Source organism: Planctomyces sp. SH-PL62, assembly GCF_001610895.1.
Lineage (GTDB): Bacteria > Planctomycetota > Planctomycetia > Isosphaerales > Isosphaeraceae > Paludisphaera.
The window spans coordinates 3,918,442-4,149,127 of record NZ_CP011273.1 but is presented as its reverse complement, the minus strand read 5'-3'; the positions used below and the strand labels follow the sequence as shown (position 1 = coordinate 4,149,127).

At 68.8% G+C, this 230,686-nt stretch carries 169 protein-coding genes, 1 tRNA gene and 4 pseudogenes (2 of these 174 running past the window's edge); 80 read left to right on the top strand and 94 right to left on the bottom strand.

Features of this window, described 5'->3' with window-relative positions:
• From greA to VT85_RS16080, 5 genes are all read right to left on the bottom strand, one after another.
• Positions 1-83, bottom strand: partial view of a transcription elongation factor GreA gene (gene greA, locus VT85_RS16100; RefSeq protein ID WP_068417334.1) — the 5' portion only. The gene continues 397 nt to the left of window position 1, outside the view; 83 of the gene's 480 nt are visible here — the first part of the coding sequence; the start codon lies at positions 81-83; the stop codon falls past the left edge of the window.
• Positions 84-462: 379 nt separating this feature from the next.
• Positions 463-1,740, bottom strand: a complete 1,278-nt coding sequence (locus tag VT85_RS16095) for an ABC transporter permease (protein ID WP_068417330.1) — start codon at positions 1,738-1,740, stop codon at positions 463-465.
• Positions 1,741-1,816: 76 nt separating this feature from the next.
• The gene (locus tag VT85_RS16090; protein ID WP_068422161.1) at positions 1,817-2,569 is read right to left on the bottom strand and encodes an ABC transporter ATP-binding protein; all 753 of its coding nucleotides are present in this window, start codon (positions 2,567-2,569) and stop codon (positions 1,817-1,819) included.
• A gap of 80 nt (positions 2,570-2,649) precedes the next feature.
• Positions 2,650-4,485 carry an efflux RND transporter periplasmic adaptor subunit gene (locus VT85_RS16085; protein ID WP_197490793.1) on the bottom strand — a complete coding sequence of 612 codons (1,836 nt, stop codon included), beginning with the start codon at positions 4,483-4,485 and terminating at the stop codon, positions 2,650-2,652.
• 16 nt (positions 4,486-4,501) lie between these two features.
• Entirely contained in the window at positions 4,502-7,237 is a 2,736-nt protein-coding gene (locus VT85_RS16080) for a TolC family protein (RefSeq protein WP_068417326.1), read from the bottom strand.
• 439 nt (positions 7,238-7,676) lie between these two features.
• Between VT85_RS16080 and VT85_RS16075 the strand changes: the two genes are divergently transcribed.
• Complete coding sequence (locus VT85_RS16075; protein ID WP_156512894.1) at positions 7,677-10,319, top strand: beta strand repeat-containing protein; 2,643 nt, start codon at positions 7,677-7,679, stop codon at positions 10,317-10,319.
• 106 nt (positions 10,320-10,425) lie between these two features.
• Here the strand turns inward: VT85_RS16075 and VT85_RS16070 are convergent, their stop codons facing one another.
• The 8 genes from VT85_RS16070 to VT85_RS16035 all read right to left on the bottom strand — a co-directional run bounded on the left by VT85_RS16070 (position 10,426) and on the right by VT85_RS16035 (position 18,445).
• Positions 10,426-12,102: an alpha-keto acid decarboxylase family protein gene (locus tag VT85_RS16070; RefSeq protein WP_068417319.1), complete on the bottom strand. Its 1,677-nt coding sequence runs from the start codon at positions 12,100-12,102 to the stop codon at positions 10,426-10,428.
• Between the two features lie 157 nt (positions 12,103-12,259).
• Positions 12,260-13,297, bottom strand: coding sequence for a DNA polymerase III subunit delta' (gene holB / locus VT85_RS16065; RefSeq protein WP_068417313.1), 1,038 nt, complete (start codon positions 13,295-13,297; stop codon positions 12,260-12,262).
• Complete coding sequence (gene tmk, locus VT85_RS16060) at positions 13,269-13,961, bottom strand: dTMP kinase (RefSeq protein WP_068417309.1); 693 nt, start codon at positions 13,959-13,961, stop codon at positions 13,269-13,271. The genes holB and tmk overlap by 29 nt, the downstream gene beginning before the upstream one ends.
• A gap of 89 nt (positions 13,962-14,050) precedes the next feature.
• A complete protein-coding gene (locus tag VT85_RS16055; RefSeq protein ID WP_068417307.1) occupies positions 14,051-14,560 on the bottom strand; it encodes an NUDIX domain-containing protein in 510 nt (169 codons plus the stop codon).
• Positions 14,561-14,577: 17 nt separating this feature from the next.
• Complete coding sequence (locus tag VT85_RS16050) at positions 14,578-15,033, bottom strand: biotin/lipoyl-containing protein (RefSeq protein ID WP_197490791.1); 456 nt, start codon at positions 15,031-15,033, stop codon at positions 14,578-14,580.
• 3 nt (positions 15,034-15,036) lie between these two features.
• Positions 15,037-15,672 carry a hypothetical protein gene (locus VT85_RS16045; protein WP_068417305.1) on the bottom strand — a complete coding sequence of 212 codons (636 nt, stop codon included), beginning with the start codon at positions 15,670-15,672 and terminating at the stop codon, positions 15,037-15,039.
• 137 nt (positions 15,673-15,809) lie between these two features.
• Positions 15,810-16,721 (bottom strand): ArnT family glycosyltransferase, encoded by a 912-nt coding sequence (locus VT85_RS16040; RefSeq protein WP_068417303.1) that lies wholly within the window; start codon positions 16,719-16,721, stop codon positions 15,810-15,812.
• Positions 16,718-18,445: a hypothetical protein gene (locus VT85_RS16035; RefSeq protein WP_068417298.1), complete on the bottom strand. Its 1,728-nt coding sequence runs from the start codon at positions 18,443-18,445 to the stop codon at positions 16,718-16,720. The genes VT85_RS16040 and VT85_RS16035 overlap by 4 nt, the downstream gene beginning before the upstream one ends.
• Before the next feature lie 170 nt (positions 18,446-18,615).
• Here VT85_RS16035 and VT85_RS30045 point away from each other — a divergent pair.
• From VT85_RS30045 to VT85_RS16015, 3 genes and pseudogenes are all read left to right on the top strand, one after another.
• A pseudogene (locus VT85_RS30045) lies at positions 18,616-19,044 on the top strand (redoxin domain-containing protein); the annotation flags it as partial.
• A 752-nt stretch (positions 19,045-19,796) separates the two neighbouring features.
• Positions 19,797-20,579 (top strand): hypothetical protein, encoded by a 783-nt coding sequence (locus VT85_RS28585; protein WP_068417291.1) that lies wholly within the window; start codon positions 19,797-19,799, stop codon positions 20,577-20,579.
• A gap of 21 nt (positions 20,580-20,600) precedes the next feature.
• Positions 20,601-21,431, top strand: coding sequence for a hypothetical protein (locus tag VT85_RS16015; RefSeq protein WP_068417288.1), 831 nt, complete (start codon positions 20,601-20,603; stop codon positions 21,429-21,431).
• A gap of 19 nt (positions 21,432-21,450) precedes the next feature.
• Here VT85_RS16015 and VT85_RS16010 read toward each other — a convergent pair whose 3' ends face one another.
• The 3 genes from VT85_RS16010 to VT85_RS16000 form a co-directional block, all read right to left on the bottom strand.
• A complete protein-coding gene (locus VT85_RS16010; RefSeq protein ID WP_068417285.1) occupies positions 21,451-22,026 on the bottom strand; it encodes a hypothetical protein in 576 nt (191 codons plus the stop codon).
• A 161-nt stretch (positions 22,027-22,187) separates the two neighbouring features.
• On the bottom strand, positions 22,188-22,610 hold the full coding sequence (locus tag VT85_RS16005; RefSeq protein ID WP_197490788.1) for a hypothetical protein: 423 nt from the start codon (positions 22,608-22,610) through the stop codon (positions 22,188-22,190).
• Positions 22,611-22,697: 87 nt separating this feature from the next.
• Complete coding sequence (locus VT85_RS16000; RefSeq protein WP_068417279.1) at positions 22,698-23,939, bottom strand: nucleotidyltransferase; 1,242 nt, start codon at positions 23,937-23,939, stop codon at positions 22,698-22,700.
• A gap of 199 nt (positions 23,940-24,138) precedes the next feature.
• On the opposite strand from VT85_RS16000, the gene VT85_RS15995 reads away from it, so the two are divergent.
• The 3 genes from VT85_RS15995 (at position 24,139) to VT85_RS15985 (ending at position 27,762) form a co-directional block, all read left to right on the top strand.
• A complete protein-coding gene (locus VT85_RS15995; RefSeq protein WP_082858644.1) occupies positions 24,139-25,509 on the top strand; it encodes an alpha-L-fucosidase in 1,371 nt (456 codons plus the stop codon).
• Between the two features lie 34 nt (positions 25,510-25,543).
• A complete protein-coding gene (locus VT85_RS15990; protein WP_068417276.1) occupies positions 25,544-26,260 on the top strand; it encodes a TlpA family protein disulfide reductase in 717 nt (238 codons plus the stop codon).
• 176 nt (positions 26,261-26,436) lie between these two features.
• On the top strand, positions 26,437-27,762 hold the full coding sequence (locus VT85_RS15985; protein ID WP_068417273.1) for a 6-phosphofructokinase: 1,326 nt from the start codon (positions 26,437-26,439) through the stop codon (positions 27,760-27,762).
• Between the two features lie 92 nt (positions 27,763-27,854).
• Here the strand turns inward: VT85_RS15985 and VT85_RS15980 are convergent, their stop codons facing one another.
• On the bottom strand, positions 27,855-29,156 hold the full coding sequence (locus tag VT85_RS15980) for an ABC transporter permease (protein ID WP_068417270.1): 1,302 nt from the start codon (positions 29,154-29,156) through the stop codon (positions 27,855-27,857).
• Positions 29,146-30,075 carry an ABC transporter ATP-binding protein gene (locus tag VT85_RS15975; RefSeq protein WP_068417266.1) on the bottom strand — a complete coding sequence of 310 codons (930 nt, stop codon included), beginning with the start codon at positions 30,073-30,075 and terminating at the stop codon, positions 29,146-29,148. Before VT85_RS15975 ends, VT85_RS15980 begins: the two co-directional genes overlap by 11 nt.
• A 226-nt stretch (positions 30,076-30,301) precedes the next feature.
• Between VT85_RS15975 and tkt the strand changes: the two genes are divergently transcribed.
• Positions 30,302-32,398 (top strand): transketolase, encoded by a 2,097-nt coding sequence (gene tkt, locus VT85_RS15970; RefSeq protein WP_156512893.1) that lies wholly within the window; start codon positions 30,302-30,304, stop codon positions 32,396-32,398.
• 29 nt (positions 32,399-32,427) lie between these two features.
• Entirely contained in the window at positions 32,428-33,378 is a 951-nt protein-coding gene (locus VT85_RS15965) for a histone deacetylase (protein ID WP_068417263.1), read from the top strand.
• Here the strand turns inward: VT85_RS15965 and VT85_RS15960 are convergent.
• Together VT85_RS15960 and VT85_RS15955 are read right to left on the bottom strand one after the other, a co-directional pair.
• Complete coding sequence (locus VT85_RS15960) at positions 33,365-34,612, bottom strand: serpin family protein (protein WP_156512892.1); 1,248 nt, start codon at positions 34,610-34,612, stop codon at positions 33,365-33,367. The genes VT85_RS15965 and VT85_RS15960 overlap by 14 nt on opposite strands.
• A gap of 170 nt (positions 34,613-34,782) precedes the next feature.
• Positions 34,783-35,673, bottom strand: a complete 891-nt coding sequence (locus VT85_RS15955; protein WP_068417257.1) for an NYN domain-containing protein — start codon at positions 35,671-35,673, stop codon at positions 34,783-34,785.
• Between the two features lie 474 nt (positions 35,674-36,147).
• Between VT85_RS15955 and VT85_RS27705 the strand changes: the two genes are divergently transcribed.
• Positions 36,148-38,136, top strand: a complete 1,989-nt coding sequence (locus VT85_RS27705) for a hypothetical protein (RefSeq protein WP_068417254.1) — start codon at positions 36,148-36,150, stop codon at positions 38,134-38,136.
• Positions 38,137-38,226: 90 nt separating this feature from the next.
• Here VT85_RS27705 and VT85_RS15945 read toward each other — a convergent pair whose 3' ends face one another.
• The 3 genes from VT85_RS15945 to VT85_RS26815 form a co-directional block, all read right to left on the bottom strand.
• A complete protein-coding gene (locus tag VT85_RS15945) occupies positions 38,227-39,087 on the bottom strand; it encodes a hypothetical protein (RefSeq protein ID WP_068417250.1) in 861 nt (286 codons plus the stop codon).
• 12 nt (positions 39,088-39,099) lie between these two features.
• Positions 39,100-39,327, bottom strand: coding sequence for a hypothetical protein (locus VT85_RS15940; protein WP_068417247.1), 228 nt, complete (start codon positions 39,325-39,327; stop codon positions 39,100-39,102).
• A 171-nt stretch (positions 39,328-39,498) separates the two neighbouring features.
• Positions 39,499-39,648: a 30S ribosomal protein THX gene (locus VT85_RS26815; RefSeq protein ID WP_082858642.1), complete on the bottom strand. Its 150-nt coding sequence runs from the start codon at positions 39,646-39,648 to the stop codon at positions 39,499-39,501.
• Positions 39,649-39,799: 151 nt separating this feature from the next.
• On the opposite strand from VT85_RS26815, the gene VT85_RS15935 reads away from it, so the two are divergent.
• Both VT85_RS15935 and VT85_RS15930 read left to right on the top strand, forming a co-directional pair.
• Positions 39,800-42,313, top strand: a complete 2,514-nt coding sequence (locus VT85_RS15935) for a DUF1549 and DUF1553 domain-containing protein (RefSeq protein WP_082858641.1) — start codon at positions 39,800-39,802, stop codon at positions 42,311-42,313.
• Positions 42,314-42,343: 30 nt separating this feature from the next.
• The gene (locus tag VT85_RS15930; protein ID WP_068417240.1) at positions 42,344-43,669 is read left to right on the top strand and encodes a DUF1501 domain-containing protein; all 1,326 of its coding nucleotides are present in this window, start codon (positions 42,344-42,346) and stop codon (positions 43,667-43,669) included.
• A 39-nt stretch (positions 43,670-43,708) separates the two neighbouring features.
• On the opposite strand, the gene VT85_RS15925 is transcribed toward VT85_RS15930, so the two are convergent.
• Positions 43,709-44,173, bottom strand: a complete 465-nt coding sequence (locus tag VT85_RS15925; RefSeq protein ID WP_068417237.1) for a hypothetical protein — start codon at positions 44,171-44,173, stop codon at positions 43,709-43,711.
• A gap of 202 nt (positions 44,174-44,375) precedes the next feature.
• Between VT85_RS15925 and VT85_RS15920 the strand changes: the two genes are divergently transcribed.
• From VT85_RS15920 to VT85_RS15900, 5 genes are all read left to right on the top strand, one after another.
• The gene (locus tag VT85_RS15920) at positions 44,376-46,367 is read left to right on the top strand and encodes a YjhG/YagF family D-xylonate dehydratase (protein ID WP_068417234.1); all 1,992 of its coding nucleotides are present in this window, start codon (positions 44,376-44,378) and stop codon (positions 46,365-46,367) included.
• 321 nt (positions 46,368-46,688) lie between these two features.
• Positions 46,689-47,345, top strand: coding sequence for a hypothetical protein (locus tag VT85_RS15915; RefSeq protein ID WP_197490786.1), 657 nt, complete (start codon positions 46,689-46,691; stop codon positions 47,343-47,345).
• 481 nt (positions 47,346-47,826) lie between these two features.
• Positions 47,827-49,335 (top strand): serine/threonine-protein kinase, encoded by a 1,509-nt coding sequence (locus VT85_RS15910; protein ID WP_068417231.1) that lies wholly within the window; start codon positions 47,827-47,829, stop codon positions 49,333-49,335.
• 89 nt (positions 49,336-49,424) lie between these two features.
• Positions 49,425-50,327 carry a hydrogen peroxide-dependent heme synthase gene (hemQ, locus tag VT85_RS15905; protein ID WP_068417226.1) on the top strand — a complete coding sequence of 301 codons (903 nt, stop codon included), beginning with the start codon at positions 49,425-49,427 and terminating at the stop codon, positions 50,325-50,327.
• Between the two features lie 37 nt (positions 50,328-50,364).
• Entirely contained in the window at positions 50,365-50,958 is a 594-nt protein-coding gene (locus VT85_RS15900) for a Maf family protein (protein WP_068417224.1), read from the top strand.
• Between the two features lie 19 nt (positions 50,959-50,977).
• Here the strand turns inward: VT85_RS15900 and VT85_RS15895 are convergent, their stop codons facing one another.
• On the bottom strand, positions 50,978-51,388 hold the full coding sequence (locus VT85_RS15895; protein ID WP_068417221.1) for a PleD family two-component system response regulator: 411 nt from the start codon (positions 51,386-51,388) through the stop codon (positions 50,978-50,980).
• Positions 51,389-51,712: 324 nt separating this feature from the next.
• Between VT85_RS15895 and VT85_RS15890 the strand changes: the two genes are divergently transcribed.
• The 3 genes from VT85_RS15890 to VT85_RS15880 all read left to right on the top strand — a co-directional run bounded on the left by VT85_RS15890 (position 51,713) and on the right by VT85_RS15880 (position 54,457).
• Complete coding sequence (locus VT85_RS15890) at positions 51,713-52,702, top strand: hypothetical protein (RefSeq protein WP_068417216.1); 990 nt, start codon at positions 51,713-51,715, stop codon at positions 52,700-52,702.
• A 303-nt stretch (positions 52,703-53,005) separates the two neighbouring features.
• A complete protein-coding gene (locus tag VT85_RS15885; RefSeq protein ID WP_068417210.1) occupies positions 53,006-53,323 on the top strand; it encodes a hypothetical protein in 318 nt (105 codons plus the stop codon).
• A 411-nt stretch (positions 53,324-53,734) separates the two neighbouring features.
• Positions 53,735-54,457, top strand: a complete 723-nt coding sequence (locus VT85_RS15880; RefSeq protein ID WP_197490785.1) for a BON domain-containing protein — start codon at positions 53,735-53,737, stop codon at positions 54,455-54,457.
• Positions 54,458-54,536: 79 nt separating this feature from the next.
• Here VT85_RS15880 and VT85_RS15875 read toward each other — a convergent pair whose 3' ends face one another.
• From VT85_RS15875 to VT85_RS15855, 5 genes are all read right to left on the bottom strand, one after another.
• Positions 54,537-58,367 (bottom strand): DPP IV N-terminal domain-containing protein, encoded by a 3,831-nt coding sequence (locus VT85_RS15875; RefSeq protein WP_068417207.1) that lies wholly within the window; start codon positions 58,365-58,367, stop codon positions 54,537-54,539.
• 248 nt (positions 58,368-58,615) lie between these two features.
• Entirely contained in the window at positions 58,616-59,158 is a 543-nt protein-coding gene (locus VT85_RS15870; RefSeq protein ID WP_068417204.1) for a hypothetical protein, read from the bottom strand.
• Positions 59,159-59,275: 117 nt separating this feature from the next.
• Positions 59,276-59,764 (bottom strand): response regulator transcription factor, encoded by a 489-nt coding sequence (locus VT85_RS15865; protein WP_082858639.1) that lies wholly within the window; start codon positions 59,762-59,764, stop codon positions 59,276-59,278.
• Between the two features lie 648 nt (positions 59,765-60,412).
• Positions 60,413-61,744, bottom strand: a complete 1,332-nt coding sequence (locus VT85_RS15860) for a UvrB/UvrC motif-containing protein (RefSeq protein WP_068417199.1) — start codon at positions 61,742-61,744, stop codon at positions 60,413-60,415.
• A 60-nt stretch (positions 61,745-61,804) separates the two neighbouring features.
• Positions 61,805-63,631 carry a phospho-sugar mutase gene (locus VT85_RS15855; RefSeq protein WP_068417196.1) on the bottom strand — a complete coding sequence of 609 codons (1,827 nt, stop codon included), beginning with the start codon at positions 63,629-63,631 and terminating at the stop codon, positions 61,805-61,807.
• Between the two features lie 558 nt (positions 63,632-64,189).
• Between VT85_RS15855 and VT85_RS15850 the strand changes: the two genes are divergently transcribed.
• Entirely contained in the window at positions 64,190-65,374 is a 1,185-nt protein-coding gene (locus tag VT85_RS15850) for a CAP domain-containing protein (RefSeq protein ID WP_068417194.1), read from the top strand.
• Positions 65,375-65,523: 149 nt separating this feature from the next.
• Here VT85_RS15850 and VT85_RS29280 read toward each other — a convergent pair whose 3' ends face one another.
• Entirely contained in the window at positions 65,524-65,943 is a 420-nt protein-coding gene (locus tag VT85_RS29280) for a secondary thiamine-phosphate synthase enzyme YjbQ (RefSeq protein WP_068417191.1), read from the bottom strand.
• Between the two features lie 292 nt (positions 65,944-66,235).
• Between VT85_RS29280 and VT85_RS15840 the strand changes: the two genes are divergently transcribed.
• Positions 66,236-68,341: a hypothetical protein gene (locus VT85_RS15840; protein WP_156512891.1), complete on the top strand. Its 2,106-nt coding sequence runs from the start codon at positions 66,236-66,238 to the stop codon at positions 68,339-68,341.
• Here VT85_RS15840 and VT85_RS15835 read toward each other — a convergent pair.
• Positions 68,320-70,293, bottom strand: coding sequence for a hypothetical protein (locus tag VT85_RS15835; protein ID WP_068417186.1), 1,974 nt, complete (start codon positions 70,291-70,293; stop codon positions 68,320-68,322). The genes VT85_RS15840 and VT85_RS15835 overlap by 22 nt on opposite strands.
• A 192-nt stretch (positions 70,294-70,485) precedes the next feature.
• On the opposite strand from VT85_RS15835, the gene VT85_RS15830 reads away from it, so the two are divergent.
• The 4 genes from VT85_RS15830 (at position 70,486) to VT85_RS15815 (ending at position 77,362) form a co-directional block, all read left to right on the top strand.
• Positions 70,486-71,820, top strand: coding sequence for an esterase/lipase family protein (locus tag VT85_RS15830; RefSeq protein ID WP_068417181.1), 1,335 nt, complete (start codon positions 70,486-70,488; stop codon positions 71,818-71,820).
• A gap of 118 nt (positions 71,821-71,938) precedes the next feature.
• A complete protein-coding gene (locus VT85_RS15825) occupies positions 71,939-73,492 on the top strand; it encodes a peptide MFS transporter (protein ID WP_068417178.1) in 1,554 nt (517 codons plus the stop codon).
• Positions 73,493-73,533: 41 nt separating this feature from the next.
• Positions 73,534-75,561, top strand: a complete 2,028-nt coding sequence (locus VT85_RS15820; RefSeq protein ID WP_197490782.1) for a S9 family peptidase — start codon at positions 73,534-73,536, stop codon at positions 75,559-75,561.
• A gap of 148 nt (positions 75,562-75,709) precedes the next feature.
• Complete coding sequence (locus VT85_RS15815; protein ID WP_068417171.1) at positions 75,710-77,362, top strand: formate--tetrahydrofolate ligase; 1,653 nt, start codon at positions 75,710-75,712, stop codon at positions 77,360-77,362.
• A gap of 9 nt (positions 77,363-77,371) precedes the next feature.
• Here the strand turns inward: VT85_RS15815 and VT85_RS15810 are convergent, their stop codons facing one another.
• The 4 genes from VT85_RS15810 to VT85_RS15795 all read right to left on the bottom strand — a co-directional run bounded on the left by VT85_RS15810 (position 77,372) and on the right by VT85_RS15795 (position 84,609).
• Positions 77,372-79,204, bottom strand: a complete 1,833-nt coding sequence (locus VT85_RS15810) for a carboxypeptidase regulatory-like domain-containing protein (RefSeq protein WP_197490780.1) — start codon at positions 79,202-79,204, stop codon at positions 77,372-77,374.
• 255 nt (positions 79,205-79,459) lie between these two features.
• The gene (locus tag VT85_RS15805; RefSeq protein WP_197490778.1) at positions 79,460-80,290 is read right to left on the bottom strand and encodes a SirB1 family protein; all 831 of its coding nucleotides are present in this window, start codon (positions 80,288-80,290) and stop codon (positions 79,460-79,462) included.
• 20 nt (positions 80,291-80,310) lie between these two features.
• Positions 80,311-81,300 carry a DMT family transporter gene (locus tag VT85_RS15800; protein WP_082858637.1) on the bottom strand — a complete coding sequence of 330 codons (990 nt, stop codon included), beginning with the start codon at positions 81,298-81,300 and terminating at the stop codon, positions 80,311-80,313.
• Between the two features lie 147 nt (positions 81,301-81,447).
• Positions 81,448-84,609 (bottom strand): HEAT repeat domain-containing protein, encoded by a 3,162-nt coding sequence (locus VT85_RS15795; protein WP_068417165.1) that lies wholly within the window; start codon positions 84,607-84,609, stop codon positions 81,448-81,450.
• Positions 84,610-84,816: 207 nt separating this feature from the next.
• On the opposite strand from VT85_RS15795, the gene VT85_RS15790 reads away from it, so the two are divergent.
• Complete coding sequence (locus VT85_RS15790; protein ID WP_068417162.1) at positions 84,817-85,170, top strand: hypothetical protein; 354 nt, start codon at positions 84,817-84,819, stop codon at positions 85,168-85,170.
• A gap of 55 nt (positions 85,171-85,225) precedes the next feature.
• On the opposite strand, the gene VT85_RS15785 is transcribed toward VT85_RS15790, so the two are convergent.
• Positions 85,226-89,647, bottom strand: coding sequence for an NPCBM/NEW2 domain-containing protein (locus tag VT85_RS15785; RefSeq protein WP_068417157.1), 4,422 nt, complete (start codon positions 89,645-89,647; stop codon positions 85,226-85,228).
• Between the two features lie 680 nt (positions 89,648-90,327).
• Between VT85_RS15785 and VT85_RS15780 the strand changes: the two genes are divergently transcribed.
• The 13 genes from VT85_RS15780 to pckA all read left to right on the top strand — a co-directional run bounded on the left by VT85_RS15780 (position 90,328) and on the right by pckA (position 103,549).
• On the top strand, positions 90,328-90,954 hold the full coding sequence (locus VT85_RS15780) for an RNA polymerase sigma factor (RefSeq protein ID WP_068422136.1): 627 nt from the start codon (positions 90,328-90,330) through the stop codon (positions 90,952-90,954).
• A gap of 64 nt (positions 90,955-91,018) precedes the next feature.
• Positions 91,019-92,110, top strand: coding sequence for an anti-sigma factor family protein (locus VT85_RS15775; RefSeq protein ID WP_068417153.1), 1,092 nt, complete (start codon positions 91,019-91,021; stop codon positions 92,108-92,110).
• Between the two features lie 230 nt (positions 92,111-92,340).
• Positions 92,341-93,093, top strand: coding sequence for a polyprenol monophosphomannose synthase (locus VT85_RS15770; RefSeq protein ID WP_068417151.1), 753 nt, complete (start codon positions 92,341-92,343; stop codon positions 93,091-93,093).
• A 46-nt stretch (positions 93,094-93,139) separates the two neighbouring features.
• On the top strand, positions 93,140-93,601 hold the full coding sequence (locus VT85_RS29275) for an ATP-binding cassette domain-containing protein (RefSeq protein ID WP_231871394.1): 462 nt from the start codon (positions 93,140-93,142) through the stop codon (positions 93,599-93,601).
• 23 nt (positions 93,602-93,624) lie between these two features.
• Entirely contained in the window at positions 93,625-94,089 is a 465-nt protein-coding gene (locus VT85_RS29270) for a hypothetical protein (RefSeq protein WP_231871393.1), read from the top strand.
• 4 nt (positions 94,090-94,093) lie between these two features.
• Positions 94,094-94,861 (top strand): ABC transporter permease, encoded by a 768-nt coding sequence (locus VT85_RS15760; RefSeq protein ID WP_068417141.1) that lies wholly within the window; start codon positions 94,094-94,096, stop codon positions 94,859-94,861.
• Between the two features lie 34 nt (positions 94,862-94,895).
• Complete coding sequence (locus tag VT85_RS15755; RefSeq protein ID WP_068417138.1) at positions 94,896-96,620, top strand: Gldg family protein; 1,725 nt, start codon at positions 94,896-94,898, stop codon at positions 96,618-96,620.
• Between the two features lie 164 nt (positions 96,621-96,784).
• Complete coding sequence (locus VT85_RS28575) at positions 96,785-97,162, top strand: hypothetical protein (protein WP_197490776.1); 378 nt, start codon at positions 96,785-96,787, stop codon at positions 97,160-97,162.
• Positions 97,159-99,108 carry a DUF4340 domain-containing protein gene (locus tag VT85_RS15745; RefSeq protein WP_068417134.1) on the top strand — a complete coding sequence of 650 codons (1,950 nt, stop codon included), beginning with the start codon at positions 97,159-97,161 and terminating at the stop codon, positions 99,106-99,108. Before VT85_RS28575 ends, VT85_RS15745 begins: the two co-directional genes overlap by 4 nt.
• 86 nt (positions 99,109-99,194) lie before the next feature.
• Positions 99,195-99,812, top strand: coding sequence for a peptide deformylase (gene def / locus VT85_RS15740; RefSeq protein ID WP_068417132.1), 618 nt, complete (start codon positions 99,195-99,197; stop codon positions 99,810-99,812).
• A gap of 41 nt (positions 99,813-99,853) precedes the next feature.
• Positions 99,854-100,816, top strand: coding sequence for a methionyl-tRNA formyltransferase (gene fmt, locus VT85_RS15735; RefSeq protein WP_068417130.1), 963 nt, complete (start codon positions 99,854-99,856; stop codon positions 100,814-100,816).
• A 24-nt stretch (positions 100,817-100,840) separates the two neighbouring features.
• The gene (locus VT85_RS15730) at positions 100,841-101,509 is read left to right on the top strand and encodes a metallophosphoesterase family protein (RefSeq protein WP_068417127.1); all 669 of its coding nucleotides are present in this window, start codon (positions 100,841-100,843) and stop codon (positions 101,507-101,509) included.
• 462 nt (positions 101,510-101,971) lie between these two features.
• The gene (gene pckA, locus VT85_RS15725; RefSeq protein WP_068417124.1) at positions 101,972-103,549 is read left to right on the top strand and encodes a phosphoenolpyruvate carboxykinase (ATP); all 1,578 of its coding nucleotides are present in this window, start codon (positions 101,972-101,974) and stop codon (positions 103,547-103,549) included.
• Between the two features lie 30 nt (positions 103,550-103,579).
• On the opposite strand, the gene hpnR is transcribed toward pckA, so the two are convergent.
• Positions 103,580-105,133: a hopanoid C-3 methylase HpnR gene (hpnR, locus tag VT85_RS15720; protein WP_068417122.1), complete on the bottom strand. Its 1,554-nt coding sequence runs from the start codon at positions 105,131-105,133 to the stop codon at positions 103,580-103,582.
• Positions 105,134-105,432: 299 nt separating this feature from the next.
• Between hpnR and miaB the strand changes: the two genes are divergently transcribed.
• The 4 genes from miaB to VT85_RS15700 are packed head-to-tail and all read left to right on the top strand — an operon-like array spanning position 105,433 to position 111,612.
• On the top strand, positions 105,433-106,863 hold the full coding sequence (gene miaB / locus VT85_RS15715; protein WP_068417120.1) for a tRNA (N6-isopentenyl adenosine(37)-C2)-methylthiotransferase MiaB: 1,431 nt from the start codon (positions 105,433-105,435) through the stop codon (positions 106,861-106,863).
• An 11-nt stretch (positions 106,864-106,874) separates the two neighbouring features.
• Positions 106,875-107,600 (top strand): SMI1/KNR4 family protein, encoded by a 726-nt coding sequence (locus VT85_RS15710; protein ID WP_068417116.1) that lies wholly within the window; start codon positions 106,875-106,877, stop codon positions 107,598-107,600.
• Between the two features lie 24 nt (positions 107,601-107,624).
• Positions 107,625-110,768, top strand: coding sequence for a bifunctional [glutamate--ammonia ligase]-adenylyl-L-tyrosine phosphorylase/[glutamate--ammonia-ligase] adenylyltransferase (glnE, locus tag VT85_RS15705; protein ID WP_068417114.1), 3,144 nt, complete (start codon positions 107,625-107,627; stop codon positions 110,766-110,768).
• Between the two features lie 22 nt (positions 110,769-110,790).
• On the top strand, positions 110,791-111,612 hold the full coding sequence (locus VT85_RS15700) for a hypothetical protein (protein WP_156512889.1): 822 nt from the start codon (positions 110,791-110,793) through the stop codon (positions 111,610-111,612).
• 12 nt (positions 111,613-111,624) lie between these two features.
• Here the strand turns inward: VT85_RS15700 and VT85_RS15695 are convergent, their stop codons facing one another.
• Positions 111,625-112,281 carry a DUF1080 domain-containing protein gene (locus tag VT85_RS15695; RefSeq protein ID WP_068417108.1) on the bottom strand — a complete coding sequence of 219 codons (657 nt, stop codon included), beginning with the start codon at positions 112,279-112,281 and terminating at the stop codon, positions 111,625-111,627.
• A gap of 136 nt (positions 112,282-112,417) precedes the next feature.
• Positions 112,418-113,992 carry an NAD(P)/FAD-dependent oxidoreductase gene (locus tag VT85_RS15690; protein ID WP_197490774.1) on the bottom strand — a complete coding sequence of 525 codons (1,575 nt, stop codon included), beginning with the start codon at positions 113,990-113,992 and terminating at the stop codon, positions 112,418-112,420.
• A gap of 331 nt (positions 113,993-114,323) precedes the next feature.
• Between VT85_RS15690 and VT85_RS15685 the strand changes: the two genes are divergently transcribed.
• Entirely contained in the window at positions 114,324-114,617 is a 294-nt protein-coding gene (locus tag VT85_RS15685; RefSeq protein WP_068417106.1) for a hypothetical protein, read from the top strand.
• Between the two features lie 104 nt (positions 114,618-114,721).
• On the opposite strand, the gene VT85_RS15680 is transcribed toward VT85_RS15685, so the two are convergent.
• From VT85_RS15680 to VT85_RS15660, 5 genes are all read right to left on the bottom strand, one after another.
• Positions 114,722-117,157 carry a DUF3536 domain-containing protein gene (locus tag VT85_RS15680; protein WP_068417103.1) on the bottom strand — a complete coding sequence of 812 codons (2,436 nt, stop codon included), beginning with the start codon at positions 117,155-117,157 and terminating at the stop codon, positions 114,722-114,724.
• A 110-nt stretch (positions 117,158-117,267) separates the two neighbouring features.
• Positions 117,268-118,269 (bottom strand): YgfZ/GcvT domain-containing protein, encoded by a 1,002-nt coding sequence (locus tag VT85_RS15675; protein ID WP_068417100.1) that lies wholly within the window; start codon positions 118,267-118,269, stop codon positions 117,268-117,270.
• Between the two features lie 110 nt (positions 118,270-118,379).
• On the bottom strand, positions 118,380-119,594 hold the full coding sequence (locus tag VT85_RS15670) for a lactate racemase domain-containing protein (protein ID WP_082858633.1): 1,215 nt from the start codon (positions 119,592-119,594) through the stop codon (positions 118,380-118,382).
• Positions 119,595-119,732: 138 nt separating this feature from the next.
• Positions 119,733-120,605, bottom strand: a complete 873-nt coding sequence (locus VT85_RS15665; protein ID WP_068417093.1) for an SDR family oxidoreductase — start codon at positions 120,603-120,605, stop codon at positions 119,733-119,735.
• Positions 120,606-120,617: 12 nt separating this feature from the next.
• The gene (locus tag VT85_RS15660; RefSeq protein WP_068417089.1) at positions 120,618-120,983 is read right to left on the bottom strand and encodes a cupin domain-containing protein; all 366 of its coding nucleotides are present in this window, start codon (positions 120,981-120,983) and stop codon (positions 120,618-120,620) included.
• Between the two features lie 193 nt (positions 120,984-121,176).
• Between VT85_RS15660 and VT85_RS15655 the strand changes: the two genes are divergently transcribed.
• Together VT85_RS15655 and VT85_RS15650 are read left to right on the top strand one after the other, a co-directional pair.
• Positions 121,177-121,671 (top strand): TspO/MBR family protein, encoded by a 495-nt coding sequence (locus VT85_RS15655; RefSeq protein ID WP_231871392.1) that lies wholly within the window; start codon positions 121,177-121,179, stop codon positions 121,669-121,671.
• 109 nt (positions 121,672-121,780) lie between these two features.
• Positions 121,781-122,944, top strand: a complete 1,164-nt coding sequence (locus VT85_RS15650) for a Gfo/Idh/MocA family protein (protein ID WP_068417085.1) — start codon at positions 121,781-121,783, stop codon at positions 122,942-122,944.
• Positions 122,945-122,964: 20 nt separating this feature from the next.
• Here VT85_RS15650 and VT85_RS15645 read toward each other — a convergent pair whose 3' ends face one another.
• From VT85_RS15645 to VT85_RS15615, 7 genes are all read right to left on the bottom strand, one after another.
• Positions 122,965-123,369: a HEPN domain-containing protein gene (locus VT85_RS15645; protein WP_068417083.1), complete on the bottom strand. Its 405-nt coding sequence runs from the start codon at positions 123,367-123,369 to the stop codon at positions 122,965-122,967.
• Between the two features lie 12 nt (positions 123,370-123,381).
• Positions 123,382-125,073, bottom strand: a complete 1,692-nt coding sequence (locus VT85_RS15640) for an NADH-quinone oxidoreductase subunit N (RefSeq protein WP_068417080.1) — start codon at positions 125,071-125,073, stop codon at positions 123,382-123,384.
• A 36-nt stretch (positions 125,074-125,109) separates the two neighbouring features.
• The gene (gene nuoK, locus VT85_RS15635; protein WP_068417076.1) at positions 125,110-125,439 is read right to left on the bottom strand and encodes an NADH-quinone oxidoreductase subunit NuoK; all 330 of its coding nucleotides are present in this window, start codon (positions 125,437-125,439) and stop codon (positions 125,110-125,112) included.
• Positions 125,440-125,503: 64 nt separating this feature from the next.
• Positions 125,504-126,145 carry an NADH-quinone oxidoreductase subunit J gene (locus tag VT85_RS15630; protein WP_068417072.1) on the bottom strand — a complete coding sequence of 214 codons (642 nt, stop codon included), beginning with the start codon at positions 126,143-126,145 and terminating at the stop codon, positions 125,504-125,506.
• A 46-nt stretch (positions 126,146-126,191) separates the two neighbouring features.
• Complete coding sequence (nuoH, locus tag VT85_RS15625) at positions 126,192-127,373, bottom strand: NADH-quinone oxidoreductase subunit NuoH (RefSeq protein ID WP_409999950.1); 1,182 nt, start codon at positions 127,371-127,373, stop codon at positions 126,192-126,194.
• Positions 127,374-127,506: 133 nt separating this feature from the next.
• Complete coding sequence (locus VT85_RS15620; protein ID WP_068417066.1) at positions 127,507-127,866, bottom strand: NADH-quinone oxidoreductase subunit A; 360 nt, start codon at positions 127,864-127,866, stop codon at positions 127,507-127,509.
• Positions 127,867-127,903: 37 nt separating this feature from the next.
• On the bottom strand, positions 127,904-128,173 hold the full coding sequence (locus VT85_RS15615; protein WP_068417064.1) for a hypothetical protein: 270 nt from the start codon (positions 128,171-128,173) through the stop codon (positions 127,904-127,906).
• Positions 128,174-128,430: 257 nt separating this feature from the next.
• Here VT85_RS15615 and VT85_RS15610 point away from each other — a divergent pair, with 257 nt between their 5' ends.
• Positions 128,431-128,703, top strand: a complete 273-nt coding sequence (locus tag VT85_RS15610; RefSeq protein WP_156512888.1) for a hypothetical protein — start codon at positions 128,431-128,433, stop codon at positions 128,701-128,703.
• 34 nt (positions 128,704-128,737) lie between these two features.
• On the opposite strand, the gene VT85_RS15605 is transcribed toward VT85_RS15610, so the two are convergent.
• The 3 genes and pseudogenes from VT85_RS15605 to nuoB form a co-directional block, all read right to left on the bottom strand.
• On the bottom strand, positions 128,738-129,418 hold the full coding sequence (locus tag VT85_RS15605) for a 4Fe-4S binding protein (RefSeq protein WP_068417059.1): 681 nt from the start codon (positions 129,416-129,418) through the stop codon (positions 128,738-128,740).
• 12 nt (positions 129,419-129,430) lie between these two features.
• Complete coding sequence (locus VT85_RS30040; RefSeq protein WP_409999949.1) at positions 129,431-130,513, bottom strand: NADH-quinone oxidoreductase subunit D; 1,083 nt, start codon at positions 130,511-130,513, stop codon at positions 129,431-129,433.
• 243 nt (positions 130,514-130,756) lie between these two features.
• Positions 130,757-131,998: pseudogene (gene nuoB / locus VT85_RS30035) on the bottom strand (NADH-quinone oxidoreductase subunit NuoB); the annotation flags it as partial.
• Positions 131,999-132,367: 369 nt separating this feature from the next.
• On the opposite strand from nuoB, the gene VT85_RS15595 reads away from it, so the two are divergent.
• From VT85_RS15595 to VT85_RS15585, 3 genes are all read left to right on the top strand, one after another.
• A complete protein-coding gene (locus VT85_RS15595) occupies positions 132,368-134,281 on the top strand; it encodes an ABC-F family ATP-binding cassette domain-containing protein (RefSeq protein WP_068417054.1) in 1,914 nt (637 codons plus the stop codon).
• Positions 134,282-134,316: 35 nt separating this feature from the next.
• The gene (locus VT85_RS15590; protein ID WP_068417051.1) at positions 134,317-135,180 is read left to right on the top strand and encodes a metallophosphoesterase; all 864 of its coding nucleotides are present in this window, start codon (positions 134,317-134,319) and stop codon (positions 135,178-135,180) included.
• Positions 135,181-135,294: 114 nt separating this feature from the next.
• A complete protein-coding gene (locus tag VT85_RS15585; RefSeq protein WP_068417048.1) occupies positions 135,295-137,748 on the top strand; it encodes an acetylxylan esterase in 2,454 nt (817 codons plus the stop codon).
• A 7-nt stretch (positions 137,749-137,755) separates the two neighbouring features.
• Here the strand turns inward: VT85_RS15585 and VT85_RS15580 are convergent, their stop codons facing one another.
• The 4 genes from VT85_RS15580 to VT85_RS15565 all read right to left on the bottom strand — a co-directional run bounded on the left by VT85_RS15580 (position 137,756) and on the right by VT85_RS15565 (position 140,290).
• Entirely contained in the window at positions 137,756-138,418 is a 663-nt protein-coding gene (locus VT85_RS15580) for an SdpI family protein (protein ID WP_068417045.1), read from the bottom strand.
• Positions 138,415-138,696, bottom strand: coding sequence for an autorepressor SdpR family transcription factor (locus VT85_RS15575; protein ID WP_068417042.1), 282 nt, complete (start codon positions 138,694-138,696; stop codon positions 138,415-138,417). Before VT85_RS15575 ends, VT85_RS15580 begins: the two co-directional genes overlap by 4 nt.
• A gap of 102 nt (positions 138,697-138,798) precedes the next feature.
• Positions 138,799-139,392, bottom strand: a complete 594-nt coding sequence (locus VT85_RS15570; RefSeq protein WP_068417040.1) for a TIGR00730 family Rossman fold protein — start codon at positions 139,390-139,392, stop codon at positions 138,799-138,801.
• A 34-nt stretch (positions 139,393-139,426) separates the two neighbouring features.
• Positions 139,427-140,290 (bottom strand): hypothetical protein, encoded by an 864-nt coding sequence (locus VT85_RS15565; RefSeq protein ID WP_068417037.1) that lies wholly within the window; start codon positions 140,288-140,290, stop codon positions 139,427-139,429.
• A gap of 201 nt (positions 140,291-140,491) precedes the next feature.
• On the opposite strand from VT85_RS15565, the gene VT85_RS15560 reads away from it, so the two are divergent.
• From VT85_RS15560 to VT85_RS15555, 3 genes are all read left to right on the top strand, one after another.
• On the top strand, positions 140,492-141,337 hold the full coding sequence (locus tag VT85_RS15560) for an NADPH:quinone reductase (protein WP_231871391.1): 846 nt from the start codon (positions 140,492-140,494) through the stop codon (positions 141,335-141,337).
• The gene (locus VT85_RS29265; protein ID WP_231871390.1) at positions 141,334-141,486 is read left to right on the top strand and encodes a zinc-binding dehydrogenase; all 153 of its coding nucleotides are present in this window, start codon (positions 141,334-141,336) and stop codon (positions 141,484-141,486) included. Before VT85_RS15560 ends, VT85_RS29265 begins: the two co-directional genes overlap by 4 nt.
• A 75-nt stretch (positions 141,487-141,561) precedes the next feature.
• Positions 141,562-142,512, top strand: a complete 951-nt coding sequence (locus tag VT85_RS15555) for a 6-phosphogluconolactonase (RefSeq protein ID WP_068417033.1) — start codon at positions 141,562-141,564, stop codon at positions 142,510-142,512.
• Positions 142,513-142,572: 60 nt separating this feature from the next.
• Here the strand turns inward: VT85_RS15555 and VT85_RS15550 are convergent, their stop codons facing one another.
• The 6 genes from VT85_RS15550 to VT85_RS15525 all read right to left on the bottom strand — a co-directional run bounded on the left by VT85_RS15550 (position 142,573) and on the right by VT85_RS15525 (position 151,502).
• A complete protein-coding gene (locus VT85_RS15550; protein ID WP_068417030.1) occupies positions 142,573-144,438 on the bottom strand; it encodes a redoxin domain-containing protein in 1,866 nt (621 codons plus the stop codon).
• A 102-nt stretch (positions 144,439-144,540) separates the two neighbouring features.
• Positions 144,541-146,190: an OprO/OprP family phosphate-selective porin gene (locus VT85_RS15545; protein WP_197490772.1), complete on the bottom strand. Its 1,650-nt coding sequence runs from the start codon at positions 146,188-146,190 to the stop codon at positions 144,541-144,543.
• A gap of 660 nt (positions 146,191-146,850) precedes the next feature.
• Positions 146,851-147,723: a ZIP family metal transporter gene (locus VT85_RS15540; RefSeq protein WP_068417024.1), complete on the bottom strand. Its 873-nt coding sequence runs from the start codon at positions 147,721-147,723 to the stop codon at positions 146,851-146,853.
• 117 nt (positions 147,724-147,840) lie between these two features.
• On the bottom strand, positions 147,841-148,038 hold the full coding sequence (locus tag VT85_RS15535; protein ID WP_068417021.1) for a small basic protein: 198 nt from the start codon (positions 148,036-148,038) through the stop codon (positions 147,841-147,843).
• 123 nt (positions 148,039-148,161) lie between these two features.
• Positions 148,162-150,075, bottom strand: coding sequence for a chloride channel protein (locus tag VT85_RS15530; protein WP_082858631.1), 1,914 nt, complete (start codon positions 150,073-150,075; stop codon positions 148,162-148,164).
• Positions 150,076-150,098: 23 nt separating this feature from the next.
• Positions 150,099-151,502 (bottom strand): APC family permease, encoded by a 1,404-nt coding sequence (locus VT85_RS15525; RefSeq protein ID WP_068417018.1) that lies wholly within the window; start codon positions 151,500-151,502, stop codon positions 150,099-150,101.
• A 140-nt stretch (positions 151,503-151,642) separates the two neighbouring features.
• On the opposite strand from VT85_RS15525, the gene VT85_RS15520 reads away from it, so the two are divergent.
• Together VT85_RS15520 and VT85_RS15515 are read left to right on the top strand one after the other, a co-directional pair.
• Entirely contained in the window at positions 151,643-152,272 is a 630-nt protein-coding gene (locus VT85_RS15520) for a cysteine hydrolase family protein (RefSeq protein WP_068417016.1), read from the top strand.
• A 61-nt stretch (positions 152,273-152,333) separates the two neighbouring features.
• Complete coding sequence (locus VT85_RS15515; RefSeq protein WP_068417012.1) at positions 152,334-153,080, top strand: tetratricopeptide repeat protein; 747 nt, start codon at positions 152,334-152,336, stop codon at positions 153,078-153,080.
• Here the strand turns inward: VT85_RS15515 and VT85_RS15510 are convergent.
• Both VT85_RS15510 and VT85_RS15505 read right to left on the bottom strand, forming a co-directional pair.
• Complete coding sequence (locus tag VT85_RS15510) at positions 153,061-154,497, bottom strand: DUF1501 domain-containing protein (RefSeq protein ID WP_068417008.1); 1,437 nt, start codon at positions 154,495-154,497, stop codon at positions 153,061-153,063. The genes VT85_RS15515 and VT85_RS15510 overlap by 20 nt on opposite strands.
• A 14-nt stretch (positions 154,498-154,511) precedes the next feature.
• Entirely contained in the window at positions 154,512-157,664 is a 3,153-nt protein-coding gene (locus VT85_RS15505; protein ID WP_231871389.1) for a PSD1 and planctomycete cytochrome C domain-containing protein, read from the bottom strand.
• Positions 157,665-158,085: 421 nt separating this feature from the next.
• Here VT85_RS15505 and VT85_RS15500 point away from each other — a divergent pair, with 421 nt between their 5' ends.
• The 6 genes and pseudogenes from VT85_RS15500 to VT85_RS29260 all read left to right on the top strand — a co-directional run.
• Positions 158,086-159,702 (top strand): AMP-binding protein, encoded by a 1,617-nt coding sequence (locus VT85_RS15500; protein WP_068422114.1) that lies wholly within the window; start codon positions 158,086-158,088, stop codon positions 159,700-159,702.
• A 121-nt stretch (positions 159,703-159,823) separates the two neighbouring features.
• A complete protein-coding gene (locus VT85_RS15495) occupies positions 159,824-161,161 on the top strand; it encodes an FHA domain-containing serine/threonine-protein kinase (RefSeq protein ID WP_068417004.1) in 1,338 nt (445 codons plus the stop codon).
• A gap of 223 nt (positions 161,162-161,384) precedes the next feature.
• Positions 161,385-162,290, top strand: coding sequence for an FHA domain-containing protein (locus VT85_RS15490; protein WP_068417001.1), 906 nt, complete (start codon positions 161,385-161,387; stop codon positions 162,288-162,290).
• A gap of 34 nt (positions 162,291-162,324) precedes the next feature.
• Positions 162,325-164,634 carry a serine/threonine protein kinase gene (locus VT85_RS15485; RefSeq protein ID WP_068416997.1) on the top strand — a complete coding sequence of 770 codons (2,310 nt, stop codon included), beginning with the start codon at positions 162,325-162,327 and terminating at the stop codon, positions 164,632-164,634.
• A gap of 105 nt (positions 164,635-164,739) precedes the next feature.
• Entirely contained in the window at positions 164,740-165,732 is a 993-nt protein-coding gene (locus VT85_RS15480; RefSeq protein WP_068416994.1) for a hypothetical protein, read from the top strand.
• A gap of 409 nt (positions 165,733-166,141) precedes the next feature.
• Positions 166,142-166,417, top strand: a pseudogene (locus VT85_RS29260) (M48 family metalloprotease); the annotation flags it as partial.
• A gap of 332 nt (positions 166,418-166,749) precedes the next feature.
• Here the strand turns inward: VT85_RS29260 and VT85_RS15475 are convergent.
• On the bottom strand, positions 166,750-168,081 hold the full coding sequence (locus VT85_RS15475) for an FHA domain-containing protein (protein ID WP_068416991.1): 1,332 nt from the start codon (positions 168,079-168,081) through the stop codon (positions 166,750-166,752).
• 340 nt (positions 168,082-168,421) lie between these two features.
• Between VT85_RS15475 and VT85_RS15465 the strand changes: the two genes are divergently transcribed.
• The 4 genes and pseudogenes from VT85_RS15465 (at position 168,422) to purQ (ending at position 173,955) form a co-directional block, all read left to right on the top strand.
• On the top strand, positions 168,422-169,261 hold the full coding sequence (locus tag VT85_RS15465) for a prephenate dehydrogenase (protein ID WP_197490768.1): 840 nt from the start codon (positions 168,422-168,424) through the stop codon (positions 169,259-169,261).
• Positions 169,262-169,326: 65 nt separating this feature from the next.
• Positions 169,327-172,193, top strand: a pseudogene (gene purL, locus VT85_RS15460) (phosphoribosylformylglycinamidine synthase subunit PurL).
• Positions 172,194-172,277: 84 nt separating this feature from the next.
• Positions 172,278-173,117: an NYN domain-containing protein gene (locus VT85_RS15455; protein WP_068416985.1), complete on the top strand. Its 840-nt coding sequence runs from the start codon at positions 172,278-172,280 to the stop codon at positions 173,115-173,117.
• 61 nt (positions 173,118-173,178) lie between these two features.
• The gene (purQ, locus tag VT85_RS15450; RefSeq protein ID WP_068416982.1) at positions 173,179-173,955 is read left to right on the top strand and encodes a phosphoribosylformylglycinamidine synthase I; all 777 of its coding nucleotides are present in this window, start codon (positions 173,179-173,181) and stop codon (positions 173,953-173,955) included.
• A 19-nt stretch (positions 173,956-173,974) separates the two neighbouring features.
• Here the strand turns inward: purQ and VT85_RS15445 are convergent, their stop codons facing one another.
• The 3 genes from VT85_RS15445 to ispE all read right to left on the bottom strand — a co-directional run bounded on the left by VT85_RS15445 (position 173,975) and on the right by ispE (position 176,665).
• A complete protein-coding gene (locus tag VT85_RS15445; RefSeq protein WP_068416978.1) occupies positions 173,975-174,922 on the bottom strand; it encodes an alpha/beta hydrolase in 948 nt (315 codons plus the stop codon).
• A 194-nt stretch (positions 174,923-175,116) separates the two neighbouring features.
• Positions 175,117-175,755: a SpoVG family protein gene (locus tag VT85_RS15440; RefSeq protein WP_068416975.1), complete on the bottom strand. Its 639-nt coding sequence runs from the start codon at positions 175,753-175,755 to the stop codon at positions 175,117-175,119.
• A gap of 31 nt (positions 175,756-175,786) precedes the next feature.
• Positions 175,787-176,665 carry a 4-(cytidine 5'-diphospho)-2-C-methyl-D-erythritol kinase gene (ispE, locus tag VT85_RS15435; protein ID WP_068416972.1) on the bottom strand — a complete coding sequence of 293 codons (879 nt, stop codon included), beginning with the start codon at positions 176,663-176,665 and terminating at the stop codon, positions 175,787-175,789.
• A 468-nt stretch (positions 176,666-177,133) separates the two neighbouring features.
• Between ispE and VT85_RS15430 the strand changes: the two genes are divergently transcribed.
• Complete coding sequence (locus VT85_RS15430; protein WP_068416969.1) at positions 177,134-178,519, top strand: sn-glycerol-1-phosphate dehydrogenase; 1,386 nt, start codon at positions 177,134-177,136, stop codon at positions 178,517-178,519.
• Here VT85_RS15430 and VT85_RS15425 read toward each other — a convergent pair.
• The 4 genes from VT85_RS15425 to VT85_RS15410 form a co-directional block, all read right to left on the bottom strand.
• A complete protein-coding gene (locus tag VT85_RS15425; RefSeq protein ID WP_068416966.1) occupies positions 178,501-179,181 on the bottom strand; it encodes a hypothetical protein in 681 nt (226 codons plus the stop codon). The genes VT85_RS15430 and VT85_RS15425 overlap by 19 nt on opposite strands.
• Before the next feature lie 17 nt (positions 179,182-179,198).
• Positions 179,199-182,285 carry an efflux RND transporter permease subunit gene (locus VT85_RS15420; protein ID WP_068416963.1) on the bottom strand — a complete coding sequence of 1,029 codons (3,087 nt, stop codon included), beginning with the start codon at positions 182,283-182,285 and terminating at the stop codon, positions 179,199-179,201.
• 71 nt (positions 182,286-182,356) lie between these two features.
• Positions 182,357-183,928, bottom strand: a complete 1,572-nt coding sequence (locus tag VT85_RS15415) for an efflux RND transporter periplasmic adaptor subunit (protein WP_197490766.1) — start codon at positions 183,926-183,928, stop codon at positions 182,357-182,359.
• 244 nt (positions 183,929-184,172) lie between these two features.
• On the bottom strand, positions 184,173-184,697 hold the full coding sequence (locus tag VT85_RS15410) for a hypothetical protein (protein ID WP_156512886.1): 525 nt from the start codon (positions 184,695-184,697) through the stop codon (positions 184,173-184,175).
• Positions 184,698-184,846: 149 nt separating this feature from the next.
• On the opposite strand from VT85_RS15410, the gene VT85_RS15405 reads away from it, so the two are divergent.
• The 4 genes from VT85_RS15405 (at position 184,847) to VT85_RS15390 (ending at position 188,922) form a co-directional block, all read left to right on the top strand.
• Positions 184,847-185,545 (top strand): HAD-IB family phosphatase, encoded by a 699-nt coding sequence (locus VT85_RS15405; protein WP_068416957.1) that lies wholly within the window; start codon positions 184,847-184,849, stop codon positions 185,543-185,545.
• Positions 185,542-186,630 carry an iron-containing alcohol dehydrogenase family protein gene (locus tag VT85_RS15400; RefSeq protein ID WP_068416954.1) on the top strand — a complete coding sequence of 363 codons (1,089 nt, stop codon included), beginning with the start codon at positions 185,542-185,544 and terminating at the stop codon, positions 186,628-186,630. The genes VT85_RS15405 and VT85_RS15400 overlap by 4 nt, the downstream gene beginning before the upstream one ends.
• A gap of 94 nt (positions 186,631-186,724) precedes the next feature.
• Positions 186,725-187,855, top strand: a complete 1,131-nt coding sequence (locus tag VT85_RS15395) for a dienelactone hydrolase family protein (protein ID WP_197490765.1) — start codon at positions 186,725-186,727, stop codon at positions 187,853-187,855.
• Positions 187,856-188,037: 182 nt separating this feature from the next.
• On the top strand, positions 188,038-188,922 hold the full coding sequence (locus tag VT85_RS15390) for a sensor histidine kinase (RefSeq protein WP_197490761.1): 885 nt from the start codon (positions 188,038-188,040) through the stop codon (positions 188,920-188,922).
• A gap of 37 nt (positions 188,923-188,959) precedes the next feature.
• Here VT85_RS15390 and VT85_RS15385 read toward each other — a convergent pair whose 3' ends face one another.
• On the bottom strand, positions 188,960-190,942 hold the full coding sequence (locus VT85_RS15385) for an ATP-dependent DNA helicase (RefSeq protein ID WP_068416948.1): 1,983 nt from the start codon (positions 190,940-190,942) through the stop codon (positions 188,960-188,962).
• Positions 190,943-191,002: 60 nt separating this feature from the next.
• Positions 191,003-192,037 (bottom strand): sulfur carrier protein ThiS, encoded by a 1,035-nt coding sequence (gene thiS / locus VT85_RS15380; RefSeq protein WP_409999948.1) that lies wholly within the window; start codon positions 192,035-192,037, stop codon positions 191,003-191,005.
• An 863-nt stretch (positions 192,038-192,900) separates the two neighbouring features.
• Here thiS and VT85_RS15375 point away from each other — a divergent pair.
• The 6 genes from VT85_RS15375 (at position 192,901) to VT85_RS15350 (ending at position 198,218) form a co-directional block, all read left to right on the top strand.
• Positions 192,901-193,290: a response regulator transcription factor gene (locus tag VT85_RS15375; protein WP_197490759.1), complete on the top strand. Its 390-nt coding sequence runs from the start codon at positions 192,901-192,903 to the stop codon at positions 193,288-193,290.
• Between the two features lie 83 nt (positions 193,291-193,373).
• A complete protein-coding gene (locus tag VT85_RS15370) occupies positions 193,374-194,768 on the top strand; it encodes a bifunctional folylpolyglutamate synthase/dihydrofolate synthase (RefSeq protein ID WP_068416945.1) in 1,395 nt (464 codons plus the stop codon).
• A gap of 57 nt (positions 194,769-194,825) precedes the next feature.
• A complete protein-coding gene (locus VT85_RS15365; protein WP_082858627.1) occupies positions 194,826-195,278 on the top strand; it encodes a DUF423 domain-containing protein in 453 nt (150 codons plus the stop codon).
• Positions 195,279-195,298: 20 nt separating this feature from the next.
• Positions 195,299-195,898, top strand: coding sequence for a glycine cleavage system protein R (locus tag VT85_RS15360; RefSeq protein WP_197490751.1), 600 nt, complete (start codon positions 195,299-195,301; stop codon positions 195,896-195,898).
• Positions 195,885-197,261, top strand: a complete 1,377-nt coding sequence (locus VT85_RS15355) for a PFL family protein (RefSeq protein WP_068416938.1) — start codon at positions 195,885-195,887, stop codon at positions 197,259-197,261. The genes VT85_RS15360 and VT85_RS15355 overlap by 14 nt, the downstream gene beginning before the upstream one ends.
• Before the next feature lie 585 nt (positions 197,262-197,846).
• On the top strand, positions 197,847-198,218 hold the full coding sequence (locus VT85_RS15350) for a hypothetical protein (RefSeq protein ID WP_068416935.1): 372 nt from the start codon (positions 197,847-197,849) through the stop codon (positions 198,216-198,218).
• A 19-nt stretch (positions 198,219-198,237) separates the two neighbouring features.
• Here VT85_RS15350 and VT85_RS15345 read toward each other — a convergent pair whose 3' ends face one another.
• The 3 genes from VT85_RS15345 to VT85_RS15335 form a co-directional block, all read right to left on the bottom strand.
• Positions 198,238-198,984 (bottom strand): amino acid ABC transporter ATP-binding protein, encoded by a 747-nt coding sequence (locus VT85_RS15345; RefSeq protein ID WP_068416932.1) that lies wholly within the window; start codon positions 198,982-198,984, stop codon positions 198,238-198,240.
• Entirely contained in the window at positions 198,981-200,477 is a 1,497-nt protein-coding gene (locus VT85_RS15340; protein WP_197490749.1) for an ABC transporter substrate-binding protein/permease, read from the bottom strand. Before VT85_RS15340 ends, VT85_RS15345 begins: the two co-directional genes overlap by 4 nt.
• Before the next feature lie 240 nt (positions 200,478-200,717).
• Complete coding sequence (locus VT85_RS15335) at positions 200,718-202,025, bottom strand: glycosyltransferase (protein ID WP_197490747.1); 1,308 nt, start codon at positions 202,023-202,025, stop codon at positions 200,718-200,720.
• Between the two features lie 270 nt (positions 202,026-202,295).
• Between VT85_RS15335 and VT85_RS15330 the strand changes: the two genes are divergently transcribed.
• Genes VT85_RS15330 through VT85_RS15320 form a run of 3 tightly spaced genes read left to right on the top strand, consistent with a single transcriptional unit; the run spans position 202,296 to position 206,983 of the window.
• Complete coding sequence (locus VT85_RS15330; protein ID WP_082858626.1) at positions 202,296-203,105, top strand: protein-L-isoaspartate(D-aspartate) O-methyltransferase; 810 nt, start codon at positions 202,296-202,298, stop codon at positions 203,103-203,105.
• A 39-nt stretch (positions 203,106-203,144) separates the two neighbouring features.
• The gene (locus VT85_RS15325; RefSeq protein ID WP_068416926.1) at positions 203,145-206,027 is read left to right on the top strand and encodes a hypothetical protein; all 2,883 of its coding nucleotides are present in this window, start codon (positions 203,145-203,147) and stop codon (positions 206,025-206,027) included.
• On the top strand, positions 206,024-206,983 hold the full coding sequence (locus VT85_RS15320; RefSeq protein ID WP_068416923.1) for an SDR family NAD(P)-dependent oxidoreductase: 960 nt from the start codon (positions 206,024-206,026) through the stop codon (positions 206,981-206,983). Before VT85_RS15325 ends, VT85_RS15320 begins: the two co-directional genes overlap by 4 nt.
• A 132-nt stretch (positions 206,984-207,115) precedes the next feature.
• Here the strand turns inward: VT85_RS15320 and VT85_RS15315 are convergent, their stop codons facing one another.
• From VT85_RS15315 to VT85_RS15250, 14 genes are all read right to left on the bottom strand, one after another.
• Entirely contained in the window at positions 207,116-207,505 is a 390-nt protein-coding gene (locus VT85_RS15315; protein ID WP_068416920.1) for an HU family DNA-binding protein, read from the bottom strand.
• A 242-nt stretch (positions 207,506-207,747) separates the two neighbouring features.
• The gene (locus VT85_RS15310) at positions 207,748-207,954 is read right to left on the bottom strand and encodes a hypothetical protein (RefSeq protein WP_068416917.1); all 207 of its coding nucleotides are present in this window, start codon (positions 207,952-207,954) and stop codon (positions 207,748-207,750) included.
• 306 nt (positions 207,955-208,260) lie between these two features.
• Complete coding sequence (locus tag VT85_RS15305; RefSeq protein WP_231871384.1) at positions 208,261-209,889, bottom strand: SMP-30/gluconolactonase/LRE family protein; 1,629 nt, start codon at positions 209,887-209,889, stop codon at positions 208,261-208,263.
• Positions 209,890-210,073: 184 nt separating this feature from the next.
• Positions 210,074-210,147: transfer RNA gene (locus VT85_RS15300), tRNA-Ile, on the bottom strand.
• 189 nt (positions 210,148-210,336) lie between these two features.
• Positions 210,337-211,593: a DUF1559 domain-containing protein gene (locus VT85_RS15295; protein ID WP_068416914.1), complete on the bottom strand. Its 1,257-nt coding sequence runs from the start codon at positions 211,591-211,593 to the stop codon at positions 210,337-210,339.
• Positions 211,594-211,715: 122 nt separating this feature from the next.
• The gene (locus VT85_RS15290; RefSeq protein ID WP_068416910.1) at positions 211,716-217,745 is read right to left on the bottom strand and encodes a hypothetical protein; all 6,030 of its coding nucleotides are present in this window, start codon (positions 217,743-217,745) and stop codon (positions 211,716-211,718) included.
• Positions 217,746-217,856: 111 nt separating this feature from the next.
• On the bottom strand, positions 217,857-220,154 hold the full coding sequence (locus VT85_RS15285; RefSeq protein WP_197490745.1) for a type II secretion system protein J: 2,298 nt from the start codon (positions 220,152-220,154) through the stop codon (positions 217,857-217,859).
• Positions 220,155-220,290: 136 nt separating this feature from the next.
• On the bottom strand, positions 220,291-221,739 hold the full coding sequence (locus VT85_RS15280; RefSeq protein ID WP_068416903.1) for a hypothetical protein: 1,449 nt from the start codon (positions 221,737-221,739) through the stop codon (positions 220,291-220,293).
• Entirely contained in the window at positions 221,736-223,217 is a 1,482-nt protein-coding gene (locus VT85_RS15275; protein ID WP_068416900.1) for a prepilin-type N-terminal cleavage/methylation domain-containing protein, read from the bottom strand. The genes VT85_RS15280 and VT85_RS15275 overlap by 4 nt, the downstream gene beginning before the upstream one ends.
• 4 nt (positions 223,218-223,221) lie before the next feature.
• Complete coding sequence (locus VT85_RS15270) at positions 223,222-224,889, bottom strand: type II secretion system protein (protein WP_197490743.1); 1,668 nt, start codon at positions 224,887-224,889, stop codon at positions 223,222-223,224.
• 82 nt (positions 224,890-224,971) lie between these two features.
• On the bottom strand, positions 224,972-226,144 hold the full coding sequence (locus VT85_RS15265; protein WP_068416896.1) for a type II secretion system protein: 1,173 nt from the start codon (positions 226,142-226,144) through the stop codon (positions 224,972-224,974).
• A 176-nt stretch (positions 226,145-226,320) separates the two neighbouring features.
• Positions 226,321-227,565: a type II secretion system F family protein gene (locus tag VT85_RS15260; RefSeq protein WP_068416892.1), complete on the bottom strand. Its 1,245-nt coding sequence runs from the start codon at positions 227,563-227,565 to the stop codon at positions 226,321-226,323.
• 67 nt (positions 227,566-227,632) lie between these two features.
• Positions 227,633-229,348, bottom strand: a complete 1,716-nt coding sequence (locus VT85_RS15255) for a GspE/PulE family protein (RefSeq protein WP_068416889.1) — start codon at positions 229,346-229,348, stop codon at positions 227,633-227,635.
• Between the two features lie 356 nt (positions 229,349-229,704).
• Positions 229,705-230,686: the 3' portion of a type IV pilus twitching motility protein PilT gene (locus VT85_RS15250; RefSeq protein WP_068416886.1), read on the bottom strand. Its footprint extends 131 nt past the window's final position; only the last 982 of its 1,113 coding nucleotides appear in the window; the start codon falls outside the window, past its right edge — the gene reads right to left on this strand; the stop codon is at positions 229,705-229,707.

Here is a 230,686-nt window from a genome sequence, read left to right as displayed (position 1 = left end):
ATGTCCTCATTTTTCATCTGGTCGAGCTGGGCCTTGAGCTTCTCGTAGCCTTCCTTCGACATCGGAATACGGTCAGTGGACATGCCGAACTGCTCCCATTCTCAACACTGGTGCGGATTGCACGATTCGCGCCGCCGGTGGCGCCTTGGCCTCCGAGGTCCGCGGCGCGTGCCGGGGCCTTGGTCGCCATCGCTCGATTCGGGTTGCGCGTCGTCCAGGCCCTCTCGTGGGCGAATTCGGGAACGACGAGAACGAAGTTCAGATCCTGGGATTTCGCCGGGAGTTTGGTCCCGGGCAAAAAAAATGAGACGTCCGGATGCGTAAGCCGCATCCGATGGCGTCCATCAGCATTCAAGCCTAGTAATCCCGGAGTGGCGATGCAAGCCCAACCCTCGGGAACGCAGGGGCCCCGGGGCGGTTCATGCGGCCTCCCTTGCGAGAGGCCGCTGCATGCCGTTTGAATCATTCGTGACGGAGCGCCTCGATGGGGTCCATCATGGCCGCGCGTCGAGCCGGGTAAAGCCCGAAGAGAATACCGACCGCGACCGAGATTCCGAACGCCAGGAGGACCGACATTCCCGTGACGAAGGCCTTCTGGTCGGGGATGAAGTAGACGATGAGTCGCGGGATGGCGATTCCCATCGAGACGCCGAGCAGGCCGCCGACCCCGGAGAGGACGACGGTCTCGATCAGGAACTGCTGGGTGATGTCCTTCCGCTTGGCCCCCAGCGCCCGCCGGATGCCGATCTCGCGGGTGCGTTCGGTGACGGTCGCCAGCATGATGTTCATGATGCCGATGCCGCCGACGAGCAGCGAGATCGCCGCGATCGTCCCCAGGATGATGCTGAACTGGCGAGCGGCCCGCTGGGCCTCCAGCAGCAGGTCGTAGGGGACGGTCATCTCGACGTCCTTCTTGGGGTGGAAGCGTTCGTAGGCCGCCTTGATGACGGGGACGGTGGGCTGGACCTGGTCGATCGCGGAGACCTGGAGCGTGACCTGCGAGAGCTGGGTCTCCTCCGCCTCCATCGATCCCGAACGGTTGTTGATGATCTTCTCGCCGAATCGGACCCGGCAGGTGTTCAAGGGGATGTAGACGTCCTTGTTGAAGTCCTGCGCCGCCAGGCTGCCGCCGACGCCCGCCGAACTTTCGCGCTCCCTGGTGACGCCGACGACCGTGTAGTAGTCGGAGCCCAGCTTGACCGACTGGCCGACCGGATCCTCATAGGGGAAGAGGGTCTTGGCGGTGGTCGAGGCGAGCACGGCGTAGTTCTGGTACTTCTCGTTGTCGGCGGCGGTCAGGAACCGTCCCCGCTCGATCTGGAGCATATTGAACTCGGCGTAGTCCTGGGTCGTCCCCACGACGCGGCCGTCGAGGTAGTACTGCAGTCGCCGGATCTGCTTGCGGATCTCTCGGATGGGCAAGGCCTTGCGGATCGTCGGCACGGTGGCCATGATCCGGTCGAAGTCGTCATATTTGATGCCGTAGTTGAGGATTCGCGCGGGGCGTCCTCCGGTGGCCTGGGCCTCTTCGCTGGGCTTGACCGAGCGGACGATGATGTTGGTCGCCCCCAGGGCCCGGATGCGCTCCTGGGCGTCGCGGCTGGAGCCCTCGGCGATGGCGAGCATCGAAATCACCGCGGCCACGCCGAAGACGATGCCGAGGACGGTGAGGCCCGACCGCAACTTGTGCAGCAACAGGCTCTTCATGCCGAGTTTCAGGCCGCGCCAGATGCGTCGCATGGGCTCGATTCCTTGACCGACGGAGGTGGGGGCGAATGGAGAGGGTGTTCGTCAAAGAGGGGGACGCACGGGCGGATCAGGCCTCGACGCCGGCGGCGACCGAGTCCTCGGCGGCCTTGGCCGCGGCGAGCATCCGGGGGCTGGGACCGTCTTCGATGATCTGACCGTCCCGCATCCGGATGATTCGCTTGGCGTGCTCCGCGATGTCGTCTTCGTGGGTCACCATGATGATGGTCTTGCCCGCGTCGTTGAGGCGCTGGAGCATTTCCATGATCTCGTGGCTGGTCTTGGTGTCCAGGTTGCCGGTCGCCTCGTCGGCGAGGATGATGTAGGGGTCGTTGATCAGCGAGCGGGCGATCGCCACGCGCTGCTGCTGGCCGCCGGAGAGCTGCGTCGGGCGGTGGTCCAGACGCTCGGCCAGGCCGACCATGCTGGCCAGCTCGACCGAGCGTTCCACGGCCTCGGCGCTGAGTTCGCCTCCTCCCTGATACGTCAGGGGGAGCTGGATGTTCTCCAGCACCGTGTACTGCTGGATGAGGTTGTACGACTGGAAGATGAAGCCGAGATAGCGGCTGCGCACCTCGGAAAGCTCGTCGTCGTCCAGCCGGGAGACGTCTCGGTCGCCGAGCATGTACTGGCCGCTGGTGGGCCGATCCAGACAACCGAGCAGGTTGAGCATGGTGCTCTTGCCCGAGCCTGACGCGCCCATGATGGCCACGTATTCGCCGGGGTAGAAATCGACCGACACGCCCTGGAGGGCGTGTACGGTCACCGTGTTGCTGGGCCCCCGGCGGCGGAAGATTCCGCCGCCGGAGGGGGCGTGCCCCATGACGTAAGTCTTGCGCACGTCCACGATCGAGACGAGCGGCTTGTCGGCCTTCGGGGCGGTTTCAGATCGGAAATCCACGATCAGTTGCCTCCCCCGGGACCGCCCGGACCACGACCGCCGCCGCCGGGACCGCCAGGGCCGCCGCCGCCGGGACCGCCAGGGCCGCCGCCGCCGGGACCGCCGGGGCCGCCGCCGCCGGGGCCGCCGGGGCCGCCGCCGCCGCCAGCGCGCATCTGCCGCATCTGATCGAGTTCGGAGTCGCTGAATCCGGCCTTCTTGAGAATCTCGGCCCGCTCTTCGTCGGAGGCCGACTTGAGCTTGGCGCGGTCCTCGGCGGGGACGTTCTTCATCTTCTCCATGAAGGCGCCCATGCCTCCAGCCGCACCGCCTCCGGCACCGCCGCGACGACCCGCCTTGCCTTTAGCCTTGGCCGCATCGGGCCCGCCCGGTCCGCCCGGAACACCTGGGCCTCCGGCTTCGGCCGAACCTTCGGCGCCCTCTTCGCCCTTGGCGAAATCCTTCTTGGCCGCACCGCGGCCGACAGCGAACAGCTCGCGCTTCTCCTCGTCGCTCAGCAAGGTGATCGGGTTGAGGGCGACGATCTGACCTTCGGAGACGCCCTCGACGATCTCGACGTACTTGTCGTTGGTGGCCCCGATGGCGACTTCCTTGCGATCGAAGCCGTTCGGGGTGCGGACCGCCAGGTGGTCCTTCCCCTTGTATTCCAGGATCGCCTGCACCGGGACCGTGAGGACGTCCTCCTTGCGGTCGACGAGGATGACGACCTCGGCGTTCATGCCGGGGCGGAGTCCGGGGAGCGGGTTGTCGATCCGGATGTGCGACGTGTAGACCTTGATGTCCGAGCTGAAGAAGCTGGACGGGTCGGGCAGGGGGGCCACGTCGACGACGCTCCCTTCAAGCTCCATGTCGGCGAAGGCGTCGACCCGGATCCTGGCCTTCATCTTGGGGACGATCTTGTCGATCTGCGACTCGTGGATCTTGGCGTTGACCTGCATGTTGCCGATGTCAGGCAGGCTGAAGATCTTCTGACGTTCGCGGACCGTCGCCCCTTCCTCGACTTGCGGGGTGTTGCTGCCGAAGTTGCGGCCCGGATCGTTGGCGTAGACGACGAGCCCTTCGCCGGGGGCGAAGAGCTTGCAGTTGACGATCTGCTTTTCGAATTTCGCTTCCTTCTCGCGTTCCAGCTCGAAGGTCTGCTTCTTGGCCAGTTCGTCGGAGAGCGCCTTCTCGACGTCGCTCTTCAACTCCTTGATGGTCTTGGCCTTGGTGAAATTCTCGAGCACCGTCAACTTGCTCATGGCCTGTTCGAGGGAGAACTGGGCCTTCTGGTGGTTCAGTTCCTCGGAGACCTTCTGGGCGCGGGAGACGTAGCCCTTGTCGAACATCCGGTTGGCCCAGTCGACGCGGTCGGCGGCGCGGGCGAGGTCGGATTCGGCGAGCTTGATCTCGCCGTTGATGGTCGCCTTGTCCTGCTGGTAGATGCCCTCTTCATATTCCTTGACGGCGATCTCGGCGACCTCGCGGGTCAGCTTGGCCTGCTGGTAGGCGGCGTCGGCCCCCTGGGTGGAGATCTTCTGGTTGATGAGCGACTCGCGAAGCGCGGCCGAGTCGAGCTCGCAGACCAGCTCCCCCTTCTTCACCCGGGTTCCCTCGGGGAGGATGAAGATGATGGTGGTCTGACCTTCCACCTGGCAGTACACGTCTTCGTTCTTGGCGCTTTCCAGCGAGCCCTTCTCGCTGACGGTGATCGGCAGGGGCCCACGCTTGATCTCGAATGGGATGATGTCGAGCGCCGTCGGGGCGAAGAATCCGCGGATCGGCTTGCTCATGCCGGGGATGCTGACCAGGGCCACGCCCCCCACCGCGAGGAGGGAGACGAGGCCGAGGGCCAGCATCTTGCCGAAAGAAGCTTTACGGCGCTTCGGTCGCTGCAGCGTCGGCAGGTCGCGTGTCGCTGGTGCCGGGGCCGAGGCTGGGGCCTCGGTATTCTGCAGGGAAAAGTTCACTGAACGCCTCCCATTCGTCGTAAGGCAAGGTGCCGATGTCACGGTACAGGGTCAAACGAGCCAGCTGGAACGCCTGCCAGGTGCTGAGGATCGAGGACTGGCTGCCGATCAGGTTGCCCTGGGCCTGGAGCAGGTTGTTGGTCTGGGTCGCGGCGTTGGCCGACTGGCCCAGGCTCTGACCCGAGGTCGCCGCGGGGGGCGCCACGAGCTGCTCGAAGGCCTGATCCTTCAACCGGGCTTGCAGGGTGAGCTGCTGCTTGGCGATCGCATACTGGAAGTAGGCGATTTGCATCTGCCGGATGTCTTGACGAAGATTTAATTTCAGGGCGTCTTCCTGGGCCTGGAGCGATCGTCGCTGGCGCTGGTAGTCGATGATGGCCTGACGGAAGCTGTTCCGTTCGGAGAGTCGGATCAAGGGGAGCTCGGCGTTCAGGACCAGGCTGAGCTGGGTGGCCTGGGACATGAAGCCGAACGGGTTGGTCGTCGTGGGGGGAGTCAGCACCTGATTGGTGAGGCCCACGTTGAGTATACCCTTGAGGGCGTTCGCCCGAAATCGAATTTGTCGCCAGGCGTCGTAGAGCTGGGCCCGATTGTTCATCATGTCGAGCCGGTATTCCAGGGCCGTCCGCACCCCGGCCTGGAGGATGTCCTCAAGCCCGCTCTCGTCGGACTCGCCCAGGCTTTCCCGGTAGGGGCCCAGGACCGAGCGGCCGTCGATGACGACGTCCTCGAGCTGGGGGACCTTGGCGACGATCTTGGGGAGGTCCTTCAGGTCCCGCTTGGGGTTGCGCTGCCACTCGTCGATCTCAAGGAAGACGTCTTGGAACGGCTGGTAGAGGCTCAGGTCGACGGTCAAGGGGGTGTCGGTCGGCAGGCCCATCTGCATCTTGAACCGGTCGAGGGTGTTCCGGTAGGTGAGGATGTCCTGGGCCAGGGTCTGCCGGCCCCTGATCAGCGAGCTCTCGGCCTGGTCGACCTGGAGCTGGGTGAGGCCGGACGCCTCGCCGTCGATGAGCTGCTTGTACAAGCTGACGACCTGCTCCAGGGTCGCGACGTTCCGCTTGTCGATCTCGATCTGGGCCGCGTTGAGGACCACCGGGATGAAGCCGTCGGTCGGGTCGACGTTGCCTCCCGAGGAGAATCCGGCGAGGGCGAAGGTCGAACCCAGATTCTGCACCGTGCCGCCGATCAGCACCGAGACGATGAATTCCTGACGGAACTTGGCGAACGACCGGACCTGGTAAAGGAGCGAGCGTTCCACCAGCGTCAGCTGTTCGAGCACCACGGCCCGGCCGCCCCCCCGCAGGAGCGGCTGGACGAACGTCAATGGCAGCGACGACTGCACGGTCGGTTGGAACGGCTTGTTCCCCACGAAATTGAAGACGACCTGGTTGGCGAACCCCATCAGGAGCCGACCGCCCGAGTTGAGGAGCTTGCCGACGCCCGCCACCTCGCTGAGCTGGAGCGCCGAGATCTGGCCGCCGGGCGCGTATCGGGTCCGATAGTTGAAGGAGTTCGCCGGGTTGAGCGCCGGGAAGCCCGCCCCCAGGGGCGAGGTCGAAGGCGAGAAGCCCGCATAAAACTGCGGCTGGAAGGAGAACCGCTGGAGCGTCACCGACAGGGCGGAGGCGTAGAGGTTCTCCAGCTGGCTCTGGTAGAACCGGCTGTTGATGAGGGCCAGGGTGAACGCCTGCTGCATGTTCACTTTATAGTAGCGGTCTCCCGGCCGCAGGCCCGCCGCGGCGGCCTCGTCCAGGTCGGCGATGGCGGGAACGAGGATGCCGGAGAGCTCCGCGGCCTGCGCCTCGCTGAAGGCTCCGTCGTCGCGCTCGGGGACCATCTGATCGGGCCTGGGAAGGTTCGGGTCGGCCAGGTCCCTCCCCTCAGGGTTGGGATCCAGGGGCGCCGGCGGAGCCTGCGGGAGGGGACGGTCGGGGTCGACCTCCTGGAATCTCGCGCGACGGACGGCGAGGTCGCCGGCCGGAGCGTCCTTGTCGAGCTTGAAGCTCTCGGCCGAGCGGGGCGGGGGGATCTTCCCCTTCACGGCGGCGGGGCGAGCGTCCGCCAGCAGCACCGGGGCCGCCTTGGGATCACGGCCGGTGCCTGGGCGGTCGAGCTTGAGGGTCGTCGGAACTTCCGTCGCGGTCGGCGCGGAGAACGGCGAAGGGGCTCCGGAAGGGCCCGGGGGGACCGCCGGCGGCTCCGGGGCCACCTCGGCTCGGGGGCGCGCCAGGACTTTCTTGGGCTTCTTGGGCAGCGCGTCGCGCTCCTGCTCCCAGCGCTCAAGCAACTCCAGGTAGCCGTTGCCCTCGGCCGGAACCAGGAGCCGGTTGTTCGGCGACTGGGGGACCGGCGAGAGCGCCTCGGCGGCCGGATCGTCCGGCGGCGCCGGCGGGAAGTCCTGGTCGTAGGGGTCGGCGAAGCGAGCCATCGCCGGCGGCTCCACCGTGAAGGTGTCCAGCCGCCATCGCGGGTCGCGGCTCTTTTCGAAGATCGCCTCCGAGACGTCCTGGTTCGCCCACTCGCGGAAGAATTCCCGGGTACAGCCCGGCTGGGTGCCCAACACCGCCGCGAGCAAGGCCGGCAGGGCGCCGTACCGCGCGAGGGGCGTTCCAGGGGTCCTGAGCGTGTTTTCGGCCATGCTTTTGCCTCGACGACTGGCATCCCATCGGACCGCCCCGGAGGGGCGCACCATCGCTTCGCCGGCGACCCGACGCGGTCGGCCGCCGTCCCGCCTGCGAGGCGAGGGCGATCGGCGCACCACGACGGGGCGTACTCGACGACTCTTATGCCGTTGGTATCGGGTTTGAGGATTGTCCGAGTTGAACCGAAAGTGCGTGCCGCTCGATCTCCGCGGGTTTTGCGCGGATGGCTTTGGGTGGAGTCGGATGCGTGTCCAGGCCGAAATTCCAGTGGTAATAAGGGACCCTTGGCGGCGGATTCGCGCCGTACCCGTCCGAAACGACGGCTGGAGCCGTTCGGTGCGAACGAGTCTTACGAGGGTCGCCCGCCGCGAGGCGCCGTGGCGAGATGTCTCGTGGCGGAACGCGGAATGAGGCCTGGGAGAAGGGAGTCTCCAGATGCTGTTTGGCAATCGCGGTCCTCGGTCCGGCGCGGCGGCTCGCAAGCCTGCGAAGTGCCGTCCGCAGGGGGAACACCTTGAGATCAAGGTGTTGATGTCGATCGACCTGGGTGGGACGGCGCCGCCGGCCCTGCCCAACATCGCCAGCGCCAACGTGGGCATCGCGATGGTGGGGACGAGCACCCCCTTGCAGGGCGCCGGCCATAGCGTCGCCAACCTCGGCAACATCAACGGCACGGGCTTCGACAGCTTCCTGATCGGCGCCCCGGCCATCGACAACACCGGGACCAACACGACGGCGGCGGCCTATCTCGTGTTCGGCTCGCAGGCCGTCACGAGCTCCGGTCCCGTCACCGCGGACTGGCTGAACAACGTCGCCAACGGCCGGGTGGGCGACCTCGGGGCGCTGGGAAGCGACCTCCAGCCCAATCCGATCACCGGGACCACGACCAACGCCTACTCCTTCAACGGCGTGACGTTCATCACCAGCCAGCAGCCGAATTCGCAGCTCGGCGAGTCGGTGGCGTTCGCGGGCACGATCCGCGGTACGCCAGCCTTCCTGATCGGCGCCCCCAACGGCACCGAGGCGGGGTCGTTCACCACCGGCGTCGGCACGGGCCGCGCTTATCTGGTGTACGGGTCGAACAACCTGAGCACGCTGGCCCAGAAGACGATCGACCTGGACGACCCGGCCTCGGCGCAGGCGGCGGGTATCACGGTGATCACGTTCGTCAGCTCGTCGCTGGGGTCCCAGCTCGGGTCCTCGGTCGCGGGGATCGGCAACTTCCTCAACGACGGCTCCAACGCCATCGCGCTGGGGGCCCCGGCCGCCTCGGTCGCCGGCACCGCCACGGCGGGCGCCGTCTACGTCATGACCGGCAACAACCTCCCCGCCTCGCCGACGACCATCGACGTCACCACGATCGGGCAGGGGACCGTGGCCGGCCTCGTGATGGCGGGCCCGACCGGCGGCAGCCAGGTCGGCTTCTCGGTCGGCGGCGAAGGCGTCGACGTCAACGGCGACGGCCGTTCGGACATGGTCATCGGCGGCTCTGGCCTCGGCGGCGGCGCCGGCGCCGCCTATGTGGTCTACGGCGGCAATCTGACCAATCAGACGATCGTCACCAACGGCGTCCGGTTCATCTCGCTGGCCCGGGTCGGCACGGCGAGCGGTTCGACCCCCGCGCCGATCGCCGGCGCCGTGGTCACCGGCACGGCCGGCGAGCAGCTCGGCTTCGCCGTGTCCGGCGGCGGCGACTTCAACAACGACGGCTTCGGCGACGTCCTGATCGGCGGGCCCGGATTCGCCGCCGACACCGGCCGCGCGATCCTGCTCTACGGCGGGGCCAACAACGTCCTCAGCGGCAGCTTCTCCGCCAACGCGATCCCCACGTCGATCAACTCCATGACCCTGTTCGGCACGGTCCCGGGCGACCTCGCCGGCTACTCGCTCTCCTCGGCCGCGGCCGTCAACACCGGCCAGCCCAGCGCCATCCTGATCGGCTCGCCGGGCTTCAGCTCCAGCCGCGGCGCCGCCTACTATCTGCCGGGCCACGGCGGGCTGTTCACAGGATCGTTCTCGCTGACCGACGCCGAGAACGCCTCCAGCCTGGCCGGGCTCCGGCTCACGGCGTCGACCCCGGGCTTCCCCGTCGGAACCAACGCGCCGTTCTTCGGCGCCGCCGTCTCGGGCCGCCTGGTCAACTCGGGCCAGACCCGCACCGCCGACAGCGACCTGCTGGGCGACTTCATCATCGGCTCCCCCGGCTACACCGTGATCAACTCCGGCAACCTCGCCGGCGCCGGCTTCATCGTCGAGGGCGCTCGGATCCAGGTCGGCGTCCCGCCGGCGTCGAACGTCATCACGACGAACATCGTCCAGATCGACGACTCGACCAGCACGCCGTTCGTCGTCAACGCGACGACGCCCGACGCCATGCGGATCATCGTCACCAGCGCCACCGCCCCCAGCGGCGCGACGTTCAACCCGGCCACGGACATCGACCCCACGACCATCACGGTCAACGGCGTCCTGTTCGCGAACGCCACCGTCACCGCCGACCCGGCCAACGCGAACCAGGCGATCATCACGATCTCGCCTCGGTCGTCCCTCAACCTCCCCTCGGGAGCCTCCACGATCGTGGTCTCGGGGCTCACGCTCCCCACGGCGCCCGCCCCCAGCCAGCAATGGACCGCCTCGGCGCCGATCACCACCGGCGGCGGCGGCGGCGGTGGCGGCGGCGGCAGCGGCGGCGTGGCCGCGCCCATCCCTCCCGGCGTCTTCAGCCCGTCGACCTACGTCTCACACTTCGGCAGCTCGTTCGTGCCGACCATCTCCGCCCTGTCCCAGTTCAACTACGCCCCGATCCCCGTGAACGTGGCGCTGAACCAGTACCTCCCCCCCGCCGGCTTCCGGCAGCGGCTTCAGGCCTATCGCGGGCTGAAGATCCACGGTCGGATGCAAAACGGCAGCCGGAACGACGACACCGGCTCGGGCATCTGGACGCTCGGCCGGAGCGTCTTCAACCGCGGCCGTTTCCACAACGGCGAGACCTACAAGTGGGTGCACCAGGGTCGGGTGGTGCCGATCCAGAACAAGGTCCAGAAGATCACGCGACGCGGCATCAACCTCCAGGGTTGAGCGTGGTCCACCGGAGTCGCGCTCCGGAACGTCACCTCGGGCCGACCTCTTCCTTTGCGGGAAGGGGCCGGCCCGTCGGCGTTTCGAAGGTCGCGCCGCGGCGGCCTTACGGGGCCTGGGGCTTCCGATCCACCAGCGTCGCCATCCGGCTGGCGAGCCGCTCCAGCGCGGGACTGTGGTCGTAGGGATCCAGGTGGATGTTGAGCAGGCTGAAGCTCTCCGTGTTCGCCCAGGCCCGCGCGATCGCGTCGTCGAGTTCGGCGACGGTCCGCACCTCGATCCCCAGGCCGGTCCCCAGCACGTCGGGGATGCGGTGGTAGGCCCAGCCGAAGACGTCGTTGAAGGGGCCGTCGAGCATGAACCGCTCGGTCGTATAGCCGTGGTTGTTAAGGACCACGACGATCGGGTTGAAGCCGTTCCGCGCGATCGTCGACAGCTCCATGCCGGTCATCTGGAACGCCCCGTCCCCCACGATCACCAGCACCCGGGACGCAGGGTTGGCGACGTTCGCCCCCAGGGCCGCGGGCAAGCCGAACCCCATCGACGTGTAGTACGCCGGACAGAGGAACTCGGTGTGCCGCTCCATCTCCAGGTCGGTCGCGCCGAACAGCGAGTCGCCGACGTCGGCGACGACCGTCGTCCCCGAGGTCTCGGTAAGGAGCCGATTGAGCCGGGCGAAGACCTTCGCCGAAGTCGTAGGCGAGTCGCCGGGGCCAATCTCCACCCCCCCGAACGGGTTGGTCCGCGCCGGGACCGGCACGCGATGCACCTTCAGGCGACGGGCGATGAGCCCTCGGATGAAGTCGTCCAGCCGGACGTCGCGGTAATGGTGGCGGCGGATCCGCAGGTCCTCGCTGGTCGCGTCGATGCACCGCGAAGGGTCGAGTTTGGCGGTGAAGATCCCCAGATTGATGTCGGTGAGGAAGCATCCCAGCATCAGCAGGCAGTCGGACGACTCGACCAACTCGGTGATCTCGGGGCGGCCCATCGCCCCCTCGTAGATCCCCGCGAACAGCGGGTGAGTCTCGGCGACCACGCTCTTTCCCAGGATCGTCGTCGCGATCGGCATGCCGGCGGCCTCGGCGAGCTCCATCAACTCGGCCTGGAGGTGGAAGCGGTGGATCTCGACGTCGGCGAGGATCACCGGCCGCCGCGCCGAGGTGAGCATCGCCTCGGCCTCGTCGAGCGCCTCGCGGAGCGCTTCGGGATCGCTCGTCGGGACGCTCTCGCGGCGATGGTGGACCCTCTCCGGGACCACGTGGATCTGGTCGCGGGGGAGTTCCAGGTAGACCGGCCGCTTGTACCGCACCGCGGCGTCCAGCACGCGATCGATCTCGGCGAAGGCGACCTCGGGGCGGTCGAGCACGGCCGAGGCGACGGTCAGGTGCTGGAAGACGTCGAACTGGGTCTCGAACGTCTTGACCTTGTGGTGCAGGAGCGGGTTCCGCTCGCGTTCGCCCAGCCCGGGGGAGCCGCTGAGCACGATCACGGGCGACTTCTCGGCGAAGGCCCCGGCGATGCTGTTGGCGGTCGAGAGGCCGCCGACGCAGTAGGTGACGCAGACGCAGCCCAGACCCCGGACCCGCGCGTAGGCGTCGGCCGCGAACCCGGCGTTATCCTCCCTCGTGGTCCCGACCAACTTCAGAGGGCTCTCGTCGAGCATCTTGTACAAGCCCAGGACATAGTCGCCGGGGATGCCGAAGACGTGCTCGACGCCAAGGCCGACGAGCCGGTCGATGAGGTAACGGCCGACGGAGGGGGACGTGGGGGTCGTCTCGGCCATGTCGAGTCTCCTCTCCCCGGATTCGGGGCGGTTGTCGGGGCCGCGTTCGGCGCGGCCGACCCGGGACGGTGTTCCTTCTCGCCTTCTTCTAGAGATACGCCGCCCGCCCCCTTCGAGCCCGAGACGAGTCCGAAAATCCGACGGCTCGCGCCGACGCTCAGCCTCGGGATCGGGGATTGATGACCTTGGCCAGGTCGTGGAACAGCGATTCCAGCACCAGGGCCATGTACAGGTTGCGCTGGAGATGGAAGTCGGCCTCCATCGCCCGATCGGCCAGGATGAAGACGTCCTCCGGTTCGAGCCGCTCGGCGAGCCGGGCGATCGCGCGACGGTCGTCGGGGTCGGGCGAGGGGGGCTCCAAACCGGCGGTCTGCCAGAGCACGCCGCGGAACAGCCGAGCCATCTCCCAGACCATCAGGCGGACTCGCCTCCTCTGGGCGGACGCCTCCTTGCCGGCCTGTTTCGCGAAGGCGTCGAGCCGCTTGACCTGCTCAGCCGGGTCGAACCCACGGTCGCCGCACAGGCCGTCGATGAGGTCGCGGCGGTAGCGTCCCAGGTCCGGGTCCGCCAGCCCCACCGCGCGGCCGACGCTGCCGTCGGCCAGCGACGCCAGGTTCAGGGCCTCGGCCATGTCCGAGGCGACCCCTTTCTCCAGAAGCAGCGTCGCCAGCTCGTCCGGGGCGAGGGGATCGAAGCGGACGACCTGGCACCGCGAGACCACGGTCTCCAACTGCTGCTCGGCGGCGGTCCCGATCAGGATCAGCACCGCGCCCGGCGGGGGCTCTTCCAGGGTCTTCAGGAACGCGTTGGCGGCCTCGTCGTTCATCGAATCGACGTCGTCGACCACGGCCACCTTGCGGAGGCCTCGCGCCGGCTTGAGGCCGAACTCGTCGCACAGGTCGCGGATGACCTTGATGGGGAGTTCCTGCTTGTCTTCCGGCCTCCCCGCGACGATGAGGTCGGGGTGGGTGCCGGCCTCGACCTGCACGCATCCGGCGCAGGCGCCGCACGGTTCGAGATCGGACTCGGGCCGCTCCTCGCAGAGCAGCGCCTGGGCGAGAGTCAGGGCGAAGGTCTTCTTGCCCACGCCCTCGGGTCCGACGAAGAGCAAGGCGTGCGGCAGGCGTCCCGAGCGGACGGCCGACCGCAGCGACTCGACGACGCGGTCATGTCCTCGGACCGAGCGCCAGGGCATCCTCAACCTCCTTCTGGATCCGGGCGAAAACCGCGTCGGGCTCGCCCCCCGCATCGATCAAGGCGACGGGCCCGCCCAGGGACGTCCGGGAGTCCAGCCCGCCTCGCGCGGCGTCGAGGAACCCCGCGCGGACCTTCTCCTGATAGCCCGCCGGCCGCTTCTCGATCCGGTCGCGGGCCGGCCCGGTCCGCCGCCTCGCGACTTCCTGGGGGACGTCGAGAATCAGCGTCAGGTCCGGGAGCAGCCCGCCGGTCGCCACCTCCCCGACGCGGGCGATCTCCTCGACCGACAGCCCTCCCGCGATCCCCTGATAAACCAGGTTGGAGAGCAAGAATCGATCGCAGACCACCACTCGTCCCGCGAGCAAGGAGGGGCGGACGACTTCCTCGACGAGCTGGGCACGACTTGCCATGTAAAGCAGCATCTCGGCGTACATCGTCGGGTGGACGCTCTCGTCGCGGAGGATCATCGAGCGGAGCCGTTCCCCGAACGGAGTCCCGCCGGGGTCTCGGCAGGCGACGACGTCGAGCCCCTGGTCGCGGAGCCAGTCGGCGGCGCGGGCCGCCTGGGTCGATTTGCCGCCGCCGTCCGGCCCCTCGAAGACGAGGAAGAAGCCGGGATGGGGTCGTGGCGGCGTCGGGTTTCCGGGTTCCTGGGTCGTCACGTCGGGAGTCCTCCTGACAGGATCCTAACGCCCCGAAGACCGGAAGGCGAGGTTCCGCCGCCGCCGGCCCGGGGCGACGCCCCCGGGGTTCAGGAAGGGGGCGGGGCCGGTTCGACCGCAGGGGATTCCGCAGGCTGGTCGACCTCCTGAAGCCAGGCTTCGGCCTCGGCGAAGGCCTGGCGAATCTTCGTGTGGTAGAGCAGGCGGTTGATCGCTTCCAGGCTCCCCCAGTGGAACCAGTGGCCGTGGGGGTCCGCCACATGCTCTTCCGAACGGGTGGGGAGGATGGGCTCGCGGACTTCCACGACGTAGTACGTGACCGTCTTCACGACTTTGCGGCCGCGACGGATGTACGTATACGACAGGCTCCGCTCGAAGCCGTCTCGGAAGCTCCATTCGGGGAGGCTGGTCTCTTCCTGGAATTCCCGACCGGCGGCCTGCCGGGGCGTCTCGCCGGCCTCGACCCCCCCCTTGGGGAATTCCCACTTGGCGCGGGGATTCCGCACCGTCGCCGAATGGAGGACCAGGAACGTATAGTTCCCATCTCCATCGCGATGGTAAGGGATGACTCCAGCGGATCGTTCGTGAAACGTGGTCATGACCGGCGGCGACCTGACTAGCGCGTGACATCGCCCTGACCGCCGGTCCCCCCGTTACGGTCCGATTCGTCGCCGCCACCGTCCTGCTCCTCAATCGGAGCGACGTAGCCGAGGATCGAGCCTGGTTTCACCAGGTCGTCCTCTCGGCCGCGAATCTCCACGAGGCGCCCGGTCGCGGGCGCGGCCACGTCGAAGGTCAGCGGGCCGGCCGAAATCTCGACCAGCCGGTCCCCCTCCCACACGTCGTCCCCACGTCCGGCGTACCAGTGGCTGACGATGATCGGCATGTCCGGATCGGTCCCCAGCTCGGGCAGGATCACTGCCGCCAAACGCATGGCGAACCCCGTCACGTCGAATTTTAATATCGTCGGCCTCGAGTCGCAAAGCCTTCCCCTCGCGGATTCGGGCTTCACGCTCACTTCATCCTCTAGCTTATCTTTGCGCCCGGCGGTTGGCCAGAGCGTTTCGTTCACAAATCAGAACCTCCCCGCCTCGGCCCCGGCGACGTCCCGGTCGGTCGCCGTCGCGACGGCGTGGGGGAGGAAGTCGAACACGCCGTAGGCGTCCCGAAGCCAGGACTCCTTCGATGGGGCCGGGTCGACCACGAACGACCGGGTGTCGCGGAGCGTGTACTCTCGGCCCATCTCGGCCAGCCAGCCCTGCACGGCGGGCGCGTCGGCCTCGTAGTCGCGGAACAGGACGATCCGCAGCGGGTGGTCGCCCGTGTAGCGATCCGGCTCCAGGCGGAACGGTCCCTTCGCCCGATGTCGGGGCGAGTAAAGCCGCTGGTGGAACAGGTAGACGGCCGACATCCCCGCCTCCCAGGTATGGGGCTCGATCTCCACGCCGAGGTCCGCCTTGACGCAGGCCAGCTCGGCGTCGCGCCCTTCCTCCGTCCAGAACGTCCGCGCGAACTCGCGGGTGCGGACGTCCTTGAAGACCCGGTAGGGCATGACCAGGTCCTTGGCGATCAGGCCGACGCCCAGCAGCACCAGGGCCGTCAGCAGGAGTCGGGGGATCCGGGGGGCCAGCCCTGGCCGCCGCATCCGAGACGCCAGCACGGCCATCCCCAGACCGGCCGTCAGGCAGACCGAGGGGGCCACGTACTGCATGATCCGCGCCTCCCCGCCATAGGGATACCGTCCCAGGAACGCGGCGACCAGGCCCAGGGCGAACGGGGCCGCGAGCGTCGCCGCCAGGGTCCGACGCCCGCTCCGCCACAGGGCGACGGCCCCCGCGATCGCGCAGATCAGGGTCGCCGCGCTCCCCCCCGACGCTCGCCCACCGGATAGGCCATCATGTTCCCCGCATGCTGGTCGAGCAGCCAGACGGGGATCCAGGCGGGCTGGTCGAGCGGGGGGAACGATTCCCGCCAGTAGCCCACGCGGTAGTGCTCCCCCATCGCCCGCTGCTGGGAGACCGTCGCGGCCAGATAGATCGTCAGGAACGACGCCGTCATCACTAGGCCGTAAACCACGAAGCCCGCACGGACCCGAGGGGCCCCTCGAAGGAGTATCGGCAACGCGGCCGCGGCGCAGACGCCCCCGGCGACGAACACGGCCGGATACGAGACCCCCAGCAAGAACGGCAAGGCCGCCGCCCCGATCCACCACCATCGGCTCGATTCCGGCCTCCGCAGGTACTCGACCGCGAAGGTCAGGATCAAAAGCGCCGCCAGCAAGTCGGACGCGTAAGGCTTGATCTCGTTCCCGTGGCGGATCGGGTAGAAGGCGCAGGCCATTACGCCCGTCGCCAGCACCAGCCCCCAGCCCCGGACGACTCGCGATGCCAGGTGGCGGAACACGACCACGCTCGCCATGCTGCAAAGCGTCGGGAACAGCCGGAGCGTGAGCTCGGAATATCCCAGGGCCAGCACGAACACCCGCTCGATCGTCAGGAACAGCCAGGGGGCGACCTGGCCGTACTCCAACGGCTGAGCCAACTCGCGGAATCCGCGATCCCACAGGCTGGCCGCAAGAAACGCCTCGTCGTGCCAGATAGGATAGTCGACCAGATAGCGGACGAGTCGGACCAGAACCCCGAGCCCGACCAGCATCCAGCTGACCCGTTCGAACCAGCGGTCGTCGGCCTCCGAAACCTCGCCGACTCGCAGGGGGCTCAGAGGCGCGTCATAGGCGGGGCGTCGAGCTTCCGTGCTCATCCTGAAAGGTCTCCGTTCATCGTGGGGGGGCTAGCGGTCCGCGAGGGGAGCGGCGTGAACTCATAAATCCAGTAAGTCTCGACCAGAGGCCTCGGAGCGTCGCCGAACGTGGAATGGGCCTGGACCGACCTGGCCGAGCGCAGGTGGTAGTCGGATCGCATCCGGGCTAGCCAGGCGGCGACCTTGGGGTCCGAGGGCTCCTCGTCGAAGACGACGCAACGGAGCGGGCGATCTTCCGAGACTTCTTCCAGCCGAGGGCCTCCGAAATCCCGGCGCTCCGGCGAATACACGGCCTGGTTGCACAGATACCACGCCCGCCGCCCCTGCCAGGAGCCCGGCCTGTCGATGCGGTAGTCGAGGTGGGCGCAAGCGGCCACTGCGTCCTGGCCCAGGTCGGGCCAGAATCGTCGAGCGAACTCTCGGGCCTCGCGGTCGTGGGGCATACGATATGGACGTCGCCAGCTCACCACCTGGGGAGCGAAGGCGCAGGCGACGAGGCCGACGAGCCCGGCGTACAGCAGGATCGCCCGAGGCGTCGGCCGACGGACGGCCGCGACGAGCCTGCTGAAGCCGGCCCCGGCGAGGATGCAGATCCCCGGCGCCGCGAACTGCGCCAGCCTGGCCTCCGGGCCGAACGGGTAACGCTCCAGGGCCGCCGCGATCAGGTTCAGGCCGAGCGGGGCCGTCAGGGCGATCACCGCCGCCCCCCGCCCTCGTCGCCAGAGCGTCGCCGCCCCCACAAGGCAGGCCAGGAACGTCGCCGCGCTCGCCCCCCGGGCGCCGCCGCCGGGATAGGCGAATAGACTCCCGGTCATGGCCGAGAGGAGCCAGCCGGGGAGGCTTGTTGGGGCGTCGAAAGGCGGGAAGCCCGGCTCCCAGTAGCGCCGGAGCCCATCCATCGCCGCCGCTCCCTGGATGCCGCCGAAGCCGACGTGGAACGTCAGGAAGAGGCCGCCGAGCATCAGCGCGCAGCAGACGAACGCCGTGCGGTCCGCCCATCGCCCCGATCGCCAGACCGGCCACGCCAGGGCGATCAGCAGGCCCCCCGCCGCGAAGACCGCCGGATTCGACAACGCCAGCGCGGGGGGCAGTATCATCAGCAAGACCCAGAGCCACCACGATCGGTCTCTTTCGGCCAGCCAGGCCGCGGCCGGCCCCAGCAACACCAGGGCCGCGAGCAGGTCGGACGCGTAGGGCTTGGCCTCCGCGGCGTGCCGGATCGGGTGGACGCTCACCGCGAAAATCCCCACGGCCGCCAGCAAGGGGAGCCCGCGCACGAAGAGACGCGCCACTCGCTCAAAGAGGACGACCGACGCCAGCCCGCACAGGAGCGGGAAGAGCCGGAGCGACCACTCCGAGAAGCCTAGACAGGCCACGGCCGTCCGCTCGATCCAGAGAAAGAGCAGCGGACAGATCTGGCCGTTATCCAGGGGCTTCGTCAGTTCCAGGTAGCCCCTCTGGATGAAATTCACCGCCAGGAAACATTCATCAGACCAGAAGGGTAGACCCTGAGCATAGCGGAGCAGGCGGACGACCAGTCCCATCGCCACCAGCACCCAGACGCCGCGGCTCGTCCCCCCGGTGCCGACCGAATCCAGGGTCCACGCGACGCAGGCGCCGCGCCGGGGTTCGCCGTTGAAGCGGCGCGGGCGAAGTCCGGGCGGACTGGAAGCGTCCGCCGGGTTGTGGAGATCGGGGTGTCGGAAAGTCCTGTTCGGTTCCATCCGGCTCGACTCGGTTCGACCGCGACGACGGGCCCCTCGGCCTCCCCTTCGGGGGGCGCACTCCAAAGCATCTATAGGGAATTACGATTTCGCACAAGGGCGTTTCCGGCTATCCTGGATCGCATCTTCCCCGGCCGGGGCCCCGACTCGACGTACCTGGGGAGTCTTCCATGTTGTGTTCCGTATGGGTCAAGGCGGGGGCCTTCCTCGCGATCACCGCCGCCCTCGCGGCGGCCCCCGCCGCCGCCTTCGACGAGCCCGCCGCGGCGCTGGCCGTCGACCGCCTCGTCGGGCAGAGGATGGCCGACTTCACACTGAAGGACGTCCTGTCCGGGCGCGACTACCGCCTCTTCGGATTCGCGGGCAAGACCGGGGCGGTCCTCGTCTTCATGGGCACGGAGTGCCCGGTCGGCGACCTGTACCTCCCCCGCCTCGTCGAGCTGAACAAGGAGTTCGGGCCCAAGGGGATCGTGTTCCTCGGCGTCAATTCCAACTCCGGCGACTCCGTCGAGGAGGTCGCCGCCCACGCCCGCGAGTTCGAGGTCGACTTCCCCGTTTTGAAGGATCGCGACAACGTGGTGGCCGATTCCGCCCTGGCCGAGCGCACCCCCGAGGTCCTCGTGCTCGACGGCAGGGCCACGATCCGCTACCGAGGCGCGATCGACGACCAGTACAGCGTCGGCTCGCGCAAGCCGGCCCCGGAGCGGCAACATCTTCGCGAGGCGCTCGACGCCCTCGTCGCCCGTCGGCCGATCGAGGTCGCCTCCACGACGGTCGCCGGCTGCCTTATCGAGAAGACGGCTCCCCGGACCGCCCCGCAGGCGGACGTCGCCCGCGTCCGCGCCCCCTCGGAGGAGATCCGCCACGCACGCGAGGCGATGGAGCCGAAGGTCGAAGACCTCGGCCCGGTCACCTACGCCTCGGCCGCCGCCGCGATCATCCAGGAGAAGTGCCAGTCCTGCCACCGCCCCAAGCAGGCGGCGCCGTTCCCGCTCCTGACCTACGACGAGGCCCGCAAGCACTCGGCGATGATCCGCGAGGTCGTCGACGACCGCCGCATGCCCCCCTGGCACGCCGACCCCCGCCACGGCTCGTTCGCCAACGACCGCAGCCTCTCCGCCAGTGAACGCGCCACGCTGTTGGCCTGGATCGACCAGGGGACCCCGCTGGGCGACCCCAAGGACGTCCCGGCCCCCGAACCTTCCCCGAAGGCTGGTCGATCGGCGAGCCCGACGTCGTCTTCGAGATCCCCGAGACCTACACCGTCCCCGCCCAAGGGGTCCTGGACTACGTCCGCTTCCGCGTCCCCACCAATTTCAAGGAAGACGTCTGGATCCGAGCCGGCGAGGCCATGCCGGGCGACCGTTCGGTCGTCCACCACATCATCGTCTACGTCGACGACCACAAGAAGGGGACGCGGCCGGGGCTGGGCGGATCGCACCTCTGCGGCTACGCGCCGGGAGACATGCCGTCGATCTTCCCGCCGGGGACCGCGAAGAAGATCCCCGCCGGCTCCGACCTGCTCTTTGAGTTGCACTACACCCCCAACGGCCGAGTCCGTCAGGATCGTTCGAAGCTCGGCCTGTCGTTCGCCAAGGAACCCGTGGTCCGCGAGGCGTTCACCCTGCCGATCGCCGAAGGCGGCTTCATCATCCCGCCGAACGAGCCCGCCGTCCCCGTCTCGGCCTCGATGACCCTGCCCAGGGAGATGCGGCTGCTCAGCTTCATGCCCCACATGCACGTTCGGGGCAAGGACTTCCAATACACGATCACCAGGCCCGACGGCGAGCCCGAGGTCGCGCTCTCCGTCCCGGCCTATGATTTCGGATGGCAGAGCTACTACATCCTCAAGGAGCCGATCACGCTCCCCAAGGGGACCCGGATCGACTGCCTGGCCCACTTCGACAATTCGTCGGACAACCCCAGCAACCCCGACCCGAGCAAGACCGTGCGCTGGGGCGACCAGACCTTTGAAGAGATGATGATCGGTTATATCGACGTCGACGTCCCCGTGGGCGAGCCCCTCGACCGCCGCGCCTTCCGGAGGGAGAAGCCCCCCGGTGCGGGGATCGTCCAGGCCCTCCTGGGCGGAGCCCCGCGCGGGAAGGCCCCGGAGGGGACGCCGTCACGCTGAGCTGAGAGGAGCCCGACGACGATGCGACGACCGCTCTCACCCCTCGTCCTCATCTTCGCCCACCTCCCCGCGATCGTCGCCCTCGCGCCCCCGGCGCGAGGCGACGGCGACCGGGAGATCCCGCCCGCTTACGCCCCATTGGAATATCTCGTCGGGAGCTGGAAAGGGCAGGGGGTGTCGCTCGACGATCCGGCGCTCCGGGTCCGGGGATGGACCGAGACCCACGCCTGGGCCTGGAGCTTCGTCGACGGCAAGCCGGCCGGGATGACCGTCGAACTCAAAGGTTCCAAGTCTCTCAAATCCGGCGCCCTCGCCTACGACGAGGCCCGCGAGAAATACGTTCTGAAAGTGGAGCCCCTCGCGCCGGCGACCGGGACCATCGCTTATGAGGGGACGCTCGACGGCTCGGGCAAGCTCCTGACGCTGGATCGCGTCGGGGTCGCGCCCGGCCGCCCCGCCGAGCGGCTGACCCTCCGCGCCAACAGCAACTACGTCCGCTACACGCTGGGCTTCGAGCGGCGGGCGTCCAAGGGGGGCTCATTCGCGCGCTCGATCGAGGTCGGCCTGACGAAGGAGGGGGAGACGTTCGCCGCGGGCTCGACCGCCACGGAAGCCCCGAAGTGCGTCGTGACCGGCGGTGCGGCGACCCAGACCGTGTCGTACCAGGGCCGCACCTTCCCGATCTGCTGCTCCGGCTGCCGCGACGAGTTCCTGGAGACGCCCGACAAGTACCTCAAGAAGCTCGCCGCCCCCTCGCCGGGCGCGAAGAAGAAAGCCGCCCCCCCCGCTCGCCGGCCTCGCGGCGACGACGCTTTCGCCGGCGACGTCGATGAGCCGAAGGCGAACCCCTGAGCGGCGACCGCCGCCCCGATCAGCCGGCCTCGGCCGATCGGGGCGTGATGCGGATGTCGAGGCCGATGCGGGTCGTCGCGATCTCCCAGTCGTCGCGATTCCAGCCCACGATGATTCCCGAGCCTTCGAGGCGGTCGAACATCTGCTCGACGTAGGCGGGGACGCGATCCTCGTACTCGGCCGTGAGGTCGAGCTTGCGATTGATGAGGTTGAAGATCCCTCGGATCGACGAGGGGCCCTTCTCGCGGATCCACGCCTGGCCCTCCGGCGAGGCCGGATCGGGCCCTTCCATGGTCAGGCCCATCGACCGGATCAGTCGGCCGAACTGGCCGAACCACGAGTCGCCGAACCCGAAATACTCGCGGTGGATGATCTGGACCTCGCCCCGCCGGACGATGGCCGCCTGATAGACCGATTCCAGGTAGTTCTCGCCGTAATCGGTCTGGAAGGCGATGTTCACCGCCTTGGCGAGATGCTGCAGCGCCGCGCGGACGCCGACCTTGCGGGGGTCGACGTCCAGGCCCATGTCGCGCAGCTCGCCGGCCTTCCGGGCCGTGACCAGCCCTCCCGCGCCGGGGGTGGCCGCGATCGACACCCCGACCGGGGCTCCCCGCGTCGGGCCTGGTCGGCCCCCTTCTCGATCCGCCGCTGATTCCGCCATGTCCGGCCCCTCGGTGGACTTCGCTCGGCCCGTTTTGGTGAGCGGTTCGACCGCCATCATATCCGCCGGCCCCCGCGCGCGATACGCCCCCCGCCTCAGATGTGCTCGTCGATCAGCAGGGGCATCCGCGCGGATCGCGTCATGACCTGATAGTAATGGGTGGACGGCACGCAGATCATGTAGGCCACGGCGATCCCCCGCTCATCAGGGACCAGGATCCCCCGGACCCCCTGACGGATGCGGAACCAGACCCCGCGGTCGCAGCCGAGGGTGGCGGGGATCTCGACCCGGACGGCGCCGATCTCCCGCCAGTAGCCCTGCTCGACGGTCGCCTGCCAGGTCCAGCCGGTCGGCGGCAGGAGCCGACTCTGGCGGCGGCCGTTGCCCCACCGCACGACCTGGAGCCGGCCGTCGCGCCAGACCGGCAGCCGGGGCCGACGGTCGCGGTACAGGAAGCGGACCTCGCGCTCGCCTCCGCGCTCGTGGAGGCGGCGTTCCAGCTCGTATCGCCCGATCAACTCCGTGGGCAGTTCGCTCCATGCCAGGGAAATTCCGACGCACACGGGACGACACGACCGATCGACAAAGGGCCTCGGGGATCGACGTCAGAAACACGTCTTGTCGCGGATGTCGCAGATGTCGTAGGAGTTGGCCACGTCGGCGTAGATCGCGGGGAGGTGAAGCGTCGCGCCGCTGCGGATCGCGAACCGGCCGACCTTGCCGTTGATCCGCTCCTTCACCCGCGCGACGGCCTCGGCGCGGATCCGACGTTCGGGGGGGTCGAAATAGGCCAGCGCGGACTGCCCCCGAGGGGTGAGTTCGTCGGCGATCACGTGCATGTGCGTGGCCGTCGCCCCTCGCGCCCAGGCCTGGCGGAGGCAGGGGCGGGCCGCCTCCAGCAACAGGTCGAAGCGGTCGCTGGGGACCACCAGCGCCCTCTGACCGAGCCCGGTGTGGCCGGTCTTGTACATGACGATCACCTTCAGCCGCCCCGCGGCGACCTCGTGGTACCGCAACTCCTCGATCAGCCGTTCGACGTTCCGCACCAGCCAGGCGTAGAGGAGCACCGGCTCGTCGGTCGACTCCCCCAGGCTCCCCCCCCGCGAGAGGGTCTTGTGGACGGGCCGCCGGCAGTGGATCGCCTGCACCGGGTCGCCGTTGATCTCCCACCAGAGCGCCTCGCCGGAGGCCGTCAGCAGCCGTCGCACCAGGGCCCGGTCGGCGCGGGCCAGGTGGAGGCAGGTCGTGATCCCCCAGGCCGACAGCCGCTCCGCCCGGCGGCCGGCGATCCCGGCGATCTCGGTCACCGGCAGGTCGGCCAGCAGCCGCTCCTCCTCGGCCGCGCCGAGCACCGCGCGGGCCCCGTACGGCTTGGACGCGTCCGAGATCAGCTTCGCCAGCGTCCGCGTCCGCGCGATCCCCACCGTCACCGGAACGCCCACGCACTTCTTGATCCGATCGCGGAGCGAGGCCGCCAGCCCCTCGAACGTCTCCCCCCGGCCCACCTCCGCCCGGAAGAAGAACTCGTCGATCGAGTAATACTCCACCTGCCGCGAGGTGTCGCGCATCAGGTCGAGCATCATCCGGCTCAGGACCTCGTACCAGCGGAAATCGCGCTTGATGTAGATCCCGTCCGGGCATTTCTCCATCGCCTCCCAGATCGGCTCGCCGGTCCTCACCCCACGCCCCTTCATCTCGTAGCTCTTGGCGATGACGCACGCCCCCTGGTTCCCCAGCACGCCCACCGGCTTGTCCATCAGGAACGCGTCGCGCACCCGCTCCGCGGACACGTAGAAGCAGTCCGCGTCGAGATGTCCGATCGCCGTCGCTCGCCCGTCCGTACCCATGGACAAAAACATAGTTTGCACGCCTGAACAGGTCAAGCTGGAACCAGCCGCGACGGCCGGAAAACCGGGGCGGCGGATTCGCGGGAATCGTCGACTGGGGGACTCGCCCCCCGGCGCGGGTTATCATGGGCGCGTCGGGGACGTCCCGGTCCGGTCTTTCGAGCGGGCGGGGCCCGACCCTTTCTTGGGAGGAAGGGCCATGACGAATCGATTCGGGATCGGCGGCTTCCGGCGGGCGCTCGTGATCGGGGGGGCGCTCGCGGGCCTGCTCCTCGCCCCGGAGGCCCGCGCCGAGGAGCCCCCCGCGCGGCCGGAGGAGACGCCCAACGCCCTCGCCCGCCGCTGGTTCGAGGACGCCAAGTTCGGCCTGTTCGTCCACTGGGGCGTCTATTCGCTGCTGGGCAAGGGCGAATGGGTCATGAACAACGACAAGATCCCCATCGCCGAGTACCGCAAGCTCCCGCCCCAGTTCAACCCGACCAAGTTCGACGCCGAGGAGTGGGTCAAGCTCGCCAAATCGGCCGGCGTGCGCTACATCACCGTCACCACGAAGCACCACGACGGCTTCTGCATGTACGACAGCAAGTTGACCGACTACGACGTCGTCGACGGCTCCCCCTACGCCAAGGACCCGATCAAGGCCCTGGCCGACGCCTGTCGGAAGCATCGCATCAAGCTTTTCTTCTATTACTCCCTGCTGGACTGGCATCACCCCGACTACTTCCCCCTGGGGAAGACCGGCCATGACGCGGGCCGCGAAGAGAAGGGGGACTGGTCGAAGTACGTGGCCTACTACCAGGGCCAGGTGCGCGAGCTCTGCACCAACTACGGCGAGATCGGCGGCCTCTGGTTCGACGGCTGGTGGGACGCCCCCGAAGCCGCCTGGGACCTGGAAGGGACGTACAAGCTGATCCACGACCTCCAGCCCGGCGCGCTGGTGGGCAACAACCACCACGTGGCCCCGTTCCCCGGCGAGGACTTCCAGATGTTCGAGCAGGACCTCCCCGGCGAGAACTCGGCCGGCTTCAACAAGGCCGAGGCGACGACGGCCCTCCCGCTGGAAACCTGCCTGACGATGAACGAGTCGTGGGGGTACAATTCCAGGGACGACCACTTCAAGTCCGCCGAGCAGATCGTCCGGGCCCTGGCGGGGGCGGCGGGCCGGGGCGCGAACCTCCTCCTCAACGTCGGGCCGAAGCCCGACGGAACCATCGGCCCGGAATTCGCCGAACGTCTGCTGGCCGTAGGTCGCTGGCTCGAGGGCAACGGCAAGGCGATCTACGGCACGCGCAAAGGGCCGATCCCGCCCCAACCCTGGGGCGTGACCACGGACCGGGACGGCTCGGAGGGCCAGGTGCCGACGATCTATCTCCACATCCTCAAGCCCGACGTGAACGAGGTGACGCTCCCCGAGATGCTGGTCGAAGCCGTCGCGTTCCCACTCGGCGGCATGGTCCCCTTGAAGAAAGAGATGGCGGGCGGCGGGGTGAAATTCACCCTCCCCGACGACGACCGCGACCCCTACGATACGATCATCTCGGTGACGTTCCCCGTCCCGATGCCGCGCTGACGACGAGGCCGTCCCAGGCCCGAGGAGTCCGGCCATGACGAGCGATCCCCAGTGGGCGGACGACGAACACGAGGACGAGGACCGGAACCAGGACGAGGCCGCGGGCCGGAAGCCCGATCGAGCGAGCCTCGCCCTGGCCGTCGCGACGATCCTCCTGGTGGCGGCCACCGCCTGGCTGCGGTTCGGCCCGGGGTTGTTTCCGAGGCCCATCCAAATCGGCGAGCCGATGCCGCCGACGCGGCTCGCCGACCTCCACGACCCGGGGTCGCGACTGCTGCTGGGGGTGCAGGGGGAGGTGCTCTGGCTGGTCTTCGTGTCGACCGAGTCCGCCGAGGCGACGCCGGTCCTGCCGGAGCTGGAGGCGGTCTGGAAGCGGCTCGGGCCCGACCGCCGATTCGGGATGGCGATCGCGGCCGTCGACCGGACCGGCCCCGACCGTCCCCGCGCGGCCCTGGAAGCCTACCGGGGGAAGCTCCCGCTCTATTTAGCCGGCCGAGACGCCCCGCAGTCGTTCGGGATCGAGCCGACCGGGGCCCCCTGGCACTTCCTGGTCGACCCCCACGGCCGGGTCGCCGCGCTGGCGAGAGGCTCCGGCGGGGACACCGTAGACCGCCTCGCGAAGATGGCGACCGCCTGGCTCGACGGCCTGGATCCGGCCTCCGACGCGCGGTTCTCCCTGACCCGCGCCGACGCCGGGGCGCCGACGTCGGGGGGGATCAGAATCTTGTCGGCGAGCCCCCCCCGAAGTTAACCTGGATCGGTGAGAAGACCTCTCCCCGAACTTTGGTGACTGCACCAGAGCGGACGGCGGCCGCCCGGCCCTCCGGGGCCGGTTCGCGAGCGCCCGGGCCCGCCGCGCCCGACGGCCGTCCCACGCCCCCCATCCGACGCGTCTTGAAAATCCAGAGAAACTGGACGGAGTCCTGAATGTCCGCCTCCTCGAGCCCCGCCCCCGCCGTCGCCCCCAAGTCGACGGGACGCCCCATCAAGCGCGTGGCGATCCTCTTCGCCGGCGGGCCCGCGCCGGCCGCCAACGCCGTGATCTCCACCTGCGCCGCCTCGTTCCTCAACCACGGGATCGAGGTCGTCGGCGTCATGAACGGCTACTCCCACCTGGTCGAGTTCGCCCCCGACCATCCGATGCAGGAGGGCCGCGACTACGTCCTGCTGACGGCCAAGAGGCTGCGTCGGACGCGCAACACCCGCGGCATCATGATCGGCACCGCCCGCACCAACCCGGGCAAGGACGTCTCGCACCCCAGCCACCTGAAAGACGCCAAGCGGACGACCCTCCTGCGGACCGTGCACGAGGCCCTGACCTCGCTGGGCGTCGACGCCCTGGTCTCCATCGGCGGCGACGACACCCTCAAGACGGCCAACAAGTTCAAGCTCTTCCAGGACGCCCTCCCGGCCGACCAGAAGCGGATCTCCGTCGTCCACGTCCCCAAGACGATCGACAACGACTACCGCGGCATCGACTTCACCTTCGGCTACTTCACGGCCGTCGAGACCCTGGCCGAGGAGATCCGCAACCTCCTGGCCGACGGCGAGGCCACCCGCGGCTACTTCATCGCCGAGTGCATGGGCCGGAGCGCCGGCTGGCTCGCCTACGGCGCCGCCATCGCCAGCGAGGCCAGCCTCGTCATGAGCGTCGAGGACATGGTCGGCGACCTCATGACCGAGGAGACCGTCACCGACCCGAAGACCGGCGTCTCCACCAAGCGTAAGATCATGAATATCGACGCGTTCGTCGATAAGATCGTCTCGCTCATGGTCGCCCGCGAGAAGCTCGGCAAGGAGCACGGCGTCGTCGTCCTCGCCGAGGGCCTGGCCTCGTTCCTCCCCAGCAACCACCTGGAGGGCGCCAAGTTCGACGAGCACGGCCACCTGTCGCTGGCCGCCACGAACATGGCCCGGCTGGTGAACAGGCTGGTCGAGAAGGCCTACGAGCAGCGGACCGGCAAGAAGCGGCGGATCACCCCCGTCCAGCTCGGCTACGAGTCCCGCTGCGCCCTGCCGCACGCCTTCGACGTCATGCTCGGCAGCCAGCTCGGCGTCGGCGCCGTCCGCGCCCTGGTCGAGAAGCAGTACGACGGCGTCATGATCTCCACGGCGGGCCAGCTCGAGCTGAGCTTCGTCCCGTTCGAGACCCTGATCGACCCCGAGACCCTCGTCACAGTCGTCCGCTTCATCGCGGAGGGCTCCGACTTCCAGAAGCTCGCCCGGCTGCTGGAAGCCTCGCAGAATTATTGAGCCCGACGGACGAACCGTATCGAGCCCAACGACCGGACCGGCCGCGCCTCTCCCGACCCGGAGGCGCGGCCGGCGTCGTTTCGCGGCTGTGATCACCCCTTCAACGCCCACTTCGCCAGCTCGGCCAGGCTGGGCGTCTTGCCCTGCATCAGGAGTCCCGTCCGGAAGATCCGCCCGCCGGCCCAGACGCAGGCGAGGGCGGTGGCGGTCGCCAGGACGACGGAGAGGACGACCTGCCAGGCCGGGGGCGAGGGCTGCATCGCCATCCGCATGAGCATCAGAAAAGGGGTGGCCGGCGGGAACAGCGACATCCCGACCGACAGCGCGCTCGCGGGGTTCTTGAGCACGGCCGTCCAGGTGAAGACGGGGAGCATCGAGAGGACCATCACCGGCCACATCAGCGATTGCGCGTCCTTGAGGTCGTTGCAGGCCGCCCCCACCGCCATGTACAGCGAGCCGTAGAGCAGCACCGCCACGAACAGGAAGCCGACCAGGGCCGCCAGCAGGCCGGGCGAGATCACGTCGGCGTAGCCGTGATACGCCGCGACGCCGTACCCCGCGCCCAGGTACAGGCTCGCCAGCAGCATCGCCACGCCCGCGTTCCCCAGCAGCTTGCCCATCATCAGGTCGAACGGCGAGACCGAGCCCAGGAGGACCTCGCTGATCCGGCTCATCTTCTCCTCGATGACGCTGTTGAGGAGCTGCGGCCCGCTCGTCATGACCACCAGGAACACGGTGAACAGGAGGATCGCCGGGACCGCCATCGTACGAACCGGGTCGACCTTCCGCGCCACGCCGGCGTCGTTCCGATCGGCGAGTTGGAGGTTCTCGGCCGCGACCGGGCGACTCAGCCGCTCGGCCAGCGCCTGGTCGATCCCCGCGACTCGGAACCGCCGCGCGCGGACCTCGGCGTTGACCGTCTCCGTCACCCAGCGGCGCAAGAGGTCGTCGTTGGGATTGTTGGAGTGGTACTGGATCGTGGGGGAGCCCTCGGGCCCGTCGCCGGGGACGATCTCGACGTAGGCGTCCAGCTCCCCGCGACGGACCCGGTCGGAGAGGGCGAGCGCCCGCGCGGCGTCGCCGCCGGCCTCGAGGGCGGGAGTCGGCTCCAGCACGAAACGAGGCTGGGCGATCTTGCCGCCGGCGGCGTCGATCTGCGCGTTGTAACTCTCGACCGCCTTCGCGATCGTCGGGGCGAAGGCCTGGGCGTCGTCCACGACGACGAACCGCCGGGGCTTGGCGTCGACCTGCGAGCCCACGAAGAGTTGGAGCAGCACCGAGCCCCCCATGATAAGGGGGAGCGCCAAAAGGCTGATCAAAAACGACTTGGTGCGGACCGACGAGGAGAACTCGGCGCCCGCGACCACCTGGATTTTGCGGAGGTCAAGCGGCATGGATCGGCGTCTCCCGGATGGCGGCCTCTTGGGGGTCGGCGATGCGGACGAACACGTCTTGCAGCGAGGGCCGCGCGACCTCGAACCGGGTGATCCGCGTCCGATCGATCAGGGACCGGAGCAGCTCCTGTGGGTCCCCCTGGTAGCGGAGTTCCTGGAAATTCCCCCGGTCGCGGACCTCGCGGACGCCGGACAGGCCGTCGAAGGCGTCGACGCCGGCGTCGGACGCGACCCGGATCGTGTCGAAGCCGTACTTCGCCTGGATCTCGTCGAGGGTGCCGTCGAGCACTTTCTTTCCCCGGTAGATCATGAAGATCCGGTCGCACAGCCGCTCGGCGACGGCCATGTCGTGGGTCGAGAAGACGATCGTGGTCCCCGCCCGGCGAAGGTTGAGCACGGCGTCGGTGAGGACCTCGGCGTTCACCGGGTCGAGCCCGGAGAACGGCTCGTCGAGGATCAGGAGTTCGGGCCGGTTGAGGACCGTCGCGACGAACTGGATCTTCTGCGCCATGCCCTTGGAGAGCGCGTCGACCCGCTTGTCGATCCATTCGGAAAGCCGCATCACTTCCAGCCAGTGGGCGATGTCCCGATCCAGATCGGGCTGGCGGGCTCCTTTCAGGGCGCCGAAGTAGCGGAGCAGCCGCCGGACGGTCATCCGTTTGTAGAGCCCTCGCTCCTCGGGTAGATAACTGACCCCGTCGTGCGCGGCGCGGGTGTCGCGGTCGCCCAGGACCTCGATCTCCCCGTCGTCGGGGAGGAGGATGCGCATGATCATCCGCAGGGTCGTGGTCTTGCCCGATCCGTTGGGGCCGATGAAGCCGTAGAGCGAGCCCCGAGGCACGGTCAGATCGAGGCGGTCGACCGCCGTGACGCTGCCGAACCGTTTCGTGGCCCCTCGAATCGCGATCGCCGCGCTCATGCTCGCCTCCGGTCTGTTTCGTGGCCGGGAATCTCGACCGTCGGGAGGAAGTTCGTCGGATTCGCGCCACTATTGCGGGCAGGGTCGATCGGACGTCCGCCGGCCGTCGCGAACGTCCATTGTGTCACCCGCCCGGGGACCTTAGTCTAGGGAGGACCGTGCGAATCGATCCGAGAAGCGTCTCCGTCGTGCGTCGGCCGCGGAGTCTGTAGGAGTTTCCCGAGGCATGTCTTCTCCCGTGAATCAGCAGCCCGTCACCGCCGTGGACGACCCGATGGACAAGACGTGCATCGACACGATCCGCACGCTTGCGATGGACGCCGTCCAGAAGGCCAATTCGGGCCACCCCGGGACCCCCATGGCGCTCGCGCCGGTGGCGTATCTCCTCTGGCAGAAGCACCTCCGCTACGACCCGACCGAGCCGATCTGGCCCAACCGCGACCGCTTCGTGCTCTCGGCGGGCCACGCGTCGATGCTCCTGTATTCGCTCCTGCACCTGGCGGAGGTCCAGGCCGTCGATGAGGATTACGAGACCCTGGGCAAGCCCTCAGTCTCGCTCGACGACATCAAGAACTTCCGGCAGATCCACAGCCACACCCCCGGCCATCCCGAATACCGCCTGACCTCGGGCGTGGAGACGACCACCGGCCCGCTGGGGCAGGGGGTCGCGAACAGCGTCGGCATGGCGATCGCCCAACGCTGGCTGGGAGCCCGCTACAACAAGCCCGGCTTCGAGGACCTGATCGACTTCAACGTCTACGCCATCTGCTCCGACGGCGACATGATGGAGGGGATCTCGCACGAGGCCGCCTCGCTCGCCGGCCACCTGAAGCTCTCCAACCTCTGCTGGATCTACGACGACAACCGGATCACAATCGAGGGGAGCACCGAGCTGACCTACGGCGACGACGTCGCCGAGCGGTTCCTGGGCTACGGCTGGAACGTCACCCGCGTCGGCGACGCCAACGACCTCCGCCTCCTCGAACGGGCCTACGACGCCTTCATCCACTGCGACGACCGGCCGACCCTCATCATCGTCGACAGCCACATCGCCTGGGGATCGCCCAACAAGCAGGACACCAGCGGGGCCCACGGCGAACCTCTCGGCGAGGAAGAGATCCGCCTCACCAAGAGAGTCTACGGCTGGCCCGAGGACGCCAAGTTCCTCGTCCCCGACGGCGTCTACGAGCACTTCCGCAACGGGATCGGCGCCCGCGGGAAAGATCTTCGCGAGGCCTGGTTCAAGAAGCTGGACGCCTACAAGGCGAAGCACCCGGACCTGGCCGAGGAGCTGGACCAGATCCAGCGCCGGCAGCTTCCGGACGGCTGGGACAAGGACCTCCCCACGTTCCCCGCCGACCCCAAGGGCGTCGCCTCGCGGGAATCCTCGGGCAAGGTGCTCAACGCCGTCGCCAAGAATCTCCCCTGGCTGATCGGCGGCTCGGCCGACCTCGCGCCGTCGACCAAGACCCTCATCAAGGACGCCGCGTCGTTCGAGGCGGACGACTACGCCGGGCGGAACTTCCACTTCGGCATCCGCGAGCACGCCATGGGGGCGATCCTCAACGGCATGTCGACGGTCAAGCTCCGCCCCTACGGCGCCGGCTTCCTGATCTTCAGCGACTACGGCCGGGCCCCGATCCGCCTCGCCGCGCTGATGGAACTCCCCGTCATCTACGTCTTCACGCACGACTCGATCGGCGTGGGCGAGGACGGGCCGACGCACCAGCCCATCGAGCAGCTCCCGTCGCTCCGCGCCATTCCGGGCCTGATCGTGATCCGGCCCTGCGATGCCAACGAGGTCGTCGAGGCCTGGCGGACGATCATCCCGTTCCGCCGCAAGCCGGTCGCCCTGATCATGACCCGTCAGGCGATCCCCACGCTCGACCGCGAGACGTACGCCCCCGCCTCCGGGCTCGCCAGGGGCGCCTACGTCCTGGCCGACTCCGCCGACGGCGGTAAGCCCGACGTGATCCTGATCGGCACCGGCAGCGAGGTCTCGCTCTGCATCGGCGCCTTCGAGAAGCTCAAGGCCGAAGGCGTCAAGGCGCGGGTCGTCAGCATGCCGAGCTGGGAACTCTTCGACGACCAGGACCAGGCCTATCAGGACGAGGTCTTCCCCCCCGACGTCGAGGCCCGCGTCTCGGTCGAGCAGGCGTCGACCTTCGGCTGGGCCAAGTACGTCGGCCGCAAGGGGGCGACGATCGGCATGAAGTCCTTCGGTGCCTCGGCCCCGCTCAAGGATCTCCTGAAGGAGTTCGGCTTCACCGTCGACAGGGTCTATGAGGCGGCCCGGGATCAACTGGCGAAGTACGCCCGCTGATCGGGACGATCGATCCGGCGGGGGCCGAAATGGACGTCTTCTACACGGATCAGTTCGCGCTCCCGCTCCCCGCCAGCCACACGTTCCCCCTGGCCAAATACGCCCTCCTGCGGCGGCGACTGCTCGATGAGCGGATCGTCCCGCCGGAGTGGCTCCACATCCCCGACGCGGCCACCCCCCAAGAAATCCTCCGCGCCCACGACGCCTCGTACTACGAACGGGTCGTCGCAGGTCGGCTCTCCGAGTCGGAGGTCCGCGAGCTGGGGCTGCCGTGGTCGCCCGAGCTGGTGGAGCGTTCGCTCCGATCCTGCGGAGCGACGCTCGCGGCGGTTCGCTCCGTGCTGGCGGACGCCTCGCGATGCGGACCCGAGCGCGGCGGCCTTTGCGTCGCCGTCAATCTGGCGGGGGGGACGCACCACGCCTTCCGCGACCACGGCGCGGGCTACTGCGTGTTCAACGACGCAGCCGTCGCGGCCCGCGCGATGCAAGCCGAAGGGCTCTGTCGCCGGGTCCTCGTCATCGACTGCGACGTCCACCAGGGGGATGGCACCGCCTCGATCTTCGCCGACGACCCCGAGGTCTACACGTTCTCGATCCACGGCGCGAGGAACTATCCGCTCCGCAAGCAGAGAAGCCGCCTCGACGTCGAGCTGGACGACGGGACCGAGGACGACGCCTATCTCGCCGCGTTGGAGCCGGCCCTGGAGACCGCCATCGAGGAGTCCGAGGCCGAGCTGGCGATCTATCTGGCGGGCTCCGATCCCTTCGCCGGAGACCGCCTGGGCCGGATGAAGCTGAGCCGCGCGGGGCTGGCCGCGCGCGACCGCCTGGTGTTCGAGGCCTGCCGGGAGGCCGGGCTGCCGGTGGCGACGGCCATGGCCGGGGGCTACGCCCGCGACATTGAAGACACGGTCTCGATCCAGGCGGAGACGGTGCGCATCGCCGCGTCGATGAGCACGATGGAACTCAGGGGCGGCTGAGCCGGCCCATGAAAAGGACCGCGCCCGCCTGCCTATCGCGGATCAGGTAGAGGAACGGACGGTCGGCGCGGAACTGATACTCGCGCTGGGGGCTGATCGCCGCGCTCCGTACGCCGACGACGGCCGTCGCGGCTGCGGCCTCCGTGCCGGTCTCCTCAACCTCGACGAACGCCTTGTGGACGACCGCCGAAAGGTACACGCCCCGATCGCCGGTGATCCCCGAGAAGTCGGCGCGGGCCGGGTCGAAGGCCGACGGCATGCCGAGTTTCGAAAGGACCTCCTTGAGGTCGAACTCGGCCGTCGACTTGAACCGGGGGAGGCTCATTCTCACGCGGCCGGGGCGCAGGCCCGAGGACCAGGCGTCGATCTTCTCCGCGGTCAGCGCGGCTTCCAGCTCGCCGAGGCCGTCGACCTTGCGCGGGAGGACGACGAGCATGTCGAGCGAGCTGTCCCGGTAAGGCAGCGCCACCACCTGCACGGCGTCGTCCTCGAAGTAGGCGAGGCGGGTCGCCGTCTGGTGCATCATCTTGATCGGGACGGAGCCGCCTGCCGCCCGGAATTCGTCGTCGGTCGTGGCCTTGGCCGCGAACGGGAAGGCCCAGAGGCCCTTGAAATAAATAGCGCTCGTGAGGATGAACGATGTGCCGGGCCGGACGTGTTCGGGCTTGAGCAGGTCGCGGATCTTGTCGCGGGTCTGTTCGGCGACCCAGCGGTTGATGGTCTCGCGAGCGGCGTCGGGGGAATGGGCGAAATCGACGAGGTGGGGCTCGGCCCGGTAGGAGCGTTCGAGCCGCGCCGTGAAGTCCGGAAGGATCTTCTCGCTCCCGTCGAACCAGCCCGCGTTGGCCGTCCAGAGCCCGGTCGAGCGGTCTTCCGCCTCACCCTCGGGCCGTGGCTTCGACGACCCACGAACGGCGTCGACCAGGCCGCCCAGGCCGTCGTGCGCGGCGTCGCCGAGGCCGTCGAGATGGAGGGTCCGGGCGATCTGCTCGGCGGTCTCGCCTTTGGCCCCGGCGGCCGTCATCTCGACCGCCGTGGCGACGTTCAGCGGCGAGCAGAAGATGTTGCCACCGTCCCCGCCTCCGGCCAGCGTCCTGTACAGGTCGACCGTGAACCGCGACACCGCCGACACCGCCTCCACCGACGGCTTCTCTTCCGAGCCCTGGGCGACATCGAATGCGCCGGCCGCGACGGCGACGATCACCGCTACGGCCCCCGATCGAATCCTGGTCATGTTGATCCTCGCTGGCGATTTCAACGCGGTTTCCACGCCGGAAATTCGGAAAGGGACCGCGCCCGACGACACGAATCGCCCGGCGCGGATCACCACTGGGGAGTACGACGATCGATCCCCGACGCTTTCCAGAATCACTTCGGATCGGAGCCCGAAATCGCCGCGAGGTCTCAGCGATGCGAGCCCTGGCGGCCTCGACCGCGATGGGGAGCGGTGGAGGGGGACGGCCGGTCACCAGGCGCCGAGGGCGGGCGGGCCGCGTCGGCTCCCTCACCGCTGACGCGAGTCACCATGTAGGTTCCGCTCTTGGGGTTGCGCTCGATATCCACCAGCTCCAGGTTGTCGGCGTCTTCGAGCAGATGGGTGAAGCTGCGGTAGCCGAAGTAGCTCTCGTCGAACGACGGCATCTTCCGCTTCATGGTGTCCTTGATCATCGAGGCGTAGAGGACCTCGTGATTCTCGCGACGGAGGGCCGAGCAGGCCTCGACCAGCAGGCTGAAGACCTCGCGCTGCTTCTCGTCCAGGTTGGTCGGGAGATAGGCCTTCAGGTCGATGGCCAGCTGCTGCTCGTTCTGCTCCTGGCGTTCGAGGTCCTCATAGTAGATGAACTCGTCGCAGTTGTCGCGGAGCAGCTCCGATGTTGACCCCTTCATCCCCAGGCCGATGACGTGCTTGCCGTTCTCCTTCAGCTTGGAGACCAGCGGCGAGAAGTCGGAATCGCCGGAGACGATCACGAACGTGTCGACGTGCGGCTTGCTCCAGGCGAGGTCCATCGCGTCGACGACCAGGCGGATGTCGGCCGAGTTCTTCCCCGTCTGGGAGCGCTTGGGGATCTCGATCAGCTCGATCGCCGACTCGTGGAACGGGGCCGTGTAGTTCGGATACCGGCTCCAGTCGGCGTACGACTTCTTGACGATCAGCTTACCCTTCTCGACCAGCCGTTCGAGCACCTTCTGGATGTCGAACTTGACCTTCCGCTGGCTCTGAAACCCCATCGCCAGGTTTTCCAGGTCGATGAAGACGGCCAGGTTGCGCTCTCGCTCATGCTCGGTTTTAGACATGGATGACGACGCTCGCGAGCTTCGACGAATGGGATCGGAACCGGCGGGCTTCACGCGGCCTCCCCGGCCCAACGGCCGCCCGAGTACCGTCCGACCCGCCTAGACCGGCTCATGTTACGGCAATTCCCCCGCCGCCTCAACCCGACGATCAAAGATCAGCAAATCCAGTTATGTACCCCATAGGCATGTGGCCGTTCTCTCCGGTCGAGCCCATCCCCCGCCGAGGGTGCGCCCGCCGACGCCGGATCCGATGAGTCGCCCGGGCCGACCCCCCTCCCATTTTTCGACCTAGATTGGGGAAAAGAGACAACGTGGTTCAGGGATTGCTTATCATTAGGCGGCCTGGGCGAAATGAGAATTGCGTGCGACCCAGGGCCTTGAGGCCGTTCGGGCAAACTATGGAGAGCTTCCCGACCTGAAGCCTATGGAAGGGAGTCGCGACCACTCCAAAATTTGCATCGGGGGACGACGAGCATGAGAGTCGAGCGGGCCTCTTTCCGCCGCGCCGCCGTGGCGGGCTTGATCTACGGGCTTTTCCTGGCCCGAGCGGCGACGGCCGCCGATGAGCCGACCGCCTCCGCCCAGGGACCTTCCCCAACCAGCCAGGCGGCCGCCGCGACCACCACGATCCTGGCACCCCAGACCCAGGTGACCTACGAGACCGTCTACGACGTCGAGTGCGTCCAGGTACCGGTCACGACCAACCAGACCCGCTACCGAACTGAGTACCGCACCGAGACCGTCCCCGTCACACGGATTGAGTGCGAGACCGTCCCGGTCACGACCAATCAGACCCGGTATAAAACCGAGTATCGCACCGAGACCGTCCCGGTCACACGGACGATCGTCGAGAGCGTGCCGGTCACGACCAACGAGACCCGGTACAAGACCGAGTACCGCTCCGAGACCGTCCCAACCACCCGAACGATCGTCGAGAGCGTCCCCGTCACGGTCAACCAGACCCAGTTCCGTACCGAGTACCGGACCGAGACCGTCCCCAACACTCGGATGGTCGTCGAGAACGTGCCGGTCACGGTCAACCAGACCCAGTACCGCACCGAGCTTCGCACCCAGACCGTCCCCGTCGTCCGGACGGTCCCGGAGACCGTCAACATCCAGCAGACTTACACAGTGAGCACGCCCAAGCAGGAGACCGTCAACGAGACTGTGACCCGGACCGTCTACAACCCGGTCACGACGATGCAGAAGCAGCAGCAGTTCGTGACGGTCATGAAGCCCGTCACCAGGACGATCATGCAGCCGCAGACGAAGACGGTGATGACCCAGGAGGTCATGACGAGCTACGTCAACCAGTGCTACACCGAGAACGTCCCGGTCACGACCAACCGGCGGGTGGTCGAGGAGCAGGGGGGCTATGAGTGCCGGACGGTCCCGGTCTACACCTCGGCCCCGGCCGTCGATCCCTGCGGCAACTCGATCGGAACGGTCCTCGGCGGCGGTCACGGCTGCGGCCACAAGTGCGGCCATCGGCTGAGTCGGGGCGGGGGCTGCGGCCACTGCGGCGGCCACGGCGGCGCGGGACTTTTCGCCGGCGTCCTGAACAACGCGTCCGCCGCGACGGTCGACGGCTGCCAGGTCTCCTATACAACCCAGCAGGTCTACGTCTCCCGGCCCATCGTCCGTCTCATCCCGGAGACGACCTACATCCCCCAGACGCGTACCAGGACGGTCCCAGTCCAGAACGTCGTCCAGGTCCCCAGGACGACGACCGAGATGGTGCCGGTCAGCGTCACCGAGGACGCGCCGAGCCAGGAGGTCCGCACGATCGAGGTTCCGGTGACCACCATGCAGGCCTCGCAGGTCAGCGAGACCGTCCCCGTCACCAGGACCGTCTACACGACCGAGCAGCGGACCCAGACCGTCCCCACGACCCATTACAAGCAGGTCACCGAGAACACGACCCAGCAGGTCGGCGTCAAGGTGCCGGTCACCGTCCCCGTCACGGTCTACCAGCAGCAGCGGCGGTTCGTCACCGAGAACGTGACCCGGCAGGTCGCCGTCCAGATCCCCGAGACCGTCCCCGTGACGTCCTATCGCCAGCAGTCCCGGCAGGTGACCGAGAACGTCACCCGCCAGGTCGCCGTCCAGGTCCCGGAGACCGTCCCCGTCACCACTTATCAGCAGAAGTCGAAGCAGGTGACCGAAAACGTCACCCGGCAGGTCGCCGTCCAGGTCCCGGAGACCGTCCCCGTCACCACGTACCAGCAACGGACGAAGCAGGTGACCGAGAACCTCACTCGCCAGGTCGCGGTGCAAGTGCCAGAGACCGTCCCGGTGACGACCTACCAGATTCAGCAGCGGCGGGTCGCCCGCCAGGTCCCCGTCTGTCGGCAGGTGCTCGTCCCGGTGACGGTCCCTGCGCCCGCTCCCGTCGCCCCGGCGGCGCCGGCACCGGCGCCGTCCCCGCAGGCCTCGCGGGACGCCCAGAAGACCGTTCGCTGAGCCCTGACCCTCGTCGACCGACCCGATCCCAGGCGTGTGGGGGCGAAATCCCCCACGCCTCTTCATTTCGAAGACATCCGGACGTCGCGATCAGTCGGTGGACCAGCGCCGGGGGGGCGTGACCTCGAACCGGCCCTTGGGAGGGGCGAAGCGGACGCCGGTCTGCCAGAGTTGGTCGGGCTGATGCTTGGCGAGGAGGTATTTCATGACCACCTCGTCGGAGGGGGGCATGCCGGGGTCCTGGAACACGACGCAGAGGCGGCAGATGGCGGCCTTGGTCGTGGCGTCCCAGACCTCGATGAGCCCGTGAGGCCGGCGCGGTATTCGGTAATACTTGTCGCCGTTGCGGACGGTCAGGCAGTCGAACTGGCAGAACTCGTGGAATTCCTTGGGCTCGACCACGTCGCGCACCAGCTCGGCGGCGACCAGTTCGGGCACCCCTTGCTGATAATCGGCGGCGTCGATCCGAATCGGCTCGTCCGAGGTCGGCTGGCCCTGGCTCTTGCCTTCGATGACCCGAAAAACCTCGTTCTCGACGAGCTTGGCGTAGCCGGAACGGAGCGCCTGGCTGGCGATGACGAGTTGCGTGAACGAGGAGGCCGTGGCGACGACCTCGTGGGCGAACGAGGCGGCCTCGCGCTGGACCTTCTCCATCCAGTACCGCAGCAGCTTCAGCCGGTCGGACTCGGAGTATCGGAATCGACGGGGGCCGACGTCGGGGATGGTCAGGTCGACCTCACCCCGCTTGGCGTCGAACGTCTTGAGCACGCTGTCATAGGCGGCCTCGCCGCGGACGAAGCGTGCGGCGGCGTCGGCGTGGTTGGTGGTCCGGACGCGGACGACCCGATGCGTGGGCCGGGCGAGGAAAACCACCTCGCGGGCGTAGGGATCGGTGGGGCAACGGACGTCGTCGACGTCGATCTCCCAGCGCAGGTATCCGGTGCGAATCATCGCGAGAGCTTCTCAGCCTCCCTGCACGGCGGGGACGATGAGGATCTCGGGAGCCGTGGCGTCGAACTGGCGGATGAGGCGGGTCTGGCCCGGCCCGTCGAGCCGGAAGGCCATGCGGCCGGGAGTGACGTGTTCCGCGAACTGCGCGGCGGCGGCCTCGACGGTCTCGGGCCGCTGCTTGTCCCATTCGGCGAGCGTCAGGTCGCCGTGTCCGGTCTTGAGCAAGCGCAATTTGGCCATGGCTCATGATCCTCGATCATCGTCCTGGTTGCCGTCCCTGTCCCCTTCGACTGGAACAAAATCGAAGGCGGCACGCAACCCGAACCGCGACGAACGAACGGATGGACGCGCGTGCGTCCGGCGGCGAGGATCGGCCCCGCGACCGGACGCACGCGATCGATCCGAATCGGTTCAGCCCTGAGCCGGGGCCGCCGCGGTCGTGGCGTCGGCGGCCACCGCCGCCGCCTTGGCCTTCCTCAGCGTCTCCGCCTTGGGCCGCTTCTTGCCGAAAGTGCCCCGGAAAACCTTGCCCCGCTTGCTCCGCCTGTCGCCCTTGCCCATGGTCGGTGTTCCCCTCGCCTCCCGCTGGTCGTGCGGGCCGACGTCTTCGGTTTTTCCGTTTGCCGTTGCGTTTGCGTACGATACAATACATCCGACGTTTGTCAAAAGGACGTCCAACGTCGGTTCGCGACGGGAGAAGGAGACGAGCCCCATGCCCCGCCGACGGGTCGGTTCCATGATAGCGACCTGCGTGCTGGCCGCCCACGTCGGTTGCGGACGATCAGCGCCGCCGGTCGTCGAGACCGGCCGACCGCCGTCTCGGCCCGCTGAAACGGTCGCCGCACCGGCGTCGCGGACGATCCAGATCGACCCGACCACCTTCACGATAGCGGGCGACGCCCCGGGCCTGCAACTACTGGCGACCGAGTTCCGGGCCGATTCCACCGCCCGAGACGCCCCGTCCGGCCTTTCCTGGCGCGTCGAACCCGCCGGAATCGCGACGGTCGACGCCGGGGGCTACGTCCGGCCGCTCGTCGCCGGAACGGTCGAGGTCGTCGCCTCGGCGGACGGGGTCGAGTCCCGCGCCCGCGTCGTCGTCGAGCCCCGGGCTGGTCGTTCCTGGGACTTCGCCCGAGACGTGGAGCCGATCCTCACGAAGGGCGGCTGCAACACGGGAAATTGCCACGGTCGGGCCGAAGGCCAGAGCGGCTTCCCCCTCTCCCTCTACGGCTACGACCCCGACGCCGATTTCCTGGCCATCACTCGCGGAGCCGCTCAGCGGCGGATCGCCCCCATCGCCCCCGAGCGGAGCCTCGTCGTCCTGAAGGCGACCGGCGAGGCCCCCCACGGCGGCGGTCGTCGCCTGAGCGTCGGTTCGTCCGACTACGAGACGCTCGTCGCCTGGATCCGGGCCGGGGCGCCCCGCTCGCTCGGCGAGCCCGCCGCGGCGCTCGTGAAACTGACCATCGAGCCCCCCGCCTCCGCGATGTCCGGGCCCGGCGTCCGTCAGCTTCGGGTCGTCGCCGAATACGCCGACGGCCGCCGTCGCGACGCGACCCGGCAGGCCGTGTTCAAATCGCTCGACGACTCCACGGCGGTCGTCGACCCCCAGGGTCGGGCCGAATTGCTCCGTCGCGGCGAGGCCGACCTGGTCGTCCGTCTCGGAACCCTGGTCGAGACCGTCCGACTCTCCTCCCCGTTGAACCCGGACCTGGCCTTCGACTTCGCGAGCTTGCCGAGGTCGAACCTGATCGACGACGCGCTCTTCCGACGGCTGGAGACCCTGAAGGTCCCCCCCAGCCCGCCGGCCTCGGACGCCGCGTTCCTGCGACGGCTGACGCTCGACCTGACGGGGGGACCGCCTTCGCCCGAGGAGATCCGACGATTCCTGGCCGATCCCGACCCGGAGAAGCGGGGGAAGCTCGTGGATCGGCTGCTCGAACGCCCGGAGTTCGTCCAGTTCTGGCGGATCAAGCTGGGCGACCTGCTCCAGATCAGCGCGGCGAGGCAGGGGAACGGCGCCTACCGCTATCAGGAGTGGCTCGACGCCCGGCTGGCCGAGAACGCGCCCTGGGACGGCGTCGTTCGGACGCTTTTGACCGCCCTGGGGAACCCGAACGACCTCGAAGCCGGCGGCCCGGTCAATTACGCGATCGACGCCCTGGAGCCGACCGTCGCCGCCGAGCAGACGGCCCAGCGATTCCTCGGGCTGCGGCTGCGATGCGCCCAGTGCCACGACCATCCGTTCGACGTCTGGACCCAGGACGACTACTACGGATTCGCCGCCTTCTTCGCCAAGGTCAAGCAGACGGGGCGCGGGATGGGGGGGATGATGTCGAGCCGGGTCGAGATCGGCGTCGACCCTCAGGGCGAGGTGAAGCACCTTCGAACCGGCGAACCGGTCCCCCCGCGGCTGCTCGACGGCCGCGCGACGACGATCGCCGAGGACGCCGATCCTCGGGTCGCGCTCGCGGCCTGGATCACCTCGCCCGAGAACCCCTACTTCGCTCGTGCGACGGCGAACTGGGTCTGGGCCCAGCTTTTCGGCAAGGGGCTGGTCGACCCGCCGGACGACATGAGCCGGTCGAACCCGCCGGTCCATCCGGAGTTGCTCGACGCCCTGGCCGCGCGGTTCGTGGCGACGAAGTTCGACCTCCGCGAACTGATCCGCACGGTGGCCGCCTCGCAAGCGTACGGACTTTCGTCGGCGCCGGTAACCGGCAACGAGAAGGACGCCCGCTGGTTCTCGCACCAGTCGCCCCGGCCTCTTTCCGCGCACCAGATGGCCGACGCGCTGGCCCAGGCGACCGACGTCCCCAACCGATTTCCGGGCGCCTCGCCGACCCGTCGGGCCATCCGCGTGACCGACCCCGGCGTGGCGAGCGCGATCCTCGACGCCTTCGGGCGATGCCCCCGGACCACCGCCTGCGCCTCGGTCCAGACGCCGCCGCTCAGCCTCAGGCAGTCGCTCCTGCTGATCGGCGGCGACGTGGTCGACAGCAAGGTGGCGAACCTCAACGGCTACCTCGCCGCAGCCCTGGCGTTGGATCTGGAGCCGGAGGAGCTGGTGGAGAACCTCTACTTCCGCACCCTCTGCCGGCCGCCGACCCCCGAGGAGTCCTCGCGGTGGTCGGCCGAGCTGAAGCAGGCCGGGACGCTCCGGGAGGCGGCCGAGGACCTGTTCTGGGCGTTGCTCAACTCGCGTGAATTCGCGTTCAACCATTGATCCTTCGACCGTCGATCGGGGAGCCCCGCCATGCCGTCCCAGACGCGACTCATCGCCTGCCCGGGTCCCTCGCGGCGTGCGGTCCTGAAAGCCGGCGTGCTCGGCTTCCTGGGGCTGGGACTCGGCGAGGGCCTCCGCCTCCGCGCCCTCGGCGCGCAGGCCGCGCCCGGAGCGGCGGCCGGGAACTGCATCCTGATCTGGCTGGCGGGGGGGGCGTCGCATCTCGACACGTTCGACCCCAAGCCCGACGCGCCCGCCGACGTCCGGGGCGAATTCAAGCCGATCGCGACGCCGATCCCCGGCGTCCAGGTCAGCGAGGTCCTGCCCAACCTCGCGAAGATCCTCGACCGGGTCACCCTGATCCGCAGCATGACCTCGCCCGAGGCCGACCACGATCGGGCCTCGCATCACCTGCTGACGGGCTACCGGCCCACGCCGGCGCAAGTCTACCCGAGCTACGGCAGCGTCGTCTCGAAGTGGCGCGAATCCAGCCGGGGGCTCATGCCGCCCTACGTCGCCGTCCCGGACCCGCCGTCGTCGTCCCTGAGCGGCTACCTCTCCCCCGCCCACGACCCCTTCGCCGTCGGCGGCGATCCCAACCAGGAGGGGTTTCGCGTCAGCAACCTGGCGCCGCCGGATCGGCTGACGCTCGATCGGCTGCTCCGACGCCGCGCGATGGTCAAGAGCCTCGACGACTTCGCGCGCGACGTGCCGCCGACGCCCCTCACGTCGAGCCGGGACCAGTTCGCGGACCAGGCGTATTCGCTGATGACCTCCAACGCCGCCCAGGCCGCGTTCCGGCTGGCGGACGAGACGCCCGAGGTCCGGGAACGCTACGGGCGAAACCCCTTCGGCCAGTCGTGCCTCCTCGCCCGACGGCTGATCGAGGCCGGCGTGGCGTTCGTCACGGTCAACGACCGAGGCCCCGGTCCCCTGGGCTGGGACACCCACGCGCAGAACTTCCCGACGATCCGGGACACGCTGGCCCCGGCCCTCGATCAAGGGCTCGCCGCCCTGATCGTCGACCTGGCGGAGCGCGGGCTCCTCGACGACACCCTCGTCGTGATGATGGGCGAGTTCGGCCGCACGCCGAAGATCAACGCCAACGCCGGCCGCGACCACCACGGCCGGGCCAACAGCATCCTCCTCGCCGGCGCCGGGACCCCCGCCGGGCTGGTCCTGGGACGCACCGACGCCAAGGGGGACTCCCCCGTCGAAAGCCCCGTCACGCCGTCCGATCTGGCGCACGTCATCTACACGAAGCTCGGGATCGACCCTGAGCACAAGTACCAGACCCCCGACGGCCGTCCGCTCCGGCTCGTCGAAGCGGCCGCGCCCCCTCGGGAACTGCTTTGATGTGATCCGAAGCGAGGGGGCGCGGCGAGGCGTGGGGCGTCAAGTGGTCGCGGCTGCGGGCTTCTCGCAACAGGCGCGGCACGCCTTCTCGCACTCGCGGCAGATCTCGGCGCATTTCTTCATCATCTCGTCGTCGCCCCCCTTGGCGCACGCCTCGGCGCAGTCGCGGCAGGCGTCGGCGCAGGCCTTGTGGGCGTAGGCGGCCAGCGGGCTGTGACGGGCCATCAGGGTGACGGCCTGGACGCAGAACGTCTGGCAGTCGTTGGTCATCGCGGCGGCTTTGATGTGGACGTCGCGATGCTTGCAGTCCTCCTTGGCCGCTTCGGCCAGGCAGTGGGCTGAGGTCATGTTGCAGATCAGCGCGCATTCGCCCATCGTCTTCATGTGGGCGTGATGCTCCTTGTGCTTTTCATCCTTGTCGTCGTCGCCTGCCCTCGCCGAGCCGGTCGTCAGCAGTCCGGCCGCGCCGACGCCCAGCAGCGCCAGAAGTTCCCGACGTTCCATGATCCGTCCTCCTCAGTGGTGGGGAAGCTAGGGGTCCGATCGCGAGGATGGGGCGGCCGATCTCGACGGCCCCGCGCCACGGAAGGCAGCAAAGGCGGGGCCGAAGCCGACGAATCGGCGGGGTTGTGACGACCTCGACCGGTCGGCCATGATGAATCCGGGCGCAGCGGTGCGCCGGAATTCTCCCGCGAGAGGACGTGGCATGTCGATCGAAGTGGGCTCGGAAAATCGGGATTGGCGGGACGTGGTCGAGTCGCCGGACGTCGACTGGGACGGCGTGGCCACGAAGTCCGAGGGGCCGACCGGTTCGCTCCCCTTGACCGACGAGATGCTCCGGCTCTGGCCTTCCGGCGACCTCTTCGGCCTCTCCCAGAACGCCGGCATGGGCTGGACGCCCTCGGAAACCACGCGCGACCCATACCTGATCCTGAGCACGCAGGGGGGACTCCGCGCCGAGGACGGCTCGCCGATCGCGCTGGGGTATCACACCGGGCACTGGGAGATCGGCCTGCTGGTCAAGGCGGCGGCCGAGGAGCTGAAGCGGCTGGGGGCGGTCCCGTTCGCGGCGATGGTCTCGGACCCTTGCGACGGCCGCTCGCAGGGGACCACGGGGATGATGGACAGTCTCCCCTATCGCAACGACGCGGCGATCGTCTTCCGCCGGCTGATCCGGTCGCTCCCCTTGCGCAAGGGGGTGCTCGGGGTCGCCACCTGCGACAAGGGGTTGCCGGCGATGATGCTGGCGCTGGCGGGCGTGCCTCGGCTGCCGTCTGTGCTGGTCCCCGGCGGGGTCACGCTCCCGCCTCGCGAGGGCGAGGACGCCGGCAAGATCCAGACGATCGGGGCGCGGTACGCCCACGGCGAGATCGACCTGCAGACCGCCGCCGACATGGGGTGTCGGGCCTGCGCGAGCCCCGGCGGGGGCTGCCAGTTCCTGGGGACGGCGGCGACGGCCCAGGTCGTCGGCGAGGCGCTCGGGATGTCGCTGCCGCACTCGGCCCTCGCGCCGTCGGGCCAGCCGGTCTGGAGCGACATGGCCCGGCGGTCGGCCCGCGCCCTGGTGGGGCTCGCCCGCCACGGGCTGGCGTCCCGCCGGATCCTGACCGACGCGGCGATCCGCAACGCCATGATCGTCCACGCGGCGTTCGGCGGATCGACGAACCTGCTGCTGCACATCCCCGCCATCGCCCACGCGGCGGGCCTGCGACGCCCCGACGTCGTCGACTGGCACGAGATCAACATCCGCGTCCCCCGGCTGGTGAGCGTGCTCCCCAACGGGCCGACCCCGCACCCAACCGTCCGCGCCTTCCTGGCGGGGGGAGTCCCGGAGGTGATGCTTCACCTTCGCGAACTCGCCCTGCTCGACGAGTCGGTCTTCACCGCCTCGGGGACCACCCTGGGGCGGCTGCTCAACTGGTGGGAGACCAGCGAGCGCCGGAAGCGCTCGCGAGATCGGCTCTACCAGGAAGACGGAGTCGATCCCGAGGACGTGGTGATGAGCCCGTCGCGGGCCCGCGAGCGCGGGCTCACCAGCACCGTGACCTTCCCGCGCGGCAACCTCGCCCCGCACGGGTCGGTCATCAAGAGCACGGCCATCGACCCGAGCGTGGTCGATGCCGACGGCGTCTACCGGAAGCTCGGCCCGGCGCGGGTCTTCACCCGCGAGCACGACGCCGTGGCGGCGATCAAGGGCCAGGCCGAGGTCCCGATCCGCGCCGGCGACGTGATCGTCCTCATCGGCCGGGGGCCGGTCGGGGCCGGGATGGAGGAAATCTACCAGGTGACGTCGGCCCTGAAGCACCTGCCGTTCGGGAAGGAGGTCGCGGTCCTGACCGACGCCCGGTTCTCGGGCGTGTCGACCGGCGCCTGCATCGGCCACATCAGCCCGGAAGCCCTCGCGGGGGGGCCGCTCGGCAAGGTCCGCGACGGCGACCTGATCCGGATCGTGGTCGATCGCGTCCGGCTCGAAGGGACGGTCGACATGGTCGGCGCCGAGGGGATCGAGGTCGGCGCGGAGCAGGGGGGCCGGATCCTCGCCGGCCGGTCGCCGCATCCCATGCTCTCTCCCGATCCCGACCTCCCCGACGACGTCCGGCTCTGGGCCGCCCTCCAGACGGCCTCGGGAGGCGTCTGGGGGGGCTGCGTGTACGACGTCGACGCGATCGTGGAGGCCCTCCGGCGCGGGACCGCGTGACGGGATCTGCCGCCGCGGAGGTGGAACGATCCAAGTTTGGGGGCGAAACGGCCGATGATCCGGGTTGTAAGGCGTGAGATGGTCGATCGCTTGCGGGCGGCCGAGGGTCGGGGGATTCCAACCGGGGAAACCGGAAATTCCTAACAGACCATGCAGCCCGCGAACGATAACTAGATCACATGGACCGGTCGCGTTCAGGAAGTCGCCGGAACGATCGGTCGTCTCCACTCGAACAGGATAGCGATCCCGGCGCCACGAGGTCGACGAGGCTGGAACGCCCGTCGGCGTGTTCGCGCACGTTCCCAAGGAGGGGATAAGACCATGTTCCGATCCGCGCGGCACCTGAGCCATAAGACCCCGCGCTGGGTTCGCGGCCTTGCGATGGGTGTCCTTACAGCCGCACTGTGCACCACCCACGTCGGCTGCGGCCTATCGTACGTCTTCCGCAACATCGCGCCTCTGCATCCGACCGGTTGGTCGTTCGCCTGGCCGATCTTCGCGTCGCAGTCGCAACGGCTCGAGGCCGACATGGCCCGCGAGGAGACCCAGGGACGCGTCCCCATCCTCGACCCGATCCCGGGCGACTTCGCCCCCGCAGCCTGCCTGGACCCCCCGAGCGAGGAGGAGGTCTGGGACAAGGTGCCCAAATTCAAGAACGGCTCGCCGGTCTTCTATGAGACCCAGCGGAACAACGTCCGGTTCCTGATCGAGAAGATCGGCGAGAAGGTCGACCCCTGCAAGGTCTACCCCCTCGCCGGGCCCTGCCAGCTCGTCCACTGCCACTACAAGTGCACGGTGTACTACGACGAACTCTACTGGGCCGACTACCCGATCCCGTTCAACCACGTCGACCACAAGGTCGAGGTCGTCTACATCGACAAGGACCACCTCCGACGGTGCGCCGGCCCCCCGGCCGTCGACGCCCCCCCGGCCGTGCTCCCGGTCAACCCGGCGACCGGGGCTTCGATGACCCACTGATCGTATCCGACGCGACCGCGTCCCACTAACGAGCCGGCGTCCCGGGCTTCCCGCCCAGGGCGCCGGCTCTTTTCGTTGCTTCGCTCGAGCAACGGCTCACGTTTTATTAGAAATCAGAGTCACATGATGCCTGGTAGCCACGAATCTAGATTGCGTGGTCTAAGATCGACGTCGATGTGGAACCTCGACCACGCCGTTGCGAGCCGTTCGACTCGAACTCACGGCGGGCGAGGCTCTCGCGACGAGAGACCTCCCATACCGTCGATTCTTGACTCAACCCCCTAGCTCGATTCGTGTTCGGAATCATCGCAGTGACCCCAGCCAGGCGTTTGCGACCCCTGAGTTCGCCCCCCGACGGCGATCGCTTAGGTTATCTTCAGGAAAGTGGCGGCCAAACCCACTTCCCGTATCCGTCGCAGGTGGGATGCCTCAGCGAAGGTTCATCGAGCGAGATCGAGCCGAGTTCCAAGGAGTCCGGGATATGAAGCCTCCGGTTCGGATCGTCTGCCGGGGTTGCTTGCGGAGCGTCGAGATCGACGACGACGTCCAGCCTCCGCCGAGCGGATCCTGCCCCTACTGCGGTCAGGCGATGGATAGTCGGCAAGGCCTCAGCAGCGGGCCGTCGGTCGATCCCGACTCCCTCACCTCCGTCGGCGAGACCGCCCGGATGGACCGGGAGTCGACCTCCGAGTGGATCGCGACCTGGACCCGAGGCTCGCTGGGGGTGCTGAACCGGTTCCAGCTCCGCGACCGCCTGGGCGACGGGGGCTTCGGCGAGGTCTTCCTGGCCTACGACCCCCGGCTCGACCGCGACGTCGCGCTCAAGGTCCTCCGTCAGCCCAACCCCAGCGACCGCGTGATGGAGCGGTTCTTCCGCGAGGCCCGCGCCGCCGCCCGACTCGACCACCCCAACATCGTGGCGGTCTACGACTCCGGGTTCGACCGGGGCCGATGCTGGGTGGCCTACCAGCAGGTCAGCGGCAAGCCGCTCTGGTGGTTCTTCGATCATCAGCCCATCGCCCCCGCCGTCGCCGCCCGGCTGATCCGCGACCTCGCCGAGGCGGTCGACTACGCCCACAAGCACGGGGTGGTCCATCGCGACATCAAGCCGGCCAACATCCTCGTCGACGCCTCGATGCGGCCCCGACTCATCGACTTCGGCCTGGCCCGCCGCGCCGACCTCGATTCCAGCCTCACCCACGACGGGGCCGTCCTAGGCACCCCGGCCTACATGAGCCCCGAGCAAGCCCTGGGGTTCAGCCGGCAGGTCGACGAGCGCAGCGACGTGTTCAGCCTGGGCGTGGTCCTCTTCGAAGCCCTGGCCGGCCGCCGACCTCGCACCACCACCACCATCCGGACTCCCCCCAACGGCTCCTCCAGGATGGACGCCCCGCCCCCCGCCGAGGACTGGAACGACGTCGATGCAACCGTCCCCCCGGGCCTCGTCCGCATCTGCCGGCGGGCGACCGCAGACCGGCCCGAAGACCGCTTCCCGACCGCCCGAGCCCTCGCCGACGAACTCAACGCCTGGCTCCAGGAAGGCGACCGGCCGAGCAGCCCGACGCGACGCAAGTCGATGGGCCTCGCGCTCGTCGCCGGGGCGGCCGTGCTGACCGCCGCCCTCTTCCTGGGCTATTTCGCGGGAATGCGGGTCAACGGCTCACGGTCCCAACCGCCGGCCTCGCCGAGCCGCCTCCTCGACGCCTCGACCGATTCCAGGAGCGAGGCCCCGGCCCCGGTCGGACCAGTCGCCTTGAAGTTGAAATCGCTGCTCCGCCCCGCGATCGACGGCAAGGCCGTACTCATCGGAAACCGCAACAGCGCGATGTATCACAAGGCCGCCTGCCCGGCCGTCCGTCAGATCTCCGAGGAGAACCGCATCGAGATCGGGACGCCGGAAGCCGCCGAAGCCGGGGGGCTGACCCCTTGCAAGCACTGCCACCCCACCGACCCGAGAAAGGCGTCCGCCGGGGCCGAGCCAAGGCCTTGAGGCGAGGGGCGTGCCTTGCTCGCCGGGGCGGACGCGGCCTACAATCGGCGTCTGACCCCGACGAAGACGCGAACTGCAAGGGACCGGCCATGAATCAGGAGACGCCCGCGACCACCACTCCCGAGACCGAAGAGGCGAAGCCCGGGGCCGCCCGCCCCGCCCGAAGGCCGTCGCCCCAGCAGGTCCCGGCTTCGCTCGTCCCAGAGAGCGGCTGGCACTTCCTCCACCTGTTCTACCACGTCGACCGCAACCTGATGCTGGACCTGGATCGGGAAGACCTCCGCCTCGGCCGCGAGGCGTTCGTGGAGATCCTCGGGACCAAGCCGGAGGGGGTCGCGCAACTCCAGACCTTCGCCGTCCCCGGCCACAAGGCGGACTTCGGGATCATGCTGGCGGGGCCCGACCTGAAAGCGGTCCATAGCGTCGAGACGGCCCTCGCCGCTTCCCCCCTGGGTCCCGCGCTGACGCCGTCGTACTCGTTCTACTCGATCACCGAGGTCTCCGAGTACGTCCCCGACGCCGAGCAGTACGCCGCGATCCTCCGCGATCGCGAGAAGCTCGACCCCGAAAGCCCGATGTTCCAGGCCAAGGTCTCCTCGTACGCCGAGCGGCTCGGGCCGATGAACCAGCACCGCCTGTATCCCGAGTTCCCCGACTGGCCCTGCTTCTGCTTCTACCCGATGAGCAAGATGCGCCAGGGAGACCAGAACTGGTATCTCCTCCCATTCGAGGAACGGTCGGAGCTGATGGCCCAGCATGGCCGATCGGGCATGGCCTACGCGGGGAAGGTCAGCCAGGTCATTACTGCGTCGACCGGCCTGGACGATTGGGAATGGGGCGTCACCCTCTGGGCGCGGAATCCGCTCTTCCTCAAGGACATCGTCTACACCATGCGGTTCGACGTAAGCTCCGCGAAGTACGCCCTCTTCGGCGACTTCTACTTCGGCTACTTCCTCCCGCCGGAGGAATTGCTCGCCACCCTCCGAATCTGATCCGAAGCAAGCCCCCGCGCGGGGCGAGGGGCGCGACATGAGTGAAGACCGGACGCCCGACCTGATCCTGGCCAGCACGTCACCCTACCGCAGGGCGCTCCTGGAACGGCTGGGCGTCCCATTCCGAGGGGTCGCCCCGCCGTTCGACGAGGCGACCCTTGCGAGCGCGGGCCTCGCCCCCCGCGGCCTGGCGGAGGCGCTCGCCGCGTGCAAGGCGGAGAGCGTCCGGGCGAGTGCGCCCGACGCCGTAATCATCGGCTGCGACCAGCTCGTTTCGCTGGACGGCCTCGTGTTCGGCAAGCCGGGCGACGCCGCGACGGCGGCCGAACAGCTCTCGGCGATGTCCGGCCGGACCCACGAATTAATCACGGCAATGGTGGTGCTGGCCCCCGGCCGCCGCTTCGCGCATACCGACGTCACCCGGCTGACGATGCGCAGGCTGGACCGCAACGCGATCGAGCGCTACGTCGCGCGCGATCGCCCGCTCGACTGCGCGGGGAGTTACAAGTTGGAGCAGGGGGGCGTCGCCCTCTTCGACCGGATCGAGTCGGACGACCACTCCGCGATCACGGGCCTGCCGTTGCTGGCGCTGGCCCGCGTGCTCGCGGAGTTGGGGTACGAGATCCCCTGAGTCGTCTCGACCGCCGGGGTCAGGCTTCGTCGTCGAAGCCGCCGGCGGTCCGCGGGACGACCCCCAGGACCTTGTCGATGGATCGGACGAGCTTCTCCATCGCGAACGGCTTGCGGATGTAGTCGCGGACCCCCAGCATCTCGGCGTAAGCCCGGTGCCGGCTCCCCTCGTTGCCCGTGATCATGATCGTGGGGATGAGCCCGCCGGGACGGCTGCGGAGCTTCTCCAGCACGAGGAAGCCGCTCTTCTTGGGCATCATCATGTCGAGGATCAGCAGGTCCGGGTTCTCGCGCTCGGCCACCATCAGGCCGGAGTTGCCGTCGCGGGCGACGAGGATGCGATAACCCCGGTTCTCCAGGATCGTGCGCATCGATTCGACGATCTCATGGTCGTCGTCGACCAGCAGGATGGTGCGTTGTTGTGGGTGCATGGCGATTGGGTCTCGGGTCGAGGCGGCGCGCGATGTCTGATGAAGGCGCAACTCCAGTCTATCCCGCGCCCGGCGGCCAGGCAAGGGGCGGGGTCCGGGCGACGCGTCAAATAGTTTCGGCATGAAAACATGTCGAAAATCCGCCACGAATCCGCCCCCGCGGGGGAAAGGGGATCGCCCCCTTTTCGGCGGCCGTGGAGGAGATCATAATCGAGGGTGGCATTAGTCGGATCTTCAAATCACGGGAACGGGCGGGGCGCGCGGCCGGGCCGCGACGCGACGTCCGGTCGGGTTCGTCGACGCGAGTGGGGAGGGCGGGACTCGATGAGACCTTCGAACACCTGGCTGTACGGCCTCGGACTATCGGGGATTCTGGCCTTCGGCCTTGCGGGGTGCGGCGGGGGAGACGTCCCCGATCCCGGCTCCGACGAACTGGCCGCGACCGAAGACGCCGGGGACGGACCGGCCGAGCCGACCGCGCCCGAGCCCATCGCGGCCGAAGCGCCGCCGCCGCCGGCAGGCGAGGCGATCGCCGAACCCGCCGCCCCGCCGCCGGCGGGTCAGCCCCCGGCGGCCGGTCAGCCCTCGGCGGCCGTCGAGACGACGCCGCCTGCCGACGTCCAGGCCGCCGCGACCAAATCGGACACCGCCGACTTGCTGGCCCTCGCGACCGGCGCGGCGTCTCCCCCGTCGGCCCCCGCCGAAACGGACTCCGCACCCGGCTCGACGCCGGGAGCTTTCCCGGGCGCCGAGCTCGGGCCCCAACCCGGCGCCGGCGACCTGATGACGCCTCCAGGCGGACTGGGCGGACGTGGCGGCGAGCGAGGGCCGGGGTTTCTCGGGGGTGAGGAGGGTTCGTCGGGAATCCCCGGCGCGCTCGGCCTGGGCGGCAGCGGCGGCCCCGGGGCGAACGACCCCGGCGACACCACCTCGGCCCACGGCGCCGTGAAAGCCTTTCTTTATGCTCTCAAGCAGAAGGATCGCGAGCGTCTCTCCGAGGCCACGGCGCTTCGCGCCAGCACCGATGAGGGGGGCAAGTACCGCGAGTTCTTCTCCCGGATCATCGACCAGAGCATCTCCGACGCCGAACTCGACGACCTCGCGACCAAGCTCGAAGGCTTCGTCGACGCCGGGGACAACCAGGTCAAGAGCACCGGACGGCAGGGCGTCACCATCCGGAAGACGCTCAAGGACGGCGGCTGGCTCCAGCGGACCGTCACCGTCCGAAGGGAGAAGAAGGGTTGGGGGGTTCTGGACGTCTCGGGTCCCACCGAATTCAAGAACGCGCCCGCCCGCGGGGGACGACGACGCTGACCGCCGCCTCCCGTCGGTCGCTTCGTCACGCGAGGCGGCCGACTGGAGCTTTCTGCAAGAATTTTGAGACGGTTCGTGTAAAAACACCAAGGCCCGCGCCGAAATTTTCGGCGACGGGCCGATTTTTCCTCAAGTTTCCGACTTGCACCCGCCCCATCTCCACCTGAATCGACGGTCCGGGCCGTTTGGTACGGCGAGTGCTCTAGGAGCAGGACGCATACTTCGCCGAGCCCTCACATCCGACAGAATCCGCCAACTCACTGACGACCCGAAACAGGAACCAAGGAAGGAGCCTGTCAGGCCATGTCCGTCTCTCATCTCAATTTTAGCGGCGTGTTCGAGATGCTGGTCATGTTCTTTCAGACTTGTGGAGCCCTCTCGCTCTGTCTCCACCGCCTCACCCCCTATCGCTCCGCCTGGTATGGGCTGGGGCGGATCGGCGTGATCCTGTCCCTCTTCGGCCTTGGGATCTCCGGGGCCCTCTGCGGTCGTCACCACTCCGAGTTCGCCATCTTCGCCGGTGGAACCATGACGCTCATCCTGATCGGCATGACCATGGGAAACAGCAATATCGATGCCGTCAGCCCGACGCGCAACCTCGTCGAGCCCAAGGCGGCCTGATTCCGGGGCTTTTTTCCGCAACGTAAGTTTCACGACACCAACAACTTGACACTCCCGGGGCCACACGGCCCCGTTTTTTTTTCGCCCGCCGTTTGACCGCCCCCAAACCGTGCGTCATAGTTCCGGCGAATCAGGTTCTGAATCGTCGGACTGGCGCATTGCGACTCCCACCTCACTGACTCCCATCATTGGTCCGCCCGTCCTTCGATCCGTCCCTCTCGGCGACACGTCCGCGATGATCGGGGCTCGCCCCTGGATCGCCGCTGGCTTTCGCGAGCTGGACGACGACCTTCACGAAGGATTGTTCACCGACCCGAACGACGCCCCGCTCGCCGTTCGCCCCCAGGTCGAGTCGGATCCATGCGGGAGAAGGACTTGCCCAAAATGGTTGGACTGAAACGGATTTCAGCCGTGCTCGGTCTCATGGCCGTGACGGCTCCGATGGCGATGGGCCAGGCGACCAATCCGAACCAGGTGGTCGCCGACTCGGTCGCGGGAGCCCTGCGGACCAGCCGGACGCTGGCCTCCACCCGGATCGAGATTGAAGCCCAGGGCGGCCTGGTGACGCTCTCCGGCGTCGCCGCCAGCCCCGAGATCAAGTCTGAAGCCCTGTCTCGCGCCCAGCGGGTCGCCGGGGTGACGGGCGTGGTCGATCACATTCAGGTCGGCGACCAGGCGGTCCGCCCGGCCCAGTACGTTCCCCAGCAGGTCGCGATGGGCGGCCACGGCGGCGGCCACTTCGGCCACGGCGGCGTGGTCGGCGGCGGCCCCGTCGGCATGGGCGAAGGCGTCGTGAGCGGCCCCGGCGCCGGCCCCGGCGGCTTCGTCAATGACGGCGGCCCGCTCCCCGAAGGCCCGGCCGGCGGCGCCGCGGGCGGCGCGGTCCAGAACCAGCCGAACTACGCCTGGCCCAGCTACGCCCCTCCGGGCAACTTCTCGGCGGTCGGCTACCCCACCGCCTACCCCTGGCAGGCCTGGCCGAACATCGGCCCCTTCTACCCCTACCCGGAAGTCCCCCTCGACTGGCGTGCGGTCACCCTCCGCTGGGATGACGGCATCTGGTGGCTCGACTTCAAGAAGAACTACACCCGGCCGTTCTTCACCCCCTATCCTTTCGGCATCTTCGCTTACTGAGTCGGCCTGACCGACGAAACGTATGCGACATCGACGGCCGGTCGGGCTCGCCCCGACCGGCCGTTCGTCGTTGCGCCGATCAGGGATGGACGAAGCCCGCCGTCGCCGCCTGGGCGGGCGGCGAGGCCGGAATCGGATCGGGGCAGGGGGCGGCGGCCTTCGGCGTCGCCAGCTTGCGACGAATGAAGTCGAGCATCAGCCTGCTGTAGTGGCCGCTGGCGATGCCGTGCCGAGAGCCGGGATAGATCATCAGCTCGAAATCCTTCCCCGCCTCCTGAAGCGCCTCGACCAGTCGCATCGTGTTGCGGACCGAGACGTTGTCGTCGACCGAGCCGTGCACCAGGAGCAGCTTGCCGCGCAGGTCCTTCGCGGCGGCCACCACCGACGACGCCTTGTAGCCTTCGGGATTGTCCTGGGGGAGCCCCATCAACCGCTCGGTGTAGATGGTGTCGTAGTCGCGCCAATCGGTGACGGGCGCGCCGGCGATCCCGCAGGCGAAGAGGTCGGAGTGGGTCATGGCGAAGGCGGTCAGGTAGCCGCCGAAGCTGTGCCCGGTCATGCCGATCCGGTCGCCGTCGACGAAGGGCTTTCGCCTGAGCCAGGCGATCGCGTCCTTGACGTCTTCAAGCTCCTGCACGCCCAGTTTCCGGTAGGCGGTCCACGCCGAGGCCGCCCCCTTGCCGCTGGCCGGGCGGGGGTCGACGCGGAACACGATGAAGCCCTCCGCGGCCAGAGCCTGGTCCCAGACACGGCCGTTCGCCCAGGCGTCGTTGACCACAGGCGTGTGCGGACCGCCGTAAGTCGTGAACCAGACCGGATGCTTGACGTTCGGGTCCAGGTCCGGCGGCAGGATCAGTTCGGCTTCCATCAGGAACCCGTCCCGCGTCGGGATCTGGAACCGCTCGCGAGGCCCGAAGCGGTAGCTCTGGATCTTGTGGACGGGGTTCGAGTCGACCGTCCTCACGAACGATCCGTCGGCGGCGTGGAGTTTCACGCGCGATGGCGTGGACAGGTCGGACCAGGTCGCAACGAAGCGGCGGCCGTCAGGGCTGTGCTCGGTCTGGTAACTCCCGACTCCCGAGGTGATCCGCTCGACGGCCCCCCCCGGCCGCACCTTGTAGAGCTGCGTCGCCATCGGCGCGTCCCTGGTGCCGAGGAACGCGACCTCGCCGGTCGCGCGATCGACGTGCTGGATCGAGCGAACTTCCCATTCCCCCTCGGTCAGTCTCCCCTTCGGAGAACCATCGGTCGCGTAATGGTAGATGTGCTTCCAGCCGTCGCGCTCGCTCAGCCAGAGGAACGAGCCGTCGTCCAGGAACGAAGGGGGACTCGGGTCGGCGATCCAGGCCTTCGTCCGGTCGCGGAAGAGGACGTGGGGAGCGGCGCCGTCCGCGGGGACTTCCAGCAGGTCGAGCCAGGTCTGGACTCGGTCCTGCACGAACGCGAACGCGGAACGCGAGTCGGGGCGCCAACTCACGCCGCTGATCAGGAAAGCCTCGGCCGAGTAGCTCGACAGGTCGGCCCACTGGACCGGGCCTCCCTGCGCGGGAACGATCCCCAGCCGGACGCGGGGGTTGGGCTCGCCGGCCCTCGGATAGCGATTCACCTCCACCCGGCGCGGGGACTCCTCGTCGTGGAGCATCGTCAGCGTGCCGACCTCGGCGTCGTCGAACTCCAGGAACGCGATCCGCTGCGAGTCGGGGCTCCACCAGTGGGCCGTCCACGATCGATTGAAGATCTCCTCGAAGTAGACCCAGTCGGCCCGACCGCGCCGCAGGGCGTCCGTCCCGCCGGTGGTCAGCGCCCGCTCGGTCGGGGCGTCCACGTCGACGACATGAAGGTCGAAGTCGCGGACGAAGCTCACCCGTCGCCCGTCCGGGCTGAACTGGGCGTCGGTCTCGTCGCCGGGGGCGTTCGTGAGTCGTACCCCTTTCGAGCCGTCGAGGGCGACGAAATAAAGGTCGTGCTCGTGCTCGAAGAGGAGCGCCTTATGGGTCGGATCGAGCCGGGGGCGCGACGACGGGGGACGGTCCCCCGCGACGACGTCCGACGCCAGCCGTCGCGAGAGTTCCTCCGCGGCCTTCTCTTCGAGACCGGGGATGAGCCGAAGCGCCTGCAAGAGTTGATCCGACTTGACGAACGGCTCGGCGCGGCCGGTGAGGGCGTCGACCTTCAGCACGCCGTCGCGTCCCCCTCGCAGCCAGTGCTCGTCGTCCAGCCATTCGACGCCGATCGCCGAGCCGCCGAAAGAGCCGTCGACGACTCGTCCCGCCGCGTCGAAACGGATCGGGAGGCCCGACTTCGGCTCGGCGTAATCCCGGGCGGGGGTCGTCAGAAGCTCGGCCGGCGCGGCCAGCCGCAGCACGGGGAAGTCATCCCCCGCCCTGAGGCCGGGAAACGTCCTCCAGGTCGCGAGCCCGTCCTCCGAGCGCGGTTCGAGCAAGTAGGCGGCCAGCGCCCCGAGCGGCTGCGCGTCGCGCACCACGAGGGTTCCGGCGAGCACGCGGCGGGGCTCGGTCCTCGGCGAGACCCGCAGCTCGCGGACGTCCTGGCGATCCCATCCCGACGACTCCGGTCGGGTGATCTCGTCGATGCGAGAGACCTCCACCTCCAGGTCGAGGTCCTCGCGCAGCTCCTCCACCCGGATCCCGTGGCGCTGGAGCAGGGCGGCCGCCTCGGCCTGGTCGGCGGAGAGGAGGTAAGCGAAGGGGCGGACCGCCGTCTCGACGGCCTCGAAGTCGACCATGACCTTCGAACGGTAGTCGCGGGGCTCGTCCGTCGCCGCGCGACGGCCGTCCTCCTCCTTCTCGACGTAGCCCAGGATCGGCTCGGCGTCGGCCAGCGGACGGGGCTCGGAGCGGAGCGCGACGCGTCGGGGCTCGGCCGGCGACCGGACCTCCGCCGCCTTGCGGGCGTCGTCCAGCAGCTTCTTGATCTCATCTTGATTCGTCGATGCGTACTTCAGGCACTCCCGCGCGAAGTCGCGGGTGGCCAGCACGCGCGTCTCGTAAGGGGCGTAGGCGTACGCTTCAGACAGGATGCCGATCCGATTGCGAAGCCCGACGTAGTTCGTGCCGAATCGCCCCAGCGCGGGGAATCCCTCCCATCGGTCGTGGCCCCCCCCGAAGCTGCCGTAGTAGTAGGAATCCAGCCCCGTGGTCTGCTTGAACGCGGCCGTCAACGCGGGGAAGAGCTTCGTCCGGGCGTACCGGATCAGGCTGGGGTCGCCCGAGGGGTTCCGGGGGCCGTCATAGGTGATCGTGTATCGGTGGTGCGAGCCGTTGGTCGTGTGCGTGTCGAGGACGATGTGGGGGTCCCACTCGTTGAGGAACTTCACCAGGGCGAGGGTCTCGGGGGCTTCGAGCTTGATGAAATCGCGGTTGAGGTCCAGCCCGCGCGCGTTGCCGCGGACGCCCATCCCCTCCTCGGGCCCGACCTGGCCGGGGCGATTGTCTTTGGCGATCCGCTCGTTGCCGTCGGCGTTGTACAGGGGGGCGACGACGACGATCAGGTTCTTGAGCAACTCGGGATGGGGCTCGACGGCCAGCTCGCGGGCGAGCATCAGCAGCCCCTCCTTGCCGCAGACCTCGCCGCCGTGGATGTCGCCGATCGCCATTACGACGAGCTTGCCCGAGGCGGCCGCCTGGGCGGGGGTCTTCACCGGCGGATCGGCGAAAATCAGGAGGGGCAGGGGGCGGCCTTCGTCGGATCGGCCCAGCTCGGAGAAGACGACGTTCGGCGACTTCTCGGCGAGTTTACGGCAAAGCGCGACGACGTCCTCGTGACGCGCCGTGGCCTTGAAGCCGCTTTTCTCGGCCACCGTCGCCAGCTCCTCGACCGGAGGAGACGTCGGGGCCTGGGCCGGGACGGCGGGGAGGAGGCCGAACAGCAGGACCGTCGAGAGGAGCATCGCGGCGGGTTCCTCGGGTGGAATGCGTCGAGGCCTCGCGCGCGAAGGCCGAGGCCGGATGGGCGTCCGGGGTGGAAATCCAGGGTATCCGGAGCGATCCGCCGTTGCGAGCGGGAACCCGCGAAAGCCGGCGAGGCGGGACGGGGAAGGCGAAGGGGAGACCGATTTGATCGAGAGAGAGGGGGCCTCGACCACGCCGGGCGTGGTCGAGGCGAGTCCGGGGTGCGGAGGCCTCAGCGTCGTGAGGCTTATTCGTCGTCGTCGTCGGAGTCGTCTTCGACGTCGGTATCGCCCTCGTCGTCGTCATCGTCGTCGTCGACCTCGTCCTCGACGACGGCCTCGACCGCCTTGACGGCCGCCTTGGCGGCGGCCTTCGCCCGCGACGGCGTGACTTCGGGGCGCGGGATGGAGGCGCCGATGCCCGGCGCGTCGGCCGGCATCTCTTCCTTGGTGCGCTGGACGAAGTGGGTCCCCTTGCCCTTGGCGGTCAATTCGGCGGCCCGGGCTTCGGCGGCTTCCTTCTGGTTGTATTCGAAGGTCCCGACGGCCTTGTAGGCGTCGTTCATGACCACCCAGACGATCTTCATGCGGGCGGCCGGCTTCGCGGCGCGCGAGGTCTTGGCCTTGGTCTTCGCCGGGGCCTTGGCCTTCTTCTTGGGACGCCGGCCGACGACCTCTTCTTCTTCGACGTCCTCGACGGCCGCGTCGTTCTCGTCCTCCATGGGATCGAGAGGCTCCGCGGCCTCGCTCTGGCGTCGCAGTTCCATTCGATTCAGCGGTTTCCCAGCCATGAAACCGTCCCTCGCATCTTCCGAGAAAAGAAAGGATGAGCGGCAAGGCGTGGCCTTGCGAAGTGGCTCGCGATGGGCTCCGGACGGTTCCGCTCCCTCGCGCACGATCCCCTCAGCTTACTCCAACGCACGAGCTTCCGACAAGGCGGACGACCGACGTCCCGTCGCCGCCCCGCCGTCGATCCGCCAGGGCCTTCCCGGATGGACGCCGCCCGCCGTCGCGTCGGCGACGGTCCCCATGAGGCACCGAATCCGCGTAAGCAGCTCCCTGGGGTGGTAGGGCTTGCCCAGGGTGTCGTGCACGCCGAGCGCGGCGAGCGCCTCGAAATGCGACTCCAGGATCGCCGCGCTGCAGACCAGAAACGGCTGCGCCGGGTTCATCCGCTTGATCTGCCGGCAGGCCTCGACGCCCGGCAACCTGGGCAGGTTCAGGTCGAGCAGGACCACGTCGAAGGGGCCGCGATCGGCGTACACCTCGACCGCCTCCTGGCCGTCAGCGGCCGGCGCGACCTCATAGTTCTCGAGCTCCAGGAACTGGTGGACCAGCCGTCGCAGCACGTCTTCGTCCTCGACGAGCAACAATCTCCCGTGCGTCCCCGTGCTCATGAAAGTCTCCCCATCCCTGGGAATCCCCGGCCTCGCGATCCTCGCCTTCCCCGAAACCGCATCGTTCCGGGATAGGTCGTTCGGCAGGGTCGGGGCTGTGGCTGGACGATCGAACTTGGGGCCCCGGCCCGAGTCGCCGTCACGAATGTCTTCATCGACGCATCCCGGCTCCCTCAGCCGAGCCGGCGCGGGAGTCTAGTCGAAGCGACCGATCCCGGCCATGCCGATTCGACGACCCGCGCCCTTGAGAGATCCATCCAGGTCTGCAGCGGTCGGATGAAAGCGGGGTCGGTCAGGCGTCGGCGTGCGAAGTTCGGCCGCGCCATTACGGATAAATGGGCATCCTCTACTCTGCGGGACCGCGCCTCGCGCCGGACGTCGATCGGCCGGTGCCTCGCGGAGCTTGAGGACGGCTTGATGAGGATGGAACGAAAAGGACGCCCCTCAGTTAACACCACAAGCTCGAGGGGGTCGGGAGGCGGCGATCGGGGTGTCGCCGGAACCCGGGGGAGTTAAGTGAGGAGCCTCACGAAAAACGCCGAACGAACCCAATTGCAAGGCCGGCCGACGACTCATAAAATCATGCCTAGACAGACTTTGAGACAATTGGCTTCGAAATCCGGCTGGTACGATCGAAGCCAATTGGGATCACTCGTCCTCGCCGAGCACCCGCTTCTTGCGGAGCATATGGTGGTAGTGCTGGGCGAAGCGGTGGGCCTCGTCCCGGACGTACTGGAGGAGGCGGAGGGCGAAGGCGCGGCGGCGGAGGACGATGGGGTCGGGTCGGCCGGGGACGTAGATTTCCTCCTCGCGCTTGGCGAGCGAGATGATGGTCGGCGGCGTGACGCCCTTGGCCTCGAAGGCGTCGAGGGCGGCGTGGAGTTGGCCCTTGCCGCCGTCGATCAGGAAGATGTCCGGGAACGGCTCGTCGCGCTCGCGGAGGCCGTCGATCCTGCGGCCGACGACCTCGCGGATCGAGGCGAAGTCGTCGATGCCCGCCACGCTCTTGATCCGGTAGCGGCGGTATCCGGGCTTGAAGGGGAGGCCGTCGACGAAGGTCACGAGCGAGCCGACGGTCTCGGTCCCCCCCAGGTGGGCGATGTCGACGCCGTCGATGGTGCGGGGGGTCGACTCCAGGTGGAGGACCCGCTGGAGCCCCTTGAGCCCCTTTCGGGGGTCGATGTAGAAGACCTCGGGCTGGGCGTGCTTGGCCAGGTCGCCCCGGAGGTTGAGGTTCATGAGCGCCTTGATCTCGTCGCGGATTCGGGCCGCCTTCTCGAACTGCAGGGCCCTGCCGGCCTCGCGCATCTCCTCGTCCATCTCCTTGAGCAGCACGTCCTTCTTGCCGTCGAGGAAGAGGCGGAGGCGGTGGATGTCGCGCCGGTAGGTCTCGCGGTCGATCCGCAGGTTGCAGGGGGCGGTGCACTGGTCGATCGAGGCCAGCAGGCAGGGGCGGAACCAGCGCCAGCGGGGGTCGTCCTCCTCGATGTCGAGCGAGCACGTGCGGAACTTGAAGATCCGCTGGAGGACCTGGAGCGCGCCCCGGAGGCTCTTGGCCCGGGGAAATGGGCCGTAAAGCTTCACGCCGGAGTCGAGCGGTTCGCGGGTGAAGTTGACGCGGGGGAAGTCCTCGCCGGTGGTGATCTGGAGGTAGGGGAAGCTCTTGTCGTCCTTGAGATCCCGGTTGTGCTTGGGCTGGATGTCCTTGATGAGGCGGGCCTCCATCAGGAGGGCGTCCACCTCGCTGTCGGCCGGCAGATGGTCGACGTCCGCGACCTCGCCGATCCAGTTGACGATGCGACGGTCCTGCTCGGCCGCCTTGTTGAAATACGAGCCGGCCCGCGCGCGGAGGTTCTTCGCCTTGCCGATGTAGATGACCCGGCCCTGCGAGTCCTTCATCAGATACACGCCCGGCGTATTCGGGAACTTGCGGACCTTCTCGGCGGGCTTGGGCGCGTCTTCGGCCTTGGTGTCAGACATGCGGGCTCCGCGGACGCGCGGGCCGCCCCGGCGGGGCGGCCCGGACGCGTGGGTGTCGACCTATTTCACGTCCTCGAGGTATTTTTCGATGTCACGGGTCATCTGGTCAAGGACCGCCTCGGTATCGGCCTTGGCGGCCGGGAGCGAATCGGGGCCGTCGACGGCGGTGCGGGCGAAGAGGTAGAACTTGATCTTGGGCTCCGTACCCGAGGGACGGGCGGCGAAGCGGACCCCCTCGCGGCCGGTGTGGAAGAGCAGGAGGTCGCCCGAGGGCTGGGGGAGGGGGCGGGCCTCGCCCGAGCCGACCAGGTCGCGGATCTCGTGGGTCTTGTAGTCGTAGACCTCGGTCACGGGGAGGCCGGCGACGGTCTTCGGCGGGGCCTCGCGGAACGCCTTCATGAGCGAGCGGATCTTGTCGAGCCCCTCGCGACCGGTGTAGGTCTTGTTGATGAGCCGCTCGCCGTAATGGCCGACGTCGACGTAGAGGTCGTCCAGGTATTCGAGCACACTCTGGCTGCGATCCTTGCAGGTCGCGGCCAGCTCGGCGAACAGCAGCGAGGCGACGGCGGCGTCCTTGTCGCGGACGTAGGTCCCCTTGACGTAGCCGTGCGATTCCTCGAATCCGAACAGGAAGCCGACCGGCCCGGCGGCGTCGATCCGCTCGGCGATCCACTTGAAGCCGACGAGCAGGTCGTCCTCGATCCGCACCCCCTCGCGACGGGCCAACGCCTTCGCCATCTGGGTCGAGACCAGGGTGGTGACGAGGTAGTGATCGGGGCGGAGCCGGCCGCGGTCGGCGTACTGCTTCATGACGAAGGCCGCGATCAGGACGCCGATCTGATTGCCGTCGAGGGTCGTCCACTCGCCCTTGGGGTCGGCGGTTTTGGGGAGGCCGACGCCGACGCGGTCCGCATCGGGGTCGCTGGCGAGCACCAGGTCCGCCCCGGTGGCGCGGGCCTCGGCGATCGCCGCCGCCAGGGCCGACGGATTCTCGGGGTTCGAAACGTGGTTCGGCACGTTCGGAAAGTCGCCGTCCTGGGTGCGTTGGGAGGCCAGGATGTTCACGTCCATGAAGCCGTCGGCCTTCAGCGCAGCGGCCACCGACGACTCGCCGACGCCGTGCAGCGGCGTATAGACGATCGAGACCCCTCGCGCGTGGCTGACCGACTCGCCGACGACGGCCTGGATGTAGGCCTCGTCGACCTCGGGGCCGGCGTAGGCGATGGAACCGTCGGCCAGGCCGTCCTCAAGCGACTTCTCGGGGATGTCGCGGTCGGACGCCTGCTCGACGCAGGCGATGATCCCGGCGTCGTCCGGGGGGATCACCTGGCCCCCGGTGGCCGCGTAGCACTTGAAGCCATTGTCCGCGGGGGGGTTGTGGGAGGCCGTGATCATGATGCCGGCGTCGCAGCCCAGGTGCCGCACGGCGAACGAGAGCAGGGGGGTGGAGCGGGCGTCCTTGAAGAGATGGACCTTCACGCCGGCCGCCGCCATCACCCGGGCGCAAAGCTCGGCGAACTCGGGCGAGTTGTGGCGGGTGTCGCGGGCGATCACGCACGAGCAGGCCGCGCCGGGGCCTTTCTTCGCCTGGATGTAGTCGGCCAGTCCGCGCGCGCTTTCGGCGATGGTGCGATCGTTCAGGACGTTGGTCCCGATGGGGTACATGACGCCCCGACGGCCGCCGGTGCCGAACTCCAGGACGGTGAAGAAGGCGTTGTCCAACTGCTTCCAGTTCTCGGCCTCGACGTCGTGGAGGAGCTTCTCGCGGTAGCGCGCGAACGGAGCCTCTTCGAGCCAGCGCTTCATCCCGGCGGCGGCGGTCGCCGACAGCCGGCCCCCCCGCTCGGCCTCTTGGATCTTCGTAAGCGCGACGTCCACGGTCATCATGGCGGGAGGCTCCAACAAAGGCGGATTCCGGGCGCAGCCGGAGGATCGAGCATCGGTCTCCAAGGCTAATCGGAAACCCCCCGACCGACAAGCAAAGGGCGGCCCGTGCAGCCCGCCCCGGCCACCGTCGAGAATGCCCCTGCGGACGATGTAACCTGAATCTTTAGCGAAACTTTCGACGATTCCCAGGCCTCGCCCGGGCTTGTAAAAACCGCCGATTTGTAAGTTCCTCTTGACACCCGGCGGCAGGTTCCGGGAATCGCCCTTCGCGTGAAACCGTGGAACATCGGCGGCGAGCCGAGGGGTGTCACGACGTAACATCCGAATTTTACGAGACTTGAAGGGCGGGGGAGGGGGCTGGGCAATCTTTTTCCCGGTCGTGGCACGCCCGTTGCTCAATGGGTAGATCGCTGTGAGGACGACGACGACCATTGTATCAAGCAGTTTCATTAAAGTCGTCGTAGTCATCCGGCACGATGTATAGGGCGGACACGGAAGATCGCCGACACCGACCGCGTCCATGGGACCGGCCGCTTGCCGATAGACAGGGAGGTCAGTATGGCTCGACCGACGTCACGACGAACGCTGCGTTTCGAGAACCTCGAGGATCGCCAGCTGCTCTCGTCGGCCGCCCCAAACAACGACCAGCAACTCGCCCTCCAGCTCATCAACATGGCCCGCACCACGCCGCAGGCCGCCGCCCAGTGGCTGACCCAGAACGTCAGCTCCGAGGTGAAGAACACGCTCAAGCACTACAACGTCGACGTCGACGCCGTGAAGTCGACGATCGCCTCCAGCCGCCCCCTGCCGCCGGTCGCCTGGAACGGCGACCTCGCCGAGGCCGCCCAGCAGCACAGCCAGGACATGGCCGACAACCAGTACCAGTCGCACACCGGCTCGGACGGCTCCTCCTCCGACGACCGGATCAAGGCGGCCGGCTACAAGGCCGACTCGACCGGCGAGAACGCCTTCGCCTACGCCAACAGCGTCGACAACGCCATGCAGGCCTTCCTGTACGACTGGGGGGTCGCCGACGCCGGCCACCGCCGCAACCTGATCCAGCCCGGCGTGGCCCCGAGCGACGCCTTCACCGACGTCGGTGTCGGCGTGGTCAAGACCAGCGCCCGTCCCGGCGGCGGCAAGCTCGGCCCGGTCGTGGTGACCCAGAACTTCGGCAGCCGCTCCGACGCCCCCACCCAGCTCGTCGGCGTCGTCTACGACGACAAGAACGGCGACGACTTCTACACGCCCGGCGAAGGGAAGGGGGGGGTCTCGATCGACGCCACCAACCTCGACACCGGCAAGACCCAGTCGGCCAAGAGCTGGGACTCCGGCGGCTATCAGATCCCGCTCGCCAAGGGACGCTACCAGGTCACCGCCAGCGAGAACTCGGTCGTGATCAAGCAGGTCGACGTCTCGGTCACCGGCCAGAACGTCGCCCAGGACTTCCGCACCAGCGAGAAGTGGGACGGTCGGTCGCTGAGGTCCGCGACCCCGGTCGTCTCGACGACCTCCGCGACGAAGGCCGAGCCCGTCCGGGCCGCGTCCGCCCCCGTCGTCAACGTGTCGGCCCCGACCCCGGCCGCCGCCCCGAAGCCGGTCAGCGTGACGGTCACGCCTTCGACCTCGACGAACGACAAGGTTGCGTTCTTTGCCCCGGCCGACTGGAAGGGCCCGAAGATCGACCCGACCTCCAAGAACCCGCTCGCCGACTGGACCACCTGGAAGGCCAAGGCGGACTGACGCTCGCCTCGCGTCTGGTCGAGCCACTCGAACCACCGGCCCGCGGGCCGATGGAGCCCCGCCCCTCCGACGATCTGGGGATCGTCGGAGGGGCGGTTCCGTTTCGAAGCCGGAACCGCCCCGTCAAGCGTGCATGCTTTGCATGCGGTTCAGGCCTCGCCCATCACGGTCACGAGGACCGACCGCCAATGGGGGCTCGTTCGATGCTCCCAGAGGAAGGTCCCTTGCCAGGTCCCCAGAGCAAGCGAGCCGTCGACGACCGGGATCGTCAGGGCCGTCTGGGTGAGGATGGACCGGACGTGGGCGGGCATGTCGTCGGAACCTTCGAGCGTGTGCTGGAACAGCGGATCGCCGTCCGGGACCAGCCGGGCGGCGAACCGCTCCAGGTCCTGACGCACGCTCGGGTCGGCGTTCTCACAGACGATCAGCGACGCGCTCGTGTGATGGACGAAGACGTTGCAGAGGCCCGTCCGGACGCCCGATTCGGACACGATCCGTTCGAGCTCGGCGGTGATCTCGATGGTCCCTCGACTGCGAGTCGGGATCGTCAGAGTCTGCTGGTGGATCACGAAGCTCTCCGGGTAGGAGTCGGGACGCTCAAGCGGCCTGGGGAGGCCCGAAGGCTCGCGTAAGCCGGCCGGCCTCCCGAAACAAACATAAGGTCCATTATCGGACGCAGGCCTGAAGTCGGAAACCCCGACCCTGCCGAGGGGGTTTCCTCTCCCGATCGGAGGGCTCGCGAGCCCTCGCCGCCAGGACCCGCCCAACCGCGACGGCCGATTGCCCCGCCCCTCGGGCCGCGATACGATCCGGCGCTCCAACTCGCTCCGCTCGATGTCGCACCGGGAGGCCGATCCCGCCATGAAGACCCTGCTCGCAACCTTCGCCTGGCTGGTTCTGGGAATCCCGTTCGCGACGGCCGACCCTCCCCAGGCTCCGTCGCCCCGCGCGACGCTCGCCCTGGAGCCGACGCATCCCTGGCGTCCTCCATTCCATCTCGATCGGGTCGGCCGCCCGGTCGCGGTCCTCGTCGGGATCAACCAACTCCCGCCGCCGGCGAAGTTCCAGCTCGCCCAGGTCCACGACGGTCGCGAGTCCGCCCGCCGCGACCTCGAGTTCTCCACCGGGGCCCCGTTCATCGCCCGGGTGGAGGTCGACGGGCACGCGTCCGAGGTGATCCTCTTCGCCGACGCCGTCGAGGTCGACCGCCTGGCCGTCCCTCGGCCCGAGTTCGAGGCGGAGGCGGTCGCACGGCCCGAGACGGTCGTGAACCCCGTCGACCTGGGGACGATCCTCCCCCCGTCCGACTGGCTGCTCCTGGGTCCCGGCCAGTCCGGCGTCGTCGAGGTCGCCGCGATCCTGCGGGGACGCGACGAGCCGGCAGCCCTCGTGACCGCCTGGTTCGCCTCCGAGGCCGACAGGCGTGTATCCCGCCCCCTGCCGCTGGCCGACGGGACGCGGGCGATGGCTCGCGTGGACCTTCCGCATCCCGCGACTTCGGCCGATCGCGACGTCTTGCACGTCGCCCTGACCGGGGCGGACGGGGAGGGGTTCTGGAGCCGGGAGGTCCCGGTGATGCTCGTCCGCGAGGTCGCCGATCGTCCCGCGTTCGGGGCCTACGAGACGAAACTAAGGTACGACGCGCCCATCTCCGTGCGGGATCCGGCGACGGGCGCCTTCTCCTCGCTCGACTACGCGAAGGGATGGAATCCGGCCCTCCAGGACGTCGTGGTCCGTTTCCCGAACGGGGCCCGGTTCGTCTTCTGGCGGGGGTCGAGCTACGTCCCCTTCTGGGCCGGTCGCCACAACACCGGAGCCTGCTACGAATGGGCCGAGGTGCTGACCCGCCAGCCGGACGCCGTCGACTGCGTGGAACCCCTGATGGACAAGGAGTTGCGCTACGGGAGGGTGACGATCCTCGAATCGACCCCGGCCCGCGTCCGGGTGCGCTGGACGTACCAGTCGACGGACCTGAATTACCAGGTCTGGGGCGACCAGGCCGTTGAGGACTATACGTTCTACCCGGACGGCTTCGGGACCCGCGTGGTGAGCCTCAAGACCGACCCGGCGACCGAGTACGAGCTGAGCGAGCTGATCGTGCTGACCCCGCAGGGTGCCTTCCCCTTCGACGTCCTGCCCGAGGACCTCGTCGATGCGATCGCGCTGGATGGGACGAAGCGAGCGTACCGCTTCCCGATCCGGAACCCGTCTGAAGCCCCCAATGGGGGTGCCGCGCCGGCGATCTACCGACTCCGGCTCAATCGTCGGGAGGAGCAGGCGGCGATCTGCTTCAACCCGGGCGATCGGGCCTTCCCGCCGGTGGTCTTCGGTCCGTTCCAGGACCAGGGCCTCCTGGTCACCCCCTGCTACTGGGGGAGCCACTGGCCGCTCGCCCGGGGGAACGCCACCGGGTCGAAGATCGACGATCGGATCGCGATCAGCCCCTGTCACAACAGCGTGATGAGCTGGGCGGCCTCCCGCCCCGATCCGATCGCGGAGAGTCGAGGGACGGGGCTCGACGCGGCTGGCAAGGCCCGGCCCCTCGCGTTCCGGCGCTGGGCGTGGCTGATCGGCATGACCGACGCGGACGACGACCGGTTGCTGCAATGGGCCCGGAGCTACACCCGTCCTCCTTCGCTGACCGTGACGGGGGGGCAAGTCGCGTTCGAGGGCTGGTCGCCCGAGCGTCGGAGCGTTTCACTCGCGGTCGACGGTCTCTCGATCGAGGTCGCCATCCGGCCCGAGGTCCCCTGCGTGAACCCGGTTTTTGAGCTGATCGGAGCACCGAAGGGAGAGCCCAGGCTGTTCCTCGACGACGCCCCGCTGGCCCCCGACCTGTTCGCGTGGGACGGTCGCACGCTCTGGCTCGACGTCACACTCGCCGCCCCGACGCGCCTGAAGATCGACTTCGACGCGACGGGGACGGACGCAGGCGGAGGCGTCGATCACTCGTCGGGCGAGAGGTAGCCGTGATGGACGCCCAGCCAGTAGGCGAGGGTCCAGGCGACGCCGTCGTCCTCGTGGCGGCCGTCGCTCCCCCAGTCGGCCCGCCAGGGGTTGGCGTTCCAGCGGGCCTGGGTTCGCTCGGCCGGTGAGAGCACGCGGTCCAGCACCGCGTTGATCCGCCGACGCCCGGGTTCGTGCCGGAGCCGGACGTCGTGACGGTGGGAGTTCTTGGTGGTCCAGGAGACCAGGTCCCAGGGCCAGTCCTGGAGCGTCTCGCGAGCGTCCTCGACGTCGCAGCGGCGGCCGGTCGTCGCGCCGTACATGAAGTTGTAGAGGGGGTTCCGCTCGGCCCGGATCGTCTGCTCGCCCTCGTTCGGCTCCCACGTCCGGGCGATGCTCTGGACGAGGATCCGACGCTTGGCGGGGTCCTTCTCCAGCACCAGCAGGGGGTAGTACGAAAGGTACAGCAGTTCGTCGTCCGAGTGGTTGATGTCGGCCCAGCGGCCCCCCTCGTGCCGTCGCATGAGCAGGCTGTTGAGCAGGTAGTGGTGGTCCTTGATCAGGCGGTCGGCGGCCTCGGCGTACCTGGCGTCGCCGGTGATGTGCTCGGCCACCTTCAGGAACATCAGGATCTCGATCGAGTTGAGGGGCCTCAGGTCGTGATGCAGGGGGTGCTGGTTGATCAGCTCGGGCGACCAGATCCCCCAGCGCGTCTTGCGGCCGGTGTGGTCGACCAGGGTGTAGTCGTTCTTGAGGATGCCGTCCGTCACGCGGCGGACGACGGCGGCGATCTCGGCCTTCTGCGCGTCGTCGGCGGCCAGTTCATGGTAGAGGAACCAGGCGAAATAGTGGCCGTCGAGTTCGTCGCTGCTGGTGTCCCCCTTGCACCAGAGGCCGGGATTCGTCGGGGAGCGATACCAGACCTTGGCGGTCTCACCGATCGCGTGGACCTTGCCCTCCGGGTCGAAGCCCCGGACGCCGGCCGCGATCTCCTCGTCGGTCACCATCGCGCGGGCGGGGAAACCGGGAATTCCCGAGAGTCGCTCCAGGTCGAGAAGGGCGTTCAGCGACCGCCCCCCCGCTTCGCGCGCCGCGGGGTCCTGGGTGGCGGCGAATCGCAGGGCCTGGGCCGCGACATACATGGAGGTCCAGAGGCCGTCGTTGTCGCTCACGTCGAAGATCGTCTCGCCGTCGACCTCGCCGGGCGTCTTCAGGTCGATCCCGGCGATGTAGCCCCGGCGGTTGTGGCGTTTCTGGAGGATGCTCTCATAGTGCGCGGCCTTGTCGGCGAGGGTCGTCGAGACGTCTTCGATGCAGGCGACCCCCTCCTTGGTATCGAGCCAGGCCCGCCCCTTCTCGTCGGTCCAGACGGCCTCGACCTGGTTGTCCGGCAGCCAACGCCGGCCCCAGAAGTAGCGGAAGGCGCCGTCGCGGAGCCGCCAGGCGCCCTCGGGCGTCCCGGCCCAGACGTCGCCGTTGGCGGCGAGGTGGAGGCAGTTGATATCCTCGAAGGGCATGCCGTCGCGACGCCCCAGCTTCAGCCACCACTGCTCGCCGTCGCAGAGGACGACCCCCCGGTCGGTGCCGACCCAGATCTGGCCCAGCGGGTCGGCCGTCATCGTCTGGATCTTCGTGTTCCAGTCGACCCCGGGCTGGCCGGGCTCGGGATGGCGCGGGCCGACTTCGAGCGGCTCGTAGCCGGTCGCCGTGGAGCGGAACGGGCCGTCGTCGGTCAGGACCCAGACCCGCCCGTTCGCGGCCCTGGCGGCGGCGAGGACCGTCAGGCCTTTCGGCAGCTTCGACCGATCCACCTCGTCGAACGTCGGGACCGGCCGCGCGACGCCCTCCGGCAGCGCGGCGCCCTTCGCGTACTTCGTCGCGACGAGTTGGGGATACGTCCCGGCGGTCGCAATCGCCGGCGCGACGGCCAGCCAGAGCCCGACGAGGGCGGTCGCGTGGAAGTTCCTGCACATGATGGCCGAGGCTCCCTGGTGATGGGGGTCGCGGAAAAGGGAGGAAAAGAGGGGGCCGACGTCGCCGCTAGGGCCACATGCTAAGCCGCCGGAACGACGGGGGCAACGACCTGCTCGACTTGAACGCCGGGACCGTCTTCGTCATGCTTGGCGATTATCCCCCCCCGAGGTCACCAAGGACGCGACCCGATCATGAGACAGGCCGCCCCCTCCGCCGCGTCGAGGAAGCTCCTCCCCTGGGCCTGGTTCGCCGTGGTGCTTCTCGGAGCGACCGGGACGGCCGATCGTCGAGTCGAGATCGCCGTCGACGCCGAGGGGGCCGTCTCCGTCTCCCGGATCGTCGCGGCCCTGGCCGAGTCGACGGCCCAGGACGTCAGGCCCCCGGCCGCCGACCTGAATCTCCCCGTTCGCGGGCTTGCCGGGGCGCTCGGCCGCAACCTGCTCCGCGACAGCCTGGGTGACGCCGTGGGGATCGAGTTCACCACCGACTCCGTCGTCCTGCTCGTCCCCGAGGCCCTGGGTCGCGACGACTCGCGGGAAGCCTGGCGGGAGCGGCTGGATCAGCTTGCGAGCCGTACCGAGGAAGCGTCGAACCGGCGGACCCGGCACAGCCTCCGTCCCCGTCCGTCCTATCGCCCCAACGACCCCGCCCGGCCGACGATCTGCCTGGTCCACGGCCTGAACTCATCGTCCGCCGGGTTCGTGCACATGATCCCCCTGCTGGAAGAGGCCGGGTACGGGGTCGTCACGTTCGACTACCCGGACAACCAGAAGCTCGACGACTCCTGCGAGGAGTTCCGGGCCGACTGGCAGGCCTTCCGGAAGTCGGTCGGCGAGCGTCGGTCCTGGGCGATCCTCGCCCACTCGATGGGGTCGCTGGTGGCGCGCGCCTATATTGAAGGGCCGGGGCGTGGCGCGGGAGACGTGGACTCGTTCATCATGATCGCCCCGGTAAACCAGGGCGCGCACGTCGCCCGGCTCCAGCCGGTGCTCCAGATGATCTCGCGGCTGTCGGCCGTCCGGAGCAAGCGGACGACCCAGGCGCTCGCCGAGCTTTCCGAAGGCCCCGGCCGGTCGGCCGAGGACATGCTCCCCGGCAGCGACTTCCTGAAGCGGATCAACGCCGCCGCGCCGAACGAGGCCGTCCCCTACCACATCATCGCGGGGAATCTCGGCCTCCTGACGGCCGAGGCTCGGAAGCGATTCGAGGACCAGCTCGGCCTGGTGGCCCGCAACGCGGGACCGTTCGCCGTGCTGACGCAGGTCGCCGTCGGCGAGGTCGCGCCGATCCTCGACGAGCTGACCGACGGCACGGGCGACGGCGCGGTGACGGTGGAGTCGACCCGCCTGCCGGGCGCGCCCGAGCCGGTCGTCCTGGCGGCCAACCACGCCGAGTTGATCCGCGCCCCATTGCTGTTCGCCGATCCGGGCCCGGTCGTCACGATGCCCTGGATCCTGCGATGGCTGAAGGAAGACCACGGCGGCGAGCCCGTCCCCCGCGCCGTCCCGACGCCCGAGGTCGACTGACGCGGTTCCGGTCGAGAGGCTTGGGTTGGCGCGCGGCTTCGTTTAATCTGGTCGGGCCCAGGGAGAGGCCGAGCCGCGCACGGCCGTCCGCATCACCTCCGCGCCGAGGAAACGCCCAATGTCGCAGACCGTGGACCCCACCGCCCTCGCCCCGGAACCGCCGAAGGTCGAGGCCCATCCCCCCGGCCTCTACGCCCTGTTCACCACCGAGATGTGGGAGCGATTCAGCTACTACGGCATGCGGGCGCTGCTGGTGCTGTATCTGACCAAGGCCCTCGGCTACTCGCGGGGCGAGGCCCTCGGCGTCTATGCGATCTATACGGGGCTCGTCTACCTGACCCCCCTGATCGGCGGCCGGCTGGCGGACCTCTATCTCGGGCAACGCAAGGCGGTCTTCGTCGGGGGGATCCTGATGGCCCTCGGCCAGTTCGCGCTCAGCCAGCCCGAGCTGCTGCACCTGGGCCTGGGCCTCATGATCGTGGGGAACGGCTTCTTCAAGCCGAACATCTCGGTCATGGTCGGCTCGCTCTACCCCCAGGGGGACTCCCGTCGCGACGGCGCGTACACGATCTTCTACATGGGCATCAACCTGGGCGCGTTCCTCTCGCCCCTGATCGCCGGGACGCTCGGCGAGCGCTGGGGCTGGGGTTACGGCTTCGCCAGCGCGGGGATCGGAATGATCCTGGGGCTGCTCACGTTCATGTTCACGCAACGCCTGCTCCAGGGCGCCGGGCTGCCTCCGGGCGAGCCGGTCGTCCCCGGGGCGACGCTTCGGCCTCGCGACTGGGTCGGGATCGCGGCGATCTCCGCGGCCCTCGCCGCGCTGGTCTACGGGCTGATCGCGGCCTGGCCCTCGCTCCAGCCGATCTGGTCGCCCGCCTGGCTCGCCCCGAAGGGCGAGGACGACTACCTGCGTCCGGCCCTCAACTTCTTCTACAAGGGGGGGCTGCTCGTCGGCGGCCTGATCCTGTTCCTCTGGCTGACGGAGCCGAAGGCGAAGGCCGAGATGGCCGAGTTGCACGAGCCGTTCACGATCGTCGACTGGCAGCGGATCGGCGTGATCGTGGTCATCAGCCTGTTCTCGATCCTGTTCTGGATGGGGTTCGAGCAGTCGGGCGGGACGCTCAACCTGTTCGCCGACGAGAAGACCGATCGTCAGATCTTCGGCTATGACGTTCCCGCCTCGCTCTTCCAGGCGATCAACCCGGTCTTCATCATCACCCTGGCGCCGCTGTTCGCGATCCTCTGGACGGCCCTCGCCGAGCGCAAGTTCCCGCTCCCCTCGGTGGCCAAGCAGGGGCTCGGCCTGGTGCTCCTGAGCCTGGGCTTCGGCGTGATGTACTTCGCGGACCAGAACTCGAAGGAAGGGCTGATCTCGCCGCTCTGGCTGGTCTCGGTCTACCTGATCTTCACGATCGCCGAGCTGTTCATCTCGCCGATCGGGCTCTCGCTGGTGAACAAGCTGTCGCACCCCCGGATCGCGTCGCTGATGATGGCCTTCTGGTTCCTCTGCACGGCCGCCGCCAACTTCCTGGCCGGCGCGATGGAGAACCTGATCGAGCCCTATCACCTCAACCTCTGGCTGTTCCTCGGGGTGATGGCGCTGATCCCCGGGCTGCTGATGCTGGCCCTCACGCCGGTCCTGGTCAAGATGTCGCACGGTCGGGTGTGAGTCACGTTCGATCGACGTAGGACGTAGGGAGGAATCGCATCGTGAAACGCTGGATGACGGGAGCACTCGTGGCCGCGACGATCGCCGCGACATCGAGGGCCGACGAACGGCCCATGACCATCGACGACCTGCTGGCCGTGAAGTCGGTCGGCGACCCCCAGGTCTCGCCCGAAGGCGCGGCGGTCGTCTACGTCGTCTCGGAGCTGGACAAGGAAGCCGGCAAGACGAACAGCAGCCTCTGGCTCGTCCCTACCGCCGGCGGCGAGCCCCGGAAGCTGACCTCCGCGCCGGGGACCAACAACCACCCCCGCTGGAGCCCGGACGGCAAGACCCTCGCGTTCGTGTCCAGTCGCGGCGGCTCCGCGCAGATCTGGCTCCTGCCGATCGACGGCGGCGAGGCCCGGCAGCTCACCAAACTGCCGATCGACGTCGACGGTCCCCTCTGGTCCCCGAAGGGGGACAGGATCGCCTTCGCCGCGCAGGTGTATCCCGGCAAGTCGCCCGAGGAGACGGCCGTGCAGGACAAGGTGAAGGAGGAGTCCAAGAGCAAGGTCCGGACTTATGACCACCTGATGGTCCGCCACTGGAGCGCCTGGGACGAGGGGAAGAAGAGCCACCTCTTCGTCGCCGACGCGAAGACCGGCGAGGCCGTCGACCTGACCCCCAAGCTCGAAGTGAACACCCCCCCCGCCCCGTTCGGCGGCTCCGGCGACTACGCCTGGTCCCACGACGGCGCGACGCTCGCCTTCACCGCCGAACCGATCGAGAACCACGCCTGGTCGACCAACACCGACATCTGGCTGGTCCCGGTCGGCGGCGGCGAGCCGAAGAACCTGACCGAGTCGAACCCGGCGGCCGACGGCTCCCCGGAGTTCTCGCCGGACGGCGGGCGTCTCGCCTACATCAGCCAGGCCCGGCCCGGCTTCGAGTCGGACCTGTGGGTCCTCCGCATCCGCGACCTGGCGACCGACAAGACGATCGACGCCAGCTCGTATCTGGATCGCCCGATCCAGGGCTTCGCCTGGAAGTCGCCGACCGAGTTGATCGCCTCGATCGACGACGACGGGACGGTCCCGATCGTCGCACTCCCCGCCTCGGGCGCCCGGGACGGATCTCACAAGCTGGCGACGGGCGGCGCCAACGCGTCGGTCTCGGTCGGGCCCGGCGGCGAGTCGTTCGCGTACCTCCACCACACCGGGGACAAGCCGGGCGAGGTCTACTACAAGAGCGGGGACGCCGAGGCGAAGGCCCTCACGTCGCACAACGCCCCCCTGCTCGCCCAGCTCGACCTGTCGCCGATGGAGTCGTTCACGTTCGAGGGGGCCGACGGGGCGAAGGTGCAAGGCTGGCTCATGAAGCCGCCGGGGTTCGACCCGAACAAGAAGTACCCGGTCCTCTTCCTGATCCACGGCGGCCCGCAAGGCGCCTGGCACGACGAATGGCACGGGCGTTGGAACTACCCGCTCTTCGCCGCGCCGGGGTACGCCCTGGTGGCGATCAACCCTCGCGGCTCGACCGGCTTCGGCCAGAAGTTCACCGACCAGATCAGCCTGGACTGGACGGGCAAGGTCTACGAGGACCTCATGAAGGGCCTCGACCACGCGCTGGCGACCTACTCGTTCCTCGACGAGGACAAGGTCGCGGCGGCCGGCGGCTCGTACGGCGGCTTCATGGTCAACTGGATCTGCGGACACACCGACCGCTTCAAGGCCCTCGTCAGCCACGCGGGAGTCTTCGACCTCGTCAGCATGTACGGCTCGACCGAGGAGCTCTGGTTCCCGGACTGGGAGTACGGCGGCCCCCCCTGGGAGAAGCTCGAACACTACCTCGATCGCTCCCCCAGCCTCTTCGCCGAGAACTTCAAGACGCCGACCCTGGTCATCCACGGCGCGCTCGACTTCCGCGTCCCGGACGTCCAGGGCCTGGGCATGTTCACCAGCCTCCAGCGCGTGGGCGTCCCCAGCCGATACGTCTGGTTCCCCGACGAGGGCCACTGGATCGCCAAGCCGGCCAATCGGATCGTCTGGTGGCGCGAGGTCCACGACTGGCTCGCCAAGTACTTGAAGTAAGCCGCGAGGGGGGGCGGTCGCGCCGCCCCCCCACCTCGCCGCCGATCCGGGCGTCGCTCCTCGGGAATCGCGGCTTGCCGACGACGGCCCGGATCTGGCAAGATTCTCGGTGCTCCGTGATCCCGCCCCCCCGAAGGACCCGACGCCGATGCCCGGAACGCCCCACGCCGGATTGCGCCCGATCGCCGAAGTGGCCCGAGACCTGGACATCTCGCCCGACCACCTGGAGCCCTACGGCCGCGACAAGGCGAAGGTGCATCTCGACGTGCTGCGGGCCGGGGACCGCAAGCCGGGCAAGCTGATCCTGGTCTCGGCGATCACGCCGACGCCCGCCGGCGAGGGGAAGACGACGACCTCGATCGGGCTGGCGATGGGGATGCACCGCATCGGCAAGCGGGCCGCGCTGGCGTTGCGGCAGCCGTCGATGGGGCCGGTCTTCGGCCGCAAGGGGGGGGCGACCGGCGGCGGGCTGAGCAAGGTCGAGCCCTCGAACACCATCAACTTGCAGTTCACCGGGGACTTCCACGCGATCACCGCAGCGCACAACCTGCTGGCCGCGGCCATCGACAACCGCCTCTATTTCCGCGACTTCGACCTCGACCCGACCCGCATCCTCTGGAAGCGGGCGCTCGACATGAACGACAGGGCGCTGCGGCGGATCGTCATCGGCCTGGGGGGGCATTCCCAGGGGGTCCCGCGCGAGAGCGGGTTCGACATCACCGCGGCCAGCGAGATCATGGCGATCCTCTGCCTGTCCGAGTCGCTCGCCGACTTACGCGAGCGGATCGATCGCATCCTCGTCGGCTACGCCGGCGACGGCTCGGCCGTGCTGGCGAAGCAGCTCGGCGTGACGGGCTCCATGACGGCGATCCTCAAGGAGGCCCTGCTCCCGAACCTCGTACAGACCAGGGAATCGACCCCCGCGTTCATCCACGGCGGGCCGTTCGCCAACATCGCCCACGGCTGCAACTCGGTCCTGGCCACCCGCATGGCGATGGCGACGGCCGACTACGCCGTGACCGAGGCCGGCTTCGCGTTCGACCTCGGCGGCGAGAAGTTCCTGGACCTGAAGTGCCGCTCGGCCGGGCTCAACCCGTCGGCCATCGTCATGGTCGCGACCATCCGCGCCCTGAAGATGCACGGCGGCGTCCCGCTGTCCGAGATCACCCGGCCCGACCCGGCGGCCGTCGAACGCGGGCTGGACAACCTCGCGGCGCATCTCGACGCCGCCGAACACTTCGGCAAGCCGCTCGTCGTGGCGATCAACCAGTTCGGGACCGACACCGACGAGGAGTTGGGGGTCGTCCACGCGTTCTGCAAGGGGAGGAACGTCCCCTGTTCCGCCGCCGACGTGTTCGGCTCCGGCGGCGCGGGGGCGATCGACCTGGCCGAGAAGGTCGTCGCGGCGGCCTCCTATCCCGAGACCCCGTACAAGCCCCTCTACCCCCTGGACTGGCCGGCGGAGAAGAAGATCGAGCAGATCGCCAGGGTCGTCTACGGCGCCTCGGGCGTGAGCATCCAGCAGGCCGCGGAGCAGAAGCTCCGCAAGGCCGAGAAGCAGGGCTACGGCCGGCTGCCGATCTGCATGGCCAAGACCCAGGACTCGCTCTCCGACGACCCCAAACTCCGGGGCCGCCCCCAGGGCTTCACACTCCACGTCCGCGACATCGAGATCGCCGCCGGCGCGGGCTTCCTCGTGGCCCTGACCGGCGAGATCCGGCGCATGCCCGGCCTGCCGCTCCGCCCCGCCGGCGAGCGGATCGACGTGGACGCGGATGGGGAGATCGTCAACCTCACCTGAGCGCCCGACTCAGCGCGTCGCCCTGCCGATGGGCTCGCGGCGGGCATAGGCCTTGCCGCCGTCGTGGTACTCGGCGATGGCGCGGTCGATGTTCGCGAGGGTCGCGTCGGTCGCCCCCTGCTCGCGGCGAAGGACGCGCCCCTCGCGATCGAGCAGGATCATCGTCGGGTAGAACTGGACCTGGAGCGCCTCGCGGATCGGGCAGTCGTCCTGGAAGCCGGTGACGAGGATCGGATACTCGATCTTCAGGGCCTCGGCGACCTCCTTGAGCTTGGGCAGCCGCTCCGGCCCCATCGTCTGCTCGTACGCCAGGCTGACGACTTGCAGTTTCTTCCCACCCAGCCGACTCTGAATCTCGTTGAGATGGGGGATCGACTTCCGACAGGGGGCGCACCAACTGCCCCAGAAGTCGAGCAGGATCAGGTCCGCGTCGAAGTCTCGGATCGAGACCAGCTTGCCGTCGATGTCCGGCAAGGCGAAATCGATCATCCGACGCTCATCGGGGTCGAAGTCGCAGTACGGACCGGTCCGCTCGGCCCGCGCCGACGTCGGCGCGGGCGTCGGTGCCGATTCTGGAGTCGGGGCCGAGGCCGGGGCCGGCCTGGCGGCGGCGGGCGATCGGGCCGCCAGCAAGGCGGGGCCGGCGCCCCGAACGGGGACGAACGGGGCGGGGCGGGCGGCCGGTGCCGTCGCCGTGGTCGCAGCGACGGTGGCCTTGGCCTGGGCCAACGACTCGTCCATCGGGATCGGGTCTTTCTGCGAGACGACCTCGGACCAGGTCGGGCGAGCCCGCTCCTCGGTCGGCGGCGAAGCGGCCGGGGGACGTCGCGCCGGATCCCTGCGGGAGCGGGCCTTCGGTGCCGCGGATGCGGGGGTCGGCTCGGCGTCGTCGAAGAGGAGCGGGCCGTAGCGGCCCTGGACGCGGCTCGCGCCTGGGATCAGGCCGTCGGGGAGGGTGCGAGGGGCCTCGGCCCCGAACTCCTCGTCGGCGGGGAACGCTTCGTCGTCGGTGCGGGCGCTGACCTGGCTGATCTCGCGAGCCGGAGGGAGCGGGTTCTCGCCGTCGTCGTCGATCTCGGCGGGTTCCGTCGACGGGGCGACCTCCGGGCTCGCTCCCGATTCCTTGCGAGTTCGGGACGAGCCGCCGGCGGACCAGCCTGCGGCCGGATCGTCGAATTCCTCGTCATCAGGCGCGGCGTCGAGCCGGGGCCGAACGGGCTTGGACCGCGAAGCCCTCGACGCTTCAGGTTCCTTCGCGTCCCAGTCGTCGACCTCCGGCTCCCCGGAGCGGGCGACGGACCTGACGTTGGAACGCCGAGCCGGATCGTCGGCGGCCGCCGTGCGGGAGGCGTCGCCGGTCCCGGCGTCGCGGGGGTGGAGGCTGATGCGCACGTCGGCGTCCGGCGCGTCGGCGTCGGCGCGGCCGGTCATCATCCCCTGCTCCGCCTGATACTCGGCGATCACCGTGTAGGTCGAGCCCGGCCGGAGTCCGCGGAGCGTGAACGCGCCGGAGCGGTCCGTGGTCGCGTGGACCGCCTTGCCCCCCGCCGCGCCGTTGAGGGCCAGGCGCACCACGGCGTTGCGGACCGGGTTCCCCTCCTCGTCGTAGACGCGCCCGGAGAGGCGGCCGGTGGAAGAAGCCCTCGGGACGTCGGGCGTCGTCGCCTCGGCGATCTGGGCCTCGTCCGGCAGGCCGGCGACGATGGAGAGCGGCCGGTCCCCCACGGTGGCCGTGGTCTTGACGTCCGAGGGGGCGACGGCGCGGAGGCCGCCGGTCTGCGAGCATCCGACGAGGAGCGATCCCAGCACGAGGAGTCCTGCCGCTCTTGGGGGGATGCGCATGATTCGGGGCCCTCCTCCTGGGCGGATCGGCATGGCGGCTCGGGCGGTCTCTCGCTCGCCCGGCGCGATCGTCCTGATCGGTCGGGGAGCCGTCCCGCCTCGTCGCCGTCGCTCAGTGGGTGCATCTCTCGGCGCGTTCACCCTCGGCGATCAACCGAATGGGTCTTCCTTCCGTTTCGGTCGCCCGTCGCGAGGGACTTTAGAGAATTCCGAGAATTTGTCGAGGACAAGCGGAAGGTCGACCCCGGCACCGTGTCAATTCCACTGGGCCACGACCGACCTGGCGCCGGAGAGGAGGGCCTGGACGGTCTCGGCGTCGTCGGCCTGGGGGCGGGACTTGAGGTACAGGGCGAGCGGGTCGATGGCCTCGCCGTGCCGCTCCACCTTGAGGTAGAGCATCCCCAGGTCGCGCAGCTCGCGAGGTTCGTCGGCGACGGCCGCAAGCCTGCGCTGGACCAAGAGGGCGGAGGGGACGTCGGATTCGGCCAGGTGGATGGTCTTGAGGTTCCGGAGGAGCCGGGCCGCCACCGCGGCGTCCGGGCTGGGATCGAACAGGTCGTCCGCCAGCGGTTCCTCCATCCCGGCCAGCTTGGCGATCCGACGCTCGCAGGCGGCCCGATCCAGGAACTCCCCGCCGTGGAACGGGTCGACGAACGTGGGCCCGTCCTCGTCCAACCGCAACATGAAATGCGCCGGGAGGCACACCGAGGAGAGCGCGACGCCCACGCGACCGGCGATCGCGCGATAGAGGATCGACAGACTGATCGGGATACCCGTCTTCCGGTCGAGCACCTCGTTCAGATAGCTGTTCCGGGGGTCGTAGTAGGCGTCTGCGTTGCCCGTGTAGCCCTCCTCGATGAAGAGGACCCAGTTGAGCTGGCCCAGGACCTTGCGGGCCGGAGCCGCCTTGCGGATGCGCGCGCGGACGCGCTCGGCCAAGGCGTCGATCCGGGCGATCTCGGCTTCCGGCTCCAACCCGGGATGGAAATCCCCGGCGATCTCGAACGCCACTCGCGCAAGGTCCACTCCCGGCTCGCCGCGGACGAGCCGCTCGAATTCCGGGCTCGATGGAAACGAAGTTCGCATGCAACCGCCCCTCATCCCGATCAGGTCCCGACGCTCGGCTTCGGAGCCGTCGGCTCGACGCCCCCGGCGATCGGCCGGTCCGTTTCCAGTTCCGTCGCGACTTCCAGTTCCATTTCCAGATCCGACCCCGGCCGCGGCCTGCGGGCGGCCCGAGACGTGACCCAGGCGGTCGGCCCCAGGACCATGGCGAACCCCAGGAGGCTGGAGGGGGTCAAGCGACGGCCTTGCAGGGTCACGTCGAAGACCAGGCCGAAGAGGACCTGGGTCAGGCTCAGGACGGCGATCTTCGCCGGCGGTCCCGACGCGTAAGCCTTGGTCAGGAGCACCTGGCCGAGAGTCCCGGAGATTCCCACGCCGAGCAGCAAGGCGATCGGCCCGATGTCGCGAGGGATGTCTGCGGAGGCCAGGGGGTGGGCGAACAGCAGCCAAAGCGCCAGCGAAAGACTGGCGAGGCCCGAGAAGTGCGCGACGACCGCGCGGGCGTCGACGTCCTTCAGCCGGTGCAGGCCCAGCATGGCGATCGCCGTCGTGACCGAGGCGACGAGCGCGATCAGCACCGCGCCCGAGTCGCCCCCCCCCGCCCCGTGGGGCTGCTGGATCACCGCCACGCCGAAGACACCGCAGACCACGCACGCCAGGTCGGTCAGCCGTCCCCCGCCCCCCCCCTTGAAGAACGTCGTCAGAACGATCCAGAGGGGATACGTGTTGGTCAGGGTCAGGACGTCGGCGACGGGGAGCCGCGTGAGGGCGTAGAACGTGCAAGCCACGCTGATCGTCCCCGCGATGCTCCGCCACCAGAGCGTCGGAGGCTTCCAGAAGACCAGCCTCGCCCCGCCCAGCAAGGCCAACGCCACGGAGAAGACGAAGGTGCAGAAGATGCGGATGAACGCGATCAGCAACCAGTCGCATCGCGATCCGACGGCGTGGGTCATCGCCCCCATCGACGCGAAGCAGAGCGCCGCCGAGATCATCCAGGCGGCGGGGAGCAGGCTGTTCGTGCGCTGACTCATCGAAATCCAGAAGAGGGCCCGGCCGTCGGACTCTCATCCGGCCCGGCTTCCCGAGGTGGGACCGATCGAAGCTCTTAATCGTTACCAGTCTAACAACAACCGTCGAGATTGTGACGGCCAATGCCGAGCCCCGGAGGTCTCGAAGGATCAATGCGCCGGGGATTCCGGCGCGATCGAGATCGAGACGACGAACCTCCAGGCCGCGACGCCCGGGCGGCTGATCGCGACCAGCCGATTGACCCCCGCGACCAGACTTGCGGCGAAATGGTCCGGAGAGTCCTGGGCGTCCGATCCGGGGGGCCTGACGGGCTGGCCGTTGAGGAAGACCTCGATCGGCCCGTCGGCCTCGACGAGCAGGATCGCGCGTCGGGCCTCGGTCGAGGTGAACTCGGCGTAGGCCGCCGCCGTCGAGGCGGGGTCGGGTCGGGGGGCCGTCGCGTCCTTCGAGCCCGGCGGTCCCAGGTCGACCACGCCGTCCCCGGACTCGGCGCCGGGGGCCCACCGGATCGGCCCTCCCGCCGCGCCGGGATACGATCGAGAGGCGTCGACGGCCCCTTCGCGACTCATCAAGGCGGGGGGCCGGGGGCCCAGCGGGCCCAGGACGTTCCAGCCGCGGACCGGCTCGAACTTCGCGAGGATTCGATCGAGGGCGAGCGCCGACCCGGCCGAGCCTTCCCCTTCGCGGGCCGTCCGACGCAGCTCGGGCTCGACCCGATCGCGGATCGCCAGCAGGGCGCGGACGGCCCCACGCCGCAGCGACGGGTCGGGATCGTCGAGCGCGGCGGTGTAGAGCGAGAGGGCTCGGGGGTCCGGCAGGGTGCAAAGGGCGTTCAGGACGGCGGTCCGATCCCCCCCCTCGACCTCCTTCGCCTTCTCGACGAGCCGCGGGACCGCTTCCCGGAGGTGCAGCGGCCCGGCGGCCAGATAGGCGGCGCGACGGACGTCGGGATCCTCGTCGTCCAGCTTCGCGAGGACCACGTCCTTGACCTCGGCGGGCAACGGCCGCGAGGGGTTCAGGCTCATCACCGCCGCCGCCCGGACGAGCGGGGATGCGTGATGCAGGAACCCCGCGAGATCGTTCGCGGGCAGGAAGCCGTCGCGAGCCAGGGCGGGGAGGGCCTTCGCCACGAGCGTCCCGGGGGCGTCCTCCTCGTACAGGACCGTCAGCCGAGCCCGGACGACGTCGCGCCCGCGGAGCGTGTTCAGCGAGTCCAGGGCCGCCGAGCGGACCGGCTCGGGCCGCGTGGGATCGACGACGATCGGCAGGAGGAGTCGGGTGGACGCGGCGTCGTTCAGGGAGCCGAGGGCCTCCACCAGCGCGGCCTGGTTGTCAGTCTCCGTCTCCTTGGGCAAGGCCTCCCGGAGCAAGGGCCCCGCCGCGGCGCCGACGGTCTGAAGCCCGAAGACAGCCTGATAGCGGACCGAGGCGTCGGCGTCCTTGAGCCCGATCTCCAGGCCCCGGAGCACCGCGGCCATCCCCTCCGGGTCCCAGTTCTCGGTCTTCCTGGGGATCATATCGCCGGGCGGGTTTTCTCCCGTCGATCGGCCTTCGGCTTCGGGATAGCGGAAGTACTGCGCCGCGAGGCAGGCGAGGATGCGACCGCGCACGGCGGGCTCGGCCGTCTTCTTCAGGGCCTCGACGAGCGAGGCGACGAGGGGGACCGACCAGGATTCGTCGGCCAGCAGCAAGGCGGCCTCGCGCCTCGACAGGTCCAGGAGGGCCGCGGTCAGGGCCTCGCGGTCGTTGCATCCCAGGTCGAGGATCGCCCGGCGGATCGACCACGCGGCGAAGCGGTCGGCGTCGCCCAGGGCCGCCAGGAGCGCCGGACCGGCGGAACGATCGCCCAGACGCCCGAGCGCGATCGCGACTTCGCGACGGACCGCGGGATCGCGATCGGCGAGCCGCTTCGTCAGGAGGTCATGCGCCGGCCTATCCCTGCGGAGTCCCGCGCTCCGCGCCGCCTGGAGTCTCACCTGCGGGGATTCGTCGGACAGGAGCGACCGGATCGCCCCCCGCGCCTCGTCCCCGCCGATCGCATCCAACGCCCAGATTGCGTGCAGGCGGCCGACGGCGGGCGCGTCGCGGCCGAGACGGCCGACCACTGCGGGGATCGCGGGGGGGCCGATCGCCGCGAGACGGTCTTGCGCTTCCAGACGAACCGAACGGGCCGGGTGATCCAGGGCCCCGACCCAGGAGTCGATCGAATCACCGCGCGGTCGGGGGGCGTCGGAGCTCAGGCCGTCGCCGACGTAGGCGAGGCGGTAGATCCGTCCCGTCGCGCCGTCGGCCCCGTCGCGGACGGACGCCTCGTCGACGATCCAGAAGCCGTCGCCGCCAGCCGCGATCGCGCGTGGGTGGAAGTCGGCGAGCGTCCCGCGCGTCGCCAGCGGGGTGCGTCTCGCCAGCGCGAAGCCGCCGCCGGCCTTGCGTAGCTCATGGCGGAAGACCGCCTGCCCCTCCGGCTCGCAGGCGACGAAATTGCCTCGGAATTCGTCGGGCAGACGTCCCTCGTCGTATGAGGTCCCCTGCCCCGCTCCTCGGCCTTCGAGCCTGGCGACCGCGGGCAAGGTGCGGAATTCGGCCGCGACGAACTGGCGAGGGTACCCGTAACGTCCCCCCGCGACGTGATGGATCAGGCGAAGCCCCCATCGCGGGTCGTCGGCGTCGCTCAAGGCGAACAGATCGTCGTTCGCGCCGACCGCCAGGGCCGAGGTCCGCGCGTCGCCCGTCGAGACGATTTCCAGGTCCGAGCCGTCGGGGCGGACCCGGATGACGCCGCCGGCGGACGTGCGGAGCGGATCGCCCCCTTTTCCGCGAGCCTGTGCGAGGCCCCTCGAACCGATCGCGAGATAGAGGAATCCATCCATCCCTCGTCGGAGCGCCCCAGCGCCCTGATCTTCGGCGGGGCCGAGGCCGGTGACGACGTCCTCGACGCGCTCGGCTCGGCCGTCGCCGTCCGCATCCCGGAACGCGGACAGGAGCGGAGGATGGACGATGTAGAGGACGTCGCCGACCCAGGCCAGGCCGGTGACGGGATTGAGGCCGTCGGCGAACGTCGTGATCGCCGCACCGTCGGCCTTGAGCACGACGCCGGGCGTCCCTGGTCCTGAAATCCTCGTCCGGCCGCCGATGAAGGCGAGATCGCCCGGCCCGACGGCCATCGTCGTCGGGGCGAAGTGTTCCGGCGTCCGCCCGACCAGTTCGACGGCCCAACCATCGGCCGCCGAGGGGAGATCCGGCGCCCCGGCGGCCTCCGAGACGGCGACGGCGAGCGCGAACAGGACCGCGAACCCGATCGGACTCCTCATCGCGATCACCCTCCCTGGATGGGGCCGCCCCGGCCGACGCCCGAACGCTCTGGCGAGAGTCGGCCTCGTCGATCAGAATAGGCGGACCGGATCGCGGCGGATGTTACCCCCTTTCCGAATCCACCTCAATCGAAAGAAGAAGCCCCGTCGACGCCCGCGAGGCTCTCGCGGACCCCGACGGGGCCTGATCCGACGAGGAGTTCGACCGTGTCATCGAGTCCCGCCATCGTCCCGAAGCCTTCTTCCGGGCTCAAGAACCCCAGCTACCCCGATCGGACGCACTTCGGCGAGCGCTCCTCGCTGGAAGCCAGGCTGAAGTCCTGCGATGAGAAGCTGGGGGCCGTCCGTCGGAAGCTGGGGCTGCTCGCGAGCCATCCCCGACGGGCCGATTACGAGAAGATCTATCACCAGTTGCTAGGCGCCCGGGATCAGTTCGTCAACGCCTCCTACCGGATGCCGCGCGAGGCGGGCGAGCTCTACCATGAAGACCGCGAACGGCTGGAGGCCGCCGAGCGAGCCTTCGCCTTCATCCACCGCCGCTGGGACGCGGTCGTATCCTGAACGAGGATCCGGCCCCTCCGCCCGGCGACGCCGAGACGGAGGGGCCGCGCCCGGCTCAGTCGATGAAGACGCCGCTGACCACGGCGTTCTCCAGGCCTAGCCGGCTCACCCGAAACTGCACGCTGCCGGCCACCTCCCACGTCAGGTAGACCCCGCCGTTGAACTTCGACAGCTCCTGCACGTCGATCACCCGGCCCGTCGCCTTGTCGATCACCTCGATCCGCTGCGACCGCGTGTTCGAGTACCAGTCGACCATGTACAGCGACACCCGGCGGGGCTGGCCGTCGCCCAGCGTCACGTCGATCGTGAACTCGCTCCCGGCCCAGGTCGACGCCTGACGCTTCGTGCCGTCCGCCGTCGTCAACGCCCGCACGTCGGTCGTGTTCGACGTCCAGATGGTCGACGAGCCCCCCCCGAAGGCGACCGAAGTCGACGGCGGCAGGGCCGACGGGTTGTTCACCACGAAACTCCCGCCGCCTCCGTACATCCCGGTCCAGTCCCCCCTCGTCGTCGCGTCCTGCACCACGCCCGGGGCCGTTTCCGGAGCCGGTCCTGGAGCCGGCGCGGTGGTGGACGCGGGGTCGATGAAGACGCCGCTGACCACGGCATTCTCCAGGCCTAGCCGGCTCACCCGGAACTGCACGCTGCCGGCCACCTCCCACGTCAGGTAGACCCCGCCGTTGAACTTCGACAGCTCCTGCACGTCGATCACCCGGCCCGTCGCCTTGTCGATCACCTCGATCCGCTGCGACCGCGTGTTCGAGTACCAGTCGACCATGTACAGCGACACCCGGCGGGGCTGGCCGTCGCCCAGCGTCACGTCGATCGTGAACTCGCTCCCGGCCCAGGTCGACGCCTGACGCTTGGTGCCGTCCGCCGTCGTCAACGCCCGCACGTCGGTCGTGCTCGACGTCCAGATGGTCGACGAGCCCCCCCTGAAGGCGACCGAAGTCGACGGCGGCAGGGTCGACGGGTTGTTCACCACGAAACTCCCGCCGCTTCCGTAGGCCCCGGTCCAGTCCCCCTTCGTCGTCGCGTCCCGCACCACGCCCGGGGCCGGGGCCGGATCCGGATTCGGCTTCGGAGCGGGATCTGGATCCGGTGTCGGGGTCGGATCCGGAGCGGTGGTGGGCGCGGGGTCGATGAAGACGCCGCTGATGGCGGTGCTGGGCCCCGCGAGCTTGATGATGCGGAACTGCACGCGGCCGGAGACGTTCCACTTCAGGTAGACGCCGTCGGTGAACGACGAGATCCGACGCGAGTCGATGACCTTGCCGGTGGCGACGTCGACCACGTCGATGCGCTGGATCCGCCCCACGTCATCCCAATCCAGCGCGTAAAGCGTGACCTGATGAGTCTTGCCGTCGGTCAGGTTGACGTCGATATTGAAATCGGTCCAGTTCTTCCAGACCGAGCCCTGTCGCGTGGTCCCGGCGGCCGTCTGGAGAAAACGCGGGTCGGTCGTGCTCGTGCCGAACGATCTCAAGAGGCCCGCGGGTACGCTGACCTGTGCGAAGGAGGGAAGGCCCACGGAGCTGTCGGGCATGAGGTATCCTTCCGAGCCGTATTCGCCCTTCCAGGCCCCCTTCGAGTCCGAGTCGCTCCCCGCATACGCCGGGCTGACCTCGTCGAAAAAGACCCCGCCGATCACGGCGTCATAGCCGGCCACCTTCGTGACGCGGAACTGGACGTGGCCGGAGACGCTCCATCTCAGGTAGCGCCCGTCGCTGAACGAGGAGATCTCGCGCGAGTCGAGGACCTCGCCGGTGGCCGCGTCCAGGACGTCGATGCGCTGGACGCGGCTTGCGCCGGACCAGTCCACGGCGTACAGCGAGACCAGATGCGTCTCGCCGTCGGTCAGGTCGACGTTGATCGTGAACTGCCTGCCGTACCAGGTCGTCGCCGTCCGAAGATTGCTGCTGTCGTACCTCAACTTCTGGAGCGCGCGGGTGTCCGGCGTGGCGCGGCTCCAGGAGACGACGGTCGCGCCGGAGAGGGTCACGTTCGCGTACGACGGGTAGGACCCGTAAGCATCGGCCACGACGGAACCGCTGAATCCGTAGACTCCCTTCCAACTCCCCGAGGTCTGCGGGTCGGACTCGAAGAAGGTCGCCTGGGCCTGCGACGTCGGCTCGGCCACCTTGATCGCGGCGCTCCGCACGGCCGCGGCTCCGCTCGCGTCGACGGCCCGAACCGAGACCGTGTACTCGCCGTTCCCGGCCGGGACGAAGATGAAGGACTCGGCGCTCGTCGTGGAGATCGTCGCGCCGTCCTTGGTCACGGTCCAGGTCAGCCGGGGGGCGGACTGGGCTGCGACCAGGCGGGCCTGGGCCCAGTCGGCGGGAATCTTGACGTTCTGACCGGCCGGCGTGGAGACGATCAGGGAGAGGCTGGAGACCCCCGCGACGTCGACTTCGATCGGCAGGGCGACGCCGGCCCGCATCACGGGCGAGGTGTATAGCACCCGGCCGTCGCCGACGACCTGGAAGGTGGCCTGGCCGGCGTTGGCGCCGACGCGGTCGTCCACTCCGATGATCGCCGCGAAGCTCGTGTAGAGCCGGTCGATCGGCAGGACGATCGTCGAGCTGCTGGAGACCCCCAGGCCCTTGGCGTGGGAGACCCCGCCGAGCTTCATGACGCCCGTGCCGTATCCGCCGTTGAAGACGCCGTTCTTCACGTAAGAGCCGCCGTCGACGGTCGCCGAGGCGATGGTCGCGTCCGCCAGGGCTTTCTGCCCGGAGACCGAGAATTCGACCGGGCCCGTCGCCGTCGTCGTGGCCGGCCGCAACGCCACGGCGATCTCGACCGCCTGAGCCGCCGTCAGCGAGCCGGCGTCCAGGTTCTTGAGCAGCAGGGCGAGGTCCGCCGCGTCGACCTTGCGGTCGTGGTTGAAGTCCCCCTGCTGCCACCACAGCTCGGTCCGGTTGAAATTCGCCTGGACGATCTGGAAGTCGGCGAAGTCCACATTGCCGTCGAGGTCGGCGTCGCCCGGCTGGAGCAGGAGGCTCATGACCGCGTCCCACCGCTGGGAGCCCGGCGAGTCGACCTGGGGCTTGAGCCCCCAGAACTCGCTGGTCAGCGTGTAGAACGTCATCTGCCGACCGCCCAGCGCCGCGAACGTCTGGTAGTAGTTTCGATACAGGTCGTACATCCGCGGGTCGTTCAGGGCCGCGCGCTTGGCGTTATAGTTGTAGTTGAACGAGTAGTGCTGGCCCCCTTCATAGGTGTCGAGCGGCAGGCCGAAGGCGGCCGCCGCCTGGACGTTCCCCTGGATCGTCGTGGCGACGTTCGCAAGCTTCTGCTCCATCGAGGTGAGCAAGTCCGAGGGGTTCGTCGAGTAGCGGTCCAGGGTCGCGTCGACGGGCATGTAAGGCGCGATCGCCGTGGACGTGATGTACTGCCTGGGGTCGCCGTAGACGCGCTGAATCGCCTGGAGGCCGGCGGTGAGGTGGGACGGATACGCGGCCCAACTGGCGAACACCGGCATCACGCGGGACGAGTCCGACCCGAACACCCCGCGGAAGATCTGGCCGAGGCGGACGGTCTGCAGCGCGGTCTCCTGGGCGATCATCGACGTATTCCCGCCGGCGAGGACGCGGGGGTCCGCCTTGGCCTTCGCCAGGACCTGGGGATACGCCTTGAAGATCGTGTTCCAGGTCTCGTTGCTGTACTCGACGTAGACCTTCAGGCCCGGGTCGAGCTCGGTCCGAAGCAGCGTCGCCAGGTTCGTGACGAACTCGTCGTCGGCCAGGGCCGGGATCGTGAGCCACATGTCCTTGCCGGAGAGGTTGGCGAGCTGGATGGCCTCCTCGTAGGAGACGCTCCGCTGCGAGCCGGTCTTGAAGAAGTCGTCCGGCCGGCTGCGATCGGACCACTTCGAGACGACGCTGTCGTTGGTCCCGGTCCAGTCCAGGAAGCGGATGTAGTCGAAGGGCTGGAGCGAGGCCAGGAACTCCGACGTGTAGAGCCGGCTGCCGTCCGTCGGCGCGCCCGGGGCCCAGATGTGAAGGTCGTGCCAGGGGTCGTTCGCATCGGCCGCCAGGACGGTCATGCCCAGGGTGCGGGCCGCGTTCGGGTCGCTCCCGGCCTGGACGATCACGGTCCCCCGCGTGATCCCGTCCGACCCCTTGACCATCGGGGCCGCGAGCTCGCCGACGCCCCAGAACTCCAGCGTGGCGGTCCCCGCGAAACTCACCTGATAGGCGCCGTCGGGATAGTAGTCCAGCTTCGCCGACGCGGAAGCGGGGGCGAGGGCGTACCCCTCCTCGGTCGTCGGGATCGTCTTGTCGATCTGCCAGTATTTCGAACGGTCCGCGAGGCCCCACCCCCCCATGGACTTCTGGATGTCGGTCCAGAACGCCTCCGGTATGTAGTCCGCGTTGACCGGAAGGTTCACGCCGGTGCCGCTCAGGAGCGCGCGGCGCTCCATCTGATCGAAGCCCGGCCGATAGCCGGACCGCCGCCTGGGTTTCGTCATCTCGTCCTCGTCGTGGATCGATTGGTGCGGATCATCGCGGAGGCGCCCATCGTCGGGCGGACGACGAACCCCGAACGGGGCCCGCGTCGTCTTCCAGCCGGCGTCGTCGACCGGCGTGTGGGTCGGGGCGCACGAAGGACCGTACGGCGTCGGTCGGCCGCTTCATGCATGAGAACACTAAATAATGTGGATTAATTTTGCTCGCCGGTTGGCGCATGAGGAGTCTAGCAGCCTTGCAGACTTTGACAAGAACATGAAACATTTTGTCGATCCGTGCTTACATTGATCACCGCGCGCGGCGGCGGGGCGGCCGGACCTCCCTCCCTCGACGAGCGCCCGAATGGCCTCCAAGTCCGTCGAAAATGCTGCGACGAACCGTTCCCAAGCCGGCCGAAACGTTCGGACGGGGCGCCGTTCCGATCCGCATGGACCGGCTTGTCTTATTATGACCTGATATCGACATGAATCCGACGCGAGGGCCGTGGGCCCCGTCGACGGGACGGGGGGTCTTCTCGGCCCCCTCGGGTTCGGCGATAATGGCGGAGGAGACCGTCCGCCCCCTGCCGGCCGCCCTCCTCGTCGGCCTCCCGAGGCTCGAGGCCGACTCGGAGGCGGCGCGGCGCCCGGGCGGCGGGAAATTCCGGGAACCATCAGGCGATCGGGAGCGTCCAAGGGTCCAAATGACGCGGAATCTCGACGACTCCAGTCTTGTGCAAGCCTGTCGAGCCGGCGACGCCGAAGCCTACGGCGTGCTGGTCGAACGCTGCCAGGGCCGCCTCTATCCGATGGTGCTCCGCCTCGTCGGGTCGCCGGAGGACGCGCAGGACGTGCTCCAGGACGCCTTCGTCCGAGGTTTCGAGAAGCTTGACCAGTACCAGGGGGGGAGCGCCTTCTCTACGTGGATGTACCGGATCGCCGTCAACCTCGCGATGAGCCGACTGAGGAAAGGCCGCCTCCGCCGGGCCTTGAGGCTGCTGGCCCCAGGACGGGGCCGGCCGGCCCTGGACCCCGCCGACGAGTCCCCGTCGAGCGTCCCCTCGTACGCCGTCGAACGCGCCGAGCGGGAGGCCCTGATCGAGGCGGCGCTCGCCGCCCTGGAGCCCGACCACCGCGCGGTGGTGGTCCTCAAGGACTTCGAAGGCCGTCGCTACGAGGAGATCGGCGAGTTGCTGGACATCCCCGTAGGGACCGTGCGGAGCCGACTCCACCGGGCCCGCCAGCAGCTGCGGCGGCGGCTCCGCCCCCTGGTCGACGACGAGTCCCCGGTCGAATCCAGCCTCCCCGACGTCGAGCAGGCCCTCTCCTGATCTGACCCGGGCGTCCCGCGGCGGGCGCCCCCGGAACCGAATCCCGTCGACCCCTGAAATCATCATGAGCGACGAACTGGAATCCCTGCTGTCGGCCTATCTCGACGACGAACTCGACCCGGACGAGAAGCGGGCGGCGGCGGCGTCGCTGGCGTCGAATCCCGAGAAGGCGAAAGAATTTCGCTCGCTCGTCAGGGTCCATGAGCTGATCAACGGCCTCTCCCGCCCCCCCGGTCGCGACCTCGCGCCGGAGGTCCTGCAAAGGCTGGCCGCCTCCTCGCCCCCGACGTGGCGAAGCGGTCCCTCGGCCCGTCTCCGCAGGTTCTCCCCGGCCTATCGGGCGGGCCTGGCCGCCGCCGTGGTCCTGATTTCTTTCCTGGGGATGCGGACCGCGATCCAGCCCCCGGCCCCGCAGGCTCCGCGTCACCCGGGTGCGGCCGCACCTTCGCTTCACACGGCCGAGGATTCCTCCCGCCCGTCCGCTTCGGATCCGGTCGGCCCCCCCGCGATCCTCGCCGCGACGACTCCGAACGGCCCGGAAGCCGACCTGCCGGGTCCACCCGTGCTGACGGCGCCCGCCGTGGATCGTCCTCGTCTGATCGCGACCGATCTGCTGGCCCGCTCCGGCCCCCACCGCATATTCCTCGTGTCCGGCGGCGACGGTCGTCCCGCCCGCGCCGAAGTCGCATCCATGCTCGGATTGTCGTCGCATCGCGACTTCTACCGGTTCGAGCTCCCGCGTGAAGGCGCGGCCGACCTCTCGTCGGCCGATTCGGTCGTTTATGCGGCCGAGTTGGACCGCGACGAGCTCACGACGCTCCGCAATCGACTCGCGTCCGCCTTCCCCGGTCGTCTTGACGAAGGCGAGGCGTCCACCTCGCTGATGACCGAGCTGGCCGATCTGGGCCGGACGACCACCCTGCGGGCCGAGCCCGCGGCCGAGGTCCATTTCCCCCAGACGAAGATGGCGCTCCGAACTCCCACGGACCCACAATCGACGGGGAGCGGAACGGTCGCCCCTGGCTCGGACCCGATCCGCCCCGAGGATGGCGTCGCCGCGAGCGATCCGGTCGGTCCCCCCGCCCTCCCCAGAATTCGCACCGAAGCCCCCTCCTCCGTCATCCTCATCTGGATTCTCGATCCATCCGGAGAGTGACCCGGCGGTCCGCTTCACTGATCAGGGCATCCGGCGCAAACCGGCGTCGCTCCATCGGATGCAGCTTGACTTCCCCTGTTCGCGGACTACAACCCCAGGTGGGTGGAGCGAACACGCGACGGTCGGCGCATCCGTCTTCCCCGCCGGGTCCTGATGAGTCATACTGAGCGTCGCCCCCGGGCCAGGGCGCCGACGCCCTGGCATCGGCTGCGTTCGGAGGGTTATCGGTCGTGTCCAATCCACAAGCGGCTCCGGGACAGAGCGCCCCTCGGGTCGTCGTCTCACTGGCGACCTACAACGAGGCCGAGAACGTCGCGCCGCTCATCGAAGCGATCCGCGACTTCGCGCCCGACGCCGCCGTCCTGGTCATCGACGACAATTCCCCCGACGGCACCGGCAAGATCGCCGACGAGGTCTCGGCTCGCCTCAAGGACGTCGACGTCATCCATCGCAGCGGAAAACTGGGCCTGGGAACCGCCACCCTAGAAGCCATTTCCTACGCGATTCAGAACAATTACGACTATCTTTTAAACATGGACGCCGATTTTAGCCATCCGCCCCGATTCATCCCGGCGATCCTCGCAGGGATGAAAGATCATGACGTCATGATTGGTTCCAGGTACGTTCCGGGCGGCGGCGTCGAGGGTGGCTTCAACCTCAAGCGAAAGTTCATGAGCAGCGGGATCAACTTGTATGCACGCACTTTCCTGGGCTTGAGGACGCGTGACAACAGTGGTGCCTTCCGCTGCTATCGGGTCTCGAAGCTGGCCCAGATCGACTATGCGAAGGTCAAGTCGCGGGGATACTCGTTCCAGGAGGAGATCCTCTTCTGGTGCAAGCAGGTCGGCTGCCGATTCGGCGAGACGCCGATCCTGTTCGAGAACCGGCGGGCGGGGATCTCGAAAATCAACTCGCGCGAGGCCGTCACCGCGCTCTGGATCATCTTCCGCCTGGGGGTGGGTCGGCTCCTCGGCCGCGTCTGAGCCGGCGGCGAAGATCGGGCGAGCGGCGGAGGAGGCGGGTGGCGCGATGATCGAGGTGCAAGGGCTTTCGAGGAGTTACGGGCCGGTTCGGGCCCTGGATCGGATCTCCTTCGAATTGGGTCGCGGCGAAGTCGCCGGCCTGCTCGGCCCCAACGGGGCGGGCAAGACCACGACCATGCGCATCCTGACGACCTACCTCGCCCCCAGCGGCGGCCGGGCCGTCCTCTGTGGTCGCGACGTGCTCGACGAGCCCCTGGAAGTCCGTCGCAAGGTGGGCTACCTCCCGGAGAACGTCCCGTTGTACGGCGAGATGCGGGTGCGCGAGTTGTTGAACTTCCGCGCCAAGCTCAAGGACGTCCCCCGTTCCGGGCGTCGGCGGGCGGTCGGCGAGGCGATCGCCCGGTGCCGGCTGGCCGAGGTCGAGGACCGGCCGATCGGCAAGCTCTCGCGGGGTTCCGCCAGCGGGTCGGCCTGGCCGACGCGATCGTCCACGACCCGCCGATCCTGATCCTCGACGAGCCGACGGCGGGAATGGACCCGATCCAGGTCCGCGAGGTCCGCGCCCTGATCCGCGAGCTGGGCGAGCGTCACACCGTGCTCCTCTCCACGCACATCATGTCGGAGGTGGAGGCGGTCTGCGGGCGAGTCATCATCATCGCACAGGGTCGGATCGCCCTGGACGGCCGCCTGGAGGACCTGCGCGACGACCACGGCCTGCTGGTGGAGGCGCGAGGCCCCGCAGAGGCGATCCGCAAGACTCTCACGGCCGTCCCCGGCGTGGCCAGGGTCCGGCTCGCGGCCGACCGCGACGGCGTGGCCGCTTTCGATGTGGCGACGAAGGACGGCGAAGACCCTCGCGAGACGATCGCCTCGCGGCTCGCCGCCAACGGCTGGCCGCTGCGGGCGCTCGAGGCCCGTCGCCGCTCGCTGGAAGAGCGGTTCGTCGAGGCCGTGTCCCGATCGAGCCTCGACGCCCTGGATCGGGAGGCCGGCTGAACCGATGCGCCACGTCCCCACCCTCCTGGCCCGCGAGCTGGGCGCCTACTTCCTGGGCCCGACCGCCTTCCTGGTGCTCCTGGGCTTCCAGGTGGTCGCCTTCCTGAACTTCTGGGAGCTGGTCGAATCCCTGGCCCGCCCCCAGATCGAGTTCTCCAGCCTGCGCGACCCGATGAGCGCCTACATCTCGGGGAGCACGCCGTTCTGGTTCGCGATCCTCGTCGCCGTGCCGCTCCTGACGATGCGGCTGCTGGCCGAGGAGAACCGCTCGGGGACGATCGAGACCCTGGTGACCCTGCCGATCACCGAGGGGGAGATCGTGGTCTCCAAGTGGCTGGCCGGCGTGGTCATGTATCTGGTGCTCCTCGTCCCCTTCGCCCTGTACCTGCCGTTCCTTTATTACCAGGGGAAGTACGAGTTCGACGTGGGCCCGCTCTTGAGCCTGGGCGTGGGCCTGACGACGATGGGGATGATGTTCGTGGCGATCGGCCTGCTGTTCAGCTCCCTGACGCGCAATCAGGTGGTGGCCGCCGTCTGGACGTTCGTGACGCTCTTCGTGCTGGTGGTGATGACGCTCCTGCTGGTCGATTTCCTGTCGGCCAGGCGGATGTCGGGCTGGGCGAACGCGGCGCGACACGTCGCGGTCCTGCACCAGATCCACGGCTTCGCGCTGGGGCGATTCGACGTCAGGACGATCGCGCTGCACCTCTCCGCCTGCATCTTCCTGCTGTATGCGACGACGATGCTCCTCGCCGCCCGGCGAGGACGCTGAGTCGATCCGTCTCGACGGGGGCCGCCGAGTGACGATGCCGTCCAACCTTTCGATGATTCTGGGCCGCGCCGAGGTCTGGGTCGGCCTCGCCGCGTTGGGGGGCTTCCTCGTACTCTTCTGGACCCTGCGCGGGGCCCCTCCCGGCCTCTCGGCGGGGAAGGACGACGAGGAAGGGGCGCCGGCGGCGGCCTACCGCGATCGGGTGATCGCCGGCGTGGCGACCGGCCTGCTCCTGATCCTGCTGGGCGCGGCGCTGGCGGCCTTCAAGGGGGTCCTTTGGTCGCTCCCCGTCTTCGCCCTGGGCTTCGGCCTGGTGACGACCCTGATCGTGGTCAACGAGCGCTACCGGCACGTCAGCCCGGCGCTGCGGCGGACGGTCGCGATCTCGCGGGCGGTCCTCAACACGGCGCTGGTGGCCGGCATCCTGATCGTGGCGAACGTCACGGCGTTCCGCTACGGCGGCCGCGAGATCGACCTGACGCGGGAACGCGCCTACTCGCTGTCCACCCTCAGCCGCAACCAGGCCGAGACGCTGGAGCGGCCGGTGACGTTCCACCTCGTCCACGGCCGGAGCGCCCTGGCGCGTCGGCAGTTCGACCGGGTCTGGCAACTCCTGGAGTTGTACCGCGCGGCCCGTCCCGACCTCGTCCGGGTCGAGCGGCTCGACCGCTACGCCGAACTCTCGCGAGCCGACGACCTGGCCCGACGCGCCCCCGAGCTGGCGGTCATGCAAGGGGGCGGCGTCCTGATCGAGTACGGCGAGGGAGACGCCGCACGATTCGTCGGGATCAGCAATCAAGAGATGTTCGAACGCCCCCCGACCGACCCCCGAAACCCCGGCGCGGGCCGGTACGAGTCGGCCTTCAAGGGGGAAGACGCCGTGACCTCGGCGCTCATCAGGCTCCGCGAAGGGAAGACGGCGAAGGTCGCGTTCACCGTCGGCCACGGCGAATCCGGCTCCGGCCGACTCCCGACCGACGGTTCCGGGATCGACGCCTGGAAGGCGAGACTCGCCTCGAACGGATGCGAGATCGTCGAGATCAACCTTTTGGAGGCGCCCATCCCCGAGGAAGTCGAGCTGGTGATCCTCGCCGGCCCGAAGGAGCCGTTCAAGCCCCAGGAGATCGCCCGCCTGCAAGCCTACGCGGACCGGCGCAAGCCCGTCCTCGCCTGCCTTGGAAACGCAGCCCCCTCGGGGCTCGACGACTTCCTCAAGTCGTTCAACCTGGAGCTGGGCCAGGGGGAGTTGGTCGACCCCCGGCTGAACCTGAACGGGCAGCTCTCGTTCGTCTTCTGCCTGGTCGAGCCGGGGCTGAGCCATCCGGTAGTCAGGGGCCTGGGCACCGACCGCGCGGTGCTGGTCGTCAACGCCGCGCCGATCCATTTCGTGGGGACGAAGGGGGCCGCGAACGCGGACCCGGCGGCGGTGAACCCGCGCATGATCCCCACGCCGATCCTGCGCAGCGGCCCCGGATCCTGGGCCGAGAAGACGGCCGCCTCGCCGCCGACGCTCGACAAGGAGGACGAGCCCGGCCCGATCGTCGTCGCCGCCGCCGTCTCCGAGCGGCCGACCGACCCGGCGGCCTCGGGCCCGTCCGAGCCCAAACCGCGCCTGGTGCTCGTCTCCAGCATGGGGGCGGGGGACGACGCCGTCCAGGCCCTGGAACCGACCAATCTCGACCTGTTGATGAACGCCGCGAGCTGGCTGCGCGGCCGGGAGGATTCGGTGGGCGTCCCCCCAAGATCCACGCGGCGCTGACCTTGACCGTCGACCCTGGCTTGCGGTGGCGCCTGATCCTCGCCCCCACGGTCGTCTCGATGGCCGCCGTCGCCGGGCTGGGCCTCCTCGTCTACTACGTCCGCCAGGAATGAGGCGGGGAGACGCGACGCGAGGTGGGAGGCCGACCGACTCGACGGGGAATCATGAAAACACCAAGATCGACTTATCTCCTCATCGGATTCTTCCTCGGTTCGCTGCTCCTGCTCTGGGGCATGGAGCGCGCGGGTGTGCTGACGGAGGCGGAACGCGCCCGCCGTCGCGATCGCGTGCTGCCGGACCTCGTGGACCTGAAGGAGTCCGACGTCCGGCGGGTCGAGATCGATCGCGGGACGGATCGGCTGGTCTTCGAGCGTCACGGCCCCCGCGCCTGGTTGATCCGCGAACCCTACGCGGTCGACGCCGCCGCCGAGGACGTGGAAAGCCTCATCACCGCCCTGAAGGGGCTGCGGAGGTCGCCCGAGGCCGGCGCGGTCGAGGGGCCGGCGGCGAGCTTCGGCCTGGCCCCCCCGCCGCCGTCGTGAGGCTCTGGACCGACGGCGGGACGGCGTCGCCGATCGCGACCCTGGAGCTCGGCCGGACGATCCAGGACGAGCGGTTCGTCCGCGCGGGCGCGGACGCCGCCGTCGAGGTCGTGGCGAGGAAGCCTCTGGCGGCGGTGGACCGGCCGGTCGGCGAATGGCGGGAGACGGCGCTCGTGCCGGCCTCCCTGTTCCCGATCGCATCAGTTTCCATCCGCCGACCGGGAGTGGACGCGACGGTCGAGCGGGGCGAGCGAGGCTCCTGGCGGCTGACCGCGCCGGTCGAGTTCCCGGCCGACGCCGCCCGGGTCGAGCGGCTGCTCGGTCTCGTCGGCTCCCTGCGGGTCGACCCCGAGGCGGGGGGGTTCGTCGCCCAGGGGATCGAGGATTTCGCCCCTTTCGGCCTCGCCCCGCCGGCGGCGTCGATCGAGTTGAAGGCCGTTGCGACCGGTGCCGATCCCGTGGTCCTCGACATCGGCGGCTCTCCCCCGGATCACCCCGACCGGGTCTACGTCCGCAAGGCGGGGCGTGACGCCGTCGTCGCCGTCGACGGCAAATTCCTCGCCGAGATCCCAGCCGACCTGAAAGCCCTGCGGAGCCGCCGAATCGCCGCGATCAATCCGGCGGCCGTGCGTCGGATCGAGATCGACTCGCCCCTGGGCCTCTTCGGGATCGAACTCGACAAGATCGGCTGGTCCCTGACCGCCCCGGCCGCGGCCCGTGCGGATCGGGGACAGGTCGAGACGTTGCTGAAGCGGGTCGAGGAGTTGCAGGCGACCGAGTTTTTCGATCCCGCCGCCGTCCCCGATTCGGGCGTCGAAACGCCCTCGGTCCGGTTGCGGATCTGGCAGGAATCGCCGAACCTCGCCGGGGGCGCGGCCTCGACGGCGGGGGAGCCGACTTTCGCCCTGGACCTCGGCCGGCACGATCTCCTGCGAAAGGTCGTCTTTGCGAGAACGGCCGGCGACACGGCGATCCTCGCGCTCCCCGAGGCCGTCCTCTCCGCGCTCCCCTCGTCGTCGTTCGCCTTCCGCGACCTCGACCTGCCGGCGGTCTCGCCGACGAGCGTCGTGCGGCTCACGATCGTCCGTCCCGCCCGGACGACGGTCCTCGAACCGGGCGATCCGTCCGGGGCCCCCAATCGCTGGCGGATGATCGAGCCGGTCCGGGCCGAGGCCGACGCCCAGGCGGTCACGGCCGCCCTGGCCCGCCTCGCCGGCCTCCGCGCAGGGGCGTTCGTCGCGGACGCCCGGGGCGATCTCGGCCGGTTCGGCCTGACCTCTCCCTTGCTGGAAGTCGTCTGGGAGACCCGGTCGTCCGGCGAGACCCCAGGCGCAGGCCCTCAGAGTCTCCGCATCGGCGCGGCCGTCCCGGATGATCCGGGGAAGCGCTATGGGACGATGAGCGACTTCCCCGCCGTCTTCACGATCGACGCCGCGAGCCTGATCCCGTTCACGATCGAGTTCCACGAGACCCGCGTCCTCGCTTTCCGCCCCGAATCGGTTCGCCGCCTGGTTCTCCGCACCGAGACCCAGACGCATGCCTATTCGCGAAGGCGACAGCCCCAGGGGGTCCCCGCCGACTGGTCGGCGGAACCGGGAACGTCTTCGAGGGGGGTGGATCTCTCGAAGTTCAACAACCTGATCGAGGGCCTCTCCGAACTCCGCGCCGAGAGGTTCATCACGTACGAGGGGGCCTTCCCCCCCGGCCTCGGCCTGGGCTCGCCCCGGTTCACCATCGAGGTGGACTTCGGCGATGAGACGCCCCCGACGCGGCTCCGCTTCGGCGCCTCGCTCGGCGGGGTCTACGTCTGCGCCGCCACGGGCGACGGCGAATCCGGGCCCGTCTTCACGCTTCCGGCGCCGGTGTGGGAAGCCTTGCTTCAGAGCGTCGAAGGGGGCCTTCCCCCCATCCCCGCCGACTTCTTCGCCCCGATGCCGGGGGGATGATCGCGGAAGCCCTGATGATGCCGCGGGGCCGTCTGATCTATAATATTCCAGGTCTCGATTCATCCGCCCGCGTCGGAGCCCGTGTCGTGCTGCATATCGTGAAGTTCCCGCATCCCGCCCTCCGATACGCGTCCCGCCCCGTCGAGCGGATCGACGACGACCTGCGCGCCGTCGTCCGCGAGATGTTCACGCTGATGTACGAGGCTCGGGGCGTCGGCCTGGCTGCGAATCAGGTCGCGCTCCCCTTCCGCTTCTTCATCCTGAACGTCACCGCCGACCCCGAGCAGAAAGACCAGGAGTTGGTCTTCATCAATCCCGAGATCGTCAAGCGGCACTCGTGGGACGACGACGAAGAGGGCTGCCTGAGCCTCCCCGGCCTCTATTCCAAGGTTCGCCGACCCAAGAAGATCCGGGTCCGCGCGTTCAACCTCGCCGGTGAGCAGATCGAGGTCGAGGGGGACGAGCTGTTCGGCCGCGCTATCCAGCATGAGACCGACCACCTCGACGGCAAGCTGTTCATCGACTACCTCGGCCCTCTCGCCCGTCACGGCGTCAAAGGCAAGCTCCGCGAGTTCGAGTCGGAGTTCCGGCAAGCCCAGAAGGAAGGGCGTTACGCCTCGGACGAGGAGATCGTCAAGGGGCTCGACGCCGCGCCGGCCCCCTCCCCCGGCGAGCCGGCGGCGCCGGCTCCGACCGACGCCTGACCTACTCGTCGAGACGCCCCCCGGAGCGCAGGAGGCCCGCCATGGATTCGCCCATCTCGATCGTCATGCTGGGGACCGGAGACTTCGCTCTCCCTTCGTTCGAGGGCCTCGCCGACGCCGGGTTCCGCATGCTGACGCTCGTCACGCAGCCCGATCGGCCCCAGGGACGTCGGCAGGAACTGATCCCCAGCCTGGTCAAGCAGGCGGCCGAGCGCCGGGGCGTCCCCGTGTTCCAGCCCGAGCGGGTCAACGACGCCGAGGCCGTGGAGCACCTCCGGGAGCTTGCTCCCGACTTCCTCATCACCGCGGCCTACGGCCAGATCCTCTCGGCGGAGTTGCTGGGCGTGCCGTCCCAGGGCGCGCTCAACCTCCACGGTTCCATCCTCCCCGCGTACCGAGGCGCCGCGCCGGTGGCCCGGGCGATCCAGAACGGCGACCTGGAGAGCGGCGTCACCATCATCCAGATGACGCCCCGCGTCGACGCCGGCGGCATGATCGCCGTCGCCCGAACGCCGATCGAGCCTGACGAAACGGCGGGGGAGTTGGAAGACCGCCTGGCGAAGCTGGGCGTCCCCCTCCTCATCGACGCCGTCCGCGCCGTCGCGTCCGGCAGGGCCGAGATCCTGCCTCAAGACCCCGCGCTCGTCACCAAGGCCCCCAAGCTCCGCAAGGACGACGGGCTCATCGATTGGACCCGATCCGCGCGCCAGATCCACGATCTGGTCCGAGCCATGCAGCCCTGGCCGATCGCGTCGACGACCTGGACGGCGCTCCCCTGGACCCCCAAGGGGCCCGTTCGGCTGATCGTCCACAAGGTCATCCCCGTCGAAGGGAACGGCGAACCCGGCACGGTCCTCGCCGCCTCGAAGGACGGGCTCGTGGTGGCGGCCGGCGAGGGGGCGGTGCAACTCCTGGTCGTCCAGGCCCCCGGCAAACGGGCGCTGAGCGCCGCCGAGTTCCTCCGCGGCCACCATGTCCAGGTCAACGACAAGATGGGCGAATGAATCGAAGGAGGTTTCCCAGGTAAGATGCCCGAACGCACGATCGCCGTCGGAGACGTCCATGGTTGCTCCAGGGCGCTGCACGCCCTGATCGCCGCCATCCAGCCGACCGTGGACGACGTGGTCGTCACGCTGGGTGATTACGTCAACCGAGGCCCGGACTCGCGAGGCGTCCTCGACGCCCTGGCCGAGCTGAGAGGTCGCTGTCGCCTCGTCCCGCTCCTCGGCAACCACGACGAGATGCTGCTGCGCGCCCACGCCGGGCTCCCCGCCGCCGCGACGAACGCCGGCGGGAACGGCCGACCCGCTCGCCCCGATCGGGACTGGGGCCGTGAGCTGCCGAGGCTCAGTTCGGCAAATCTCGCCTTTCTCAAGGCGTGCGTCGGCTTCCATGAAACGGATCGCCACCTCTTCGTCCACGCCTCATACGACCCCTCGCAGCCGCTGGACCGGCAACCGGCGTCGATCTTGCGCTGGCACTCGTTGCGGGACGGCGTACCGCGCCGACACGAATCCGGGAAGACCGCCGTCGTCGGCCACACCTCGCAGAAGAACGGCAAGATCCTCGACCTCGGCCACATCGTCTGCATCGACACCTACTGCCACGGCGGCGGCTGGCTGACGGCGCTCGACGTCGATTCGGGGCAAGTCTGGCAGGCCGACCGCGACGGCCGCGTCCGAAGAAGCTCGCGCTGATCGGCGAACCGCCCCCCGACGCCCGCTCGACATCCCGATTTCCCTGATTGAGTCGCTCCATCTCCGCGGATTGACGCACTGTCATCGTGAGGGGGTGCGTCCTCGTCGATCATGCCGCCGCCGCTCGCACTCGAATCACGCGATACGGAGTATCTAAGAGCCAACACGAAACCGCCGAACAAAGCCAATTTCTTGCACGCTATTTATGGCATAATATATCACCCAGCCATACTTTGCGTCATCTGGCTTCGATTTCGGGGGAGGGCGAACGAACCCAAAATTGGGGAGGGCGAGCCGAGGAGACGTGCGCGGGGCGTGAAGCGACAGGTCCCGAGATCGAGGGCCGAGGTGGTCCTCGATCTCCCTGGCGTCTTGGTCCGCCCGCTCGAGGGGCGGTATGATGAAGAATCAAGGATCGCTTACCTACTGAAGCTGAAGCCACTGTGGATTGGAAGTATCGACATGTTGAACGGTATTGAGAACACCGTCGTCAAAACCCATGGGCTGGACGAACTGGGCATCGCACGGGAGGCCCCCACGCACTGGAATCCGCCCGCCCCCGTCCTCTATGAGCACGCCGTCCGTCGCGGGGAGGGCCTCATCGCCGAGGGGGGCCCCCTCGCCGTCGACACCGGCGTCCACACGGGGCGGTCGCCGCACGACAAGTTCCTGGTCGACGAGCCGTGCAGCCGCGATCGGATCTGGTGGGGCGAATACAACCAGCCGATGTCCGAGGCGGCCTTCGACCGCATCTGGGAGCGTCAGCGGGCCTACCTGGCCGACAAGGAGCTGTTCGTCCAGGACTGCTACGGCGGCGCCGACCCGAGGTTCCGGCTCCCCGTCCGAATCGTCACCCAGTACGCCTGGCACAGCCTTTTCGTCCGGGACCTGCTGATCCGGGAGTCCGACGAGGCGGCCCTCCGCGACTTCCGGCCCGAGTTCACGATCGTCGACACCCCCGATTTCGAGGCCGACCCCGCGACCGACGGCACCCCGTCCGGGACCTTCATCCTCATCAACCTTGCGAGGAAGCTGGTCCTGATCGGCGGCACCGAGTACGCGGGCGAGATCAAGAAGTCGGTCTTCTCGATCCTGAATTACCTGCTCCCCCTGCGCGGGGTGCTCGGGATGCACTGCTCGGCCAATTACGGCGAGGATCGCGACGACGTGGCCCTGTTCTTCGGGCTCTCCGGCACGGGGAAGACCACCCTTTCGACCTCGCCGGACCGCACCCTGATCGGCGACGACGAGCACGGCTGGGGCGACGACGGCGTCTTCAACTTCGAGGGGGGCTGCTACGCCAAGGCCATCCGGGTCCGCGAGGAGACCGAGCCGGAAATCTTCGCCACCACCCGGCGCTTCGGGACGATCCTCGAGAACGTGGTGATCGACCCGAAGACCCGTCGGCTGGACCTCGACAGCGCGGCGCTGACGGAGAACACCCGCGCGGGCTACCCGATCACCCATCTCCCCCGCGCCGATACGCGAGGGGTCGCCGGCCATCCCCGGCAGATCTTCTTCCTGACCTACGACGCGTTCGGCGTGCTTCCGCCGATCGCGAAGCTCACCGCGGAGCAGGCGATGTTCCACTACCTCGCGGGCTACACCTCGAAGGTCGCCGGCACGGAGACGGGCGTCACCGAGCCGCAACTGGTCTTCAGCCCCTGCTTCGGCGGGCCCTTCCTCCCCCTGCGTCCCCGCGAGTATGCCGAACTGCTGGGCCGGAAGATCGATCGACACGAAGTTCGCTGCTGGCTCGTGAACACGGGGATCAACGGCGGGCCGTACGGGATCGGCAAGCGGATCGCCATGCCCGTCACCCGGTCGCTGATCCAGGCCGCCCTCTCCGGCGAACTCGACGACGTGCCCGCCAGGACGGACGACTCCTTCCACATCAGCCGGCTGGCCTCATGCCCCGGCCTTGCGGCCGAGGTCCTCGATCCACGCGCTTCCTGGTCCGACCCCGAGGCCTACGACCGCAAGGCGGCCGAGTTGGCCGCCCGATTTCGGGAGAACCACGACAGGACCCGGCAGGCCTGACCGGCCGGTCTAGCCCTCGCGGCCGTCGGCTCAGGTCGAAGGCTTGCCTCCAAGCCGGGTCTGATCGACGAACGCCTCGGTCTCGGCGTCGATCGTGCGGCCGCGGCGGCCCGGCGACGGGTGGATGTACAGCGTGTGCGGGTCCACGACCTCGCGATGAGCCGGCGGGGGGGACATCGGGTAGCGCACCGGCTGCTTGTGGTCGGCGAGCTGGAGCTTCGGATCGAAGACGCTGTTGAATTTCCAGAGCATCTTGAGCGTGTTGGTCTGACCCCGGCGGAGGTTGTCGGCCAGGATGCCGCCCAGCGCCACGAAGGCCTTCCAGCCGAGGTGCTTGCGATTGAGCACCTGCTGCGTCTTGACCAGCTCGGCGTAGAACTCCTCGATCGGCATCTTGGTGGGGAGCACCGCGTGCTGGATGTCGAACAGGCGGTAGTCCTGCGTGATCAGCCGGCGCGATTCGGTGACCCAGCTCTCGGTGCCCGGATAGGGGGTGTTGACGCTGATGTTGACGATTTCGGGGATCTCCAGGCACCACTGCCGGATGACCTCGAACTGCTTCCGGTCCCAGGACGGGTCGGCGATGAGGTTGATCGCCACCATGATCCCCAGCGACCTCGCGAACTCCAGCGCCTCGAAGCTCTTGGAGAGCGTCACCCGCTTGCGGAATCGCTTGAGCCCCTCCTCGTCGATCGCCTCGACGCCCAGGAACATATATTGAAGGCCGATCGTCTTCCAGAACCGGAAGACGTCCTTGTTGCGCAGGAGGACGTCGCCCCGCGTCTCCAGGTAGTACTGCTTGCGGATTCCCCGGCGGGCGATCCCCTCGCCGATCGCCATGCCGTGCTCGGCCTGGATGAACGCCACGTCGTCGACGATGAAGATCCCCGGCTCGCGGATCGAGGCCACCTCGTCGACCGACGCCTCGGCCGACTTCACGCGGTAGCTCCGCCCGTAGAACGTCCAGGCGCTGCAGAACGAGCAGTCCCAGGGGCAGCCGCGGCTGAACTCGATCGACGCGCAAGGGTCCAGGACCCCGATGAAATACTTGCGGCGGCGGCGGAGCAGGTCCCGCGCGGGGGTCAAGTCGTCCAGGTCGTGCACGAAGGCCGGCGTGGGCCCCGATCCGGCGGGGGCGACCACCCCGGGGACTTCCAGCAGGCTCGTCGGGTCGCGGTCGGCGGCGGCCTCCAGCAGCCTGGCCACGGAGGCCTCCCCCTCCCCCTTCAGCACGCAGTCGATCGCGCCGTCGGCGTGCCGCAGCACGTCATGGGCCACGAACGACGCGCTATGGCCGCCGGCGAAGATGAACGCGTCCGGGAGCCGGTCGCGGGTCGCCTTCGCCAGGTCGACCACCTCCGGAACGTTCGCCAGGTAGTTGAGCGAGAAGGCGACCGCGTCGGGCCGCCAGGAGTCGAGCTCGCGGAAATAGGCGGCGTGGTCGTCGACCTGCAGGTCGATCAACCGCACGTCGTGGCCGGCCCGGCGCAACTCGGCCGCGATGGTCTCGATCCCCAGCGGCTCCAGCCTGAGAAAGACCTTCGTGTACATCAGGGAGCTGGGGTGGACGGCCAGTATCTTCATGAGGGATCCGCGAGGCTCCTCGAAAATGGTGAATTCTTGCCAAAGGGTTTATATCAAGCGGCTCGATTCGACGCCAGCGCCGCCCCGGTCGCCGGAGCATGCAACCGCCGCGCCGGTCGCCGATCGGGCCCGTTCGACGTCCTGAGAGCCGTTCCCAAAATCCCTGCGGACTGTTAAGATCGATGTCTTGTGGGCGGGACGCGCGACCGGCGGCGATCCGGCCTGCGGCCCCGACGTGTCCCCTCGTTTTCCCCGCGTGACAGGCCGCGCCGCCACGCCGCCCTGGGAGTGTCCGAGCGATGGCCGACCAGCCGACCTCGCAGTCGAAGAAGCTCTACATCGAGACCGTCGGTTGTCAGATGAACGTGCTCGACAGCGAGCTCGTCGTCGCCCGTCTGCGCGACGACGGCTACGAACTGACCGACGACATCGACCAGGCCGACGCCATTCTCTACAACACCTGCTCGGTCCGCCAGCACGCCGAGGATAAGATCTACAGCGCCCTGGGCCGGATCAAGCACCTCAAGCGCAGGAAGCCCGACCTGGCGGTCGGAGTCCTGGGCTGCATGGCCCAGAAGGACCAGGGCCAGATCCTCCGCCGGGCCCCGCACGTCGACGTGGTGATCGGCCCCGGCCAGCTCGGCCTGGTCCCGGAGCTGATCGCCAAGGCCAAGGCCGAAGCCTCGCCCCAGCTCGCCGTCAGCCTGGCGCGGAACGCCGGCAGCCGGGAGCACGTCACGTCGAGCTTCGACAGCTACGACGCCGACCGCGAGCCCGCCGTCCGCCCCAGCCCGTTCCAGGCCTACCTCCGGGTCATGATGGGGTGCGACAAGTTCTGCACCTACTGCATCGTCCCGTCGGTCCGCGGCCCGGAGCAGAGCCGCCCGCCGTCGGCGATCGTCGCCGAGGCCCGCCTGCTCGCCATGCAGGGGGTCAAGGAGATCACCCTCATCGGCCAGACGGTCAACAGCTACAAGCACAAGGAGGCCGACGGCCGCATCACCCGGCTCTCCGACCTGCTCGCCCAGCTTCACGACGTCGAGGGCTTCGAGCGGATCAAGTTCATCACCAACTTCCCCAACGACATGACCGACGACCTGCTGCAGGCCGTCCGGGATCTCCCCAAGGTCTCGCGCTACATCCACGTCCCGGCGCAGAGCGGGTGCGACCTCGTCCTCAAGCGGATGAAGCGGATGTATACGGCCGCCTTCTACGAGGACATGCTGGCCCGGCTCCGGGAGACCATCCCCGGCTCGTCCGTCTCCAGCGACTTCATCGTCGGCTTCTGCGGAGAGACCGAAGAGTCGTTCGAGAAGACCGTCGGCCTGCTGGAACGCTCCCGGTTCAAGAACAGCTTCATCTTCAAGTACAGCCCCCGCACCGGCACCAAGGCCGACGACCTGTTCCCGGACGACGTGCCGGAGGAAGTCAAGCGCCGTCGCAACCACGTCCTGCTGGATCTCCAGACGGCGATCAGCCTGGAGGACAACCGGGCGTTCATCGGCCGGGAGACGACGGTCCTCGTCGAGGGCCGAAGCCGGTCGACGACCCGCAAGGAAGGCTGGGACGGCGGCGACCAGTTGACCGGGCGGACCCACTGCGACCGGATCGTCGTGTTCGACGGCCCCGAGGAGCTCACCGGCCGCATGGCGCGGGTCCAGATCGAGAACGCAAGCGCCGTGACCCTCTTCGGTCGCATCGCCCAGAACCAAGCCGCGAGTCCGATTTGAAAGGGGCTCCGATGCCGAGCCAGCTCGAGGAGCTGGTGGATTGCTGGATGGCCTGGGGCGGGATCGACCCCGAAACGAGGCCCGACCCCGAGGTCCTGGCCGCCGGGTTCGGCGACGGCGCGGTCCGCCCCGGCGCGTCTCCGGGTGCGATCGCAGGGTGGGAGAACCGCCACGGTTTCCGCCTCCCCCCCGGCCTCCGCGCCTGGCTGCTCCTCTCCGACGGGCTCCATCGCGACGCCCCGCTGATCCACCCCATCTCGGCCATCGGCCCGATGATCCTCTTCGGCCGGATGGACGACCTGCTCATCCAGCCGGAGAGCTGGTTCGAGCTGGGCAACCCGAACATCGAGACGGTCTGCATCGACCTGGCCTACCGCTGGCCCGGCGGCGGCTGCCCGATCTTCGTCTCCGGCGACGAGGAGGCCGACGCCAAGCCGCGAATCATCGCGCGGAGCTTCGAGGAATGGTTCCTCAGGCTTTTGGGCGAAGGCGGTCGCGAATACTGGACCGGCCCGGATTTCCAGAGCCTCGGAACCCCCTGGGAAGCCCACCGCCGATACACGCCGCCGCCGGATCTCCCCGAGCGGATCCGCCCCTTCGCCGCCGAGGTCCGGCCGCTCGTCGGCTCGGGAGTCGACGAGCGCGAGATCGCCGTGAGGACCGGCCTGACCCACGACGAGGTCGAGGCGATCATCCGGCACCTCCAGCACGTGCCGCCCAAACTGGCGTCCCCCTGAAGCCGAGTCCCCGGGGGCGTCAGCATGAATCTCGAATGGTTCGTCCGGCAACTGGAGTTCCCGACCCTGACCCGCAAGTGGCTCCAGGGCCTGGGCGTGCGCGACCTCGACCGCGGCGTGCGGGACGTCGAGGACCTCGCCCGCCACGCCGGCCCCGACGCGCGCAGGCTCCTCGCGCGGCTCGCCGGCCAGTTCGATTACGTCCTGCCCAGATGTTCCGATCCGGGGATGGCCCTGACCAACTTCGAGCGCTACGTCGCCGCCCTGTCCGACCCCGCGGCCGGCCTGGCCCGTCTGGCGGATCGGCCCCGCACGACCGAGATTCTGCTCCAGGTCTTCAGCACCAGCCAACACCTCGGCGAGCTTCTCATCCGGAGCCCCGACCTGATCGACTGGCTCCAGTCCGGGGCCGAGCGTCGCGACCGGGCGACGCTGAGCGCCGACCTCTGGAGCACCCTGACCACGGGCGATCCCGAGGAAGACCCCAGGCTGGTGCTGCGCCGCTTCCGGCTCCGCGAGACGCTGCGGATCGGCTACAACGACATCGTCCGCGGCTTCCCGCTGGAAGTCACGACGACCGACCTGTCGCACCTGGCCGACGCCTGCGTGGAGGCGGCGACCCGGCTGGCTCGGATCGCGATGGAACGCCGATACGGCGCCCCGATGCGACCCCACGCCCGGACCTCCCGGTTCACGGTCCTCGGCCTGGGGAAGCTCGGCGGCGTCGAGCTGAACTACAGCTCCGACATCGACCTGATCTTCCTCTATGACGAGGACGGCTCCACTTCCGGCCTGCGTCCCGTCACGAACGCCGAGTTCTTCGCCCGGATGAGCTCCGAGGTCGTCCGGCTCCTCTCCGACCATACGACGCTGGGCATGGCCTACCGGGTCGACATGCGGCTCCGCCCCGAAGGGGACCAGGGGGTCCTGGCGCGCTCGTTCGACGCCACGATGGGGTACTACGTCACCCGGGGCCGGACCTGGGAGCGTCAGGCCTTGATCAAGTGCCGGCCCATCGCCGGCGACCCGGACCTGGGCCGGAGCTTCATCGAGGCCGTCACGCCGTTCGTCTATCGACGCTACCTGAGCGCGTCGGAGATCTCCGAGATCAAGTCGCTGAAGCGTCGGATCGAGCAGCGGACGGTCTCCGCGGGCCGCGCCGAGGTCGAGGTCAAGACGGGCCGCGGCGGCATCCGGGACGTCGAATTCGTGGTCCAGTTCCTCCAGCTTCTACATGGTGGGGAGCACCCGGTCGTCCGGAGCACGAACACCCTGGAGGCCCTCGACCGGCTCGAACAGGTCGGCTCGCTGACGGCCGAGGAACGGAGCGTGATGGACGACACCTACCGCTTCCTCCGCCAGGTCGAGCATCGCCTGCAAATCCTCTTCGACCGCCAGACTCACGAGATGCCCCGCGACCTTGAAGAGCTTCGGACCCTCGCGATCCGCATGGGCTACGTCCCGCTGAGCGTCGTGGAGGACCGCACCGGGCCGGCCCATCGCTTCCTGGCCGACTACCGGAGCAAGACCGAACTCAACCGGCGGATCCTCAACCACATCCTCCACGACGCATTCCTCCAGGGCGACGGCGACGGCGCCGAGGCCGACCCGGTCGTCGACCTGGTGCTCGACCCGCACACCACCGAGGAGCAGGCCTCCGAGGTCCTCTCGCGCTACCCCTTCCGCGACCGGGCCGCCGCCTACAACAACCTGCTGGCGCTGGCGAGGGAGGACTTCGCTTTCCTCTCGCACGCGCGCTGCCGCCACTTCCTGGCGTCGATCGCCCCCCGGCTGCTCCAGGCCGTGGGACGGACCGCCGAGCCCGACCTGACGCTGGCCAACCTGGAGAAAGTCTCGGCCTCGCTGGGCGCCAAGGCGATCCTCTGGGAGCTGTTCAACATCAACCCGCCGAGCCTGCGGCTCTACGTCGATCTCTGCGCCACCAGTCAGCTCGTTTGCCGGATCCTGACCGACAACCCGGGGATGATCGACGACCTGATGGATTCGCTGATCATCGACCGCCCCTTCCCGGGCGCCGCGATCAAGTCCGAACTCGCCGAGCTGACCCGTGGGGCCGAGGACCAGACGCCGATCCTCTGGAGCTTCCGGAACAAGGAATGGGTCCGCATCGGGACTCGAGACGTGCTGGCCCGCGAGCCGATCCGAGAGGTCGCCCGCGAACTCGCCGACGTCGCGGAGGCCATCGTGGGGCAGGTCGCGCGCGACCAGTGGGCGCGTCGGGTCGAGCGGTTCGGCTCCCCCACCCGCGCCGACGACGGACGCCGCGACCGCTGGGCGATCGTCGCCCTGGGAAAGCTCGGCGGACGGGCGCTCAACTACCACAGCGACCTCGACCTGATCTTCCTCCACGAGAGCGCGGGGGTCACGACCGGCGGCGACGAATCGACGACGAACGAGCAGTTCGTCACCGACGTCGTCCAGCGGTTCCTCAAGGCGATGGACCGTGACGCCGCGACGGGAATCCTCTATCAGGTCGACACCCGGCTGCGCCCGCACGGTGCGGCCGGGCCCCTGGTCAACACGCTCTCCGCCTTCACGAGCTACTACGAGACCTCGGCGCAATCGTGGGAGAGGCTCGCGCTCACTCGGGGCAGGGTCGTCTTCGCGACCGGCGGCTTCGGACGGCACGTCACCGACGCGATCCGAGCGATCCTGTCGAGGCCCGTCGATGCGGAATCGCTCGGGGCCGACGTCGTCGACATGCGCCGCCGGCTCGAGGACTCGCGAGGCCGCAAGGACATCAAGCGCGGCGTCGGCGGGCTGGCCGACGTCGAGTTCGCCGTCCATTACCTGACGCTCGTCCACGCCGCACGCCATCCCGACGTGCTCCGTCCCAACACCTGGGAAGCCCTCGACGCCCTGGCCGCCCTGGGCGTGCTCAGCCCTGCCCTGCACGACGAGCTGCGCGACATCTACAACTTCCTCTTCAGCGTCGACGCACGCCTCCGCTTGATCCACGACCGCGCCGGCGCCGTGCTCCCCGAAGATCCCGACGACCTGACCCGGCTGGCCCGCCGACTCAAGTATGATGCGGCCGACCCGACGCTGGCCGTCTCGGAGTTCCTGCTCGACTCCGCCCGCTTCACCACCCGCGCCCGCGCCATCTTCCAGCAACTGGTCCCCGGCCCCCCTGCCCCCTCGCCGTGACGAGCCGATACGGAGACGATCCATGTCCGTTCTCCCGCTCTTGATGGGCCTCTCGCTCCTCACCGCCGCCCCGCCGGAAGGCGAACGCATCGACCTGGCGGACGGCGCGAAGCTCTTCATCCCGGCCGGATTCCAGGCCCACGGATCGAAGGTGAACATCCTCGTTCATCTGCACGGGACGCCGACGGTGACCGAACCGGCCCTGGAGGCCGTCGGCTGGAACGCCGTGCTCGTCTCGTTCAACCGGAACGGACTCTCGTCCGCTTACTCCAAACCGTTCTCCGATCCGGCCCTCTTCCCAAAGCTGATCGACGAGGCTGTTCAAAGGGTGGCGGCGCGGGATCCCGGCATCCCATTCGAGGTCAGCAAGGTCGCGGTCAGCAGCTTCAGCGCCGGGTTCGGCGGGGTCCGCGAGATCCTCAAGACGCCCGCCTCGTTCGACCGCGTCGACGCGATCATCCTGGCCGATTCGCTCTATTGCGGCTACGCGGGCGACCCGGCCGAGAAGCGCGTGGCCCCGGACCTGATGAGCGGGTTCGAGCGCTTCGCCCGAGAGTCTGCGGAAGGTCGCAAGGCCTTGCTCGTCAGCCACTCGGCCCAGGTCCCGCCGGGCTATGCGAGCACGACGGAGACGGCCGACTTTCTCATCAAGGCCGTCGGCGCGGCGTCCGAGCCGATCGAAGCCGACTGGGGCGACTCCTGGCGCCAGACGCGTCGGGCGATCAAGGGGCGGTTCGAAGTCCTCGGCTTCGCGGGCGAAGGACCGGACGACCACATGCGGCACCTGAGGCGGATCGCCGAACTCTGGAAGAAAGCGCCCGACCCGTTCGCCAAGGGGCGTTGAGCGAGCGGCGGTTCACTTGGATTCCGAGACGCCCTTCAGCTCGCGCACCTCGATCGACCGGAAGGCGATGTTTCCGCCGTGGTTCTGGAGGCAGACGTAGCCCCGGAGCGGCTTGCCGCGCAGCGGCTCGACCTGGCTCTGATCGACGTCCTGGATCAGCTTGTCGTTGAGGACCACGCGGACCCGGGGACCCTCACAGGTCACTTCGAGCGTGTTCCACTCGCCCGCCGGCTTGATGGCGTTCTCCTTGGGGGCGAGATAGCGATACAGCGAGCCGGTGCTGTGGGTGGTCGCGGGCTTGCCCGCATCGTCGATCAACTGGATCTCATACGAGTAGTTCGAGGGCCGCGTCGGGCCGGAGGCGGCGGGGTCGAACGCCCGGGTGCGGAAGCCCACGCCGCTGTTGCAGCCGGGCGCCATGCGGAACTCGACGTGGAAGACGAAGTCGGCGAATTCGCGATCCTGATAGCGGAGGAAGCCGAACCCCTTGCCCCGGCAGACGAGCAACCCGTCCTCGGCCGACCAGACCGGGCGTCTCTCCCCATCAACCTTGTAGTCGGACGCCCCTTCGGCGACCCACCCCTCCAGACTCCGTCCGTCGAAGAGTGAGAGCGCCGGTTCTTGGCCGACGAATCCGAGGAGTCCCAGGACGAGGAGCGTGAACGGCATCGGCGGTCACTCCGACGGGGGGATCATCGAACGGCGCCGCCCGGCGGGTGCCGGGCGGGAGCATCGTCGACGATCCTATCACGACAGAGGCGGCCGACGCGAGCCGTCGGGAGCCGTTCCGGGCGAATGCCCCGCCTCAGCTCGACGCGACGCGACGAGGCACGGCGCGGCCGACGCCCGGCGTCTGGACGTCGTCCGAGGGGCCGTCCTCGTGGTACTCGGCGTCGGTGTTGACCTTCCAGGTGTCGTACCGGCCCTGGCCGAGGATGTTCCGCGCCGCGAGGAGAGCGGTCATCATCGAGTGGTCCTGATTGTTGTATTTGTGCATCCCGTTCCGACCGGCGAGTTCCAGGTTGTCGAGGCTCGACAGCCAGCCGCGGATGACTTCCAGGTGCTTGCGGTACTCATCGTCGTAGACCGGGTAGGCCTTGGGCATGCGGACGACGCAGCCGTCGATCACCTCGTTCGCCGGCACCAGCCCCATCGCGTCGATCTCGCGACGGCCCAGCTCGAGCAGGTCGGCGTCGGACATGGTCCAGAGCTCGTCCCCCTCGAAGCAGAAATACTCCAGGCCGAGGCTGGACTTGGTCGGGTCGGGCACGAGGTCGGGCGACCAGTTCTTGAAGTTCTGGATCCGCCCCACGCGGACGTCCGGCTCGTGGACGTAGATCCACGTATCGGGGAACGTCTCGGCGCGGTCGACGATCAGGACGACCGAGAGGAAGTCGCGATAACCCAGCGACTCGGCGGCCTTGCGGACCTCCTCCGGGGCGGCCGGGTTCATGGCCCGGATCAGCTCGCGGACGGGGAGCGTCGAGAGGAAATGACGGCCGGTGTAGCGGTACGACCTGCCCGCGGCGTCCCGCGCGACCACCGCCGTCACCGACGAGCCGTCGTGGTCGATCTGGACGACGCGGCGGTCCATGTCGACCGATCCGCCCAGCGTTCGAATCCGGTCCCGCGCCGATTCCCACATCTGGCCGGGGCCGAGCCGGGGGTAGTGGAATTCCTCGATGAGGGTCTTGATGACCTCGCCGTCGCGCGAGCCGAGCCCCCCCCGGAGCGCCCCGAAGACCGCGCGTACGAGGCTGAGGCCCTTGATCCGCTGGGCGGCCCAGTCGGCGGAGATGGCGTTCGTCGGCATCCCCCAGACCTTCTCGGTGTAGGACTTGAAGAAGGTCTCGAAGAGGACCCGGCCGAACCGGTTGACGACCCAGTCCTCGAAGCTCCGCTCGGGGCGGATCGGCCGCAGGCGAGCCTTGAGATAGCTGAGGAGGATCCGGGCCGATCGCGTCACGCCCAGCTTGCACAGGGCGTCGACCGGCTTGAGCGGATAATGGAAGAACTTGCGGTCGTAGTAGATGCGGCTGAGGCGGGGCCGCTTGATGAACTGGTCGCCGAGGATCTCGCGCCAGAGGTCGTTGACCTCCTGGCTCTTGGAGAAGAAGCGGTGGCCGCCGATGTCGAAGCGATACCCCTTGTACTCGTCGGTCCGGCTGATGCCGCCGACGAGCCGGGGGTCGGCTTCCAGGACCACGCAACCGCGGCCGTTCCTGGCGAGTTCGTAGGCGCCGGTCAGGCCGGCGGGGCCGCCGCCGGCGATCACGGTCTCGTGGGCTTCGATCACCGCCTCGGTGCCGGGCTCCTCGACGCGCGTCCAGCGATGGGGGACGGCCCCCGCGCGCGTCGTCGGCGACTGTGGCGACTCCATGCCCATGAGCGGCTCCTCGTGCTCGTCCTGATCCGAAGGACCCCTCGGGCGGGGTCCGGAAGCGCGGTCCCGTCGCGTCCTGATCCCTCGATCGGCGACGGGCGTGCCGAGTTTTGGCATAAATGGCGGGGAAGGTCAACGCCGATCAAAATCATCCCTACGACCTGTCGTCCTTGACCTCATTTTGCCGATCCTCAAGATGGCCGACCCGCTCGGCGGGCTTTCCACGCGTCGTCGGAGGGCCCCGACGCTCGGCCGCCGCCGCGGGTCTCCCCCTTTATGGACGGGGGGACCGACTCCGTCGGGCGCACGTCCCCCCAGGGAACCAATCATGACTGCCGAACAGTTCGAGACGGTGCTCGAAGCGATCCGCCGCCGCCAGGGGACGCGTCATCCGCTCGTGCAGATCGCGACCGCGGATCAGACCATCCGGGGCCGCGTCGGGAACTTCATCGCCGATCGTTCGCCTCGCCGCAGCACGAACTCGCCCTACGGAATCGTCTCGATCGAACCGCCGGGCCTGGTGCCCGGCCCGCTGAAGCTCGTCCAGGTCGTCGAGATCCTCGACGACGGCGTCGGCGAACTCCCCGCCCGCCGCACCGCCCTCGCCGCGACCGGAGTCTGACGCGCAGGATCAGCCGGGTTCCTCGACGACCGGCGGCGGGGCGGATCGATCCGCACCGGCGCCGGTTTCGTTTTCCGGTCCGGCGTCGTCCCGGCGGATGTGCGTCAGGGCCGCCAGCCCAGGACGGTCGGGGCGACTTCGAGGCGGACGGCGAGCCTCCGGAACGTCTGGCCCAGGACGTCGTCGATCTCGCCGGAGTCCGCCAGCCCGACGAAGGCGTCGAGGAATTCGTTCTGGGCCTCCCAGAGATCGGGCGTGATCCCGATGATCGCGGCGGCGTCCAGCAGCCGCTCGACCCGGACCACGGCGGCGGCGGCGTCTCCGCCCCCGAGGCCCCGCAGGTGGCGCCTCAGGCCCTCGGACAGGGCCTTGCCGAGGGCGTCCCGCGGCGGGGTGTAGCCCCAGGCGCGGCCGCGTTCGCAGAGGTGCTCGATCTCGAGCAGGCGGGACTCGTCGGCCTCGATCATGGCGTCGATCTGCTCGTGGAGGTTGGCGTCCAGGAAGGTGAGCGCCGCGGCCCGCATCGGCTTGGGGATCGGGTAGTTGAGCTGCCCAAGCCGATTCAAGACCTCCTCGTCCTGGTTCGCGAGCCTGGTGAACATGCGCCGGTAGTCGTCGAAACGATCGGCGAGGACGATCCCGATGATCCGCCGCTGCTCGTCGCGGAAGAGGTCGTCGAGGCGGTGCGACACGCCCGCGAAGTCGCGGTTGAGGAGCGCCAGGACGTCGGCGAGCGAGCCGGCGCGATAGGTCGCCAGCAGCTCGGCCCGGAACGTCGCGAACCGCTCCGCGTCCAGGTCCCGGCAGAGGACCGTGTGGAAGTCCAGCCCGCCGAAATGGACGACGACGAAGTGGCTCTCGGACTTGATCCAGGTGCGTCGGGAGCGGCCGACGAGCCGGCCGACGGCCAGGTGGCCGGCGCCTCGCGCCCGGATGGCGACGTCGTCGGCCTCCACGGCATACGACTGCGCGTCCTCGTCGCGGGTCCCGCCCTCGCCGTTCCGGTAGATCAGGCTGATCGCGTGGTGGGCCAGGACGCGATCGAGGTCGACGACCGCCGGCCGCACGCATTTCTCCCAGACTCCCCGGCCGTCGCCGTATTCCGCGAGGTTGCTGGGGGCCTTCGCCAGCGCCGCCACGAAGTCCTCTTCCAGCTCGCGGCCGAAATGGCGGGCGAGCGCGATCGCCCGCGCGGCGTACTGGAGGCACTGGGTCGTTTCCAGCCCGCTGAGCTCGTCGAAGAACCAGCCGCACGACGTGTACATGAGCATCGAGTCGAGCTGGATCTCCAGCAGCCGAAGCGCGTCGGTTGTCTGCTGCTCGTCGAGGTCGGGGTGGCCGAACTCCTTGAGGAACTTCCGGGTCGTCTCCGGGTCGTAGTCGCTCAGCAGCACCTGGATGTAGCCGTTGCGTGCGGCCCAGGGGTCCCGGAAACAGACCCGCCCGCGTGTGCTGAAGAGATGGTCCAGATGCTTCTTGAGGCCGTCGAGCGCCGCGCGGAGGGGGCCCCGCCACTTCTGGTGCCAGTCTCCCCGGGTCTTGCAGCCGCAGTCGGACCGCCAACGCTCGACGCCGTGGGCGCAGCTCCAGGAGCTGTCCTCATGGATCTCCACCTCCCAGGCGGGGGGGTGCAGCTCCAGGAATTCCCCGTAGTTGGTCACGCGGACGTCGGCGTCCCTGGAGAGCCGCTCCAGGACGTAGGCGAGCGCCATGTCGCCGTGGGCGTGGTGATGCCCGTAAGACTCGCCGTCGGTGGCGATGTGCATGAGCTGGGCGTGGTCGCGGCCCTCGTCGAACCCGCCGAAGAGCCGCGAGAGGAATTTCTCGCCGCGGTCGAGAAGCCGCTCGAAGGCGACCTGCTGGGAGATGATCCCGTCGTAGAAGAAGAGGGCGATCGACCGGCCCGACGGCAGGCGCTGGAGGTACGCCCGCGACGGGTCGATCCCCCCCTGCTCCTCCGTCCAAGACTTCTCACCGAGCTTCCGCCACCGCCCGGCCTGGCTGGGGGCCAGGACCGTGAACTTGATCCCGGCTTCGGCCAGCGCCTCCAGCGAGGCGAGGTCGACGGCCGTCTCGGCCAGCCACATCCCCTCGGGATCGCGCCCGAACCGGCGTCGGAAATCCTCGACGCCCCACGTCACCTGGGTCTTCTTATCCCTGGCGGTGGCCAGGGGGAGGATCATGTGATTGAACGCCTGCGCCAGCGCATTGCCGTGGCCCCCCCGGCGTTCGCGGCTGACGCGGTCGGCCTCGACGATCTTGTCGAGCACGTCGGGCGCGGAGCCGGCCATCCAGTTCAGGAGCGTGGGGCCGAAATTGAAGCTCATCCAAGCGTAGTTGTTCAGGATGTTGATGATGCGGCCCTGATCGTCCAGCAGCCGGGCCCGAGCGTTGGGCGCGTAGCTCTCGTGGGTGATCCGCTCGTTCCAGTCGTGGAAAGGCGAGGCCGAGTCCTGCACTTCGACGACGCCGAGCCAGGGGTTCTCGCGGGGCGGCTGATAAAAGTGGCCATGAATGCAGATATAACGGGGATGCGACATGATCGAGCTCGTTCGGAATGCGGACGCGCGACGCCGGACGCGGACGGGGCGGCCCAGACAGAGATCGGATGTTGGATGTGAAGGGCCGTCGGGAGGGGACGGCCGATCGATCAGGATCGGGAGGGGAGGTTCGGCGGATCGGCGACCGACGCCGGAAACGTCCCGCCGTCCTCGGGTCGTCTCCAGGAGAGAGACGTGCCGGGCGAGGCGTGGGCGACCCGGACGATGCCCAGGCCGACGCCCGCGCCCCAGCCGGGCGAGTACGCCGACGAGGTGACAGAGCCGACGACCTTGCCGTCGGCCTCGAGGCCGGCGCCCGGAGGCGGGACCGGGTCGCCGGGGGCGAACCGCAGAGCTTTGAGGATCTTGTTGACGTGTCCCAGGGCGTCGAGACGGGCGACGGTCTCCTGTCCCAGGTAGCAACCCTTGACGAAGCTGATCGTGCGGTCGTCGCGGGCGATTTCCTGGGGCAGATTCTTCTCGGTGACGTCGGCCCCGAAGACCGGCGTCCCCGCCTCGATGCGGAGCGCCTCGAACGTCTCGGGCGCGAGTTCCGCCAGACCGCCGTCGCGGAGGGTCTCGCCGAGCGCCGGGCCGTCGGGACCGGAGGCGATCAGGGTGAATCCCGGGCGGCCGGTGGGCGACTCGCGGATGCAAAGGACGTCGAGGCCCTGGATTCGCGTCTCGACGCCGGCCAGTTCCTGAGCCTCCGGCGCGACGGCGCCGGCGCGCTCCAGCCATTCGGCCGCGCCGGGCCCGACCAGGTGATACTCGGCGGAGGTTGCCGACTCGTCTCCCTGGACGACGTCGTCGAAGATCCCGTATTTCTGGAGGTGGGCGCGGGCGAGATCCAGCCCGCCGGGATCGGCTCTCAGGAGGAACGCGACCGGGCGGGCGCTGATCGTGACGTAGGCCAGGGTCTTGCCCTGGAGACTCGTGACGAAGGCCTCGCAACCCCGACCGACCGCCAGCCGCTTCACGTCGTTGGTCGTCACGTTGTGGAGGAATTTCGCCGCATCGGGGCCGGAGACCTTGAAGCGGACGCGGTCGGAGCGGTCGATCCACGCCGTCGCCTCGTCGACCGCTCGATACTGCTCGAAACTCGTGCTCATGAAATCCGTGAAACTCGCGCCAAGCGTGATGAGAGGGTCGGACGAGCCCCGCGCCGATCGCCGGACCTACGTCGATTATAACTCATCGCGGCCCCGGAGTCTCTCCCGGCTCAGGCGTCGTCCCGGCCGCCCCAGTCGACCCGGACGAGGTCGGCGCGGTCGACGACGAGGCATGAGGCCGACCGCTCGGCGAGCCTACGCGCCTCCTCGGGGCGGTCGAGCACGATCATGGAGAGGTCCTCGACCGCGTCGGGATCGAGCCGGCTGAGGAGATAGACGTCGGCCCAGGCGAGGACGCGGGCCAGCGTCCGCGCGAGCAGAGAGTCCGGGTCGGCCTCGCAGCCACGGAGCACCTCGCGCGCATCCGCCCCGTCGCCGGCGGCGGCGAGCCGCTGGAGGGACGGCCCGAGCGGTCCGGCGACCCGAGACAGCGCGACGATCTTGCCCCCACGTTGGACCAGTCGGCTCGCGGTCGCCAGGCCGGCGACCAGTTCGTGGAGGCTCGTCGTCCCCTCGTTCCCGCCGATCCCCGCCACAACGAGTTCGGCGCGGGACTCGGGGCGGAAGCTCCAGCACCGGTCGAGCGCCAACATCCCCATATCGCGGACCTGCTCGACCGACCCGGCGATGTACTCGACGGGCCCGCGGGAACCGGGGACGACGCCGATCTGGAGATGAGCCCCCAGCAGCGTTCCCACCTCGACGGCTTCCTCGTCAGGAAGGCCGCGGGGGGAAGCGGTCGGCAGGGCTTCGCCGAGCGACCGGCGATGGGCCTCTCGCGTCTCCTCGTCGCTCAACTCGGGGAACAGGACGCTCCAGGGCCCCTTCGGCCCGTTGAGCGGATCGTGACGCAACAGGCCCACCGGCAGGACGACGTCGGAGTCGGTCAGCGTGCGGTTGAGATAGATCCGGCTCCCCTTCGCCGTCGTGGCCAGGTAGGCCAACCGATCGCGGCACGCCGGGTCGTGGATCTCGCTCGCCCCCCCCCGAGTCGTGGGGACGAGAGCCTCGGCGAGCCCCGGGGGCCCGACGACCGTGATCGCTTCGAGCTCCACGCCGGCCCCTTCGAGGATTTCGGTCGCGACGTCCAGCACGAGCCGCGCATCCGGGACGTCGGCGCCGATCGCGATGGCCAGACGATCCCCCGGCACGACGATCTGGCGAAGCGCAGGATACCCCTTCGGCCGCTCCAAGGCGCCGCGGAGCGCGGCCTCGGCAGCGGTTCCGGTCATCCCTTCGGGGGCCTGAAAGGCACCGACGAGGGCCACTTCCGACAGCTCCAGCTCCAGCCGTTCGCCGCCGAATTCAATCACGTGACGCGACACGCAAGCTCGCTTTCATACCCGTCGATGGCCGAGGATCACCCGTTCGCCCCACTGGGGCGATTCCTGGAATGATGATAGGGAGGGGGGCGGAAGTCGGTCAAGCGCGCCCATGGACGGGCGGGCCGGCGGCTCGCCTGCTTAATCGACCGAACGCTCGACGCCGGTCATCTCGGCGCTGACGTCCCAGAGCCGTCGGGCGGCGGCCTCGTCCTGGGACGCGAGGGAGGACCCGACGGCCCTGGAGGCGATGAAGTACTCGCCGCTCACGCCTTCGACCTCGGGCGAGGAAGCGAGATGAATCGTCGTCTCCGCCCCCTTTTCGGGAGTAATGGCGAAGAGGCCGGCGAGGGCGCGCATGACCCGCCCCTTCCAGGTCGCATCGCGGAAGATCTGGGTGTTCACGTATCCCGGATGAAGCGAGTTGGCCGTTATAGAGCTTCCTTTCAGACGGCGGGCGAGTTCGCGGGTGAACAGGATGTTGGCGAGTTTGGACCGCTGGTAGGCCCGCCAGCCGCTGTATCGCGTCCGCCCTTCCAGGTCGTCGAATGTCATCGCGACGCCCCGGTGTGCCCCCGACGCGACGGTGACGACTCGCGCCGAGGGGGCCGCCTCCAGGAGCGGGAGCAGCAGGTGGGTGAGCAGGAATGGGGCCAGGTGGTTCACCGCGAACGTCGTCTCGATCCCGTCGACGCTCTCCGTCCGGTCGAGGAAGATGCCGCCGGCGTTGTTGACGAGCACGTCGAGGCGATCGGTGCGGTTGCGGACCTCGTCGGCCAGTTTGCGGATCTCGGCCTGGGACGAGAGATCCGCATGGAGCGGTCCGACGTCGGCTCCGGCGACCTCTTCGCGAATCCGTCGTGCGGCGTCGTCGGCGGTTCGCGCCGATCGGCCGACCAGGAGGAGGCGGGCGCCGGCCCGGGCCAGCTCGCGCGCGGCGATGAATCCGATCCCGGACGTCGCGCCGGTGATCAGGCAGGTCTTGCCCTTCAGAGAGGGGGTCGGGCTCGGCATGAGGTCGTCGTTTCACTCCGGGTCGCGGCGGGCGGCGTCGAGGGTGAAGGCGGGGAGGCAGACGGCGACGTACTCGGCGCCTTCAGCCTCGGGGGTGCTGTAACGGACCCATTCGCCGGCGGCGACTCGAACGGCCTGCCCCGCCGCGACGTCGAGGACCCCGTCGCGATGCTCGACGCGAAGGAGCCCGCGCAGGACCAGCGTATACTCGTCGAACGTGGGCGTCTGCCCGGGCTCGACCCAGCCGCCGGGGCTCCGCATGTGGGCCAGGCTCAGGCCCGGCTCCCGCGTGTTCACGTTCCCGACGTACTCGTCGATCAGCTTCGGCTTGCTGCCCGCGGCTTCGACCCGGCTGGGGCCGGGGATCAGGGTCGGCATATCGCGGATCTCCTTCGACGAGCGAAGCGGGAAAGTCAGCCGAATGCTACTGGCGCGGCGATGCAGGCGTCAAGCGCCACGCCGGCGCCGGGACGGCCGACTTGACGAGGCCGGGGCTCGACACGGATCATCGCTCGTGCGGGCTGGCGTGGAGCCTCGCCCGAAGATATCGGATCCAGGCGGAGGGCGTCGCGTGGCGGGAAAGCGGTCGGTGGCGGCGCAGGCGGCCGGGCTGGTAGGGTTCTTGATGCTGACGGCGGGGGCCGCCGCGCTGGGGTCCTGGGCGACGATCCCCAATATCGACTCCTGGTACGCCGGGCTCCGCAAGCCTCCGTGGACGCCTCCGAACTGGCTTTTCGGGCCCGCCTGGACGCTCCTGTACCTGCTCATGGCAGTCGCCGCGTGGCGGGTCTGGCGGCGCCTCGACGCCGATCCGACGGCCCGGAAATCGGCGCTCGCCTGCTGGGGGTTCCAACTCGCACTCAATGCCGCCTGGTCGTGGCTCTTCTTCGGCTTCCAGAAGCCGGGCCTGGCGTTCGTCGAACTGGTCTCGCTCTGGCTTTTGATCCTCGCGACCCTGGTGAGTTTCGCCAGGATCGACAGGACGGCCGCGGCGCTTCTTGCGCCGTATCTCCTGTGGGTGACCTACGCCGGCACCCTCAACGGGGCGATCGCCTGGCTGAATTGACGGGCGTTCCGGCGTGCGGCCGTGGAAAGCGTCGAAGTTCGGTCGGTTTGGGGGTACAATAGACCTGGAAGCGGCGATCGACCACGCATCCTCGACGGAGCCCCGGCCTATGCCTCCGATCACCCTTAACCGGCGCCGATTCCTCGGCTGCTCGGCGGCGAGCCTCGCCCTTTCCCAGGGGCCGGCGACCCAGTCCGCGCCCGTCGTCGAATCGGCGGGACCGGTGCGGATCGGCCTGATCGGCGTCGGCAATCGAGGCACGACCCTGCTGCGAACACTCCTGGAACTCCCGGGCGTGGGCGTCCCCGTCGTCTGCGACCCCGAGCCCCGCCACCGGGCACGCGGCGAGGGGATCGTCGAGAAGGCGACCGGACGACGCGCCGAGTCCGTTCAGGACCCCCGGCGCGTGCTCGAACGGGCCGACCTAGACGCCGTCGTCGTGGCGGTCCCCTGCGACCTCCACGAAGGGATCTCGTCCCAGGCCCTGTCGGCCGGCAAGCACCTCTACGCCGAGAAGCCGATGGCGATCACCGTCGCCGGCTGCGACCGGCTGATCTCGGAATCGGCGCGGGCTCCGGGCGTCGTGATCCACGTCGGGTTCCAGCGGCGTTCGAATCCGAGGTTTCAGGAAGCGGTCGACCTCTTTCGAAGCGGCGGCCTCGGCCCCTTGATCGAGGCCCGGGCTTCCTGGACGAGCAGCAACGGTCCGCTGACCGGCCACGACGGCTGGCTCGGGGACCGCCGTCGCTCGGGGGATTTCATGGTGGAGCAGGCCGTCCACATCTGGGACGTCCTGAGCTGGATCCACGGCGGGCCGCCCGATCGCGCGGTCGGCTGGGGGCGTCGCGGGCTGTTCGCGCGGGAATATCCCGGTCGCGACGTGACCGACCACTACGGCGTCGAGCTGGCGTGGGCCGACGGGTTCCGTGCGTCGTTCGTCCAGAGCTACGTCGCGCCCGCCGACGAGAACTTCACCGGCTCGCACCTGCGCGTGCTCGGCCTCGACGGAGGGTTCGATTTCGGCTCGGGGACGCTCACGTACCGCGATCGTGAGCGGCCCAGGCGGACGATCCAGCCTGGAGTCCGGAACGACACCCGGCTGGCGCTCGAAGCCTTCGTCGCGGCCGTTCGGGCGGAGACGCCCCCGCCCCCCCCCGTCACGCTCCAGGACGCCCGCGCCGCCACGCTGACCGGCCTGCTCGTGCGCAAGGCCGTCGATGAGGGTCGCACGGCGACGCTCGACGAGATCCTGGACGGCTCGACCTCGGCCTGACCGACCGGCCGTCGACCGTCTCAGCCGATCAGTTCGAGCGTGCGCTTCACGAAGGCCGACGCATCCGCCACCGCGTCCGCCGGCGCCAGCTTCAGCCGTTGCGCCAGCTCGAACCGCCGCAGGTGTTCCACGTCCAGCTCGCCGGTCTTGACGTACAGAGCCTCGCACGCCAGCAGCAGGCAGCGCAGGCCCATCTCGCGATACCCCCTGGCGTAGACCAAAGCGCGGAGGCAGCAGAACATCGCCTCATAGCTGAGGAAGACGACGTCGGCCGGATCCCCCTGCCCCGAGGTCTGGATGTTCGAGGCCCCTTCCAGCCGGTCGGCGGCCTTCGTGAGAAGCTCGCCGATCCGGGCCGAAGCCTCGGGATCCTCGACGAGGTACGGGCTCTCCAGGCACTTCGCGAACGTGTTGATGATCGCCATGACCACAGGGTCTCATTCGGGACGGGAGGGAAGGGTCCAGGCGACGGGAGAGGCCGTCTCGGAGGCGTTCGGCTCGTCGAGCTTCGACGCGGAGAGCATCGGCTGCGCGACCGACTTCATGAGCTCGACGAGGGGGCCGGGCGCGATCCCGAAGACGGTCACGACGACGGCCGACGCCACGATCGGCATCGCGACCGCCGTCGGCGCCCGCTTCAGGCCCGCGCCGATCGGATCGCGCAGGTAAATCGCCTTCAGCACGCGGAAGTAGTAGAACGCCGAGACCACCGAATTGAACAGGCCGAGCGCGACCAGCCAGGCGAGCACGATCCGAGTCCCCGACGGCCCCTGCCGCAGCGCCTCCATGAAGATGTAGAGCTTCCCGAAGAATCCGCCGAACGGCGGTATGCCGATCAGCGACAGCATCAGGACGACGATGCAAACCGCCAGCGCGGGGGACTCGCGGCCCAGTCCGTTGAGGTCCCGGATCGAGTCCCGGCCCAGGTCGCGGGCGAGCCAGACGGCGACGGCGAACGCCCCGACGTTCGCGAATGCGTAAACGACCAGGTAGTAAAGCACGGCCCCGGCCGCCGCCGGCCCGTCCACCGAGACGCTGGCCGCGGCGACGCCCACCAGAAGGTAGCCGGCGTGCGCGATCGAGGAGTACGCCAGCATCCGCTTGTAGTTCTGCTGCGCCAGCGCCGCGAAGTTGCCGTAGGTCATGGTCGCCGCGGCGATCATGACGACCACCCCCAGCCATCCCGGCCCCATCAGCTCGTTCGAGGGGTTCGACCACGGGCCCAGGGCGTGCAGGAACACCTTGAGCATGGCGACGAAGCTGGCGATCTTGGACCCGGTGGCGATCCAGGCCGCGACCGGCGCGGGGGCCCCTTCGTAAACGTCGGGCGCCCACTGGTGGAACGGCGTCGCCGCCACCTTAAACCCGAAGCCGACGAGCATCATCAGCAAGGCGGCGGCCCCGGCGAGGTTCCCCGCCAACCCTTGGTGCCCGCCTCTTCCCAGGACGCGGCCGATGGCGTCGAAGTAGGTGGTCCCGGTCAGGCCGTAGACGAAGCTCAGGCCGTACAGGAAGAGCGCCGAGGAGACCGAGCCGTAGATGAAGTACTTGAGCCCAGCCTCCGGCGACCGTCGCCGCGACTTCTCGAAGGCCGTGGCCAGGTACAGGCAGATCGTCATCATCTCCAGCGAGATGAAGAGCGTCGCCAGTTCCTCCGAGGCCGCCAGCAGCATCATGCCGACCGTCGCCCATAGCAGGAGGGCGAAGTACTCGCCGACATCCTCCGTGAAGGAGTACGCGGTCGACGTCCAGACCACCAGCCCGAGCAGCAGGAGGAACAGAATGTTCAGGATGTCCGTGGGGAGTCCTCGCGCCAGCGTGCCGACGAAGATCAGGCCGTCGGTCTGGGCGAAATACGACCCGAGCGAGGGCCCCAGGATCCGCTCCAGCCTCGGGGCATCAGACTGCGCCAGGGCGTCGAGCCAGAAAAGCGTCACGGCCGAGGCCAGCGCGAGCCCGACGCCGACGAGCGTCAATCGGCCGACCGCCAGCCGCCGAGTCTCGGCGTCGCGACGACGGTAGCGGGCGAGGTCGGCGGCGACGACGACCAGGCCCCAGACCGAGAGCAGCACGGCCGGAGCGACGCACCAGAAGTCTCGGAAGTCCAGCAAGGGGGCGTTCACGTCCATCGGTCGGGGAGTCCAGGGGGGGCCGTCGGTTCGACTTCAACCCGACATCGAATCGAAGCGGTCGACGTCCACGGCGCGCCAGCGGCGGTAGCAGAGCAGGATCAGGCCGATCCCGACGGCCACTTCGGCCGCCGCGACCGTGATCACGAGGAGGGCCAGGATCACGCCGGGGAGCGGCCCCGCGCCGGGGGCGGGAGTCCCGTACCGCCAGAAGGCGACGAGGTTCACGTTGGCCGCGTTCAGCATGATCTCGATCGCCATCAGCACGACGATCGCGTTCCGGCGAAGCAGCACGCCGACCAGGCCGGTCGCGAAGGCCGCCGCCGCGAAGTAGAGGAACCAGGTCAGGGGGATGTCGTTCGCCATGTCGCTCTCGGGGGGAATGTTCCGGCCCTCGGCCCGATCGGAGTCGCCGTCGCCGTGATCGTGATCAGGGAGAGACGGTTTCCAGCGGCCCCTCGGCCTCGACCGGCCGATCCTCGTCCTCGTCGCGGTTCGCCGCCGGGCGCTCGTCGCGGGACGCCAGGGCGACCGCGCCCACGAGCGCGGCGGTGAGCAGCAGCCCGGCGACCTCGAAGGCCATCACGTATCGCGTCATGAACTCCACGCCCACGACCCGGGCCATGTCGTCGACCGCCCGTCGCCGCTCGGCGCTCCAGGCCGGTTCCCCCTCGCGCTCGACGAGCGCCGGTCGCGAGGCCGTCTCGACCCAGGCACCCGCCCCGGAAGGCGAGACGGCGTTGTTGATGCCGAAGACCAGGGCGGCGAACACGCAAAGGCCCGCAACCAGGCCCGGGAGCCGCCAGGATCCGGAAAGGCTGGACTCGTCGTCCCCTCGCGTGTTCCGCGTCAGCATGATCCCGAACATCAGGAGGATCGCCACGGCGCCGATGTAGATCAACACCTGGACGGCCGCCAGGAACTCCGCCTCCAGCATCACGAACAGGCAGGCGACGCAGAAGAAGAAGCCCACCAGGTAGAGCGCGGCGTGGACCAGGTTGCGTGACAGGACCGTCCCCAGCGCGGCCAGCAGGCCGAGCGAGGCGATCGCCAGAAAGAGGATCCGGGCCACGAGATGCTTCTCCCATGCGGCGTTCCCGCCGCGACGCTCGACTCACTCAGCGGGCCGCCTCGACCGTCGGCCAGTCGGCGTCGATCGGGTAGGCGGCGGCGAGCTTCCGGTTCGCCCGGAAGACCAGTTGGACGGCCAGGACCACGGGAACCCCGGCTGCGATCATCCCCAACGCCCAGTTCCACGCGGTCAGGGCCCCGGGGCGGACGACGACCTCGTACCAGACGGCCGCGAACACGACGTTCAGGATGCAAAGCGGGACGAGATACTTCCAGGCGAAGTTCATCAGCCGGTCGATCCGCATCCGGGGCAGGGTCGCCCGCACCCAGAACATCGCGAAGACGAACAGCAGGACCTTGAGCAGGAACACCGCCAGGAGGATCGCGTCCACCAGCAGGTAAGATCCGATCGAATCTCCCAGCACATTCAGCGGGAACGCCGAAAACGGCAAGGGGGTCCCGCCCCCCAGGAAGAGGACCGTCGCCACGCAGCTCACCGCGAAGACGCTCAGATACTCGGCCAGGAAGAAGAGGCCGAACCGCATCCCCGAGTACTCGGTGTGATAGCCGGCGATGATCTCCGACTCGGCCTCGGGGAGGTCGAACGGCGTGCGGTTGACCTCGGCGACGCTGGCGATCAGGAAGATCAAGAACGCCAGGAAGCCGGGCGGGTTGAGGGCGTTCCAGCCGTACGCGACCTGATGGTCGAAGATCGAGACCAGGCTGAGGCTCCCCGCCCAGAGGACGACCGGGATCGTCGAGAGGACCTGCGGGATCTCGTACGACACGAGCTGCGCGACCGCCCGCATCGCCCCCAGGAGCGAGTACTTGTTCCGGCTCGACCACCCGGCCAGGAAGATCCCCAGCGGGCTGATGCTGGAGACGGCAATCAGGTAGACCAGGGCCGAGGGGGGATCGATGGGGACCAGCCCGACGGCGAACGGCACCACGGCCAGCGTCAAGAAGGCGGAGACCAGCACCATCACGGGGGCGAGCAGGTGGACGACCTGATCGGCCGAGCGGGGGACGATGTTCTCCTTGATGATCAGCTTGATCGCGTCGGCGATCGGCTGGAGGAGTCCCAGCGGCCCCACGCGGTTGGGGCCGATCCGGTCCTGGAACCGCGCGGCGACCTTGCGCTCCAGCCAGACCATGTAGGCCACGATTCCCGGGAAAACGCCGGCGAAACCGACCAGCAGCCAGAGGGCCCAGACCACCCAAGTGTTCAGGCTCAGGTCGACGCGATGCGATTGCGCGATCAAAAAGGTGCCGTCCCAGCCCCACCCGACGTCCACGCCCGCCACCCCTTTCCCGACCGTCGACCTCGACGGCGACCCGCCTCGGGAGCCCCGATCGCGGGGCTCAAACCCAGCGCAGGACGCCCTTCGCCCACGCGTAGCCCAGGCCCGCGGAGAGCAGGGCCAGGAAGATGACCATCTCCACCAGGGCGAACATCCCCAGGCCGCCGTAGGCCGTGGCCCAGGGGTAGAGGAACACCGTCTCCACGTCGAAGACGACGAACATGATGGCGTAGATGTAATACTGGATGCGGAAGCGGACCCAGGTCTCGCCGTGGGTCTTCACGCCGCACTCATAGGTGTCGGCCTTGGTCAGCGACCGCTTCCGAGGCGCGATCACGGCGACGAGCACCAGGGGCGCGGCCGCGAAGCCGATCGCGACCACCAGCAGGAGCCCGACGAAGATGTAGTTGTAGACGACCATGATCGGCGCGACCTTTCGCCCGGCGCGGGACGGACGCTCAGACGGCGGCCGGGGCCAGCACCTCGACCTCGGTGTTCTCGTCGAGGGCGACCTCGGTGATCTGGCCGTCGCGGCAACGGAGTCGCAGTGTAGGCTGGTGGCAGGCCGAGGCCTTGCCCCCCATCTCGATGCCGCCGACGGGGCGCCGGCCTTCGCGCTCGACGACCCCCTCAAACTGCGTCTGCCAGCGGCGATGGCCCACGCGGACGAACTGGACCACGCGGACGGTCGCGCCGGGCGTATACTTGGGGGTACGGATGGGGATCATATTGAGGATCGCTTGCAATTGCGGCTCGCGCCGGGATGGCCGGCCCACACCACGCCGGCGGCGGGGGCCGCCCGTAGCGGCCCTTGGTCCCGATCTTAAAGCAGGAGGTCTCTCGCGGCAAGGTCCGACCGGGTCGACGAACATCACGCCGAAGCGTCGGCGACCTGATTGCATGGGCCCGAATCGGGTCCTATCATGAGGGCGTCCAAGGGCGGATGGGCCGCCCGGACGTCGACTTCATGCCGCAGGACCCTCGCATGTTGAAACGAATCCTGGTCGGTTTCGTCTGGTTCGTCGTGTTCTATCTCGGAGCTTGCGGCATCGTCGGGGGGATCGCCGGCGGGCGAGCCGGGGCGGACGAGAAGGATCCTCAAAAGGCTGCGGCGGCCGGAGGCCAGGCCGGTGCGGAGGCGGTGAACCGGGTCTGGGGCTACCTCCTCGTCGGTTCCTTCGTGGCGGCGACGGTCGGCGCGAAGACCGGAACCCTACCGGGAACTCGCAGGAAAGGGCCCGTCGACCCGGAGGCGTGACGACGCCGCGCGGCGATCGTCCCCCCGATCGGGATCAGGACCTGGCGGCCGGCTCGGCGACCCCGAGGGCCTTCTGAAGCCGACGGTCCTTCTTCTTGGCGACCTTGGCCCGCTCGCCGGCCTCCTCGGGGCTGGCCCAGGCTTCGGGATGGGTCGTCGCGTAGTAGGCGCTGGAGACCAGCAGGTCTTGCAGGCTGTAGACGTGGGTCTGGTGCCGCTCACAGTTCGCCAGCTCGAAGTTCTGGTCCATCTTGATCGCGTCGAACGGGCAGTACTCGGCGCAGAGGCCGCAGTTCATGCAGACGTCCATGTCGATGAAGAAGTCCTCGGGGAGCGGGACTACGGTCCCCTTGGGGCTCTTCGCCTGGACCATCCAGATGCACTGCGGGGGGCAGACCTTCGCGCAGATGTTGCAGGAGGTGCAGCGGACGTTGCCGTCCTCGTCGTCGTAGACCAGGACCGGGAGGACGCGGAACCGCTCGAAGACGGGCAGCCGTTCGTCCGGGTATTCGACGGTGAACAGGCCGTCGGTCGTCGCGTCCTGGACGACGACGCGCTCCTCGCCCCGCGCGGGACCTCGGAAGAGGTCGACGAGCAGGCCGCCGCCGCCCCGACGCTTGAACGCGAAGCCGTCGCGGAGGTCCCTCGCGAACGTGAGCAGGAACCGCCTGAGCGTGATCGCGTGGCCCCGGATCACCCCTCGACCAATCGCCATGTGAGCTTCCCTTTAACGATCGACCTCGCCCAGCACGATGTCGAGGCTCCCCAGGATTCCGACGACGTCCGCGATGGTGCGGCCCAGGCACATCCGCTCGAGCGCCGTGAGGTTGATGAAGCTGGGGCTCCGGACGTGGTAGCGGTAGGCCGTCGCCGAGCCGTCGGCGACCACGTAATAGCCGAGCTCCCCCTTGGGGTTCTCGACCCGACCGTAGGCCTCGCCGGCCGGCACCTTGATCTGGTAGCTCTTCTTGCCGGCCAGGATCGGGCCCTCGGGGATCTTGCGGACCGCCTGCTTGAGGATCCGGACGCTCTCGCGCATCTCCAGGACCCGGATGTAGTAGCGATCGTAGAGGTCCCCGGCCTGTCCGGTCGGGGTCGCGAACTCGAAGCGGTCGTAGATGCTGTAAGGCGCGGCGCGGCGGACGTCGTAGGCGACACCCGAGGCCCGCAGCACGGGACCCCCGGTCGAGTAGTTCACGGCGTCCTCGGCCGACAGGACGCCGACCCCCTTGGTGCGGTCCAGGAGGATCTCGTTCCCGGAGAGGTAGCGGTCCAGCTCGTCGATCTTGCGATCGAGGCGGTCCTCGACGATCGCCCGGCAGCGGTCGAGCCAGCCCGGGGGGACGTCGGCCGCGACGCCGCCGAACCGGAAATAGTTGCACATCATCCGGCTGCCGGACGCCCATTCGAAGAGGTCCAGGATCAGCTCGCGCTCCTCGATCGCGTAGAGCGCCGGGGTGAAGAACGCCCCCAGGTCGTTGAGCAGGAAGCCGATCGACCACATGTGGCTGGCGACCCGCGTGAGTTCGGCCATGATGACCCGGATGAACTCCGCCCGCTCGGGGGGCCGGGCCTCGTCGCCCATCAGCTGCTCGATCGCCAGGGCGTAGCCGAAGTTGTTCCCCATGCTGGTGATGTAGTCCAGCCGGTCGGTGAACGGGAAGTTCATCAGGAACGTGTTCCGCTCGCCGATTTTCTCGTGGTTCCGGTGCATGTAGCCCATGACCGGCTTGAGGCCGACGATGGTCTCGCCGTCGATCCGGATATTCATCCGGAAAACCCCGTGGGTGCTGGGATGCTGCGGCCCCATGCTGATGAGGAACTGGTCCGACTCCAGCTCCTCGACCTGGACGCCGCCGGGGATCGGCGAGGCGCCCTTGGGGTCGGCGCCGCCGGAGAGGCTCGCCCAATCCTTGAAGGCCCGCGGGACCTTGAGGTTCGTGCCGTGGGGGTTGAGCTCCTCGGCGCGGCGGTGCCGCCCGAACCCCTCGTCGATGCGGCTGGGGAAGACCTTGCCGGGGGCCTCGTAGTAAGGCTCCAGGTAATCCTTGCGGAGCGGGTGGTAGGCGAACCCTTCCCACATCAGAATGCGCGTCAGCTCGGGGTGTCCGGTGAACCGGACGCCCATCATGTCGTAGACCTCGCGCTCCTGGAAATCCGCGCCCCGGTAGACGTGGTAGAGCGAGGGGAGTTCGCCTTCACCTTCGGCCTCGGCGACGCGGACCCGGAGGAGGATCATCGATCCGGGCCGGGTCGTGCTGTCGAGGTGGTAGTTGACCTCGATGCAGTCCTCGTAATGGACGCTCTGAAGGCTGGCGAGATAGTCGTAGCGGATCTCGTTGCGGTCGCGGAGGAATCGTGCCGCGTCGACAAGCTTCTCCGCCGGGATCAGGAGCCCGGCCCGGATGATCGAGGCCGTCCCCGCGCCGAATTCGGCGTTCAGACGATCAGCCAGGTCGGCGAGCCCGAGGTCGCCGAGCCAGACGAGGCTGGGACGGGCGACGGCCTGTTTCGCCTTCTTGACGGGCCGGGCGGTCGGGGCGTCGGTGGCGTCCGACGGGGCCGGCTCGGCGTCGCCTTCGGCGCGCGGGGCGGGGATCAGCCGGGGCTTCTCGAGAGCTTCCTCCCGCTTCTCGATCAGTCCCTGGGCGGTCCGTTCGGCGGAAAGCACGACCGTGCGCAGGTCGATGAGGTCGGGGCCGAGGGCGGGGATGGGGACGTCGCGCTCCACGTCGCCCCGATACCAGGGGGCCTGGACGATCGTCTCGCCGTCGATCTTCCGCTGTAGCGTGATCAGGCCGTTGAGGAGGGCCTGGGGGGTCGGCGGGCACCCCGGCACATAGACGTCGACGGGAAGGTGCTTGTCGACGCCGGAGACGACGTTGTACCCCTCCTTGAACGGCCCGCCGCCCGACGCGCAGGCCCCCATCGCCATCACGTACTTGGGCTCGGGCATCTGGTCGTAGAGTCGGGCGATCAGGGGCATCATCGTCTTGGTGACGGTCCCCGAGATGATCATCAGGTCGGCCTGGCGGGGCGAACCCCGGAAGACCTCGGCCCCGAACCGCGCGATGTCGAAGCGGCTGGAGGCCGTGCAGATCATCTCGATCGCGCAGCAGGCCAGGCCGAAGCCGAGCGGCCAGAGGCTCGATCGCCGTCCCCAGTTGTAGACCGTGTCGACCATCGACAGGAGCGATTCCCAGTTCGTCACCAGGACGTACCGCTCCAGCTCCTTCTGGAGGATGGGGTCGATGGTCGTCGTCCACTCGGGGCGGACTGGGCTGGGGTTGGTCATGGCGGGTCGTCGGAATCGATGGGGGGCGTCCGCGCGAGCGGGGCGGCTATCCGGACGGGGCGGCCGATCGCGCCTCGATCGCACCGGCGACGGGGCGCCGGCGGGGGCTCGATGCCGACCCCGGGGCCGTCCCCGTCCATCGCTCGTCATCGTAATCCGACCCGGCGGCTTCCGCCAGGGGGAGCCCCCCCTCGCCCCGCGCCGCCTGGCATTCCGGCTGGTCAGGGGCGGGCCCGACGCGTTATGATCGGTACCTGTCGCGGAGCCGAAACGTCATCGGCGGCGACCATCCCGACGCCCCCGAGGCGACGGCCCGCCGACGCCCTCCCTCGAGGCCGCGCGGCCTTCCCCCCACGCGATCGAACGCCCATGATCTTGATCTCCGCCCAGGGCCTGGGACGACAGTACGCCGGCGACCCGGTCTTCACCGACCTCGACTTCGAGGTCCGGGCGGGGGAACGCATCGGCCTGGTGGGGCCCAACGGGGCGGGCAAGACCACGCTGATGAAGCTGCTGGACCGCACCGAGCAGCCCGAATACGGCCAGCTCCACGTCCGATCCGGCGTCCGCGTCAGCCTGCTCCGCCAGCAGCCCGACTTCCCCCACGGGCAGACCTTGATGGACGTCGCGCGGTCCGGCCTGGGCTCGCTGCTGGACCTCCAGCGTGAGCTGGAAGAGGCGGCGCAGGAGATGGCCGAGGCCGACGACGCCGCCGACCGCGAGCGCGCCGCCCGCCGCTACGACCAGATCCACGAGCAGATCATCCACCAGGACGCCTACGACGTCGATTACCGGGTCGAGGAGATCCTGTCCGGCCTGGGATTCGCCGAGATCGACTTCCAGCGCGACGCCTCCACGTTCTCCGGCGGCCAGCAATCGCGGCTCATGCTCGCCAAGCTGCTGCTGGAGAGCCCCGACCTGATGCTCCTGGACGAGCCCTCGAACCACCTCGACATCGAGACGACCGAGTGGCTGGAGAACTACCTCTCCCGCCAGCCCGTCGCCATGATCGTCGTCAGCCACGACCGCTACTTCCTCGACAAGGTCGTGACCAAGATTTGGGAGCTGAACGAGGGCTCCATGGAGTCCTATCCCGGAAACTACTCCCAGTACTGGCGGCTCCGGACCGAGCGCGCCAAGGTCCTGGAACGCCAGTCCGAGCGGTTTGAGGAGAAGACCGAGAAACTCGAGGCCTACATCCGCAAGTACGGCGCGGGGCAGCGTGCGAAGCAGGCCCACGATCGCGAGCGCAAGCTCGAACGGCTCCAGACGGAGAAGGTCGAGACTTTCCGCGAGATTGTCGGCCCCGTCATGGGCTTCGAGGAAGTCGACCGCTCCGGCGACATCGTCATCGAGGCCCGGCGGCTCGCCAAGGCCTTCGACAAGCCGCTGTTCAAGGACCTGAACTTCAGCGTCCAGCGCGGCCAGTGCATCGGCGTCCTCGGCCCCAACGGCGCCGGCAAGACGACGCTCATCAAGACCCTCATCGGCCGCGAGCAGCCCGATTCGGGCGAGGTCAAGCTCGGGCACCGCGTCCAGGTCGGCTACCACGACCAGGGCTTGCAGTCGCTCGATTACGACACCACGGTCGTCCGCGCCGTCTGGCCCGAGGACGACGCCGAATGGGTCGAGGGGGACATTCGTTCGCTCCTCGCCCGATTCGGCCTCACCGGCGACCAGGCCTTCCGCAAGGTCGGCAAGCTCTCCGGCGGCGAGAAGGCCAAGGCCGCGCTCGCCCGGCTCTGCGCCACCGGCGCCAACCTCCTCGTCATGGATGAGCCGACGAACCACCTCGACATCTGGTCGTGCGAGTCGCTCGAACGCTCGATCCGCGAATTCGAGGGGACCGTCCTCGTCGTCAGCCACGACCGCTACTTCCTCAACAAGGTGGCCGACCGCATCCTCGTGGTCGCCGACGGCAAGGTCCGCGTCATCGAGGGCGACTACGAGACCTACCAGCTCGTGATGCACAAGGACAAGGAGGAGGCCGAGCGGGCCAAGGCCCGCGCGGTCGCCCCCGCGCCTCCCGCCCCGACGCGGGCTCCCGAGCGGAGCAACAAGGTCAACAAGAAGAAGTTCGCCCACCGCCCGGCCGTCGACCTGGAGAACGACATCGCCGCGCTCGAGGCCGAAATCGCCGAGGTGGAAGATCAGCTCGGCCAGCCGGCGACCTGGCGAGACCCGGCCAAGGCGGTCCGCGTCCAGGACCACCACGCCGAACTCAAGCAGAAGCTGGAGACCCTCTTCCAGCACTGGGAGTTCGCGGTAGAGTCGGAATGGTGAATTCCTCGCAACGACGTCCTCGCGGCGGCTGAACCATGCCCGATCCCAAGAAGGTCCTCGCCGTCGTCCAGAAGGCTGCCGACCTCTCCCGACGCACCCCCGGCCGGGTCGGCTCGGTGGTGCGCGCGTTCGCCGATGAGGTCATGGTCGTCGGCGACCTGCACGGCAATCTCCGCGCGTTCAAATGGGTCCTGGCCGAGGCGGCCCTCGACCAGAACCCGGGGCGGCATCTCGTCCTTCAGGAACTCGTCCACGAGATCAACAAGAACCAGGACGACCGCCCCGACCTGTCGCACCGCCTGGTCGACGTGGTCTGCGCGCTCAAGTGCCAGTATCCCGATCGCGTCCACGTGATCCTGGGCAATCACGAGCTTTCCGAGCTGACCGGCCGCGTCATCGGCAAGGACGGACGCACGCTCAACGAGCGGTTCCGCGAAGGGATCGAGCGATCCTACGGGGATGCGGCCGAGGCGATGTACGGCGGCTACCTGAAATTCTTCGCAGCGATGCCGATCGCCGTACGCACGCCCAATCGCGTGTTCATCTGCCACACCATCCCCGACGGCGACTGGCTCGACGGCCTCGACCTGTCCATCCTGGACGCGGACGTTTGGCCCCCGGAAGCCATGAAGCGACGGGGGACGGTCTACGCGATGACCTGGGGCCGCGACGAGTCCGACGAGACCGTGGACCGCTTCGCCGCGATGGTCGACGCCGACCTCTTCGTCACCGGCCACCAGCCCTGCGACGAGGGCTTCCGCCAGGCCAACCACCGCCAGCTCATCATCGACGGCACCGAGCCCCATCCGACCTACTGCCGGTTTCCCGCCAGGACGCCGATCGGCGTCGAGGATCTCGTGAAGTCGGTCAAGGTCATGGGGCTGGAACCGATCGCCTGAAGCGACGCCTTCGTCGTGCAATGGCTTGAGTCGGCCGACGAGGCCGCTACGATGGGGGCTTGCGCGGGCGTTGTTTGGACGGCCCGCCGGCATCCCTGGCGCGGAGTCGTCCCCATGAAGCGTCTCGCCCTCGTGCTCGCGTGGCAAGCCCTGATCGCGCCGGCGATCACCTTACCCCTCCCCCTGCTCGCCGCCGAGCCGCCGAAGTCCGCCGCGATGATCTATACGGCCGCCGACCTCCCGAAGCTGGCCCAGGGCGTCCCGCTTGCGCAGGGCGAGACGCGGACGCTCCGGGTCTGGGCCCCCGCGAGCCAGATCTGGACCGCGACGCGCGAGGGGGACGTGATCTCCCTGAGTTCCGAAGCCGCCCCCGGCGACGCGACGCCGCGATGGCTCGACCTGGGCCCGGTCGCCGGCTCGCCCGGCGGGATCGTGAAACTCACCGTGGCGGGGACGGCCCCGCCCGCTCCCGAGGCGAACGGGAAGGCCAAGCCCGACGAGACGCCCCCGCCGGCCCCCGTCCCGACCCTCCTGGTCCTCGATCCCGACCCGGCCGGTGATCCCGGACGGCTGCTGGACGTGGCGCGTGGCGCGGTCGATTCCACCGCGCCAAGCCCGGACCGCCGTCGGGGTCAGGTCCGGACGAATCGCGAAGGCGCCGACTTCCACGCCCCGCCGAACGCCGAGGCCTGGCGCGACCGCGCGGCCGAGCTTCGAGACCAGATGTGGGTCGCGCTGGGCCTCCGCCCCCTGCCGCCGAAGACCCCGCTGAACCCGAAGGTGTACGGGCTCCTCGAACGCGACGGCTACACGATCGAGAAGGTCGTCCTGGAGACCTTCCCCGGATTCACCCTCAGCGGCAACCTCTACCGGCCGAAGCGCGACGCGGCCTCGGGCAAGCTCCCGGCGATCCTCTGCCCCCACGGCCACTGGGAAGACGGCCGGATGCGGGACGACGTCCAGCACCGCTGCATCCGATGGGCCAAGCTCGGCGCCGTCGTCTTCATGTACGACATGGTCGGCTACAACGACTCCAAGCCGTTCGGCCACGAGTTCCTGAACGAGCGACTCCGGCGCTGGGGCCTGAGCCTGTTCACCCTTCAGACCTGGAACAGCATCCGGGCGCTGGACTGGATCGCGTCCCTCCCGGACGTGGACCCGGCGCGGATCGGCTGCACCGGAGAGTCGGGCGGCGGGACCCAGACGTTCATCCTCTCGGCGCTCGACGAACGCATCAAGGTTTCGGCACCCGTCGTGATGGTTTCGGACGGCTTCCAGGGGGGCTGCGTCTGCGAGAACGCCGCGGGACTCCGGATCGGCACCGACAACGTCGAGTTCGCGGCCCTGTTCGCGCCCCGCCCGATGATCCTGGTCGGCGCGTCCGGCGACTGGACGGCGAACACCATGACCCGCGCCTTCCCGGCGATCCGAGGCGTCTACTCGCTGATCGGCTCGCCCGACCGCCTCGAGGCGGTCGTCCACGACTTCCCCCACAACTACAACCAAACCAGCCGCAACACGGTCTACGCCTTCATGGGACGGTGGCTCCTGGGCCTGCAAGACTCCGACGCCACCCGTGAAGGGGACCAGACGGCCGAAACGGCCGAGACCCTCCTGGCCTTCGACGCCGAGCACCCCGCCCCCGCCGACGCCAGGACCCCCGCTCAGATTGAGGACGACCTGATCCGGTTGATCGGAGACGGGCTCGAATCCCTCGCTCCGACGAACGCGCAGGCCGATTGGGACGCCTCCCGGCGCTACCTGGCGACGATCCACAAGGTCCGCATCGGCCTGGAACTCCCGGCCCCCGAGGCGATCACCGCTCGCGTGATCCGCCAGGCGAGCCGCGAGGGGCTCTCGATCATCCACTCCCAGATCGGCCGGCGCGGCGAGGGGGACGCGATCCCCGTCGTCCGCATCACCCCGGCGCGGGCGAACGGCCGGACGACCGTGATCGCCGACGACCGAGGCAAGGCGGGACTCGTCGCGCCGAACGGCGAGCTTTCGGAACTCGCCCGGGCGCTCCTCGACCGAGGGCAGGCCGTCGTCGGCTTCGATCCCCTGTTCGTCGGCGAGTCGATCGACCCGGACCGACCGGAGGCGCATCGCCCTGACGTCGTCCACGGCCCGACTTACAACCCGACGGTCGCCGCGGATCAGATGCAGGACCTCGCGACGGTCGTGAGCTGGGCGGGCTCGCAGCCCGAGATCCGCGAGCTTTCGCTGTTCGCCAGCGGACTCGCCGGCCGTCAGGCGCTTCTGGCGAGGCCGCGACTCGGAAACCTCGCACGATCGGCCTTCGATCTCGACGGCGGGGACGACGAGGACGCGCGCGGCCCCGCCCCCGCCGCGATCGACCTTCCCGGCGTCCAGCAGTTCGGCGGGCTCCGCGGCGCCGCTGCCCTGTCGGCCCCGGCGTCGCTTCGGGTCGTCCGCCCTGGGGCGAACTTCGCCAGGAACTGGCCGAAAGCCGCCTATGACCGCGCCGGGGCGCCGGGCGAGCTTCGCATCGACGACGGAGCCGTCTCGGCGGCGGACATCGCCCGTTGGATCGACGCCGGCGAATGACCCCGGCTCAGAGCGCCCCCCGGCGCTCCAGGGTCTTGTAGCGGAAGAACGAATAGACGACCGGCGCCAGGACCGAGGCGAGCAGCACCCCGAAGGAGATGGCCAACGGGGCGCCGCTCGCCACCACGCCCAGCCCCGCCACCGAGCCGGCGACCATCAGCCAGGCCGCCAGCCGGTGCGTATCGTTCCACACCCGATCGCTGGCGAGCGTCCAGGGGACCCGGATGCCGATGTAGAAATTCTTCCGCACCTTCCCCATCACGTTCCCCATCAGGCCGAAGAAGACGAGCATCCCCCCCACCAGGGCGCGGCCGATGTTCAGCCAACGCGGCCCACCGCCGATCTCCTGGAACGTCGCCAGGAGGATGACGATCTGGAGATACGTGAGCAGGCTCACCGTCACCACCATGAGGAACAGGTAGGTCGACCGGAACGAATCGACCTCGAACTTCTTCGGCGAAAGCGTGGGCAGCATGGCGAACAGGACGAGTAGCCCGGTCGCGAAGGCCGGCATGAGGAAGATCGTCGCCCGCCCGCCGTGGCCGTCCACCTCGCCGTGGATGTTCCAGTGCGTCGGGATCGACTCAGGCAGGCTCGGGAAGTACCACGCCGAGAGCCCCCAGGCGAAAGCCCCGAGCACGATCGCCACGATCCAGTACACCCGCGTCACGTCCCGCCCCCCTTCTCCGACGGCCCGCCGAACAGGTCCCAGATCCGGGACATCACGTCCTGGAGGACCGTCGTGTTGAGCGCGTAATAGATCTGCTGGCCCTCGCGACGGCTGGAGACCAGGTCGGCCTCCTTGAGCACCGAGAAATGGTGCGACATGGAAGGCTTCGACATATCGAAGTGCGTCGACAACTCGCCGGCCGTCAGCTCGCCGCGGCCGAGAAGCTGCAGGATCCGCCTCCGCGTCGGGTCGGACAGCGCCTTGAAGACCTCATTCATCGTTCATCCAACCGTCTATTCGACGCAACCAGACGAGATATTTAGATCAACGTCTAAATTTTCGAGCGTCGAGAGCCGCTCGTCAAGGCGCGCTCAGACGATTCAGGCCTCGTCGATCGACAGCTTGGGGGCTGAGACGGTGGGAGGCGTGTAGGAGAGCAGGTCGGCGACGAGGTTCTCGGCGTTTTCGGAGACCAGGAGCGGGTCGAGGAACCGGCGGCGGACGAACCCGGAGTCGGCCCCGAATTCGAGGAGCGCAAGGAGCGGATCGAAGTAGCCCTCGACGTTGAGCAGGCCGATGGGCTTGCGGTGGATGCCCAGGCCGCCCCAGCTCAGGATCTCGAAGAATTCCTCATAGGTGCCGATGCCGCCGGGCATGGTGAGGAACGCATCGGACTCCATCGCCATGAGCGCCTTGCGCTCGTGCATGCCGGCGACGACGTGCAGCTCGGTGAGACCGGAATGCGCGATCTCGGCGGACGAGAGGACCTCCGGGATGACGCCGATCACCTCGCCTCCGTTCGCCAGCGCGGCGTCGGCCGTCACGCCCATCAGGCCGACCCGGCCGCCGCCGTAGACGAGACCGATCTTCCTGCGCGCGAGAGCCTCGCCGACCCGCACCGCGTTCTCGCGGAAGGCCGGGGAATTGCCGAACGACGAGCCGCAGAAGACGCAGATGCGCGGACGATTCAACATGAGTCTGGGATGATCCTTCGGAGGGTCGCGCCGTTCACGATCGGGCCGCGTCGAGCTTCGCGTCGGTCGTGTTCCGGAGTATCGTCAAGTAGTAAAGGCCCAGCAGGCCGACGACGTAAAACAGCCCCAGGCCGATCCCGATCCCCAGCGGCAGCGCGACCTCCGCGCCCCCCTCTCCGGGATTCAGCGACTCGGGCGAACCGGCCGGCACGTCGACATCGACGGCGACGGCCCAACCGTAGGCGAGCATCGCCGCGGCGAGCCCGGCGGACGCGCCCCCGAGCACGACGACCAGCAGGTGCATGATATAGAAAATCGAGAGCGGATTGACCCGCTCCACGCGCTTCGACGGCAGTCCCATCAGCACATTGAGCTTGGCGACCTCGTAGATCAGGCCGATCCGCGCGCGGATCAGCAGGAAGCTGATGAAGACGGCCAGGACCGCCAGGGTCAGGAACGTCGCGGGGAGGCACCAGTACTGGATCGTCCGCAGCGGGATGATGGGGGCGACCTCCGCCTTGACGTTCAGGAGGCCGGTGGCCGCCGCGACCAGGATCGAGGCCACGGCCAGGAAGATTCCCACCGAACGGTTGCGATCGGTGACGAGCTGATGAATCGTCCGCGAGACGTGCAGGAAGCGGACCTCGGGGGCGACCGGCGGGTGGGCCGTCGGCTTCCACCCGATCGCGGCCTCCTCCCCCAGCATCTCGATCTCACCCAGCCGACGGTCGATCGCTTCCTCCCCGGCGAGTTCCTCCTTCAGGCCGTCGAAATGGTCGCGACCGCGGAGCTTGACGTCCGGCGGAACCGGCGCGGCGACGGCCGGCGGCGGTGCGGGGGCGTTTCCGGAGGCTGGGGCGGCGCCCGGGACCTCGGGGTTCGCTGGGGGCGTGCTCATGGCGACGGATCCGGGAAGGAATCATGGAAGCCCGATGGGAAAGCCGCCCCGTCATCATGCGTCACGAAGGCGGCGGTCCGCAAGACATGCCGACGTCGCGGCGGCCGGGTCGGGCGAGGGATTCAACCGGGCCGAGCCGACCTGTATGATGAGGGTTTTGCACGGCGGCAGGTTCGCGGTGTGGATCGAGGACGACGGCTCATGCGCGCTGCATTCATCGAAGAGACGGGTTCGCCCGACGTGATCCGGGTGGGCGATCTGCCGATTCCCGAACCCGGCCCCGGCCAGGTCCTGGTCCGCATCCGCGCCGTCGCGGTCAATCCGTTCGACCTCTACCTCCGCTCGGGCCTGGTGTCGATGCCGATGGCGTTCCCCCAGGTGATCGGCAGCGACTTCGCGGGCGTGGTGGAGAAGCCCGGCGCGGGTGCGGCGAACTTCCAGGTCGGCGACCGCGTGTGGGGCTCGAATCAGGGACTCCTGGGCCGTCCGGGGGTCGCCGCCGAGTTCGCCGTGATCGACGAGGAGTGGCTCAACCCCACCCCGGCCCTGCTCCCCGACGCCGACGCCGCGGCGATGGCGATGGTGGGGATCACGGCCCACCTGGGCCTCTTCCATCGGGCCAGGCTCCAGGAAGGCGAGACGGTGTACGTCCCCGGCGGCGCGGGGGGTGTGGGGTCCATGGTCGTCCAGATGGCCAAGGCGGCCGGGGCGCGGGTCGCGACGTGCGCCGGCAGCCCGGAGCGCGTCGACGTCTGCAGACAGTTGGGCGCCCACCTCGTCCTGAACTACAAGACCGACGACATCCCCGCACGACTCCGCGAGTTCGCCCCCGAGGGCGTCGACGTCTGGTACGAGACCCAGCGCGAGCCCGACCTAGAGACGAACGTCCCCCTGCTCCGCAAACGCGGGCGGATGATCCTCATGGCGGGGCGGGCGGCCAGGCCCCCCTCCCCCTCGGATTGTTCTATCCCCGGGACTGCTCTCTCCTCGGCTTCGCCATGTTCAACGCCTCATCGGCCGAGCAGCGGGCCTGCACGACCGACATGATCCGGTGGATTGAGGAGGGCCGGCTCAAGCCCCTGGTGGGCCGCGCCTTCCCTCTTCAAGACGCCGCCGACGCCCACCGATTCCTCGAAGCAAACACGCTGGGGGGCCAAGGCTCCCTGGCGGGCAAGGTTGTGATCCTGGTCGACTGAGACCAAAAACTCCCCCGCGGCCGGACGACCGACGCCGTCCGACGCAATCCATCCCTACCGAGGCGACTGAGACTCATGAACCTGCTGACGACGTACGCCGGCTCGATGATGGAGGGGTTCCTCCCCGCCGGCTGGGACCTCGCGAAGATCGACGCCTGCTGCGCCCATCCCGCCGCGGCGATCGCCGAACGCCAACCCTGGTGGAATCCCCGCTTCCAGCTCCAGCCCTGCGCCGACGTGGCCGATTTCGACGTCGTGATGGGCCACGAGATCGCCACGACGATCAAGGAGGCTCGCGATCTCGGCAAGCCTTCCGCCTTCATCCTGCCCGTGGGGCCGATGGGCATGTATCGCTGGGCCGTCTACTTCCTCAAGGAGTGGAACGTTTCCTGCGATCACGTCTTCGGCTTCAACATGGACGAATGGAGCGATAAGGATGGGACGACGCTTCCGGCCGACCATCCCGGCGCCTTTCAGAGGGCGATGGAGGCCGCATTCTACGGCCCCCTGGGCGACTTGACCGTCCCGGCCTCCCAGCGCTGGTTCGCCACGCCCGACCGCCTGCCGCATTACGCCGACCGGATCGGCGAGCTCAAGGCGAAGGGGGCGGAGCTGAACGTCGTCTTCGGGATCGGACGCGTCTGCCACATCGCGTTCTGGGAGCCCCACTTCGCCGCCGACTACGCGACGGTCGAGGACTGGAAGGCCGCGACCCACCGGATCGGCGCGCGGCTGCACCCGCTCACCATCGAGCAGAACGCCATCACGAGCTTCAAGAGCCGGACGACGCTGGTCCCGGCCTTCGCCAACACGATCGGCCCCGGCCTGTTCCTCCAGGCCGACCGGATCATCGGCGGGGCGGATGGAATCTTCGGGCGCGGGATGCAGTGGCAGGGCGCCAGCCTCTGGATGACCCTCCGCTACGGCCCGGACCCCTGGATCCCCAGCTCCTTCATGCCGACCCTTCCCGGCCGCCTGTTCTACCACGAGGAACTCGCCGGCCCCCTCCAGCCCGCGATGAATTGACCGTCCGACGCGCCCCGAGGCCCCGACGACCCTCGCATCGTCGGGGCCTCGGCCTAACTCCTACTTCCGCCGCCTCTCGACTTCACGCTGCTTCACGAAGATGTCGTGCAGGTCGTCTCGCTCGCCGGGCCGTGTCAGGTCCTGGCCCTTCCTTGTGACGGCGATGAAGCCGATGCACATCTCGTCGGTGGTCGCCTCGCCCCACTTCACGCGCTTCAAGGCGTCGCGATTCGGGTTGCGGGGATTGGACGACGAGTTGTCGAAATGCGCCAGGACGCGGACGATCGAGCCCTTGGGGATGTCGATCGGCTCCTCGAAGTAATACTGGGCCTGCCATTTGAAGTCCCAGTCGTCGATCCGGATCAGGTCGAGACTGCGGCCGTCGGGAAAGGTCACGGACATGCTCATGTCCTTGCCCAGCAGGTGCATGTGGGGTGCCACCGCGTGGGCCTCGAGGTCGACGGGGACGGTCCACTCGGCGCGGGCTTCGATGTTCGATTCTCCCGGCGGGAGGTCCAGCCCGTAGCTGAACGCCCCGTTCCAGTGGAGCGTCTGCTTCACGGGCTTGCGGGCGAACTTCAGGCCGATCCGCGTGCGATCGACTTCCGGCTTGCCGTTTGGGTGATAGTGGACCTGGACGATCACGTCGGCCCTCCTCGGGAGCGAGCGGCCGACGCCGTCGGGGAGGACGCTGGGCGCGGCCCCGGGGGCCCAGCCTCCGAGGTCGCCCTGAACCTCGACCTCCGGGCCGGAAAAGCAGGTGTAGCCCGGCCCGTCCTCGGCCTGGTCTTTCTTCCGCGCCTCGCCCGAGGAGTCGACGTAGCCGAGGATGTGGTGGACCACCCGAGGATTTCCGGGCCGGTACTCGATCCCGGCGATGTAGACGTCTTCCGGAAGGTCGGTCGAAAGGACGAAGCAGCGATAAATGTCCTCGCCCGAGGCCGGGATCGCGAAATCCGTCCCGATGTCGAGGACCAGGTCCGGCCCTCCTTCCAGGCTCCAGTCGTCGGGGAAGACCTTCGCCCCGGGGAGATCCTTCGGGTCCCCTTCCGGCGCGCCCGCTTCGGCCCAGGCGACGAGGGTCTCGATCTCCGCCGACGACAACGAGCGATCGTGCTGGAAACCGGGCCCCACGCCCCGCGCGGCCTTCCAGGGGGGCATCGACCGATCCTCGACGACCATCGCGAGGTCTCCGGCTCGCTTCCGGGCCTGCTCATACGTATCGAGCGCGAACGGGCCGAGCTGGCCCTTCCGATGGCATTCGCGGCAATTGTTCTGGAGGACCGGCGCGACGTCCCTGGAGTAGGTCGGGGGTGCGGGCGGCTCCGGGAGGGGGCAGCCGATCGGCTTGACGTACGGCGTCTTGACCTCCTGTCCGGCCAGGACCGCGGCGAGCGCCGGTTTGAGGTCTCCCTCGCCGGGGTTGGCCTTACGGACGCCCCGTCCGGCGAACTGGTCGTCGATCCGTCCGTGGTAGCGAACGCGCCCCGCGTCGTCGATGACGAAGGCCTCCGGCGTGATCGTCGCGCCGAGTCGGCGCGCCAGTCGACCGCTCCGGTCGACGGCGATCGCGAGTTTGAGGTCGTACTCCGTCGCATGTTCCGCGAGTTCGGCCTCGCTCGCGTCCGGATCGACGCAGACGCCGATCCACTTGACGCGGGGGGGCGGGAAGGCGTCGTGAAGCGTCTTGAGAGTCGGATTGACGGCGTTGGCGATCGGGCATTCCGTCGAGTAGAACACCAGGACCGTCGCCCCCCCCGGCCCCGGAGTGGGGTCGAGGGTCGCGCCGTTGAGGCCCTTCAGAGGCCCGAGGTTCACCGGCGCCGCCTCTTCCGTGGCTCGACCCGCCGCGCCCCCGACGGTCGCCGCCAGGAAGACGGCGACGGCCCCGAACCTGCCCCGCCAACTCGTCGATCGAACGTCCACGGTGCGCCTCCCCGATACGTCGTCTGGGATCTCCTCAAGACAGCGTAGACCGAGCCGACCGGCCCTGGCAAGCGGAAGCCCAGGGCCGGCCCATCCCGTCGCTTAGAAGTAGAGCTGGATGCGGGCGAGGAAGAGGTCGTTGGTCTTGCTCAACTGGCCGACGTTCGAGAAGACCGGCTGGCCGAACTCGGCGTGCTCCCAGTTGAACATGAACTTCAGGTACTGGTTGATGTGCCAGTTGAAGCCCACGTCGGTGAGGAACAGGTTGCGAGTCCAGAGGTTCGGATCCGACAGCCCGTGCGTGAAGACCTCCTGGCCGATATCCATCTGCTGGTATCGACCGGTGAGTTCCAGGGCGCCCAGGCCGAATTGTCCTGCCTTCAGGTTGAACGGCCGCAGCGGCTTGACCACGCCGAGCCCGCTCCGGGTCTCGCCGGTGAGCATGTAGCCCCCCTGGACGTAGAACGAATCGATCGGGAGGTGGGTGCGGTATCTCAGCTGGTTCGTCAGGGCGTAGTCCTGGAAGCCGCCGCCCCACTCGCCGATGATCGCGAGTTGGCGATAGAACCAGGCCACGTGCAGGTCCCAGAAGGTCATCGGGCCGACTTCCCGGACGTTGGAGTTGAACCCGAGGAACGGGACGCCGGCGACCGAATTGCCCGCCGTCGGGACGATCGTCCGCAGCGTCTGGGGGAGCGGCGGGTTATCGTTCGTGCCGCCGAACACCGAGCCGCCGACGTTGAAGTTCTCCAGCGCCGAGCCCTCGTCGTTGACGAACGGCTTCCAGTTGAGGAACGCGCTGACGAACTTGGAGTCGGTGTTGGCGACGAAGCCGTTTCGGGAACCGTTGTAAATGCCCGCGGCGTAGTCGAGCGTCTTGTTGAAGACGCGGCCGAACGCCATCACGCCAAGGTCGCGGTTCTGTCCGAAGTTGTTGAAGAAGACCGAGCGCTCGGGCTGGATCAGGCCCTGGATCGGGTCGACGAGGAACTCATAGGTGAACGGCGTCTTCATCCGTCCGCCGCGGATGCGGAGCCGGGGGTCGATGTCGTAGTCCAGGAACACGTCGAGCGTGTTGATCGAGTCGAAACCGTGGGCGAACGAGACGAAATATCCGATCGGCTTGGTGATCCGGCCGCTGAACATCCACCATTGCCGGGGGAGCAGGAAGCTGTCGCGTTCGGTCAGGTGGCCCGACTCCTGATAGCCCCGATACTCGAACTGCGTCAAGTTGTGGAACTGGAGGATGTACTCGTCGTCGTCGGTTCGTAACTCGAAGCCGGGTCCGAACTTGGCGTTGACCTTCTTGCTTTCGAGCGTGGCCGGGATGTTGAAGCGCGACGAGGGGGCCGGGTTGGGCGGGAGCGATTGTCCCGGAGCCGAGACGCCGCCGGCGCTGGAGGGCGCCTCGACGGTCGCCGGTACGCCCGTGTCGGGAGCCGCCGTACCGCTCGCCTCGCTGACGCCCGAAGGCGGGATCAGTCCAGCCCCCGAATCGGCGGGGGCGCCGACCGGCTGCATCTGGTTGGACAGCCGTTCCACCATCGATTCGAGCTGCCGGACCCGCTCCTCGAGCGCCGCCTCGCGCGACAAAGGCCCACCGACGACCGCCGGATCGGCAGGCGACGGCGTGGTCGGCAAGATCGGGGACGGTACACCCTCGTCCACGTCGACGGCTTCCGGAACCGGAGCGTCCTGGGCCCACAAGCCCACCGGCACGGAAAAGGCGACGGAGGCCAGTCCCGCCACCATCCAAATCGACATCCGTGACGCGCGACGGTACTGCATCGTCCTCATGGCCTCCTCGGAGACTGCGCATTTTTCTTCCTGGAAGCAGGAGTTCCAACAATGTGCAGTAACCTGGATCGGCTCCCAAAGATGACGACTGTAGCGATTATCCAGCGCGGCCTCGGTGCGATCGATGCAAACCTAGATCAGCTCGCGACTTCCCAAGATTTCGCAATGGCCGAAATCATGAACCCCCCTTAATCATCGGGGATTGGTTGGGGGAAGCGAGACCGGAGCCACGTTCCCATCGCGAGATCCCTGGACTTCCGACGGAGGACGATTCGGATGCGCCGGAACGTCCACCATGTCCACGCCCAGCGAGGTCGCCGGGGCCACGGTCCCACGAGGCATGAGCCTCAGGTCGCGTCCGATCGTCGTCCCCTCGGCCGCCTGGGGACGGCCCGGCCAGCCTCGGCGCGGTCCTTCCCGGCCGGCGCAACCGCTTAGCACGGCCGAGGCCAGGGAGGCGAGCAAGAATGCGGAAACCCCGTATCCGCACACCGGCCGTTTAGCAGGAGTCGTCATGGACCACGCTCGCGTCGAGGACGAAAATTCAAGGCTTCCGCCCACATGGGATCGGCGGAGGTGCGGGCCGTCTTGAAAGATCGCGTCTCGACCGGGGCCTCAATGCACGGCTTCGAGGACCTCGAAGGTGGATGTCGCGGCCATGAGCAGAAAGCCGGCCAGAAGGGCCAGCGAGAGCTTCATGCGGTCATGAGAGTGGAACTGAAGCTCGGGAAGCAGGTCGCTCAGGGAGATGCAAAGGAACGTGCCTGCGGAAAACGCGAGCGCCATCGCGGTCAGCGATTCCGCATGCTCTGGCGCCAATCGATCGACGCCCAGGAAGAAAAGGGCCGCTCCCAGGGGGATCATGAGCGCGAACCCCAGGTTCACGAGATGGGCCGGTCGGACCGCCACTCCGGCGCGGATCATCAGGGAGACGACGGTCATCGCGTCTGCCGGCTTGTGCAGAATCGTCGCGAGGAAGACTCCCCAGGCCATTCCCCCGACATTCCCCAACCCTTTGTAGTCGGCCACAACCGCGCTGGCCAGGGCGACGCCTCCGACCAGCGAATGCACCGCCAGCCCAAACGCCGCCGTCCCCCAGGAAAGAGAACGGCCGACGGTCCTGTCACGTCCGTGGCCGTGACCATGAGTGTGGTCGTGACCATGGCCGTGGGCGTGGCCATGCCCGTGGTCGTGCTCGGGCGATTCGAGCTCGCTCGACTCGTGCTGATGGAACGAGAAAAACCGTTCCAGGAAAAAGAGCGCGAGCAGGCCCGCGGCGACCCATTGCATCATGCCCGGCCCGCCCATCTCCACCGCTTCGGGGAGCATGTGGAAGAACGCCGCGCCGAGCATGGTGCCCGCGGAGAAGCTCAGATAGACTTGAAGGCGGGTGTGCGTGAGCACCAGCGCCAGCGGCGTCAATCCCCCCAGTAAGCTGACGCCGACGATGAGTGCGCAATACACCGTGAGGATGACGGGCATGGTCATCGGGGGCGCGAACCTCGGTGGGATGTAACGAGGGAATTAGGGCGTCGTCAAAGCGAAATCCCCGACCAGGAGGCCGGGGATCGCCTGACGCCGGGGAGAGCTGGGGGCGGCGGTCGCTTACTTGACCCCGGGACGCTTGGGACCCGTCTGACCGGGAGCCAGCTTGCGCGACTTGGTCTTGGGGAGGTTGTAGACCCCGGCGGCCGGCGTCCACTTCTCGTCTTCCTGGAGGAGGGCCAGACGCTCCGGCCGCGTCAGGACGCCCCGCTGACGGGTCAGTCCGCTCGCCTTCTTGAGACTCTTGTCCATCGACATTCGATCAACTCCAACTGCGTGGCCGTCCCGGGTCGTGGCCGTCCCAGGATATTGAATCTCAAATCCTACCGCCCTGAGGCCGACGACGCAAGTCGGCCTCGAACGAGCCGATCGGCTCGACGGCTAACTCCGGACGTCGGCCGCCGTCGAATCGCCTCGGAGCGACTTGATCAACGACGTATAGGCGGTCGTCAGCGAGCGACGGCTCAGGAGGCCGATCAGCCGGGCGGGGTCCTCCGGGTCGACCACGGGGATCTCGTCGATGTTCAGCTCGGTCATCCGACGAAGCGCCGTGTGCAGGTCGTCGTCCACCGTCACGGTCGAGACGGGTCGGGTCGCGAGATCGTCGGCGACGACCAGGCGGCCCCAGGAGTCGGAGCCCAGCAGGGCCAGTCGCAGGTCGCGCAGGGTGAAGACCCCGGTGAGCGCCCCCCCCCCGTCGACGACCGGGAATAGGCTCTCGGACGATCTCGCGACTTTCTGCAGCAGCCGATCGAAGCTCAGGGCCGCGGGGATGACCTCGATCCCCTGGCTGCGCACGCCCGCCTCGCCGACCCTGAGTTGCGAGAGCACGTCGATCACGAAGTCGCCCTGGTGCGCCGGGCTGTCGATCGGCGTGGCGACCTGTTCCTCGTAGAGCGTCCAGCGCCGGGACAGCGCCATGTTCAAGGCGCAGGCCAGCATCAAGGGGACCAGAAGGCTGTACGAGCCGGTCATCTCGCTCACCATCACGATCGACGTCAGGGGGGTCTTGGACACCCCGGCGAAGAAGCCACCCATCCCGACCAGCACGAACGCCGAGGGCTCAACGGCCTGGCCGATCCCCAGGGAGTGCACGAGCTGCGCGTACCCCCCGCCCAGCATGCCGCCGATGAGCATCGACGGCCCGAACACGCCGCCGCTCCCTCCCGAGCTGATCGTGAAGCCCGTCGCCACGATCTTCAGGAGAGCCACGCCGAAGAGCAAACCCATCGACATGTTCGGGACGAACGCCGATTCCCCCGGGCCGAGGAGGTGCGCCGGCTCGCCGATGGCTCCCCACTGGACCCAGCCGTAGCCCCCCGCCATGACCTGGGGAAAGGCCAACGCCAAAAGGCCCAGCATCGCCCCCCCCACCGCGGGCTTGAACATGCGAGGGATCGGCATCGGCTTGAACACGCGGTCTCGCATGCCGTAGAAGACCCTGGTGTAGAGCCAGCCGACCGCCGCGCAGAGCAAGGTTAGGCCGATGTAGAGCGGCAGGTCGCGCAGCCCCTGGAAGCTCAGCGGCGGCATGCTGAAGACCGGCATCGGCGTGACGAACAGCGCGAACGTCGAATAAGCCACGATCGCGCTCGCCAGGCAGGGGAGCAACGCGGCCGATTCGAAGGCCGTCGAGGAGTACAGGACCTCCCCAGCGAAGAGGGCCCCGCCCAGCGGGGCCCGGAAGATCGCGCCGACGCCCCCGGCCGCCCCCGCCAGCATCAAGATCCGCCGCTCGTCCGCCGGCAGCCGCAGCAACCGCGCGAGGTACGACCCGAAGCCCGATCCGATCTGCGCGATCGGCCCTTCCTGCCCCGCCGAGCCTCCGGTGCCGATCGTGATGATCGAGGCGAACGTCTTGATGAACGGGACTCGCGTCCGGATCATCCCGCCCCCCCGGTGGAAGGCCCGGATCATGGCGTCGGTCCCGTGTCCCTCCGCCTCCGGCGCGAAAGCGAACACGAGCCATCCCGAGATCAGGCCGCCGACCGTCGGGACCAGCACGGTCATCCACCACGGCCAGGGATACGAGATCGCCCCCGTCTCCCCTTCGAGCGTCGGCGGCATCGTGAAATGCATCAGCCCGCCCAGGACGTACGCGTACATGAACTGGAGCGACTTGAGGAAGAACACCGCCCCCAGGCCCGCGACCACGCCCACCAGAGGGCTGCAGAGACCGGCTCGGCCGACGCCGGGCGTCGCCCAGAACGCGGCGAGTCGTGCGACGCCCGCTGCCAACTTCGAAGGAGGCCCGGCCCGGGGAGGCGTGTGGGAAGGGATAGGATCGATCTTCATAAGCTCTCGTCAATTCCCGCTTTTCAACTCTGGACGGGAGGCGTGTCCGTCTCGGGACCGTTCCCCCGGCCCGGATGGAGCCGGTCCCAAATGAGGAAGGCGACGACGCCCAGGCCCAGCGAACCTAGCCCGTACCCGATGATGTGCCACTTCGAAGTCCCGAAGACGAACAACCAGCCCACGAGGGCCGCCAAGGCCGGCAACGGGAACAGCGGCATTCGGAACCGGAGTCGGGCCATGACTTCGGGACGCCGTCGGATCCAGAAGACCGTCGCGATCTGGCCGACGAACTGGATCAGGATCCGCGAAGTGAGCAGCGCGGCGATCACCGTCCCCAGGTCGGCCAGGCAGGCGAGCATCCCCAGGCCGCCGATCAGCATCAACGAGCGGTGGGGGAATTCGTGTTTCGGGTGCGTCGCCGCGAAGAACCTCGGGAAATGGCCCGCCTTGGCGGACGCGTACGGCACTCGACTGTAGCCGAGCAACGCGGCGAACGTCGAGGCCAGCGCCGTCCAGATGATCATGAGCGTCAGCAGGCTCGCGGCGCGGGGGCCCATGACCCGCTGCATCATGTCGCTGGCCACGTGCTTGGACTTCATGGCCTCTTGCCAGGGCAGGACGCCCAGGATGCACACGTTCATCGTGAGGTAAATCGCCCCGATGGCCAGCACCGAGATCAGGATCGCCCGGGGGATCGTCCGCGACGGGTCCTCGACCTCGTCCCCCAGATAGCAGATCTGGTAGTAACCCAGGAAGTCGTACATGGCGATGGCCAAGGCCATGCCGAGGCCGGTCGAGTTGGCGGCGGTCAGGTCCCAGGCGTGCTCGGGGAAGGTGAACGCGAGCCCAGCGTCGAACTGCGACAACCCGGCGGCGATCACCCATCCCACCGTGAACAGCATGCCGACCCAGAGCACGACCATGAGCCGACCGGCCATCTCGATGCGGCGATAGGCCAGGAAGGTCACCAGGCCCATCACGCCGACGCCGAGGAGGTTGAACCACGGCACCGGCGAATCGACGCCGGGGACGATCGTCCCCCAGTTCCAGGCCGTCTGCTGCAACACGGGGAAGAAGAACCCGGTGTACTGCGCCAGGCCGATCGCGCCGGTGGCGACCTCCAGCGGGCCGCTGAACAAGAACTGCCAGACGAACAGGAATTTGAGCGACCGACCCGCCCGCGAGTCGCCGTACGCCGCGTCGAAGAAATGATACGTCCCGCCCGAGCCGGGGAAGGCCGAGGCCAGCTCGCACCAGACGAAGCCGTCGGCCAGCGCAACCAGCGCGCCGAGGATCCAGCCGAGCATCGCCTGCGGCCCGCCCATGGTGGCGATGATGGCCGGGATGGTGATGAAGGGCCCCACGCCCACCATCATCGACATGTTGAGGCTCACCGCCTGGAGCAGGCGCAATCGACGTTGCAGCATCGGAAACGTCCCGGTCGTCTGGGTCTCGATGGCTCGTAGGAGGCTCCCATCATGGGGCGGCACGCCCTTTGCCGCAATCCCGTCGCCGCGCGTCCCTTCTCCAACGACGCGATCTCCCCGCCCCCACCAGGATCACGGACATGGCCGAGAAGAACTCCGACCTCCACGGCTTCGCCCCCGACAAGGCCGACGGCGCGTTGCTGCTCATCGACGTCGTCAACCGTTTCGATTTCCCGGACGCCGAGAAGCTCCTCGCCCACGCCCGGCCGATCGCCGGACCGCTCGCCCGGCTCGCCGCCCGCGCGAGGGCCTCGGGCGTCCCCGTCGTGTACGTCAACGACAACTTCGGACGCTGGCGGTCCGACTTCCGCAGCCTCGTCGAGCATTGCCTCACGCCGGACGCACCCGGGCGAGAATTCGTCGACCAGATCGTCCCCGAGGAGTCCGACTACCTGGTCATCAAGCCCAAGCATTCGGGCTTCTTCTCCACGACCCTGGGGACCCTGCTCGAATACCTGGGCGCCAGGACGCTGATCCTCGCCGGCGTGACCACCGACATCTGCGTCCTCTTCACCGCCAACGACGCCTACATGCGCGAGTTTCGGCTGATCATCCCCGAGGACTGCGTGGCGGCCGTCGAGGATCCGGACAGCCGTTCGGCCCTCGGCCTGATGCGGCGAGTCCTCAAGGCCGACGTCCGACCGTCGACCGAGATCGACCTCGAGTCGCTGTCGGGTCGTCCTGGGAAGGACGCACCACATCCTCGTTGAGCGCGTAGAATGGAAGGTGCGGACGTCGGCCGTAGGATCCATATCGAAATGGGGATTTGATGTGAAGACGCATCTCGTAAACGTCGTCGGGGTGCTCGTCCTCTTCGCGACGGCTTCGAATCCTCTCCGCGCGGAGGACGGGACCGAGCCTCCCAACGTCGTCGGCGACTGGGCCTATTACAACGACATGGGCTGGGCGGCCTTTTCCAGGGGCGAGCTCGACATCGCGGAATTCCGGTTCGGCAAGGCCATCGAGACGATCCGCCCCTACGCGAAGGCGCACCCCCGGTTGGCGGCGAGGAGTTACCACGACCTCTCTCGCGTGCTCTGCGCGCAGAATCGATTCGCCGAGGCCCGGCCGCTGGCGAAGTGGGTCGTCGAGGTCCGCGGGCTCGACCCCAAAACGCGCGACGACGCGATGTTCGACAGCCTCTACCTCCTGGCCGTGATCGAACGCGAGTTGCACCACGACGCCGAGGCCGCGCCGCTCCTCGTCCGGGCGATCGCCATCGAGGGGAAGAACGTGGGCCTGGCCGACCCCCGGCTCGCCCTCACCATCAAGGAACTCGCGGACGTCGAGGCGAAGATCGGCTCTTACACCGAGGCCGACGCCAACTATCGCCGCGCGATCCGGATCCACGAGTACTCCGAGACGCCCACCGCCGACCTCGCCGACGCGTTGGTCGGCCGCGCGGCGGTCCTCGACAAGCTCGGTCGGGAGATCGAGGCCCGCGCCGCGGAGGCGCGGGCGCGGGAGGTCCGGGAGCAGGCCGCGGCCGCCGCGAAGGTCAGGCCAGCAGCTCGCTGACGACTTCGCCGTGGACGTCGGTCAGGCGGAAGTCTCGCCCCTGGAAGCGATAGGTCAGCTTGGTGTGATCGAAGCCCAGGAGATGGAGGATCGTCGCGTTCAGGTCGTGGACGTGGACCTTGTCTCGGGCGACGCCGAACCCCAGGTCGTCGGTCTCGCCGAAGCTGATCCCTGGTTTGGAGCCGCCGCCGGCCAGCCACATCGTGAACGCGTTGGGGTGGTGGTCGCGACCGTCGGAGCCCCCCTGCACCATCGGCGTGCGGCCGAACTCCCCCCCCCAGACGACCAGGGTGTCTTCCAGCATCCCGCGCTGCTTCAGGTCCTGGACCAGGGCGGCGCAGGCCTGATCGGTGTCGGCGCAGTTGTGCTTCAGGTCGGCGACGAGGTTTCCGTGCTGGTCCCAGGCCTCATGGAAGATCTCTACGAACCGGACGCCGCGCTCCAGCAGGCGGCGGGCGAGCAGGCAGGTGCCGGCGAACGAGCCCTTGCCCGGCTCCACCCCGTAGAGATCCAGGATGTGCTGGGGCTCCTTGGAAAGGTCCATCACGTCCGGGGCCGACATCTGCATCCGGAACGCCGTCTCGTACGAGTTGATCCGGGTGGCGATCTCGGGATCGCCCATGACCTCCAGGCGCTGGGCGTCCAGGCTGTGGATGGCGTCCAGCGAGTCTCGCTGGATCTCCCGATCGACCCCTTCGGGATTCGAGAGGTAGAGGACCGGATCGCCGCCGGTGCGGAACTGCACCCCCTGGTAGACGGTGGGGAGGAATCCGCTCCCCCAGTTCGAGTTCCCGCCGCTCGGGCCCTTCTTGCCGGTGCTGAAGACGACGAACCCCGGCAAGTCGTTGGCCTCCGACCCCAGGCCGTAGCAGGTCCAGGCCCCGAGGCTGGGCCTCCCGAAGATCATCGAGCCGGTGCTCATCATGATCTGGCCGGGGGCGTGGTTGAACGCGTCGGTCGACATCCCCTTGACCACCGTCACGTCGTCGACCACCCGGGCCAGGTGCGGCAGCAGTTCGGAAAGCTCGGTGCCGGACTGGCCGTGCCTGGCGAACTTGAACCGGGGGCCGAGCAGCTTGGCGTCCGGGTTGATGAACGCCGCGCGATAGCCCTTGAGCAGTTCGGCCGGGGGCAGCGTGCCGTCGAACTTGGCGAGCTGGGGCTTGGAGTCGAACATCTCCAGGTGCGAAGGACCGCCGGCCATGAACAGGAAGATGACCCGCTTCGCCTTGGGGGCGAAGTGGGGCGCCTTGACCGCCATCGGGCCGGCCGCCGCCGGAGATCCCGCGCGGGCCTCGGACGCCAGAAGCTCCCGGAAGGCCATCGCTCCCAGGCCCACGCCGCACTGGCCGAGGAACCATCGCCGCGAGACGTCGAGCGGGTCATGGCCGCGTAGCAGACGATCCTGACAGTTCATGAGAAGGTCCCCGCTTATTCCTTGGTGATCGTCTCGTCCAGATTGAGCAGTACCCGCGCCACGACCGTCCAGCTCGCGTGCTCGGCGGCCGGTCCGTCGGTGACGCCGGAGAGCTTCGCCGGATCGACGGCGCCGGTCGCGAACCGCTCGGCCTGCTTGTGGAGCAAGGTCGACAGGACCTCGATCTCCTGATCGGTCGGCTTGCGGGCCAGGCAGCGACGGAAGGCGTAGACGAGCCGGTCGGTCTCAGTCGATCCCCCTTCCTTCAGGACGAGCGTCGCCAGCGACCGGGCGCAGTCGAGCGACACCGGCTCGTTGAGCAGCGCCAGCGCCTGGAGCGGAGTGTTCGACCGGGCGCGGCGGACGCAGGCGAAATCGCCGTTGGGGGCGTCGAACGCCTGGAGCATCGGATAAGGGATCGAGCGATATCGGAACGTGTACAGCGCCCGGCGGTACTTCTCCGAGCCGACGGACTCGGGCCAGGCCTTGGGGCCGTAGCTCGCCGGGGGCTGGAACAGGAACGCCGGCGCGGGCGGGTTGACGCTGGGGCCGCCGATCGTGGGGTCGAGCAGCCCCCCCGCCGCCAGCGCGACGTCGCGCACCACCTCGGCGTCGGCCCGAACCCGCGCCCCCCGCGCGAGCAGTCGGTTGAACGGGTCCTTCGCGAGCAGATCGGGCGAGACGCGCGAGGTCTGTCGGTAGGTGTTCGACTCGACGATCAGGCGGTGGAGGGTCTTGAGGCTCCAGCCCCGGTCCATGAACTCGACCGCCAGCCAGTCGAGCAGCTCGGGATGCGAAGGGGTCTCGCATTGCGAGCCCAGATCCTCGCTGGTGGCGGTCAGGCCGGTGCCGAAATACGACTGCCAGACGCGGTTGACGATCGACCGGGCGGGAGTCGGCGCCTCTCGGTTGACGAGCCATTCGGCGAACGTCAGGCGTGACGGCGGCCCCTCGGTCGTGGGCGGCGGGTTGAGGAAGGCGGGAAAGCCCGGCTGCACGGGATCGGCCGGCTTGAGGAAGTCGCCTCGCTGGAAGAGTCGAGTCTCGCGGGGCCGGTCGCGGAGCACGAGTTGCGACGAGCCTTCGGGGTGCTGCTTCCAGAGCGCCTCGATGCGCTCGTCGGCCTCCTTCCAATCCGGGACCGTCGTGCGGAAGTGGCTGAAAACGGCGTTCGTCTGCTCGGCGGACCGAGCCTCGGGCGCGATCGCCAGCGCCTTGCGGACGGCGTCGGGGAGCGGGTCGGCCTGGGCGTCGGCCGCGTCGGTCGTGGAGAACCGGAACCGGCCGAAGTTGTTGTTCTGGTTGTCGTCGCTGTTCCAGCCGCCGTGGCGCTGGGTGAGCTTGAACGTGAGGATCACGCCCGACGGGAAGGAGACGGGCTTGTCGAACGTGAAGACCGCCTTGCGGGGGACGTTGCGACGGCCGGCCCCGGCGTCGATCCCCCAGGCCGTCTCGTCCTTGCGGTCGACCGCGAACGCGATGGGTCCGGTGACGCGCTTGCGGCCGCTCTTGTCGTCGAAGATCGGCTCCAACGCCGCCTCGGACGGATTGACGTCGGCGGTCGCCCGCACGATCGCGATCTCCTTCCGCTCGTCCGGCCTGTCGGCCGGCGCGGCCTCGACGTGGAACTCGGTGAGCGCCAGCAGGCCCTTGGTCGATCGTCCCGGCCCCGAAAGCGGCAGGCTGGGGTCGTTGAGCAACTCGAGGCGGATGGCGGAGACGGTCGGGACCGGCTGCAAGGCCGTGAACTGCGCCGTGTGGAGGGTCGGCGCGTAGCCGGACGCGAGCAGCGAGCCGTCTTCCAGGAGCGTGTGCTTCTGGCCGCTGCCGTTGTTGGCGTCGACGTCGGTCCGGACGACGTTCCAGGTCGGCCCCGGATCGCGGACCGAGTCCTCCCACGAGCGCATCCGATCCGCCCAATCGGGATGATCCCGGCGGAGCCCTTCCTCGACGGCGGCGATCGCCTCCAGCGTCTCGCCGCGCTTGTGGAGTTCCTCGGGGGTGTAGGCCGCGACCGTGGCCTCGTCCACGCTGTTGAGGAAGGCGAACATGCGGAAGTAGTCTTCGTGGGTGATCGGGTCGAACTTGTGCGTGTGGCACTGGGCGCACTGGATGGTGAGGCCGAGCACGGCCTTGCCCACCGCGTCCATGCGGTCGAACATCGCCTCGACGCGGAACTGCTCGGGGTCGATCCCCCCCTCCTCGTTGATCATGGAGTTCCGCAGGAAGCCGGTCGCGACGAGCTGATCCTGGGTGGGAGACGGCAGCAGGTCGCCGGCGAGCTGCTCGACGACGAAGCGGTCGTACGGCAGGTCGCGGTTGAGCGCCTGGACCACCCAATCGCGGTAGAAATGGACGGTTCGGGGCTTGTCCTTCTCGTAGCCGTCGGAGTCGGCGTATCGCGCGGCGTCGAGCCAGACGCGGCCCCATCGTTCGCCGTAGTGGGGCGAATCCAGCAAGCGATCGACGAGCCGCTCATAGGCCCCGGGGCGATCGTCGCCGAGGAACGAGTCGACCTCGGCGATGGTCGGCGGCAGCCCGATCAGGTCGAGGCTCAGGCGGCGGACCAGCGTGGCCCGATCGGCCTCGGGCGAGGGCGAGAGTCCTTCCTGGTCCAGCCGATGCAAGATCCAGGCGTCGATCGGGTTGCGGACCCAATCGGGCCGCGAGACCTGGGGGGGCTCGGCGCGCTCGGGGGGGAGGAAGGCCCAGTGGCCCTCGTACTCGGCCCCCTCGGCGATCCAGGTCTGGAGAACCTGGATCTCCTCGGGCGTGAGCGGCTTCCCCAGCTTGGCCGGGGGCATCTTGTCGTCGGCGTCGTCGGTCGTCGCCCGATAAATCAGGCCGCTGTTCTCGACGTCGCCGGGGATGATCGCCGGGTCGCCGCTCGCCGCCGGGGCGGTGGCGTCGTGGGCGGTGTCGAGCCGCAGCTTCCCCTTGCGCTGGGTCGCGTCCGGGCCGTGGCACTGGAAACATTTCTCGGAGAGGATCGGCCGCACGTCGCGATTGAATCGGACGGTCTTTTTCGGGGCCGACGCCCCCGCCGGTTCGTCCGCTCCCGCGTTTCCCGCGACCAGCAGCACGGTCAGCATCGCCAGGGCGACCCGACCGACCTGCGTCGGCCGGCGTCGACGCGTGATGCATTCGACTACCAGTTCCCTCATCATCGTCCATCCTCGCCACGACCACGAACGGAGAGAGTGCACGCATCGGCGACATGAAGATCAAATCCGCCGACCCCCACGATTGTACACGCTTCGGCCCCTCGCCGCACCGGTCACGATAGATCTCATTACACGCGACTGCCCGAGAATGCCGATCGAGAGAGTGTGCGAGCTTGCGATCACCGCCCATCACAGCGACTCCGCGCCGAATTTCATCGGATTCGCGTCGAAGCGGCTCGAGAGGTTTCGAATCAGGCCAAGGTTGCCGAGGAGCTGGGCTTTGCAGTAGATTGAACTGCACTTCCCTGTCTTCCGAAGTGAAGTCGAGTCGTGGTGTTAGAGTACGTCCGGGAGTTCAGACATGCGCGGAAGCGATCCGAACGCCGCCTCTTCGTCCAGCCATGATGGGGGCGGCGGGCATGGCATTTTCAGGCCGCTTTCCCCCCTGCCCGCCGAGTGGCGTTCGCTCCTGCACGCGTTCGTGATACGGGCTCGACGGACCCCCTCCCGGCTCGCGATGCGAGACAGCATGGGAGCCAAGCTGACCTACGGCGCGACGCTGATGCGGGCCGCGGCCCTCAGTCGCGTCCTCGCCCGGGAGCTGGGAGACGAGGAGTACGTCGGCCTGATGCTGCCGCCGATGGTGCCGTCGGCGGTCGCGAACCTGGCGCTCGGGATGCTGGGGAAGATCGCGGTCAACCTGAACTACACCACGAACCAGGCGATGGTCGATTCCGCGGTCGAGCAGTGCGGCATTCGGAAGGTGATCACCTCGCATCGAGTCCTGGAGAAGTGCCCCATCCGGCCCTCGGCCGAGCTGCTGATGCTGGAGGACGTCCCGGCCAAGGTGCGGATCTCGGACAAGCTCTTCGCGGCGACGGTCGCGAAGGCCGTCCCCACCTCGCAACTGGGACGCTTCCTGTCCGGTCTGCGGACGCGGAACCTGGACGACCTGGCGACGGTGATCTTCACGTCCGGCTCGACCGGAGACCCCAAGGGGGTCATGCTCACCCACCGGAACATCCTGAGCAACGTCCGCCAGATCGACGAACAGGTCGACATGGCCGAGCGCGAGATGATCCTGGGGATCCTGCCGTTCTTCCACTCGTTCGGCTACACGATCGGGCTCTGGACGGCCCTGGTCCTCGGCAAGACGGTGGTCTACCACGTCAACCCGCTCGACGCTCGGACGATCGGCAAGCTCTGCGAGGAGCACGACGTCACGCTGATCGCGGGGACGCCCTCGTTCACCAGGATGTACCTGAAGGCCTGCCGCCCCGAGCAGTTCAAGGCCCTGAAGCACCTGCTGCTGGGGGCCGAGAAGCTCAAGGACGAGACCTACCGCGAGATCAAGGCGATCCTCGGCATCGAGCCCATGCAAGGCTACGGCACGACCGAGCTGTCGCCGGTGGTCTCGGTCAACGTCCCGGCCGAGAAGACGCTCCCCGACGGCCGCGCGCTCTACGCGAACCGGCCGGGGAGCGTGGGCCTCCCCGTGCCGGGCACCCTGGTCAAGACCGTCGACCCCGAAACCGCCGCCGACCTGGCCCCGGGGGCGACCGGGCTGATCTGCGTGAAGGGGCCCCAGGTGATGCGGGGCTACCTCCACAAGCCCGAGGCCACGGACAAGGTGCTCAAGGACGGCTGGTACTCCACGGGCGACCTGGGGTTCGTGGACGACGACGGATTCCTCACGATCACCGACCGCCTCAGCCGGTTCTCGAAGATCGCCGGCGAGATGGTCCCCCACGTCGGCGTCGAGTCGGCGATCATGGCGGCGGCCAACGTCGACGAGCATCAGGTCGCCGTCACGTCCGTCCCCGACGCCAGGCACGGCGAACGGCTCCGCGTCCTCTACACCGAGTTGGGAGGGGCGACCCCGGACGAGATCCACCATCGGCTCGTGGAGGCCGGCGTCCCCCGGCTCTGGATCCCCTCGGTCCGCGACTTCATCCGGATCGACGAGATCCCCATCACCGGCACCGGCAAGATCGATCTCCGCGCCATGCGCGACCTGGCGGTGGATCAGCCCGTCGCCTGAAGCCCCCCGGCCGTCGCCGCCGCCGCCGCCGTCGCTCCCCGCGCCGGCGGATTCATTTCTCGGCCGGGATCTGGTAGAAGGAAAGGGGCGATAGCTTCCTGAAAACGCGTCGGAGATCCGCATGGGCCTGCTGCTGCGCGTGACGACCGGGCCTCACGCCGGTGAGGAGCGGCGGATCGATCAAACCGATGAACTGGTCGTCGGCCGCTCGTCTCGCGCCGCATTCCCCATGGTCCGGGACCTCCTGCTCTCTCGCGACCATTTCCGAATCGAGAAGAGCGGCCGCGCCTATCACCTCGTCGACCTGGGGAGCACCAACGGCACCAAGGTCAACGGACTTCGCGTCGAGCGCGTCCCTCTCCGCGAGGGAGACGTGATCATCGCCGGCCAGAGTTCCTTCGACGTCGTGGACTCCGGCACCCGCAACGGCGGCCCCCCGCTGGCCAACTGCGCCGCCTGCGGGGGCCGGATCGCCCCCCCGGCCCCGGGAGACTCCCAGTCCGGCGAGCAGACCGGCGTCCTGTTCCGCGACCGGATCGCGGCCGTCGACGCCCGTCTTTGCGAGGAGTGTCGGGCCAAACGGCGTCAGTTCCCGGAGACCGATCCGGACTATCTCATCGAAGAGCTGATCGGCGAGGGGGGCATGGGCGAGGTCTACCGCGCCAGCCAACTCTCCGCGAATCGACGCGTGGCAATCAAGATGATGCGCGCCAACTCCGCGGCCGACGACAAGGCCTTCGGCTACTTCCAGCGCGAGATCCGGGTCCTCAAGGACCTGCTGACCCCCGGCGGCAAGGGCCACCCCGGCATCGTCGAATTCTACGACCTGTTCGAGGTGGACGGCCACTACCAGCTCATCATGGAGTACGTAGACGGCAAGAACGCCCTGGAGTGGGCCCGGCAGTACCAACCGCTGCCGATCTCCACCGTCGTGCAGATCGGTCGGCAACTCCTCTCCGCCCTGTCCTACGCGCACGGCAAGGGGTACGTCCACCGCGACGTCAAGCCGTCGAACCTGCTGGTGATGGGGCCGGTGCATCGCCCCAGGGTGAAGCTCTCGGACTTCGGGCTCGCCAAGAGCTTCGCCGAGGGGAACCTGTTCTCCACCATGACCCGCCAGGGGGACGTCGGCGGCTCCACCGGCTTCCTCTCCCCGGATCACATCCGCGAATTCCGCGACGTCAAGGAACCGGCCGACATCTACAGCGCCGGCGCCACCCTGTATTACCTGCTGACCAACGAATACCCTTATTACGGATTCAACCCCCGACAGGCCAACTCCTACGAGCTGATCCTGGAGTCCCCCCCCATCCCCCTCCGCGCGTTCCGCCCCGACGCCCCCGAGGAACTCGAACGGATCCTCCAGAAGGCCCTCCAAAAACAGCCCCGCGCCCGCTGGAGATCGGCCCAGGCGATGAGCGAAGCCCTGCAAGAACTGCTGTCCTCCACCCATTCCTGAGCAAGCGTCCTCGGGCTCTCCGCCCATGATCCCACGTCTGCGCGGTTTCAATCTCCCTGATCGGCTCGGGTATTGATTGAATCCCTCCCCACCCTTCGGCTACAACATTTCCAGACCATCGCGTCATCTTGAAATGAGGCGAAGGCGTTTCGGCTCGTCGAGCGACTCACGGTCGTCACCGGTTCATGGGCAAGGCTCGCTCCGTTCGCCTGGAGGATCACGAATGCCTGCGCCTGGTCGGCCCTCCCCGAAACCTCCACCGGATTTCGCCGGGACGCTGATCGAGAGCGAGGACGAGATCCGTCAGGCCCTTCTCGCCCGCCTGGGTACGGCAGGACCTGCCGCGCCGGCGCCGGCCGCGACCGAGTCGGCCCCCGTCGCCGGTCGAGAACCCCGCCGGCTCGCCGAACGAGGAGGAGCCGCGGAGCCCTTCCGCCCGACCTCGCGACCGACGACGCCCCGGCTGACGATCTGCGACGACGGCCGGAACGACGGCGAGGTGATCCGCATCCGCCGCCCTCGATTCGTGATCGGCCGGGTCGAGGGGGACCTGACCATCCCCATCGACGGGCGGATCTCGTCGCGCCACGTCGAGATCGCCCTGCAATCGATCGGTGGGGTCGACCGTTGGGTCCTCGCCGACCTCCAAAGTCGACACGGGCTGTTCGTGCGCGTGAGCCGCGCCGATCTCAAAGACCGGTCGGAGTTCCTGGTCGGCGGCGGCCGGTACATGTTCCACGGGCCTTCCGCCGAGCCCCCGGCGCGACCCAGCGCCTCGGCGACGGCCATGGCGGCGACTTTCGACGAAACCCAGGGCTGGGGCGATCGACGCGAGCCGGTCGCCCTCCCCTCGCTCGCCGAGGTGAGCCAGGACGGCGCCGGCGAGCGCAAGCTCCTGATCCAGCCCGAATACTGGATCGGCTCGGACCCGAAGTGCGCGATCCAACGCCCCGGCGACCCATTCTGCGAACCTCGCCACGCCCGGATCTACCGGGAACCCGGCGGGAGCTGGCGCGTCGAACACGACCGGACGGCGAACGGCCTCTGGCTCCGCATGTCCCGGGTAGTCGTCGCCGCCGCCGTCCGCTTCCAGATCGGTGAGCAGAGGTTCCAGCTCCAGGTGCCGTGACTCGTTCGTCCGCCCGTCCATCGAAGGGTTGTTGATGTCCTCGAGCCCCACACAACACCCGACCGACCAGACGCTCGTCTCGTTCAGCCAGGGGACGATCGACGCCATGCTGCGAGGCCCCGTCGAGGCGCATCTGGCCGCCTGCGAGGGCTGTCGCAGGCGGGCGGCCCACTTTGCCGACCGGAAGATCGATCCGGGGGGGGAGGCCTCGTCCTCAGCGTCCTTCGACGCGATACCGAGGGAACTCCTCGAACATCCCGACTACGAGATCCTGCGCGAGTTGGGGCGGGGCGGCATGGGGGTCGTCTACCTGGCCGAGAACAGGCTCATGGGTCGGAAGGAGGTCCTCAAGGTCGTCGGAGCCCATCTGGTGAAACGGAAGGGGGTCCTGGACCGATTCCACCGCGAGATCCGGGCCGCGGCCCAACTCCGCCACCCGAACATCGTGGCGGCCCTCGCGGCGACGCGATTCGGCGAGTGCGTCGTCCTCGCGATGGAGTACGTGAAGGGCCACGATCTGGCCAAGCTGATCGAGCGTCATGGCCCGCTCGCCGTCCCGGTCGCTTGCAACTTCATCCACCAGGCGGCGCTGGGACTCCAGCACGCCCACGAACGTGGGCTGGTGCACCGCGACGTCAAACCCCGCAACCTGATGCTGACGCGCGAGGCGAATCGCCCGGTAGTCAAGATCCTCGACTTCGGCCTGGCGAAACTCACCAGCGAGACCGGCATCGACGGCGGCCTCACGCACGAAGGCGAGATCCTTGGAACGCCCCATTACATCGCCCCCGAGCAAACCGTAAACCCCCGCGAGGCCGACGTCAGGGCCGACATCTACAGCCTGGGCTGTACTCTCTACTGCCTCCTGACCGGCCGCCCACCCTTCAGGGCCGAGAGCCTCTACGAGTTGCTGCAGGCGCACCATTCGAGAATTGCGAAACCACTCGACACCCTCCGTCCCGACGTCCCGACCGAGCTGTCGGCCCTGGTCGCGAAGATGATCGCCAAGGATCCGGCGCATCGCTTCCAGACGCCGGCCGAGGTCGCGGACGCCCTCGTCCCCTTTTTCGATGCGACGCGGGGGTACGAACTGGCGAAGGAACGCCCGTCGTCCTCGACGCCGGCCTCCCGAGAGTCCCCGTACGAGGCCGACGACCTGGCGAACGAGGACGGGACGAACGAGGGCGCGGCCGGATTCAAGGGACGACGGCCCTGGCTCGCCACTGCGGCCGCGGCATCGCTTCTCATTGTCGGAGCGCCGACGGCCTGGCGCCTTCTCACGCCCACTGCCATGCCGTCGCCCGCCGCCGCGACGACCCACTCGGGAACGACTCCCGCTCTTCCCACCGAGGTGGGCGAGGCCCACTACGAGGGGGACGCCTCCGACCTCGTCGAAATCGTGGCCGCGATCAGCAGCGCGATCGGGAAACGGACGATCGAAAGCGGGCCGTCCGCCCCGTTGATGGCACACCGACCGACCGAACCACCGGGCGCTCCGCAGAGTCCGGGTTTCCAGGCGAGGCCCGCCGTCCCGGTTCAGGTCGAGGTCCCACCGACTCCCGAACCGGCGCCCGCCTCCTCCACCGACGTCGTGCCCGCGGATCCCTCCGCCTCCCAACCGAGCGAGTTGGGCCCCAAGGACGCCGCCCCGGTCATCGAGGGAGCCGTCGACCTGGACCGTCTCCTGGAGGACCTGGCCCGATATCACGGCCAGGAGGTCGAGATCGCCGACGTCCTGGTGATCGCCACGACTCCCTTCAAGCGAGCGTCGAACATCCCCGGAGGCATCGGCGTTCGACTGAAGACGAAGGACGGATGGACCGTCAGCGAAGGGAACGGCGCGATCATGAAAAGCGACGCCCGCTTGATGGTCGACGGGGCGATGGCGCAGAAGTTCGAGCGGGTCGTCGCCGACCTGGGGGTGAGGCCGTCCCCGAAGCCGGTGATGCCCACCGTCGCAAGGGTCCGGGTCGACGCCCCAAGGTCGGCGGCCCCGCCGAGCCTCACGATCGTGGCGCTCGAAGTGCTCATCGGCTACGACGCGGTGAGATTGGCCGCGGGGAACTACGGCGAGAGCTTCCGCTCGATCAAGACGACCCCGAACGACGCGGAAATCGGTTTCGGCGACGGCCCGAAATGGGTCGAGCGAATGGGGGGCGAGGACAAGTTCGTCGCGATGATTCGCGACAAGTTGAAGGCGGCCCGATCGAACAAGGCCGCAGCGCACCGGTGGGCCGAAGCCAACGCCTTCTTCAATGAGGTGGCCGCCCAGTCGGGACGCGCGATCCAGCAGCACGAACGAGACTATCAAGAATCCATCCGCCAGATCCAGGGAGCGCGCTGAGCCCGCTCCGTCGACCGCCGACGGTCGGGAGGGTTCGCGAAAGCTCGCCCCCCTCACGGGTCGCCCCCGAGTCGACTGCAATGTAGATAAAGAGGAGGCTTGCCGATGAGGAAGAGAGCGATCCTCGCATTGCTCCTGGCCGTGGGCGTGCCCTCGTCGGCCGGAGCGCAGGCGTTGTTCATGCAGCAGACCAATCAGAACCCCGAGGCGGACTACATCCGGTCTCTGGCCGACGCCGCGGTAGGGTTCAGCGAAGCGGAGATCAACCTGGCCGGGGCGGAGTCGGTGCGCACCGACACCTGGATCCGTCTGAATGAGTACGTCTCGGCGGTGCTGGAGCGCGAGAACCGGCGCAACGCGCGACACCGCGCCGCGATGCAGCAACGCCGTCTCGTCAATTACAAGGAGTATCACGACCGGATCCTCAACTCGCCGGAGGCCCGCGACGTCGACGGCGGAGACGCACTCAACGCGGTGCTGGAGAAGATCAACTCCGGCCTCATCCCGGAATCGTTCCACAAGTCGACTTCGATCCCCCTGACGGTCGACGAGGTGCGTCGGATCCCTTTCAAGCTGGCGACGGTCGGCACGCAGAGCTTCTCGATGCATCGGCTCGCCCTCAAGGAGCGCGGCGAATGGCCGCCGGCGTTCCAGGACCCACGGTTCGACGGCGTCCGCTGCGATTATGAAACCGCGCTCGAGCTCGTCCTGGAGCAGGAGGTCGACGGGGCGATGCAGATCGTGGCGATCGACAAGCTGGCCCTCGCGGTTCGGAACCTCGCCGACGATTTGGAGCGAGCCTTCCGCGACCGGCCCGACGACCGCCGCAACCTCGAAGCCAGCGGGACGATTCGGGAGCTTGAGCGCACGGTGGAGATGCTCAAGACGCACAAGCTCCAGCGCGCGCTCGGCGATCTGGACCTGTACGCGGGGACGTCCGTCAACGACCTCCGCGAATACATGCGCAATCATCACCTCCAGTTCGCTGCCGCGACGACCGCGGACGAGAAAGCCGTCTTCCGGGAGCTGTACTCCAAGCTCTGGATCCATTACGAAATGGTGAAGGAAGGCGTCGCGGACGACGCCGAGCCTCGTTGACCCGAAGTCCGGAGCGACGCACGTGGCCAGGACCGCAGGGATCGCCGCCGCATTCCTCCTCTATCTGATCGCCTCCTCCGGGATCGTGGGCTCGCTGGGCCGCGCGCATCGCCAGGCCCTGAAAGACCGAGAGCCCCGGGCCGAGGCGGCGTCCGTCGCGCCCGACGTCCGAGTCGAGGAAGCGCCGGCGCTCCCCCCGGCCCCCGTCCCCGCGGAGCCGAGCCCCCCCATCCCCGTTGCGCGAATCCCCGATCCCGCCCCCTCGCCGGCCGAGCCGGTCGCCGCCTCGAAGCTCCCCGGCCTGGAGGCCATCCATCCTTTCTTCGCGAGCGCCGCGGCGAAGCGGAAGTGGGACCTCGAACGGATCACCGTGGAGCAGGAATCGGAGTTGGGGGCGCAACTCCACCAGATGGTCATGCTCCCGGAACTCAACCGCCCGTTCCAGGACGAGTCGATGGAACGCCGGCTGCTCGACGCGGCCGGGCCGATCCTGGAAGCTCGCGAGCGAAAAGACGCGGAGTTGGAGTACCGCTTCTTCATCCTGGATTCGGACGCGGTCAACGCCTTCTCGCACCCCGGCGGCTACGTCTACGTCACTCGCGGGCTCATGAGGTGGATCAGCGAAGACCAGGCCCCGTCCCTCCAGTTCGCCCTGGCCCATGAGATCCGGCACGTCGATCGCGGGCATGCGATCCGATGTCTGCGAGCCCCCCCCTTCCGGGAGATGCCTTACGGAACGCTGGAACTCTTCTATCTGTTCATCTTCCCGCGATCCTACGGCCAATCGTTCGAATACGAGGCCGACGACTGGGCCCTCGAGCAGCTGCGGGCGCTCCGCCATTCGAGACGCGAGTGCCTGACGTTCCTGATGAAGTTGGACCGCTACGCCGGGGCCAACGGATTCCTGCAAGGCGGCGCGACGCTCGAGCGGAATCCCGGCGTCCCGCTCTTCGATTTCCAGTATCGCGCCCACCCGATGGCGGCCGCCCGACTCAAACGGCTCAAGGATCGCCTCGTTCAGCCCGAGAAAAAGGCCGTTCCCGCCGGTGCCGCCCCCCCTCGGACGACGAGCGGCCGACCCGCGGCGACGGCCGCCAGCCCGACCGCCGCCAGGGCCATCGCCGCGCAGGCGGCCGGGAGCCCCATCCGGTCGGAGTCCGCCGGGAAATAACGCTCCACCAGATCGGCCCCCGGCTCCCCCGCCGCGTGCCTCCCGCGCGACGCCAGCGTCAGCAGGCCCTCGAACGCCCATCGCGTCGGCGAGAGCGCCGTCGCCGGCCGGAGGGAGGTCGGAAGCTCCGGGGCAAAGCCTCCCAGCAGCCCGATCGTCAGGATCCAGGCCGCCGACGTAACCACCCAGACGACCGGAGCACCCGGGACGTACGCGACCACGACGAACCCCGCCGCCGCGCCGACGAATGCGGCCAGGGCCAGCACGAGAAGTGCGGACGCTCCCGCTCCGTTCAGGTCTCCCAGCCATCGGCCGAGGAGCCACAGCGTCAGACACTGGACGACGCCGATCGCCGCGACGGCGACCGACCGCCCCGGCGATCGGGACGCTCCGACGCCCCGCCGGCCCAGGGCGACGGCAAGGGAAGAGACGACGGCCGCGTCCAAAAACCCCAGCGCGGGTGCGGCAAGCGCCAGGCCGAAGATCCGCGTCGCCCCCCCGGCGGCCGAGGCGGCGACGAGAGTGGTCACCACGAGCGGTGCCGCGACGAGGGCGAGGACCACCGCGACGGCGGTCTCCGGCCGGATCGCCCCCCTTCCCGCGCCGGCCTCCGGAACGCTCGGTGCGGGCTCGGCCCTGTCCCACGTCCACGAGCCCTCGTCCAGCCGAATCGAGGCCGACCCGAGGCCGATCAGCCGACCGGGCGGCACGACCGCGGCCCCCTCGATCCGGCGGCCGTCGACGAACGTCCCGTTCGACGAGCCCAGGTCCTCGATCAGGACGTCCGCCCCGGATCGGTAAAGCCGGGCGTGCCGCATCGAGATCATCGGCAGGTCGACGACGAGGTCGCATCCGGCCGTCCGGCCGATCACCATCTCGCGGCCCCGAAAGGTCAGGGTCGTCGGCGGAGGCGCCTCGTCGAGCGGAAGCCGCGCGAGCGCCGCATCCAGGTCGAGGAGATGGCTCCCCAGGTGCACGACGTCCGTCGCCGCGATGACGGCCCGCGCATCCCCGACGATCCGATTCCCGTTCAGGTACGTCCCGTTTCGCGAGCCCAGATCCTCCAGGAAGATCGTCGGCCCTTCTCGGGTCAAGCGACAGTGTCGTCCGGAGACCGAGGGGACGCCGATCGCCAGGTCGCACTCGAAGTTCGAACCGATGGTCAGCGTGCTCGACATGGACGACGCACCCCCTCGGATGACGACGAAGATTTCGCTCGACCGAGCGATTCTAATCGCCAGGGCGCGGGGCCGACAGCTCGGTGCGTCGAGGCTCGACCGGGCCGTCCCGCTCTCAATCGTAGGCCGGGTCGTCGGCGGGGCCGAGGATCGCACGGGAGGCGCGCCCCTCCCGGATATCCGTCTCGTCTTGCCTCGTCGGGGTCGCTAAGATGATAGGATGAAGGTTCAGGCGTGGCGGGAAGCCGAAAGGCCCCCTCTCCGCCATTCCGGATTTGGCTCGGACGACGTCGGCATCCAGGGCGAGGGGGCAGATTTGGACCGTCTGGGAACAGTCGCCGTGGTGGGCGTCGGTCTGATCGGCGGGTCGATCGGGATGGCCCTGCGTGACCGAGGGCTGGTGGACGAGGTCGTCGGCGTGGGCCGCGACATGGGAAGTTTGGAGCAGGCCCGCGCGCGAGGCGCGATCGACCGGGCGACGACCGACATGGCGGACGGGGTCTCCAGGGCCGACGTCGTCGTCGTCTGCACTCCCGTCGGCCGGGTCGCCGAGGACGTCCGACGCGCCGCCGATGCGGCCCCGAGGGGGGCCCTCATCACCGACGCCGGCAGCACGAAGCGGGCCATCGTGGAGGCGGTCGACAAGCTGCCCCGCGCCGCCGAGATGTTCGTCGCCGCCCACCCCCTGGCCGGCTCCGAGCGTTCCGGGTCGGCCTTCGCCCGCGCGGATCTCTACGAAGGCCGCGTCTGCGTCCTGACCCCCTCGACCCGCACGGCCCCCGACCGCCTGCGTCGAGCCCGCGAATTCTGGTCGAGCCTGGGGACCCGGATCATCGAGATGGGGCCCGCCGAGCACGACGAGGTGGTGGCCTACACCAGCCACCTGCCGCACGCCCTGGCGGCGTCGCTCGCGGCCACCGTCCCCGCCGACTGGCTCCCGCTCGCCGCCGGCGCCTTCCGCGACGGCACCCGCGTCGCCGGCGCCGACACCGAACTCTGGACGGCCATCTTCCGGGACAATCGCGGCCCCTTGATGAACGCCGTGGGCAAGCTCCAGGACCGGCTCTCCTCGCTCAAATACGCCCTGATGAACGACGACGAGGAGTCGATCCGCCGCTGGTGGAACGACGCCCGCGCCCGCCGCTCGCTCTTCGAATCCCAGAAATTCCCCGAGGCGTAGCCGCACCCCGCCCTCCCGCTCGCGAACGAACCACGAAAACCTCCTCTTGTGTGTTGAAATCAAGCATGCTCTGGCACCTCGACATCGAACCCGCGTCCGATCAGCCCGACTCGACTGGTCTTCGAGTCGCCCAGGAAGCCGTGGAATCCGGGCTCCCCGGCCCCTGGAGCATCGCCTCCAGCCGCGGATATCTCGTCGAGGGGGGCCTCACGGCCGACGACCTCCGGGACGCCGCCCGCCAGGTCCTCGTCGACCCGGTCGTCGAGGCCTTCAGGGTCGACCCCTGCCCCGCCGTCGAGGCCGCCGCCTCGACGATCGTCCACGTCTTCCCCAAGCCCGGCGTGACCGACCCCGAGGGGGAGAGCGTCATCGGCCTCCTCGGCGACCTGGGCTTCGCCGTCGAGGGGGCGCGGAGCATCCGCAGCTACCGGATCGAAGGCCCCGCCGAGCAGCTCCCCCGGCTGGTCCAGCGCGTCCTGGCGAACGAGGCCGTCGATCAGGTCGTCGTCGGCCCGCTCCACCTCGACCGCCTCGGCGAAGGGAAGCCCTACGACTTCGCGCTGATCAAGATCCCGATCCTCGCCATGGACGACGAGGCGCTCGTCAAGACGAGCAAGGACGGCCAGCTCTCGCTCAGCCTGGCCGAGATGAAGACCATCCAGGCCCACTTCCGCGACCTCGGCCGCGACCCCACCGACGCCGAGCTTGAGACGATCGCCCAGACCTGGAGCGAGCACTGCTCCCACAAGACGCTCCGGGGCCGGATCGATTTCGACGGGACGCCGATCGACAACCTCCTCAAACGGACGATCTTCGCCGCCACCCAGGAGCTCGACCTCGACTGGCTCGTCAGCGTCTTCTCCGACAACGCCGGCGTCGTCCGGTTCGACGACGAGTACGACGTCTGCTTCAAGGTCGAGACCCACAACCACCCGTCCGCCATCGACCCCTTCGGCGGGGCGAACACCGGCATCGGCGGCGTGATCCGAGACGCCCTGGGGACCGGCCTGGGCTCCAAGCCGATCTGCAACACCGACGTCTTCTGCGTCGCCCCCCCGGACCTGTCGCCGGACCAGCTCCCCGTCGGCGTCCTGCACCCCAAGCGGGTCCTCCAGGGGATCGTCGCGGGCGTGCGGGACTACGGCAACCGCATGGGCATCCCCACGGTCAACGGCGCGCTCGCCGTCGACCCGGCGTACCTGGCGAACCCCCTGGTCTTCTGCGGCACCGTCGGCGTCCTGCCCCGAGGCAAGGCGTTCAAGAGCGTCGAGCCCGGCGACCGCATCGTCGCCATCGGCGGGCGCACCGGCCGCGACGGCATCCACGGCGCGACGTTCAGCTCGGTCGAGCTCACCAGCGAGAGCGAGTCGCTCTCCGGCGGCTCCGTCCAGATCGGCAACGCCATCACCGAGAAGATGGTCCTCGACGTCATCGTCCAGGGCCGCGACCGGGAGCTCTTCCGCTCCCTGACCGACTGCGGCGCGGGGGGATTCAGCTCGGCCGTCGGCGAGATGGGCGCCGACCTCGGCGCGGTCGTCGACCTGGAGAAGGCCCCCCTCAAGTATCAGGGACTCTCTTACACCGAAATCTGGATCTCCGAAGCCCAGGAGCGGATGGTCCTGGCCGTGCCGCCGGAGTGCTGGGACGAATTCCGCGACCTCTGCGAGCTGGAGGGGGTCGAGGCGACCGACCTCGGCGAGTTCGTCGCGACCGGCCGGCTCACGCTCCGCTACCAGGGGGAGATCGTCGGCGACCTGGCGATGGACTTCCTCCACGACGGCCGCCCCGACGTCGTCCGCTCGGCCACGTTCACGCCCCCCCGTCGCGGCCGATCGAACCCCCGGCGTCGGCCGACTTCACGCCCGACCTGCTCCAGATCCTCGGCCACTGGGACGTCTGCAGCAAGGAATGGATCGTCCGCCAGTACGACCACGAGGTCCAGGCCCGCACCGTGATCAAGCCGCTGGTCGGCGAGCGCGAGGACGGGCCGGGGGACGCCTCGGTGGTCCTGCCGGTCGTCGGGTCGAACCGCGGCCTGGCGGTCTCGTGCGGGATCAACCCTCGCTACGGCCGGCTCGATCCCTACGCCATGGCCGCGTGCGTCATCGACGAGGCCGTCCGCAACTGCGTCGCCGTCGGGGCCGACCCCGACCGCATCGCCCTGCTCGACAACTTCTGCTGGGGGAGCCCCGAACGCCCCGAAACCCTCGGCTCGCTGGTCCTCGCGGCCCAGGCCTGCCGGGACCTGGCGCTCGCCTACAAGACCCCGTTCATCTCCGGCAAGGACAGCCTGTACAACGAGTACTCGCACGAGGGCGAGAGCCTGGCCATCCCCCCGACCCTGCTCATCAGCGCCATCGGCCAGGTGCCCGACGTCCGCCGCTGCACGACGATGGACTTCAAGGCGGCGGGGAACCTGATCGTCCTCCTGGGGACGACCCGAACGGAGTTCGGCGGCTCGCTCTGGGCCGAGTTCCGCGGCCTCGAAGGGGGAGTCGTCCCGACCGTCGACGCCGAGGTCGGGCTGGCGACGTTCCGGGCGCTGCACCGGGCGATCGCGTCGGGACTCGTGCGGAGCTGCCACGACCTCAGCGAGGGGGGACTGGCCGTCGCCTTGGCCGAGTCGGCCTTCGCCGGCCACGTCGGGGCCCGGGCCTCGCTGCGAGACGTCCCTCGCGGCGACGACGCGGCCGCCGACGCGACGCTCCTGTTCGCGGAATCCCCCTCGCGGTTCCTGCTGGAAGTCGAGCCCGCCCGCTTCGAAGCCCTCGCCGAGACGCTGAAAGGCCTGCCGTTCGCCCGGATCGGCGAGACCGAGGCGGCCGACGGCGGCCGCGCCCGGCTCGTGGTCGAGGGCCTGGAAGGGGGCCTCGTGATCGACGCCCCCCTGGACGAACTCGCCGAGACGTGGCGCCGCCCCTTGAATTGGTGATCGCGCATGGAGCGTCCATCGATCAGACGCATGCATATGGATTAAACGACAGCGCCTGGATCGAGATCAAAAAGGCCTCCCATCATGTTAAGGTTCGTCACGTTCGTGGACGGCTCCAACCTGGACGGCGTGCTCAAGCACCTGAACCTCCGGGTCGACGACTACGGCGCGTTCTATCGGCACGTCTTCGAGCAGAGCGTCCAGTACTGGGGCCGGACGTTCGCCGAGGGCTCGCCCTGGCCGACCGCCCAGCATTCGCGGATCTACTGGTACGTCGTCGGCAAGATGGACGAGTGGGACCTCAACGACCCCAAGGCCGAATCCCGCCTCCGCGCCCGATTCGAGATGAACCCGCGGCTCCGCGACGCCTACGTCGAGGAGGTGCTCCGCAGCCGCCCCGACCTGCCGGCGGAGCGGCGCATGGAAGAGGCCTGGAACATCTGCTTCGGCGAGACCCGCGAGTGGTACGACGGCAAGCGCCGGGCCCTGGAGCGGAAGAAGCGGTTCTACCACGGCGTCCAGTCGGCCACCGACTTCGTCGAGATCCGCCAGGAAGGCCACTGGAAAGTCGACCTGCTCCACCACTCGGTCAACGAGAAGGGGCTCGACACGAGCCTCGCCGTCGACATGGTGGCGCTGCAGGAGACCTATGACATCGCGCTTCTGATCTCGGGCGACGCCGACGGCATCCCGGGAATCAACTACGTCAAGGGCCGGGCCAAGCACGTCGGCGTGGCGGAGTTCCGCAAGGGCTCGCCGGCCGATTTCCCCGGCAAGGGGACCTCGTCGCGACTGAAGATCGCGGCCGACTTCGTCGTCCAGGTCTACGAGGCCGACCTCCTCCGCCGCAACCTGGCCTACCGGGCCGCCGAGCCCGACGCCCAGACGTCGTCGTCGTTCGGATCGACCGACCCCTCCTACTGAGCAGAGCGTCCGATCGGCCCTGCCCCGATCGGCGGAGACCTCGAAAGGGACCAAGATCGTTATGGCCACGCCTCGCGTGATTGTGCTGCGGGCGCCCGGGACCAACTGCGACGAGGAGACGGCCGAGGCCTGGAACCTCGCCGGCGCCAGCGCCGAGTCCTGGCACGTCGGCCGCTTGCTGGAAGAGCCCCGGACGCTCGACCTGTTCCAGATCCTGACCATCCCCGGCGGCTTCTCCTACGGCGACGACCTCGGCGCCGGCCGCATCCTGGCGACCCATCTGGCCCGAGGCCTGGGAGACGCCCTGCGGCGGTTCCACGACCGCGGCGGCCTGATCCTGGGCGTCTGCAACGGCTTCCAGGTCCTCGTCCGCTGCGGTCTCCTCCCCGGCCCCGACGTCGCCTCCCCCGCCACCCTCGCCCACAACCTCTCGGGGCGGTTCGAGTCCCGCTGGGTCACGCTCCTGCCGCGCCCGGGGGTCTCGCCGTTCGTCTCGTTCTCGGAACCGCTGGACCTCCCCGTCGCCCACGGCGAAGGCCGATTCCTGCTCTCCGATCCCAAGGCGCTCGACGCCCTCGACGACGCCGGGCGCGTCGTCCTGAAATACGCCGACGACCGCAACGAGCCGACCCAGGATTTCCCGGCGAACCCCAACGGGTCCTCCCTGGCCGCCGCGGGGGTCTGCGACGCCACCGGCCGCATCTTCGGCCTCATGCCCCACCCCGAGCGGTTCGTCTCCCCGCTCCACCACCCCCGATGGACCCGCCTCGGCGACAAGCTCGGCCCGGAAGGCCACGGCCTGAAGGTGTTCCGAGGAGCGATCGCGGCGCTCGCCTGAGCGACGCCGCGTCGTCGGCTCAGCGCATCCCCGCCCCGGCGACCAGGTCCAGGACGGCCTGGTCCAGCCGACGCCCGCCCAGGTCGAGGAAGTCGTTGTGCTCGGCCTGATCGAGCACCAGCGTCGCGGGCGGCTCCTTGGCCGCCTTCGACAGCCGTTCGAACATGGCGAACGGGACCAGCGGGTCGCGCCGGCCGTGTCCCAGGAGGATGGGGCACGTCAACGTGCGGATCTTGGCCAGGCTGTCGAACTTGTCCTTGAAGAAGGCGGCCGGGGGCGCGATCGGGAAGAACGACCGGGACATGTCGAGGACGCTCGTGAACGTGCTGAACGCGAAGAGGCCCGCCACCTCCTCGCGAGAGGCCAGGTCGATCGCCACGGCCCCTCCCAGCGACCAGCCGCCGGCGAAGATCCCGTCGGTCGGGAATCCGCGTGATTTCAAGAACCGGTGGCAGGCCTGGGCCGTCTGGCGGCAGCCGATCTCCGACGGCTTGCCGCCGCTCATCCCGTAGCCGAGGTAGTCGGGGATGATGACGTTCAGCCCCAGCCGCCGGAAGCGATCCAGCTCGACCGACGAATAGGCCAGGCACATCGCGTTGCCATAGAAGAAGACGAGCGCCGGGCGAGTCGTCGCGTCGGGCGCCGGTCGGCCGTCGGCGGTCTGGGCCGCGCCGAACAGGGCGACGACCTCGCCCCCTTCGGTCGCCAGCCTGACCAGCTCCTCGCCGGGACCGGCGCGGACGACGGCCTCGGGCCTACCCTGGGACGAGGCGCCGGGGAAGATCACGCTCGCCTGGAGCGCATACAGCGATGCGAAGAAACCCACGAAGACCAGCCCCATCATCAAGAGGACCCGCCGCGCCAGGCGGTACAGTCGCGCCCTGAGCGTCGGCGGGCGCGCGGAAGGAGAGGCGTTCGACCGATCGCCAGCGTCCTCGGCAAGGGTCACGTCCGCGAGTTCGGCCATGTCGAGTTCCTCCAGGCGCGATCCCGCGAAAGGTCGGCCCCACGACGTTCGTCGTTCGATCCCGTTGATTATGGGCGTGACGGTCGGAGCCACGCCACGGGAATGAAAAAAGCCGAGGCCGACGCGTGGGCCTGGAGGGGCCTTGCGTCGGACTCGGCTTGAGAGGCTCGTCGCGGGCGGGCCGGGGTCTCGGCTCAGATCCCGTTGCCGAACGCCCCGTCGCCGCGATGGTGGTCGGAAGCGATGCCTTCGGGGGCGGCTTCCTTGCGGTGGGCGACGTGGGGGCCGCGGAGGATCGACTGGCCGCCCCGGACGTGCTGGGTGTGGCCGCGAAGGGGGCCGCGACGAAGCGGCGGCTCGCCGACGTGGGCGGCGGGGGCGCCGGCCTCGTACGGGACGTCGTAGTCGTCGGTCTCGTAGTCGTCGTAGCGCGAGACGTAGCCCGGCATCTTGGCGCGTTCGAGCTCCTCGGCGTAGGAGGCGAGCACGGCGGCCTGGATCTTCTCGCGGCACATCGAGTTGATCGGGTGGGCGATGTCGGCGTGCAGCTTGGCTCGGCCGTCCGCGTCGCGGAGGGCGCGGCTCTCGTCCAGCCGGCATCCGCAGTGGTTGCAGAAGCGGCTGCGCAGGTGGTTCTTGGTGCCGCAGTTGTGACAGCGATCGGTCAGCTTGCGTGACGGCATCGCGACGAAGAAGCCCTTGGCGCCCTCGATGATCTTGAGGTCCCGGATGACGAACATGTCGTCGAACGTGATGCTGCAGAAGGCCTGCAAGCGCTCGTTGCTCCCCGAGTTGTCTTCCATGAGCTTGATGCGAACTTCGGTGATCTCCACAGCCGGTACTCCTTTACGAGGCGTTCTCTGCTCAGGGGCCGCAGGTCACGACCCGGACCGATCCTAGTCCGAGCGGGTTGAGGGCGTGCGCGGCGCGTTCCGCCGCGGCGGAATCGCGCACGAGTCCGAAATAAGCAGAACCGCTGCCACTCATCAGGGACCCGCACAGCAGCGGGCCCAGATCCGCCAAGGCGTCCCGCACGGCGGCAAGCTCCGGGCGGATCGACTCGGCGACGGGTTGCAGACGGTTGAAGAGGCTCCGCCCCAGATCCACCGGATCCCCGGCCGCCAAGGCGGCGAGGGCCGGCACGATCGACCTGGACTGTTCGGGCGGTTTCAAGCGTTGATACACGTCGGCCGTGCTCAGGCCGACTTCGGGGGCGATCAGGACGAAGTGCAGGGGGATAGGCAGGGACACGGCTTCCACACGCTCGCCCCGACCGCGGCAGACCGCCGAGGGACCTTGCAGGAAGAAAGCCACGTCGCTGCCGATCCGTCCCGCCAATTCGGCGAGCCGTCCCGGGGGCGTCCCCAGATTCCAGAGGCGATCCAGCGCCGCCAGCGTCGCCGCCGCGTCGCTCGACCCGCCGGCCAGGCCCGCCTGGGCCGGGATCGACTTCTTCAAGTCGATCCGCGCCCCCGACCGACAGCCCGATTCCGACCGCAGGAGCTCGGCCGCACGCACCACGAGATTCCGGCCGTCGACCGGCAGGCTCGGGTCGTCGCACGTCAGCGCGATCGCCCCGCCCTCCTCCTCGCGGAAGGTCAGCCGGTCGAACAGGTCGACCTCGACCATCAGCGATTCGATCTCGTGGTAGCCGTCGGGCCTTCGCCCCGCCACCTCCAGGAACAAATTCAACTTCGCCGGCGCGAGGACCTCCACGCCGCCGGCGATCGAACGGAGAATCATCGAACGAGCACTCCTTCATCCTTCGACCGCCCGGGGGCGGACGAGCCGGATTCGCGAGCCTCGACGCATTCGACGATTTCGAGAAAAACCAACGCCGAGGCCCCCTCTCGTACGATCCAGTATGATAAGCGGGCTTCGGTGTTCAAGGCGGCTTCCTCATGTCGTCGCGGCCCTCCCGGGCCTCGTTCTGCGGAGTTTCTATCCCCTCCGCCCAATCCCCGCAAGATCGAAAATTCGCTTAAGTCGAAATCGCGTCGGCATTCGCGACGATGGACTTTTACTTTTTTTCAAAGCCCCCGTCTCGGCCCCGGTCGCCCCTTGAAAACGGGTCCCGCCCCGCTCTCGACCGGCCCCCGGCCCTTGCCCGCCGATCCAAGCCCCGCGAAGATGGGGAGACGGCCGGAAGTCGCCCCGGCTCAACGTCTTGAGGGCCCGCGCGACCCTCCCCGCAATCGGACGGATCTTCGCATGACCTCCCCTTCCGCCGGATCGGACGCCCCGCTCCTCGACAAGGCCCTGCGCGCCGCTCGCGACACGCGACGGCTCGCGATCGGCGAGGGCTCCCGCCACGAGGCCCCCGCGCTCTTCGAAGCGGCCTTCGGTCGGCGACCGGCCGTGATCGTGGCCGACCCCCACACCCTCGAAGCCGCCGGCCGCGAAGTCCTCGCCGCCTTTCATCGCGAAGGTCTCTCCTGCGCGGAGCCGTTCGTCTTTGGGGAGGACGTCTACGCCGACATCGAAGACGTGGAACGCCTGGAAGCCGCGATCCGGGACGTCGAGGCGATCCCGGTGGCCGTCGGCTCGGGGACGATCAACGACCTGACGAAGCTCGCCGCGCATCGCCTGGGACGTCCCTACATGGCCGTCGCGACGGCCGCCTCGATGGACGGCTACACCGCCTTCGGCGCGTCGATCACGGATCGGGGGTCGAAACAGACCTTCAACTGCCCCGCCCCCCGCGCCGTCGTCGCCGACCTCGAAGTGATCGCGAAGGCCCCGCCCGGCATGAACGCCTCGGGCTATGCCGACCTCCTGGCGAAGAACGTCGCCGGGGCCGACTGGATCCTGGCCGACGCCGCCGGGGTGGAACCGATCGACCTGGACGTCTGGGAGACCGTCCACGGCCGCCTCAGGACCTGGATCGAGAACCCGACGGGCGTCGCGCGCAACGACCCCGAGGCGCTCCGCGGCCTGGTCGCCGGCCTGATGATGAGCGGGTTCGCCATGCAGGCCCACAAGACCAGTCGCCCGGCGTCAGGGGCCGACCACCAGTTCAGCCACCTCTGGGACATGCAGCACCATACGTTCGACGGGGCGGCCCCCTCGCACGGCTTCAAGGTCGGGATCGGCACGCTGGCCTCCCTGGCCTTGCATCAAGAGCTGCTCGCCCGCGACCTGGAAAACGTCGACGTCGAACGCGCAGTCGCCGCGTGGCCGACCCTCGAGATCGAGGAACGCCGGATCGCCGAGTTGTTCGGCCCCGGCGAACTCGCCGCGAAGGCCGTCGAGGAGACCCGAGCCAAGCATCCCTCGCCCGAAGCCTTGCGCGATCAACTCGATCGGCTGCGCAAAGCCTGGCCCGAGGTCCGCGAGCGCCTCGCCCGCCACCTGATCCCGTTCGACGAGGTCCGCGCCCGGCTCCGGCTGGCCGGCTGTCCCGATCGCCCCGAGGCCATCGGCATCTCGCGCGAGCGTCTCCGCGTCTCTTACGAGCAGGCGACGTTCATCCGCCGCCGGTTCACCGTGCTGGACGTCGCCCGTCGGTTCGGCGTCTTCGGGGAGTCGCTCGACGTCGTCTTCCGGCCTCACGGCCCGCTCGCCGACGCGACGCCCGCTCAGGTGAAGATGCAGTAGAAGAACCCGCCGCCCAGACGGCGAGCGTGCCGCATCGTTCCGCCGAACCACATGCGCAGCTCCAGGAGATCCGGGTCGTCCCAGTGCGAGAGGTCCGGCCCGACCCGCCCCATGCGGTGCACTTCCTCAGACGGGTCGTAGACGACCGCGGTCCAGTTGTCGAGGATCCCGCCCGGCAGAGGAAAGGCGACCCGAAGCGGGGGACCGGGTCCGACGATGTAGCTCACGCCGTCGGCCTCGGAGCGGCCCGGCATGGGATTCGGCCGCCCCGCCAGTCGGGCGACGACCTTCTCGTACCGGCTGCGGTTCCGAGCGAAATCCATGCGGATCTTGGCCCATCCCCCGACCGACGCCAGGTAGGGCCAAAGGGTCGGCGAGAGGGCCAGGGTGAGGACGACGAGGCCCCCGGCCGCGAGCGCCGAGCGACGGCCCTGACGCGCCCGGGCGAGCCGGACGCACCAGGCCAGCAGGCCGACCCCGGCCAGCATCCAGAGGCCTCGCGCGATCCAATCGAGGGGGATGAACGGGTCGGAGTACGCGAGCGCGAAGAACGCGGACGCCGCGCCGCCGAACGCCCAAACGCCGGCCGCGGTCAGCAGCGTGCGCCCAGGCGGATGTCGTTCGGCTGCGGCGAGGCCGATCTCCGATGGCTCGCGGTCCATGTTGCGGCTCCGTCGAGTTACGCCCCGAAGTGGCTGTGTTCCTTCGGCGCGAACCAGGGGTAGATGGAGGGGAGCACGAGGGTGGTCAGGAGAGTCGAGGTGAACAGGCCGCCGATGACGACGGTCGCCAGCGGTCGCTGGATCTCGGCGCCGGGGGTGGTGGCGAGGGCCATCGGGATGAAGCCCAGGCCGGCGACCAGGGCCGTCATCAGGATCGGGCGGAGGCGGACGATGGACGCCTCCCGCGCGGCGTCGTGGGACTCGTGGCCGTCGTGTCGCAGGTGTTCCACGGCGCTGACCCAGACCAGGCCGTTGAGCACGGCCACGCCGAACAGCGCGATGAAGCCGACGGCCGCCGAGATCGAGAACGGCAGCCCCCGCGCGGCCAGCGCGAACACGCCGCCGGTCGCCGCGGTCGGCACGGCGGTGAAGATCAGGAGCGACAGCCGCATCGACTTGAACGAGCTGTAGAGGAGCAGGAACAACAACACCAGCGCGACCGACGCGACGACCAGGAGCCGCTTCTCGGCCGATTCCAGGTGCTCGAACTGCCCGCCCCAGCGGAGGATGTAACCGGCGGGAAGGTCCACCTGCTCCGCGATCGCCCGCTCGGCCTCGTGGACGAACCCCGCCATGTCGCGGCCCCGGACGTTCACGCCGACGTAGGCCCGGCGTTCGATGTTCTCGCGCTCGACCTCGCTGGGGCCCTCCTCCATGGTGATGTCGGTCAGGTCCTTGAGCGGGATCGGACGGCCCAGGGAGTCGATCACCCGGATCGAGCCGATCTTCTCGGCGTCGTCGCGCCACGAGAGCGGCAGGCGGATCTGCAAGGGGCGGCGGATCTGGCCCTCGAACACCGTGCCGACGGTCGTCCCGCCCAGGGCCGAGACGATGTCGAGCACGTCCGACGCCTTGATGCCGTAGCGGGCGAGCTGATCGCGGCGGACGGCGATCTTCAGGAGCGGCAGCCGCCCCGCCGAGGGGACCTTCACGTCGTGCGCGCCGGGGATCCGGGAAAGGACGCGCTCGATCTCGGCCGCCTTGCGGCGGAGGACGTCGAGGTCGGGGCCGTAGATCAGGGCGGCGACGTCGCTCTTGACGCCCGCCACCAGCTCGTTGACCCGCATCTCGATCGGCTGGCTGAAGCCGAACTTCACGCCGGGGACGTTCTCGGAGAGGGCCGCGTCCATCTCCTCGATGAGGCGGTCTCGCGTCATCCCCTCGCGCCACTCCTCGCGGGGTTTGAGCATGGTCCAGACGTCGGTCTGGTGGACGCCCATCACGTCGTTGGCGATCTCGGGCCGGCCCGTCTTGCAGAAGACCGTCCGCACCTCGGGGAATTCCTTGAGGAGGTTCTCGATCTGGGTGGAGATCGTCACGGCCCGCTCCAGCGGCGCCGAGGGGATCTGCACGGCTTCGACCAGGAGATCGCCCTCGTTGAGCTTGGGCATGAATTCGGCCCCGAGGTTGGCGCCGATCGGCAGACTCACGCCGATCAGCGCGAGGGCCGTCCCCATGGCCAGGAACGGCCGCGCGATGAAGACGTCGAGGATCGGCACGTAGAATCGCTTGATCCCGCGGATCAGCCAGAGCTCCTTCTCCCTCGGCTTCGAGCTGAGCCCCAGCGAGGCCATCACCGGCATGAAGGTCAATGAGAGGATCAGCGAGCCCGCCAGCGCGAAGATCACGGTCAGGGCCATCGGTCGGAACAGCTTCCCCTCCTGCCCCTGGAGCGCCAGGATCGGCAGATAGACGATGGCGATGATCAGCTCGCCGTACATGGTCGGCTTGCGGACCTCCACGGCGGCGTCGAGGATGATCTCCTGCTTGGGCCTCGTCCCCCCCTCGTGGGAGAGCCGGCGCACGCAGTTCTCGACCATGATGACCGAGCTGTCGACGATCAGGCCGAAGTCGATCGCGCCCAGGCTCATCAGGCTGGCCGAGACGCCGGTCATGTACATCACGTCGGCCGCGAACAGCATCGAGAGCGGGATCGCCAGGGCCACGATCAGGCCGCCCCGGAGGTTCCCCAGCATCACCAGCAGGACGACGATGACCAGCACGCCCCCCGCGGTCAGGTTGTGCAGGACGGTGTCCAGCGTGTCGCTGATCAGGTGGGTGCGGTCGTAGAGGGCCTCGATCGTCACCCCCTCGGGGAGCGAATTCTGGAGCTCGGCGATCTCGGCCTTCACGTCCTCGACCACGCGGCGTCCGTTCTGGCCGATGAGCATCATGACCAGGCCGACGACGACCTCGCCCTCACCGTCGCGGGTGGCCACCCCGGAGCGGATCATGGCCGCGGGGTGGACCGAAGCCACGCTGCCGATGGTGACCGGCACGCCGTCGCGCTCGTCGACCACGATCGCCGCGATGTCCTCCGACGACCGGGCCTGGCTCACGCCCCGGATGTAGCGGGCCTCCCCCTCGTGGACGAGGTAGCCGCCGCCGACGTTGGCGTTGTTGTCGCGGAGGGCCTGGAAGAGGTCGGTGATCGAGAGCTTGTACGGGCCCAGCTTGTCCGGGTCGACCTCGACCTGATAGGTCTTCAGCTCGCCGCCGTGGGCGTTGATCTCGGTGACGCCGGGCACCTTGCGGAGCTGATAGGCGACGAACCAATCGAGGATCGACCGCAGCTCCATCGCCGTGATCCCGGACCCGGCCGCGGCCTTCACCTGGAACTGGAAGACCTCCCCCAGCGCGGTGGCGATCGGCCCCAGGGTCGGCTTGCCGTAGTTCGCGGGGATCGCCTCCGCGGCGCGGGGGATGCGCTCGCTGACGAGCTGCCGGGCTCGGAGGATGTCGGTCCCCTCGTGGAACACGATCGTCACGACCGAGATCCCGAACTTGGAGACCGATCGGATCTGCTCGACGTCCGGCAGGCCGCTCATGGCCGCCTCGACCGGGAACGACAGGAGCGACTCCACCTCCAGCGGCGATAGGGCCGGGGCCTCCGTGATGACCTGAACCTGGACGTTGGTCAGGTCGGGGACCGCGTCGATCGGCAGGTGAAGCGCCGCGAAGACGCCCATCCCCGCGACCAGGGCCGTGCCGGCCAGGACGAAGAAGCGGTTGTTGAGCGACCACTCGATGATGGCGTTGAGCATGGGCTTCCCATCGTGGGGACGGTTTTCGGGCGCGGGGGCCTGGAGGGGGAGGATGCGACGGGGGCGGCGGGTCAGTCTTCCTCGGGCTCGTTCTCGAGGATCAGCTCGCTCTTGAGGACGAAGGCGCCCTTGGCGACGACGGCGTCCCCCTCGCGAAGCCCCGACGCGACGACGACCCGGTCGCCGACTCGCCGGCCGACGTCGATGTTGCGGAGGGCGAACGACGGGGCCTCGGTCGGGCCGCCGCCGGGCTGGAAGACGGCCGTGCGGCCCTCGATCTCGACGATCGCGGCCGACGGGATCGTCAACGCGGGCTCGGCGGCCGGGCCGTCGAAGAGGATCCGCGTGAACATCCCCGGTCGGAGCAGTCCATCCGGGTTCTCGGTCCGCGCCAGGAGCGGGACCGTCCGCGTCGTCGGGTCGAGCATCGCGCCGACGGAGAGGAGTTCGGCCTCGAAGATCCGATCGGGAAACGCGGTGGCGGTGAGCCGGACGGTCCCCCCCTTGATCGTGGGGATCTTGGCGAGGTCGGATTCGGGGATGTTGGCCGTGACCCAGACGTTGCTCAGGTCGGCCAGGACGAACAGCATGTCGATGGGATCGGCCCGCTGGCTGGGGACGGCCGACTTGGTGATGATCGTGCCGTCGAAGGGCGCGACGATGCGATAGGCCGTCACGTCCTCGTCCCTCGCGGCGTCCTGGGCCCGGTCGGCGTGGTCCAGGAGCTCCTGGATGTCCTCGTCGACGCCCAGGATGCGCAGCCGCTGGCCGGCGTCGACGACCGCCGACTCGGCCAGCTTGAGGGCCTGGTCGGCGAGCCGTCGCTGCTGTTCGGCGTCGAACCGGGCCTGCTCGATCGTGGAGTAGAGCTTGGCCTGGAGGCCCTGCCGCGTGTGCCGGGCGACGATGGCCGGATGCTCGCCGATGACGTTCTGGCTGCGGAGGTTGAGGGTCTTCTCCTCCTCATGGGTGGCGATGTCGAACTCGGAGTAGGTCTGGAGGAGGAGGCCGCGGAACGAGCCCAGGGGCTTGTCGGCGAATTGCTTCTCCAGCACCCCGGGGTCGACCCCCTTGGAGATCTCCGGGATCAGCCGAGCGACGGTCCCGGCGATGTCCTCCTTCCACGCGGCCTCGACCCTCGCCGTGAGCAGCTCGCGCTGGCGGGCTCGGAGGTTGAGCCGCGCGGTGCCGACGTCGGGACTGTCCAGCGTGACCAGCGGATCGCCCTTCTTGACCTTCCGGCCGAGCAGGACGTGAACCTCGCGGACGATGCCCGCGGCCCGCGAGCGAATCTCGACCCGACGGTCCGCGTTGACCTCGATCCGACCGGCCACGCCCAGTTCGGTCGGCAGCTGCTCGACGCCCACCTTGGCGACGGTGATACCGGCCGCCTCGACCTTCGACGGCGACAGGTGGACCGTCGGCGGGCCGTCCGCTCGCCCGGGCGAGGCGACGTCGGCGGCCCGAGTTGCTTCCACGGCCGCGGCCGAAGCCGCGCCGATCCGGGTGAGATGGCCGGGTAGGTCCATCGTCAGGTGGAGCGCCAGCACGATGAGCAGGACGCCCGAGGCGATCCACGGCGCCAGCGTCCACCAGGAACTTCGGTGCGTCGGCTGACGCTGAGACAGAGCGATCGACATCATTACGACTCCGCGCGAAATCGCCGAAGGGGCCTCATCCATATCCCGTCGAGAGCAGGCGCACGGGACCGAGCGAACGGTCCCCCACGCAGGATGGCAGGCGGCGGGGCGGCGCGGCGGCCTTCGTCGTACGATCAACCCAGGGCGGATTCGTCCGAGGGCCGTGGGGCGGCCGGGACGGACGAGAGCTTCCCCAGGTCGGGTCTGGACGACGAACGCGCAGGCGTCCCCGACGAGCCTGGAGGCTTCAGCAATTCCAGCGCACGAGTCGCGACTGGAGCGTCGCGGACGCAGGCTCATCCGACGCGATCGCGCAGGGCGCCGATCGCGCGAGGGGGAGGGGTGCAAGGCCTATCCATGCGGCCTCGCCGGGCGCGAAGCCTAGACTCGCGGCGAGGTCGTCACGGACGTCGTCCCGTCCGCGACTGTCGCGCGTGAAGATGGGGCCGACGGTCAGGTCCGGTTGCGGGGCGTCGACCTCGTGCGCATGCAGCGCGGGGAACATCCGCGCATCCTGGTCGAGGAGCGAAGGATCGAGCGACTTCGGCGGGAGCCAGTGCCAGTGCAGCACGGCCACGCCTTCGCCGTCCTCCGCCTGGGGATGCCATTTCAGCAGATGGTCGTGCTGAAGGCAGACTTCGCCGGCGCCGTGATGATGCCGGATGATGTGGAAGTCCGCCTGGGGGAGCGGAACCTGGAGCAGGCCGGGGATCAGCAGGATGAGCCCGAGCGCCCGAGCGACCAAGTTGTTCGGCCGATTCCAGCGCCTCACGCTCGTTCCCCACCCCCCGTTTCAGGCCGCATCCCCAAATCCACGTCTAGCCGTTATTATGGAGGCTCCCGATTCCCCGGTCAAGTCGACGAGCCGAGGCTCGACGGCGCGTCGTCCCTCCCCTCGCCCCCTCGCCGAGTTCGAATGCAATGTCCCACGATCCCAGCCCCGCCACGCCCCCGCGTTCCCTGCTGGTCACCGACTTCGACGGCACCCTGACCCGCGAAGACTTCTACCAACTCGCGATCAAGCAGCTCCTCCCCGCCGACCTCCCGGACTACTGGGGGGAGTACCGGGCCGGACGCCTGACCCACTTCCAGGCGCTCCAGGCTTATTTCTCCCACATCCGGGACGACGAGCGGGCGATCCTGAACGTCGTGGACCAGATGCACCTGGAGCCCCGACTCGCCGAATGCCTGCGCGAGCTGGATCGGGCCGGATGGGACGTGGTCGTGACCTCGGCCGGCTGCGCCTGGTACATCGACATCCTGCTCGGCAAGGCGGGAGTCGACATCCCGGTCTACTCCAACCCGGGGCGGTTCGAGCCGGGCCGGGGGCTGATGATGGAGCCCCCGCCGCCGGGACCGTTCTTCTGCAACGAGTTGGGGGTCGACAAGGCGGGCGTCGTCCGGCACGGGCTCGGCGAGGGACGCCGAGTCGCTTTCGCCGGCGACGGCTTCCCGGACCAGGAGGCGGCCAAGCTCGTCCCCGAATCCCTTCGATTCGCCCGCGGCGACCTGGCGAGGACGCTCACGGAACAGGGGCTCGGGTTCGTCCCTTACGAACGCTGGTCGGAGGTCGCCGAAAGACTCTGCGGAGCGACGCCCGCGGTGGCGAAAGGAGGATGACCTTGAAAACGCAGATCGCGATCCCCTCGCTGGTCCGGGTCAAGTCCGGGGCGCTGGACCGCCTCGGGCTCTATCTGAAGCGAAACGCCCACTCCCGCGCGATGGTGCTCGTCAGCCGGGGGATGGTCCCGGCCTACGTCGATCGGGTGCGGGAATCGTTCGCGGCGGAGGGCGTCGCCTGCGACGACTGGATCGAGGTCGACGACGCCTCGTTCGAGCGGGCGGCCGAGCTGTTCGCGGGCGTCCGCAAGGAGATCAAGGCCGTCGTCGGACTCGGGGGAGGGAAGGCCCTGGACGTCGCCAAGTACGTCGCCTTCCTGGCCCGGCTCCCCTACTACGCCACGCCGACCTCGCTCTCGAACGACGGGTTTTGCAGCCCCCAATCGAGCCTGACCGTCCAGGGTCGGCGCAAGTCGCTGGCCGCGGCGCTGCCGTTCGCGGTGGTGGTCGACCTGGAGGTCTGCAAGGACGCCCCCAGGTCCCTCTGGCTCTCGGGCATCGGCGACCTGGCCTCGAAGATCACCGCCATCCACGACTGGAAGCTGGCGTTCCACGCCGTCGGCGAGCCGGTCGACGACTTCGCCGCCCTGCTCTCCGACGCCACGGTCTACCAGTTCCTGGGACAACCCTCGTTCGACATCCAGGGCGCGCAGTTGCTGAGCACGTCTCTGATGTTCAACGGCGTCGCCATGGAGATCTGCGGCTCGTCGCGACCGGCCAGCGGCAGCGAGCATCTGATCTCCCACGCCCTCGACGCCATCGCCGAGCGGCCGCGCCTCCACGGCCTCCAGGTCGGAGTCGCCACCTACCTCATGAGCCTCCTCCAGCGAAATCAGAGCGAGCGCATCGACCGCCTGTTCGACCAAACCGGCTTCTGGGACCAGATCCGGGACGATCCCTTCTCCCGAGACGAATGGTCCCGCGCCATCCGGCTCGCCCCTTCGATCAAGGAGGATTTTTACACCGTCCTTTCTCAAGAAGGGGCCGTCGATCGGGCGATCTCACTCCTGGATGAGGACGAACGTCTGAAGCCCTGCTTCATCGGCGCGTTCGCGCGCCGAGAATCGACCGACCACCGAGATTGACAGATCGCGCAAGATAGGCAAACTATCCCGTCGTTCGACCGGGATGGAACGGCCTTGCCGGACGGGAAGTCCGGCGTGAATGCCAGGGATGGCCATGAACCACACGTTGCGAATCGTCGCCGCGAGCGCGTTGGCGCTCATCCTGAACATCCACCCCGACGCGATCGCCGGGGAGCCGAATTCGCGGCCGACCAGGGGGAAGGCCGAGGAGTCGCCGCCGCCCCACGGCCGCGTGGCTCGACATGAGATGGGCACCGGACCCCGCTCTTACCTGCTCTATGAGCCCGCCGACCCCAAGCCCGAGCGCGCGCCGGTGGTGGTGTTCCTCCACGGCTGGTTCTCGGTGAATCCCGCCATCTATGGCGCCTGGATCGATCATCTGGTCCGCAACGGCTCGACGGTCGTCTTCCCTCGCTATCAAAACAACGTGGGAACCCTCCCCCGCGACTTCCTCCCCAACGCCCTGCACGCGGTGCGGGACGCCCTCGTGGTCCTCGAAGGAGGTCGCGGGCACGTCCGGCCCGAGCCGGGCAAGTTCGCGCTCATCGGCCATTCGGCCGGCGGGAACCTCGCGGCGCAGCTGGCGGCCCTCTCGGCCAACCCTCGCCACGGGCTCCCCGAGGTGAAGGCGACCCTGGCGTTCTTCCCGGGCGAGGTCCTCCCCACCCGCGAGCCGTTGCTCTCCGAGATCCCCGCCTCCACGCTCCTCGTCGTCGCGGTGGGAGAGGAGGACGTCCTCGTCGGCGACCTGCGAGGCCGTCAGATCTTCGCCCAGGCCACGTCGGTCCCGCGCTCGCGGAAGCGATACCTGCTGTTCCGGTCGGATCGCCACGGCTTCCCTCCGCTGATCGCCGAGCACACCGCCCCTTCCGGGGCCAATCCGAAGCTCGACAACGGCGAGGGGATCCTCCGCAACCTCCAGTTGAGCATGGGAGAGGTCAACGCGCTGGACCGCGCCGGGTTCTGGCGGGTCGCCGACCAGACCCTCGAGGCCGCTTACGCCGGACGGACCCTCGACGAGGCCGCCGCCGACTCCGAGGCGTTCACGAACCTGGGCTACTGGAGCGACGGCCGCAAGGTCCTCCCGCCCCTCATGGCCGACCACCTCGACGCCGTCCCCCGCGTCATCCTGTCCAACGGAATCCGCCTCATCCCCTGGGAATGGCCGGTCAAGGCCACCGATCCCCCCCGCTCCCAGGAGGGCGAAACGGCCCAGCTCAAGTGACCCGGCCGACCCCCGTTTCCGAGCCGCCGCGACCCTGAGATACGGCCCTGCGCCCCCTATCCTCCCTGGTCCCACCGCCCCTTCGTCCGATCGAATCCGAGCCGTCGACAAACTGATTTCGACGCCGTTTCGAGCCGATACGAAAAGTGGTCGCCAACCCAGGTCAGGAGGTCGCCGGGGCCATGTCGCGCATGATCAAATCCCACGCCGAACGACACGTCGAACCCCTCTCGATCTCGCCCGAGCCCAGGCTCTCGCCCGAGACCGAGACCGAGACCGACCAGTCGACTTCGACCCTGGATCAGGTCGAGGCCCTTCGCCGACAGGTCACGGCGCTGCAACGGATCAGCAGCCTGGGGATCCTCGCCGGCGGCGTCTTCCACGAGCTGAACAACGCCCTGACCCCGATCCTCAACTACGCCAAGCTCGGCCTCCGCAACCCCGACCCCGATTACCGCGAGCGGGCGCTGAAGCGGATCCTCGAAGGCGCCCAGCGCGCCACGACGATCACCGGCAGCATGCTCGGACTCTCCCGGCCGGGACGCGACCCGAATCATCGCGAGCCGGTCGACCTCGGCCGGTTGGTCGAGGACGTCCTCCGACTGGTCGGCAAGGATCTGACCCGCAACCGGGCTCGGCTCGACCTCCAGATCGCCAGTCGTCCCTTCGCCAGGGTCAACGCGATCCAGATCCAGCAGGTCCTGATCAACCTGCTGATCAACGCCCGCCAGGCCATGCCCGAAGGGGGCGTCCTGCGGCTCCGCCTGGCGGTCGACCCCTCCGGCCGGATGGTCGAGCTGAGCGTCGCCGATCAGGGGGTGGGGATCGCCCCCGAGCACCTCAGGAGCATCTTCGAGCCCTTCTTCTCCACGAAGACCGGCCCCGACGCCGCCGGCCTGGGCGGGACGGGCCTCGGGCTCGCCGTCTGCCGGGACATCGTCGAGGCCCACCACGGCCGGATCCGGGCCGAGAGCCGAAGGGGCCAGGGCTCCACCTTCACCCTGCTCCTCCCCGCTTGCCCCCCCCCCTCCGATCTCGACGCCTCGACCCAGGCCGGCGCCGCCTGACCCCCCCCGATCGGATCGGATCGGGCCGGGCGACGGATCAGCGGGCGGAGGGCCTCGCGAAGTCGTCCTTGTCGACGATCCGGGGACAGTCGGGGAGCGAGTTGAGGAAGGTCTTGCCGTACGGCTTGGTCAGGACGCGGGGATCGAGGATCGCCACGATGCCCCGGTCGGTCCGGGTGCGGATCAGGCGGCCGAACCCCTGCTTCAGCTTGATGACGGCCTCCGGGATCTGGTACTCGACGAACGGGTTCCCGCCCCGGCGGCGGATGTCCTCCAGCCGGGCCTCCAGCAGCGGGTGGGTGGGGACCGAGAACGGCAGCCGGACGATGATGACGTTCGAGAGGCTCTCGCCCGGCACGTCGACCCCCTGCCAGAAGCTGTCCGCCCCGAAGATGACGCTGTTCACGTCGCTCTTGAACGCCTCCACCATCTTCGATCGAGGCAGGCCGTCGCTCTGGGCGAACAGGGCGATGTTCCGCTCGGCCAGCCAGGGCGTCAGCGCCCGCGCCGCGGCCTCCAGCATCTTGTACGAGGTGAACAGGACGAACGCCTTCCCCTGGGTCCGTTCCAGGTAGTGCGCGATCGCGCCGATCACGTCGCGCTCGAAGTCCTGGGGCTGCGAGGACGGGTCGGGGAGGTTCCGCGCCAGGTGGATCTTGACCTGGTTCGGGTAGTCGAACGGGCTCCCCAGCGCCAGGGTCTCGGCCCGCGTCAGCCCGAGCCGGGCCTTGAGGAACTCGAACTTCGGCGGCGAGCCCACGCAGAGCGTCGCCGAGGTCAGGATGCAGGTCGGCGTCTGCTCGAACAGGGTCCGCCGCAGCGTCGGCCCGACGTCCAGCGGGGCGGACGCCAGCCGCACCCGGCGGCGGGGGCCGGCCTCGGACTCGACCCAGTACACCTGCTGCTCGATCCCCTGCTTGACCCAGCTCTGGACCTGGTCCGCCAGGGCGTCGCAGCGTTCGCCGGCGGCGGACAGCTCGATGTGATGCTCGGCCGACTCGATCGTCTCGGCACCCCGGTCGATGGCCGTCGACAGCTTGCGAAGCTCCTCCACCAGCGCCGTCGAAACCTCCAGGGGATTCCGCACCCGCGCCGTGGGGGTCGACTGCCTCCCATGCCACTGGGCCACGGACTCGAAGAAGTCGTCGGCCGCCGTCCGGGCCTGTCGGACCTGGGCGACGGCGTCCGACAGGCCGTAAAACGCCAGCGACCCCTTCTTGGTCCGCTCGTTGTAGAGCCGAGAGAGCGTGTAATCGACGCCGACGTTCGAGACCTGAATCCCCAGGTGCTCCCCCGCCACCGCCTCCAGCGTGTGCGCCTCGTCGAAGATCGCCACGTCGTAATCCGGGAGCAGCCCATAGCCCGAGGCCCGCATCGCCAGGTCGCTGACGAACAGGGCGTGGTTGACGATCAGGATGTTGGCCGTCCAGATCCGCCGCCGGGCCTGGAAGTAGAAGCACTCCTTCTGGCGCGGGCACTGGCGGCCCAGGCAGTTCCCGTTCTCGCTCTGCACGGCGTCCCAGACCGAGGGGAGCGGCTTGAAATCCAGGTCCGACCGCGTCCCGTCCGGCGTCTGGCCCGCCCAGACCCGCATCTCGGCGAGCTGGTCGAACTCCTCGGGCCGGTGGAAAGTCGACCCCGCGCGCGACGCCGCCACGTCCATCCGTCGCAGGCTGATGTAATTCCCCCGCCCCTTGACCAGGACGGCCGAGAACTCCTGGGGCATGACCGAGCGCAGGAACGGGATGTCCTTGCGGAGCAACTGCTCCTGGAGCGCGATCGTGTGGGTCGAGACGACGACCTTCTTCTTCATCTCGACCGCCGCGAGGATCGCCGGCACGAGGTAGGCGAAGCTCTTGCCGACCCCCGTCCCGGCCTCGACCATCAGGTGGCCCCCCCCCTCGATGGCGCGCGCGACGGCGTCGGCCATGCGAAGCTGCTCGTCTCGCACTTCATAGCGGGAGAGCCGGCGGGCGACCGCGCCATCGGGCCCGAGGATCGAGGCGGGGTCCAATGGCATGCGTCGCGTCGTCCGTGGTAGGGGGTGGAGCGGCCCGACGGGCGCCGGCTCGGTCAAGGCTCAATTGCGCCCGAGCATTCCCTGGGTCGGGCTCGATGCGGTGGCGTACAGCTTCCTGGGGATCCGCCCGGCCCCGGCGGCGAGCCGACCGGCCTCGACGGCCAGCCGCATGGCGTGGGCCATCCGCAGCGGGTCGGTCGCGCCGGCGATGCCGGTGTTCAGCAGCACGCCGTCGCAGCCCAGTTCCATCGCCAACGCGACGTCGCTGGCCGTCCCCACGCCGGCGTCGATGATCACCGGGTACGACGGGTCGTCGGCCTTCAGGTCTTCCAGGATGATCCGGATGTTGTTGGGGTTGAGGACCCCCTGGCCGCTGCCGATCGGGCTCCCCGCCGGCATGACCGCCGCCGCCCCGGCCTCCTTGAGCCGACGGGCCATGATCGGGTCGTCGCTGGTGTAACAGAGGACCTGGAACCCTTCGGCCACGAGCACCTTCGTCGATTCGAGGGTCGCGACCGGGTCGGGGAGGAGCGTCCGGGGGTCGGCCAGGACCTCCAGCTTCACCCAGTCGGCCCCGGGGTTGCCCAGGCCCTGGAGCAGCTCGCGGCCCAGGCGGGCGGTGCGGAGCGAATCCTCGGCGTTGTAGCAGCCCGCCGTGTTCGGGAGGATCGTGAACCGGGCCGGGTCGACGAAGTCCAGCAGGTTGCGGCCCTCGCGGTCGAACAGCCGCTCGCGACGGACGGCCACCGTGACCACGTCGGCCCCGCTAGCCTCCAGGCACTCGCGCATCAGTTCCAGGGTCGTGTACTTGCCGGTCCCCACGAACAGACGGCTTCGCACGGTGTGCGATCCGATGGTCAGGGGGGCCGGGGCCGGCGAGCCCTCATCCGGCGCTCCGCCGCCGACCAGGGTGACGATCTCGATCTCGTCGCCCGGGTCGATCTCAGTCTCCTCGTGCCGCGAACGGGTCACGAGGTCGCGATTCCGCTCGACCGCGACGTGTTCGGGCTTCAGTTCCAGCAGGCCGAGCAGTCGGGCGACCGTCAAGGCGTCCGGCACGTCGCGCTTCTGACCGTTGAGCGTGATCTCCACGATCGATTCCACCGCCTGGCGACCCGCCTTCCCGCCGATGAAACCCTGAGAATTCCGGCTCTCAAGCCTCCCGCGCGCCAGCGGTTCGCTCCCTAATATGGTGTCCTGAAAACGCCCGGCCCGCCGGGGACTCCCGGCCTCGGTCCCGGACCGCCCCATCGTATCGGCGAACTCGTTCGAGGGTCAAGCGTTCACGCCCTCCCCCGCTTCCCCCCGGCGCCGATTTCTCCGAGCGGTCCGCTCCCCGATCGCGCATCAGGCCGCATCCTCAAGTTACGGGACGCTCCGCGCCCCTCGCTCCTTGGCAATCCGGATTCGGTGGTCGTCGCCCTCCACCGTCACCCCTGCCGCGGCCCAGCACGGAACGAGGTTCCACGCCGCATCGCCATTGATTTCCGCCGAACGAACCCAATCGCGATCCGCCGGATTGCGATCACAAAACTCAATCTGTTAGTATCTTACGACGATTGGCTTGGTTCATGAGCCAGGACGAACGAAGCCAATTTCGAAGCCGTTCAGTCGGATCAGCGGCCACGGGTCGGACGGGTGCCGCCGGTGCCCAAACATCCCTACGTTTCGCGCCGATCGAACCCAATCCTCGCAGCCCAAAACCGATCTTAAAGAATTTTCCCAATTGAAGTTATGACGCAATCACCTGGATTCGCCTCGCCGAAATCGAAGCCAATTTCGGGTTCGCTCCGTCGCCGGCGGGTCGGGGGGCGTGCTGCGACGGGGTGACGACCGGGCCGGGCCGAGCCGGCCTGGGAAAGTTTTCGGGCGTGGCGGATCTGACGGCCGGGAGGTTATGCTGTGGGTAATCGTCGGCAGCGGCCGGACGACGGCCCGGTCACGAATCCTGGAGATCGGTGGGGAACGCCGTGGGCGCGATCATCGTACTGGCCGAGGACGAGCCCGACCTCCGGGCCCTGTACGCCGAATACCTGCGACGTTGCGGCTACGTCGTCTGGGAGGCGGCCGACGGCGCGGAGGCGACCTCGATGGTGAGGACGCACCATCCCGACCTGCTGCTGCTCGACCACTGGATGCCGGTCCTCAACGGCCTGGAGGTCCTGGAGCAGATCCGGGACGCCCGGGAGGCCATCGGCCTGAAAGTCGTCATGCTGACCCACCAGCGCGACGCCGACACCCGCCTCGAAGGCTTCGCCCTGGGTGTCGCCGCCTACTGGACGAAGGACCTCTCGCTGGCCGACCTGGGGTCGAAGGTCCAGACCCTCCTGGATTCGGCCTCCACCTAGCCGCTCGCCTCGGCCCCCTCGACGCCGGTCCAAGGCGGCTCCCGGCCCTGGAAGAGTCGAACTCGACCTCATTCGGATCCGCCATGCTCGACGCCTACCAGGACGCCCTCGGCTATCTCTTCAGTCGGCTCGACTACGAGCGCGAGGGGATGCCCAAGACGCTCGCCGACCTCCGACTGGGCCGCATGCGCCGGCTCCTTAAGCGGCTGGGCGACCCCCATCGCGGGCTTCGGATCGTCCACGTCGCGGGGACCAAGGGGAAGGGGTCGACGGCCGCCATGATGGCCGCCGCGCTCACGGCCTCGGGCGTCCGCACCGGCCTCTACATCTCGCCCCATCTGGAGCGGCTGGAGGAGCGCTACCAGGTCGACGGTCGGGCGATCGCCACCGACGAGCTGGTCGCGCTGGTCCACGAGGTCCGCGAGGCGGTCGAGGCGATGGAGGCCGACGAGTCGGGCTCGCGGCGGTTCGGAGCGACGTTCTTCGAGATCACCACGGCGATGGCCCTGCTGCATTTCGCCCGCCGTCGAGCCGGGGCCGTCGTGCTGGAGGTCGGCATGGGGGGGCGGCTGGATTCGACCAACGTGGTCCGTCCCCTGGTCGCGATGGTGACCAGCATCGCCCTGGACCACACCCGGCAGCTCGGCGACACCCTGGGGGCGATCGCGATCGAGAAGGCGGGCATCATCAAGCGGGCGACCCCCGCCGTGAGCGGCGTCCAGGAGGCCGAATCCCGCGACGCGATCCGACGGGTCGCGAAGGCCCGCCGCGCCCCGCTCCGCGAGATCGAGGTCGACTTCCATTGCGAGGCGATCGGGCCCGTCCCGCCGATCGACCGGCCGACCCCCGGCCGCGCGGCCGTGCGGACCTGGCGCAACGACTGGGGCGTGCTCGACGTGCCGCTCCTCGGCCCCCACCAGGCCCACAACATGGCCGTGGCGATCGCCGGGCTCGACGCCCTGGCCGACGCCGACCCGAGCCTGGCCGTCGACCGCGAGGCCGTCGCCCGGGGGTTCGCGGGGCTCGCCTGGCCGGCGCGGGTGGAGGTGATGGAGTCGTCCCCCTGGCTCGTCGTCGACGGCGCCCACAACGAGGCGTCGGCGATCGCCCTGGCCGAGACGCTCCGGGCCCACTTCCCCCCCTGCCCGCGCACCCTGGTGTTCGGCACCACCCGCGACAAGGACCTGGGGGGTCAGCTCCGGGCCTTGCTGCCGCTTTTCACGAACCGGATCGCCACCCGATACGTCCACAATCCGAGGGCCGTCCCGGCCGAGGAGGTCGCGGCGACGGCCGAGGCGATCGACGGCCTCCCCATGATCGTGGCCCAGGATCCCGCCGAGGCCCTGGCCGCCGCCCGCGGCCTGACCGGCCCCGACGGCCTGATCTGCGTGACCGGCTCGCTGTTCCTCGCCGCCGAGGCGAGGGCCGTCGTCCTGGGCCGCGCGCCGGCCCCCGTCATCGGCCCGACCGCGAGATGACCACGACCGATCGGACGGCCGATCGACGGCCTGCGAAAGCCTGGAGGAACGGAAACGATGACTGAGGGATTCTGGCTGAGGATCGGCGCCGTCTGGGGCTTCCTGGCGGTCGCGACGGGGGCCTTCGGCGCCCACGGCCTCAAGGAGCGGCTGGAGGCGACGGGCCAGCTCGCCAACTTCCAGACCGGGGCCCAGTATCACATGTACATGGCCCTCGCCCTGGTCACCGTGGGGCTGCTCCAGCTCTCCGGCCGGTCGGGGCCCGCCCTGTCGGTCGCGGGCTGGGCCTTCCTGGTCGGCTCGATGATCTTCTCGGGCACGCTGTACGCCCTGGGCGTCTCGGGGCAGCGGTGGCTCGGGGCGATCACGCCCATCGGCGGCGTCCTGATCCTCGTCGGCTGGGCGGCCCTGGCCGTCGCGGCCGGTCCGGCCGGCGCGCGCCCCGCCCCCGTCCAGGTCTCGTCCGACCGCGAGCCCGTCGCGTCCGCGTCCATCAACTCATCTCGATGAAAGGCGATTCAAATCCGGCCATGAGCAGCTACATGATATCCGTCACCGCGGCCGACCGAGTCGGCATCGTCTACTCGGTGACGGGGGCCTTGCTCGACCTCGGCGGCAACGTCCTGGAGCTGAGCCAGACGGTCATGCGGGGATACTTCACCATCATCCTCGAGGCGGATTTCCCCACGCCCCGCACCCGCGAGCAGATCGTCGAGGCGATCCACGAGCGGGGCAAGCGGTTCGACCTGCAAGTCCAGGTCACCGAGATCAAGGACGGCCTCGCCGAGCCCCAGGCGGCGGGCGGCGAGCGGTTCATCCTCACGGTTCTGGGCGACGACAGCCCGGGGATCGTCCACAGCATCGCCGGCTCGCTGGCGGCCCACGGGGCGAACATCGTCGACCTCCACGCGCGGGTCGACGGCCCCCGGTTCTCGCTGGTGATGGAGGCCCTGATCCCCCACGACCTGACGCCGGCCGCGATCCGGTCGGAGCTGGAGCGCTACGGCCGCGCCCACAAGCTGGAGGCCTTCGTCCAGCACGAGGACATCTTCGCCGCCACCACCGAGCCCAGCCCCGTCCGCCTCGCCGCCGCGCTTCGCAGCCAAGGAGACTCCCTTGCATCGCACTGAAGACGTCCTGGCCACGCTCAGCATGATCCGCCAGCATAAGCTGGACGTGCGGACGGTGACGATGGGCATCGACCTGGCCCCCTGCGCCTCGCCCGACGTCGCGGTCCTGTGCGACCGCATCCGGGCCCGCCTGATCCACTACGCCGGTCGGCTCCGGGTCGTCTGCCGCGAGGTGGAGGCCCGCTACGGCATCCCGATCGTGAACCGTCGGATCGCCGTCAGCCCGATCGGCCGGGTCGCCGCCGGCCAGAAGTCCGAGGGCCTCCTGGCCGTGGCCCGGACGCTCGACGCCGTGGCGGCCGAGGTCGAGGTGGACCTCGTCGGCGGCTTCACCGCGCTGGTGCAGAAGGGCTGGACCGACAGCGAGCGCCGGCTGATCGCCGCGCTCCCGGAGGTCCTCTCGACGACCCAGCGGGTCTGCTCGTCGGTGAACGTCGGGACCACGGCGGCCGGGATCAACATGGACGCGATCGCCGCATTGGGGCACGTCCTGAAGGAGACCGCCGAGCGGACCCGGGACCACGACGGCTTCGGCTGCGCCAAGCTCGTGATCTTCGGCAACGCCCCCAACGACAACCCCTTCATGGCCGGCGCCTTCCACGGCGCGGGCGAGACCGACTGCGTGATCAACATCGGCGTGAGCGGGCCGGGGGTGGTCAAGGCGGCCGTCGAGGACCTCGTCGCGCATTCGCCCGTCAAGCCGACCCTGGGCGACATCGCCGAGGAGATCAAGAGCACGGCCTTCCGGGTGACCCGGGTGGGCGAGCTGATCGGCCGCGAGGTCGCCGCCCGGCTGGGCGTCGCCTTCGGCATCGTCGACCTCTCGCTGGCCCCGACGCCCCAGATCGGCGACAGCGTCGGCGAGATCCTCCAGGCGATGGGCGTGTCGCGGCTGGGCGGGCCGGGCTCGACCGCCGCCCTGGCCTTGCTGAACGACGCGGTGAAGAAAGGCGGGAGCTTCGCCAGCTCCAGCGTCGGCGGGCTCTCCGGCGCGTTCGTGGCCGTCAGCGAGGATTCCGCCCTCGCCCGCGCCGTGGAGGTCGGCGACCTGACCCTCGCGAAGCTCGAGGCGATGACGGCCGTCTGCTCCGTCGGCCTGGACATGATCGCCGTCCCCGGCGACACCGACGCCGAGACCCTCTCGGCCCTGATCGCCGACGAGGTCGCCATCGGCGTGATCAACCACAAGACGACGGCCGTCCGGGTGATCCCGGTCCCGGGCAAGAAGGCCGGCGACCGGGCCGTGTTCGGCGGCCTCTTCGGCGAGATGGACATCCTCCCCATCCACGCCGCCGGCGGCTCCGCCGAGTTCGTCCGCCACGGCGGACGCATCCCCGCGCCGCTGTCCAGCCTCCGCAACTGACGCCCGACGTGCGGACGCGGCGGCCCCGCCCGGCGTCGCGTCCGCCGTCCGCCGACTTCCCCTTGGCAAGCGGCCCCACTCGGGCTAGACTCCCGGCCGATCAACCTCGGGCTGGACGAACAGCCCGGCACGGACGCCGGATCGCATCGCATCAAGGAGGAAGGATGTCATGGTGACGCCGACGCGCATCGCTCGCGGCCTGGGCGTACTCGGAGTGATCGGCTTCATGGCGCTCGCGACGACCTCGTCGATCGCGACCTCCGACCTGCAGGACGACCCCCTCGCGCCGGGGCTCCCCGAGGCCCCGCCATCGCCGCCCTCGAGGACCCGCTCCCGGCGCCGGCCCCGCCGCCGACCCCCGAGCCGAAGCCTCAGGACCCGCCCGCCCTGCCCGACGCCGCGCCGGCCCCCACCGAGCCCGAGCCCCTCAAGGAACTTCCCCCCGCGCCCGACGAGCCCTCGCTCAAGATCGGCCTCCCGCCGGACCCGACGCCCGCGCCCGCACCTTCCCCGGCCCCCGCCCTGGTTGATGAGCCGGCCTCCAATCCGCTCCCCCCCGCCCGCGACCTGGCCCCCGCCTCGACCGTGCTGGACGAGCCGGCCGCGAGGCCCCGCGCCTCGATCGACGACCCGGACGCGCGGGCTCGGTCGTTCGTGGAGCGGAACCGCAAGGAAGCCGAGGAGCAGCTCAAGGTCCTTCGCGAGGAATCGGCGCAGCTCAAGGCCCGCCTGGGACGCATCGAGGCGGGCATCCGCCGCTGGGAGGCGCTCGCCGACGCGCTGAACCGGAGCGAGGACAAGGCCGCGGTTCGGACGCCGAACGAGGCCGATCCCAACGCCCGGCCTCGCGCCCGCGGCGACATCCAGTACATCGTGCCGGGCCGGTCGGCCCCGGTCATCATCCAGTCGCAGCCGGTCACGCGGTCGGATTACGTCCCCGCCCCCCTGCCCCGCTGACGAGCCGAAGTCCCTCGAATCAAGCGGCCCGGGCTTCCGCGAGGAGGCTCCGGGTCGCCTCGTGCGCGGGGGCCTCGAACACCTGGGCCGGCGGCCCGGACTCGACCACGCGGCCCTCGCCGAAGACGTGGACCACGCTCGCGACCTTGCGGGCGAACCCCATCGCGTGGGTCACCACGATCATCGTCAGGCCGTCCCGGGCCAGGTCGGTCATGACGGCGAGCACCTCGCCCGTCATCCGGGGGTCCAGGGCGCTCGTGGGCTCGTCGAACAGCATCACCTGGGGCTCCATCGCCAGCGCCCGGGCGATCGCCACCCGCTGCTGCTGGCCCCCCGACAGCTCCCTCGGCCGGGCGTCCAGACGATCCCCCAGGCCGACGCGGTCCAGGAGCTTCCGCGCCCGCTCCGCCGCCTCGTCGCGGCGAAGGCCCAACACGTGGATCGGCGCCTCGATCACGTTCTGCAGCACGTTTTGATGGGCGAACAGGTTGAAGGACTGGAAGACCATCCCCACCCGGCGGCAGACCCGACGCGCCTGCCGCGCGTGCTCGGCCGGAGTCTGGCCGGCGTTCAGCTCCAGGTCGTCGATGTCCACCCGCCCCCCCTGGAATCGCTCCAGGCCGTTGAGGCAGCGCAGGAACGTGCTCTTGCCGCTCCCGGACGGGCCGATGAGGCACGCCACCTCCCCCTTCGCCACGCCGAGGTCCACGCCGCGCAGCACCTCGACCGCGCCATGCCGCTTGACCAGTCCCGCAACCTCGATCATGCGATCCCCCCCTTCACGCCTTCGGCGCCCAGACGCCGCTCGGACCATCGCGAGAACCAGGAAAGCGGCAAGCTCATCGCCAGGTAGATCGCGGCCGTCGCCGCCGCGAACTCGACCACGCCGCCCGTGCTGTTGGCCAGGATCGAATACTGCTTCGTCAACTCGACGAGGGTGATCACCGAGCAGACGGAGGTGTCCTTGAACAGGGCGATGAAGTCGTTGGAGACCGGCGGGATCACGATCCGGACCGCCTGCGGGATCACCACCCGCCGCAGCGCCGTCCACCGCGACATCCCCAGCGCCATCGCCGCCTCCATCTGCCCGCGAGGGACCGCCTGGAGCCCGGCTCGGTAGATCTCGGCCTCGTACGCCGAATAGTTCAGGGCGAGCCCGGCGATCCCCGCCACCCACGGGGGGAGCTTCAGCACGAAGAACAGGACGTAAAGCTGGAGCATCAGCGGCGTGCCCCGGATCAGCTCGACGTAGGCCGCCAGCAGGCCCCGGAGCCAGCCCGGCCCGTACATCCGCCCGAGCGCCACCGCCAGGCCGATCATCATGGCCAGCGGCATCGACCCGAACGACAGGAACAGGGTCACCCTGGCCGCGTCGAGGAGTCGGCCCCGATACCTCGCCAGCAGCTCCCACCCCCTCGCCGAGAACTGGCCCGAGGCGGGTTCGAGCGGTCCCGCGAAATCGGCCAGCTCCCCCTGGAGGTCGTTCCAGATCCCGTATTTCTCGAAGATCCGGCGCAGCTCGCCGGAGGCGGCCAATCGGCCGACCCCCTGGTCCAGGGCGTCGCGCAGGGCGACGTCGGACTTCCGGGTGTAGAGGACGTAGTAACCGTGCGAAACGGGGGGGCCGAGGGCTTCAAGGCCGGGGAAGCGGTCCTTGTAGAAGAGCGCCGCGGGCACGTCCTGAAGGGTGAAGTCGTACTGGCCGTTCTGGGTCGCGAGCATGGCGTCGGTGGCGCCGTCGAACCGGACGACCTCGATCGCGTCGCCGGCCTGCTCCTCCGCGAAGACGTCGGCCGCGGAACCGACCAGGACCCCCACCCGCCATCGCCGACCCTCGGGGGCGGACTTCGACCGCAACTCGCCCCACGAGCGGATCGGGCTCCCTCGGGGTCCCATGAGCTGGAGTTGATAGATGTAGTAGGGCCGGGTCGCCAGGTAGTCTCGCGAGCGGACGTCGGTCCATTCATAACCGTTGACCACGACGTCGAACCGGCCGGCGTCGAGGACGGAGAGGAGCTTGTCCCAGGGCCCTTGCGAGAACTCGGCCGTCGCGCCCAGGTCGCGGGCCAGCAGCTCCATCATCTCGACTTCGAAGCCCGCGACCGATCGAGGCGAGGCGGGGTCGGGGAAGGCGTAGGGACCGCCCCCTTCCATGTCGCTGCCGTAGCGCAGGACCTTGCGCGCGCGAACCTCGCCGAGCGCGTCGGCTCGGGCGGACGATTCGAAGGCGGACGGGAGGGCGATCGTGAGCAGGCTCACGACCAGGAGAGACGCCGCGCGGGAGCGGCGGGAGGGCCGCCGGGGCGTCGGGGGGGATGTTCGATCAGGGTCGGGGTCTTCGGAGGCATCGGATTCCGATGCGCCTGGCTCTTCTTCCATCAAGGGATCCTTTCCGGACCGAGGGACCTCCGCGAACGTCTCACGACGGGCCTCGACGAGCGCAGACGGCCGATGAAAATTCTGACACAAGGATCCGAGAATGGGAACCCTGGAGTCCACTCATTCCGAAGCGGGGGCGCTCGTCTCCTCGGTCGGACGATGCGGCGGGGGCGAGCCGCCGTGGACGCGCGGCGATCGGCGCCCGGAGCGGACGGGCGGACGAGCCGTCGGGTCGGGCATGAGCCGCGTGAGCCGGCCGACGTAGAAGCGATGCCCCCGCCACTGGACGTGGCTGTTCAGGAGGGCGTCGAACCAGAGCGGCAGGAGCATCAGGTCCTTGATCGGGCTGTAGATCAGGTGGCGGAGCTTGGGGAACGAGCCGCCCAGCCATCGCGTCTGGATCGCGTCGCGAGCCATCCCCAGGCCGACCAGCCCCAGGAGACCGCCCCAGGCGAAGCCGGAATCGCCCGAGAAGGCCCAGACCAGCCCGATCGCCGCCAGGTTCGAAAGCGGCTCGACGGCGAAGACCGGCAGGGCCAGTCGCCGGCGGATCTTGTACCAGCGCGAGTGTCGATTGAGGAACCAGGTGAAGCCTCGGCGACGGTTCACGTTCTCGATGACGTGGCGGCTCAGGCGGATCGAATACCCGGCCTTGCGGACGAGCATCCCGATCACCTGGTCCTCCGCCAGCAGGTTGCGCACCGCCGCGAATCCGCCGATCGCCTCCAGGACCGAGGCCCGGAGCATCATCGATTTGCCCACGACGCAGGTCACCCCCAGCATCGACGCCATCGCCATGCCGCCGGCGATGAAGCCGTTGAGCTGGAGGTTCTCCATCACCGCTCCGGCGTGGATCTCCCCCTTGCCGACGAACAGGTTCGTGACCAGCCCCACGCTCGGGTCGGCCAGGTGACAGGCCGTCTCGCGGAGGTAGGTGGGTTGGGCGCGGACGTTCGAGTCGCTGATGAGGAGGATGTCGTGACGGCGGAACGGCTCCATCGCCGCCAGGCTCTCGACCTTGGGATTGAGGCCGAACGGCGGGCAGCCGACCACCAGCCTCGCGTCCTGCTCCGGGTGCTCCTCCATCAGCTTGCGGACCACGGCCGCCGCGGGGTCGGCGGCGTCGGCCACGCAGAAGAGGAGCTGGTACGTCGGATAGTCGAGCGCGAAGAAGCTGGCGAGGTTCGCCTCAAGCTCCTCGTCGAGCCCCTTGAGGGGCTTGAAGATCGTGACCGGCGGGGTGTGGTCGGGGAGGTTCCGCGCCCGCCTCGTGACCCAGAGGAGGCAGCACGTCGACGCGAGGGTCGACGCCACGGCGACGGCGGCCACGAGCCCAAGCAGCAAGTCGGCGGTCTGGTAGGAGGTCATGCTCATCCCGAGCCCCGGCGACGGACGAATCCGGCCGTCGCCTTCCTGGAGAGGGAACACCCCCGGCGTCCCGAGGGGATCGCGCCGAGTATCCGGCGACGCGGAAACGGTCCGGTCGAAAATCGACGCCGTCGCCTCCGGGTTCATCATAGCGTCGGGGCCGATTTCCACCAATAAGGCTTGCGACGGTTCACGGGGCCTTGCGGCCGGTCTCGACGCCGGTCCTCGAAAAGCGGCCGACCTCCGGCCCTCCCGATGAAGCTCTCGGCGGGGACGTGGTAAACTTGGGGTTTCACGTCGAGGCGTTTTGTTCGAGGAAGGGAGACTTCGATGAGACGACACTTCAGGAAAGGTTCGACTTCGGGACCGGCCGGATTCCTGACGTTCCTGACGATCCTGGCGTGCGGCCTGGCCGCCCGGGCCCAGGAATCGGCCAAGGCCCCGGCCGACGATCCGACGGCCCGGCCTCGCGCGCGGATGGTGCAGCGGCACCTCGTCGAGCGTGGGATCAAGGACCCGCGCGTGCTGGACGCCTTCCGCACCGTCCCCCGCCACCGCTTCCTGCCGCCGGAGACCGACCGCCAGGCCTACGACGACGAGTCGATCCCGATCGGCGAGGGCCAGACGATCACCCCCCCCTACGACGTCGCCTTCATGACCGAGGTCCTCGACCCCAAGCCGACCGACAAGGTTTATGAGGTCGGCACCGGCTCCGGCTACCAGTCGGCGATCCTCTCGCGGCTCGTGAAGGACGTCTATTCGGTCGAGATCCACGCCCCGCTCGGCGAACGGGCCGCGAAGGTCCACAAGGAGCTGGGATACACCAACATCCACACGAAGGTCGGCGACGGCTACGAAGGCTGGCCCGACGCCGCCCCCTTCGACGCCATCATCGTGACCTGCGCCCCCCAGCGCATCCCCAAGCCGCTGATCGACCAACTCAAGGAAGGGGGACGGATGGTGATCCCCCTGGGCGACCGCTTCAACCAGATCGTGCACCTGGTGATCAAGCGGGACGGCAAGCTGATCGACAAGGAACTCAAGCCCACCCTGTTCGTCCCCATGACCGGACAGGCGCTCAAGGAGAAGGCCGAGCCGAAGCCCGGCGAGGCCGCGGCCCCCGCCCCGAAGGCCGACTGACGACCGCCCGGACGCCAGGTGACGCGACGGAGATCCCCCGTGACCAAGACGACGCCGCTTTCCTTGTCGCTCGCGCTCTGCCTGGCGTGGGCCTTCTCCGCGGCCGGAGCCGCCCAGGAACCGGCCGGCGAGATCCTCCGCCCGCCCCCCCCGGCCCGCGACGACCTCGAACTCGACGCCAACGCCGACGGCGTGCCCGACGGCTGGTACAACGCCCGCGACGCCGCGATCGAGACGACCGGCGGCGCGGCCGGCCCGCATTTCGTCCGCTTCGCCTGCGAACGTCGCGGCCGCCCCGCCCGGCTCAGCCGCGCCTTCGGCGTCGACGGCCGCAAGGTGGAGGCCATCGTCCTGGGCCTCTGGGTCCGCCTCAAGGACATCGAGTACGGCGAGCGCGTGGGCGAGGAGCCCAGCCTCCTGATCGACTTCCTGGGCGACGAGCTCAGGCAACTTTCCCGAGGGACGATGGGACCCTGGACCCGCTCGGTCGGCGACCGATGGACCCGCGTCGCCAAGCGGATCCCCGTCCCCCCCGGCACCCACGACGCCATCATGTCCGTCGGCCTGATGGGCGCGTCCGGTCGGCTCGACGTCGACGGACTGACCTTCGAGCTGATCCCCCGCCAGACCGTCGAGACGACGAATCTGGTGGTCAACGGCGACTTCGAGCTGGGCGACCCGTCGCCCTCCTACTGGACCGTCGACAACGACGCCGCCCGCATCTCGCCCGGTCGCGAATCGGACTCGGCGATCGAGCTGTCTCGCTCCGGAGCGAGGGTCCTGACCGGACTGGCCTTGCCGGTGGAGGGCTTCAACGGCCTGGAGCTGTCGCTGTACGCGCGGGGCCAGGGCCTTCGCGGCTCCGGTGGCGCCGGCGCGGTCTTCTACTACCTCGACGAGCAAGGCGAGCCCCTGGGGGGGCGTCGCGGCGGCGAGCCGGCGTTCCAGTGGTCCGGCTCGTTCGACTGGAGGGCCCAGCGCACGGTGGTCCCGGTCCCTCGCGGGGCGGTGCGGGCCGTCGTCCAGTTCGAGAAGTCCGACGGCGTCGGCTCGATCCGCATCGACGACGTCCGCATCGCCGCCGCGCCGAACCCGGAGCTCGGCTCCTGGAGCCCCTTCCAGACGGCCGACGATGTCATCGGCTGGCACCCGCACGAGCCCGCCGCGACGATCGCCGCCGGGTCGGCCCTGGACTTCTCGTTCCTGTCCCCCTCCCCGGCGGGCTCGAAGGGGAACGTGGTCGTGAAGGACGGTCGGCTGGCTTTCCAGAACGGCGGCCGGGCCCGATTCTTCGGCGTCCAGCTCCTGCCGCCGGCCGCCTTCCAGGAGGCCGACAAGGCCGACGAACTGGCCGACCGCCTGGCGCGATCGGGCGTCAACCTCGTCCGCCTCGGCGAGCTCGACACGCCCCTCGGCCCCGACCGGAGCCTCTTCGACGACGTCCGGGACGACACGCGGGAGTTCGATCCGGTGGCCCTGGAGAGGCTAGACCACCTGATCGCCGCCCTGGAGAAGCGGGGGATCTACGTCGCCCTGGAACTCCTGGGCGGGCGTCGGTTTCGAAGCGACGACGGCGTGAAGTCGGCCGGCCTGCTCCCCCCCGGCGGCGGGCCCGCGGCCGTGCTGGACCCGACCATCGGCAAGCTCAACGTGGACGCCTCGCTCGCGCTCCTGTCCCATCCCAACGCGGAAACCGGCCGGGCGCTCCGCGACTCCCCCGGCCTGGCCTGGGTGACGCTCGCGGGCGAGGCCTCGCTGTTCGACCTGATCGACCGCCCGGACTCGCTCCCCGCCTCGTACGGGGCGGAACTTCGGGCGCGGGCCGAGAAGACGCGGGGGCTCTCGGGCCGGCGGCTCTGGCATTCGATCGAGTCGGCCCATTACGCCGGCTGGGCGGATCAGCTTCGCAAGGCCGGTCTCAAGGCGCCCGTGGCCTCGGTGTCGCACTGGCGGCGGGAACCGGAGTTCGCGTCCTCGCTCGTCGCCACGGGCCTCGACCTGATCGACGACCGGCTATACTGGAACCCCTCGCCCTGGCTCGGTCCTGATTTCCGGTCTCAGCTTTGGAGCGGGGACGGCGGGCTCGTCGCCGGGGCCTCGCGCAAGCTGGCCGAAGGCCGGCCTTACGTGGTGGGCCAGTGGTGCCCGCAGACTCAGGGCGCCTGGGCCTTCCCCAACGAGGCGGCCGACCAGTTGCTGGCGTCGGCGACGGCCCTTCAGGAAGACTGGGACGCGCTGGTCCGCCGCGGCGTCTTCGTCCATCCCAAGGTCTGGGGCGACGGGCCCGTCGGGACCGCGGGGGGCGAGGATATCTTCCAGCTCCCCGAGGTGGCCAACGGGACCCCCCAGGTCTACGCCCTCTGGCCCCACGCCGCATCCATCCTGCTCCGAGGACGCGAGCCCGCGACCGGCCGCGAGACCGCGCCCGCCCGCAATGCGCCGCGCCGCAAGGCGCTCCCTCCGGGCTGGGACCCTTCCCAGGGCCGTCTGGTCGTCGACACGCCGTACACCCAGGGGATCGCCGGCTGGAACGGCGACGCCGGGGCGACGTTCCCGACCTTGAGCGTCGCGTCCGAGTCGCCGTTCGCGGTGGTCGTGGCCTCGTCGGTCGGGACCGAGCCGATCGAACGGGCCGGGCGGTTGCTCGTCACGACGATCGCCCGCGTCGAGCCGACCGGCTATCGCTGGGTCGATCCCTGGAAGCGCGAGGCCGCCGATCCGGGCCGCCCGCCGCTCCTCCAGGAGCCGGTCCGCGCCCGCGTCGAGTGGCGTCGCAAGGGGACGATCAAGGCCTTCGCCCTCGACGGCGCCGGGGCTCGCGTCAAGCCGGCGCAGGTCGAGACGCTCTCGGACGGCGAGGGAGTCGCGCTGATCGTCGACGGTCGGACGCCCACGATCCACTGGGAGCTGATCGCCGAATGAGGACCATCGTCACCGGAGGCGCGGGGTTCATCGGCTCGCATCTCGTCGACCGCCTGCTGGACGACGGCCATGAGGTCGTGGTGGTCGACGACTTCGACGCCTACTACCCCCGCGCCGTCAAGGAAGCCAACCTGGCCGGGGCCTCGGGCCGCCCGGGGTTCCGGCTCGTGGAGATGGACGTCCGCGACGCCGCCGCCGTGGACGCGCTGGTGCGGGAGGCCCGGCCCGACGCGATCGCCCATCTGGCGGCCCGCGCCGGGGTCCGGCCGAGTATCGCCGCGCCGGCCCTCTACACCGAGGTCAACGTGCTGGGGACCGTGAACTGGCTCTCGGCCGCCGCCGGGCTGGAGCCGCGGCCCCGGTTCGTCTACGCGTCGAGTTCGAGCGTCTATGGGGACCGCGACGAGGGGCCGTTCCGCGAGACCGACCCGGTCGAGCGTCCCGTCAGCCCCTACGCCGCGTCCAAGCGGGCCTGCGAGTTGATGGCCCACGTGTTCCACCATCTCCACGGCCTGCCGATCACCGGCCTGCGGTTCTTCACGGCCTACGGGCCCCGCAACCGTCCTGACCTGGCCGTATCGCTGTTCGCGGACCGGATCGAGCGGGGAGAGCCCGTCGTCATGTTCGGCGACGGATCCACCCGGCGCGACTACACGTACGTCGGCGACATCGTCGACGGCGTCGTCCGGGCGATCGACCGCTGCGCCGGGCTGAAGCTCTACAACCTGGGGAACTCCCACCCGGTCGAGCTTCGCGAGATGATCGAGACCCTGGCCGCCGCGCTGGGGAAGCCGGCGATCATCCGGCGCGCTCCCGAGCAGCCGGGCGACGTCCGACAGACGTTCGCCGACGTCTCCGCGGCCGTCCGGGAACTGGGCTACGCCCCGAACACGCCGCTCCGCGAGGGGCTCGACCGCTTCGTGGCCTGGCGCCGGGATCGGACGATCGGTCGCTGATTCGATCGACGACGACGGCCGCCCCCCATCGATCCGGGGGTCGGGCCGGAAACGACGAACCGCGTCAGGCGGCGTCCCGATCCGGGTGGCCTGACGCGGTCGTTCAACGACGAGCCTGATCGGAGCGACAGCTCAGATGAGGTCCTTGAGGGCCTTGAGCGGCTGGACCTTGACGACCTTGCTCGCGGGCTTGGCCTTGATCATGATCTGCTCCTTGGTCGCCGGGTTGAAGCCCGGGCGGGCCTTGGTGGCCGGCTTGTGGACGACCTTGATCTTCAGCAGGCCGGGGAGGACGAACAGCCCGGGGCCCTTCTTGCCGATCTCCTTCTCGATCAGCTCGGACATCGCCTCGAAAACCCCGGCGATATCCTTCTTGCTCAGGTTCGTCTTCGCGGCGAGAGCGGTGAAGATCTCGGTCTTGGTCGCGGGCTTCGCGGCCGGCTTGGCAGCAGCCTTCGCGGCCGGGGCCGGGGCCGGGGCCGCCTTGGGTTCCGCGGCCTTGGGAGCGGCTTTCTTGGCCATGGGAGAATCACCCTTTTGCAGAAAGATCGACGCCTAACGTCTGGCGAGCCGGTCGAATCCTCCCTCCCCATTGAAGAGTGGTCGTCGTGGCTCCTGCCGATCGTTTTCGACGATTATGCCGCAAACCTCCAGAGAAAATCAGGGCCGACTCCCGAAAATCCAGGGTTTTCGAGGTTTTCTCGCCCTCGACTCGTCGTTCGCACGACTTTCCGGCCGATTCCACGGGCCCGAAGGCCCCAGGCTCAGACCGCCAGGCCGCGGCGGAGGGGCTCGAAATCCATGAGGAACGTCCCCGTGGCCGACACCATGTCGACCATGAACCCCTCTCTCGCGTAGGCCTCGGCACTTCGGGACGCCTGCCCGAAGTCCGCGAAAGCCTGACGCACCAGGCGCGAGCCGTCGCTGATCCGCAACACGATGGTCGGACTCTGGGATCGCGCGTCGTTCATGTTCACCTTCCTCAACCAACGAGCCGCATACCAGGGATGTCCCTCGATGCGGCCACCGCCACCCGGCTCGTCAATGCTCACGAACCGGGGACCCGAAGCGGCGATCCCCCCCGCCGGTCGGGGAGGGCGGAACTTCGCCTCCTGATCTACGCGAAATAGGGCGAGTTGTGCCGGCGAAAGTCTCATGTTTCCCGAATTCGACGCCATGTCGCGCCAATACGTCATTAGAGGCTCCGACAGGGACGTTTCTGACCTCCCAGACGCCTCGGATCGTCATTCCTGGGAAGACGAACGATCTGGGGGGCTTTAAAGACGAGGAGCCACAGGCTTGTGCGGAGGAGTGAAACCATGCACGCCGTGAGGCTTCACACGCCGCTTGTAGACGACGTTTCCGCTCGTCGCATACAGAACGTCGAAATCCGGCCCGCCGAACGTCACGGCGTCGGCGGCACCCCCGGGGGTGGGGATGACCACGTTGACACGACCCGCCTGGTCGCAGACCTGGACGCCCAGAGTCGTGGCCGCATAGAGCCGGCCGTCGCGATCGACGCAGAGGCCGGAGGTCCCGGCGTCGCGGGCGTCGTCCGGGAGATGGAGATGGTAGTACTTCTGGCCGAACTGGAGCGAAAGGTCGGGCTGGACCTGGAAGCTATAGACCCATCGACTCGTCGCGTCCGCGATGTAGAGCAGCGATTCATCGGGCGAGAGTACGAGGCTCTCGGCCCCCGCGATCCCCGTATTTGAGATCACCGCCGCGCCTTCGGGCGTCCGGGCCTCGATCCGGCGTCCGCCGGTCGGCGACTCGTCGGCGCTGGGGAGGAGCTGAAACCGCGCGCCGTCATTCCGCGTGATCCGGCCCGCGAGCGCGTCCACGATCGCTTCGGGACGATCGGCGACGGGCTCGACCCGGCCGTCGGCCCCGATCCGGCTGATCCGCGAAGCGGCGGCGTCGCTGACGTAGACGTCGCCTGAGGGGTCCACGGCGATCGAGGCCGCATCCACGCCCTCGGCCGCGACCGTCCAGCCCTCGCCGCCGATCACGACCTCCTGGAGCTTGTCAGAGCGCGAGCCGGCCTGGACGGCGGCAGGCCAGCCCTTCCAGAGCCATCGCATCGCCTCGGGGAAGATCTCCGTCGCGTGCTTGGAACTGTGGCCGCCGTCGCCCCAGACGTGGGCGACTTCATAGCCCGCGTAGGTCAGCGCCCGCTCCATCTCCTGGTTGGCCATCCACCAGTCGCCGCCGTAGATGTTCAGGTCGTTGGAGCCGTCCTCCAGGAAGACGCGGAGGGGCTTCGGCTCGTACTTGCGGATCAGGGTCGGGTAGTCGTTGCCGCCGCGAAGGCCGACGTAAGTGCCGATGGCGCTGAAGACCCGGCGGAAGGACTCGGGGCGCTCCCAGGCGGCGGTGAACGCGCAGACGGCCCCGCTGCTCGAACCGCCGATCGCCCGGTCGTTCCCGTCCTTCGAGAGGCGGATCGGCCGGCCGTCGGCCGCCTGCCGCTTCTCGACGTCCGGCAGCAGCTCATCGGTCAGGAAGCGGGCGTAGGCGTCGCCGAGGCCGTCGTATTCCAGGCTGCGGTTGAAGCGGTCGAGAGCCCCGTCGGACGGAGCCTTGACCCGGCCGTGCATCACGAAGACCCCGATGAGGACGGGGATCTCCCCCTTCGCGATCAGGTCGTCGAACACCGCCGGGGCGTCGTACTGGAGCCCGTCCTGGCAGACGAACAGGCAGGCGGGCTTCGACGGATCGTACTGCTTGGGGATGTAGATCCAGTAGTCGCGGGTGGTGCCCGGGAAGATCGAGGAGGCGGCGAACTCGTGCTTCTGCACTTCCCCCCTGGGGACCTCGTCGGCCGACGCCGCGCCGGACGCGATGACGCCGAGCAGCAGGGTCCATGAAGCAAGATGGAGACGAGTCGATCGGCGTCGCATCATCGGGCGCATTCCTGAGGTGGGAGAAGGCTCGGGAGCGTGGAGGATCTCCACCGGCCTTGAATCAGGATCGAGGCCGAGGGGAACGGCCGATGATTCTAGCCCGGCCAACCGCCGGGTGAAAGGGTGGGCCTTGAGAGGGGGCCCAAATCGGAAAGAGGAAAAACGAGGCGGGAGAGGCGGCAAATGGGCGCACCAGGATTCGAACCTGGGACCTTACCCTTATCAGGGGTACGCTCTAGCCAACTGAGCTATGCGCCCTTTGCTTGGGACAGGAGTTACTCTACCCGAAAGCGGCGGCGAGTCAACCACCTAGTCCCCGATCGGCCACGATATCCTTCGGCCTGGGCGCGAAACAACCCGTCCGGCGCGCCTTGGGGGCTCGCCGGACGGGTCGAGGGGGGCCCGTCGTCTCGTTCAGGCCGTCATCCGATCAAGCCGTCGTCCGGCTCAGTTGATGAAGGCGTCCTGGCTGACCGGCTGCTGCTTGAAGGGGACCGGGAGCTTGCTGCCGGCCGGGGTGAGGATCTTGGCGTAGACGGTGCCGTCGATCGAGTTGTTGATGAACCGGACGGAGCCGTCGCAGAAGGCGAAGTTGCTGCCGTTGGGGTGGCCGCTGGTCACGAAGGGGAAGGTCCCCTTGATCGTCAGGGCCTGGCCGTAGCCGATGTTCTCATAGTTGCCGACCCGGTTGGCGGCCGCCCACAGGGTGGAGTCGGTGGCGTTGGTGCCGTCGGCCAGGCTGGTGTTGCAGGCTCCGGCGGCGCCGCAGATGTCGTCCGAGCCCATGAACAGGGCGAAGGTCGGCCAGGGGGCGGCCCAGTTGGTCTCGACCATGCCGGAGTAGGCCGTACCGGTCGAGTAGCCCACCAGGGTGCTCTCGCCGATGAGAACGGTCGAGCCCGAGCCGTCGACGATGCTCGCGGTGGTGGTCTTCGTCCCGCCCCAGCCGGGGTTGCGGCCGTTGATGGCGCCGGGGATGGCCGTCGGGGTGTCGGTGGCGATCCCGGAGTTGTTGTTGTAGATCGAGTTGATGAACATGACGCCGAGCTTCTGGTTGACGCCCTGTGCCAGGGCGCCGGCCGAATCCCACTTCAGGAGCGTGGACTGGCTGCCGCCGGCCGAGTCGCCGTCCATCGTGAACCCCTTCCACTGGAGGGGGGCGGCCGCGAACCGGGCGAACCCGCCGTTGGCGGCGTAGCTCAGGTTGCCCTCGTTGGGGGTGAAGTTGGCGTCGTCCGGGCATCGCAGGATGGCGAGCGCGGTCCTGGAGATGAGGCCGTTCGGCGTCGAGGTGCCGGGGGCGGTCGTCGCCAGGTAGTTCAGCTCATGGGTCCAGTTGTTCGCCAGGTCGGCCTGGTCGAGGTCCTGGAGGATCTCGACCACCCAGCTCTTCGCGGCGCGGGGGGCGACGGTCGTGGCGCCCGAGGCCTGGGCCTGGTAGAGCACCGACGTGAGCGCGTCCGTCGCGGTGGCCGGCGGGGCCTCGAAGAAGGTGCCGGCCGGCGGGTAGGCGCCCTTGCGGATGGCGAAGTTGTTGAGCGCCAGTCCGATGTTCTTGAGGTTGTTCTGGCACTGGGCGCGGCGGGCGGCCTCGCGGGCCGACTGGATGGCCGGCAGCAGCAGACCGACCAGGACGCCGATGATGCTGATGACGACCAGCAGCTCGATCAGCGTGAAACCTTGGCGACGACGACGGGGCTTCATGAAGGCGGTCCTTTCAGTAGACGGAGAGAACGAGACTACCGGAATCGTATCGAGACATCGACCCCTAACACAATACGTTCGGCCGTCTCGCCTGTGACGAGAACCGGCCCCCGGGCCGGGCTTTACTCGATGGTCCGACGATACACCACGGCGGGCCGGAACGCGCCCACGGACTCGGGGTCGAACCCCGTGAGCTTGAGCCGATCCACCACGAAGAAGCTGCGATAACGGGTGTTCTCGGCGGTCGACGCCCCGATCTCCGGGCCCAGCACGTCGAAGGCCGCCTGCGGGTACGCACTGCCGATCATGGCGATGTCCCCTTCGCGCTTGACCTCGAAGAAGCCGACCGTGATCCAGACCGCGTACTGGTGCGTCCGCACCGTCGTCAGGTTCAGCACCCGCTGCATCAGCTCGCTGCGGAAGTAGGGGTGCTGGGTCAGGTTGGGGTTGGCACCGCCGCGGCCGTGGTCGACGTTGTCGTACGTCGCCGGCGTGTTCGTATCGGGGATGAACAGGTTGATCGCGCCGTCGTTGATGTTCCTCGCCAGGTTGTCGGACGCCATGAGGATCGGCGGCATGGCGCCGATCGCCGGGTTGCCGGCCCCGACCGGGCTGAGGCGGTTGATGTAGGGGCTGCCCAGGACGCTGGCGTTGCTCATCGAGGTGCCGGTGAATGCGTCCGGCAGCTGGAAGAGGCGTCGCGTCGGGATCGGCGGCGGCAGGACCGTCGCGGCGGCGGTGCTGATCGGGCCGACGAGTCGATCGAAGCCGGGGAACCTGAGCAGGCTGCGGAAGCCGGGATCGAACGACACCCAGGGGTTCGCCGAATCGAAGACGGGGTCGGTGTAGCCCGAGGGCGGCAGCGCCGCGGGCCGCATAGGCGTGGCCCCGATGTCGGGGTACGACAGCGAGCGGAAGGGCCGCTCGGCCGGGATCTGGGTCAGGAACGTGGCGTTGAAGGGGGCGGCCGGCGTGGGGGGCGTGGGGAGCGAGATCGCCATGTTCTGCCCGGTGGCCCCTTCGCCGAAGCCGAAAAGGAAGCCCGACCCGCCGTGCCGCGTCCAGAGGAACTGGGCGAACGCGGCCTTCATCCGGTTCTGGAGCGAAGTCGAGTCCGGCTCGGGAGCGACCGTCCCGACGTTCTGCATCGGGTAGGCGTAGGCCGGCGAGCCGTCGGCGGTGATCGCCGACACGATGATCGGGGTCGTCGGGTGGCCGGTCGTCAGCGGGCCCGACCAGAGTCCCCCCGTGAACCCGGAGTAGGCCGGCGAGAAATCGGAGGGGAGCGGCAGCATGTAGGGATTCATCAACCGCTGCTGGAACGTGGGGGGCGAGCCCGACATGTCCTGCTTGCCGAGGAGGGCGAGGAACGCCTCCTCGTCGATGATCAGGTTCAGGTTCATGAGGCCGGCCTTGAGGTCCTGGCGGGCCCAGTCGAAGTTCGTCCCCTGGGCGACCGAGCCGATGGCGCCGGCCATCTGGCTGGGGACCTCGAAGAACTCGAACATCTTGAACCAGCCGTCGCCGGCGTAGCCGCCGACGGTCGCCGCGGCGGTCGGCGAGGTGTAGAGCGTATCCGTGATCCCCGACGCCCCGGCCGCCGTGTAGAAGAACTTGTCGACCAGGTAGGGATACGTGTGGGGCTCGACGGGGCTGCTCGCGCCTCGATACAGGAGCAGTTGGGCCAGTTGATCGCTGGCGCAGGGCGAGCCCGCCCCGGTCACCAGGATAGGCCTGACGAGCCCCGAGCGGGTGGTGGCGAGGGTGCCGGCCGCCGCCGCCTTGAAGCCGGATTCATTGGACGCGGTGGGGGCGAACTCCGCGAAGTGCTTGGTGAACATCCCGGGGCCGACGCCCGGCACGAGGGTCAGCTCGAAGGGGCTGGTGAAGTCGCGGTCGTGGAACGGGAAAAAGTCCCAGTACTCGGCCGGATTCGCGCCGGCGATCGTGCCGTCGTTCGGGAGCCCCAGGGTGTGGTAGATCGTCCCCCTGGAGACCTGGGGGCCCAGCGAGCCGTCCTGCTGGGTCGTACCCGTGCCGTAGTTGATCATCCCCCCCAGGGTCGTGATCGGGGCGGCGATCTGCTCGGTGTAGCCGTAGCGGGGGTCGATGTTGCCGGTCGTCGCGCCGATCACCGGGACGGCCTGGCCGCCGCGATACGGCTGCATCCGCTGATACGAATAGATGTCGTTGTCCCCCTTGGCGCTGACGAGGTCCACGCGGTTGGGGTCGGTCGTCGGATTGGGGGTGGAGTCGGTCCGAACGGTGCCGCCGGCGTCGATGTACGGGAACCGCATGCTGTCCACGACGATCATCGGGTTGTTGGCCGAGACCGGGGCCATCGGGTTGGCGGGACGTCGCAGGCAGACCCAGTAGTAGGTCGCCTGGCCCGCGATCCGAGTGATCTTGGGCGGGATCACCGTGACGGGCGCCCCGGTGATCGTCTTCGGAAGGACTCCGGCCGGCAAGGTGAGCGTGGGCGCGGCGGTCGGGTTCACCGGGTCGTAGGCGGTGGCCAGCGTGAAGAGGTTGGCGGTGCCGGGGAGATTCGCCGCGACCGGCTTGGTCTCGCTGTCGGCCTCGGTACCGGTCCCGGGGAAGGCGTTGGCGATCGTCGCGATGTACTTGGGGTCGGTCGCCGACCCGAAGAAGTCGGCGGCCGAGCCCCCCTTCTGGCGCGGCAGGGGGTTGAGGACGGCGTCGGCCGCCGGGGTGAACGCGGCCCGGCTCAGGGGCGTCAGGCTGTGGACCACGGCGCCCGGCTGGAGCTGGCCGCTGAACGGCTCGGGGCGGCTGCCGGGGAGGTCCTCGGTGAAGATCAGGTCCCAGCAGGCCCCGTCGTAGGGGGCGGCGGCGGTTGAATTGAAGCCGCTGAGGTTGACCTGGCTGGCGTTGTTGAAGGGGTCGCCCGGATACCGAGGAAGGCGCTCGCCGGTTTCGGGCCGGGTCAGCGTGTTCACCAGTTCCACGAAAAATCGGCCGGTGTTCACGCCCGGGCCGACGCCCTCCTTGCGGGCGTACGAATAGGCGAGGACCTCGTTGATCGCGATCGGGTTGAACTCCATCCCGAACTGCTCAAGGGGGACCGCGCCGCTCGGGTTGGTGAACGAGAGGACGGGGAGCGCGTTGACGGGCGTCATCCGGCCGACGGGGACGAGGAAGACGTCCGGGTTGACCCAGCGGGTCATGGTGCAGTCGGGGTCGCGGAAGTCGACCAGGTTGACGAGGTACTGCCCGAGCTGCGCCAGCTCCTCGGGCGTGTCGACGGCCCGCGGCGGCAGCACGGTCTTCATCAACTGGTAGGCGTCGGTGATCCACTTGCGGCGGATCGGCTCGTTGGGGTCGTTCGAGACCGGCAGCGGCATGTTCAGGTTGATCTTCCGCCCGCGCTGGGCCAGGGCCGGCGTGGAGGTCGTCGCCGAGATGTTCGCCATGTTGGCGTTGGCCCCGGAGGCGAACCGGCTGTTCGACGGGAAGAGGGGGTTGTTCAAGGCGTCGACGGGGTTGTCGTTGGCCCAGGCGTAGGCGTTGCTCTCCCACGACTCGATCGCGTAGAGCCGCCGCCGACGCAGGCCGTCCTGGTCGTTCAGGAAGCTGATCGGGGCCAGGGAGGCGAGCCGGCTCCCCAGCGAGGCGCCGTCGGCGTCCTGGCGGCGGTAGAGCCATTCCAGGTCCGCGTGGCTGAACGGCGAGTCGAGGTTCGGGTTCGGGTTGTAGAGGTTCAGCTCGTCGGCCTCGTTCAGGCCGTCGGACCGGCTGTTGACGGTGACGGAGATCGGGGTCCCGGTTTCGTCGACGTCGTTATAGGTGTACTGGAGCCCCGAGTTGATCTCGCCGTTGTAGGTCGGCATCTTCGTCGGCGCGCCGATCGCCAGCGGGGGCGTGGCGGTCGAGTCCTGGTAGGCCAGGATGCCGCCGGCACGCTGGGGGGCGCCGCGGGCGTTCGGGTTCAGGAACGACTCGTAGCCGTGGAGGATGTTGTTGTTATGCGCGAGCCTGTTCGTGACGTTCGCACTGCTGGGCATGGCGTTCGGGTAGGTGTCGCCGCTCGCCCACGGGTACAGGATCTGGCCGTTGGCGGGGTCGATCAGCCCCGGCAGGCCGGGGGGGCGATAGTAGCCGCGGTACTCGACGCGTCCCCAGTAGTCAGCCCCGCTCCTCGCGCCGCCGCGGGAGTTCCAGCGGCTCACCGAGCCCGAGCCGTTCAGGTCGACCGGCGTCAGGAAGCGGCGCATCCGCTCGACGGGGAGCAGCAGGGCGCCGGCGGGGTCGTAGAAGTCCGCGTCGTTGATTTCGCCGACGCGGGGGGGAGTGATCGACGCGGTCGGATACACGTCGAACGAGTTGAAGTCGTCGTCGGCCGCGTCGGCCGGCACGCCGCCGCCGCCGAAATAGTCGTAGATGCTGATCGAGTAGCCCGGACGGACCTCGTTGCTGTAGTTCGTGCCCAGGGGGGTGTATTGACCGCCGGGGACCGATTCAGGCTCGCCCCAGCGGCCGGCCACCGGGTTGGTCTTGCGGACGACCGGGGCGGTCGGCGGCGTGTTTCCGGCGGAGTCCACGTCCCCCACGTCGGTGATGCCGTTGGGCATCGAAGTGTAGATCGGAATGGTTTGCGCGGTGTCCTGCCAGCCCATCTGGACAAGGTTGACATCGCCGTTGACCTGACCCGTCATGTCGGGTTTCTTCGGGTCAGCCTGGGGCCGGGTGCCGGCCAGGATGTTCCGGAGCTGGGTCAATCGGACGTCGAGAGTCGAGGAATCGGCCTGCCCGTAGCCGGGGTAGAGCGCGTTCTGCAGGCCGTACGTCGGGTCGATCTCGCTGACCGAGTTGCCGAGGTGGGAGGCGTGGGTGGCGTTGGACTCCTCGCCGGTCCCTCGTCCCGCCAGGTTGCCGGCGGTGTTGAGCGGGATCCGGCCGTTGAGGCCGACGACCATGAAGGCGAAGAGGGGCTTGTACAGGGTCCCCTGGGCGTTGCGGCGGGCGGGGTAGCCGAGGTCCACCCAGACCGAGTCCGAGACCCCGTCGCCGTCGTTGTCGACGTCGAAGGTGATCTGGCCGGTGGTCGCGTCGGGGATCAGATCGGGGAACGCCACGGGGTCGTGGCCGTCGGCCTGTCGGGGGCGGAGGAGCCGTGAGATCTTTTCGCGACGGACGACCGCGGTGTCGGCGGGGAGGTCTTCCCAATCGTTGAGGACGCCCGGCTCGTAGCGGAGGTTGGCCGGACGGTGGAACGACGGGATGATGACCTGGCCGTCCGCGCTTTGCATGGCCAGGAACCAGTTCTCCAGGTCGACGGCGTCGTAGTCCTCGTCCATCCCCACGGCCCCGGGCATGTCCAGGTTGTACCGGAAGTTGGCGTACTTCGCCTTCGTGGACTTGCCGGGGCCGTTGAAGGCGTGGAGCCAGCGGCCGTCGAGGATGAACCGGAACTGGGTGGAGAACGTGGCGTTCAGGTTCGGCACGAGCCGGCTCGCCGGGGTGACCGTGTTGGTCCCCGTCGGGAACGTCGTCGAGATGTTGTTGAGATTCCTCAGATTCGTGCTCACGTCCGTCGGCGCGATCACGACCGTCAGCTGGCGGGGGTTCGTCGAGCCCGCGACGAAGCCGCCGTCGCCGACCACCTCGAAGGTCTGGTTGATCGCGCCGGTGACGCCGGTGGGGGGCGGGCTCCCCACGTAGCCGACCCGGATCGTCCACCGCAGGAAGTTGTACCCGTAGAACAGCGGGTCGCCTTCGGGGATGTTCGTGTTCAGGATGTACTGGCCGGGCAGCGCCCCCGCCACGATCCGGGTGACGTAGAAGAACGAGTTGTTGCCGGGGGCCGTCCGGGCGCCGTCGGGGCGGGCGTCGAGATAGCCGTTCTTGCCGGCGTCGTTGCCGAACATATCGCGGGCCAGGCTGTGACCCCGGATGGCCGAGCGGACGTCGTTGGTGTCGCTGATCAGCTGCGACAGGGCGAACTCCATGAGCTGCTCGCTCTGGGGCTGGATCTTCGACTGGGCGAAGCTCCGGCTGGCGATCCGCGACTGCCCGGTGAACGTGGCGAACGTCACGCCGATCACCGCCATCAGCCCCAGCACGCCGAGGACGAGGATCAGGATGACCCCCCGCCGCTCGCGACGTCGATTCCGATACGCACTGGTCGTCATGGTCGTCCCCCTGCTTCCTCGTCTCGTCTCGTGTCGTCGGCGTCCGTCGCCCCGCCCGGCCTGGTTTCGACGCCGTCGGGCGTCCGCGCGTTCCGAATTTCTTCGTCGTCGTCAGAGCTTATCCGTGAAATCCTGACGAATCGTGAGAACCTTGATGCGTTGATTGGTCGGGTCGGTCACCCGGATCTGGATCTGGACCCCCCGCAGCGGAGCCGGGTACGGCGGCGGATACGAGGGGTAGATCGGCGGCGTGAACGGCGGGCCGTACGGGAACCCGTCGCTCCGCACGCCGGTCGCCGGCGCCTTGCTGTAGGTCGTCGACCAGGAGTCCCAGACCCGCCGCAGCCGGGCCACGCCGGGCGAGTCGTCGCCGATGTTGCCGTCGTAGTTCGGGTAGACGGCGGCGTCGTAGGTGCCCGCGGCGGCGGCCCCGTACTGGGCGTCGAACCGCCAGTCGTTCACCAGCGGCGGCATCCGGCCCTCGTGGGCGAACGTCTGCTCCACCGCGTTGTACGCCGAGCCCTTGATGAAGGCGTAGGCGATGGGGCTGGTGAAGATCGGGAACGCGCGGCGGACGGCGTCGATGTTGCCCCGGAGATAGGGGAGTATGTTGTTGGTTCCTAGATACTTAAATTCCCCGATGCTGGTGGCCCCTTCGACCGCCCGCGCGCCGGGGAGTCGATTCGGGCCGTCCGTGACCCGCCAGTCGTCGCCCCAGCCGAGGTCGGCGTAGTCGGCCAGGGCCGGGTCGAACGCCTTGATGTCGAAGCTGCGGACGTTGGTCAGGATCAGGTCGTCCTCCCAGCTGTAGCCCGCCCACAGGGGGTCCGTCGGGTCCCCGCTGAAGAAACCGGTGTCCGAGCCCGTGCCGTCGGTGTAGGGCTGAGCCTTGCGCCCGCCGCGCCAGTCGGCCGTCAGGGGGGGCAGGAGCGTCGCGCGGCGGGCGGACGACCGGTCGACGTGGCCGAAAGCGACCTCGGAGGCGGGATCGAGCGGCGCGAGGCCGTTGGGGAACGCATGGCCGACGGCCGGTTGATTGATCCGGAAGGTCGGGTCGTTCCACTCCGGCGCCAGGGTCTCGCGCCACGTCGGGAACTGCCAGAGCGACTGAAGGTTCTGCCAGTTGCCTCTGGAAGTGTTCGGCGCCGGGAGGTTGTCGCCGAGGTCCAGCGGGTTGTGGTTCAGATATCTCAGATAGTTGACCGGATCGAGGTCGAACTGGTAGATCGGAGGCGACGCCCCGACGCCGGTGGTGGCGAAGGGGGCGGGCGCGTGGATCCAGCCGAAGGCGTAATTGTTCAGGGCCTGGGCCTGCGAATAGGCGCCCCGGAAGACGAACGGGAACCCCAGGCTGGCGCGCCGGGGGAACAGGTTGCCGTTGCCGGTGATCGCGTTGCTCGGGTCCTGGACGTTCCAGAGCCCCCGCGTCGTCACGCCTCCGGCGATCGAATCGTCGATGACGTTCGGATAGAGCGTGGGGTACCAGTCCGGCACGTTGTCGCCGTTGGCGTCGTCGGGGATGCCGTCCGGCCCGGCCGCGCCGTTGGCGAGGATGAAGTCGTCGGAGAACCGCGGCATGGCGAAGCGGTTGTGGCGGTCGGTTAGGTCGGCGAGCGTGTTCAGGACCACGGAGTTGTTGGCGCCGGTGTCGGACGCCAGGCCCCGGGCCGCAGGCCGGGCCGAGAGGTCGTTCACCCCCTGCCAGCTCACCTTCAGGGCCCCCAGGGGATTGGGGAAGAAGCCCCAGGCGAACGTCGGCGCGCCGCCCGGCGACATGGGGAAATAGCCCAGGTTGGTGTTCGCGACCGTGGTGTCCGAGTAGCTGTTCACGATCCTCGACTGCAACTCCGGGGCGACCAGCAGCACGCGGCGGTAGAGGTTGCCGTTGCGGAGGAAGTAGATGATCTCCGCATACTCGCTGGTGACCGTGACAGGTTGGGACTCCTTGCGCGCATCGACGGACAGCAGATCCGAATACATCGGCACCGACGCGCCCGTCCCGTCCAGCACGTTGGCCGGCTTGGTCCACATGCGGCCGGTGAAGGGGCGGCCGGCGGGGGCCTTAGCGGTGAATCGGATGTAGTCGTCGACGTCCTCGCCGTCGTTGTCGGCGTACTCGTTCTCGCCGTATTCGAGGTAGCCCCGATTGTCCTTCGGGTCGTTCGGGGGAGTGAGCTTGGCGGTGACCCCGGCGAGGTCGGAGCGGAGCGTGGAGTCGACCCGCCGCAGGTCGTCGTCGAGCCGCTGGTAGACCTGCGCGGCGTTCATGGAGCCGGTCGCCGCCTGGAAGATCTGGACGACGAGCGCCATCATGAGCAGGAGCACGGCCAGCGTGACCAGCATCTCGACGAGCGTCACGCCTCGTCGGCGGCGGCGGAGTTTCGTGTTCATGCGGCGGTAGAGCTTCACGACTGGGCCCCTGCACGGGAAGGCCCGCCCGGCCCCGAAAGGGACGGCGCGGCGGGCGGGGAGCGGGTCGAACGATCGCGGCGATGCGACGGCCGAGCCCCGCGCGACGGGACTCGATCGAGGTCACGTCAGTTCATTAATGGATGACGATGGTCTGGGGGATCACGTTGACGACGTGGGGCGCGATCAGGGCCGCGTTCACGACCGCCGGCTCGCCGGACGACTGGACCAGCGGCGTCCGGGCGCGTAGCGTCGAGTTGACCTGCACCACCATGCTGCGATAGGCGGCGCCGAGCTGCGCGTCCGTCACGGCCGGCGAGTGCTTGACGACCTGATACCAGAACGCCCGCTGCGCCGGCATGTTGTCCCACTTGCCGCCGTTGAGCGGGTTGGGGACGCCCACGAATCGGCCGCCGCCGGAGCTCGGGTCGAAGGCGACGAGTTGCTGGCGCTCATAGGTCACGTCGCAGATCCAGTCCCCGTTCTTGACGACCGGGTCGGCCATCGCGGCAGGCCAGCGCAGGAGCACCGTGCGGTCGGACGCCGTGCCGTAGCCGACGGTGTTGCCGGCGACGACGCTCACCTTCGTGCTGTAGCCGTACACGGCCTCCACGACCGTCTCGTCGGCCGGCTTGTAGACGTCGGTGGTGCCGTCGAGGGGGCTCTTCATCAACTCCAGGTCGAACGAGCGGTTCTCGTAGATCACCAGGTCGCCGTCGAAGGTCGCCGCGTTGCTGGAGCTGGTCAACCGGCCGGTGAACAGCCAGGAGAACCGCCAGTCGTTCACGGATTCGCCATTGCCGCTGATCGTCCGGTCGGGGAGGACCGGGCTCTTGTTCGTCGGATTGTTGATCTCGTTCCAGACCACGTCCTCGGGCGAGACGAAGATCGACGGGATGGTGTTCGTCGTCTGCATGAAGTAGATGGGGTAGGCGACGCCGCCGCTGGTGTAGCTGCTCTTGACCCGGCCGTTGAAGTTCGTGAGCCGCTGGAGCCCGTGGGCGCTGGGGGCCCCGCCGCCCGGGTCGTCGCGGATGAAGCCGATCCCCGAACCGAAGCGGCCCTCGGACACGCTGCCCAGGCCGGCGGCGTCGTGGGGATACATGGTCATCTTGTATCGCCAGAGCGGGTCGTAGGCGAACGGGAGCCCGGAGCTGCCGCGCACGTGGAAAATCGGGTTGGTCGTGTCGAGCCCGACCAGGTCGGTCGGGGCGACGCCGGTGTAGACGTCGCCTCCGTAGGACGCGGCGTCTTGCAGCAGGGGGTTGAACAGGCCGTCGGGCGTCCTCGGGTTCACCTGGCAGGGATACCACGACGCGCCGCTCGCATAGATGTTCAGCAAGTCGGCGTAGACGAACGAATCGGCGCTGACGAGGTTCCGCGCGGCCATGTCGGCGGCGGCCGACTCGAACAGGAGCGCCGAGCGCGACTGCCGCTGGGCCTCGCGCAGACGCATGATGCCGATCGGGAACAGGGTCGCGATCGAGATCAGGCCGACCCCGAGGATCATGATCCCGATCAGGACTTCCGTCAGCGTGATGCCGGAACGGCCCGGCCGGTCGGAGTGGTCGCCGGGTCGGATCATGGCGTGTCTCCCTGTTCGCCGAGCTGCGGAGCGTGGTAGGGCCGTTCCACCGTGGTCACGTCGAACACGGGGCGGTCGGTCGTCATGAGGTTCCCGGTCCGGGTGAACAGCGTCAGCAGCCGCATCTCCCCCTTCAGGTACGGGAGCGTGGGATTCGCGTCCACCAACGCGTCGTAGGCGTTGGGAGAGGCCCCGAAGTTCTGGCCCAGCGGCATCGGCAAGAGAAAGTCCCTCCCCGAGATCAACGGCACGGCGGTCACGTTGGGCGCCGTCCCCGTCGTCTGCACCTCCGCCAGGTCGCTCCGCTCCGCCAGCCAGATGTGATAGAACGACGAGGCCATCCCGAACGACGCGGGGCTCGAATACTGGGTCGACGGCACCACCCGGCCGCTGGGGTCGAGCAGGATGTCCACGTTCCCGGAGTAGGGATCGACCGGCAGCCGCGACCGCTCGGCCGTCAGGAACGACGTGGTCAAGTCCACCACCACGTTCGACGGCAGCACCGTCTCCCGCGCCCCCGGCGACGGCACCGGCCGACGGATGATCGTGTAGGGGACGCCGTTGAACGCTTGGCCCACCACGCTCGGGCTAGCGGTCATGAAAGCGGCCGGCCATTTTTCCGCCTCCGACCATTCGCCGAGGTCGTCGATGCCGTTGATCAGGTTGTTGTCGAGCCCGTCGTAGCCATTGTCGATGTACCCGTCCTTGTCATCGTCCTCACCGTTGACGACGAAGAGGAACTCGGGGTAATACTTCGACCCGCTGACCGGATGGTTGAACCAGAGCGCCGGTGCCGCCGGATCCACGTTGACGAACTTCTCCGGGTTGTCGAAGTCCATCGGGCCGACGACGGTGAAGAACGGCCCGGTATTGTTGACCTGGATCTTGTCCCCCTTGCGGACGTTCCAGAACCACGAAGTCGGCGATTCGAGGGGGTAGAGCGGATTCCCCGAGCTGTCGTAGACCGTCCGAAACCTCGACTGGATGATCATCAACAGCCGGCCGGAGTCATAGACCGCGGCACTGGGCAGGCCCCCCGGCCCCGTCAGGGAGGGAGCGTTGTCGAACTGGAGGTTGAAGGCCCTCGTTGTGGTGTTCAGGAAGACCTTCCCCTCCGAGTATCCCGGCGGCTGCTCGATTGGGATGAACCGATTCGAGGCCAGGGTGCGGAAGGGGTTGATCTGCCCTCGAAGGAGTGGATTGGGCTCGTTCGGATCGATCCCGTTATAGGTCGAATCGGGGAGGAAGCGGATGCCGTGGGGCGTGTTCGTCCGCAGGGCGGCGTCGCGGGCGGCGATCAGGCCCCCCTGGACGATCCGGGCCGACTCGCTGACCTGGCGGTGGCTGATCGCCGGGATGACCACGGGCAAGGCCACGGCGGCGATGATGCCGACGATCAGCAGCACGACCAGCAGTTCCACCAGGGTGAAGCCGCGAAGCGGGCGTCCGGCGGATCGCGGCGGCGTAAGGCGCTTCATGGTCTCAGCCTCCCGATCCGACGAGGTTGACGTTGTGGTTGGTGACGTCGTCCTGGCCGGCGTCCCAGAGCTCGAACGACTTCGGGTTGCCCAGCATCTCGAACTTCGCCGCCGGGATCACGCCGCTCGGCGTGAGTCCGACCTCGTTCGGGTCGAATGGCATGGCGTTGTTCTCGAACGAGATCAGGCCGGCGACGGCCGTGTCGATCGTCCCCAGCGACAAGGGATTGGGGAACATCGCCACCCCCGGCCGCTGGTCGGGCCCCCCCGAGAGGATCAACGGCTTGCTGAAGAAGGCCCGCCGGTAGCCCAGGCCGGTGTAGCCGCCCCGATCCCAGTATTTCGCCGCGTCGGTGGACGCCGTGGTGTATTGCATCGGCTCGGTAAGTCGGTGGAAGTAGGTCTCGAAGGCGACCACCCCGCCGCTGGAATTGATCGGGGTCCCCGGTCCGGCGGCGAAGGGGGAGACGTTCTCCGACTCCAGCCACCAATCGGGCGCCATGAGGGTCTGGTTGGGGTCGAGCGGGTTCTGCTCGCGGGCCTGGTAGATCGAGTCGTACGGGCGGAGCAGTCGGAGCGGGGCGGCCGCGTCGGTCAGGTCGGGGCCGATGTTCTGCCCGCGCTGGGTGTCGGAGTGGTAGAGCATGGGCCAGCGGAAGAACTGGAGCGGCTTGCCCCAGGCGTCGACGAACTCGGGGAGCCCGTCGTTGTCGGTGTCGCGGACCTCGCGGTCGCTGAAGTCGTCGGCGTTGAAGATCGAGCCCAGGGGCCCCTGCCCCTCGACCAGCAACGCGTAGAGCATCTCCGACCGCGCCGTCTCGTGCGTGTGCTGACCAAGCCGGGCGAGGACGTCGGCCTCGTTCGTGCCGTCGACCCCCTCGCTCCACTCGTCGATCAGCCCGTTGTTGTTGTTGTCGACCATGTCGTAGCCGGCCGGCAGATAGCCGAGGTTCTTGTAGATCCCCGCCGCCACCGAATACGAGGCGCCGTAGATCCCCCGGCCGGTCAGCCCGAGCTGGGGGTTCGACGAGTAGAAGATGCCGGTGCTGATGTTGCCGTCGCCGTAACCGGTGGCCCAGTTCGTCACGGCGTCGACGCCGCGAGGCCCCTGCACCGCGTGCCCCAGCGGGAGGACGTAATTCCCCTGGGCGTTGATGGCGGTCCCCGGGAACGGCTGGGCGGCGAAGTTGATCGGGTAGTCCTGGCTTCCGGGCGTGCCCGAGAGCCCGTGCTGGATGACGAAGACGTCGGGCATCTCGCTCTTGAGATAGTCGGCCACGGCGAATGCCAGGGCCCGCCCGGTGGTGCGGACCTTGGTGTCGGGATAGCCGGTGGGCAAGAGCGCGGGGGGGGTCATGTAAGGGGCGCCGTCGGCCTCGTTGCCGCCCCCCGTGGGGTAGACCCCCGCCAGGTAGCCGTGGGTGAAGTTGGGGTCGGGGCGGAGCTGCATGAGGGCGTCGAGCCGGTCGTTGAGGCCCGACTCCAGCTTGAGGATCAGGGCCTGGGTGGCCCGGACCTCGGCCTGGCGGATGCCGTCGCGAGAGGCGATCAGGATGAGCGTGACGATGATCCCGATGATCGTCATCACGACGATCAGCTCGATCAGCGTGAACCCGCGCCTCGGGGGGGCGCCCCGGGGGTCGAGGATCGTGTTTCGGGGAGAGGTCGTCATGTTCGCATCCATCTCCGGCCTTCGCGTCCGGCCCGGGACGGCCCCGGGCCCGTGGGAATCTCGCGTTCGTGGGGGCCGCCGATCAGTCGAGCCGACCGCCGTGGAAGTTGGTCAGGTTGTCCTTCTCGCGGAGGCGGACGTTCAGGTCCGCCGAGACCGTGGTCGCCGCGTCGAACGGCAGCACGCCGGTCGTGGCGTTCGGCTTGTACTGGCCGCCGGGCCCGAACTGCCCGTCCACGCCCGACGAGATGAGCTGGTAGGTCTGGGGGTTGATGTAGCCCACGGCCGCCGCGTTCGTCGTCGTGTTGGTGTACGGGTTCGGCGAGGGGGAGACGGCGATGTTGGTCGTCGTCGCGCTGGCCGCCGTCCGGACCGGGAACCGCACGTTGATCCGGGAGAGGATCGGGGCCGCGGGGAGGCTGCCGTCCAGCTCGGTCGGGAAGTTGACGTCGTTGGGGTCGTAGGCGTTGTTGCCGTAGGCGCTGAAGTAGGCGATGAAGTTGATCTGGTCGGCCCCCAGCGAGTTGCCCAGGCTGTCCATGTAGCCGGGGAAGAGGACGGCGGCGGTCGGGTCCTGGACCTGGAGGCGGTCGGCGGCAAACTCGAACAGCGGCGTCTCGCGGTTGTTGCTGAAGAACGTGGGGGCGGCGACCGGGGTGGTCGGGGGGACGCTGGGCGTGAACGGATTGGCCGGGTTCTTCGCGAAGCCGGTCATGGCGTAGGTGCCGTCGCCCATGGCCTGCGGCAGCCCGCCGAGGAAGAAGACCAGGGCCTGATGCCCCTGGAGGATGTAGGGGGTCGTCTCGAACACGCCGTTGCCGTTGAAGTCGTACCACTGCTTGTCGGTCGCCGTCCAGACGGCCCCCGAGGTGCTGAACGTAACCTTGGGGAAGCACTTCCTCAGGTACATCAGCGAACGCTGGGCGAGCTGGCCGCGGGTCATGTCGGCCTGGGGGGCGGCGCCCGCGAGGGCGGTGGTGTCGCTGGTCTGGAAGTAGCCGTTCTCGTAGAGGATCACCCGGCTGGGGGGATAGTCGCCGTACTTCGACTTGAAGGCGGCGAGGGCCTGGTCGAGCTGCTTGAGGTTGGTCGAGGCGGCGGTGTTCTTGGCCGTGCGGACCGCGCCGTTGATCGCCGGCAGGAGCAGGGCGATCAGGATCGAGAGGATGACGAAGACGACCAGCAGCTCCACCAGCGTGAAGCCGCGCCGGTCGGGGCCGGTCGGGGTGCGTCGGCGGGTCGAGGGGCGAGTCATCGGTCCGGGCCTCCGAGGAGCCGGGGCGAGGGCCGAAGGGGCCGTCGCGGCGGGTCCGTTCTCACGTATCGAAGTACGACGTTTCTCGAAATTTTCAAGCGTCGGGCCGGATCCGCCCGGCCCGACGACGCGGCCTTCGAGGGGGGCGGACAGGGCCGCCCCCCGCCGGCCCGGCCTCAGCCCGAGAGCTTGGTGATAAGCGTGATCAGGGGGAGGAACAGGGCGATGACGATGAAGCCGACGATGCCGCCGAGGACGACGATCATGATCGGCTCCAGGAGGCTGACGAGCGACTCGACGGCCACCTCGACCTCTTCGTCGTAGTTGTCGGCGATCTTGTTGAGCATGGTGTCCAGGTCCCCCGTCTCCTCGCCGACGTCGATCATGTTGACGACGATGTCGTCGACGATCCGGGCCTCGCGGAGCGGCTGGGCGATGGTCTCGCCCTCGCGGATGCTCTCGTAGATCCGCGTGAAGGCCCGTTCGAAGACGGCGTTGCCGGCCGTCTCGCGGACGATCGAGAGGGCTTCCAGGATCGGCACGCCGGACTGGACGAGCGTCCCCAGGGTCCGCATGGTCCGGGCCACGGTCGACTTCTCGGCGATCGTCCCCATGACCGGGATCATGAGGAGGATGCGGTCGCAGATGTACGCGCCGGTCTTGTTGCGGTACATGAGCTTGATGAACATCCAGAAGAACAGCGGCGCCAGGAACACGATGTAGAAGTACTTGATCAGGAAGTGGCTGGCCTCGATCAGCACCTTGGTCATGTTCGGCAGGGGGACGCCGAAGTCGTTGAAGATGGCCTCGAACTTGGGGATGATGAAGTAGAGGATGAAGCCGACGATCACGCAGGCGACGAAGATGACGACGATCGGGTAGACCATCGCCCCCTTGATCTTCCGCTTGAGCGACTGGGCCTTCTCCTTGAAGTCGGCGAGCCGCTGGAGGATGGCTTCCAGGGCGCCGCCGGCCTCGCCCGCCTTGATCATGTTGCAGTAGAGACGGTCGAAGGCCTTGGGATGCTTGGCGAACGCCTCGGAGAGGGTCTGGCCGCTCTCGATGTCCTCGACGACGTCCGCCAGGGCGTTCTTGAGGACGCCGGGCTTGCACTGGCCTTCCAGGATCTTGAGGCTGCGGAGGATCGGCAGGCCGGCGTCCTGCAGCGTCGAGAGCTGCCGGGTGAACGTGCAGAGCTGCTTGGTCGAGATCCGGCCGATCGTGAACGACTTCTTCTTGCGCCGGCCCCCCTTCTTGGCGGTCGCCGCGCGGCGGGTCTTCTTGGCCTTCTCGGAGATCTTGGTGACGAAGAAGCCCTTCTGACGGATGAGCTGCTGGGCTTCTTCCTGGGTGGCGGCGTCGATGGCGTCCTTCACCTCGCGCCCGGTGTGGTCCATCGCTTCGTACTGGAACGTCGGCATCGGCTTTCTCCTGCCGCGGGCGTTGGTGCGTGGTTCTTCCGGATCGCGGGGCGGGTCGGCTCGGGGGTCAGATCTCGGTCATCGTCTCGCGCATGATCTCTTCGATGCTGGTCCGGCCTTCGTGAATGGCCTCGAGTCCGGCCTCGCGGAGGGTCTTCATGCCGTATTTCCGGCAGGCCTCGCGGAAGTCGTCGAGCGAGACCTCGGCGACGATCATGTCGCGGAGGATGTCGTTCATCACGATCAGCTCGTAGATGCCCTGGCGGCCCTTGTAGCCGGTGTTGTTGCAGCGGTCGCAGCCCTTGCCGTAGTACCACTTCTGGCCCGCGGCCTGCTCCGCGGTCAGGCCCAATTCCATGACCACCTCGGGGCTGGGCATGAACTCGGTCTTGCAGTTGGCGCAGAGCCGCCGGACGAGCCGCTGGGCCAGCACGGCCTCCACCGTGGCGGTGATGAGGAACGTCGGCAGGCCCATGTCGCGGAGCCGCGTCACGGCCGAGGGGGCGTCGTTGGTGTGCAGCGTGGTGAAGACGACGTGGCCGGTGAGCGAGGCCTGGATCGAGATCTCGGCCGTCTCCAGGTCGCGAGTCTCCCCCACCAGGATCTTGTCCGGGTCCTGCCGCAGGATCGACCGCAGGCAGGCCGCGAAGGTCACGCCGATCTCGGGGTTGATCGGGACCTGGATCAGCCCCTCGATCTCGTACTCGACCGGCTCCTCGGTCGTGATGATCTTATCCTCGATCTTGTTCAGCTCGTTCAGCGTGGCGTAGAGCGTGGTCGTCTTGCCCGAGGAGGTCGGCCCGGTCACCAGGATGATGCCGTTGGGCTTCTGGATCACCTCCATCCAGCGGACCAGCGTGTCGCCCGGCATCCCCAGCCGCTTGAGGTCGAGCTGGACCACCGAACGGTCGAGGATCCGCAGCACGACGCTCTCGCCGAACATCGTCGGCAGCGTCGACACCCGGATGTCCACGCTGTTGCCCCCCAGCGCCAGCTGGATCTTGCCGTCCTGGGGGAGCCGCCGCTCGGCGATGTCGAGGTTGGACATGACCTTGATGCGGCTGGAGATCGCCGCGGCCAGGTGCCGGGGCGGGGGGACCAGCTCGTATAGGATGCCGTCCACCCGGTACCGCATCTTGTATTCCTCTTCGAACGGCTCGAAGTGGATGTCCGACGCCTTGTCCTTGATCGCCAGCAGCAGGACCATGTTCAGGAGCTTGCGCACCGGCGCGGCCTCGGCCATCTCCTCGATGGCCTCGAGGTCGATCGTGTTCTCGTTCCGCCCGGCCATCTTTTGCAGGCCCTTGTCCTGCTCGATCTGCTTGACGACGTCCTGGATCGACTCGTGGTGGCCGGCGTAGATCCGCTCGATCGCGGCGGTCACGTCGGCCTCGGTCGAGACCACCCCCTTGACCGGCACCCCCAGGAACAACCCCAGGTCGGACAGGGTCGAGGGGTTCTGGGGCTCCGCCATGGCCACCGTGACGCTCTTGTCCTTCTTGCTCTGCGAGATCGGCACGACCTTGAAGGCCGTCGCCATGCTCTCGTTGACCAGCTCGGTCATCTCGGCCGGGATCGTCGTGTCCCCCAGCCGGATCACCTTCATCCCCAGCAGCTCGCCGAGCGCCTTGAGGACGTGGTCCTCCTTCGCCAGCCCGAGCCGGACGATCACCTTGCCGAGGAGCTCGCCGGCGCCGCGCTTCTGCTCCTCGAGGGCCCGCATCAGCCCTTCCTCGTCGAGGTAGCCCATGTCGACCATGATCGTGCCGAGCCGTCGCGCCATGCCGTCGCCCCCGATCGATTCACGCGCGGGACGTCCCCGGGAGGCCCCAGGGGCCCCCTTCCACGCCTCGTCGTCGGACCTGTCGTGTCTTGGTGTCGAGAAGAGAGGATCGGGAGGGCCGGGACGGCCCTCCCGCGTCGCGTCCGCCTTGCCGGCGGTTCGAGATGCGGGCGGCCCGCCGGGCGCCGGCCGCGAAGGTCGCCGCCGTCCCCAGCCCGTCCGCCCGCCGGATCCAATCGCGTTTGAACCTATTTCAACGTGTACATCTTAGATACATCGGCCCGGACGCCTCGTGACGCGCGGGCCGGGGATTGCACAAGGCCCGGGGAGCCGGGCCCCGCCGAGGACGGCCCGGATCAACCTTCGCCTTCCTCCTCGCCTTCCTCCTCGTCGAAGATGCCCTTCTTGGCGTTCTCGATCCGTTCGCGAAGCTCGTTGACCTTGCGCGACTTGTAGAGGACCTCCTGCTCCTCGACGAGCCCCTGCTTCCAGAGGTTGAAGAGGCTGTCGTCCAGCAGGATCATGCCGTGCTTGCGGCCGGTCTGGATCGAGGAGTCGATCCGGTACGTCTTGTTCTCGCGGATCAGGTTCGAGATGGCCGGCGTCACCACCAGCATCTCGTACGCGGCCACCAGCCCCTTGGGCTTGCGCGGCAGAAGCGCCTGCGCGAGCACCCCGATGATCGCGACCGAGAGCTGCGTGCGGATCTGGTCCTGCTGCTCCTTGGGGAAGACGTCGATGATCCGGTTGACCGTCCCTTCCGCCGAGTTCGTGTGCAGGGTGCCGAAGACGATGTGACCGGTCTCGGCGGCGGTGATGGCGGCCTGGATCGTCGCCAGGTCGCGCATTTCGCCGACCAGGATGATGTCCGGGTCCATTCGGAGGGCGCGACGGATCGCCTCGGGGAAGTCCGGCACGTCGATCCCGATCTCGCGCTGATTCACAAGCGACTTCTGGTGCTTGTGGAAATACTCGATCGGGTCCTCGATCGTGATGATGTGCCGGTCCATGTTGTGGTTGATCCAGTTGATCATCGAGGCCAGGCTGGTCGTCTTGCCCGAGCCCGTGGGCCCGGTGACCAGGATCAAGCCGCGAGGGCGCTGGATCAACTCTTCCATCACCGAAGGCAGGCCGAGCTGCTCGAACGTGAGGAACTCGTTGGGAATCCGCCGGAGAACCAGCCCGATGTTGCCGCGTTGCTTGAAAATGGCGACGCGGAATCGAGCCATCTCGCCGAAGGCGAACCCGAAGTCGGTCCCCCCCACTTCCTGAAGCTCTTGCTGGCAGCGCTCGGGGGTGATGCTCTTCATGAGCGCCACCGTGTCGGGCGGTTCGAGC

What these genes read in the sequence shown, in the direction of transcription:
- VT85_RS16095 (WP_068417330.1), bottom strand. Translation starts at nt 1,740, where the DNA reads ATGCGACGCATCTGGCGCGGCCTGAAACTCGGCATGAAGAGCCTGTTG.
- VT85_RS16090 (WP_068422161.1), bottom strand. Translation starts at nt 2,569, where the DNA reads ATGGGGCACGCCCCCTCCGGCGGCGGAATCTTCCGCCGCCGGGGGCCC.
- VT85_RS16085 (WP_197490793.1), bottom strand. Translation starts at nt 4,485, where the DNA reads ATGCTGGCCCTCGGCCTCGTCTCCCTCCTCGCGGTGGGGGGCGTGGCC.
- VT85_RS16080 (WP_068417326.1), bottom strand. Translation starts at nt 7,237, where the DNA reads ATGGCCGAAAACACGCTCAGGACCCCTGGAACGCCCCTCGCGCGGTAC.
- VT85_RS16075 (WP_156512894.1), top strand. Translation starts at nt 7,677, where the DNA reads ATGCTGTTTGGCAATCGCGGTCCTCGGTCCGGCGCGGCGGCTCGCAAG.
- VT85_RS16070 (WP_068417319.1), bottom strand. Translation starts at nt 12,102, where the DNA reads ATGGCCGAGACGACCCCCACGTCCCCCTCCGTCGGCCGTTACCTCATC.
- holB (WP_068417313.1), bottom strand. Translation starts at nt 13,297, where the DNA reads ATGCCCTGGCGCTCGGTCCGAGGACATGACCGCGTCGTCGAGTCGCTG.
- VT85_RS16055 (WP_068417307.1), bottom strand. Translation starts at nt 14,560, where the DNA reads ATGACCACGTTTCACGAACGATCCGCTGGAGTCATCCCTTACCATCGC.
- VT85_RS16045 (WP_068417305.1), bottom strand. Translation starts at nt 15,672, where the DNA reads ATGCAGTACGTGGCCCCCTCGGTCTGCCTGACGGCCGGTCTGGGGATG.
- VT85_RS16040 (WP_068417303.1), bottom strand. Translation starts at nt 16,721, where the DNA reads ATGAGCACGGAAGCTCGACGCCCCGCCTATGACGCGCCTCTGAGCCCC.
- VT85_RS16035 (WP_068417298.1), bottom strand. Translation starts at nt 18,445, where the DNA reads ATGGAACCGAACAGGACTTTCCGACACCCCGATCTCCACAACCCGGCG.
- VT85_RS28585 (WP_068417291.1), top strand. Translation starts at nt 19,797, where the DNA reads ATGCCGGGCGACCGTTCGGTCGTCCACCACATCATCGTCTACGTCGAC.
- VT85_RS16015 (WP_068417288.1), top strand. Translation starts at nt 20,601, where the DNA reads ATGCGACGACCGCTCTCACCCCTCGTCCTCATCTTCGCCCACCTCCCC.
- VT85_RS16000 (WP_068417279.1), bottom strand. Translation starts at nt 23,939, where the DNA reads ATGGGTACGGACGGGCGAGCGACGGCGATCGGACATCTCGACGCGGAC.
- VT85_RS15995 (WP_082858644.1), top strand. Translation starts at nt 24,139, where the DNA reads ATGACGAATCGATTCGGGATCGGCGGCTTCCGGCGGGCGCTCGTGATC.
- VT85_RS15990 (WP_068417276.1), top strand. Translation starts at nt 25,544, where the DNA reads ATGACGAGCGATCCCCAGTGGGCGGACGACGAACACGAGGACGAGGAC.
- VT85_RS15985 (WP_068417273.1), top strand. Translation starts at nt 26,437, where the DNA reads ATGTCCGCCTCCTCGAGCCCCGCCCCCGCCGTCGCCCCCAAGTCGACG.
- VT85_RS15980 (WP_068417270.1), bottom strand. Translation starts at nt 29,156, where the DNA reads ATGCCGCTTGACCTCCGCAAAATCCAGGTGGTCGCGGGCGCCGAGTTC.
- VT85_RS15975 (WP_068417266.1), bottom strand. Translation starts at nt 30,075, where the DNA reads ATGAGCGCGGCGATCGCGATTCGAGGGGCCACGAAACGGTTCGGCAGC.
- tkt (WP_156512893.1), top strand. Translation starts at nt 30,302, where the DNA reads ATGTCTTCTCCCGTGAATCAGCAGCCCGTCACCGCCGTGGACGACCCG.
- VT85_RS15965 (WP_068417263.1), top strand. Translation starts at nt 32,428, where the DNA reads ATGGACGTCTTCTACACGGATCAGTTCGCGCTCCCGCTCCCCGCCAGC.
- VT85_RS15960 (WP_156512892.1), bottom strand. Translation starts at nt 34,612, where the DNA reads ATGACCAGGATTCGATCGGGGGCCGTAGCGGTGATCGTCGCCGTCGCG.
- VT85_RS15955 (WP_068417257.1), bottom strand. Translation starts at nt 35,673, where the DNA reads ATGTCTAAAACCGAGCATGAGCGAGAGCGCAACCTGGCCGTCTTCATC.
- VT85_RS27705 (WP_068417254.1), top strand. Translation starts at nt 36,148, where the DNA reads ATGAGAGTCGAGCGGGCCTCTTTCCGCCGCGCCGCCGTGGCGGGCTTG.
- VT85_RS15945 (WP_068417250.1), bottom strand. Translation starts at nt 39,087, where the DNA reads ATGATTCGCACCGGATACCTGCGCTGGGAGATCGACGTCGACGACGTC.
- VT85_RS15940 (WP_068417247.1), bottom strand. Translation starts at nt 39,327, where the DNA reads ATGGCCAAATTGCGCTTGCTCAAGACCGGACACGGCGACCTGACGCTC.
- VT85_RS26815 (WP_082858642.1), bottom strand. Translation starts at nt 39,648, where the DNA reads ATGGGCAAGGGCGACAGGCGGAGCAAGCGGGGCAAGGTTTTCCGGGGC.
- VT85_RS15935 (WP_082858641.1), top strand. Translation starts at nt 39,800, where the DNA reads ATGCCCCGCCGACGGGTCGGTTCCATGATAGCGACCTGCGTGCTGGCC.
- VT85_RS15930 (WP_068417240.1), top strand. Translation starts at nt 42,344, where the DNA reads ATGCCGTCCCAGACGCGACTCATCGCCTGCCCGGGTCCCTCGCGGCGT.
- VT85_RS15925 (WP_068417237.1), bottom strand. Translation starts at nt 44,173, where the DNA reads ATGGAACGTCGGGAACTTCTGGCGCTGCTGGGCGTCGGCGCGGCCGGA.
- VT85_RS15920 (WP_068417234.1), top strand. Translation starts at nt 44,376, where the DNA reads ATGTCGATCGAAGTGGGCTCGGAAAATCGGGATTGGCGGGACGTGGTC.
- VT85_RS15915 (WP_197490786.1), top strand. Translation starts at nt 46,689, where the DNA reads ATGTTCCGATCCGCGCGGCACCTGAGCCATAAGACCCCGCGCTGGGTT.
- VT85_RS15910 (WP_068417231.1), top strand. Translation starts at nt 47,827, where the DNA reads ATGAAGCCTCCGGTTCGGATCGTCTGCCGGGGTTGCTTGCGGAGCGTC.
- hemQ (WP_068417226.1), top strand. Translation starts at nt 49,425, where the DNA reads ATGAATCAGGAGACGCCCGCGACCACCACTCCCGAGACCGAAGAGGCG.
- VT85_RS15900 (WP_068417224.1), top strand. Translation starts at nt 50,365, where the DNA reads ATGAGTGAAGACCGGACGCCCGACCTGATCCTGGCCAGCACGTCACCC.
- VT85_RS15895 (WP_068417221.1), bottom strand. Translation starts at nt 51,388, where the DNA reads ATGCACCCACAACAACGCACCATCCTGCTGGTCGACGACGACCATGAG.
- VT85_RS15890 (WP_068417216.1), top strand. Translation starts at nt 51,713, where the DNA reads ATGAGACCTTCGAACACCTGGCTGTACGGCCTCGGACTATCGGGGATT.
- VT85_RS15885 (WP_068417210.1), top strand. Translation starts at nt 53,006, where the DNA reads ATGTCCGTCTCTCATCTCAATTTTAGCGGCGTGTTCGAGATGCTGGTC.
- VT85_RS15875 (WP_068417207.1), bottom strand. Translation starts at nt 58,367, where the DNA reads ATGCTCCTCTCGACGGTCCTGCTGTTCGGCCTCCTCCCCGCCGTCCCG.
- VT85_RS15870 (WP_068417204.1), bottom strand. Translation starts at nt 59,158, where the DNA reads ATGGCTGGGAAACCGCTGAATCGAATGGAACTGCGACGCCAGAGCGAG.
- VT85_RS15865 (WP_082858639.1), bottom strand. Translation starts at nt 59,764, where the DNA reads ATGAGCACGGGGACGCACGGGAGATTGTTGCTCGTCGAGGACGAAGAC.
- VT85_RS15860 (WP_068417199.1), bottom strand. Translation starts at nt 61,744, where the DNA reads ATGTCTGACACCAAGGCCGAAGACGCGCCCAAGCCCGCCGAGAAGGTC.
- VT85_RS15855 (WP_068417196.1), bottom strand. Translation starts at nt 63,631, where the DNA reads ATGATGACCGTGGACGTCGCGCTTACGAAGATCCAAGAGGCCGAGCGG.
- VT85_RS15850 (WP_068417194.1), top strand. Translation starts at nt 64,190, where the DNA reads ATGGCTCGACCGACGTCACGACGAACGCTGCGTTTCGAGAACCTCGAG.
- VT85_RS15840 (WP_156512891.1), top strand. Translation starts at nt 66,236, where the DNA reads ATGAAGACCCTGCTCGCAACCTTCGCCTGGCTGGTTCTGGGAATCCCG.
- VT85_RS15835 (WP_068417186.1), bottom strand. Translation starts at nt 70,293, where the DNA reads ATGTGCAGGAACTTCCACGCGACCGCCCTCGTCGGGCTCTGGCTGGCC.
- VT85_RS15830 (WP_068417181.1), top strand. Translation starts at nt 70,486, where the DNA reads ATGAGACAGGCCGCCCCCTCCGCCGCGTCGAGGAAGCTCCTCCCCTGG.
- VT85_RS15825 (WP_068417178.1), top strand. Translation starts at nt 71,939, where the DNA reads ATGTCGCAGACCGTGGACCCCACCGCCCTCGCCCCGGAACCGCCGAAG.
- VT85_RS15815 (WP_068417171.1), top strand. Translation starts at nt 75,710, where the DNA reads ATGCCCGGAACGCCCCACGCCGGATTGCGCCCGATCGCCGAAGTGGCC.
- VT85_RS15810 (WP_197490780.1), bottom strand. Translation starts at nt 79,204, where the DNA reads ATGCGCATCCCCCCAAGAGCGGCAGGACTCCTCGTGCTGGGATCGCTC.
- VT85_RS15805 (WP_197490778.1), bottom strand. Translation starts at nt 80,290, where the DNA reads ATGCGAACTTCGTTTCCATCGAGCCCGGAATTCGAGCGGCTCGTCCGC.
- VT85_RS15800 (WP_082858637.1), bottom strand. Translation starts at nt 81,300, where the DNA reads ATGAGTCAGCGCACGAACAGCCTGCTCCCCGCCGCCTGGATGATCTCG.
- VT85_RS15795 (WP_068417165.1), bottom strand. Translation starts at nt 84,609, where the DNA reads ATGAGGAGTCCGATCGGGTTCGCGGTCCTGTTCGCGCTCGCCGTCGCC.
- VT85_RS15785 (WP_068417157.1), bottom strand. Translation starts at nt 89,647, where the DNA reads ATGACGAAACCCAGGCGGCGGTCCGGCTATCGGCCGGGCTTCGATCAG.
- VT85_RS15780 (WP_068422136.1), top strand. Translation starts at nt 90,328, where the DNA reads ATGACGCGGAATCTCGACGACTCCAGTCTTGTGCAAGCCTGTCGAGCC.
- VT85_RS15775 (WP_068417153.1), top strand. Translation starts at nt 91,019, where the DNA reads ATGAGCGACGAACTGGAATCCCTGCTGTCGGCCTATCTCGACGACGAA.
- VT85_RS29275 (WP_231871394.1), top strand. Translation starts at nt 93,140, where the DNA reads ATGATCGAGGTGCAAGGGCTTTCGAGGAGTTACGGGCCGGTTCGGGCC.
- VT85_RS29270 (WP_231871393.1), top strand. Translation starts at nt 93,625, where the DNA reads ATGGACCCGATCCAGGTCCGCGAGGTCCGCGCCCTGATCCGCGAGCTG.
- VT85_RS15760 (WP_068417141.1), top strand. Translation starts at nt 94,094, where the DNA reads ATGCGCCACGTCCCCACCCTCCTGGCCCGCGAGCTGGGCGCCTACTTC.
- VT85_RS15755 (WP_068417138.1), top strand. Translation starts at nt 94,896, where the DNA reads ATGCCGTCCAACCTTTCGATGATTCTGGGCCGCGCCGAGGTCTGGGTC.
- VT85_RS28575 (WP_197490776.1), top strand. Translation starts at nt 96,785, where the DNA reads ATGAAAACACCAAGATCGACTTATCTCCTCATCGGATTCTTCCTCGGT.
- fmt (WP_068417130.1), top strand. Translation starts at nt 99,854, where the DNA reads ATGGATTCGCCCATCTCGATCGTCATGCTGGGGACCGGAGACTTCGCT.
- VT85_RS15730 (WP_068417127.1), top strand. Translation starts at nt 100,841, where the DNA reads ATGCCCGAACGCACGATCGCCGTCGGAGACGTCCATGGTTGCTCCAGG.
- pckA (WP_068417124.1), top strand. Translation starts at nt 101,972, where the DNA reads ATGTTGAACGGTATTGAGAACACCGTCGTCAAAACCCATGGGCTGGAC.
- hpnR (WP_068417122.1), bottom strand. Translation starts at nt 105,133, where the DNA reads ATGAAGATACTGGCCGTCCACCCCAGCTCCCTGATGTACACGAAGGTC.
- miaB (WP_068417120.1), top strand. Translation starts at nt 105,433, where the DNA reads ATGGCCGACCAGCCGACCTCGCAGTCGAAGAAGCTCTACATCGAGACC.
- VT85_RS15710 (WP_068417116.1), top strand. Translation starts at nt 106,875, where the DNA reads ATGCCGAGCCAGCTCGAGGAGCTGGTGGATTGCTGGATGGCCTGGGGC.
- glnE (WP_068417114.1), top strand. Translation starts at nt 107,625, where the DNA reads ATGAATCTCGAATGGTTCGTCCGGCAACTGGAGTTCCCGACCCTGACC.
- VT85_RS15700 (WP_156512889.1), top strand. Translation starts at nt 110,791, where the DNA reads ATGTCCGTTCTCCCGCTCTTGATGGGCCTCTCGCTCCTCACCGCCGCC.
- VT85_RS15695 (WP_068417108.1), bottom strand. Translation starts at nt 112,281, where the DNA reads ATGCCGTTCACGCTCCTCGTCCTGGGACTCCTCGGATTCGTCGGCCAA.
- VT85_RS15690 (WP_197490774.1), bottom strand. Translation starts at nt 113,992, where the DNA reads ATGGAGTCGCCACAGTCGCCGACGACGCGCGCGGGGGCCGTCCCCCAT.
- VT85_RS15685 (WP_068417106.1), top strand. Translation starts at nt 114,324, where the DNA reads ATGACTGCCGAACAGTTCGAGACGGTGCTCGAAGCGATCCGCCGCCGC.
- VT85_RS15680 (WP_068417103.1), bottom strand. Translation starts at nt 117,157, where the DNA reads ATGTCGCATCCCCGTTATATCTGCATTCATGGCCACTTTTATCAGCCG.
- VT85_RS15675 (WP_068417100.1), bottom strand. Translation starts at nt 118,269, where the DNA reads ATGAGCACGAGTTTCGAGCAGTATCGAGCGGTCGACGAGGCGACGGCG.
- VT85_RS15665 (WP_068417093.1), bottom strand. Translation starts at nt 120,605, where the DNA reads ATGCCGAGCCCGACCCCCTCTCTGAAGGGCAAGACCTGCCTGATCACC.
- VT85_RS15660 (WP_068417089.1), bottom strand. Translation starts at nt 120,983, where the DNA reads ATGCCGACCCTGATCCCCGGCCCCAGCCGGGTCGAAGCCGCGGGCAGC.
- VT85_RS15650 (WP_068417085.1), top strand. Translation starts at nt 121,781, where the DNA reads ATGCCTCCGATCACCCTTAACCGGCGCCGATTCCTCGGCTGCTCGGCG.
- VT85_RS15645 (WP_068417083.1), bottom strand. Translation starts at nt 123,369, where the DNA reads ATGGCGATCATCAACACGTTCGCGAAGTGCCTGGAGAGCCCGTACCTC.
- VT85_RS15640 (WP_068417080.1), bottom strand. Translation starts at nt 125,073, where the DNA reads ATGGACGTGAACGCCCCCTTGCTGGACTTCCGAGACTTCTGGTGCGTC.
- nuoK (WP_068417076.1), bottom strand. Translation starts at nt 125,439, where the DNA reads ATGGCGAACGACATCCCCCTGACCTGGTTCCTCTACTTCGCGGCGGCG.
- VT85_RS15620 (WP_068417066.1), bottom strand. Translation starts at nt 127,866, where the DNA reads ATGGTCGTCTACAACTACATCTTCGTCGGGCTCCTGCTGGTGGTCGCG.
- VT85_RS15615 (WP_068417064.1), bottom strand. Translation starts at nt 128,173, where the DNA reads ATGATCCCCATCCGTACCCCCAAGTATACGCCCGGCGCGACCGTCCGC.
- VT85_RS15610 (WP_156512888.1), top strand. Translation starts at nt 128,431, where the DNA reads ATGTTGAAACGAATCCTGGTCGGTTTCGTCTGGTTCGTCGTGTTCTAT.
- VT85_RS15605 (WP_068417059.1), bottom strand. Translation starts at nt 129,418, where the DNA reads ATGGCGATTGGTCGAGGGGTGATCCGGGGCCACGCGATCACGCTCAGG.
- VT85_RS30040 (WP_409999949.1), bottom strand. Translation starts at nt 130,513, where the DNA reads ATGGGGCCGCAGCATCCCAGCACCCACGGGGTTTTCCGGATGAATATC.
- VT85_RS15595 (WP_068417054.1), top strand. Translation starts at nt 132,368, where the DNA reads ATGATCTTGATCTCCGCCCAGGGCCTGGGACGACAGTACGCCGGCGAC.
- VT85_RS15590 (WP_068417051.1), top strand. Translation starts at nt 134,317, where the DNA reads ATGCCCGATCCCAAGAAGGTCCTCGCCGTCGTCCAGAAGGCTGCCGAC.
- VT85_RS15585 (WP_068417048.1), top strand. Translation starts at nt 135,295, where the DNA reads ATGAAGCGTCTCGCCCTCGTGCTCGCGTGGCAAGCCCTGATCGCGCCG.
- VT85_RS15575 (WP_068417042.1), bottom strand. Translation starts at nt 138,696, where the DNA reads ATGAATGAGGTCTTCAAGGCGCTGTCCGACCCGACGCGGAGGCGGATC.
- VT85_RS15570 (WP_068417040.1), bottom strand. Translation starts at nt 139,392, where the DNA reads ATGTTGAATCGTCCGCGCATCTGCGTCTTCTGCGGCTCGTCGTTCGGC.
- VT85_RS15565 (WP_068417037.1), bottom strand. Translation starts at nt 140,290, where the DNA reads ATGAGCACGCCCCCAGCGAACCCCGAGGTCCCGGGCGCCGCCCCAGCC.
- VT85_RS15560 (WP_231871391.1), top strand. Translation starts at nt 140,492, where the DNA reads ATGCGCGCTGCATTCATCGAAGAGACGGGTTCGCCCGACGTGATCCGG.
- VT85_RS29265 (WP_231871390.1), top strand. Translation starts at nt 141,334, where the DNA reads ATGATCCGGTGGATTGAGGAGGGCCGGCTCAAGCCCCTGGTGGGCCGC.
- VT85_RS15555 (WP_068417033.1), top strand. Translation starts at nt 141,562, where the DNA reads ATGAACCTGCTGACGACGTACGCCGGCTCGATGATGGAGGGGTTCCTC.
- VT85_RS15545 (WP_197490772.1), bottom strand. Translation starts at nt 146,190, where the DNA reads ATGGTGGCGGGACTGGCCTCCGTCGCCTTTTCCGTGCCGGTGGGCTTG.
- VT85_RS15540 (WP_068417024.1), bottom strand. Translation starts at nt 147,723, where the DNA reads ATGACCATGCCCGTCATCCTCACGGTGTATTGCGCACTCATCGTCGGC.
- VT85_RS15535 (WP_068417021.1), bottom strand. Translation starts at nt 148,038, where the DNA reads ATGTCGATGGACAAGAGTCTCAAGAAGGCGAGCGGACTGACCCGTCAG.
- VT85_RS15530 (WP_082858631.1), bottom strand. Translation starts at nt 150,075, where the DNA reads ATGAAGATCGATCCTATCCCTTCCCACACGCCTCCCCGGGCCGGGCCT.
- VT85_RS15525 (WP_068417018.1), bottom strand. Translation starts at nt 151,502, where the DNA reads ATGCTGCAACGTCGATTGCGCCTGCTCCAGGCGGTGAGCCTCAACATG.
- VT85_RS15520 (WP_068417016.1), top strand. Translation starts at nt 151,643, where the DNA reads ATGGCCGAGAAGAACTCCGACCTCCACGGCTTCGCCCCCGACAAGGCC.
- VT85_RS15510 (WP_068417008.1), bottom strand. Translation starts at nt 154,497, where the DNA reads ATGAACTGTCAGGATCGTCTGCTACGCGGCCATGACCCGCTCGACGTC.
- VT85_RS15505 (WP_231871389.1), bottom strand. Translation starts at nt 157,664, where the DNA reads ATGATGAGGGAACTGGTAGTCGAATGCATCACGCGTCGACGCCGGCCG.
- VT85_RS15495 (WP_068417004.1), top strand. Translation starts at nt 159,824, where the DNA reads ATGGGCCTGCTGCTGCGCGTGACGACCGGGCCTCACGCCGGTGAGGAG.
- VT85_RS15490 (WP_068417001.1), top strand. Translation starts at nt 161,385, where the DNA reads ATGCCTGCGCCTGGTCGGCCCTCCCCGAAACCTCCACCGGATTTCGCC.
- VT85_RS15485 (WP_068416997.1), top strand. Translation starts at nt 162,325, where the DNA reads ATGTCCTCGAGCCCCACACAACACCCGACCGACCAGACGCTCGTCTCG.
- VT85_RS15480 (WP_068416994.1), top strand. Translation starts at nt 164,740, where the DNA reads ATGAGGAAGAGAGCGATCCTCGCATTGCTCCTGGCCGTGGGCGTGCCC.
- VT85_RS15475 (WP_068416991.1), bottom strand. Translation starts at nt 168,081, where the DNA reads ATGTCGAGCACGCTGACCATCGGTTCGAACTTCGAGTGCGACCTGGCG.
- VT85_RS15455 (WP_068416985.1), top strand. Translation starts at nt 172,278, where the DNA reads ATGTTAAGGTTCGTCACGTTCGTGGACGGCTCCAACCTGGACGGCGTG.
- purQ (WP_068416982.1), top strand. Translation starts at nt 173,179, where the DNA reads ATGGCCACGCCTCGCGTGATTGTGCTGCGGGCGCCCGGGACCAACTGC.
- VT85_RS15445 (WP_068416978.1), bottom strand. Translation starts at nt 174,922, where the DNA reads ATGGCCGAACTCGCGGACGTGACCCTTGCCGAGGACGCTGGCGATCGG.
- ispE (WP_068416972.1), bottom strand. Translation starts at nt 176,665, where the DNA reads ATGATTCTCCGTTCGATCGCCGGCGGCGTGGAGGTCCTCGCGCCGGCG.
- VT85_RS15430 (WP_068416969.1), top strand. Translation starts at nt 177,134, where the DNA reads ATGACCTCCCCTTCCGCCGGATCGGACGCCCCGCTCCTCGACAAGGCC.
- VT85_RS15425 (WP_068416966.1), bottom strand. Translation starts at nt 179,181, where the DNA reads ATGGACCGCGAGCCATCGGAGATCGGCCTCGCCGCAGCCGAACGACAT.
- VT85_RS15420 (WP_068416963.1), bottom strand. Translation starts at nt 182,285, where the DNA reads ATGCTCAACGCCATCATCGAGTGGTCGCTCAACAACCGCTTCTTCGTC.
- VT85_RS15415 (WP_197490766.1), bottom strand. Translation starts at nt 183,928, where the DNA reads ATGATGTCGATCGCTCTGTCTCAGCGTCAGCCGACGCACCGAAGTTCC.
- VT85_RS15405 (WP_068416957.1), top strand. Translation starts at nt 184,847, where the DNA reads ATGTCCCACGATCCCAGCCCCGCCACGCCCCCGCGTTCCCTGCTGGTC.
- VT85_RS15400 (WP_068416954.1), top strand. Translation starts at nt 185,542, where the DNA reads ATGACCTTGAAAACGCAGATCGCGATCCCCTCGCTGGTCCGGGTCAAG.
- VT85_RS15395 (WP_197490765.1), top strand. Translation starts at nt 186,725, where the DNA reads ATGAACCACACGTTGCGAATCGTCGCCGCGAGCGCGTTGGCGCTCATC.
- VT85_RS15390 (WP_197490761.1), top strand. Translation starts at nt 188,038, where the DNA reads ATGTCGCGCATGATCAAATCCCACGCCGAACGACACGTCGAACCCCTC.
- VT85_RS15385 (WP_068416948.1), bottom strand. Translation starts at nt 190,942, where the DNA reads ATGCCATTGGACCCCGCCTCGATCCTCGGGCCCGATGGCGCGGTCGCC.
- VT85_RS15370 (WP_068416945.1), top strand. Translation starts at nt 193,374, where the DNA reads ATGCTCGACGCCTACCAGGACGCCCTCGGCTATCTCTTCAGTCGGCTC.
- VT85_RS15365 (WP_082858627.1), top strand. Translation starts at nt 194,826, where the DNA reads ATGACTGAGGGATTCTGGCTGAGGATCGGCGCCGTCTGGGGCTTCCTG.
- VT85_RS15360 (WP_197490751.1), top strand. Translation starts at nt 195,299, where the DNA reads ATGAGCAGCTACATGATATCCGTCACCGCGGCCGACCGAGTCGGCATC.
- VT85_RS15345 (WP_068416932.1), bottom strand. Translation starts at nt 198,984, where the DNA reads ATGATCGAGGTTGCGGGACTGGTCAAGCGGCATGGCGCGGTCGAGGTG.
- VT85_RS15330 (WP_082858626.1), top strand. Translation starts at nt 202,296, where the DNA reads ATGAGACGACACTTCAGGAAAGGTTCGACTTCGGGACCGGCCGGATTC.
- VT85_RS15320 (WP_068416923.1), top strand. Translation starts at nt 206,024, where the DNA reads ATGAGGACCATCGTCACCGGAGGCGCGGGGTTCATCGGCTCGCATCTC.
- VT85_RS15315 (WP_068416920.1), bottom strand. Translation starts at nt 207,505, where the DNA reads ATGGCCAAGAAAGCCGCTCCCAAGGCCGCGGAACCCAAGGCGGCCCCG.
- VT85_RS15310 (WP_068416917.1), bottom strand. Translation starts at nt 207,954, where the DNA reads ATGAACGACGCGCGATCCCAGAGTCCGACCATCGTGTTGCGGATCAGC.
- VT85_RS15305 (WP_231871384.1), bottom strand. Translation starts at nt 209,889, where the DNA reads ATGATGCGACGCCGATCGACTCGTCTCCATCTTGCTTCATGGACCCTG.
- VT85_RS15295 (WP_068416914.1), bottom strand. Translation starts at nt 211,593, where the DNA reads ATGAAGCCCCGTCGTCGTCGCCAAGGTTTCACGCTGATCGAGCTGCTG.
- VT85_RS15290 (WP_068416910.1), bottom strand. Translation starts at nt 217,745, where the DNA reads ATGACGACCAGTGCGTATCGGAATCGACGTCGCGAGCGGCGGGGGGTC.
- VT85_RS15280 (WP_068416903.1), bottom strand. Translation starts at nt 221,739, where the DNA reads ATGATCCGACCCGGCGACCACTCCGACCGGCCGGGCCGTTCCGGCATC.
- VT85_RS15275 (WP_068416900.1), bottom strand. Translation starts at nt 223,217, where the DNA reads ATGAAGCGCCTTACGCCGCCGCGATCCGCCGGACGCCCGCTTCGCGGC.
- VT85_RS15270 (WP_197490743.1), bottom strand. Translation starts at nt 224,889, where the DNA reads ATGACGACCTCTCCCCGAAACACGATCCTCGACCCCCGGGGCGCCCCC.
- VT85_RS15265 (WP_068416896.1), bottom strand. Translation starts at nt 226,144, where the DNA reads ATGACTCGCCCCTCGACCCGCCGACGCACCCCGACCGGCCCCGACCGG.
- VT85_RS15260 (WP_068416892.1), bottom strand. Translation starts at nt 227,565, where the DNA reads ATGCCGACGTTCCAGTACGAAGCGATGGACCACACCGGGCGCGAGGTG.
- VT85_RS15255 (WP_068416889.1), bottom strand. Translation starts at nt 229,348, where the DNA reads ATGGCGCGACGGCTCGGCACGATCATGGTCGACATGGGCTACCTCGAC.